The 230,686-nt window shown below is 72.3% G+C and carries 190 protein-coding genes (1 of these 190 cut by a window edge); 100 read left to right on the forward strand and 90 right to left on the reverse strand.

Annotated elements, in window-relative coordinates:
- The coding region (locus KF840_25220; protein MBX3028204.1) for a DEAD/DEAH box helicase at positions 1–1,205 on the reverse strand (1,205 nt) is incomplete at its 3' end.
- An 86-nt stretch (positions 1,206–1,291) separates the two neighbouring features.
- Positions 1,292–3,031 (reverse strand): thioredoxin family protein, encoded by a 1,740-nt coding sequence (locus tag KF840_25225; GenBank protein ID MBX3028205.1) that lies wholly within the window; start codon positions 3,029–3,031, stop codon positions 1,292–1,294.
- A gap of 74 nt (positions 3,032–3,105) precedes the next feature.
- Between KF840_25225 and KF840_25230 the strand changes: the two genes are divergently transcribed.
- Positions 3,106–3,969, forward strand: coding sequence for a hypothetical protein (locus KF840_25230; protein ID MBX3028206.1), 864 nt, complete (start codon positions 3,106–3,108; stop codon positions 3,967–3,969).
- Here KF840_25230 and ribB read toward each other — a convergent pair.
- The 3 genes from ribB to KF840_25245 all read right to left on the reverse strand — a co-directional run bounded on the left by ribB (position 3,927) and on the right by KF840_25245 (position 7,234).
- Positions 3,927–5,186, reverse strand: a complete 1,260-nt coding sequence (ribB, locus tag KF840_25235) for a 3,4-dihydroxy-2-butanone-4-phosphate synthase (GenBank protein ID MBX3028207.1) — start codon at positions 5,184–5,186, stop codon at positions 3,927–3,929. The genes KF840_25230 and ribB overlap by 43 nt on opposite strands.
- Positions 5,187–5,277: 91 nt before the next feature.
- Positions 5,278–6,732 carry a bifunctional UDP-N-acetylglucosamine diphosphorylase/glucosamine-1-phosphate N-acetyltransferase GlmU gene (gene glmU / locus KF840_25240; GenBank protein MBX3028208.1) on the reverse strand — a complete coding sequence of 485 codons (1,455 nt, stop codon included), beginning with the start codon at positions 6,730–6,732 and terminating at the stop codon, positions 5,278–5,280.
- A 22-nt stretch (positions 6,733–6,754) separates the two neighbouring features.
- Positions 6,755–7,234: a flavin reductase family protein gene (locus tag KF840_25245; GenBank protein MBX3028209.1), complete on the reverse strand. Its 480-nt coding sequence runs from the start codon at positions 7,232–7,234 to the stop codon at positions 6,755–6,757.
- 76 nt (positions 7,235–7,310) lie between these two features.
- On the opposite strand from KF840_25245, the gene KF840_25250 reads away from it, so the two are divergent.
- The 3 genes from KF840_25250 (at position 7,311) to KF840_25260 (ending at position 11,565) form a co-directional block, all read left to right on the forward strand.
- Positions 7,311–7,784, forward strand: a complete 474-nt coding sequence (locus tag KF840_25250) for a hypothetical protein (protein MBX3028210.1) — start codon at positions 7,311–7,313, stop codon at positions 7,782–7,784.
- 324 nt (positions 7,785–8,108) lie between these two features.
- Positions 8,109–10,445: a hypothetical protein gene (locus tag KF840_25255; protein ID MBX3028211.1), complete on the forward strand. Its 2,337-nt coding sequence runs from the start codon at positions 8,109–8,111 to the stop codon at positions 10,443–10,445.
- 421 nt (positions 10,446–10,866) lie between these two features.
- Positions 10,867–11,565, forward strand: a complete 699-nt coding sequence (locus tag KF840_25260; GenBank protein ID MBX3028212.1) for a MaoC family dehydratase — start codon at positions 10,867–10,869, stop codon at positions 11,563–11,565.
- 187 nt (positions 11,566–11,752) lie between these two features.
- Here KF840_25260 and KF840_25265 read toward each other — a convergent pair whose 3' ends face one another.
- Positions 11,753–13,210, reverse strand: coding sequence for a hypothetical protein (locus KF840_25265; protein MBX3028213.1), 1,458 nt, complete (start codon positions 13,208–13,210; stop codon positions 11,753–11,755).
- A 142-nt stretch (positions 13,211–13,352) separates the two neighbouring features.
- On the reverse strand, positions 13,353–14,498 hold the full coding sequence (locus tag KF840_25270; GenBank protein MBX3028214.1) for a hypothetical protein: 1,146 nt from the start codon (positions 14,496–14,498) through the stop codon (positions 13,353–13,355).
- A 608-nt stretch (positions 14,499–15,106) separates the two neighbouring features.
- Here KF840_25270 and KF840_25275 point away from each other — a divergent pair.
- From KF840_25275 to orn, 4 genes are all read left to right on the forward strand, one after another.
- A complete protein-coding gene (locus tag KF840_25275; GenBank protein MBX3028215.1) occupies positions 15,107–18,280 on the forward strand; it encodes a hypothetical protein in 3,174 nt (1,057 codons plus the stop codon).
- Positions 18,281–18,441: 161 nt separating this feature from the next.
- A complete protein-coding gene (locus KF840_25280; protein MBX3028216.1) occupies positions 18,442–19,329 on the forward strand; it encodes a hypothetical protein in 888 nt (295 codons plus the stop codon).
- Positions 19,330–19,424: 95 nt separating this feature from the next.
- Positions 19,425–21,980 carry an ERAP1-like C-terminal domain-containing protein gene (locus KF840_25285; GenBank protein MBX3028217.1) on the forward strand — a complete coding sequence of 852 codons (2,556 nt, stop codon included), beginning with the start codon at positions 19,425–19,427 and terminating at the stop codon, positions 21,978–21,980.
- Positions 21,981–21,987: 7 nt separating this feature from the next.
- Entirely contained in the window at positions 21,988–22,533 is a 546-nt protein-coding gene (gene orn, locus KF840_25290; GenBank protein MBX3028218.1) for an oligoribonuclease, read from the forward strand.
- 58 nt (positions 22,534–22,591) lie between these two features.
- Here the strand turns inward: orn and KF840_25295 are convergent, their stop codons facing one another.
- On the reverse strand, positions 22,592–24,298 hold the full coding sequence (locus KF840_25295; protein MBX3028219.1) for an aldehyde ferredoxin oxidoreductase: 1,707 nt from the start codon (positions 24,296–24,298) through the stop codon (positions 22,592–22,594).
- A gap of 181 nt (positions 24,299–24,479) precedes the next feature.
- Here KF840_25295 and KF840_25300 point away from each other — a divergent pair, with 181 nt between their 5' ends.
- Complete coding sequence (locus KF840_25300; protein MBX3028220.1) at positions 24,480–25,112, forward strand: phosphoribosylglycinamide formyltransferase; 633 nt, start codon at positions 24,480–24,482, stop codon at positions 25,110–25,112.
- Positions 25,113–25,146: 34 nt separating this feature from the next.
- On the opposite strand, the gene infC is transcribed toward KF840_25300, so the two are convergent.
- Both infC and KF840_25310 read right to left on the reverse strand, forming a co-directional pair.
- Positions 25,147–25,794: a translation initiation factor IF-3 gene (gene infC / locus KF840_25305; GenBank protein MBX3028221.1), complete on the reverse strand. Its 648-nt coding sequence runs from the start codon at positions 25,792–25,794 to the stop codon at positions 25,147–25,149.
- A 96-nt stretch (positions 25,795–25,890) separates the two neighbouring features.
- Positions 25,891–26,430, reverse strand: a complete 540-nt coding sequence (locus tag KF840_25310) for a hypothetical protein (GenBank protein MBX3028222.1) — start codon at positions 26,428–26,430, stop codon at positions 25,891–25,893.
- 160 nt (positions 26,431–26,590) lie between these two features.
- Between KF840_25310 and KF840_25315 the strand changes: the two genes are divergently transcribed.
- From KF840_25315 to KF840_25325, 3 genes are read left to right on the forward strand one after another with little or no spacing between them, the layout of a single operon-like run.
- Positions 26,591–26,782, forward strand: a complete 192-nt coding sequence (locus KF840_25315; GenBank protein MBX3028223.1) for a twin-arginine translocase TatA/TatE family subunit — start codon at positions 26,591–26,593, stop codon at positions 26,780–26,782.
- Positions 26,736–27,611: a DUF3108 domain-containing protein gene (locus tag KF840_25320; GenBank protein MBX3028224.1), complete on the forward strand. Its 876-nt coding sequence runs from the start codon at positions 26,736–26,738 to the stop codon at positions 27,609–27,611. Before KF840_25315 ends, KF840_25320 begins: the two co-directional genes overlap by 47 nt.
- The gene (locus tag KF840_25325; protein MBX3028225.1) at positions 27,608–28,612 is read left to right on the forward strand and encodes a glycosyltransferase; all 1,005 of its coding nucleotides are present in this window, start codon (positions 27,608–27,610) and stop codon (positions 28,610–28,612) included. Before KF840_25320 ends, KF840_25325 begins: the two co-directional genes overlap by 4 nt.
- Before the next feature lie 493 nt (positions 28,613–29,105).
- On the opposite strand, the gene KF840_25330 is transcribed toward KF840_25325, so the two are convergent.
- Positions 29,106–30,647: a transposase gene (locus KF840_25330; protein MBX3028226.1), complete on the reverse strand. Its 1,542-nt coding sequence runs from the start codon at positions 30,645–30,647 to the stop codon at positions 29,106–29,108.
- A 598-nt stretch (positions 30,648–31,245) separates the two neighbouring features.
- On the opposite strand from KF840_25330, the gene KF840_25335 reads away from it, so the two are divergent.
- Positions 31,246–32,160 (forward strand): SDR family NAD(P)-dependent oxidoreductase, encoded by a 915-nt coding sequence (locus KF840_25335; protein ID MBX3028227.1) that lies wholly within the window; start codon positions 31,246–31,248, stop codon positions 32,158–32,160.
- Positions 32,161–32,233: 73 nt separating this feature from the next.
- Here KF840_25335 and hemW read toward each other — a convergent pair whose 3' ends face one another.
- Positions 32,234–33,382 (reverse strand): radical SAM family heme chaperone HemW, encoded by a 1,149-nt coding sequence (hemW, locus tag KF840_25340; GenBank protein MBX3028228.1) that lies wholly within the window; start codon positions 33,380–33,382, stop codon positions 32,234–32,236.
- 9 nt (positions 33,383–33,391) lie between these two features.
- Between hemW and KF840_25345 the strand changes: the two genes are divergently transcribed.
- Together KF840_25345 and KF840_25350 are read left to right on the forward strand one after the other, a co-directional pair.
- Complete coding sequence (locus tag KF840_25345) at positions 33,392–34,387, forward strand: hypothetical protein (GenBank protein ID MBX3028229.1); 996 nt, start codon at positions 33,392–33,394, stop codon at positions 34,385–34,387.
- A gap of 135 nt (positions 34,388–34,522) precedes the next feature.
- On the forward strand, positions 34,523–35,380 hold the full coding sequence (locus tag KF840_25350) for an acyl-CoA desaturase (GenBank protein MBX3028230.1): 858 nt from the start codon (positions 34,523–34,525) through the stop codon (positions 35,378–35,380).
- A gap of 67 nt (positions 35,381–35,447) precedes the next feature.
- Here the strand turns inward: KF840_25350 and ilvD are convergent, their stop codons facing one another.
- The 7 genes from ilvD to KF840_25385 all read right to left on the reverse strand — a co-directional run bounded on the left by ilvD (position 35,448) and on the right by KF840_25385 (position 42,592).
- Positions 35,448–37,115, reverse strand: a complete 1,668-nt coding sequence (ilvD, locus tag KF840_25355; protein MBX3028231.1) for a dihydroxy-acid dehydratase — start codon at positions 37,113–37,115, stop codon at positions 35,448–35,450.
- Positions 37,116–37,303: 188 nt separating this feature from the next.
- Positions 37,304–37,504, reverse strand: coding sequence for a cold-shock protein (locus tag KF840_25360; GenBank protein ID MBX3028232.1), 201 nt, complete (start codon positions 37,502–37,504; stop codon positions 37,304–37,306).
- A 179-nt stretch (positions 37,505–37,683) separates the two neighbouring features.
- A complete protein-coding gene (locus KF840_25365; GenBank protein ID MBX3028233.1) occupies positions 37,684–39,357 on the reverse strand; it encodes an amidohydrolase family protein in 1,674 nt (557 codons plus the stop codon).
- Between the two features lie 91 nt (positions 39,358–39,448).
- Entirely contained in the window at positions 39,449–40,264 is an 816-nt protein-coding gene (locus tag KF840_25370) for an SDR family oxidoreductase (GenBank protein ID MBX3028234.1), read from the reverse strand.
- A gap of 15 nt (positions 40,265–40,279) precedes the next feature.
- Positions 40,280–40,705: a DUF420 domain-containing protein gene (locus KF840_25375; protein ID MBX3028235.1), complete on the reverse strand. Its 426-nt coding sequence runs from the start codon at positions 40,703–40,705 to the stop codon at positions 40,280–40,282.
- 37 nt (positions 40,706–40,742) lie between these two features.
- The gene (locus KF840_25380) at positions 40,743–41,273 is read right to left on the reverse strand and encodes a hypothetical protein (protein ID MBX3028236.1); all 531 of its coding nucleotides are present in this window, start codon (positions 41,271–41,273) and stop codon (positions 40,743–40,745) included.
- Between the two features lie 95 nt (positions 41,274–41,368).
- On the reverse strand, positions 41,369–42,592 hold the full coding sequence (locus tag KF840_25385) for an MFS transporter (protein ID MBX3028237.1): 1,224 nt from the start codon (positions 42,590–42,592) through the stop codon (positions 41,369–41,371).
- Positions 42,593–42,687: 95 nt separating this feature from the next.
- On the opposite strand from KF840_25385, the gene KF840_25390 reads away from it, so the two are divergent.
- Positions 42,688–44,442 carry a hypothetical protein gene (locus tag KF840_25390; protein ID MBX3028238.1) on the forward strand — a complete coding sequence of 585 codons (1,755 nt, stop codon included), beginning with the start codon at positions 42,688–42,690 and terminating at the stop codon, positions 44,440–44,442.
- A 61-nt stretch (positions 44,443–44,503) separates the two neighbouring features.
- Here KF840_25390 and KF840_25395 read toward each other — a convergent pair whose 3' ends face one another.
- On the reverse strand, positions 44,504–46,750 hold the full coding sequence (locus KF840_25395; GenBank protein MBX3028239.1) for a molybdopterin oxidoreductase family protein: 2,247 nt from the start codon (positions 46,748–46,750) through the stop codon (positions 44,504–44,506).
- Positions 46,751–46,928: 178 nt separating this feature from the next.
- The gene (locus KF840_25400) at positions 46,929–47,414 is read right to left on the reverse strand and encodes a hypothetical protein (GenBank protein ID MBX3028240.1); all 486 of its coding nucleotides are present in this window, start codon (positions 47,412–47,414) and stop codon (positions 46,929–46,931) included.
- Between the two features lie 161 nt (positions 47,415–47,575).
- Here KF840_25400 and KF840_25405 point away from each other — a divergent pair, with 161 nt between their 5' ends.
- The 3 genes from KF840_25405 to KF840_25415 all read left to right on the forward strand — a co-directional run bounded on the left by KF840_25405 (position 47,576) and on the right by KF840_25415 (position 54,199).
- Positions 47,576–50,854, forward strand: coding sequence for an AAA family ATPase (locus KF840_25405; protein MBX3028241.1), 3,279 nt, complete (start codon positions 47,576–47,578; stop codon positions 50,852–50,854).
- A 75-nt stretch (positions 50,855–50,929) separates the two neighbouring features.
- Positions 50,930–52,072, forward strand: coding sequence for a hypothetical protein (locus KF840_25410; GenBank protein ID MBX3028242.1), 1,143 nt, complete (start codon positions 50,930–50,932; stop codon positions 52,070–52,072).
- A gap of 207 nt (positions 52,073–52,279) precedes the next feature.
- Positions 52,280–54,199 carry a right-handed parallel beta-helix repeat-containing protein gene (locus KF840_25415; protein ID MBX3028243.1) on the forward strand — a complete coding sequence of 640 codons (1,920 nt, stop codon included), beginning with the start codon at positions 52,280–52,282 and terminating at the stop codon, positions 54,197–54,199.
- Between the two features lie 24 nt (positions 54,200–54,223).
- Here KF840_25415 and KF840_25420 read toward each other — a convergent pair whose 3' ends face one another.
- From KF840_25420 to KF840_25430, 3 genes are all read right to left on the reverse strand, one after another.
- Positions 54,224–54,385 carry a hypothetical protein gene (locus tag KF840_25420; GenBank protein ID MBX3028244.1) on the reverse strand — a complete coding sequence of 54 codons (162 nt, stop codon included), beginning with the start codon at positions 54,383–54,385 and terminating at the stop codon, positions 54,224–54,226.
- Between the two features lie 120 nt (positions 54,386–54,505).
- Positions 54,506–54,661, reverse strand: a complete 156-nt coding sequence (locus KF840_25425; GenBank protein MBX3028245.1) for an SEC-C domain-containing protein — start codon at positions 54,659–54,661, stop codon at positions 54,506–54,508.
- A gap of 42 nt (positions 54,662–54,703) precedes the next feature.
- Positions 54,704–54,922 (reverse strand): hypothetical protein, encoded by a 219-nt coding sequence (locus tag KF840_25430; protein MBX3028246.1) that lies wholly within the window; start codon positions 54,920–54,922, stop codon positions 54,704–54,706.
- 174 nt (positions 54,923–55,096) lie between these two features.
- On the opposite strand from KF840_25430, the gene htpX reads away from it, so the two are divergent.
- Positions 55,097–55,951 (forward strand): zinc metalloprotease HtpX, encoded by an 855-nt coding sequence (htpX, locus tag KF840_25435; protein ID MBX3028247.1) that lies wholly within the window; start codon positions 55,097–55,099, stop codon positions 55,949–55,951.
- A gap of 69 nt (positions 55,952–56,020) precedes the next feature.
- A complete protein-coding gene (locus tag KF840_25440) occupies positions 56,021–56,860 on the forward strand; it encodes an alpha/beta fold hydrolase (GenBank protein MBX3028248.1) in 840 nt (279 codons plus the stop codon).
- Here KF840_25440 and KF840_25445 read toward each other — a convergent pair.
- A complete protein-coding gene (locus tag KF840_25445) occupies positions 56,857–58,155 on the reverse strand; it encodes a spore maturation protein (GenBank protein MBX3028249.1) in 1,299 nt (432 codons plus the stop codon). The genes KF840_25440 and KF840_25445 overlap by 4 nt on opposite strands.
- 208 nt (positions 58,156–58,363) lie before the next feature.
- On the opposite strand from KF840_25445, the gene KF840_25450 reads away from it, so the two are divergent.
- Positions 58,364–58,867, forward strand: a complete 504-nt coding sequence (locus tag KF840_25450) for a hypothetical protein (protein MBX3028250.1) — start codon at positions 58,364–58,366, stop codon at positions 58,865–58,867.
- A 62-nt stretch (positions 58,868–58,929) separates the two neighbouring features.
- Here the strand turns inward: KF840_25450 and KF840_25455 are convergent, their stop codons facing one another.
- Both KF840_25455 and KF840_25460 read right to left on the reverse strand, forming a co-directional pair.
- Positions 58,930–60,126 (reverse strand): lipid-transfer protein, encoded by a 1,197-nt coding sequence (locus KF840_25455; protein ID MBX3028251.1) that lies wholly within the window; start codon positions 60,124–60,126, stop codon positions 58,930–58,932.
- Between the two features lie 197 nt (positions 60,127–60,323).
- Positions 60,324–61,547, reverse strand: coding sequence for a cytochrome P450 (locus tag KF840_25460; protein ID MBX3028252.1), 1,224 nt, complete (start codon positions 61,545–61,547; stop codon positions 60,324–60,326).
- Positions 61,548–61,667: 120 nt separating this feature from the next.
- On the opposite strand from KF840_25460, the gene KF840_25465 reads away from it, so the two are divergent.
- Both KF840_25465 and KF840_25470 read left to right on the forward strand, forming a co-directional pair.
- Positions 61,668–62,984 carry an AarF/ABC1/UbiB kinase family protein gene (locus KF840_25465; GenBank protein MBX3028253.1) on the forward strand — a complete coding sequence of 439 codons (1,317 nt, stop codon included), beginning with the start codon at positions 61,668–61,670 and terminating at the stop codon, positions 62,982–62,984.
- A 56-nt stretch (positions 62,985–63,040) separates the two neighbouring features.
- Entirely contained in the window at positions 63,041–67,078 is a 4,038-nt protein-coding gene (locus KF840_25470; protein MBX3028254.1) for a hypothetical protein, read from the forward strand.
- Positions 67,079–67,111: 33 nt separating this feature from the next.
- Here the strand turns inward: KF840_25470 and KF840_25475 are convergent, their stop codons facing one another.
- Positions 67,112–69,703 (reverse strand): ATP-dependent helicase HrpB, encoded by a 2,592-nt coding sequence (locus KF840_25475; GenBank protein MBX3028255.1) that lies wholly within the window; start codon positions 69,701–69,703, stop codon positions 67,112–67,114.
- Between the two features lie 178 nt (positions 69,704–69,881).
- On the opposite strand from KF840_25475, the gene KF840_25480 reads away from it, so the two are divergent.
- Positions 69,882–71,153 carry an MBL fold metallo-hydrolase gene (locus KF840_25480; GenBank protein ID MBX3028256.1) on the forward strand — a complete coding sequence of 424 codons (1,272 nt, stop codon included), beginning with the start codon at positions 69,882–69,884 and terminating at the stop codon, positions 71,151–71,153.
- Positions 71,154–71,224: 71 nt separating this feature from the next.
- Positions 71,225–72,331: an S-(hydroxymethyl)glutathione dehydrogenase/class III alcohol dehydrogenase gene (locus tag KF840_25485; protein MBX3028257.1), complete on the forward strand. Its 1,107-nt coding sequence runs from the start codon at positions 71,225–71,227 to the stop codon at positions 72,329–72,331.
- Positions 72,332–72,636: 305 nt separating this feature from the next.
- Here KF840_25485 and KF840_25490 read toward each other — a convergent pair whose 3' ends face one another.
- From KF840_25490 to KF840_25500, 3 genes are all read right to left on the reverse strand, one after another.
- Positions 72,637–73,335, reverse strand: a complete 699-nt coding sequence (locus KF840_25490) for a response regulator transcription factor (GenBank protein MBX3028258.1) — start codon at positions 73,333–73,335, stop codon at positions 72,637–72,639.
- Positions 73,336–73,339: 4 nt separating this feature from the next.
- Positions 73,340–74,230, reverse strand: a complete 891-nt coding sequence (locus KF840_25495; protein ID MBX3028259.1) for a sensor histidine kinase — start codon at positions 74,228–74,230, stop codon at positions 73,340–73,342.
- 63 nt (positions 74,231–74,293) lie between these two features.
- On the reverse strand, positions 74,294–74,956 hold the full coding sequence (locus KF840_25500; protein MBX3028260.1) for a hypothetical protein: 663 nt from the start codon (positions 74,954–74,956) through the stop codon (positions 74,294–74,296).
- Positions 74,957–75,047: 91 nt separating this feature from the next.
- On the opposite strand from KF840_25500, the gene KF840_25505 reads away from it, so the two are divergent.
- Positions 75,048–75,497: a hypothetical protein gene (locus KF840_25505; GenBank protein MBX3028261.1), complete on the forward strand. Its 450-nt coding sequence runs from the start codon at positions 75,048–75,050 to the stop codon at positions 75,495–75,497.
- Between the two features lie 102 nt (positions 75,498–75,599).
- Here the strand turns inward: KF840_25505 and KF840_25510 are convergent, their stop codons facing one another.
- Positions 75,600–76,679 (reverse strand): SMP-30/gluconolactonase/LRE family protein, encoded by a 1,080-nt coding sequence (locus KF840_25510; protein MBX3028262.1) that lies wholly within the window; start codon positions 76,677–76,679, stop codon positions 75,600–75,602.
- Positions 76,680–77,046: 367 nt separating this feature from the next.
- Here KF840_25510 and KF840_25515 point away from each other — a divergent pair, with 367 nt between their 5' ends.
- Both KF840_25515 and KF840_25520 read left to right on the forward strand, forming a co-directional pair.
- Positions 77,047–78,267: an acyl-CoA dehydrogenase family protein gene (locus KF840_25515; protein MBX3028263.1), complete on the forward strand. Its 1,221-nt coding sequence runs from the start codon at positions 77,047–77,049 to the stop codon at positions 78,265–78,267.
- Positions 78,268–78,378: 111 nt separating this feature from the next.
- Positions 78,379–79,467 (forward strand): acyl-CoA/acyl-ACP dehydrogenase, encoded by a 1,089-nt coding sequence (locus tag KF840_25520; GenBank protein ID MBX3028264.1) that lies wholly within the window; start codon positions 78,379–78,381, stop codon positions 79,465–79,467.
- Positions 79,468–79,572: 105 nt separating this feature from the next.
- Here KF840_25520 and KF840_25525 read toward each other — a convergent pair whose 3' ends face one another.
- The gene (locus KF840_25525) at positions 79,573–82,152 is read right to left on the reverse strand and encodes a putative Ig domain-containing protein (GenBank protein MBX3028265.1); all 2,580 of its coding nucleotides are present in this window, start codon (positions 82,150–82,152) and stop codon (positions 79,573–79,575) included.
- A gap of 113 nt (positions 82,153–82,265) precedes the next feature.
- On the reverse strand, positions 82,266–82,796 hold the full coding sequence (locus KF840_25530; protein ID MBX3028266.1) for a hypothetical protein: 531 nt from the start codon (positions 82,794–82,796) through the stop codon (positions 82,266–82,268).
- Between the two features lie 278 nt (positions 82,797–83,074).
- Here KF840_25530 and KF840_25535 point away from each other — a divergent pair, with 278 nt between their 5' ends.
- Positions 83,075–84,313: a sensor histidine kinase gene (locus KF840_25535; protein MBX3028267.1), complete on the forward strand. Its 1,239-nt coding sequence runs from the start codon at positions 83,075–83,077 to the stop codon at positions 84,311–84,313.
- Positions 84,310–84,699: a response regulator gene (locus tag KF840_25540; protein MBX3028268.1), complete on the forward strand. Its 390-nt coding sequence runs from the start codon at positions 84,310–84,312 to the stop codon at positions 84,697–84,699. The genes KF840_25535 and KF840_25540 overlap by 4 nt, the downstream gene beginning before the upstream one ends.
- Here the strand turns inward: KF840_25540 and KF840_25545 are convergent.
- On the reverse strand, positions 84,691–85,662 hold the full coding sequence (locus KF840_25545) for a nitronate monooxygenase (GenBank protein MBX3028269.1): 972 nt from the start codon (positions 85,660–85,662) through the stop codon (positions 84,691–84,693). The genes KF840_25540 and KF840_25545 overlap by 9 nt on opposite strands.
- 120 nt (positions 85,663–85,782) lie before the next feature.
- Here KF840_25545 and KF840_25550 point away from each other — a divergent pair, with 120 nt between their 5' ends.
- Positions 85,783–87,927, forward strand: coding sequence for a dockerin type I repeat-containing protein (locus KF840_25550; protein ID MBX3028270.1), 2,145 nt, complete (start codon positions 85,783–85,785; stop codon positions 87,925–87,927).
- Between the two features lie 49 nt (positions 87,928–87,976).
- Here the strand turns inward: KF840_25550 and KF840_25555 are convergent, their stop codons facing one another.
- The 3 genes from KF840_25555 to KF840_25565 are packed head-to-tail and all read right to left on the reverse strand — an operon-like array spanning position 87,977 to position 93,125.
- Positions 87,977–88,753: a two pore domain potassium channel family protein gene (locus KF840_25555; protein ID MBX3028271.1), complete on the reverse strand. Its 777-nt coding sequence runs from the start codon at positions 88,751–88,753 to the stop codon at positions 87,977–87,979.
- 34 nt (positions 88,754–88,787) lie between these two features.
- Entirely contained in the window at positions 88,788–91,940 is a 3,153-nt protein-coding gene (locus KF840_25560; GenBank protein MBX3028272.1) for a multidrug efflux RND transporter permease subunit, read from the reverse strand.
- A gap of 21 nt (positions 91,941–91,961) precedes the next feature.
- A complete protein-coding gene (locus KF840_25565; protein MBX3028273.1) occupies positions 91,962–93,125 on the reverse strand; it encodes an efflux RND transporter periplasmic adaptor subunit in 1,164 nt (387 codons plus the stop codon).
- Positions 93,126–93,275: 150 nt separating this feature from the next.
- Between KF840_25565 and KF840_25570 the strand changes: the two genes are divergently transcribed.
- From KF840_25570 to KF840_25580, 3 genes are all read left to right on the forward strand, one after another.
- On the forward strand, positions 93,276–94,949 hold the full coding sequence (locus KF840_25570; GenBank protein MBX3028274.1) for a SulP family inorganic anion transporter: 1,674 nt from the start codon (positions 93,276–93,278) through the stop codon (positions 94,947–94,949).
- A gap of 83 nt (positions 94,950–95,032) precedes the next feature.
- Positions 95,033–96,460: an aldehyde dehydrogenase family protein gene (locus KF840_25575; GenBank protein ID MBX3028275.1), complete on the forward strand. Its 1,428-nt coding sequence runs from the start codon at positions 95,033–95,035 to the stop codon at positions 96,458–96,460.
- Between the two features lie 132 nt (positions 96,461–96,592).
- Positions 96,593–99,178 (forward strand): PAS domain S-box protein, encoded by a 2,586-nt coding sequence (locus KF840_25580; protein ID MBX3028276.1) that lies wholly within the window; start codon positions 96,593–96,595, stop codon positions 99,176–99,178.
- On the opposite strand, the gene KF840_25585 is transcribed toward KF840_25580, so the two are convergent.
- Positions 99,156–100,520, reverse strand: coding sequence for a hypothetical protein (locus KF840_25585; GenBank protein ID MBX3028277.1), 1,365 nt, complete (start codon positions 100,518–100,520; stop codon positions 99,156–99,158). The genes KF840_25580 and KF840_25585 overlap by 23 nt on opposite strands.
- 412 nt (positions 100,521–100,932) lie before the next feature.
- Between KF840_25585 and KF840_25590 the strand changes: the two genes are divergently transcribed.
- On the forward strand, positions 100,933–101,400 hold the full coding sequence (locus tag KF840_25590; GenBank protein MBX3028278.1) for an Hsp20/alpha crystallin family protein: 468 nt from the start codon (positions 100,933–100,935) through the stop codon (positions 101,398–101,400).
- Between the two features lie 141 nt (positions 101,401–101,541).
- On the opposite strand, the gene KF840_25595 is transcribed toward KF840_25590, so the two are convergent.
- The 3 genes from KF840_25595 to KF840_25605 all read right to left on the reverse strand — a co-directional run bounded on the left by KF840_25595 (position 101,542) and on the right by KF840_25605 (position 104,140).
- Complete coding sequence (locus KF840_25595; GenBank protein MBX3028279.1) at positions 101,542–102,288, reverse strand: N-acyl homoserine lactonase family protein; 747 nt, start codon at positions 102,286–102,288, stop codon at positions 101,542–101,544.
- Between the two features lie 52 nt (positions 102,289–102,340).
- On the reverse strand, positions 102,341–103,288 hold the full coding sequence (locus tag KF840_25600; GenBank protein MBX3028280.1) for an alcohol dehydrogenase catalytic domain-containing protein: 948 nt from the start codon (positions 103,286–103,288) through the stop codon (positions 102,341–102,343).
- A gap of 441 nt (positions 103,289–103,729) precedes the next feature.
- Complete coding sequence (locus KF840_25605; GenBank protein ID MBX3028281.1) at positions 103,730–104,140, reverse strand: phosphoribosyl-AMP cyclohydrolase; 411 nt, start codon at positions 104,138–104,140, stop codon at positions 103,730–103,732.
- Positions 104,141–104,284: 144 nt separating this feature from the next.
- On the opposite strand from KF840_25605, the gene KF840_25610 reads away from it, so the two are divergent.
- Together KF840_25610 and KF840_25615 are read left to right on the forward strand one after the other, a co-directional pair.
- Entirely contained in the window at positions 104,285–106,018 is a 1,734-nt protein-coding gene (locus tag KF840_25610) for a 50S ribosome-binding GTPase (protein ID MBX3028282.1), read from the forward strand.
- Positions 106,019–106,049: 31 nt separating this feature from the next.
- Positions 106,050–107,756, forward strand: a complete 1,707-nt coding sequence (locus KF840_25615; protein ID MBX3028283.1) for a 50S ribosome-binding GTPase — start codon at positions 106,050–106,052, stop codon at positions 107,754–107,756.
- Positions 107,757–107,828: 72 nt separating this feature from the next.
- On the opposite strand, the gene KF840_25620 is transcribed toward KF840_25615, so the two are convergent.
- The gene (locus KF840_25620) at positions 107,829–108,332 is read right to left on the reverse strand and encodes a transposase (GenBank protein ID MBX3028284.1); all 504 of its coding nucleotides are present in this window, start codon (positions 108,330–108,332) and stop codon (positions 107,829–107,831) included.
- A 159-nt stretch (positions 108,333–108,491) separates the two neighbouring features.
- Here KF840_25620 and KF840_25625 point away from each other — a divergent pair, with 159 nt between their 5' ends.
- Both KF840_25625 and KF840_25630 read left to right on the forward strand, forming a co-directional pair.
- Positions 108,492–110,192 carry an amidohydrolase family protein gene (locus tag KF840_25625; GenBank protein MBX3028285.1) on the forward strand — a complete coding sequence of 567 codons (1,701 nt, stop codon included), beginning with the start codon at positions 108,492–108,494 and terminating at the stop codon, positions 110,190–110,192.
- 40 nt (positions 110,193–110,232) lie between these two features.
- On the forward strand, positions 110,233–110,625 hold the full coding sequence (locus tag KF840_25630; GenBank protein MBX3028286.1) for a YkgJ family cysteine cluster protein: 393 nt from the start codon (positions 110,233–110,235) through the stop codon (positions 110,623–110,625).
- 43 nt (positions 110,626–110,668) lie between these two features.
- Here KF840_25630 and KF840_25635 read toward each other — a convergent pair whose 3' ends face one another.
- The 3 genes from KF840_25635 to KF840_25645 form a co-directional block, all read right to left on the reverse strand.
- On the reverse strand, positions 110,669–111,850 hold the full coding sequence (locus KF840_25635; protein ID MBX3028287.1) for a lipid-transfer protein: 1,182 nt from the start codon (positions 111,848–111,850) through the stop codon (positions 110,669–110,671).
- A 165-nt stretch (positions 111,851–112,015) separates the two neighbouring features.
- Positions 112,016–113,524 carry a thymidine phosphorylase family protein gene (locus tag KF840_25640; protein ID MBX3028288.1) on the reverse strand — a complete coding sequence of 503 codons (1,509 nt, stop codon included), beginning with the start codon at positions 113,522–113,524 and terminating at the stop codon, positions 112,016–112,018.
- A 147-nt stretch (positions 113,525–113,671) separates the two neighbouring features.
- The gene (locus KF840_25645) at positions 113,672–114,568 is read right to left on the reverse strand and encodes a ribose-phosphate diphosphokinase (GenBank protein ID MBX3028289.1); all 897 of its coding nucleotides are present in this window, start codon (positions 114,566–114,568) and stop codon (positions 113,672–113,674) included.
- Positions 114,569–114,606: 38 nt separating this feature from the next.
- Here KF840_25645 and KF840_25650 point away from each other — a divergent pair, with 38 nt between their 5' ends.
- The gene (locus KF840_25650; GenBank protein MBX3028290.1) at positions 114,607–115,797 is read left to right on the forward strand and encodes a hypothetical protein; all 1,191 of its coding nucleotides are present in this window, start codon (positions 114,607–114,609) and stop codon (positions 115,795–115,797) included.
- Between the two features lie 19 nt (positions 115,798–115,816).
- On the opposite strand, the gene KF840_25655 is transcribed toward KF840_25650, so the two are convergent.
- The 3 genes from KF840_25655 to KF840_25665 form a co-directional block, all read right to left on the reverse strand.
- Complete coding sequence (locus KF840_25655) at positions 115,817–117,406, reverse strand: hypothetical protein (protein MBX3028291.1); 1,590 nt, start codon at positions 117,404–117,406, stop codon at positions 115,817–115,819.
- A 56-nt stretch (positions 117,407–117,462) separates the two neighbouring features.
- Positions 117,463–117,720: a hypothetical protein gene (locus KF840_25660; GenBank protein ID MBX3028292.1), complete on the reverse strand. Its 258-nt coding sequence runs from the start codon at positions 117,718–117,720 to the stop codon at positions 117,463–117,465.
- Positions 117,721–117,950: 230 nt separating this feature from the next.
- Complete coding sequence (locus tag KF840_25665; GenBank protein MBX3028293.1) at positions 117,951–118,136, reverse strand: hypothetical protein; 186 nt, start codon at positions 118,134–118,136, stop codon at positions 117,951–117,953.
- A 110-nt stretch (positions 118,137–118,246) separates the two neighbouring features.
- On the opposite strand from KF840_25665, the gene KF840_25670 reads away from it, so the two are divergent.
- From KF840_25670 to KF840_25680, 3 genes are all read left to right on the forward strand, one after another.
- Positions 118,247–121,912, forward strand: a complete 3,666-nt coding sequence (locus KF840_25670) for a beta-propeller fold lactonase family protein (protein MBX3028294.1) — start codon at positions 118,247–118,249, stop codon at positions 121,910–121,912.
- 363 nt (positions 121,913–122,275) lie between these two features.
- Positions 122,276–124,612, forward strand: a complete 2,337-nt coding sequence (locus tag KF840_25675; protein ID MBX3028295.1) for a hypothetical protein — start codon at positions 122,276–122,278, stop codon at positions 124,610–124,612.
- A 334-nt stretch (positions 124,613–124,946) separates the two neighbouring features.
- Entirely contained in the window at positions 124,947–125,702 is a 756-nt protein-coding gene (locus tag KF840_25680) for a hypothetical protein (protein MBX3028296.1), read from the forward strand.
- A 616-nt stretch (positions 125,703–126,318) separates the two neighbouring features.
- Here KF840_25680 and KF840_25685 read toward each other — a convergent pair.
- Together KF840_25685 and KF840_25690 are read right to left on the reverse strand one after the other, a co-directional pair.
- A complete protein-coding gene (locus KF840_25685) occupies positions 126,319–127,257 on the reverse strand; it encodes a nitronate monooxygenase (GenBank protein ID MBX3028297.1) in 939 nt (312 codons plus the stop codon).
- Positions 127,258–127,355: 98 nt separating this feature from the next.
- Positions 127,356–128,555: an acetyl-CoA C-acyltransferase gene (locus KF840_25690; GenBank protein ID MBX3028298.1), complete on the reverse strand. Its 1,200-nt coding sequence runs from the start codon at positions 128,553–128,555 to the stop codon at positions 127,356–127,358.
- 222 nt (positions 128,556–128,777) lie between these two features.
- Here KF840_25690 and KF840_25695 point away from each other — a divergent pair, with 222 nt between their 5' ends.
- Entirely contained in the window at positions 128,778–129,818 is a 1,041-nt protein-coding gene (locus KF840_25695) for a hypothetical protein (GenBank protein ID MBX3028299.1), read from the forward strand.
- A 13-nt stretch (positions 129,819–129,831) separates the two neighbouring features.
- On the opposite strand, the gene KF840_25700 is transcribed toward KF840_25695, so the two are convergent.
- From KF840_25700 to KF840_25745, 10 genes are all read right to left on the reverse strand, one after another.
- A complete protein-coding gene (locus KF840_25700) occupies positions 129,832–131,415 on the reverse strand; it encodes an FGGY-family carbohydrate kinase (protein ID MBX3028300.1) in 1,584 nt (527 codons plus the stop codon).
- Between the two features lie 36 nt (positions 131,416–131,451).
- Entirely contained in the window at positions 131,452–132,843 is a 1,392-nt protein-coding gene (locus KF840_25705) for an aspartate aminotransferase family protein (GenBank protein ID MBX3028301.1), read from the reverse strand.
- Between the two features lie 111 nt (positions 132,844–132,954).
- Entirely contained in the window at positions 132,955–133,752 is a 798-nt protein-coding gene (locus KF840_25710; GenBank protein MBX3028302.1) for a histidinol-phosphatase, read from the reverse strand.
- Positions 133,753–133,868: 116 nt separating this feature from the next.
- Positions 133,869–134,303: a nuclear transport factor 2 family protein gene (locus KF840_25715; GenBank protein MBX3028303.1), complete on the reverse strand. Its 435-nt coding sequence runs from the start codon at positions 134,301–134,303 to the stop codon at positions 133,869–133,871.
- 40 nt (positions 134,304–134,343) lie between these two features.
- A complete protein-coding gene (locus KF840_25720) occupies positions 134,344–136,674 on the reverse strand; it encodes a mechanosensitive ion channel (GenBank protein MBX3028304.1) in 2,331 nt (776 codons plus the stop codon).
- On the reverse strand, positions 136,671–137,396 hold the full coding sequence (locus KF840_25725) for a hypothetical protein (GenBank protein MBX3028305.1): 726 nt from the start codon (positions 137,394–137,396) through the stop codon (positions 136,671–136,673). Before KF840_25725 ends, KF840_25720 begins: the two co-directional genes overlap by 4 nt.
- A gap of 17 nt (positions 137,397–137,413) precedes the next feature.
- Positions 137,414–137,998 carry a membrane integrity-associated transporter subunit PqiC gene (locus KF840_25730; protein ID MBX3028306.1) on the reverse strand — a complete coding sequence of 195 codons (585 nt, stop codon included), beginning with the start codon at positions 137,996–137,998 and terminating at the stop codon, positions 137,414–137,416.
- Positions 137,995–139,599 carry an MCE family protein gene (locus tag KF840_25735; protein ID MBX3028307.1) on the reverse strand — a complete coding sequence of 535 codons (1,605 nt, stop codon included), beginning with the start codon at positions 139,597–139,599 and terminating at the stop codon, positions 137,995–137,997. The genes KF840_25730 and KF840_25735 overlap by 4 nt, the downstream gene beginning before the upstream one ends.
- Entirely contained in the window at positions 139,592–140,191 is a 600-nt protein-coding gene (locus KF840_25740; protein MBX3028308.1) for a paraquat-inducible protein A, read from the reverse strand. The genes KF840_25735 and KF840_25740 overlap by 8 nt, the downstream gene beginning before the upstream one ends.
- 29 nt (positions 140,192–140,220) lie before the next feature.
- The gene (locus KF840_25745) at positions 140,221–140,874 is read right to left on the reverse strand and encodes a paraquat-inducible protein A (protein MBX3028309.1); all 654 of its coding nucleotides are present in this window, start codon (positions 140,872–140,874) and stop codon (positions 140,221–140,223) included.
- A gap of 292 nt (positions 140,875–141,166) precedes the next feature.
- Between KF840_25745 and KF840_25750 the strand changes: the two genes are divergently transcribed.
- From KF840_25750 to KF840_25845, 20 genes are all read left to right on the forward strand, one after another.
- Positions 141,167–144,127: an AAA family ATPase gene (locus tag KF840_25750; GenBank protein ID MBX3028310.1), complete on the forward strand. Its 2,961-nt coding sequence runs from the start codon at positions 141,167–141,169 to the stop codon at positions 144,125–144,127.
- 123 nt (positions 144,128–144,250) lie between these two features.
- The gene (locus KF840_25755; GenBank protein ID MBX3028311.1) at positions 144,251–145,525 is read left to right on the forward strand and encodes an outer membrane protein transport protein; all 1,275 of its coding nucleotides are present in this window, start codon (positions 144,251–144,253) and stop codon (positions 145,523–145,525) included.
- 234 nt (positions 145,526–145,759) lie between these two features.
- The gene (locus KF840_25760; GenBank protein ID MBX3028312.1) at positions 145,760–145,990 is read left to right on the forward strand and encodes a hypothetical protein; all 231 of its coding nucleotides are present in this window, start codon (positions 145,760–145,762) and stop codon (positions 145,988–145,990) included.
- Positions 145,987–146,835 carry a neuromedin U gene (locus KF840_25765; GenBank protein ID MBX3028313.1) on the forward strand — a complete coding sequence of 283 codons (849 nt, stop codon included), beginning with the start codon at positions 145,987–145,989 and terminating at the stop codon, positions 146,833–146,835. Before KF840_25760 ends, KF840_25765 begins: the two co-directional genes overlap by 4 nt.
- Positions 146,836–147,100: 265 nt before the next feature.
- Entirely contained in the window at positions 147,101–148,639 is a 1,539-nt protein-coding gene (locus tag KF840_25770; protein ID MBX3028314.1) for a DUF1254 domain-containing protein, read from the forward strand.
- A gap of 88 nt (positions 148,640–148,727) precedes the next feature.
- Positions 148,728–149,612 (forward strand): DUF2092 domain-containing protein, encoded by an 885-nt coding sequence (locus KF840_25775; protein MBX3028315.1) that lies wholly within the window; start codon positions 148,728–148,730, stop codon positions 149,610–149,612.
- Between the two features lie 2 nt (positions 149,613–149,614).
- Positions 149,615–150,406 (forward strand): hypothetical protein, encoded by a 792-nt coding sequence (locus tag KF840_25780; GenBank protein MBX3028316.1) that lies wholly within the window; start codon positions 149,615–149,617, stop codon positions 150,404–150,406.
- 18 nt (positions 150,407–150,424) lie between these two features.
- Positions 150,425–150,670: a cysteine rich repeat-containing protein gene (locus KF840_25785; GenBank protein MBX3028317.1), complete on the forward strand. Its 246-nt coding sequence runs from the start codon at positions 150,425–150,427 to the stop codon at positions 150,668–150,670.
- An 11-nt stretch (positions 150,671–150,681) separates the two neighbouring features.
- Positions 150,682–151,260: a cysteine rich repeat-containing protein gene (locus tag KF840_25790; protein MBX3028318.1), complete on the forward strand. Its 579-nt coding sequence runs from the start codon at positions 150,682–150,684 to the stop codon at positions 151,258–151,260.
- An 83-nt stretch (positions 151,261–151,343) separates the two neighbouring features.
- A complete protein-coding gene (locus tag KF840_25795; protein MBX3028319.1) occupies positions 151,344–151,883 on the forward strand; it encodes a hypothetical protein in 540 nt (179 codons plus the stop codon).
- A gap of 42 nt (positions 151,884–151,925) precedes the next feature.
- The gene (locus tag KF840_25800) at positions 151,926–152,312 is read left to right on the forward strand and encodes a hypothetical protein (GenBank protein MBX3028320.1); all 387 of its coding nucleotides are present in this window, start codon (positions 151,926–151,928) and stop codon (positions 152,310–152,312) included.
- Between the two features lie 8 nt (positions 152,313–152,320).
- On the forward strand, positions 152,321–152,935 hold the full coding sequence (locus KF840_25805) for a CDP-alcohol phosphatidyltransferase family protein (GenBank protein MBX3028321.1): 615 nt from the start codon (positions 152,321–152,323) through the stop codon (positions 152,933–152,935).
- Entirely contained in the window at positions 152,932–153,954 is a 1,023-nt protein-coding gene (locus tag KF840_25810; protein ID MBX3028322.1) for a flippase-like domain-containing protein, read from the forward strand. The genes KF840_25805 and KF840_25810 overlap by 4 nt, the downstream gene beginning before the upstream one ends.
- A complete protein-coding gene (locus tag KF840_25815) occupies positions 153,951–155,183 on the forward strand; it encodes a sulfotransferase (protein ID MBX3028323.1) in 1,233 nt (410 codons plus the stop codon). The genes KF840_25810 and KF840_25815 overlap by 4 nt, the downstream gene beginning before the upstream one ends.
- Positions 155,183–156,598: a TolC family protein gene (locus tag KF840_25820; protein MBX3028324.1), complete on the forward strand. Its 1,416-nt coding sequence runs from the start codon at positions 155,183–155,185 to the stop codon at positions 156,596–156,598. The genes KF840_25815 and KF840_25820 overlap by 1 nt, the downstream gene beginning before the upstream one ends.
- A gap of 32 nt (positions 156,599–156,630) precedes the next feature.
- A complete protein-coding gene (locus KF840_25825; protein ID MBX3028325.1) occupies positions 156,631–157,554 on the forward strand; it encodes an ABC transporter ATP-binding protein in 924 nt (307 codons plus the stop codon).
- The gene (locus KF840_25830; GenBank protein ID MBX3028326.1) at positions 157,551–158,159 is read left to right on the forward strand and encodes an ABC transporter substrate-binding protein; all 609 of its coding nucleotides are present in this window, start codon (positions 157,551–157,553) and stop codon (positions 158,157–158,159) included. Before KF840_25825 ends, KF840_25830 begins: the two co-directional genes overlap by 4 nt.
- Complete coding sequence (locus KF840_25835) at positions 158,156–159,250, forward strand: ABC transporter permease (protein ID MBX3028327.1); 1,095 nt, start codon at positions 158,156–158,158, stop codon at positions 159,248–159,250. Before KF840_25830 ends, KF840_25835 begins: the two co-directional genes overlap by 4 nt.
- Before the next feature lie 84 nt (positions 159,251–159,334).
- Positions 159,335–160,186 (forward strand): hypothetical protein, encoded by an 852-nt coding sequence (locus tag KF840_25840; GenBank protein ID MBX3028328.1) that lies wholly within the window; start codon positions 159,335–159,337, stop codon positions 160,184–160,186.
- A 22-nt stretch (positions 160,187–160,208) separates the two neighbouring features.
- Complete coding sequence (locus tag KF840_25845) at positions 160,209–160,778, forward strand: BON domain-containing protein (GenBank protein ID MBX3028329.1); 570 nt, start codon at positions 160,209–160,211, stop codon at positions 160,776–160,778.
- Between the two features lie 255 nt (positions 160,779–161,033).
- On the opposite strand, the gene KF840_25850 is transcribed toward KF840_25845, so the two are convergent.
- The 6 genes from KF840_25850 to KF840_25875 form a co-directional block, all read right to left on the reverse strand.
- Positions 161,034–161,477 carry a hypothetical protein gene (locus KF840_25850; protein ID MBX3028330.1) on the reverse strand — a complete coding sequence of 148 codons (444 nt, stop codon included), beginning with the start codon at positions 161,475–161,477 and terminating at the stop codon, positions 161,034–161,036.
- Positions 161,478–161,880: 403 nt separating this feature from the next.
- Positions 161,881–163,029, reverse strand: coding sequence for an acyl-CoA dehydrogenase family protein (locus KF840_25855; protein MBX3028331.1), 1,149 nt, complete (start codon positions 163,027–163,029; stop codon positions 161,881–161,883).
- A gap of 239 nt (positions 163,030–163,268) precedes the next feature.
- Positions 163,269–163,601: a hypothetical protein gene (locus tag KF840_25860; protein MBX3028332.1), complete on the reverse strand. Its 333-nt coding sequence runs from the start codon at positions 163,599–163,601 to the stop codon at positions 163,269–163,271.
- Between the two features lie 203 nt (positions 163,602–163,804).
- Complete coding sequence (locus KF840_25865) at positions 163,805–166,147, reverse strand: Smr/MutS family protein (GenBank protein MBX3028333.1); 2,343 nt, start codon at positions 166,145–166,147, stop codon at positions 163,805–163,807.
- Positions 166,148–166,271: 124 nt separating this feature from the next.
- A complete protein-coding gene (locus KF840_25870; GenBank protein MBX3028334.1) occupies positions 166,272–166,676 on the reverse strand; it encodes a nitroreductase family deazaflavin-dependent oxidoreductase in 405 nt (134 codons plus the stop codon).
- A gap of 216 nt (positions 166,677–166,892) precedes the next feature.
- Positions 166,893–167,948 (reverse strand): fatty acid desaturase, encoded by a 1,056-nt coding sequence (locus tag KF840_25875; protein MBX3028335.1) that lies wholly within the window; start codon positions 167,946–167,948, stop codon positions 166,893–166,895.
- A gap of 174 nt (positions 167,949–168,122) precedes the next feature.
- On the opposite strand from KF840_25875, the gene KF840_25880 reads away from it, so the two are divergent.
- The 11 genes from KF840_25880 to KF840_25930 all read left to right on the forward strand — a co-directional run bounded on the left by KF840_25880 (position 168,123) and on the right by KF840_25930 (position 179,858).
- A complete protein-coding gene (locus tag KF840_25880; GenBank protein MBX3028336.1) occupies positions 168,123–168,479 on the forward strand; it encodes an antibiotic biosynthesis monooxygenase in 357 nt (118 codons plus the stop codon).
- A gap of 70 nt (positions 168,480–168,549) precedes the next feature.
- Positions 168,550–169,065: an archaeosortase/exosortase family protein gene (locus KF840_25885; GenBank protein MBX3028337.1), complete on the forward strand. Its 516-nt coding sequence runs from the start codon at positions 168,550–168,552 to the stop codon at positions 169,063–169,065.
- The gene (locus KF840_25890) at positions 169,049–169,705 is read left to right on the forward strand and encodes a hypothetical protein (protein MBX3028338.1); all 657 of its coding nucleotides are present in this window, start codon (positions 169,049–169,051) and stop codon (positions 169,703–169,705) included. The genes KF840_25885 and KF840_25890 overlap by 17 nt, the downstream gene beginning before the upstream one ends.
- Positions 169,702–170,508, forward strand: a complete 807-nt coding sequence (locus KF840_25895) for a cyclase family protein (protein MBX3028339.1) — start codon at positions 169,702–169,704, stop codon at positions 170,506–170,508. Before KF840_25890 ends, KF840_25895 begins: the two co-directional genes overlap by 4 nt.
- Positions 170,509–170,634: 126 nt before the next feature.
- Positions 170,635–171,360, forward strand: coding sequence for a DUF1573 domain-containing protein (locus KF840_25900; GenBank protein ID MBX3028340.1), 726 nt, complete (start codon positions 170,635–170,637; stop codon positions 171,358–171,360).
- Positions 171,357–172,271: a carbohydrate kinase family protein gene (locus tag KF840_25905; protein MBX3028341.1), complete on the forward strand. Its 915-nt coding sequence runs from the start codon at positions 171,357–171,359 to the stop codon at positions 172,269–172,271. Before KF840_25900 ends, KF840_25905 begins: the two co-directional genes overlap by 4 nt.
- A 104-nt stretch (positions 172,272–172,375) precedes the next feature.
- On the forward strand, positions 172,376–173,005 hold the full coding sequence (locus tag KF840_25910; protein MBX3028342.1) for a TetR/AcrR family transcriptional regulator: 630 nt from the start codon (positions 172,376–172,378) through the stop codon (positions 173,003–173,005).
- On the forward strand, positions 173,002–174,069 hold the full coding sequence (locus tag KF840_25915; protein MBX3028343.1) for an efflux RND transporter periplasmic adaptor subunit: 1,068 nt from the start codon (positions 173,002–173,004) through the stop codon (positions 174,067–174,069). The genes KF840_25910 and KF840_25915 overlap by 4 nt, the downstream gene beginning before the upstream one ends.
- Before the next feature lie 85 nt (positions 174,070–174,154).
- Positions 174,155–177,277: an efflux RND transporter permease subunit gene (locus KF840_25920; GenBank protein MBX3028344.1), complete on the forward strand. Its 3,123-nt coding sequence runs from the start codon at positions 174,155–174,157 to the stop codon at positions 177,275–177,277.
- Positions 177,278–177,329: 52 nt separating this feature from the next.
- Positions 177,330–179,147, forward strand: coding sequence for a TolC family protein (locus tag KF840_25925; protein MBX3028345.1), 1,818 nt, complete (start codon positions 177,330–177,332; stop codon positions 179,145–179,147).
- Positions 179,148–179,363: 216 nt separating this feature from the next.
- The gene (locus tag KF840_25930) at positions 179,364–179,858 is read left to right on the forward strand and encodes a hypothetical protein (protein ID MBX3028346.1); all 495 of its coding nucleotides are present in this window, start codon (positions 179,364–179,366) and stop codon (positions 179,856–179,858) included.
- 119 nt (positions 179,859–179,977) lie between these two features.
- On the opposite strand, the gene KF840_25935 is transcribed toward KF840_25930, so the two are convergent.
- Complete coding sequence (locus tag KF840_25935) at positions 179,978–180,241, reverse strand: hypothetical protein (GenBank protein ID MBX3028347.1); 264 nt, start codon at positions 180,239–180,241, stop codon at positions 179,978–179,980.
- Positions 180,242–180,315: 74 nt separating this feature from the next.
- On the opposite strand from KF840_25935, the gene KF840_25940 reads away from it, so the two are divergent.
- The 3 genes from KF840_25940 (at position 180,316) to KF840_25950 (ending at position 183,595) form a co-directional block, all read left to right on the forward strand.
- Positions 180,316–181,671: a sulfatase gene (locus KF840_25940; GenBank protein MBX3028348.1), complete on the forward strand. Its 1,356-nt coding sequence runs from the start codon at positions 180,316–180,318 to the stop codon at positions 181,669–181,671.
- Positions 181,668–182,276 carry a D-alanyl-D-alanine dipeptidase gene (gene ddpX / locus KF840_25945; GenBank protein ID MBX3028349.1) on the forward strand — a complete coding sequence of 203 codons (609 nt, stop codon included), beginning with the start codon at positions 181,668–181,670 and terminating at the stop codon, positions 182,274–182,276. Before KF840_25940 ends, ddpX begins: the two co-directional genes overlap by 4 nt.
- Before the next feature lie 89 nt (positions 182,277–182,365).
- Entirely contained in the window at positions 182,366–183,595 is a 1,230-nt protein-coding gene (locus KF840_25950; GenBank protein MBX3028350.1) for a dicarboxylate/amino acid:cation symporter, read from the forward strand.
- A gap of 21 nt (positions 183,596–183,616) precedes the next feature.
- Here KF840_25950 and KF840_25955 read toward each other — a convergent pair whose 3' ends face one another.
- Positions 183,617–185,053, reverse strand: a complete 1,437-nt coding sequence (locus KF840_25955; GenBank protein MBX3028351.1) for a dihydrolipoyl dehydrogenase — start codon at positions 185,051–185,053, stop codon at positions 183,617–183,619.
- Positions 185,054–185,162: 109 nt separating this feature from the next.
- Between KF840_25955 and KF840_25960 the strand changes: the two genes are divergently transcribed.
- Positions 185,163–186,791, forward strand: coding sequence for an acyl-CoA dehydrogenase family protein (locus KF840_25960; protein MBX3028352.1), 1,629 nt, complete (start codon positions 185,163–185,165; stop codon positions 186,789–186,791).
- Positions 186,792–186,833: 42 nt separating this feature from the next.
- Here KF840_25960 and KF840_25965 read toward each other — a convergent pair whose 3' ends face one another.
- From KF840_25965 to KF840_25975, 3 genes are all read right to left on the reverse strand, one after another.
- Positions 186,834–187,664, reverse strand: a complete 831-nt coding sequence (locus KF840_25965; protein MBX3028353.1) for an SDR family NAD(P)-dependent oxidoreductase — start codon at positions 187,662–187,664, stop codon at positions 186,834–186,836.
- A gap of 86 nt (positions 187,665–187,750) precedes the next feature.
- On the reverse strand, positions 187,751–188,374 hold the full coding sequence (locus KF840_25970) for a hypothetical protein (GenBank protein MBX3028354.1): 624 nt from the start codon (positions 188,372–188,374) through the stop codon (positions 187,751–187,753).
- Positions 188,375–188,509: 135 nt separating this feature from the next.
- Positions 188,510–189,409: a YcbK family protein gene (locus KF840_25975; protein ID MBX3028355.1), complete on the reverse strand. Its 900-nt coding sequence runs from the start codon at positions 189,407–189,409 to the stop codon at positions 188,510–188,512.
- An 85-nt stretch (positions 189,410–189,494) separates the two neighbouring features.
- Here KF840_25975 and KF840_25980 point away from each other — a divergent pair, with 85 nt between their 5' ends.
- Positions 189,495–191,198 carry an amidohydrolase family protein gene (locus KF840_25980; protein ID MBX3028356.1) on the forward strand — a complete coding sequence of 568 codons (1,704 nt, stop codon included), beginning with the start codon at positions 189,495–189,497 and terminating at the stop codon, positions 191,196–191,198.
- Between the two features lie 75 nt (positions 191,199–191,273).
- Positions 191,274–192,977 (forward strand): cation:proton antiporter, encoded by a 1,704-nt coding sequence (locus tag KF840_25985; protein ID MBX3028357.1) that lies wholly within the window; start codon positions 191,274–191,276, stop codon positions 192,975–192,977.
- Between the two features lie 220 nt (positions 192,978–193,197).
- Here the strand turns inward: KF840_25985 and KF840_25990 are convergent, their stop codons facing one another.
- Positions 193,198–193,992, reverse strand: coding sequence for a dienelactone hydrolase family protein (locus KF840_25990; GenBank protein ID MBX3028358.1), 795 nt, complete (start codon positions 193,990–193,992; stop codon positions 193,198–193,200).
- 87 nt (positions 193,993–194,079) lie between these two features.
- On the opposite strand from KF840_25990, the gene KF840_25995 reads away from it, so the two are divergent.
- A complete protein-coding gene (locus KF840_25995; protein ID MBX3028359.1) occupies positions 194,080–194,940 on the forward strand; it encodes a GNAT family N-acetyltransferase in 861 nt (286 codons plus the stop codon).
- Positions 194,941–194,998: 58 nt separating this feature from the next.
- Here the strand turns inward: KF840_25995 and KF840_26000 are convergent, their stop codons facing one another.
- Positions 194,999–195,490, reverse strand: coding sequence for a DoxX family protein (locus tag KF840_26000; GenBank protein MBX3028360.1), 492 nt, complete (start codon positions 195,488–195,490; stop codon positions 194,999–195,001).
- A gap of 86 nt (positions 195,491–195,576) precedes the next feature.
- A complete protein-coding gene (locus KF840_26005; protein MBX3028361.1) occupies positions 195,577–196,923 on the reverse strand; it encodes a cytochrome P450 in 1,347 nt (448 codons plus the stop codon).
- A gap of 18 nt (positions 196,924–196,941) precedes the next feature.
- Between KF840_26005 and KF840_26010 the strand changes: the two genes are divergently transcribed.
- Positions 196,942–197,685, forward strand: coding sequence for a VOC family protein (locus tag KF840_26010; GenBank protein ID MBX3028362.1), 744 nt, complete (start codon positions 196,942–196,944; stop codon positions 197,683–197,685).
- 102 nt (positions 197,686–197,787) lie between these two features.
- Here the strand turns inward: KF840_26010 and KF840_26015 are convergent, their stop codons facing one another.
- On the reverse strand, positions 197,788–198,270 hold the full coding sequence (locus KF840_26015) for a DUF4440 domain-containing protein (GenBank protein MBX3028363.1): 483 nt from the start codon (positions 198,268–198,270) through the stop codon (positions 197,788–197,790).
- 217 nt (positions 198,271–198,487) lie between these two features.
- On the reverse strand, positions 198,488–199,153 hold the full coding sequence (locus KF840_26020; GenBank protein ID MBX3028364.1) for an HAD family hydrolase: 666 nt from the start codon (positions 199,151–199,153) through the stop codon (positions 198,488–198,490).
- 187 nt (positions 199,154–199,340) lie between these two features.
- Between KF840_26020 and KF840_26025 the strand changes: the two genes are divergently transcribed.
- The 4 genes from KF840_26025 (at position 199,341) to pdxH (ending at position 202,554) form a co-directional block, all read left to right on the forward strand.
- Complete coding sequence (locus tag KF840_26025; GenBank protein MBX3028365.1) at positions 199,341–200,321, forward strand: hypothetical protein; 981 nt, start codon at positions 199,341–199,343, stop codon at positions 200,319–200,321.
- The gene (locus tag KF840_26030) at positions 200,321–201,340 is read left to right on the forward strand and encodes an ATP-grasp domain-containing protein (protein MBX3028366.1); all 1,020 of its coding nucleotides are present in this window, start codon (positions 200,321–200,323) and stop codon (positions 201,338–201,340) included. The genes KF840_26025 and KF840_26030 overlap by 1 nt, the downstream gene beginning before the upstream one ends.
- Before the next feature lie 37 nt (positions 201,341–201,377).
- Entirely contained in the window at positions 201,378–201,857 is a 480-nt protein-coding gene (locus KF840_26035; GenBank protein ID MBX3028367.1) for a nuclear transport factor 2 family protein, read from the forward strand.
- 67 nt (positions 201,858–201,924) lie between these two features.
- Complete coding sequence (gene pdxH / locus KF840_26040) at positions 201,925–202,554, forward strand: pyridoxamine 5'-phosphate oxidase (GenBank protein ID MBX3028368.1); 630 nt, start codon at positions 201,925–201,927, stop codon at positions 202,552–202,554.
- 3 nt (positions 202,555–202,557) lie between these two features.
- Here the strand turns inward: pdxH and KF840_26045 are convergent, their stop codons facing one another.
- From KF840_26045 to KF840_26065, 5 genes are all read right to left on the reverse strand, one after another.
- The gene (locus KF840_26045) at positions 202,558–203,664 is read right to left on the reverse strand and encodes a hybrid sensor histidine kinase/response regulator (GenBank protein MBX3028369.1); all 1,107 of its coding nucleotides are present in this window, start codon (positions 203,662–203,664) and stop codon (positions 202,558–202,560) included.
- Positions 203,665–203,856: 192 nt separating this feature from the next.
- Positions 203,857–204,324, reverse strand: a complete 468-nt coding sequence (locus tag KF840_26050) for a cytidine/deoxycytidylate deaminase family protein (GenBank protein ID MBX3028370.1) — start codon at positions 204,322–204,324, stop codon at positions 203,857–203,859.
- Positions 204,321–205,331, reverse strand: a complete 1,011-nt coding sequence (locus tag KF840_26055) for a site-2 protease family protein (GenBank protein MBX3028371.1) — start codon at positions 205,329–205,331, stop codon at positions 204,321–204,323. The genes KF840_26050 and KF840_26055 overlap by 4 nt, the downstream gene beginning before the upstream one ends.
- 6 nt (positions 205,332–205,337) lie before the next feature.
- Positions 205,338–206,126, reverse strand: coding sequence for an SAM-dependent chlorinase/fluorinase (locus KF840_26060; GenBank protein ID MBX3028372.1), 789 nt, complete (start codon positions 206,124–206,126; stop codon positions 205,338–205,340).
- 17 nt (positions 206,127–206,143) lie between these two features.
- Complete coding sequence (locus tag KF840_26065) at positions 206,144–207,334, reverse strand: ankyrin repeat domain-containing protein (GenBank protein MBX3028373.1); 1,191 nt, start codon at positions 207,332–207,334, stop codon at positions 206,144–206,146.
- Between the two features lie 271 nt (positions 207,335–207,605).
- Between KF840_26065 and KF840_26070 the strand changes: the two genes are divergently transcribed.
- Positions 207,606–207,971 carry a hypothetical protein gene (locus tag KF840_26070; protein ID MBX3028374.1) on the forward strand — a complete coding sequence of 122 codons (366 nt, stop codon included), beginning with the start codon at positions 207,606–207,608 and terminating at the stop codon, positions 207,969–207,971.
- Positions 207,972–208,029: 58 nt separating this feature from the next.
- Here KF840_26070 and KF840_26075 read toward each other — a convergent pair whose 3' ends face one another.
- Both KF840_26075 and KF840_26080 read right to left on the reverse strand, forming a co-directional pair.
- On the reverse strand, positions 208,030–209,601 hold the full coding sequence (locus KF840_26075; protein MBX3028375.1) for a hypothetical protein: 1,572 nt from the start codon (positions 209,599–209,601) through the stop codon (positions 208,030–208,032).
- Entirely contained in the window at positions 209,598–210,974 is a 1,377-nt protein-coding gene (locus KF840_26080) for a glutamate--cysteine ligase (GenBank protein MBX3028376.1), read from the reverse strand. The genes KF840_26075 and KF840_26080 overlap by 4 nt, the downstream gene beginning before the upstream one ends.
- 125 nt (positions 210,975–211,099) lie before the next feature.
- Between KF840_26080 and KF840_26085 the strand changes: the two genes are divergently transcribed.
- Positions 211,100–211,756, forward strand: a complete 657-nt coding sequence (locus KF840_26085; protein ID MBX3028377.1) for a TVP38/TMEM64 family protein — start codon at positions 211,100–211,102, stop codon at positions 211,754–211,756.
- Positions 211,757–211,769: 13 nt separating this feature from the next.
- On the opposite strand, the gene KF840_26090 is transcribed toward KF840_26085, so the two are convergent.
- The 4 genes from KF840_26090 to KF840_26105 form a co-directional block, all read right to left on the reverse strand.
- Positions 211,770–212,210 (reverse strand): nitroreductase family deazaflavin-dependent oxidoreductase, encoded by a 441-nt coding sequence (locus KF840_26090; protein ID MBX3028378.1) that lies wholly within the window; start codon positions 212,208–212,210, stop codon positions 211,770–211,772.
- Complete coding sequence (glpK, locus tag KF840_26095) at positions 212,207–213,676, reverse strand: glycerol kinase GlpK (protein ID MBX3028379.1); 1,470 nt, start codon at positions 213,674–213,676, stop codon at positions 212,207–212,209. Before glpK ends, KF840_26090 begins: the two co-directional genes overlap by 4 nt.
- 104 nt (positions 213,677–213,780) lie before the next feature.
- Positions 213,781–215,193 carry an FAD-binding oxidoreductase gene (locus KF840_26100; GenBank protein MBX3028380.1) on the reverse strand — a complete coding sequence of 471 codons (1,413 nt, stop codon included), beginning with the start codon at positions 215,191–215,193 and terminating at the stop codon, positions 213,781–213,783.
- On the reverse strand, positions 215,186–216,874 hold the full coding sequence (locus tag KF840_26105) for a glycerol-3-phosphate dehydrogenase/oxidase (GenBank protein MBX3028381.1): 1,689 nt from the start codon (positions 216,872–216,874) through the stop codon (positions 215,186–215,188). Before KF840_26105 ends, KF840_26100 begins: the two co-directional genes overlap by 8 nt.
- 195 nt (positions 216,875–217,069) lie before the next feature.
- Between KF840_26105 and KF840_26110 the strand changes: the two genes are divergently transcribed.
- On the forward strand, positions 217,070–217,411 hold the full coding sequence (locus KF840_26110; protein ID MBX3028382.1) for a hypothetical protein: 342 nt from the start codon (positions 217,070–217,072) through the stop codon (positions 217,409–217,411).
- Between the two features lie 30 nt (positions 217,412–217,441).
- Positions 217,442–219,127 carry an acyl--CoA ligase gene (locus KF840_26115; protein MBX3028383.1) on the forward strand — a complete coding sequence of 562 codons (1,686 nt, stop codon included), beginning with the start codon at positions 217,442–217,444 and terminating at the stop codon, positions 219,125–219,127.
- A 96-nt stretch (positions 219,128–219,223) separates the two neighbouring features.
- On the opposite strand, the gene ahcY is transcribed toward KF840_26115, so the two are convergent.
- The gene (gene ahcY / locus KF840_26120; protein ID MBX3028384.1) at positions 219,224–220,699 is read right to left on the reverse strand and encodes an adenosylhomocysteinase; all 1,476 of its coding nucleotides are present in this window, start codon (positions 220,697–220,699) and stop codon (positions 219,224–219,226) included.
- A gap of 61 nt (positions 220,700–220,760) precedes the next feature.
- Complete coding sequence (locus KF840_26125; protein MBX3028385.1) at positions 220,761–221,708, reverse strand: metalloregulator ArsR/SmtB family transcription factor; 948 nt, start codon at positions 221,706–221,708, stop codon at positions 220,761–220,763.
- 353 nt (positions 221,709–222,061) lie between these two features.
- Here KF840_26125 and KF840_26130 point away from each other — a divergent pair, with 353 nt between their 5' ends.
- The 8 genes from KF840_26130 to KF840_26165 all read left to right on the forward strand — a co-directional run.
- Positions 222,062–224,734, forward strand: a complete 2,673-nt coding sequence (locus tag KF840_26130) for a DUF1800 family protein (GenBank protein MBX3028386.1) — start codon at positions 222,062–222,064, stop codon at positions 224,732–224,734.
- Positions 224,735–224,757: 23 nt separating this feature from the next.
- Complete coding sequence (locus KF840_26135) at positions 224,758–226,131, forward strand: DUF1501 domain-containing protein (GenBank protein ID MBX3028387.1); 1,374 nt, start codon at positions 224,758–224,760, stop codon at positions 226,129–226,131.
- A 102-nt stretch (positions 226,132–226,233) separates the two neighbouring features.
- Positions 226,234–227,259: a zinc-binding dehydrogenase gene (locus KF840_26140; GenBank protein MBX3028388.1), complete on the forward strand. Its 1,026-nt coding sequence runs from the start codon at positions 226,234–226,236 to the stop codon at positions 227,257–227,259.
- A 61-nt stretch (positions 227,260–227,320) separates the two neighbouring features.
- The gene (gene tsaA / locus KF840_26145; GenBank protein ID MBX3028389.1) at positions 227,321–227,806 is read left to right on the forward strand and encodes a tRNA (N6-threonylcarbamoyladenosine(37)-N6)-methyltransferase TrmO; all 486 of its coding nucleotides are present in this window, start codon (positions 227,321–227,323) and stop codon (positions 227,804–227,806) included.
- A 31-nt stretch (positions 227,807–227,837) separates the two neighbouring features.
- Entirely contained in the window at positions 227,838–228,560 is a 723-nt protein-coding gene (locus tag KF840_26150; protein ID MBX3028390.1) for an HAD family hydrolase, read from the forward strand.
- Positions 228,561–228,591: 31 nt separating this feature from the next.
- Positions 228,592–229,305: an NTP transferase domain-containing protein gene (locus KF840_26155; GenBank protein ID MBX3028391.1), complete on the forward strand. Its 714-nt coding sequence runs from the start codon at positions 228,592–228,594 to the stop codon at positions 229,303–229,305.
- Positions 229,302–230,096, forward strand: coding sequence for a hypothetical protein (locus KF840_26160; protein ID MBX3028392.1), 795 nt, complete (start codon positions 229,302–229,304; stop codon positions 230,094–230,096). The genes KF840_26155 and KF840_26160 overlap by 4 nt, the downstream gene beginning before the upstream one ends.
- Positions 230,093–230,686 carry the start of an aspartate aminotransferase family protein gene (locus KF840_26165; GenBank protein MBX3028393.1) on the forward strand. 762 nt of this gene lie beyond the right edge of the window, so only the first 594 of its 1,356 coding nucleotides appear in the window; the start codon lies at positions 230,093–230,095; its stop codon lies beyond the right edge, outside the window. Before KF840_26160 ends, KF840_26165 begins: the two co-directional genes overlap by 4 nt.

The raw sequence follows: 230,686 nt of genomic DNA on the forward strand, positions 1-230,686 counted from the left end.
CGCTCCGGCGCCCGTTCCGGACGGGCGCGATGCTTCGCCGGCAGCGGCCTGACCAGCATCTCGTCCTCGACGTGCACCGACGGCAGCTTGAAGCCGATCATCGACTCGATCGCCTCCAGCGCCATGACGTAGCTCTCGCATGCCAGCGTGATCGCCTTCCCCGAGGCGCCGGCCCGCGCCGTGCGACCGATGCGGTGGACGTAGTCCTCGGGATCCTGCGGCACGTCGTAGTTGAAGACGTGGGTGACGTTCTCGATGTGCAGGCCGCGCGAGGCGACGTCGGTGGCGATCAGGAACGGCAGCTCGCCCGCCTTGAACTCGCGCAGCACGCGCAACCGCACCCGCTGGTGCAGATCGCCGGTGAGCGCCGCCGCGTGGTAGCCGTGATCCTCGAGACGGTGCGCCAGCCACTCGGCCTCGCGCTTGGTGTTGACGAAGAACAGGGCGCGCTCGGGTTGCTCGCGCTGCATCAGCCCGAGCAGCAGCGGCAGCTTCTCGTGGCGGCCGACGTGGTAGAGCACGTGCTCGACCTTCTCGGCGGTGACCTTCTCGGGCTCGACCGCGACCTTGATCGGCTCGTTCATGTGCTCGTAGGCGAGCTCCATGACGTCCCAGTTGAGGGTCGCCGAGAAGAGCATCGACTGCCGCTTGTCGTACGGCGGCAGGCGGCGGAGCAGGAACCGCAGGTCGGCGATGAAGCCCATGTCGAACATGCGGTCCGCCTCGTCGATGACCAGCACCTCGATGTGCTTCAGGGTGTAGACGCGCTGCTTGAAGTAGTCGATCAGCCGCCCCGGCGTGCCGATGAGCACGTCGACGCCGTCGCGCAGCAACTCGCGCTGCTTGGCGTAGTCGACGCCGCCGAACACGGCCTGGAAGGTCAGGCCGGTGAACTCGCCGATCCCCTGCGCATCGTGGAGGATCTGCACCACCAGCTCGCGGGTCGGAGCGATGATCAGGGCGCGCGGCCCTTCCGCACGCTCCGGGTGCTTGAGCAGGCGGGTGAAGACGGTGATGAGGAACGCCGCCGTCTTGCCGGTGCCGGTCTGCGCCTGGCCGGCGACATCCTTGCCGGCGAGCGACACCGGCAGCGAGCGCGCCTGGATCGGCGTACAGGCCTCGAAGCCGACCGACTCGATGCCGCGCATCACCGGCTCGGCGATGGGCAGAGAGGCAAACGTGACGGGATGGTCGGGAACGGACATGCGCCGCGAAGCTTAACCACAGAGGGGCCCGGAGGTACACAGCGGCGGGAAGCCGGGTGCCCTCGGAACGCCATCGAGCGCCGTTCTCAATGCACGTCGCGCATGGCGGCCAACATCTCGTCGGGACCGACGTAGCCGACCATCCGGTGGTGCTCGCCGCCGCGGGGGCTGAACAGGATCACCGTCGGCACCCCTTTCACGGCGTACGCCGAGGTGAGCGCCGTGGTGGTCGGCGTCTCCTCGGTGATGTCGGCCTTCACCATGCGGAAGCGGTCGGCCTCGCGCACGACGTCCGGGTGCGCGTAGGTGGTCGACTCCATCTCCCGGCAGGGGATGCACCACTCGGCAGCGAACTCCAGCAGCACCGGTCGCTCGCTGCCGCGACCCTGCGCCACCCACTGCTCCACCGGTTCCCAGGCGATCGCCTGGGCCGCGTCGGTGGGGCGGATGAGCCAGGTGGCGGTGGCGATCATCAGCACGCCGACCGCCGCCTTCAGGGCCGGGAAGCCGCGCAGGGCGCGTCCGGCACGGTCTACGAACCCGAGATAGATCCCGGACAGGGCGATCGCGGTGGGCAGCAACCAGTGCTTCCACGGCGCCGGGAGCAGCGGCGCCAGATAGTAGGCGGCGAGGCAGAGCAGGATGCAGCCGAACAGGTGCTCGGTCCACGCCAGCCACTCGCCGGAGCGCGGCAGGCTGGTCAGGGACCCGGCGGCGATCGCCAGCACCACGTACGGCAGCCCCATGCCGAGCGCGAGGAAGAAGAAGAGCAGGAAGCCGAGCCCGGCATCCTGGCGGCTGCCGACGAAGACCAGCAGGCCGACGACGATCGGACCGACGCACGGCGCCGCGACGACGCCCATCGTCAGCCCCATGAAGATCGCGCCGGCGGCGCCGCTGGCGCTGCCGCCGGCCCAGCGCATGAGCGCCGTCGGTGGCTGAAACTGGTAGACGCCGAAGCTGCTCAGGGACAGCGCGATCATCAGCCCGACGATGAACAGCACCACGACCGGCTGCTGCAGCGCGGCGCCGAAGATGCCGCCGGAGAGCGCCGCCGCCAGCCCGAGGGCCGAGAACGACGCGGCGATGCCGAGCACGTACAGGGTCGCCAGCCAGGCGGTCTGCCCTCGGCTGCGCGCCTGGCCGCCGAAGTAGGCGATGGTGACCGAGATGAGCGGGTACACACAGGGCGTCAGGTTCAGCCCCAGGCCGAGCAGCAGCACCGCGCCCAGGGTGAGCACGATCCCGTAGTCGGCGAGCAGGCTGGCGAACTGGGCGCCGCGCCCCCCACCCGCGCCGGCGAGCGGCCCGGTGGAGCCGACGTCGCGCGCCCCGGAAACGGCCGGCGTCACGCCCTGCAGCGGCAGGGAGAAGACGCGGGTGACGTTGGTCGGCGGCAGGCAGGTGGTGTCGTCGCAGGCCTGGAAGCGCAACACCGCCTCGATCGACACGGCATCGCCGCGGAAGTCGCCCGGCACCTGCACGGCGGCGCGCAGCGGCACCGTGCCCTCGTAGACCAGCAGCTCCATGTCGCCGGCGAAGGCGAACGTCTTCGACTTCGGCGCTGGGTAGTCGATGGCGCCGGCGGTCACGCCCTCGGGCAGGGTGAGGGTCAGCGTGGTCGGGACCAGGAACTTCTGATTCGGCTGGTGCGCATTGATGTGCCAGCCGGCGGCGATCGTGGCCTCGATCGCGAGGTCGACGCGCGCGCCGACGGCCGCCGCCGTCGGGCGGAGCGCCAGCGAGACCTTGGGCTCGGCGGCGCGCGATGGCGCGGCCAGGCACAGCGCGCCGAGCACCAGCAGCAGGCCGAGAGGTCGACGCATGAGGTGCGACGATGGTTCCACAGGGTCGGAGCGGTTGCAAATATGATACGGCGCGGATAACGCCGCCCCTCATGATGCCGCGCCGTCGTCTCGGGTGTCTGGTCGCTCTCGGGATCATCCTCGCCGGCAGCGCGCGCGCCGAATGGCTGGCGCCGCTGGCCACCGAGACCGCCGAGACGATCCCGGCCGCCACCGCCCAGATCGGCATCGGCTTCGCCTACGACAACGACGGCCGCTACCCCGGCTTCACGCCGCCGAGCGAGATCAAGTGGCAGAGCCTGACCACCGCGCCGGCGCTCGCCTTGCGCATCGCGCCGAGCGACTGGGTCGAGATCCAGCTCAGCTACGAGTTCCTCAACAACGACCAACGCACGGTGAGCCTCGGCAAGCAGAACAACTATGGCGGCGGCGACGCGCGCCTCTTCACCAAGGTGTGGGCCGTGCGCGAACGCACCTGGATCCCGGCGCTCGGCGTCCGCTTCGGCACCAAGCTACCGAACGCCGACGCCAAGGACCGGCTCGGCACCGACGAAACCGACTTCTTCATCCAACTGCTGGGCTCGAAGCGGTTCGGCGACTGGGCCGGCCACGTGAACCTCGGCATCGCCCTGCTGGGCAATCCGGGCTTCTACGGCGCCGACAGCTCGGGACAGGACGACCTCTTCACCTACGACCTCGCCCTGACCTCGCCCTACCTCGGCGCCCAGGCCGAGGATCGCTGGGGGCTGCGCGGCCTGCTCGAATTCGCCGGCTCCACCGGGTCGCGTTTCGACAACGACTACAACCTGGTGCGCGCCGGTCCGCAGGTGACGATCGGCGGCTGGACGATGTTTCTCGGGGCGACCGGCGGCATCGACGGCGCCGCCCCGACCTACGGCTTCAGCGGCGGCGTCTTCTACAGCTTCGAGCTGGAACGCCTGGCGGCGCTCTTCGACTGAACGCGACCGCCGCCTGCGGCGGCGACTGGCGGCTTCGCCGGCCGCTTCTTCGGCTTGCCCGCCGACAGCCGGATCGGCACGCATTCGACGATCTCCAGGCCGTAGCCCGGCAGGCTGACCATGCGGCGCGGGTAGTTGGTGATGAGACGGATCTTGCCCAGGCCGACGTCGCGCAGGATCTGGGCGCCGATGCCGTACTCGCGGAAATCCATGGCGCGGTTGGCGGCATCGGTGCTGGGGCGGCTGGCGGTCTCGCGCGGCCGGGTGCGGTCGACCAGCTCGACGCCCTGCGCCTCGCGCCGCAGGTAGAGGATGACGCCGCGCCCGGCTTTGTCGATCATCTGCATCGAGCGCTGCAGCAGCGCCGAGGTGTCGCGGTCGCTGGAGCCGAAGACGTCGCCGGCCAGGTACTCGGCGTGGGCGCGCACCAGGATCGGCTCCTCGGGCGTGATCTCGCCGCGCACCAGGACGAGGTGCTCGCCGTCGTCGACGTCGCTGCGATAGACATACGCCTTGAAGTTGCCGGCGCTGCGCGTCGGCAGCGTCGCCTCGGCGACCCGGTGCACCATCGAATCGTTCCGCAGCCGGTACTGGATCAGGTCGGCGATGGTGCAGATCTTCAGGTCGTGCCGGGCCGCGAAGCGCTCGAGGTCGGCGAGGCGCGCCATGCTGCCGTCCTCGTTCATGATCTCGCAGATCACCGACGCCGGCGGCAGGCCGGCGAGGCGCGACAGGTCGACGCCGCCCTCGGTCTGGCCGGTGCGCACCAGCACGCCGCCGCGGCGGGCGCGCAGCGGGAAGATGTGGCCCGGGGTGACGATGTCCTGCGGGCCGCAGGCCGGGTCCATCACCCGCTGGATGGTGACCGCGCGGTCGTGGGCCGAGACCCCGTGGGTGATGCCATGACGGGCGTCGATCGACACCGTGAAGGCGGTGCCGAGCGGGGCGCGGTTGTCGCTCACCATCATCGTCAGGCCGAGCTCCTGGATGCGTTCCTCGCCGAGCGCCAGACAGATCAGGCCGCGACCGTACTTGGCCATGAAGTTGATGGCAGCCGGCGTCACCTTGCTCGCCGCCATGCACAGATCGCCCTCGTTCTCGCGTTGCTCGTCGTCCATCAGGATCACCATCTTGCCGGCCTTGATGTCGGCGATGGCGTCCTCGATCGGGCTGATCTGCCGGGGCCGCTTGGGCGGCGACCGGAAGGTGGTGAACATGGTTGGCCAGCTATAGCGCGGCCGGTGGGGGCGCGGAAGGACCGTCGACGGCCGTGGCGATGCCGGAGCGACGCGGCGGCGGCGCCCCGGGTCAGGCTCTCGGCGTTCGCCCTCTGCCTCGTGCCTTCTGCCGGGTGGCCGTCTTCTTCTGCCGCTTCTGCTGCCGCGCCCGGAACGCCGCCACCCACCCCGACCGGTGCTGCTGCTGGCGGGTGTTGAACACCAGCGCCCCCGCGGGAACGTCTTCCCGCACGGTCGTGGCCGTGGCGACGTACGCGTCGTCGCCGAGGGTGACCGGGGCGACCAGGGTGCTGTCGCTGCCGACCTGAACGCGGTCGCCGATCACCGTCCGCTGCTTCGAGAAGCCGTCGTAGTTGCAGGTGATGGTGCCAGCGCCGATGTTGACGTCGCGGCCTATCTCGGCGTCGCCGAGATAGGCGAGGTGGTTGGCCTTGCTGCCCGGACCGAGGCGGGCGTTCTTGGTCTCCACGAAGTCGCCGATGTGTACCCCGGCGGCCAGGCGGGTACGCGGACGGAGGTGGGCGAAGGGCCCGATCTCGCAGCCGGCGCCGACCTCGGCCTCGCTGAGGACGACGCCGAAGCGCAGGTGGACGTCGTCGGCCAGCGTGGCGTCGGTGAGGAACGCCGAGCCGTCGATGCGGCAGCGCTCGCCGACGACGGTGCGGCCGCGCAGGTGGACGTTGGGCCCGACGGTGGTGTCGCGGCCGATGCGCACGTCCGGATCGATGTACGCGGTCGCCGGATCCTGCAGGGTGACGCCGGCGTCCATCCACGCCGCGGCGATGCGGGCGCGCACCTGCTGCTCGACGGCGGCGAGCTCGCGGCGCGAGTTGATCTGCGCCACCTCGGAGAGGTCGACCGCGACGTCGGCGATCGGCATGCCGGCGGCGGCCGCCAGCGCGACGATGTCGGTGAGGTAGATCTCTCGCTGGGCGTTGTTCGGCCGTACCCGGCCGAGCAGGTCGAAGAGCAGCGGCGCGCGCACGCAGTAGAGGCCGACATTGACCTCGCGGATGGCGCGCTCCTCCGCCGAGGCATCCTTCTGCTCGACGATGCGCCGCACCCGGCCGTCGGCGCCGCGCACGATCCGCCCCCAGCCGTGCGCATCGACGACGTGCCCGGTGGCGAGCGTCAACTGGCCGCCGCCCGCGCGGTGCGCCTCGACCAGGCGCCGCAGCGTCTCGGCTCGCAGCAACGGCAGGTCGCCGTAGAGAAGCAGCAGGTCGCCCCGGTAGCGGCGCAGGCTCGCCTGCGCCGCCAGCACGGCGTGGCCGGTGCCGCGGGGTGTCCGCTGGACGGCGAAGCGGACGTCCGTTCCGCAGATGGCGCGCACCTCGTCGGCATCGGGCGCCACCACGACGACCACGGGATCGATCGCGAGCTCGCGCAGCGTGCCCAGCAACCAGCCGATGATCGGCCGGCCGGCGAGCGGATGCACCAGCTTGGAGCGCGCGGAGCGGAAGCGGGTGCTGCGTCCGGCGGCGAGGATGATCGCTCCGGTGCGCGGCGTGGTGGCGCGGGTCATCGGTCGCCGGCGGGACGGGCGATCAGGCGGGTAGGACGCGGTGGTAGGCGTGTCGGAAGTGCAGCAGCGGCGCGCCGTCGTTGGCATCGGCGGCTTCGATCTCGCCGACGTAGATGGTGTGGTCGCCACCGTCGTAGCCGTGCGCGATGCGGCATTCGACGTGTCCGATGCTGCCCTCGAGGATCGGCGTCCCGAGCGCCCCGCGCCGCCAGGCCAGGCCCTTGAACTTGTCGCCGCCGTGCTTGGCGAAGTGCTGCGAGACCTCGCGTTGGTCGGCGGCGAGGAAGTTGACCGCGAACACGCCGGCCGGCGCGAAATGCGGATAGGTCTCGGCCGTCTTGTCGATGCACACCAGCACCAGCGGCGGCTCGAGCGACACCGAAGTGAACGCGGTGGCGGTCAGACCGTGCGGCTGGCGGTTGCTGTCGAGGGTGGTGACGACCGTCACACCCGCCGCGAAGTTGCTGAGCACGCGGCGGAAAGCGTCCTTGTCGATCGGCATGGGTGAGAACCTCGTCGAGCGGCGGGAAGTCGAGCGGCATCCATCCAGACATGATTCCGTGTGATAAGGCAACAAAATGGCCTCCGCGCGGCAGACAGCGACGGGCGCCGCCGTCGTCGCCGCAGCGCTGCTGCTCGTAAGCGCCTTCGCCCGGGGGCAGACGATGGAATACCGCGGCGCGCTCGAGCCGCCCGACGTGATGGAGCTCAACGGGCACGTCGGCCGGCCCGCGCCCGGTGAGCGTGGCGGCTGGAGCATCACCCTGGGCGTCGGCTTCTCATCAACCGTGTACGATTTCCACCTCACCGGCATGCGCATTCTCAACAGCGGGCGACTGCCATTGTCCGTGCTGGCCAGCCTCGAACCGTACAAGCCAACCCTCTTCGTCTTCGGCCATGCCGACCAGCGAGCCGCCCTGGCTGCCGCGACCCCATCCGACACCCTTGTCATCACCGGCTATCGCCGGGTCGGCTCACGCACCCTGATGCTGACCGGTCTGCGGGTGCAACCTCCGGTCGCGCAGGCCCCCACCCCACTCGCTATCGAGTAGCCCGCAAGGCGCGGCGCAAATTGCGGTCTGCCAGGCGATTTGCTGCCCGCCGCGGGCACCCATCCGTTTTCGCGCCGAAGTTGGCCGACATTACCACGGCGCGTTCTTTGGATTGACGCTCCGCGCCACATTCTATATCCAGGGCACGTCGCATTCTGGGAGTGACTGCCCACACTGCGCGGATGCCGCCGGCGAGTCCCTCGAGCGGGCGCAGCCGCCCGCCGTTCCCTCAAGACAATGGGTGACCCAATGACTCGCAACCGCATCCCTCGCAGTACGTGGCTCAACCTATTGGTCTTCGCGTTGGCCGTTGCCGGGCCAGCGATGGGGCAGGAGCGGGTCTTCGTCACGGACAGCGCCGGCTCGACCATCAAGGTGTTGAACACCTCGCCGACGCCGACGATGACGTCGGTCGCGGTCGGATCGCAGCCGTTCGCCGTAGCGGTGAAGCCCGGCGGGGCTTTCGCGTACGTCGTCAACCGCCTCGGCAACGACGTCTCCGTCGTCGACACGGCGCTCAACGCGGAAGTGGACACCATACCGGTCGGCATGCAGCCCGAGGACGTCGCCTTCTCGCCCGACGGCGCCACGGCCTGGGTCACCAACCCCAACGGCGGCACGGTTTCGGTGATCGACACCGCCAGTCGCCTGGTGATCGCCACGATCCCGGTCGCCAATCAGCCCACCGGCGTCGCGGTGCGGCCGGACGGGGCATTCGTCTACGTCACCCGCGCCAGCCTGTCGCGCGTGGCGGTGATCGACACCAGCCTCACTCCGCCGCAGGTGGTCACCAACGTGGTCGTGGGAAGCGGTCCCAGCGACGTCGCCTTCACCCCCGATGGAACCCGCGCCTACGTGACCAACAGCGTCGGCGGCACCGTGTCGGTGATCGATACCCAATCCGATCCGCCGAGCGTGATCACCACCATTCCGGCTGGAACGTCGCCGTTCGCCATCACGATCCTGCCCAACGGCACGCGCGCCTACGTGGTGAACCGCGTGCTGAACGGCGTCGTCACCGTGATCGACACCACCAACGACTCGGTGCTGACCACGGTCGGGGTCGGCTCGGTGCCCAGCGGCATCGCCAACACGCTGGACGGTAGTATCGTCTACGTCGCCAACACCCAGAGTCAGAGCCTGTCGCGCATCAACACGGCGACCAACACGATAGCGAACACGATCCAGATGCTGGGCATCAGCCCGCGCGGGATTGCCATAGCAGACATCAGCGCGCCAACGCCGACGCCGACCCTCACGCCCACCGCGACCCCGGTGCCGCCGACCGGCACGGCGACGTCGACCCGCACGGCGACCGCCACAGCCACGGTAACCCCAACCGCGTCGGTGACCGCGACGCCGACGGCGTCGGCAACCCCGACGAGCAGCGCGACGCCGATCCCCACCGCGACGACGACTGCGACCGCCACCGCCACCCCGAGCGCCACCAACACGCCGCCGGCAACGGCAACGAATACCCCGCTGCCGACTGCCACCGCGACCGCGACGGCGCCGTCGACCGCAACGGCGAGCGCGAGTCCATCGGCGACATCGACGGGCACCGCGCCGGCCACGGCCACGCACACCGCCGCGGTGACCGCAACGGCCACGCATACGGAGATCTCCAGCCCGACGGCGACCGACACTCCAGGCGAGCTCCCGACCGCGACCGGCACCCCGACCGAGGCCGTCACGGCGACGCCCACCGATACCCCGACGGGGATACCGACCGGTACCGCCACTGCGACCGTGACGGAGACGGCAACGTCCACTCCGACAGGCATCCCGACCGGCACGGCCACCGCCACCGCCACCGAAGCCCCCACCGCCACGTTCACCCCGACGGGGATTCCGACCGGCACCGCGACCGCCACGGCCACCTTCACGCTCACCCCGACCGGCGTCCCAACCGGTACGGCGACCGCGACGGCGACCTTCACGCTCACCCCGACCGGCATCCCGACCGGTACGGCGACCGCGACGGCGACCTTCACGCTCACCCCGACCGGCATCCCGACCGGTACGGCGACCGCCACCGCGACCGAGACTCCTACCTTCACCGCCACTCCGACTGGCATCCCGACCGGCACGGCGACCGCCACCGCGACCGAGACCGTCACCTTCACCGCCACTCCGACCGGCATCCCGACCGGCACCGCGACGGCGACGGCCACCGAGACACCGACCGAAGTTGCCACCTTCACCGCCACGCCGACCGGCGTGCCGACCGGCACCGCGACGGCGACGGCAACCGCCAGCAGCACGGAAACGGCGACCCCCACGTCGACGCTCGGCAGCACGGCGACGGCGACCAACACGCCGGCCTCGACCGCCACCGCCACCAACACCGCGCTGGAGACGGCAACGGCCACGGCGACGCTCACCAACACGCCGATCCCGACGCGCACCAACACCGCGACGCCGACGCCCACGTCGACACCGACGACGGCCGAGACGGCGACGGCCACGAGCACCGCAACGTGGACCGCGACGGCCCTCGCAACGCGCACCAACACGCCCGGGGCGACTCCGACGCGCACCAGGACGCCCCCGGTCGATGGCGGCTGCGCCGTCGATCCGAACGCGGTGCCGAGCGCCTCGACGCTCCTCTGGCTGCTACCGCCCGCGGCCCTGCTCTGGCGCCGCCGCCGTTCGCGGTGAGATCACGACGATGGGCGGCGGAAGCCCCCGCCGCCCATCGTCCCATCCGCGGCTGTTCACCCGCCGCCGATCGTTCCTACGAGGCGGGTGAGAGAGTGCCGCCGCTGCGGATGGTCCTCGCGGATCGGGAAACCGGCGGTCCGCCGCGGCGCACCGGCGCGCGTCCCCTCGCCGCGGCGGCGCCGGCCGCACGCATGCGCCGCCGGTCAGTCGGCCTCGCGGAGCTGTTCTGATCACGTCGCTCCAGGTCCCGGTTGGCGAAACGGTCGATCTCGGCTGGGTCGTCGCCGATCGTGCGGGCGCGGACGACTACTGGCGGAGCGCCGGGCTGGCGCCGCCAGGGTCCGCTCATCTGCCGCTCGGCTTCGCGTTCGCATTGCGTGGCGGGCCGTCGCCGGCAGTTGCGCTCGCCGCCGGCACCGTGAGCGTCCATGCCGGGCACACCATCAGGCGCGACGGCGCATTCGTTCCCGGTCGTTACCGTGTGCAAGCGCGCATTGCGGAGATTTTCGACAAGAGCGGTCGCAGTGGACCGCTGCGGGTCATCGTCCGCGCGGCCGACCTGTGCGCCCGATCGGGTCCCGTCGTGATCGCGATCCGCGAGCAGCAGATCGTCCGCTGGCATCGGCGGGGTGCGCCGCCGGCGCCGGACCGCGAGGCGCACGGGAGCGGTGAAGGTGGCGCGGGCGTCGCCGACACCAACCTGGACATCGGCGCCACCGTCGCCTCGGTTCGTCGCCATGCGCCCGGCGCCCCGCTGGTCCGGGCGTACGCCAGCTCGCTGGGAAGCCCTGAGCCGCTCTTCGTGGACAGCGCCGCCGCGCGCGAGATCGGCTTCGCCGACGTCATCGTTCCCGGCCCGCTCCAGTCGACGCTCTTCGAAGCTCTACTGGTCGAGCAGTTGCCGGGTTGGCACCTGGACTCCCTGAGTCTCAGCTTCCGCGTGTCGGTGATCGTCGACGAGCCCATCGCCCTGCGGGCCGTCGTGACCGAGCTCGCGCCGCGACAGGATCGCCTGGCGGTGGATCTGACGCTCGAGAACCGCCACGGCGAAGCCGCCGCGGTCGGGACCGCGACGTTGACGGCGCCGCCATCGCGCGGTGCCGCTGCATCGCGCTGACGGGGAGCAGACTCGCGGCCTCGGCCCGACGGGGCCGAGCCAGCATGTTCCCACGGCACGCCCGGGCCGAATCCTGCCGCGCATGTCCTCCGGCAGGAGGTCGCAACGCGCCGGAAGAAGGCGCGTTGAGCAAAAAAAAGAGGCTCCCCTGCGGGAGCCTCTCTGTTCAGCGAGTCGGGAGAGTTGCTCAGGCCCCGAGCCGGCCCAGGCGCCGCAGCGCCCAGAGCAGACCGATCCCCAGGCCGCCGATCAGGGCCAGGCCACCCGGACTGGCCGGCGACGGCACCACCGGAATCGGCGGCCGCGTGCGCGTGGCCGTCGGAGTGCGGGTCGGCGTGTTCGTCGGCGTCGCCGTCGGCGTCGCCGTCGGGGTGTTGGTCGGCGTGAACGTCGGCGTGTGCGTCGGGGTGTTGGTCGGCGTGTTGGTCGGCGTATTCGTCGGCGTGTTGGTCGGCGTATTCGTCGGCGTATTCGTCGGCGTGTTGGTCGGCGTATTCGTCGGCGTGTTGGTCGGGGTGAACGTTGGCGTCGCCGTCGGGGTGTTGGTCGGGGTGTTGGTCGGCGTGTTCGTCGGCGTGTTCGTGGGCGTATTGGTCGGCGTGTTCGTCGGCGTATTCGTCGGCGTGTTGGTCGGCGTGTTGGTCGGCGTGTTCGTCGGGGTGTTGGTCGGCGTATTCGTCGGCGTGTTGGTCGGGGTGAACGTCGGTGTGTTGGTCGGGGTGTTCGTCGGCGTGTTGGTCGGGGTGCTGGTCGGCGTATTGGTCGGCGTATTCGTCGGCGTGTTGGTCGGCGCCGGCGGAGCTGGCTGGCTGTCGTTGTCGCCGGTGGCGCTCACGACTTCGTTGGTGGACGAAGGGCATGCCGCGGTAGCGTCCGACGAGATGCCGAAGCCGCCGACCGCGACCGCAAATCCGTCGCTGAGGAGCGTGCTGTTGTAGACGAAGACGATCGCCTCGCCCTCGTTGAGGATGAACCCGTCCGTCGGCTCCGCGGCGCAGACCGCTGTGTTCACAGTCACCTGCGACGGCGTGGTGCAGACCGGGGGGTCGCTGCCGGTCGATGGAATGCCGAAGCCAAACACGCTGCGGTTCTGAAAATTGTCGCACTCCGCGGCGCGGTTGTTGGCCACGCAGGCGTCGGGTACGTTGCCGCTCGTTGAGCTGAGAGCCACGAGGCTCTGTACGTTCGGCGCGCCGATGCAATCCGATGCGCTATGGCACACACTGAGAGCGCCCATGCCGGTGCCCAGAGTGAGGCGGCCGCCGAAGGCGCTGTTGAAGCTGATCGAAGCGATCGCATTGGGCGTCATACGGCCCGTGCGGGTGATCTGAGAGTACGGGTGGAGCGTCATCTGCGGCTGAATGACACCGCCGATGGCAGAGGTCGGCTGCCCCGACATGCCTGCCGTCGCCGAGCATGAGCCGGCTCCCGCGATCGACCCGGCAATCGTCGTGACCCGGATGCGCTCGGCACCGCCACCGAGGTTGGTTGCAACCAGCACCTGGTAGGCAGTGCCATCGCCGGCGCGGAACAGCGACTCCTGTACCTGCGCGTCGGCGCGCCCGGTCCAGCCGAGCAAGATAACTGCCGCAAACGCGGCGAGTGCCGCGCCGTTACGATGCCAGCGCCGTTCCCGAGTCGCCATAATTCGCCTCACCTCTCGTCGTGCTGCTCCGCGGCCACGGGGCGTCTGGTACACCGCGCGCCCCCATCGGTCAAGCCAAAACACGAAGCCCCGGCGAGATCGCGATCCCGCCGGGGCTCCATTCAGTCAGGGTTGACGCGGACTAGTTTTTTCGCACCATCCGTCGCAGCGCCCAGAGCAGGCCACCACCCAGGCCGATGATCATCACCAAGCCGGCCGGGCTGGTCGGCGAGGGAACGACCGGAATGGGCGGCCGGGTGTTGGTTGGCGGCGGGGTATTTGTCGGAGTCGGGGTGTTGGTCCGCGTTGGAGTGAAGGTCGACGTGCTCGTCGGCGTGAAGGTGAACGTGGCAGTGAACGTCGCCGTCGGGGTGTTGGTCGCCGTCGCGGTGTTGGTCGCCGTGTTGGTCGGCGTGTTGGTCGGCGTGTTGGTCGGCGGCGGCGGAGCCGGCTGGCTGTCATTGTCGCCAGTGGCGCTGACGATCGAGTTCGGGTTCGGGCAACTGGGGTTGTTCAGCAGGTCGGTGGAAATACCGAAGCCGCCCGTCGCCACGGCGAAGCCGTCGTTCTGCAGGGTGCTGTTGTAGACGAACACGATCGCCTGACCGCTGTTGACGGTAAAGCCATCGGCCGGCTGGGCGCCGCACACCGTGCTGTTGACGGTAACCTCGCTCGGGTCGTCGCAGACAGGGGGATCACCCGACGCGTCGACGCCAAAGCCGAGGACCGTGCGCCCCTGGAAGTTGTCGCACTCCGCCGCGCGACCTGGCGCGATGCAGGCCGGCGGAACGTTGCCCAGGCTCGAGGTCAGCGGCACCAACGGCTGAACATTTACCTGTGCGTTGCAGTCGCTGGCGGTATGGCAGATGTTGAGCGCGCTGCCGCCAGTGCCGAGCGTCACGCGCCCTCCGAAGGCGCTGTTGAAGTTGATCACCGAAATGTCGTTCGGCGTCAGAATGTACGTGCGGGTGATCTGCCCGTACGGGTGCAGGCTCATCTGCGGCGCGATCACGCCGCCGATAGCGGAGGTGGACTGGTTCTGCATACCGGAGGTCGCGGCGCAGGAGCCGGCGCCGGAGATCGAACCCGCGATCGTGGTCACGCGAATGTTCTCGGCACCGCCCCCCAGATTGGAGGCGGTCAGCACTTGATACGCCGTGCCGTCACCAGCGCGAAACAGCGACTCCTGAATCTGCGCGCTCGCCGTACCGGCCAGCGCGAGACATGCGACGGCGACCAGAGCCGTGCGGCTGATCCGCGCGACACGCCACTCTCGACTAGTGCTCATAGGGTCTCCACCTCCCAGTCGCCGCGCCCGCATGGCGGACGGGGACAGTTCCCGAACGACGGCGAAGCGCTTACCACCGGCCCCACAACCTGTCAAGTACAAACGAGAGCGCCGGGGCGACGGCGGTAGGGAGGCAAACCCATTTTCGACTCGCCCAATTTGATAGCGCGGTGCAATAATCGAGATCGTCCCGTCATCGTCCTCCCTGACGATCCCGCCTGGGTCGTGCCAGGAGCGGAGACGCCGTTGGCGCCTCGAGCCTGAATGCCCCCGTTCCCCACGTACATTCCTGTCCAACAGCCTGTCCTACGGCAACAAAGTTGAGCGGCATTTTCTCGCCGATAGGCAGCGGGGAATTGGCAGTGACGTGCGACTGCATAATCGGGTCCTTGCGCTCCTCGAGGGCGTTCGTCTATGAAAACTCGCGGTTCGCCGGGGTGGCCCCGGTGAGGGTTCGTGGCACGGCACGTGCTCCAGCCGTTGGGTGAGTGGGGACACACACGGTGCTGTTGAAGAGCTGGACGGAATCCTCAGGTGAGGCGAGGCAGCGGGCGAGGAGATTTCTGGCCGTCGCCTGGTGTGCGTTGGCGTTTGCGAGCGCCGCGAGTGTGGCGAAGGCAGTGCCGTCCATCGATACCTATGTGGGCGGTGGCAATGGTGACGGCAACCTGGCGGTCAACGCCGCCCTCGACCCGCGGGGCTTCATCGCGGTCGGATCCGCGGCTTCCCCCGACTTCTACATCGCCGACGGGCGCAACAATCTGGTCCGCCGCGTCGATGGCTCGAGCGGGCTGATCGACACCGTCGCCGGCAACGGCGTGCAGGGCTTCAGCGGCGACGGCGGCAACGCGCGCAACGCCTCGCTGTCGCTGCCGCTCGACGTGGCGCGCGACAGCGCCGGCAACCTCTACATCGCGGATATGCAGAACAACCGCATCCGCAAGGTGACGCCCAGTGGCGTCATCTCGACCTTCGCCGGCGACGGCACCTACACCTACGGCGGCGACGGCGGACTGGCGACCCAGGCCGGGTTGAAGAACCCGTACGCAGTCGCGGTTGGTCCCGACGGCTACGTCTACATCGCCGATTTCGGCAACAATCGCATTCGGCGCGCCGGCCCTGCGGGCTGCTCGCCATCGACCTGCGTCATCAGCACCGTGGTCGGCACCGGCGACTGGGGCTTTTCCGGCGACGGCGGCGCACCGTCGAACGCCTCGTTGAAAAACCCCGCCGACGTGTCCTTCGACAACAACGGCAACATGTTGATCGTGGACTACGGCAACAAGCGCATCCGCAAAGTGAGCAACGGCATCATCACGACGGTTGCGGGCGGCGGCTTCTTCCCCGACGGCTCGGTCGGCGATGGCGGTCCGGCGACGGCGGCCGTGCTCCTGTTCCCGATGCAGGTCGCTACCGACACGGCGGGCAACATCTTCATCGCCGACTCATCGAACCGTCGGGTCCGCATGGTGCAGGCCGCGAGTCAGCTCATTTACACCATCGCCGGCGACGGCGGTCCGGTCGGGAGCACCGGCGACGGCGGGCCAGCCGCCAACGCGACGATCTACACGCCGTATGGCGTGGCCGCGATCGCGCCTGGCACCATGTGGTTCTCGCAGAACGATCTCCAAGCGAACAAGGAACGCTCCCGCGACAACCGGATCCGCCGTATCAGCAACGGCATCATCACCTCGGTCATCGGCGGCGGCCTCGGCGACGGCGGCCAGGCGTACGACGCCATCGTCGGTCCGAATGGCGGGCAGGCAAAGGTTGGCAACGGCCCGATCGCGAACCTCTACTTCGCGGACGCGGGCAACAACGTGGCTCGCTTCGTCGACGGCGCAACGGGCGAGATCATCACCCTCGCCGGCAGCGGCACCCCGGGCTACTCCGGCGACAACGGGCCCGCGCTCGAGGCGGCGCTCAATGCCCCCAACGACGTGGCGGTCGATTCGAACGGCGTCGTCTACATCGCCGACACCGGGAACAACGTGGTGCGGCGCGTGCGCAACGGCATCATTGATACGGTCGCCGGCACCGGTCGTCTCGGCTACAGCGGCGACGGCGGCGCGGCGACGGCGGCGCAACTGAGCTCACCGACGGGCGTCGCGGTCGATGCCAGCAACCTCTTGTACATCGCCGATCAGAGCAACAACCGCATACGCCGGGTCGGCAGCAATGGGGTCATCACCACCGTCGCCGGCAACGGCAGCTTTGGTTACGGTGGCGACGGTGGCGCGGCGACCAGCGCGATGCTGCGCAACCCCTGGGACCTGGTCGTGCGCAGCGACGGGGCGATGTTCATCGCCGACACCACCAACCATCGGATCCGCTACGTGGACCCGAATGGCACGATCAGCACCTACGCCGGGCTCGGCTATTCCGGTTTCGCCGGCGACGGCGGACTGGCGACGGCCGCCCTGTTCAATTTCCCGACGTCCCTCGACCTGGACAACAACGGCGTCCTGTACGTCAACGATTCCAAGAACCTCCGCATCCGGATGATCGACAACTCGTTGCTGCACCTGATCTCGACGGTCGCCGGCAACGGGCAGCGCACCGCCGCGGGCGACGGTGGTCCGGCCACCGCCGCCTCGTTCAGCACGGCGACCGGGCTCATGGTCGATCCCTCGGCACGCCAGCTCTTCATCAGCTCTCTCGACGATCGTCGCGTCCGGATGGTCACCTTCGACGGCGCCGCGCCGCCGACGCCGACCTTCACCGCGACGGCGATCCCGCCGACGCCGACCTGGACCTCGACGCCGCAGGGGACGTCGACGCGCACGCCCACCCCCCAGGGAACGTCGACGCGCACGGCTACCCCGACCAAGACCAACACGCAGAGCGCGCAGACGGGCACCATTGCCGGATCGATCACGTACTACTCCAATACGCAGAAGGTGCCGGGCGTCAGCGTCGGCCTCGTCGGCCCCGCGCCGGTCACCGTGTCGACGAACAGCAACGGTCAGTACTCGGCCACGCTCGCCCTCGGCACATGGAGCATCCAGCCCGCGAAATCGGGCGGATTCGGCAACGCCGTGAGCTCCCTCGACGCCGCCCGGGTGCTGCAGGCGCTGGCCGGAATCCAGCACTTCACCGACCAGCAGCGGCTTGCCTGCGACGCCAGCGGCGACGGCAGCCTGAGCACGCTGGACGCGGTCTACATCCTGCAGTTCAGCGCCGGCCTCATCGACCAGTTGCCCGCCGCCAGGACCTGCGGCTCCGACTGGATCTTCTATCCGTCCGCTTCAGCCGCACAGAACCAACTCGTGATCAACCCCTCGCTCGGCAGCGGCAACTGCCAGCAGGGCTCGATCGTCCTCAACCCGCTGGTCGGCTCGGCGAGCGGGCAGAGCTTCGATGGCATCCTGCTCGGCGATTGCACCGGCAACTGGACGTCGTCCATGGCCCTGCGCCAACGCGCCGCCGGCAGCGCCGTCGTCCACGCCGGCGCACCACGGCGGTCCCGCGGCGAAATCGTCGTCCCCATCTACGTGAAATCGGCCATCCCCTTCCAGGCGCTCGACCTGCGGCTCAGCTACGGTTCGACTGCGACCTTCGTCGGGGCCTCGGTGCGCGGGCAGGCCGCCGCCGCCATCACCAGCGCCCAGGGCGATGGCGCCCGTGTGTCGCTCAGCCTCGCGAGCGCCCAGCCGATCGCCGGCAACCGGGGCTCGATCCTCCTCCTGAGGTTCCGCGGCGCGTCCCCCGGGGTGACGCTGGACGGCGCGATGGTCGACGAGCAGCCTTCACGCGTCGTCACCCACGGCCGCACACGTTGAGCTGGAAGAGCCCGACCCGGCCACCTTCCGGACGTTTCCGCTGGGACGGCGCCGGCGTTATTCACTTGACTCCGCCGGCCCGGCCACCTAGAACGTGCGCGGGTTTTTGAGGCATGACGCTGCTCGCGGGCAGCGGTGTGGGTCAGTCGGAGGATTGGGGCATGGGTGTCAGATTGGCGAGCGCGAAGCGATTCCTGCAGTTGGTCGTTGCCCTCGCCGCGTTCACCAACGCCAACGCCGCCTCCGCCGTTCAGGTGACTCTGGGCACGGTCAGCCAGGACCCCGCGGCAGCGGTCGACGTCCCGATCACCGTCGCCGACACCGCCGGCATCCTCGGCATCGCCCTCAGCTTCTCGTACAACAACGCCGTCGCCACGGCGACGCAGGTCAACTCCGTACCCGGCGTCACCAACAACTGCACGATCGTTCCCAGCCTGACGAGCGGCATGGTGGTCATCACGGCTGCCTGCGCAGGCGGCCTGCCGTCCGGCGCGCAGACCCTGTTCACGGTGCACTTCACCCCCGTGGCCAACGGCTCGACGCCGTTGACGTTCACCCAGACCCAGGAGGTCCCGGGCGGCTGCTTCCTGAACGAAGGCGTGCCTTCGTGCGAGCCGGTGAACGGTCAGATCACCTTCGGACCAGCCGGGCCGACGTCGACCGTCACGGCGACCGCTACCGCCACGGCGACGCGTACGGCAACGGCGACCGCGAGCGCGACGGCGACGGTCACGTTCACCAACACCATCGGCCCATCGCCGACGGCGACCACGACGAGGACGTCGACCGCGACGGGGACGATCACCAACACGCCCGTCAACACCAACACGCCGACCCCGTCGTTCACTGCCTCGGAAACACCGACCCTCACGCCGACGCGCACCCTCACGCCGACCCGCACCACCACCAACACGCGCAACGCCACCCAGACGCGGCCGCCGATTCCGGTGGTGCCGTCGCCCGCCAGCCCGGCCGGCGCGCTGATGATCATCGCCCTTGGCGGCGCGCTGGTGTGGGCGCTCCACCGCCTCGCGAAGACGCCGCGCTGACCGCGCCCGGTCGGCGGTGAACGATTCGCCGGGGGGCCGCGCGCGGCCCCTCGCTGGCTGGTCGCTGCCGCGTCGATGCGATATCTGGCGAAGGCATGAGTGACCGCGACTTCCGCCTCTCGCCCCACGTGCGCCCGGTGCGCTACGACCTCGCCATCGAGGTCGACCTGGACCACTGGCGTTTCCACGGCGTCGAGGAGATCGAGCTGACCGTCGGCGAGCCAACCGCCAGCGTCACCCTGCACGCCAGCGAGTTGGCCATCACCAGCGCCCGCGCCGTGCTGCTCGATGGCACCCAGCTCGCCGCTCACCCGACGTACAACGCCACCGCCGAGACCGCGACCCTGACCTTCCCACGCGCCCTGCCCCGCGGCACCGTGCGCCTGAGTCTCGACTTCCGCGGCGAGATCCTCGCTCGCCTGCGCGGTTTCTACCGTTCGACCAAAGATGGCGCGCGCTACGCGGCGACGCAGTTCGAGGCCGCCGACGCGCGCCGCGCCTTCCCCTGCTTCGACGAACCCGCCTTCAAGGCGCGCTTCGCGTTGACGCTCGACATTCCGTCCAACCTGGTCGCGATCGCCAACGGCCCGGTCGTCCGCGAGACCGATCTCGGCGGCGGCCGCAAGGAAGTGGAGTTCGCCGAGACGCCACCCATTTCCTCGTATCTGGTCGCCTACACGGTCGGCCCCTACGAGGCGACCCCGGTCACCACCACCAGCACCGGCTGGCCGGTGCGCGTCTTCCTGCCGCGCGGCATGGCCGCCAAGGGTGTCTTCGCGCGTGACGCCCACGCGCGATCACTCGAGTACCTCGAGGACTACACCGCGATTCCGTATCCATACACCAAGGTCGACGCCATCGGCGTGCCCGATTTCGAAGCCGGCGCGATGGAGAACCCCGGCGCCATCACCTACCGCCTCACCGCGATCGCCGCCGACGCCGAGCGCGCCTCGACCCCGAGCCTCAAGGGCATCTACTACACTGCGGCGCACGAGCTCACCCACATGTGGTGGGGCGACCTGGTCACCATGGCGTGGTGGGACGATCTCTGGCTCAACGAGTCCTTCGCCACGTTCATCGGCTACAAGGTCGTCGCCGACCTGGTTCCCGAATGGGGCATGTGGCGCGACTTCGTCGCCACCCTGGTCCGCCCCTTCAACCTCGACGCTCTCGCCTCGACGCACCCGATTTCGTTCGAGGTCAAGAACGCCAAACAGGCCACCGAACGGTTCGATGTCATCACCTACTGGAAGGGCGCCGGCGTCGTCCGCATGATCGAGGGCTTCCTCGGCGCGGACGCCTTCCGCGCCGGCGTGCGCGCCTACCTGACCCGCTATCGCGAGGCGAACGCGACCGCCGACGACTTCTGGCGCGAGCTCGGCGCCGCCTCCGGCCGCGACGTCGCGACCATCGCCAACGCCTGGATCACCCAACCCGGCCACCCGCTGCTCCGCTTCAGCAGCGCCAACGGCCGCCTCGAGGCACGGCAGCAGCGCTTCTTCGCCGATCCCGACGCCCCCGCCGACCCGCGCGGCGCGACCTGGCCGACGCCGCTGGTGATCAAGCACGGACGCGGCGACCAGAGCGGCGAAACGCGCGTGCTGCTCGACGGCGCCACGCAGACGATCGAGCTGCCCGAACACGACTGGTTCTTCCCCAACGGCGACGGCGCCGGCTTCTTCCGCTTCGCCCTCGATGACGCCGCCCTGCACCGCCTGGTGCAGGTGGTACAGTCGGCGCTCAATCCGGCCGAACGCCTGACCCTGGTCGGCAACCAGTGGGCGCTGGTCCGCGCCTGCAAGGCCGATGTCGCCCAGTTCTTCTCCATGCTCGCCGGCTTCCGCGCCGAACCCGACCGCGCCGTGCTGTCGGCGATCGCCGAACGCCTCTACTGGCTGGCGACGCACGTGGTCGACGACGCGACGCGTCCGCTCTTCGAGCGCTTCGTCGGCGCCTTCGTGCGCCCGCACTTCGACGCCCTCGGCTGGAATCCGCGGCAGGGCGAGAGCGCCGACGACCGCTTGCGCCGTGCCACCGCCATCGCCGCCCTCGGCGAGCTCGCCGCCGATCCGGCGATCATCGACGCGGCCAGGGCCCGTCTGGAGCGCTACCTGGCCGAGCCCACCAGCCTCGACGCCAACCTCGCCTCCGCGGTGGTGACGATCGCCGCCCGCCGCGGCGACGCGGCGCTGTACCAACGCTACCTCGAGCGCAAACGCGCGGCCGGCGCCGACCCCGAGGAGGAGCAGCGCTTTCTGCTCGGGCTCGCCGCCTTCGAGGATCCGGAGCTCATCGGGCGCTCACTGGCGATGACCCTGACCGACGAGGTGCGGCCACAGGATCGCGCCCACCTGTACGCGCGTCTGCTCGGGATGCGCGCCGCGCGCCTGACCACCTGGACCTTCATCCGCGACCGCTGGCAAGCGCTCACGGCCAACCTCGACCCGATGCTGCAACAGAACATCGTCCGCGCCCTCGCCCAGTTGACCCCGGCCGACGTCGCCGACGAAGTGCTCGCCTTCCTCCCGCCGCGCGCCACCGAGGAGACGCGCGAGACCGTGGCGCAGACGATCGAGCAACTGCGCATCGACGCGGCCGTCGCCCATCGCCTCACCCCCGCGGTCTCCGCCGCGTTGCGCGACATCGCCTGAGGCGCGCATGCCGCCGCGCGACGACCTCCTGGTCTGGATGGACATGGAAATGTCCGGCCTCGACCCGGCGCGCAACGTCATCCTCGAGATCGCGACGTTGATCACCGACGCGTCGCTCACCGTCGTCGCCGAGGGCCCAGTGCTGGCCATCCACCAGCCGGACAGCGTGCTCGACGCGATGGACGACTGGAACCGCGAGCACCATGGCGCCAGCGGTCTCACGGCCCGCGTCCGCGCCTCGCACCTCTCCGCCGCCGACGCCGAGACGCGGTCGCTGGCCTTCGTCAGCGCCCACTGCGCGGCGCGCAGCTCGCCGCTCTGCGGCAACTCGATCTACCAGGATCGCCGCTTCCTGGCGCGCCACATGCCGCAGCTCGACCACTACCTGCACTACCGCAACGTCGACGTCAGCACGATCAAGGAGTTGGTTCGCCGCTGGTACCCCGCCGGACCGCCGCCGCCGGAGAAGAAGCACGCCCACTTGGCGCTCGACGACATCCGCGAGTCGATCGAGGAACTGCGCTTCTACCGCGCGCACTACTTCCGCAGCTAGCGCGACCACTCCCTGCCCCGCGAGGGCAAGGAGTGGTCGCTCGCTCGCCGCGCGCCGCTCAACCGCTGGCGCGCTGTGACATGATGTCCTCCTCGAATGGCATCAGGGTGAAGACGCGCTCGATCTCCTCCCGCGGGACGTCGAACACGGCGCCGTTGGTCGGAATCGCCTCGGTCGTCATCCACTCCGGCAGGGCGTCGTCAGCACGGCCCAGACCAGCCTTGCGGTTGAACGCCCATTCGTCCTGCAGGCACTGCCAGCCGTACTGCACGATGTCCTGCGGGCTGAGGGTCAGGCCGTACATGGCGTTGAAGTACTGCCGCATCTCTTCCATGCTCGGTTGCTGAAACTGGCAGAACCCGCTCGAGTCGCACACCGCGTTGACGATCTGCGCGTTCTGTGAGGCGCGCGCCGCGTCGGGCACCGGCATGACGATCAGACCGGCGGTGTGATCGGCGCCCATCGGACTGGTGCAGTACGTGATGCCCGTCGGCTTCAGGGTGCGCGGCTCCCAGGCCGGCACGCCCTGCCCCTTGACCGCGGGAATGCGCTGCACGCCGTGCTTCCTGCCGGTGTGGACGACCCCCTGCGCGACGTCGGCCGAGAGATCGCTGTCATGGTCGACCTTCTCCAGCAACGCGATCGCCGCCTCGTGATCGCCCCACGGCACCTTGCCGGCCTCCATCGCGACGGCGATGGCACCGCCGGTCTCGATCGTGTCGAGCCCCAGCTCGTCGCACAGGCGGTCCATCTTCGCGACCGCGTCGAGGTCGCCGATCTCGCAGTTGGACCCCATCAGCGCCAGCGTCTCGAACTCGAGCGCCGAGGTCACGTACTTGCCGTCGGGGCCGTGCACGACGTTCGAACACTGCACGATGCAGCCGGTCATGCAGTTGTGCATGCCGCCGCCGCGGGTCTCGAAGCTCTCGATGATGCGCGCCCCGTCCAGGTCCATCGCCTTGTCGAACTGCATGAAGCGCCGGTTCTTGGTCGGCAGCGTGTCCATCATGTTCGCCATGCCGACCACCGAGGACGTGCCGCGCGCGAAGAGCTGCGGGCCTTCCTTGTGGTGTTTCACCTGCGCCGCCACCAACTCCTTGAACGCCTTCGGATCCTTGGCCACGCGCGCCTGCGTGCCTTCGTCGTCGACCGCCACCGCCTTGAGCCCCTTGGCGCCCATGACCGCGCCGAGCCCGCCGCGCGCCGCGTGGCGCGTCGGATAGCGGTGATCCTCGTCGGTGAGCGCCACGCTGGCGCCCTTGTAGCGCGCCTCGCCAGCCGGGCCGCAGAGCACGAACGCGGCACGCTTGCCGTGCGTCTCGGCCAGCTTCGCGCAGGCGGCGTACGTGCGCAGCCCCTTCAGCTCCGGGCACTCGCGCAACGACGCGCCCTGCTTGTTGACGGTCAGCAGGTAGCGCTTCTCGGGATCCTTCGCCTGTCCCTCGACGATGACGGCTCGATAACCGAGGCGCATCAGCTTCTGCGCCGGTTGGCCACCGGCGTTCGCCTCCTTGATGCCGCCGGTGAGCGGACTCTTGCCGCCGACGCTCATGCGACCCGACGTCGGCGCCACGCCGCCGCTCAGACAGCCGGGCGCCAGGATCAGCTTGTTCCCCGGGCCCAGGGGATCACAGGTGGGATCGACTTCCTTGGTCAGGATGCGCGCCGACAGCGCGCGGCCACCGAGCGCCGTCCACTCGGCGGGGAACGGCTCTTCGGTCACGGTCAGCGTCGTCATGTCGACGCGCAACAAGCGGTCAGTCATGGGGAGCTCCTCCTCGATTGTCGTGCCTACCACACCGCCGCGCGGAGAGGGAATCGCGCCCGCCTGCGGCGTTCGCGGCCCCGCCATCGTCCGCCATCAGCGGCCCCCGGAGCGCCGGCGATGCGACGACGCGCCGCAGGCAGTTGATTCCTCCCCGCCCCCTCCGTACCGTGCGCGACGCATGGCCAACCGGCTCCGGCTCGCGGTGCTGCTCTCCGGCGGCGGCACGACGCTGCAGAACCTGCTCGATCACATCGCCGACGGCCGCCTGTCGGCGGAAGTGGCGGTCGTGGTCTCGTCGCGTGCCGACGCCTTCGGTCTCGAGCGGGCCCGCCGCGCCGGCCTGTCGGCGATCGCGGTGCCGAGGAAGGGGCAGCCGGACGTGCAGGCGTTCAACGACGCGCTCCACGCCGCGCTCGAACCCTACGCGCCGCAGCTCGTCGTGCTCGCGGGCTTCCTGTCGCTGTTCCAACCGCGCGCACGCTACGCGGGCCGGGTGATGAACATCCACCCGGCCCTGATCCCCGCCTTCTGCGGCGAGGGATTCTACGGGCATCGCGTCCACGAGGCGGTGCTCGAGGCCGGCGTCAAGGTCAGCGGCTGCACGGTGCATTTCGCGGACGATCACTACGACCGCGGCCCGATCATCCTGCAGGGCTGCGTGCCGGTGCTGGAGGACGACACCGCCGACACGTTGGCGGCGCGCGTCCTGGCACTCGAGCACGAGCTGTATCCGCGGGCCGTCCAGCTCTTCGCCGAGGGCCGGCTGCGAATCGAAGGGCGGCGCGTGCGCGTGTTGCCGGCGCGCGACTAGCCCGCGCTCGACTCCGCCCGAGGCGACCCGCGCGTCAGGCCTGGGGGCCGCTGCCCACCTGGGCCTTCGGCTGCTCCGGCGCGGGCGCGGCGGCGTCCTTGGCCGGCGCGGGCGCCGGCTTCGCGGCCGGCTTCTTGCGCGACGGGGCCAGCACGATGCCCATCATGCGGCCTTCCATCCGCGGCTCCCCCTCGGTGATGGCCACGTCCTTCAGCGCCTCGCAGACGCCCAGGAGTTTCTCGCGGCCGAGGTGCTGGTAGGCCATCTCGCGACCGCGGAAGCGGAGCAGGAACTTCACCCGATCGCCTTCCTCGAGGAACTCGCGCGCCTTGGCGATCTGGCGCTCGATGTCGCCGACGCCGGTGCGATAGCCGAGGCGCAGTTCCTTGACCTGGGTGACGGTGGCCTTCTTCTTGGCCTCCGATTCCTTCTTGTGCTGCTGGTACTTGAACTTGCCGTAGTCGAGGATGCGGCAGACCGGCGGCTGCGCGGTCGGGGCGATCTCGACCAGGTCGAGGGAAGCCTGCTCGGCGAGCCGCAACGCTTCGTCGATCGGGACGACGCCGACCTGCTCTCCGTCGGCACCGATCAGGCGCACCTGCGGGGTGCGAATCCTGCGATTGATGCGGTGGGTTTCCTCGGGCGGGGGAACGAAACGTGGGCCGCGGCCGCGATACGCCAAATGACCTCCAGATGGTTGACGTGGGGAACCTACACCGCTGCCAACGGCTGGGTCAATTCAGGAGCAGCGCAAAGCCCCCGGCGCATCCCAGCGCGGTCAGACGGGCTCCATGACCAGGTCGATGCAGAGCTCGCGGGCGACGACGTCCAGGCGCTCCCGCAATGCCGAGGCGTCGATCTCCCCGGGCACGTCCAGGACCATGCGAACGGTATAGATCGGCGTTCCCGATTCCGGCTCCGGGCGGGACTGCGTCTGCATCTCGGCGATGTTCACGCGGTGATCGGCCAGGCAGCGCGCCAACCTGGCGACGATGCCCGCCTTGTCGACGCCGGACGCCTGCAGTCCATAGCGGGTGGCCCGATGACTGGCGCGGTAGGGAATCGGCTCGGCGTCGAGGGGACGGAAGAACACGGTGAGCCGCCGTTCCCACTCGAGCCGCTTGCAGGCCGAGGACAGGCGGTCCGCGATCCCTTCGCCCTCTCCGGTGAGCAACAGCAACACCGCGAACTCGCTGCCCAGAATGGTCATGCTCGAGTCCTCGAGGTTGCAGTCGCACTCGTAGATCAGCTCGGAGAGATCGGCGACGATTCCCGGCCGATCGCGACCGATGGCGGAGAGCGCGAACCACTGCTTCATGGCGCGGATACTAGTCCGGCCGGCTGGCGGGCGGCAATGCAGCATCCGCCGGTCCGCGGGGCCAGGCCCATGGAGATGAGAGCCGCTCTGGACCGCGCGCGCTTTGTCTTCGAGAAACCGATCTTCCCGTGCTACGGTTCCGGGCTGGAGGAACCCCCCAATGTTCGGACTCGGTGCTCCCGAGCTCATCGTCATCCTCGTCGTCGCGCTGCTCGTTTTCGGCCCCGGCAAGCTGCCGGAGATCGGCGGCGCGCTCGGCAAGGGCATCAAGGACTTCAAGAAGGCGATCGAGAACAAGAGCGATGATGCCGAGGCGCCCGCGGCGCAGCCCGGCGACAAACCCGACGCCTGAGCGACCTCCACGAGGGCGGCGGGTCGCACGGACCACCGCCCTGCTCCTCGCGGTCATCGCGGTCGCGCGCGCCTCAGGCACGGCGGCGCACGCCGTCGATCCGGCGCACGCCGCGTCCGGAGCCGAGCCACCGACGCTCGCCGCGCCGCTGCCGGTCCATCCCGACCGGCTCCAGTATCGCGTCGCCTGGAATGGCATACCGGCCGCCGAGGCGATCGTCGCCATCACTCCGGGCCTGCACGCCGGGCAGCCCAGCCTGGACGTCGAGACCCGGGCCCGCACCAACACCTTCGTCGACCTGTTCTGGAGCTTTCGCGGCACCGCGAGGACGACGATGCTCGCCGACGGCCTCAGGCCGGTGCAGTTCACCTACCAGCGGACGATGGCGGGCACCCCGTACCTCACCTGGGTCGACTTCGACCGCGCCGACGACCGCGCCCACAGCGTCTACATGCGCGGCAGTAAGCAGAAGCAGTTCGACGTCGACGCGCGCGACGTCGTCGATCCGATCACCGCCGTCTTCCGCGCCCGCCTGAGCGGCGCCGGGCCGGGCGATACGCGCACGTACGAGGTCTTCACCGGCGAGGCGTCCTATCGGATACGGCTCACCATCGTCGCCCCGGACGACATCGACGTGCCCGCCGGCCACTTCCACGCCCTGCGGGTCGTGCCCGAAGTGTGGAAGCTGACCACCAGCGCAGAACCCGACGAGCGCCTGCGCGGCGCCACCATCTGGGTCGCCGACGATCCGTTGCGCACCCTGCTGCGCATCCGCAGCGAGGTCTTCGTCGGCGCCGTCACCCTCGACCTGGTCAAGGTCGACGCGTGAGCGGCCGCCCGCGGGTCAGCGTCGTCCTGCCGTTCCGCGACGCCGCCGCGACGCTGCCGGCGGCGCTCGACAGCATCACCGCCCAGACGCTCGACGACTGGGAAGGTCTGCTGATCGACGATGGCTCCAGTGACGGCTCTGCCGCGCTGGCCGACGCCCGCGCCGCCGCCGACCCGCGCTGGCGCCTGCTGCGCGCTGGCGGCGGCATCGTCGACGCCCTCAACCGCGGCATCGCCGCCGCGCGCGCGCCGTTGATCGCGCGCATGGACGCCGACGACGTTGCCCTGCCGCAACGGCTGGCGCGACAGGTCGCGGCGTTCGACGCCGATCCGGCGCTGACCGTCGTCGCCTGCCTGGTCGAGGCCTTTCCCGCCGCCGAGCTGACCGACGGCATGCGTCGCTACATCGACTGGCTGAATGGCGTCGTCAGCCCGGCGGCGATCCGCGACGCGCTGTTCGTCGAATCGCCGATCGCCCACCCCAGCGCCGTGATTCGCACCGACGCCCTGCGCGCCGTCGGCGGCTACCGCGCCTTCGACGGCCCCGAGGACTACGACCTCTGGCTGCGCCTGCTGCTCGACGGCGGACGCGCGGTGAAGGTCCCCGAAGTCCTGCTGCGCTGGCGCGAATCGCCGCGCCGTCTGAGCCGCGTCGATCCCCGCTGCCATCGCCGCCGATTCCTCGCCACCAAGCTCGCCCACCTGCCGCGCGTGCTGCCGCCGGAAACGCCGGTCCAGATCTGGGGCGCCGGTCCCACCGGACGTCTGTGGGCGCGCGCGCTCGCCGCACACGACTATCCCGTCCACCGCTTCTACGACGTCGTCCCCAAACGCTGGGGCCGCCGCATCGACGGCATCCCCGTGCAGCGCCCCGCCGCGCCCGACCCCGCGCACGGCTTCCTCCTCGCCGCCGCGGGCACCCCGGGCGCGCGCGAACAGATCCAGGCGTGGTTCGTCCAACACGGCCTGCGCCCGTGGGAGCACTTCCTGGCGGTGGCGTGAACGTCCCAGCACGCGAGCGGACGGAGGTCGCTGCCTGCCCGAGGCCGCGCCGCCCCCATCAGCTCGCCGGCGGCCGTTGCGGCCGGTACGCACAGCTACCGGGACGGCACGGGAACGGTCGTTCTTTGCGACCGGTTGACCTGTCTCAGGCGGCGCGTCTGTTCTCGAGAGGAACGAAGCGCATTTCCACCTGCTTGGTCAGCACAGAGGCGATGCGGCGCAGCATGTTCGGAGACGGGTTGCGCGAGTGCGAGCGCGTAGTCCGTATGAGCTGGCGATTTCACATAACCGGGGAGTATCGGACGTGCCGCCGTCTCCCCCCGAACTACCGATGCGGGTGTCTCCCACGCGGCGCGAGGCGCGACCGAGGGCGAATCCGGGCGAATCGGGCTGGGCGCGCGGCCCGGGCGGTGACCGGTGAACGGCGGCGGCCGGCCGCGGGCGCACGCGGGCGGCGGCGCGACGATCCGGGTCGCGCGGGGGGAGGGCGGTGTCAGAGTGGTTGGCTCGCGTCCCCGGGCAGCCCGCTCGGCTGGCGCGGCGGGGCGGGGCGCGGCGGCTCCCGCGGCAGCCCGAGGTGGCCGAGGATGCGGGCGATCACGCGCGGATCGGCGATGGTCGCCAGCAGCCGCAGCCGGCCGCCGCAGTCCGGGCACGCCAGCACGTCGAGGGCAAAGGTGCGCCGCAGCAACTCGGCCCAGGCGACGTGGCGCGGGCGGACATAGCCGCCCGGCGGCGGGGCGCGCGGGCCGGTGGGCGCGACGGGCGCAGGGGATGCGACGGCGGATCGGGCCGGGGACGGTGGCACTGGCGCGCCGGCGGTGGGCGCCGCCGCGGGCGCGGCCTCGCCCTCGGCGCGCGGGGCGCTCGCCCGGGCGACGCGCCAACAGCCACGGGCGGCAAACGCCCCGTGGTAAAGGAGCAGGTTGGCCCGTGGCCGTGGCACCAGCGCCGCCAGCTTCTCCAACAACTCGCTCGGCTCGAAACCGATCGCCCGCGTGCCGTCGCGCCACGGCCGGCGCAGCCGCAGCAGCACCCGCCCCTCCGCCGTCAGCTCCAGCGCGTCCTGCGCCACCGGCGGCCGCAGCACGTAGCGGCAGAGCCGCTCGAGCCGGCGCCGGTCGCCGGCGCGCACGGCCGCGTCGGCATGCAGGTCGAACCCCTCGCGGTGGGCGTGGCGCGGTCCGGCCGTGCTCACCACCGGCGCGGTGGCGTCGGCGCCGAGCCGCAGCACCAGCTGAGCCGCCCGCGGGCCGGTCGCCACCCGCCCGACCACCGACGCGCCGGCGATCGCCGCCAGCGCGGGCTCCGCCAGCGCCAGGCCATCGGCGGTGCCGCCGTCACCCGCGCTCCCATCGACCACCAGGCCATCGCGGCGCACCAGACGCGCGATCCGGTGCTGGACCGCCGCCAGCAGGCGGGCCACCTCGACATCGGTCGGCGGCCGCGCCGCCGGCACGAAGCCCACCGCGCCGTCAGGCGCCGTCGCGAACACGCCCTCGGCCACCAGGGTGTGGAAGTGGACGTTGGTGTTGAGCGCCGAGCCGCAGCGCTGGATCGCCGTGACCGCCCCGCCGCGCCCGACCACCCCGGGCGCCCGCGCCCGGCGGCGCTCGAACGAGAGCAGCGCGCGCACGAACACCGCGAGCACGGCGCGGCACAACGGCGGGTCGTAGGCGAGCGCGTAGCGCAACCGATGCGGCAGCGTCAGCACCCACTGGCGCACCGGCAGGTCGCCGAAGACACCGTCGACCAGGTGCGCGGCCAGCACCGCCATGCGCCGCCCGCAGCAAGAGGGGCAGAACCCTCGGCCCTTGCACGAGAAGGCGACCAGGATCTCGCGCGCGCAGCCGCCGCAGCGGAAACGGGCAAAGCCGCTGGCCATGACGCCGCAGCTGAGAAAGGCGCGCAGCTCCTTCTCGATGAAGCGCGGCAGCCCCGCGCCGCCGCCGCGCGCGCGGGCCTCGGCGAGAAAGGTCTCGAGGTGCTCGAGGACCACACGCTGCAGGACGCCGCGCTCGGGGTGGCGGCGCACGCAGGTGTGCCGGCCGCGGCCGGCAGCCGCGCCGCCGGACGAACACGGATGCCCTCCAGAGTCGCTCGCCATCGGCTGTCGGGCCGGAGCGATCTCCGACCCCACACCCCCGCTGCGTTACCCGACGGCCAACGCCGGGCGTCGAGGTGGCAACGGCGGCGTTCAGGCTGGCGAGCGAGCGCGGATCCTCGTCCATCGCCGCCATGTGCAGCAACAGCTCAGCGCCGTTCGAGACGCCGGCAGCGGTGGACCAGCTCGCCGAATGCTTCCGGACCGCGATCGTCAGGGCCAGAAGCGTTGGCGACTGACGTGGCTCACCACGGCGGTCACAGAGTGGGGGCACTACATCGCGGCGGCGTGAGCCGGTGCGCCAGTGCGCCGGTGCCAGAAGGACTCATCCGCACCGGCTCACTCGTTCAATCAACTGATGTCGTTCAATCAACTGATGTCAATCAACTGATTGACGCCCCGGCGAACGATCTGGTAGCGCCAGCGAATCCACGTTTCGCAGGCGGAGGCACCGCGGGCGATCGGCGTTCGGCGGGCACCTGCGCGCTGCGCTCCAGGATGCGGGCGCAGTGAAGCGAGAGAGGACGGGATGAACATGCTGTTGAAGGACAAGGTCGCGGTGGTCACGGGTTCGGGGCGCGGCATCGGGCGCGGCATCGCCATCGCGCTGGCGCGCGAGGGGGCCAAGGTCATCATCAACGACGTCGGCTGCGAGGTCGACGGGCGCGGCACGGCCGACGACCCGGCCATGCAGGTGGTCAACGAGATCAAGAAGATCGGCAGCGACGCGGCGCCGAACTACGACTCGGTGTCCGACTTCGGCGGCGCCGAGCGGATCATCAAGAGCGCGGTCGACACCTTCGGCCGCATCGACATCCTGGTCAACAACGCCGGCATCGTGCGCGATCGCTCGCTCGGCAAGATGAGCGAGGAGGACTTCGACGCCGTCCTCGCGGTGCACCTGAAGGGCACCTTCAACTGCGGCCGCCACGCGCTGCCGATCATGCGCGAGCAGGGCTTCGGCCGGGTGATCAACATCACCTCCAGCGCCGGCCTGCGCGGCAACTTCGGCCAGTCGAACTACGGCGCCGCCAAGGCCGGGATCATGGGCCTGACCCTGGTGTGGGCGATCGAGCACGAGAAGTACGGCATCACGATCAACGCCATGGCGCCGTCGGGCATGACCCGCATGACCGGCACCATCCCGGGCGTCGACAAGGACAATCCGCCGCCCGAGATGAACCCCGAGCTCAACGGCCCGCTCATCGCCTTCCTCGGCTCCGACAAGGCGGCGCACGTGAACGGACAGATCTTCGGTCGCCGTGGATTCGGCTACACGATCTTCCAGCAACCGCGCCCGGTGGCGATGATGTACAAACCGGGCGGCCTGACCGCGAGCGAGATCGCCGCCAACTTCAACGGCGTCTTCCTCGAGCACCTGCAGCCGATCGGCATCCCCGAAATGCGGATGCGCGCCCAGGCGCGCGAACAGAAGAAGGAGTAGTAGCCAGGCGGCACGGATGGAGCGCGCCGGCGGCATCGCCGCGGGCGCGCTCCACTCCCTGCTGGCGCGCGCGTCACAGGAAGGTCGCGAACACCGAGTCGGCGACCAGCAGGCCGCGCGCCGTCAGGCGGCAGCGGTCGCCGGCGATCTCCACCAGGCCGTCGCGCACCAGGCGATCGAGGTGCGGGAACGCGGAGGCGGCGTCGCAGCCGAAGCGCGCCGCGAATTCGTCGAGGGCGAAGCCATCCGTGCAGCGCAGGCCGAGGAAGGCGATCTCGCCGCGCGCCTGCGCCTCGCTGAGCTGTTCCTCGCTCGCACGCGCCGTGCCGCTGGCGGTGGCGCGCTCCGTGTAGCGCACCGGCGACTTCTCGTTGCCCCAGCGGCGCCCCGGCGCCGGGTGCGGGGCGAACGAATGCGCACCGGCGCCGAGGCCGAGATAGGCGCCGGCGCGCCAGTAGTTGAGGTTGTGGGCGCAGGCGCGTCCGGGGCGGGCGAAGTTGGAGATCTCGTAGGCGTCGTACCCGCTCGCCGCGAGGACGCGCCGCGTCTGGGTGAACATCGCCACCTCGGCCTCCTCCGGCAGCGGCGTCAGCGCGCCGCTGCGCCGCTGGGCGTGAAAGGCCGTGCCCTCTTCATAGGTGAGCCCGTAAGCCGAGATGTGCTCGGGCGCCAGCTCGACCGCGGTCTGCAGGTCGGCGTTCCACTGCTCGGCGGTCTGCCCCGGCACGGCGAAGATCAGATCCAGATTCAGGTTCGCGAAGCCGGCGGCGCGCGCCGCCGCGATCGCCGCTCTCGCCTCGGCGGCGCTGTGGATGCGGCCCAGCGTCCTCAGGTGCTGGTCGTGGAACGACTGGACGCCGAAACTGATGCGATTCACCCCCGCCTGGCGAAAGCCGCGCAGTTTCGCCTCGTCGACGGTGCCCGGATTGGCTTCGAGCGTGATCTCGGCATCGGCGGCCACCGGCCAGGCCGCGCGCGCCGCGGCGAGCAGCTCCGCGATGGTCGCGGGCGCGAAGAGCGAGGGCGTGCCGCCGCCGAAGAAGATGGTCTGCACGCGGCCAGCGGCCCACGCCGGCTGGGCGGCCGCGGCGCGCATCTCGGCGATCAGCGCCGCCGCGTAGGCGCGCTCGGGCCACTGCTTCGCGGCGTAGGAATTGAAGTCGCAGTACGGGCACTTCGAGTCGCAGTAGGGAATGTGCAGGTAGAGCCCGAACGCCGTCACGGCGCGATCATGCGCGCCGTCGCCGCCGCGGGCAATGCCATCAATTCGTCGTTGACGACGCCCCGCGACTCGTGCGAGCGTCCGCTGGCTCCGGACGTCAAGACGATGCGCAACCGGCGACGATGGCTGGCCCTGGCGGGGGCGTTGACGCTGTGCGCGGCGTGGCGCGCGCAGGCGTTCGAGCACCAGGAATACCGCGCCGCGGACGGCACCACGTACCAGGTGCTGCGCTCCGTCGGCCCGCTCGGCGGCGGCGCCGAACGCGAGCGCATCACCACCCTCGCCGGCTCGCAGTCCGGTAGCGGCGGCTGCAATCTGTCGACGACGATGGCGTCGGCGGTCGTCGGCGTCATCCCGCCGGGGCAGAGCCTGCACCCCTTCGGCTCGATCCGGCGGACGGCGATCCTGCTCCCCAACGACATCACCGCCCTCGCCTTCGACCCCACGCACTCGGGCAGGGTGACGATCGGCACTGGGGGCTCCGCCCTCAAGGTGTGCCAGTCCGCTGCCGACTGCGGCGGCGGCGCAACCAACCTGGTCGGGTTGGCAACGGCCGACATGGACGTGCCGGCAGCCTGCATCGCCAACGGCCTGCAGGCGGACTGCGAGTCCAACACCCGTCAGGCCTTCGCCTTCGGCCTCGCCGCGACCGGCAATCCGCCGGTCTGCCAGGTCGGCCCGACGGTGAACACCTCGATCTGCGCCGCCGAGCCCAGTGACGGGTTCGCCCTGTCACCAGGGCAGGCCATCGTCTTCGTCTTCTCCGGCTCGCTCGGCAGCGTCGGCTTCGGGGTCGGCGCCGCCGGCTTCGGGATCGACGCCAACGCCAGCGGCTCCGTGTGCATGAGCGGCGGCGTGGTCAGCGCCACCTCCCCGTCGCAGAGCCTGCCAGCGCCCGGCCAGCCGCGGACCCGCGAGCGGGCGCCGGCGGCCTCCGCGCTCGGCCTGGCCATGCTCGCCGCCGCGCTCGCGCTGCTCGGCCATCGCCTCCTGCTTCATTCCTGAGCGCGCCACCTCGCCCGACGCGTCGGGCTGATTTCATCGTAAGGTGATCCGGTCGTGACCGATCGGTGACAGGCGCCCGTCTACAATCCTGACTGTTCGGTGGTGCGGTCGACCACCGACGGGACTGGAGGACAGATGGGTTCGACGAATCGGTCACTCAACAGCATGCGCGACGCGGGGGCCGCCTTCTGGGGCGTGCACCTGGCCTGCCTGCTGGCGTTCTACACCGGCGTCACCTGGTCGGCGGTCGCGGTCTGCATGGCGCTGTTCTGGCTGCGCATGTTCGGCGTCACCGCCGGCTACCACCGCTACTTCTCGCACCGCAGCTACAAGACGAGCCGCGCCTTCCAGTTCGTGCTGGCGCTCTTCGGCACCCTGGCGGTGCAGAAGGGCGTGCTCTGGTGGTCCGCCAACCACCGGGTCCACCACAAGTACTCCGACCAGGAGGGCGACCTGCACTCGCCGCTGCGCGACGGTTTCTGGTGGTCGCACGTCGGCTGGATCCTCGCCTCCGACTGGGAGGAGACGCTGTACGACCGCATCCCCGACATGGCGAAGTACCCGGAGCTGCGCTGGCTGAACGAGCACTACCTGGTGCCGCCGGTGGCGCTGGCGGTGCTGCTGTACCTGGTCGGTGGCCTGACCTGGCTGGTGTGGGGCTTCTTCATCAGCACCACCCTGCTCTGGCACGCGACGTTCACGATCAATTCGCTGTCGCACGTCTACGGCAGCCGCCGCTACGAGACCACCGACACCAGCCGCAACAACGTCTGGCTGGCGCTGCTGACCATGGGCGAGGGCTGGCACAACAACCACCACCGCTACATGAACTCCGTGCGCCAGGGCTTCTTCTGGTGGGAGGTGGACGTCAGCTTCTACATCCTGACGGCGCTCTCCTGGATCGGTGTGGTGTGGGACCTGCACCAGCCGCCGAAGAGGCTGCTGCTGCCGGAATCCCACGACGCGGGCCGCGTCCGCGCCGAAGCCGCGTGACCGCGGCCGGCGCGCGACGCCCTGCAGGCGGCGCGCTCCACGCCGTCTGCGCCCACGCGGGGCGCGGTTACGACGTCACCGCGCCCACCGAGGCCGACGATACGGACCTCGCGTACTTGGCGAACACGCCGCGCGCGTAGCGGGGCGTCGGCGGCTTCCAGTCCCTGAGCCGGGCGCGCAGCTCGGCCTCGTCCACCAGGAGGTCGAGGCGGCGCGCCGCGACGTCGAAGACGATGGTGTCGCCGTCGCGCACCGCGGCGATCGGGCCGCCACGCGCCGCCTCGGGCGCGACGTGGCCCGCCATCAGCCCGTGCGTGGCGCCGGAGAAGCGGCCGTCGGTGAGCAATGCGACCGACTCGCCGAGGCCCTCGCCCACCAGCGCCGCGGTGACGCCGAGCATCTCGCGCATGCCGGGACCGCCCATCGGGCCCTCGTTGCGGATCACCACCACATCGCCGGCCCTGATGCCACGCTGCTTCACCGCCGCGAAGGCATCCTCCTCGCGCTCGAACACCCGCGCCGGGCCCTCGTGGCGCATGCGCTCGTGGCCCGCGACCTTCACCACGCAGCCCTCGGGGGCCAGGTTGCCCTTGAGGATGACCAGGCCACCGGTCGGCTTGAGGGGATCGGAGAGCGGCCGCACCACCACCTGCCCCGGCGTCTCGACGGCTCGCGAGGCCTCGTCGCCGATGCTGCGCCCGGTCACGGTCAGCGCCGCGGCGTGCAACCGGCCGGCCTCGAGCAGACGCTTGGCGACCAGCCCCACGCCACCCGCCTTGTAGAGATCGACGGCGACGAAACGGCCGCCTGGCCTGAGATCGCAGAGCAGCGGCGTCGCCGCGCTGATGCGATCGAAGTCGTCGATCGCCAGTGGCACCTCCGCCGCGTGCGCGATGGCGAGCAGGTGCAGCACCGCGTTGGTCGAGCCGCCGGAGGCGGCGACGCCGGCGATGGCGTTCTCGAGCGCCTCCCGGGTGAGGACGCCGCGCGCCGTCTGGCCGCGCTGCAGCATGTCCATCACCAGCTTGCCGCATTCGTAGGCGACCACGTCCTTGTGGTTGTCCATCGCCGGCACGCTGGCGCTGCCGATCGGCGAGATGCCCAGCATCTCGCCCGCCATCGCCATGGTGTTGGCGGTGAACTGGCCGCCGCAGGCGCCGGGTCCGGGACAGGCGGCGTTCTCGACCGCCAGCAGGCCGGCGTCATCGAGCGTCCCCGCCGAATGAGCGCCCACCGCCTCGAAGACGTCCTGGATCGTGAGGTCCTTGTCACGCAGGTGGCCAGGCGCGATCGAGCCGCCATAGAGCATCAGCGACGGCAGATCGAGCCGCGCCAGCGCCATGATGGTGCCCGGGATCGTCTTGTCGCAGCCCGACAGCGCCACCACGGCGTCGAAGAGATGGCCGCAGGTCACCAGCTCGATCGAGTCGGCGATCACCTCGCGGCTGATCAACGACGCCTTCATGCCCTCGGTGCCCATCGAGATGCCGTCCGAGATCGCGATGGTGTTGAACTCGATCGGCGTGCCGCCGGCGGCGCGGATGCCCTCCTTCACCTTCTCCGACAGGCGGCGGAGGTGGAAGTTGCAGGGCATCACCTCGATCCAGGTATTGGCGACCCCGACCAGCGGCTTGGCGAGATCCTCGTCGGTCAGCCCGATTGCCTTGAACATGGCGCGCGCCGGGGCGCGATCCGGCCCATCGGTGATGGCGCGACTGCGATGCTTGGGATCCATGACGGAGCTCCTCGTTGGCGGCGAGCCCCCTCCTTAGCAGCGTGGCTGGGCCAAGGCGACCGGGCATCCTCCTCGCCGTACGTCCCGCCGAGGGCAAGGAGGCGGGAGGGCCGCGACCCTGGGTCCACGAACGCGAACGCCCCCGCCGGCACTGCCGGCGGGGGCGTCGATGGCGCCGAACGGACCGCTCACGCCTTGGTGACGTTGGCGGCCTGCGGTCCCTTCTTGCCGTCGGTGACGTCGAATTCGACGCGCTGCCCCTGCTCCAGGGTCTTGAAGCCATCACCGGTGATGGCGCTGTAGTGGACGAAGACATCCTCGCCGTCGTCGCGGCTGATGAATCCGTACCCCTTCTCGGCGCTGAACCACTTCACGGTTCCCTGAGCCACTGCTGCTTCCCTCCTTTCACATCTCTGACGCGGGAAGGTGCAATGTCCTGGATCGCGGAGCGGTTGTTCCTGAGAGGGCGCAAGCCGCGTGCCTGCTCCCAGAACGTACTTCCCTGCTGCGGGGGCGCTCTAGCTCATCCGCAGCGACCTCGCAAGCTGTTCGCTAGCGCCGGCGGCGACTATACGATCGCGCCGGCGCGGGCGTCGGTATAGGCCCCGCCCTCCCAGGTCACGGCGCCGTTCACCACCACCAGCGCGATGCCGGCGGCGTGCCGCACGTAGCGATTGCCGCCGCCGGGGACGTCGGACACGAAGTCCTCGCTGCCGCGATCGATGCGATCGGGGTCGAACAGCACCAGGTCGGCCGCCTGCCCGATCGCCAGCCGACCGCGGTTGCGGATGCCGAAGGCGTCGGCGAGCTCGCCGGTGAGCCGGTGCACCGCCTGCTCGAGCGAGAACGCCTTCAGGTCCCGCACCCAGCGCGCCAGCAGATAGCTGGTGTCTCCGGCGCCGCAGAACTGGGCGATGTGGGCGCCGGCGTCGCTGGCGCCGATGTGGATGCGCGGGTGGCTGAGGATGGCCGTGACGCCGTCGGGATCCACGTGCATGAAGTCGCGCATCGCGAACTCGGTCTTGAGGTCCTCGGCGACGGCGAGGTCGAGCATGACGTCGGCGGGGGTGACGCCGCGCTCGCTGGCGAGATCGTTGAGGAACCGCCCCTCGAGCGACTTGTTCTCCGGGCGGGCGGTCTGGCCGACGCGCAGGACGTAGAGCAGCGGGCCGAGCAGGATCGACTGGTTGCGCAACTCCTCGCGCCGCGCCGGGTCGGCGAAGGCCGCCTTCCGCTCCGGCAGCGGCAGGCGCATGATCTCCGCCCAGGCCGGCAGCGCGTAGAGCACGAACGAGGTCTCGGAGAGGCGGATGTTGATGTCGAAGGTGCGCGGCATGCTCTGGCCGAAGACCCGCGCCCCTTTCGCCGTTTCCTCGTCGAGGGCGGCGAGCGAGTCCTGCCACAGCGTGCTCATGGCGCTGTGGACGATCGGCGCGACGCTGCACATGACGCCGGCGGCGCGCGAGATCTCACCCATGTCGTGGATGTTCTGCAACTGCTCCGGCGGGCTGTAGAAGACCGGCACGGTCTGGATGAAGCCGCGCCCCACCTCGCGCATGGCGCGGCCGAGGGCGACGACCTCGTCGCGGCTGGCGAAGCGGCTCGGCACCGGCCGCATGCTCTCGTCGATGTCGACGTAGGAGGTCGACAGGCCCGCGGCGCCGCCGCGGATCGCGTCCTGGAGGATGGCGCACATCGCCTCCACTTCCGCCGTCGTCGCGGCCCGCTCCTGCGCCGCCGCGCCCATGACGTAGGTGCGCAGCGGCGAGTGGCCGACCAGGCCGGCGACGTTGATGCCGAGCCCGGGGCGGATCGCGTCGAGGTACTCGGGATAGCTCTCCCAGTTCCACGGCACGCCGGCGTCGAAGGTGGCGAGCGCGATGTCCTCGATCTGCTTGAACATGCCCGCCAATGCGCGGCGGTCCTGCGCCTTCACCGGCGCCAGCGACAGCGAGCAATTGCCCATCAGCACCGTCGTGACCCCGTGCTCGAGCGAGGGCGTCGCCAGCCGATCCCAGCAGATCTGCGGATCGTAATGGGTGTGCACGTCGATGAACCCCGGCGCCAGCACCTGGCCGCGGGCATCGAGCTCGCGCGCCCCCGCCGGCAGGCCGGAGGTCGAGACGTCGCGGCCGACGGCCGCGATCAGACCGTCGACCACCGCGAGGTCGCCGTCCTGCGACGGCCCGCCGCTGCCGTCGACGATGCGCGCGTTGCGGATCAGGAGCGAATGCGTCGCCATGGATTCCTCCCCAGGGTTGCCGATCAAAGCCCGTCGGGCGGCGGAGCACAAGCGGACCATCCCCGGCGGCAGGCGTGCGCCCGATGGGCTGCTAGATCACGTAGCCGCCGTTCGGACTCAGCACCTGGCCGGTGATCCAGTCGCCGGCCGGCGAGGCCAGGTAGAGCGCGGCGGCGGCGATGTCGTCCACGGTGCCGAGCCGACCGAGCGGCGTCTGCATCAGGGCGCTCGTCCGCATCGTCGGCGACAGCCCTTCGAGCAGCGGCGTGTCGACGAAGCCGGGCGCGATGGCGTTCACCTGGATGCCGAGATGCGCCACCTCGCGCGCCACCGACTTGGTGAAGCCGATGATCCCCGCCTTGGCGGCGCTGTAGTCGGGCGAGCCGGCGAGGCCGGCGGTGCCGGCGATCGACGCCATGTTGATGATCTTGCCCTGGCGCCGCGCCTCCATGACCTTCAGCGCCTCGCGGGTGCAGTGGAACGTGCCGTCGAGATGCACGGCGAGGGTGCGGCGCCAGCTCGCGTCCTCCATCGTCGAGGTCGCGGCGATCGGCGTCGTCGGCCGCCCGCCGGCGCGCGCTTCGCCCGCCACCGCCTCGAAATTGGCGACGACGTGCGGCGCCATGATCACCAGGCCGGCGTTGTTCACCACCAGGTCGATGGTGTTCCACACCGACAGGAAGCGGGTGAACATCTTGAGCGTGGCGCGCCCGTCGGCGACGTCGGCCGGCACCGCCATCGCCCGGCCGCCGGCCGCTTCGACCGCCGCCACGGTCTCCCGCGCCGCCTCCTCGCGGATGTCGTTGACGGCGACCAGCGCCCCCTGGCGCGCGAAGGCGACGGCGATGGCGCGACCGAGGCCGGACCCGGCGCCGGTCACCAAGGCGACCTTGTGTTCGAGCTGCATCGCTCTCGCCCCCCTTCAGTAGGTCTTCACGTACAGGAGGTAGTAGATCGCCCAGCCGCTGGCGGCGACGAACAGCCAGATCGGCAGCGTCACCCGCGCCAGGCGGCGATGGGCGGCGAAGTCCTGGCGCCACATCGCCAACTGGATCAGGCGGATCGCCAGCGGCCCGACGGCGATCGCCAACAGCACGTGCGGCACGAGAATCGACAGGTAGAGCACGCGCCAGCCGCCGCTGCCGGCGAAGAGCTTGCTGCCGAAGACCGCCCAGCGGCTGACGTAGAGAACCAGGAACAGCGCCGCGAACCCGGTCGCGGTGAGCATCGCGGCGCGGTGCGCGGCGCGATCGCGGCGCCAGCGGATGAGGTACCAGCCGACCAGCAGGCTGACCCCGCTGGCGACGATGCAGGCGGTCGAGATCACGGTGAGCGTCTGCAGCGACATGGCGCCCGCCTCGTCCTCGTCCGACCGCGGGTCGCCGTCAACAGCCCGGCGGCGACGCGACGGCGGCGCCATGCGCCCGCTGCGCCTCGGCGAGATAGCAGCGCGCCGCGGTGTTGTCCGGCTCGGCGACCAACGCCTGGCGCAGCAGCGTCTCGGCCGCCTCGCGGTCGCCGCCGAGCAGGCGCGGCAACTTGAGCAGCAGCGCGCCCTTGGCCAGCAACGCGTCGGCATCGCCGGGCGCCAGCTCCAGCGTCCGGTCGAGCTCGCGGCGCAGCCGGCGCAGGTCGCTGATCTGCCGCAGGCTGATGCCCGCCCGCTCCATGCGCTTGCCGAGGTAGCAGACGAGGGCGAAATGGCCGCGCGCGTCGCGCCCGTCCGCGGCGACCGTCGCCTCCGCCATCGCCAGACCGCGGGCGATGGCGGCGTCGCGATCGGCCTCCGCCATCTCGTCCACCGCGTCGCACAGCTTCAGCGCCGCGATCGACTCCGGCGACCCCGCCGGCACCGCCCACGCCCCCGCCGGAACCAGCAGCGCCAGGAGCGCCGCCGCGCGGCCCATCCACCACATGACCGGACCGCATAGCACTTCGGACCCGCCGCCGGGAGGGGCCTCCGATCCGCGGCGCCGCGACCCGGGCGCCGCGGCCGGCCCCGTCCCCGGCGTCAGATCCGGTACCGTCGCAGCTTCGGCATGCGCGCCGCGACGATGGCGACGACGATCAGCGTGCCGATGCCGCCGCTGACCACGGCGAACACCGGATCGGTGAGCGCCGCCACGAAACCCGACTCGGCCGCGCCGAGCTGGTTCGAGGCGCCGATGAAGATGAAGTTCACGGCGCTCACCCGGCCGCGCAGCGCGTCCGGGGTGGAGAGCTGGATGGCGGTGCTGCGCATCACCACGCTCACCTGGTCGGCGACGCCGCACAGGACGTAGAAGGCGATCGACAGCGGGAACCAACGCGACAGGCCGAACCCGATGGTCGCCAGGCCGAACCCCGCCACCGCGATCAGCAGCAGCCGGCCGGCGCGCTGGACGGCCGGCAGCAACACCAGCGCCAGCGAGGTCGCCAGCGCCCCCGCCTCGAGCGAGGCGCTGAGGACGCCGTAGCCGCTGGCTCCGACGCCCAGGATGTCGTTGGCGTACACCGGCAGCAGCGCCGTGGCGCCGCCGAAGATCACCGCGAACATGTCGAGCGTCATGCAGCCGAGCACGACCTCGTTGCGGCGCACGAACCCCAGCCCCTCGCGCACCGCCCGCCAGCTCATCGCCCGCTGCTCGACCACCTGCCGCTCCGGCCGCAACAGCGCCAGGCAGACCAGCGACACCACCAGCAGTCCCGCCACCGCGCCGTAGGCCGCGCCGATGCCGGCCCAGGCGATGACGAACCCGCCGCTCGCCGGCCCGCTCATGAAGGCCAGCGCCTGGCCGGTCGAGGCCAGCGTGACGGCGCGCGCGAAGACGGCGCGCGTCACCAGCATCGGCAGCAGCGCCGCCCGCGCCGGATTCTCGAAGGCGCCGGCGGACGCGGCGATGAAGACCGCCACGTAGAGCACCGGCAGCGTGGTCCACGACTCCGCCGTGCTGGCCAGCAGCGCCAGCGCGCAGCCCATCGGCACGAGCTGCGCCAACATGATGATGCGGCGGCGTTCATAGCTGTCCGCCACCGCGCCACCGACCAGGGTCAGCGCCAGCACCGGCACGAACTGGACGACGCCGATCAGGCCGAGATGGAAGGGCGAGCCGGTGATCGAATAGACGTGCCAGGCGATCGCCGCGCGCAGCATGGTCATCGCCGTGCCGCCCGCGAAACGACTGGCGAGGTAGAAGACCACGTTGCGGTTGAGCAGTTGATCGGGGATCTCGACCATCGCGGGGCCGCGTCTCATAGGCCGATTTCCCAATCAAAGGAAATTGACGTGCCTGCCTTTTTGTGACTGTTTGGCCTGCGACGTCCCCGGGGGGCGGACGAGAGGGAGGGTTCATGATGGGTATGCGGTTCTGGCAGCTCCTCTGTGCGACGGTCACCGCGGCGGTTCTCGCCGCCGGCCAGGTCTCGGCACAGCCATGCAGCGACAACGACGATTGCACGCCTCCGGACACGTGCATTGACGGCACCTGTCAGGTCGAGGCGCCGACCGGGGTTCCGACCGGCACCGCGACCGCCACGCTGACGCCGACGGCGACCGGGGTTCCGACCGGCACCGCCACGGCGACGGAGACGCCGACCGGCATCCCCACCGGCACCGCCACGGCGACGGTCACGCCGACGGGCATCCCCACCGGCACCGCGACCGCCACGATCACGCTGACGCCAACCGCGACCGGCATCCCCACCGGCACCGCGACGGCAACGCCAACCGGCATCCCGACCGGTACCGCGACCGCCACGGTGACGCCGACCGGCATCCCCACCGGCACCGCCACGGCGACGGTCACGCCCACCGGTATCCCGACCGGTACCGCCACCGCCACGGCGACCCCGACCAGCGGGTCGCCGACCGCGACCCGCACCAACACGCCGACCGTGGTCATTCCGGCCACCAGCACCGCCACGGCGACCCAGACGCCGCTGCCGGTGGTGGCGTCGATCATCGTCGGCAACGCGACCGGCGAGCCGGGCGCCAGCACATCCTTTGACGTGTCGCTCGAGACCGCGGCCGACATCGCCGGCGTCCAGGTCGACATCGCCTTCGACGCCGCGGCGGCGATCGCCGCCAAGGGCGACGGAAAGCCCGACTGCGCGGTGAACCCCGAGATCGAGAAGAACGCGACGTCGTTCGCCTTCCTCCCCAGCGGCTGCACGCCGGGCGAGGACTGCACCGCGGTGCGCGCCATCGTGCTGGCGCTCGAGAACCTGGACCCGATCCCGAACGGCTCGCGACTGTTCACCTGCACCGTCGCCATCGCGGCCGACGCCATCGGCACCTACCCCCTCGCCTGCTCGAACGCCGGCGCCGGCGACACCAACGGCGACAAGGTCGGCGCCGACTGCAGCGACGGCATGATCACGGTGGCGATCCCCACCGACGCCACGATCGTCGTCGGCGACGTCATCGGCGCCGCCGGCCAGAACGCGCCGATGGCCGTCAGCCTGGTCACCGAGGTCAGCGTCGCCGGAACACAGAACGACACGCTCTTCCCCAGCGGCGTCGGCGTCGTCGCCGACAATCGCGGCCGCCCGACCTGCGCCGTCAACCCCGAGATCGACAAGGGCGGCACCTCGTTCGCCTTCCTGCCCAACGGCTGCACGCCGGGCACTTCCTGCCAGGGCGTCCGCGCCCTGGTGCTGGCGCTCGACAACGTCAACCCGATCCCCAGCGGCTCGGTGCTCTTCACCTGTGAGGTGAACATCGCCCCGACGGTCGAGGACGGCACCTACCCGCTGACCTGCGAGAACGCCGGCGCCAGCGATCCGGACGGCAATGCGATCGCCACCGGCTGCGACGCCGGCGACGTCATCGTCGGCGTGCAGCCGACGCCGACCGAGACGCCGAGCGCCAGCCCGAGCGTGACCCCGACGAGCACCCCGACGGCGACGCCGGAGGGCATGCCGACCTTCACCAGCACCGCCACGCCGCCGCCGACCTCGACGTCCACGGCCTCGCCGACCCGCACCCGCAAGCCGAGCAGCGGCAACGACGACGACTCCTGTCAGGTGGTGGCGCCGCGCGAGGGCGGCGCAGCCTGGATCCTGCTGCTGCCGATCGCCGCGCTGCTCTGGAGGCGGCGCCGGTAGGATCGACCACGGCGGAGGGCACGGAGGGACCAATCCCTCCGGTGCCCTCCGTCGTGCGCGTCTACGCCGGTTCGACCGTCACCGGCACGCCGTTCAGCACGGCGTTGCCGGACAACGGATCGAGGTCCTGCTCGTCGACCAGCCGGTTGCAGTTCACCCCGGCGTGGGCGCTGGCCACCCCGAGTTGGATCCCCGGCAGGTCGTGTCCCCAGCCGTGGGGAATGCTCACCACGCCGGGGCGGATCGCGCCGTCGACCTCGACCGGCACGTCGATGCTGCCGGCCCGCGAGCGCACCCGCGCCAACCCGCCGTCGCGCAGGCCGAGGCGCGCCGCGTCGCTCGGATGCACCTGCATCGTGCAGCGCGCCCTGCCCTTCACCAGCACCGGCGCGTTGTGCATCCACGAGTTGTTGGAGCGCAGATCGCGGCGGCCGATCAGCACCATGCCGTCGCCCGCCTCGCCGAGCCGGGCGCGCAGGCGGGCGACGTCGGCGACCAGCGGCTCCGGCGCCAGCTCGATCTTCCCGGAGGGCGTCCGCAGCACCTCGGGGATGCGCGGCTCGAGCGGACCGAAGTCGATGCCGTGCGGCGCCGCCTCCAGCCGCGCCAGGGTCAGGCCGTCCGGGGTGTCGCCGAAGCGATCGCCGTAGGGGCCGCTGCGCAGCAGGAAGTCGAGCATCCGCTCCGGACCGCGGCGCGGCGCCAGCGCGGCGAGGATGTCGGCGGCGTCGCGGCCCGCGAGCGGCGAGCCCGCGCCGCCCACCGCCTGCTCCACGAGCTGCGCGGCGACGAAGTCGTCGAGCGCCTCGACGTCGGCGTCCGCGCCCTGCCCCATGACGATCGCCAGCAGCCGCAGAATCGTGCGCCACTCCGGCTGCTGCCCTTCCGGCACCGGAAAGATCGGCGGCGCGTAGGTGGCGACGTTGCGCACCGCGAGCTGGCGCAGGGCGAGGTCGTAGTGCGGCTGCTCGAGCGGCGAGAGCCCGGGCAGGATGACGTCGGCATGGCGCGTCGTCTCGTTGAGATAGATGTCGAGGCTGACCATGAGCTCGAGGCGCGACAGCGCGGCGTCGAGCCGGCCGCCGTTCGGATTGCTCAGCACCGGATTGCCGGCGACGGTGATCAGCGCCCGCACCTGGCCGTCGCCCGGCGTCTCGATCTCCTCCGCCAGGCAGGCGCACGGCAGCTCGCCGTAGATCTCCGGCAGCCCGCGCACCCGGCTCTGGCGGCGCCCGAAGCGCACGCCCTTGCCGCGCCCGGGCGTGCCGCGGGTGTGCGCCGCGCCGCTCGCCGGGCGCGTGAACATCGCGCCGCCGGGCCGGTCCAGGTGCCCGGTGAGGACGTTGATCACATCGACCAGCCAGCTCACCTGGCTGCCGAACGCCTGCGTGCAGGTGCCGATGCGGCCGTACACCGCGGCGGCGCGCGCCGCCGCCAGCTCGCGCGCCAGCCGGCGGATGACGTCGGCGGCGATGTCGCAGCGCGGTGCCACCCGCTCCGGCGCCAGCTCGCGCGCCAGCTCGCGCACCGTCTCGACGCCGGCGACGTGCTCGGCCAGCCGGCCGAGGCGCACCAGGTTCTCGGCGAACAGCACGTGCACGATGCCCCAGAGGAAGAAGGCGTCGCCGCCGGGGCGGATGGCGTGGTGCTCGTCGGCCTCGCTGGCGGTGCGGGTGCGGCGCGGATCGATCACCACCACCCGACCGCCGCGGGCGCGGATGGCGCGCAGGCGACCGGGCACGTCGGGCGCGGTCATCAGGCTGCCGTTCGAGGTGAACGGATCGGCGCCGAGCACCAGCAGGTAGTCGGTGCGGTCGAGGTCCGGCACCGGCACGCTCAGCACGGTGCCGAACATCAGCCCCGCCGATACCTGCTTCGGCATCTGGTCGACCGTGCTGGCGGAGTAGACGTTGCGCGTCCCGAGGGCTCGCAGCAGCACCGGGTTGTAGAGCATGAGCGCCAGGTTGTGGGCGCCGGGATTGCCGAGATAGGCGGCGACCGCGTCGCGGCCGTGCGCGGCGATGATCGGCGGCAGCCGGCGCGCGATCTCGGCGAAGGCCTCGTCCCAGCTCACCGGGACGTGGCGGCCGTCGCGCTTGAGCAGCGGCGCGCGCAGGCGGTCGGGGTCGGCGTCCAGCTCTTTGACCGCGTACCCCTTGGGACAGATGAAGCCGCGACTGAAGACGTCCGCCGCGTCGCCGCGGATGCCCGTCACCTGCCGCCCGCGGGTGCGGATCTCGAGCCCGCACGTCGCCTCGCAGAGCGGACAGGTGTGGAAGTGGATCTGCTCCTCGGTCTCGGCGCCCATGACGTCCTCCCTGGCTGCGCCCGAGCCGGCAGCCCGTTGAAAAACAGGTCGGCTACTGCGGGCGGGTCTCGTGCGCCAGCTCTTCGTTGATCTGGCGCACAATCCCTCGCCCTCGCTACGCCGCCTGTTGTTCAACGGACTAGCACAGAGACGATGGCGGCGGCACCAGTGGCGGCGGTCATTCCTCCGGCTCCCGCAGTTCGATCGCGGGTTCGCTGGTCAGCGTCTCCTCCGGCACGAAGGCGATGCGCATGCCCCAGCCGGCATACGTGGCCAGCAGGCGGCCGAAGGCCGCCAGGCTGAGCGGCTGGTCGTCGACGTAGATGACCGCCTCGCCGCCCGGGCCGCCGTCGTCGATGACACAGCGCAGGACGCCACCGCGCGGCACCCACTGCTCGCCGGCTGGGAAGTAGCGGATCTGCGGCCGGCCGGCCGGGATCTCGACCGCGACGTGTTCGTAGCTCGCGAACATCTCCGCGTCGGCGCGCAGCACGGCGTTGAGCTCGTCGAGGATCTGCTGATCGCTCATGCCGCCCAGCGACGGCCCGACATGGAAGTACGTCGTCGCGATCTCGGGATCCTTGTACTCGATGATGGCGTCGCCGCCCTCGCGCCTGATCTCCACCTCGTCCAGCGACGCGATCGCCGGCTTTCTCTTTCGCATACCGGGCCTGGGCTCTTTCTGACGCGGGCACCCCCGACCGCGGCTCGCGTCGGCCCCCCTCACCGCGAGATGGCGGCGCCCCCGTTTTTCTTGCACACCTCGCACGTCAGGTGGGCGGCTTGACGACCCAGCATCGGCGACGGCAGGAGTGACGGCGCACCGTGCCGTCACCGCGCCACGCACCATCGGATCCGCCGCCCGCATCACTGCCGCCGCCGCTGGTCGGCCGGCGACGCGAGCAGGACGAGCTGGCGGCGCTGGCCCGCGACCTCGCCGCCGGACGCGGCGGCCTGGCGCTGATCACCGGCGAGGCCGGCATCGGCAAGACCCGACTGGCGGACGCGGCGGCACGGGCGGCGACGCAGCAGGGCGCGCGGGTGATCTGGAGTCGTTGCTGGGAAGCCGGTGGCGCACCCGCCTTCGGACCCTGGCACGAGGTGTTCCGCCAGCTCGCGGCGGCAGCGGGCGCGGCGGCGTGGCGCGGGTGGACGGCCGGGCTCGGCGACGCGCTCGCCCCGCTGAACGCCGACCCCGGCACGCCCACCGCTCCCCCCGCCGACGCGGAGGCGGCGCGCTTCGCCGTCTTCGATGCCACCAGCCGCCTCCTGCGCCGCGCCACCGAGCGACCGCTTCTGCTGATCTTCGAGGACCTGCACGCCGCCGACCTGCCCTCGCTGCGCCTGCTCGAGCTCATCGCCCGCGAGCTCGACGACCTGCCGCTGGCGATCATCGGCACCTATCGGCCGCAGGAGGCCGAGCAACGGCCCGCCGCCGGCCTGACGCTCGCGCGCCTGGCGCGGGCGGCGCTCCGCCTGCCGTTGGCCGGGCTGGCGATCGATGACGTCGCCGCCCTGCTGGCCCGCGGCGGCGCCCCCGCGCCGCTGGCGCTCGCCGCCGTGATCCACGACGCCACGGCCGGCAACCCGCTGTTCGTGGTCGAGACGACGCACGCCCTCCGCCGCGATCATCCCAACGGCCTGGCCGGCGTCACCGCGCAGGATCTGCAGCTCGCCCCCGGCATCCGCGACGCGGTGCGCGCCCGCCTCGCGGGGCTCTCCCCCACCTGCCGGGCGCTGCTCGAGCTGGCGGCCGTGTTCGGCGATCGCGTCGCCCTCGGCGACCTGCAGCGCGCCGCCGGCGTGCCACTGGCGGCGGCGCTCGATGCGGCGCGCGAGGGAACGGCCGCAGGCGTGCTCAACGACCCCGCGCTGGACCACCGCCTCGCCTTCCGCCACGCCCTGCTGCGCGCCGTCCTGTACCAGGACCTGCCGCCGGATCGCCGCGGCGCGCTGCACCGCGCCGCCGGCCGCGCCCTGCTGGAGCGCCACGCCCTCGATCCCGATCCCCACCTCGCCGCCCTCTCCCACCATTTCCGCGCCGGCGCCGACGACCCGTCCACGACCGCCGCCGCGCTCGACCTCACGCTGCGCGCGGCACGCCGCGCCGCGGCGCAGTTCGCCGACGACGAAGCCATCGCCGCCTATCGCGCGGCACTGGCGCTGCTCGACCGCGACCCAGCCGGCACGCCGCCGCCCCGCGCGCTGCTCCTGGTCGAGCTCGCCGAGGCGCTGACCCGCCTCGGCGAGGACGCCGAGGCGCGGCCGGCGCTGCGTGCCGCCGCGGCGCTGGCGCGCGACGCCGGCGACGCCGAGCTGCTGGCGCGCGCCGCGCTGTGCACCGGCGAGCGCGGGATCGGCGTCCCCTACCGCGTCGGCGACGCGGAGGCGCTGGCGCTGTGCGAGGAGGCCCTCGCCCTGCTGCCCGTCGCCGACGGCGCCCGGCGCGTGCGCGTCCTGTCGCGGGCGGCGGTCGAATACTCCGCCAGCGACGATGCCGCCCGCGCCGTCGCCGCCAGCGCCCGGGCCGTCGCCGGCGCACGCCGCCTCGGCGAGCCGATCGCCCTGGCGCACGCCCTGAGCGCGCAGCACGCGGTGTTCTGGCGCTATGGCGCGCCGGTGGAGAGCCTCGCCGTGGCGTCCGAGATCGCCGCCATCGGCAGCGCCGTCGGCGACCCCGACCTCGTCGCCCAGGGGCGCGCCTGGCGGCTCTACGATCTGGCGCTGGCCGGCGACGCGGTCGCCTACGACGAGGACCTCGCCGCCTACGGCCCGCTGGCGGAATCGCTGCGGCGGCCGCGCTATCTCTGGCTGGCCGCCAACGCCCGCGTCCTGCGCGCCCTGTGGGCGGGCCGCTTCGCCGCGGCAGAGGCCGCGATCGAAACCGCGCAGGCGCTGGCGGCGCGTCTCGGCGATGCCACCGCGATGCTGGCGCCGGGCGCGCAGCTCTTCGCGCTGCGTCGCGAGCAGGGCCGGCTAGCCGAACAGGAGATGGCGGCGCGCCTGGTGGCGGCGCGCTTCCCCTCGTCCCCGGTGCCGCAGACCTTTCTCGCCCTCATCCTGACCGAGCTCGGTCGCCTGGACGAGGCGCGCGCCGCGTTCGAATCCGTCGCCGCCGCCGACTTCGCGGACCTGCGGCGCGAGCACCGCCTCGGCGTGCTGCCCTACCTGAGCGAGGTCTGCGCCGCGCTCGGCGATGCCCGCCGTGCCGCCGGCTTGCGCGAGCTGCTGCTGCCGCTCGCCGATCGCGTCGTCCCCTACGGCAGCAGCGTCGCCATCGGCGTCGGCGCCCACTGGCTGGCGTTGCTGGCGGAGGCGATGCGCCGCCCGGACGACGCGCGCGACTACGCCGAGCAGGCGGTGGCGCGGCACGCGACGATGGACGCGCCCCCCTGGCTGGCGCGCAGCCGCGTCCTGCTGGCGCGCCTGCTGCACCAGGCCGGTCGCGAGCCCGAGCGGGCGCGCGATCTCTGCCAATTGGCGGCCGACGTCGCTCGCGCGCTGGGCATGCGCCGACTCGCCGCCGATGCCGATGCCCTGCTGGCCACGCTGGCTCCGCCGGCCGCGCCGTCGCCGCGACGCCGCCGCGGCGTCTTCCGCCGCGACGGCGCCCTGTGGACGATCGGCGACGGCGAGGGCGCGCCGCTGCGACTGCGCCGGTGCAAGGGGTTCGCCCACATCGCCGCCCTGCTGCGCCAGCCGGGCCGCTCCCTGACCGCCATCGACCTGGCGGCGCTCGGCGCCGGAGCCGAAACGCCCGCCGCTGGCCGCAGCGCGCCGCGCGCCGCCGAGTACGCCCACCTGGCGTCGCTGCGCGACCAACTCGAGGAGGCCGAGCGCTTCCACGATACCGAGCGCGCCGCGCGTTTGCGCGCCGCGCTCGACGAACGGGTCGCGGGCCTGGTGCCGCGCGGCAGACGCCGCCCGGGGAGCACGCCAGCCGAACGCGCCCGGCTCAACGTGACCCGCACCATCGCCGACGCCATCCGCCGCATCGCCGCCGCCGACCCCGCGCTCGGCCGCCACTTCTCGGCGGCGATCCGCACCGGCACGTTCTGCTCGTACGTGCCGGACCCGCGGCTGCCGATCGACTGGGAGCTGTAGCGCTCGATCGAGCAATCGAACGACGTTCAGCGCCCGTGCACGCCGAGGATGCGGGGACCCCCGTGGAGGCGATGCATGGCGCGTGCGACGATTCTCATTTTCCTGCTCCTGACCTGGGCGGCACCGCGCGCCGAGGCGCGCTGCGCCGGCGACTGCGGCGGCGACGGGGTGGTGGCGGTGAACGAGCTCATCACCGGCGTGAACCTGGCGCTCGGCGGCGGCGACCCGAGGCAGTGCCCCAGCATCGACGCCAACGGCGATGGGTCGGTGGTCGTGAGCGAGCTGGTCGCCGCGGTGGCGAACGCGCTCAACGGCTGCCCGTTCACCGGCCAGTACACGGCCCGCCTGGACGTCGGCGACCAGGAGACGGCCGTCATTCACATGCAGGTGGCGCCGGACGGCTCGGCCACGGCCGCGCTCATGGTCGTGCCGACCAGCGGCGCGGCGCTGCGGCTGGAGATCCCGCTGCTGAATCTCACCGGCACCGTCGACCTCGACACCGGCGCCTTCCACTTCGCCGGCACCGCGCAGGGGCAGGAGGGCGGCGTCCCGGTCGATATCGCCGGTGCCATGCCCGAACGGCCGGGTCTGAGCGGCACGCTCGACCTGACGATCGGCTCCGAATCGTTCCGCGGCCCGGTGGTCGCCGGCAACGGCCAACCGACCCCCACCCGCACCCCTACCCAGACGGCCGTCACTCCCACCCCGACCCCAACCGCCATGCCCGCCAACTACCCGACCCCGCCGGGCGGCGGCTGCGCGACCGGCACCTGGAGCCTCACGTTCCGCAACGCCAGCGGCACCAACAGTTACGTCGATCTCGGCCCCGGCCTCGGCCTCGGCAAGGGCAGCTTCACGCTCCTCCCCGGCGCCGTCTTCGGCGGTAACGCGGTTCCGTGCTCGCTCAACGTCGGCGACGTCGTCCGCCGCGTCCAGCTCACCTACCTCGGCGCCGCGACCCAGGGCGCGTCGATTCCCCTCGGTCGGGAACGCGGTCAGGCGACCTTCGACTACATCGAAACGCCGACCAGCAACCCGCTCGGCACCCGCGGCTGGCGGGCCGACAGCGGCGCCCTGGTGATCGACCAGCTCGACGGCGGCAACGTGCGCCTGCACATCGCCAACGCCGTGATGTCGCCCGAGCCCAGCTTCTCGTTCCAGACCCCGGCCACCGGCACCCTCACCATCGACGCCGGCGCCGCGGGCACCCTGCAGTGATCGTACGTCTGGACCGATTCGCAACGAGCGCAGCCGGGGAGCTCGGCGCCGCGGCACCTGGAGGCCATGCGCCGCATGGAGTCCGGCACGTCACGTCGCCGCGCCCCGGCGACGACCGGCGCGTGGACTGCCACACGGCGACGAATTGCGTCACCTCTCAGCGACATGGGAGGCGGCGGCGCGGCCGACTGGACGCGGGTACGATCCGTGCTGCGTCGGATCGGCGTGCCGCTCCGCGCGCTCAGCGTGTTCCTCTGCCTCCTCACCGCCGGCGCGGCGCGCGCGGCGACGTACTACGTCGCCACCACCGGCAACGATGCCAACCCCGGGTCGCAGGCCGCACCATGGCGCACCCTGCAGAAGGCGGGCAACGTCGCCGCCGCCGGCGACACGGTGCACGTGCTACCGGGCACCTACGCCGGCTTCCGGCCGCTGCGCTCCGGCAGCGCGCAGGCGCCCATCCGCTTCCTGGCCCAGGCCGGCGTGGTGGTGAACACCCCCGGCAGCGGCAACAGCAACGGTGACGACATCTGGATCCGCAACGTCGACCACATCGTCATCGACGGCTTCGAATGCACCGCGGCGCCCCGCGCCGGCATCGCCGTCCAGGGCGAGCCCGACGCCAACGCCACCGGCGTCGTCATCCGCAACTGCCACTGCCACCACAACGGCCGCTGGGGCATCTTCACCGGCTTCGCTCGCGACCTGCTGCTCGAGGACAACGAGACCTCGTACTCGGCGATCGAGCACGGCATCTACGTCTCGAACAGCGGCGACCGCCCGACCGTGCGCCGCAACCACGCCCACCACAACAACGCCTCCGGCATCCAGCTCAACGCCGATCCGGCGCAGATGGGAAGCAACCCGGCCGACCCGCAGGGCGACGGCATCATCGAGAACGCGCTCATCGAGGCCAACCTGATCCACGACAACGGCGCCGCCGGCGGCGCCGCCATCAACCTCGCCTCTGTACGCGGCGCGCTGATCCGCAACAACCTGCTGTACGGCAACCGGGCCACCGGCATCGCCGGCTGGGACGACGGCGAGGGCAGCAACCGCTACGGCTGCCGCGACAACGTCATCGTCGGCAACACCATCGTCCAGCCGAGCGGCAGCCGCTTCGCCATCGGCCTGCTCAACGGCAGCACCGGCAACAGCATCCGCGACAACATCCTGCTCCACCTGGGAACCCGTGGCAGCGTCTCGGCGGACCCGTCGAGCCAGGTCGGCCTGGTCTCCGATTACAACGTCGTCGTCGACCGCTTCTCCAACGACGACGTCTTCTACACCCTCGCCCAGTGGCGCGGCTTCGGCTTCGACGCCCATTCCTTCATCGCCAGCGCGGCGGCGCTGTTCGTCGACGCCGCGAACGACGACTACCACCTCTCGGCGACCAGCCCGGCGCGCGACGCCGGCATCGCGCATCCCGATCTGCCGCTCGATCGCGACGGCGTCGCCCGCCCGCAGGGCGCCGCGGTCGACATCGGCGCTTACGAGCGCGTCGTCGCCGGCTCGCCGTCTCCCTCGCCGACCGCCACGGGCACGCCGGCGCCGCCGCCGACCACCACCCCGACCGGAGGCCTGCAGCTCGCGGGAACGCTCCTGGCCCGCGGCGGTGTCCCCGTGCCGTCGGCGACGCTCACCCTCGCCGGCGCCGGCGCGCACGGCGCCGGCAGCGCCGCCAACGGCAGTTACGGCTTCGCCGGCGTCGCGCCCGGCGTGTGGACCCTGACGCCGCGCAAGAGCGGCGACCTGCGCGGCGCCGTGAGCGCCCTCGACGCCGCCTGGGCGCTGCAGTCGGTGGCCCAGCTCCGCACCCTGACCGCGAGCGAACGGCTCGCCGCCGACGTCACCGGCGACGGCACGGTCAGCGCCCTCGACGCCACCCTGATACTGCAACGCGCCGTGGGCCTGATCGCCGCATTCCCCGCCGCCGCTGCCTGCGGTTCCGACTGGCTCTTCGTTCCCTACGCCGCGGCGGTGCCCAACCAGTCCGTGGTGCCGCCCCTGGTGACCGGCGGCGGCTGCACCATGGGCTCCCTGACCTACGGGCCGCTGACCGCCGACGCCTCCGGCCAGAGCTTCACCGCCATCCCGCTCGGCGACGTCACCGGCAACTGGCAGTGAACAGGCTCTGCCCCGGGCGCGATCCTACGGCCGCACCACGCCAGCGACCTGCTCGAGCACCCACCGCGCATCCGCGAACGCGCGGTGGGCATCGGCGGCGCCGTAGAATTCCGACGGGATGAGGTCCTCGCTGCCGTAGAACGCGATCTCGCGGTCTTTGCGCAGCGCCTTCGAGATCTCGGCCATGCGCACTGCCGCGCCGCGAACCGACTGCGGCAATCGCTCCATCTCGGCGACCAGGGATGCACCGGGCCGCGGCGGCAACGAGGCGAACGGCGCAGTCCGGCAACCCCGCTCAGGCCGCGTTCAACCGCAGCACTTCTTGCGCTTCTTGCCGCTGCCGCACGGGCAGGGGTCGTTGCGGCCGACCTTGGGTTCGGCGCGGCGCACCGGTTCGGGACGCGGGCCGTGATCGTGCTCGTGGTCGTGGTCGCAGCCGGGGCCGTGCTCGTGCTTCGCCATCGCGGCACTCGACACCACGGGGGCGGCGGCGTCAATCAGGGGTCAGTCGGACTCGATGCGGCTGCCGACCACCATGCCGACCAGCAGGGCGATGCCGACGCCGACCAGCGCCAGCGTGCCGCGGACGAAGTACGGATAGGCCATCAGCGCCAGGCCGATCACCGTATGCGTCGCGGTGCGCTGCCGCCGGCCGTAGGTGAACACCGCCAGACCGATGATCGAAAAGAGCGCCGAGAGGAAGAGCCAGGTCGGGTCGTCCATGGCGGCAGGATGCGCCCGGCCCGCGACCGCGTCCACGCCGAAATGCCGCGACGGCGCCCTGGGCAGGGCGCCGCGGGGCGTTTCGATTTTCTCGAAGCGAGCGCGTCCGATTACCTCATTGCCGAGGTGACCCGGGCGCCTTACTCTCGCCCCGTACCCTTGAAGGAGGTTGTGATGAACCAGATGAAAACGCTCGTGCTGCTCGCCACCCTGACCGCGCTGCTGGTCTGGATCGGCCAGGCGCTGGGCGGTCACCAGGGCATGGTGATCGGCCTCGGCATGGCGATCGTCATGAACGTCGGCAGCTACTGGTACTCGGACAAGATCGTCCTGCGCATGTACGGCGCGCAGCCGATCGACGAGACGCAGGCGCCGGAGCTGTACTCGATCGTCCGCACCCTCGCCCAGGCGGCGCAGATCCCGATGCCGAAGGTCTACGTCATCCCCGAACAGGCGCCCAATGCGTTCGCCACCGGCCGCAATCCCGAGCATGCCGCCGTCGCGTGCACCGAGGGCCTGCTGCGCCTGCTGAACCGCGACGAGATCACCGCCGTGCTCGCCCACGAGCTCGGCCACGTGCGCAACCGCGACACCCTGATCATGGTCGTCGCCGCGACCCTCGGCGGCGCGATCAGCATGATCGCCAACATCGCCCAGTGGGGCCTGATCTTCGGCGGCGGCCGCTCGAACAACGACGAGGGCGGACACCCGGCGGCGGCGCTCATCGGCATCATCGTCGCGCCGCTGGCGGCGATGCTGATCCAGATGGCGATCTCGCGCTCGCGCGAGTTCCTGGCCGACGAGCAGGGCGCCCGCCTCTCCGGCCAGCCGCTCGCCCTGTGCTCGGCGCTGCGCAAGATCGAGGGCTACGCCAAGCAGGCGCCGATGCAGCACGGCAGCCCGGCCACGGCGCACCTCTTCATCATCAACCCGTTCACCGCCGGCGCCTTCGCCAAGCTGTTCTCGACCCATCCGTCGACCGACGAGCGCATCGCCCGCCTGGAGCAGATGGCGCGGAGCGGGATGTAAGCCCCCTCCAGGCGGGCACCGAGCGCGCCGTCGCTACCCACGACGACGAAAACCTGCCACTGTTCGTCGATGCCGATCGCAGCCAGCAACGGAATCGAGGTCTACTACGAGGAGCAGGGCGGCGGTGAGCCGCTGCTGTTGATCATGGGACTCGCCGGCGACTCGATCGCCTGGATGTTCCAGCGCGAGGCGTTCGCGGCGCGCTACCGCACCGTCGTCTTCGACAACCGCGGCGTCGGCCGCAGCAGCAAGCCGGCCGGCCCGTACACCATCGCCACGATGGCCGATGACGCCATCGGCGTGCTCGACGCCCTGGCTATCGACCGCGCCCACGTCGTCGGCGTCTCGATGGGCGGCATGATCGCCCAGGAGCTGGCGCTGCGGCACCCGGGCCGCGTCCGCAGCCTGGTACTCGGCTGCACCTACGCCAGACCGGACGCCGACGTGACGGCGACGTTCGAGGAGTCGCTCGCCTTCTTCGGCGGCAGTCGGGGGCCGAACGGCGAGATCCAGGTTGACCTTTCCAATCTCGACCCGATGGCCTTCATCGGCCGGCTGCTGCCGCTGACCTTCAGCCCGCAGTTCATCATGAGCGAGCTGCCGAAGCTGATGCAGGTCTTCTCCGGCGTCATGACTCACGGCTTCGACCTCGCCGCGATCATGGCCCAGGTGGCGGCGACGCAGGCGCACGACACGGTCGACCGCCTGCACCAGATCGCCGCGCCCACCCTGGTGCTGACCGGCGACAGCGACCGCCTGATCCCGCCCGCGAGCTCCGATCTGCTCGCCGAGCGCATCCCCGGCGCCCAGCTCCGGAAGCTGCCCGGCGGCAGCCACGGCTTCAACTTCGAAACCCCGGACGCCTTCAACCAGGCGGTGCTGGAGTTCCTCGCCTCCCACCGCAACTAGCCGAGGAACCACCGCACGGCGGCCACCGCAGCGACGCACCCGCCGAGATCGGCGAGCAGTCCGGTCGCCACCGCGTGGCGGACGCGGCTGACGCCGACGGCGCCGAAGTAGACGGCGAGCACGTAGAAGGTGGTCTCGGTGCTGCCCTGCAGCGTCGACACCAGATAGCCGACGTACGAATCGGGCCCGTTCGCCTGCAGGATCTCCGCCATCACCGCGTAGGCGCCCGATCCCGAGAGCGGCCGCAGGATGGCCATCGGCAACGCCTCCGCCGGAAAGCCGAGCGGCGCGGTGACCGGGCCGACGAGGCGGGTCAGGATCTCCAACAGACCCGAGGCGCGGAACATCGCGGCGGCGACGACGATGGCGACCAGGAACGGAATGATCCGCACCGCCACCTGGAAGCCTTCCTTGGCGCCGGCGATCATCGCGTCATAGACCGCGACGCGCTTGGCGATGCCGTAGCCGACCATCGCCGTGATCAGCACCGGCAGCAGCCAGGTCGAGGCGACCACCCGCAGTTGCTCGCCGACCGCCTGCCCGGCGGCGACGCCGGCGCGGAGCTGCAGCCCGAGGCCGACGGCGACCAGCGCCAGCGACAGCAGCGCCGCCGCGCAGCCGAGCGGCGCCGTCGCCCGCTCGCCGCCCAGCGCCGCGGCATCGGGCAGATCGACCTGGCGCGCCGCGGCCGCCGTCTCGCCGGCGGCGTAGGCGCTCGCCGGGCGCACGACGCGTTGCAGCGCCTTGGCGGCGAGGATCGCCAGCACGGTCGAGCAGCCGGTGGCGAACAGCGTCGGCAGCCAGATGCCGGCCGCGTCGTGCGATCCCAACGAGGCGCGCAGCGCGATCACGCCCAGGGGCGCCAGGGCGACGTTGGAGGTGTTGATGGCGAGGAACAACACCATGGCGTTGCTGGCGACGCCGGGAACGGGGTTCAACCGCTCGAGCTCGACCATCGCCTTGATGCCGAACGGCGTCGCCGCGTTGCCGAGCCCGAGCATGTTGGTGGCGATGTTCATGATCATCGCGCTCATCGCCGGATGATCCGCCGGGACGTCGGGGAACAGGCGCGCCATCAGCGGCCGCAGCGCCCGCGCCAGGGTGTGCAGCAGGCCGCCCTCCTGGACGATGCGCATCATCCCCAGCCAGAACGCCATGACGCCGATCAGCCCGAGCGCCAGCGTCACCGCCGCCTTCGCCGACTCCACCGACGCCGTCGACACCGCCTCCATGGTGCCGGTGAACGCCGCGGTCACCACCGACGCCACCACCAGCAGCACCCACACCGCGTTCATCATGCGCGCCGCATACATGAGCGATCGGTGAGGAGCGAGGGCCGCGACGACACGCGAACGCGAGCCGCCCCCGCCGTGCCCCCAGCCCTCCGAGCGCTCGGTGGCGTTCATCGGCGGGAGGCCGGTTCGGTTTCATCCGCCGGGTTCCGCATTGACGCGGCCCCGTGCTCGGCTACTAATCGAATCCCAACCCCAGCGAGGAGGTTCGATGACGATCCGTAAGGGCTACGCGTGGACGATGGGCGTGCTGCTCGGCGCCGGCGTCGCGACGATGGTCTCGGCGCAGGGCTACGGCGACATGCTCAAGGGCGCCGCCAAGGACGCGGCCAAGCAACAGGCGGCCGACACCGTGCAGCAGGCCGTCGGCGGCACCCCGCCGGCCGACGCCGGCGGCGCCGGCGGCGCCGCGGCGGCACCGATGGATACGATGGGCCGCGTCAACAGCGCCGCCGAGGCGGGCGCCGGCGCGGCGGCCCAGGGCGCTCTGGGCGGCAACATGAAGGGGGCCGCGATGCAGGGCGGCCAGGCGGCGATGGGCGACTGGCAGAAGACCGGCGCGGCGGCGAATGCGCCCGCCAACGCGCCGGCGGCCGGCAACGCCCCGGCGGCCGCCAACGCCCCGGCGGCGGGTGGCGCCGCCGCCACGGACGACGCCGCGGCGGCCGGCGGCAATGTCGACGCGGGCGCCGACGAAGGGGCCGGCGAGCAGTAGCACGCGGGCGGCCGGACGACGACGGCGTCGTCCGGCCGCGATCAAGCGCGCGGCGCGACGGATCAGCCGAGCTGCGCCTTGCGGTACATGGTCACGACGGCGGCGCCGCCGAGACCGAGGTTGTGCTGCAGAGCGATCTTCGCGTCCTTCACCTGGCGCTTGTCGGCCTCGCCGCGCAACTGCCAGTTGAGCTCGGCGCACTGCGCCAGCCCGGTGGCGCCCAGCGGATGGCCTTTGGAGATCAGGCCGCCGGAGGGGTTCACCACCACCTTGCCGCCGTAGGTGTTGGCGCCGGAATCGACGAACTCCCCGCCCTTGCCTTCCGGGCAGAGACCGAGCGCCTCGTAGGTGATCATCTCGTTGCACGAGAAGCAGTCGTGCAGCTCGACGACGTCGACGTTCTCCGGCCCGAAGCCGCTCTGCGCGTAGACCTTCTGCGCCGCCTTGCGGGTCATGTCCGAGCCGACCAGCTTGATGCAGCTCTTCTCCTCGAAGGTGCTGGGGAAGTCGGTGGTCATCGCCATGCCGAGGATCTCGACCGCCTTCGCCTGCAGATTGTGCCTGCGGACGAAGTCCTCGCTGACCAGGATCGCCGCCCCGGCGCCGTCCGAGGTCGGACAGCACTGCAGCTTGGTCAGCGGCTCGTAGACCATCGGCGCATTCATGATCTGCTCGAGCGTGTACTCGTCCTGGAACTGCGAGTACGGGTTGTTCACCGAGTGCTTGTGGTTCTTCCAGCCGATCTTGGCGAACTGCTCGGCGGTGGTGCCGTAGCGGTCCATGTGCTCGCGGCCGGCGTTGCCGAAGAACTGCGGCGCGGCCGGCGCCTGGGCGAAGCCGCGCACGTCCACCATGGTCTGGAAGTGCTTGTCCATGGGGTTGGTGCGGTCCTGGAACTTCACCCCCAGTGACCCCTTCTCCATCTTCTCGAAGCCGAGGGCGAGGGCGCAGTCGGCGATGCCGGCCTCGACGAACTGCTTGGCCATGAACAGCGCCGTCGAGCCGGTCGCGCAGTTGTTGTTCACGTTGTAGATCGGGATGCCGGTCATGCCCAGGCTGTAGACGGCGCGCTGGCCGCAGGTGGAGTCGCCATAGCAGTAGCCGACCGCCGCCTGCTCGACCTTGTCGAAGCCGATGCCGGCATCCTCCAGCGCCTTGGTGCCGGCCTCCCGGGCCATGTCGGGATAGTCCCAGCCTTTCGATCCGGGCTTCTCGAACTTGGTCATGCCGACGCCGATGACGAAGACCTTCCTACCCATTCGATCCTCCTTGCGAGCTGCGCGCCGCCGGTCGGCGGTCGCGCGGGATGGAATCTCTTATCAGGAATTCCATCCGTGATTGAAGGCGGGGCTCCCGCGGCGGCGGGCCGCCGGCGGACGCCGCGCGGTCGGTGGCCGTTGCGCCCGAACCGGACCTCATCCTCGACCGGCGCCGAGCGCGCCGCGCCCTCCAGGCGTCAGCACGCCACCGGCAGCGACACCAGCCCGCGCAATACCGGGTTGGGCCGGTACGCCGGCGCCTCGGTCGCCAGCGCCAGGCGCGGGAAGCGCTCGAGCAGGGCGCGGAAGGCGATCTCGCCCTCGAGCCGCGCCAGCGGCGCGCCGAGGCAGAAGTGGGCGCCGAAGCCGAACGCGAGGTGCGGGTTGGGATCGCGGCCGATGTCGAGGCGCTCCGGCTCGGCGAAGACGTCCGGATCGTGATTGGCGGCGCCGATGCCGACCAGCAGCAGCGAGCCGGCCTCGATCGCCTGGCCGCCGATCTCCACGTCCTCGCGCGCCACCCGCAGGGTCGCCTGCACCGGCCCGTCGTAGCGCAGCAGCTCCTCGATCGCCGTCGGCAGGAGCCCGGGATCGCGGCGCAGCCGCTCGAGCTGGTCGGGCTCGCGCAGCAGCGCCAGCAGGCCGTTGCCGATCAGGTTGGTGGTCGTCTCGTGGCCGGCGATGAGCAGCAGGTTGCTGGTGGCCAGCAACTCGGCGTCACTGAGCGCGTCGTCCTCCTCCTGCGCCAGCACCATGGCGCTGATCAGGTCGTCGCGCGGCGCCGCGCGGCGCGCCGCGATGATCTCCCCCAGATAGGCGAAGAGCTGCTGCATCGCCGGCGCCGCCGCCTGGCGGCCGGCCAGCGGCTGGCCGAGGCCGGCGACGATCTCCGCCGCCCACGCCTTGAAGCGCCGGTGATCCTCGGCCGGCACGCCGAGCAGCTCGGCGATGACGATCGCCGGCAGCGGCGCGGCGAGGACGTCGATGACGTCCATGCGGTCGCGCACCGGCGCCAGCAGCTCGTCGACGATCGCCGCGATGCGGGGGCGCAGCGCCGCGATGCGGCGCGGCGTGAACGCCTTGTTCACCAGCTTGCGCACCCGCGTGTGGTCGGGCGGGTCCATCACCAGCATCGAGCGCATCGTCTGCGCCCCCTGCTGGATGAACGCCGGCAGGCGTTCGAGGTTCTGGCGGATGAACGGCGCCCGCAGCCGGTCGACCGAAAAGCGCGGATCGCGCAGCACCCCCTCGACGTCGGCGTGCCGGGTGAGAAACCACACCCCCGGGCCGTCCCAGCCGCCGACCGGCATGCGCATCACCGGCCGCACGGTGCGCAGCAGGGCATAGATCGCGAACGGGTTCTCCAGGCCGCCGCGGCTGCGCAACGGCAGGAAGAGATCGAAATCGCCGGCCGGGGTCATCGCCTCCGCCTCGCCAATCGCCATGCGGCGACCTTCGCTCCGCCGCGCGCGCGGGGCAAGCCGCCCGCCGCCGCGGCCCCCACTGTCCGCCCGCTGGCCCGCCGTGGTTAGGTGCCCACCATGACCGCCGCCCCCGGCGCCGCCCGCCGCGCCCTCCACCACGTCCGCGCCTACCGTCTGCTGCGCATCGGCCTCGCCATCGCCTGGGTGCTGCCGCGCTACTGGCTGCTGCTGGCGCGCGAGCGCCTCGGCGCGCCGGCGACTGCCGCGGCCTGGACCCGCGCTCACCAAACCGCGGCGCGCCAGATCCGCCGTCTGGCGCTGGTCCTCGAGGGCGGGCTGATCAAAGCGGCGCAGGTCGGCGGAGCGCGCGCCGACGTGCTGCCGCGGCCGTTCATCGACGAGCTGAGCCAGTTCCACGACGACGTGCCGCCGCGCCCGCTCGGCGCGCTGCTGCCGATGGTCGAGGCCGAGCTCGGCGCGCCGATCGACACGATCGTCGCCGCCATCGACCCCGAGCCGCTCGGCGCCGCGTCGCTGGCGCAGGTCCACCGCGCCCGGCTGCGCGACGGCAGCGAGGTGGTGGTCAAGATCCAGTATCCGGAAGCCCGCCGCATCATTCCCCTCGACCTCGCCGCGCTGCGCGCCGTCGCCGCGCTCGTGCACCGCATGCAGCGCAGCGTCGATCTGCGCAGCCTGGTGAACGAGGTCACCCGCTTCGTCGAGCTCGAGCTCGACTTCCGCCGCGAGGCGGCGTCGACGCAGCGTCTCGCCGCGCTGCTCGCCGGCCGCGACGACGTGCGCGTGCCGCGCATCGTCGCGCCGCACGTCCGCGACCGCGTGCTGGTGATGGAGTACCTCGACGGCATCCAGGTGACGCGGACGGCGGCGCTGCGCGCCGCCGGACATCGCCCGAGCGACGTCGCCCGCCGCATCGGCGGGCTCTACGGCGCCATGCTGTTCGAATACGGCTTCTTCCACGGCGACCCGCATCCCGGGAACCTGCTGGTGCTGGCCGACGGGCGCATCGGCCTGCTCGACTTCGGCCTCTGCAAGGAGCTGCCGCCGCGCTTCGCCGCCCTGGTGGCGGAGATGATGGTCGCCGCCCTGATCGGCGATGCCGACGCCGCGCTGCGCGCCGCGGCGGCGCTCGGCTTCGACATCGAGGCGATCCGTCCCGCGCACCTGCGGGCGCTGGTGCTGAGCATCGTCGGCGACGCCGATGCCGACGACGACTTCGCCTCGGTGCTGCGCGCGACGCGCATCCGCCGCATCCCCGACGACTTCGCCCTGGTGCTGCGCACCATGCTGCTGCTCAACGGCCTGTCGCACCGCCTCGCCCCCGGCCGCCGCCTGATCCAGGGCGAGCTGCTCAAGCACCTGGCGGCCGGCGCGCGGGCGGCGCGCACGACGGCACCGGACGCCGCTACCCAGTGAAGCGCCCGGGGCCGAGGTTTGCCCGGCTGCGCGGCAGCGCGTAAACGGAGCGCACGATGCCCGGCCGCGCCCTCGCCCTGGCGCTGGCGCTCGTCGGCCTGGTGGCCGGCGCGGCGGCGGCGCAACCGCTCGGGCGCGCGCAGGTGCCCGAGGAGCTGCAACAGTGGATCGACTGGGCGCTCCACGGGCACGAGGACGCCGTCTGTGCGCCGCTGCTCGGCGACGCCGCGCGCCGCGAGTGCGCCTGGCCGTCGCGCCTCGCGCTGGACCTCGATGACGACGGTGGAACCTTCATCCAGGAGTGGGACGCGCAGCGCGGCCTGTGGCTGCCGCTGCCCGGCGCCGCGAAACCGTGGCCGCAGGACGTGACGGTCGATGGCGGCGACGTCGTGGTGATCGACCGCGACGGCACCCCACAGGTGTGGCTCGAGGCCGGTCGCCACGCCGTCGCCGGTCGCTTCACCTGGGATCGCCTGCCCGAGATGCTGCCGGTCCCGGCGAGCACCGGCGTGATCGCCCTCACCCTGCGTGGCGAGGCAGTGCCCTTCCCCAACCGCGATGCCGACGGCAGCCTGTGGCTGCAGCGCGCCGAGGCGACGAGCGACGAGGCGGACCGCATCGGCGTCATCGTGCATCGCCTGGTCGACGACGACGTGCCGCTGCTGCTCGACACGCGGATCGAGCTCGAGGTGTCCGGCCGCGGCCGCGAGGCGTCGCTCGGTCCCGCCCTGCCCGCCGGCTTCGCCCCGATGCTGCTCGACAGCCCGCTGCCGGCCCGCCTCGAAGCCGACGGCCGCCTGCGCCTGCAGGTGCGCGCGGGGAGCTGGTCGCTGCGCCTGCTCGCCCGCCACGACGGACCGGCGGCGACGCTCAGCGCGCCGTCGCCCGACGGGCCGTGGGCGAGCACCGAGATCTGGGTCTTCCTGGCCCACCCCGACCTGCGCCTGGTGACCATCGAGGGCGCCGCCGCGGTCGACCCGCAGCAGACCAACCTGCCCGACGAATGGCGCCAGCTTCCCGCCTACGTGATGCGGCCCGGCGCGACGATGACGCTGGTGGAGCGGCGGCGCGGCGACACCGACGCCGGCGCCGATCAGCTCGCGCTGGAGCGGACGCTGTGGCTCGACTTCGACGGCGGCGGCTACACCGTGCGCGACCGCATCACCGGCACGCTCAGCCGCGCCTGGCGGCTCGACATGGCGCCGCCGACGACGCTCGGCCGCGTCGCCGTCGACGGCGCCGACCAGTTCATCACCCGCCTCGCCGCCGACGCGCCGTCCGGGGTGGAGATCCGCGCCGGCACGCTGACGCTCGACGCCGACAGCCGGCTCGACGGTGCCACCCGCACCCTGCCCGCGGTCGGCTGGCTGCAGGATTTCCAGTCCCTGTCGGCGCAACTGCAACTGCCGCCGGGATGGCGCCTGCTGCACGCCAGCGGCGTCGACCAGGCGCGACCGACCTGGATCGCCACCTGGACGCTGCTCGATCTCTTCATCGTCCTCATCACCGCCCTCGCCACCGCCCGCCTCTACGGCTGGGGCTGGGGCGCGCTGGCGCTGCTCGCGGTCGGCCTCACCTACACCGAGCCGGAGTCGCCGGCCGGCATCTGGCTCACCGTGCTGGTGGTCGAGGCGCTGGTGCGCGTCGTCCCCGACGGCACGGCGCGGCGCGCCCTGCGACTGCTCCGCGTCCTCGCGCTCACCGTCCTGGTGATCGCCACCGTGCCCTTCGTCATCGGCCAGATGCGGCAGGCGCTCTACCCGACGCTCGAGCACCCGTGGCTCGGCACGGACCAGATGACGAGCCAGGCGGCGGCGCCGGAGAGCCCGGAACGGGTGCGCGCCCTCGGCTACGGCGGGGCGAGGGATGCCGCCACCTCTGGCGCCGAGGAGCTCGCGGTCGCCAAGCGCGGCGCGGTCAGCCGCAGCTACGAATACGCCGCCGTCGACCCGAAGAGCGTCGTGCAGACCGGCCCCGGTCTGCCCGCCTGGAGCTGGAACAGCGTGAGCCTCGCCTGGAGCGGACCGGTGAGCCAGGAGCAGCAGCTCCACCTCGTGCTGCTCTCGCCGGCGGCGAACCTGCTGCTCGCCATCCTCCGCACCCTGCTCCTGGCGGCGCTGGTGGCGCGGCTGATCGGCTACCAGCCGCGGCGCAACGCGGCGGCCGCGGCGCTGCTGATCCTCTGTTGCGGCGCCGTCCCGCCGGCGCGCGCCGACTTCCCGTCGGACGCCATGCTCGACACGCTGCGCGCGCGCCTGCTCGAGCCGCCGTCGTGTCATCCGTGGTGCGCGTCGATGCCGCGCCTGCAGCTCGAGGCCGACCCGCGGACGCTGCGAGCGCGGCTGCGGATCGACGTCGCCGCGCCGGTCGCCGTGCCGCTGCCGGGGCAGGCGACGCACTGGCTGCCGACCGCGGTCAGCGTCGACGGCGAGGCGGCGACGGGACTGCTGCAGGGCAGCGACGGCGCCCTGTGGCTGCGACTCGAGCCCGGCAGGCACGAGGTGCTGATCGAGGGCCCGCTGCCGGCGCGCGACACCGTGCAGGTCCCGTTCGCCCTGGTGCCGCGGCTGGTCGAGGCGCGGATCGACGGCTGGACGCTCGAGGGGGTGCACGGCGACGGCAGCGCCGACGCCAACCTGCAGCTCTCCCGCGTCGCGCCCGCCGACGGCGCGGCGGCGGCGCCGCTGCAGGCGAATCAACTGCCGCCGTTCGCGCGCGTCGAACGCACGCTGCGCCTCGGACTCACCTGGCAGGTCGAGACGCGCGTCGTCCGCCTCACCCCGGCCGACGCGGCGCTGGTGCTGGCGGTGCCGCTGCTCGCCGGCGAGGCGGTGACCACCGCCGACGTCCGCGTCGCCGACGGCCGGGCGCAGATCAACCTGGCGCCGCAGGTCGACGAGGCGACCTGGCAGTCGACGCTCGACGAGCGCTCGCCGATCGAGCTGCGGGCGCCCGAGGACGTGCCGTGGGTCGAGCTGTGGCGCCTCGACGCCAGCCCGATCTGGCACGTCGAGGCCACCGGCGTCGCCTCGGTGCTGCGCACCAACCCGAGCGCGCCGCCGCTGCGCGAGTGGCGCCCGTGGCCCGGCGAGGCGGTGACGCTGGCGGTGCTCCGCCCCGAGGGCGTGCCCGGGCAGACGCTGACGATCGACGAGAGCGCGCTGGCGCTCAGCCCCGGACTGCGGGCCACCGACGCGACGCTCGAGCTGACCGTGCGCAGCAGCCGCGGCGCGCAGCACCGCATCGCGCTGCCGCCGGGCGCCGAGCTGCTGTCGGTGGTGATCGGCGGCGTCGCCCAGCCGCTGCGCCTGGAGAACGGCGGCGTCGTGCTGCCCATCAACCCGGGCGCCCAGCCGGTCGCCCTGCGCTGGCGGCAGCCCGACGGCATGGTCGCGCGCTTCCGCTCGCCGGCGGTCGATCTCGGCGCGCCGAGCGTCAACGCCCGCCTCGACCTCACCGTGCCGCCGAGCCGCTGGGTGCTCTTCGCCGGCGGCCCGCGGCTCGGCCCGGCGGTGCTGTTCTGGAGCCTGCTGCCGGTGCTGACGCTGGTGGCGTTCGGCCTCGGCCGGGTGCGCAGCACGCCGCTGCGCTTCCACCACTGGCTGCTGCTCGGCATCGGCCTGACCCAGGTGCCGATCGCCGCCGCGGTGGTGGTCGCCGGCTGGCTGCTCGCCATCGGCTGGCGCCGCGAACGCGGCGGCACGCTCGGCGCCCACGCCTTCGACCTCGTGCAACTGCTGCTCGTCGCCTGGACCTGGGCGGCGATCGCCATCCTCTTCTACGCCATCCAGCAGGGCCTGCTCGGCCAGCCCGAGATGCAGATCGCCGGCAACGCCTCGAGCGCCGAGCTGCTGCGCTGGTACCAGGACCGCAGCGGCCCGACCCTGCCGCAGGCGTGGATCGTGTCGACGCCGCTGCTCGTCTACCGCCTGCTGATGCTCGCCTGGGCGCTGTGGATCGCCGCCGCCCTGCTGCGCTGGCTGCGCTGGGGCTGGGAGAGCTTCGGCACCGGCGGCTATTGGCGGCGCCCGCCGCGCCCCACGCCGCCGGCCCCGCCGACACCACCGCGCCGCGACCCGACCCCGGCCGCGTGAACCGCGGCCATGGCCGTCGCGGCGAAGTTGCGTTCACTGCCGCCGGCGGCGTGAGGTCGGCGCGGCGGTGGTCGGGTCCTCCGGCCAGGCGTGCTTCGGGTAGCGGCCGCGGAGCTGCTTGCGCACCTCGGGGTAGCCGCGGCGCCAGAAGCTGGCGAGATCGTCGGTGATCTGCACCGGCCGCTGGCTGGGCGCCAGCAGCTCGAACACCAGCGGGACGCGGCCGCCGCCCAGGCGCGGCGTCGCAGCGAGACCGAAGACCTCCTGGATGCGCGCCGCCGCCGCCGGCGGCTTGTCGGCGCCGTAGGCGATGCGCACGCTGCGGCCGCTGGGCAGCGTCAGGCGCCCCGGCGCGTCGCGTTGCAGCGCCTGCCGCTGCGAGCCGCCGAGCAGGCCGACGACGACCTCGCCGACGTCGGCGGCGCGCAGCTCGGCGAAGCTGCGCTTGCCGTCGCACAGCGCGGCGACGGCCTCGGCCAGCAGCTCGTCGGCGTCGGGCAGCGCCAGCTCCGGCATGGCGCGGGCGAGGAAGCGCAGGCGGTCCAGGAGATGGCGCGCCTCGTCGTCGAGCGCCACCGCCGCCGCGGGGTCGCGGCGCGCCGCGGCGGCGAGCACCGCGCCGGCGGCGGCGCGGTCGACGTCCGGGCTCACCCATTCGCGCAGGACGAGGTCGTGGAAGCGCTCGCGCTCGCGGCGCACGACGCGTCCCTGCGCCGGATCGAGCTCGACCACCGCGTCGCGCCGCAGCGCCGCGGGGAACAGCTCCGCCAACCAGGCGGGATCGACGGCGCTGGCGATGCGCACCCGCGCGTCGGCGCCGGCGCCGGCATCGAGATCGACGGCGACGAACAGCTCGGCGCCGCGCACGACGCTGCGCGGGTCGAGCGCCACGCCGGTGCCGCCGACCATGACGGCGCGATGCGACCGGGGCGCGCGGCGCCGGCAGAGGCGATCGGCGAACGCGGCGAGGACTGCCTTCCCGGCGGCGTCGTCCACGCCGCCGTGGGACGGGGCTGCCGCGGCGACCTCCCCGTCCCCGGCGGCACGGGAACGCGACCCGGCAGGCGAACCGCGCCCGCCGGCGAAGTGCCGCCGGGCGCGGTCGACGGCGCGCAGCGCGTTCGCCTCCAGGCCCAGCCGCCGGCACGCCGCTATCGAGAACCCCTGCCGCTCGGCCTGCGCGAAGAGCGCGGCGCGCAGCAGCAGGTCGGACGGCCCGTCCGGCCACGGCGCCTCGTCGCCGCCGCCGCCGAAGGCGCGCGCCTCGAGCAGGATGTCGCGCTCGGCGGCCAGTGCCGCCAGCAGGGCGCCGGTCCCGCCAATGCCGCGCCGCCGCGCCTCGACCAGCAAACGGGCGATGCGCGGCGGCGCCGCGATCGCCAGCAGCGCCCGCCCGGTCTCGGTGATCCCGCCCGCGGCGTCGACCGCGCCGAGCGCGGCGAGCAGGCGCTCCGCCTGCTGCACGGCGCCGGCGCGCGGCGGATCGAGCCAGCCGACGGCCTGGATGTCGCGCGCCCCCCAGGCGCGCAGCTCCAGCACCGTGGCGCTGAGCTCGAGGCGGCGGATCTCCGGCGTCTCGCGCGGCAGCCGCGCCGCGTGCTCGACCGCCGGCCACAGGCGCAGACAGCGACCGGACGCGGTGCGGCCGGCGCGCCCGGCGCGCTGCTCGGCGGCGGCGCGGCTGATCGGCGCCAGGCGGATGACGTTGACGCCGCGGCGGGCGTCGTGCTCGGCGCGCAGGGCCTGGCCGCTGTCGATGACGGTGGTGACGCCCTCGACGGTGAGCGAGGTCTCGGCGACGTTGGTCGCGAGCACGACGCGCCGGCGGGGACCGCGCTGCAGCGCCCGCCGCTGCGCGTCGAGCGGCAGGTCGCCGTGCAGCGGCAGGACGTCGAGCCCGCGCGCCGCGGCGAGCGGCGCGATCGCCTCGCCGACGCGGCGGATGGCGGCCGCGCCGGGCAGGAAGACGAGCACGTCCCCGTCGTCGTCGCCGGCGGCGAGCAGGCGCGACAGCGCCGCGGCGACGCGCGCCGCCAGCGGCCGCGGATCGGGGGCGGCATGCTCGAGGCGCACCGGGAAGGCGCGGCCCTCGCAGGTCAACGCCGGCGCGTCGCCGAGATAGGTCGCCAGGGCGGCGGTATCGAGCGTCGCCGACATCACCACCAGGCGCAGATCCGGGCGCACCGTCTCCTGCAGCTCACGCGCCAGGGCGAGCGCGACGTCGCCGGGCAGGTGGCGCTCGTGGAACTCGTCGAGCACCAGGACGCCGACCTCCTCGAGGTAGGGATCGCGCGTCAACTGCCGCCCGAGCACGCCCTCGGTGACGAACCACAGCCGGGTGCGGGCGTCGCCGCGCGTCTCGAAGCGCACCCGGTAGCCGGTCTCGCCGCCGACCCGCCCGCCGCGCTGCGCCGCGACGTACTCGGCGGCGGCGCGGGCCGCGATGCGCCGCGGCTCGAGCACCACCACCTGCCTGGCGCCGGCGAGGCCGGCATCGAGCAGCGCCGCCGGCACGCGCGTCGTCTTGCCGGCCCCCGGCGCGGCGCGCAGCACGAGGCGGTTCGCGTCGCGCAGCGCCGCCACGATGGCGGGCAGCAGCGAATCGATGGGAAGCGGCGCGGGCACGGACGAGGCGATGCGGTTCACGCGGTCGGGCTGTTGGACGGTGGAGGGGATTGACGGGCCGTCCACGACTCCACCCTCCGGCCCCTGACAGCGTCATAGCCTAACAGCGTAACCGCCTCAGACCCAACCGGCGATGCCAGCTTGCTCCACCCCGCATCGCGGTGGCAGGGTCGCCGGCATGAGCGAGCACAGCATGCTGACCAGCGATCCGCTGCACACCCCGGCGCGGGTGTGGGGCGAGCCCGGCGAGGTGGCGCCGGACGTGTTCATGTACCCGGCGTTCGTCAACACCTACGCCGTCCGCCGGCGCGACGGCCTGCTGATCGTGGATCCGGGATTCACCCATGCCAGCGGCGCGCTGCGCGAGGCCGTGCGCGCCTGGAGCGACGCGCCGCTGCGCGCCGCGGTCTACACGCACGGCCACGTCGATCACGCCTTCGGGTTGCGCGCCTTCCTCGACGCCGGCGAGACGCCGCAGATCATCGCCCAGGAGAACTGCCTCGGCCGCTTCCGCCGCTACGCCATGACCCACGGCTGGAACGCGCGCATCAACCAGCGCCAGTTCAGCCTGCCGAAGCCGATGTTCCCGAACCAGTTCGACTGGCCGACGCACGTCTTCCGCGACGCGCTGACGGTGCGGCTGGGCGACGGCGAGGTGCACGTCCGCGCCGCCAAGGGCGAGACCGACGACGCGTGCTGGGTGTGGATCCCGGAGCAACGCTACCTGTTCACCGGCGACCTGATCATCTGGCAGGCGCCGAACTGCGGCAATCCGCAGAAGGTGCAGCGCTATCCGGCGGAGTGGGCCGAGGCGCTGGAAGCGATGGCCGGGCTCGACGCCGAGTACCTCTTCCCCGGCCACGGCCTGGCGATCCGCGGCCGCGCCGCGGTGCGCACCGTGCTGACCGAGACGGCGCGCTACCTGCGGGCGATCATCGACCAGGTGCTGGAACTGATGAACGCCGGCCGCACGCCGGAGCAGATCTTCCATGCCGTCGAGCCGGACGCCGAGCTGGCCGGGCGCCCGTATCTGCAGGCCAACTACGACCATCCCAAGTTCATCGTCCGCAACCTGCTGCGGTTGTGGGGCGGCTGGTGGAACGGCAACGCCGCCGATCTGCTGCCGGCGACGCACGAGGCGCAGGCGGCGGAGATCGCGGCGCTCGCCGGCGGCGTGGAGAGGCTGATCGCCCGCGGCCGCGCCCTGCTCGACGCCGGCGACAGCGTGATGGCCGCCCACCTCGCCGAGTGGGCGACGCGCACGGCGCCGACCAACCGCGAGGCGCAGACCCTGAAACGCGACGTCTACGCGCGGCGCTTGGCCGACGAGTCGGCGCTGATGGCGCAGGGCATCTATCGCGCCGCGATGAACGACGCGCGCGCCGCGCTGGACGAGGAAAAGGACCAGCCGCTGCGCGCGACCCGGCTGGTGATGGGGCACGAGGAATAGCCGCCGGCGACCGGCCGGCCGCGTCGCGCTGAGCGCCGACGGCCGACCGCGCGCGAGCGAAAGGGAGCACCATGAAAATCCGCGCCGCGATCTGTTTCGAGCCACGGCAGCCGCTGGTGGTGGACGAGGTCGAGCTCGACGGACCGAAGGCGGGCGAGTGCCTGGTACGGCTCGCCGCCACCGGGGTCTGCCACACCGACGCCTACACGATGAGCGGGCGGGACCCGTCGGGGCTGTTCCCGTGCGTGCTCGGCCACGAGGGCGCCGGCACCGTCGAAGCGGTCGGGCCGGGCGTGACCTCGCTGCGGCCCGGCGATCGGGTCATCCCGCTGTACATCCCCGAGTGCCGCAACTGTAAGTTCTGCCTCAGCGGCAAGACCAACCTGTGCAGCGCCATCCTGGCGACGCAGGGCAAGGGCCTGATGCCGGACGGCACCAGCCGCCTGTCCCACAAGGGCACGCCGCTCCTGCACTACATGGGCACCTCGACCTTCGCCGAGTGCACGGTGGTGCCGGAGATCGCGCTCGCCAAGATCCGGCCCGACGCGCCGCTGGAGAAGGTGTGCCTGCTCGGCTGCGGCATCACCACCGGCATCGGCGCGGTGCTGAACACCGCCAAGGTGCACCCCGGCGCCACCGTGGCCGTCTTCGGCCTCGGCGGCATCGGCATCTCGGTCGTGCAAGGGGCGGCCATGGCGGGCGCGGCGCGGATCATCGGCATCGACCTCAACCCGTCGAAGCACGAGTTGGCGCGCCAGCTCGGCGCCACCGACTGTCTCGACCCCGGAGCGGTGCCGAACGTCGCCGAGGCGCTGGTCGAGATGACCGACGGCGGCGTCGACTTCGCCTTCGAGTGCATCGGCAACGTCGAGGTGATGAACCAGGCGCTGATGAGCTGCCACAAGGGCTGGGGCCAGTGCATCATCATCGGCGTCGCCGGCGCCGGCGAGGAGATCCACGCGCGGCCCTTCCTGCTCGTCACCGGCCGCGTCTGGCGCGGCACCGCCTTCGGCGGCACCCGCGGCCGCACCCAGCTTCCGACCTACGTCGACTGGGCGATGAGCGGCCGCGTCAAGATCGACGAGTACATCACCCACACCATGCCGCTGGAGCGCATCAACGACGCCTTCGACCTCATGCACCGAGGCGAGAGCATCCGCAGCGTGGTGCGGTTCTAGCCTCGATACGACAAGACACCTTCACCACGGAGGCACGGAGACACGGAGGGTGCAGCGTCGGAATGGCGGGTGGGTGCGATCCCCATGGCCATCGCTGATGGCGTTGGGGATCTCGCCCCGAACCCCCTCTTGTCCAGCTTACTCCGTGTCTCCGTGCCTCCGTGGTGAAATGTTTTCGTCACATCAGGGCCAGGACAAGTCGTGGTGGTGGCGTCGTCAGGCGTTCGGCGGCGGCGCGACATCGCCCGACGGACGGACGCGATCCGCGCGCGCTGACGCGCAACGCACCGACCTGACCAACCTTCTCACTCGCCGTTCCCCGTCGGCTCGAACCGATACCCGACGCCGCGCACGGTCAGGAAGTAACGCGGCCGATCCGGATCGGGTTCGAACTTGGCGCGCAGGCGGCCGACGAAGTTGTCGATCGTGCGATGCGTCAGGTAGTCGGTGCGCCACACCTCGCTGAGCAGCGTCTCGCGGGTGAGAACGCGCTCGGGGTTGCGCAGGAAGTAGGCGAGGAGGGCGAACTCGCGCGCGGTCATCGACACCGGCTGGCCGGCGCGCTGGGCGCGGTGGCGGTCGAGGTCGACCTGGACGTCGTTGAACTCGCGCACCGACTGCCCGGCGGCGCGCAGGCGCTGGCGGCGCAGGGCGGCGTTGAGGCGGGCGCGCAGCTCGGGGAGGTTGAAGGGCTTGGCGATGTAATCGTCGGCGCCGAGCTGCAGACCGAGCACCTTGTCGGCGTCCTCGCCGCGCGCGGTGAGGACGATCACCGGCATCTCGGCGTCGACCTCGCGCAGCCGGCGCAGCACCTCGAGGCCGTTCACGCCCGGCAGCATGACGTCGAGCAGCACCAGGTCGGGCTGCCGCTCGAGCGCCAACTGCAGGCCGGTCTCGCCGTCGGCGGCGGTGAGCACCTCGTACCCCTCGAGCGAGAGATTGAGCTGCAGGCCGGCGACGATCGCGGGATCGTCCTCGATGAGCAGCACGAGCTCCGACGCCATCATGTCAGCCGACCGCCGGGACGCGGATCGAGAACTCGGCGCCGCCGTCGGGGCGGTTGCGCACCCGCACCTCGCCGCCGTGCGCCTGGACGACGTGGCGGACGATCGCCAGGCCGAGGCCGCTGCCCTCCTGCTTGCGGCTCAGGCGGTCGTCGATGCGATAGAAGCGCTCGAAGATGCGCCGGTGCTCGCGGCGCGGGATGCCGGGGCCGCGGTCGGCGACCGCGAGCTCGACGTGGCCGTCGTCGGCGCGGCAGCGCAGCTCGACCTGGCGCGACTCGCCGCCGTACTTGGCGGCGTTCTGCAACAGGTTGAGCAGCGCCTGGCTGAGCATGGTGCGGTCGGCGAGGATCGTCGGCAGGCCGCGCGGCACGTCGGTGGCGAGCGCGACGTGCTCCTGCAGCCGGATCGGCTCGAAGGCGCGCAGGGCGGTGTCCACCACGGCGTCCACCGTCTCCGGCCGGCGATGGTAGGCCATCGAGCCGGCCTCCATCCGCCCCAGGTCGAGCAGCCGCCCGATCATCATGTTCAGGCGTTCGGATTCGTGGTCGAGCATCTGCAGGCACTGGCGGCGTTGTTCGTCGGTGAGCGGCCGCGGCTCGAGCAGGGTCTGGGCGAACAGACGGATGCTGGTGAGCGGGGTCTTGAACTCGTGCGACACCTTGGAGAGGAAGTCGAGCTGGAGCTGCGACAGATCGGCGGCGCGCTTGAGCGAGAAGACGAGCCAGATGGCGCTGGCCAGGACCGCGACGCAGAAGGCGAGGATGAGGATGCCGAAGGTGATGTCGACGGTGGCGCGCTGGAACACCAGCACCAGGATGCCGACCACCACCAGCGCCACGACCGACAGCAGCACGAAGGTCGAGGCCAGCCACATGTGTCGGCGGAACCGCATGGCCGGATGCTCGCGCCCGGCGGCCGGGGAATCAAGCCGTCGGGCGGGCCGGGCGCCCGCCGCTCAGCGCAGCGACGGGAACAGACGCCTGGCGATGGGCTGCGCCAGCAGGGCGACGGCGATGACGACGACGCCGACGACGCGATCGTCGTCGATCAGCCCCGCCGCGACGATGCTCGAGGCGAGGAGGACCGCGAACCACAGCAGATCGCCGGCCAGCGCCGCCAGCCATCCCGGCAGGGACGGGATCGGCAGCCCGCTCGCCAGCGCGCCGGCGGTGTAGATGTCGACGCCGAAGCCGACGGTGGCGATGCGGAACAGGGCCGGCGCCAGGCGCCCGGCGCGGATCTCCTCTGGCGTCGGGCGGCGCGTGCCCATCATGGCGAAGGCGAGGACCCGCTGGCCGATCGCGCGGATGGCGGGATGGCGGCGGCCGCGGGTGCGCAGCCAGCGGTACAGCGGGTGCAGGAGCAGCGCCGCCAGGGTGTCGGAGAGCGCGTAGAGCCCGAAGGTGACCGGCGGCGGCACGCGCAGGTGATGCGCCAGCAGCACGCCGGCGGGGATCCCCGGTCCGACCGGCGCCCAGAAGAGCAGGAACACCAGCGCCAACGGCCCGCCCGGCATCTGCGCCGCGGCGGCCATCAGGCGGCTCGCCCCGGCCTCGCCCGTGAAGGCGCTGGGATCGAAGGCGTTTGCGGGATCGAAGACGTCGAACGGAGAGAGCACGCTTCGCTCAGCTTTCCCGTTCCGGCGGCGATGAACAAGCCGTGGCCGCGGCGCGCTTGCGCCCCGGCCGGCGGCGTGGCGGAATCGACGCGTGCGCGCGGCGACGACGCCCTTCCTGGGCCTGTCGGTGCTGATCATCGCGGCCTGGTGGTTGTCGAGGTTCTCGCAAGCGCTCGCCCCGCCGCGCGAGGAGCACCTGGCGATCCGCCTGATCCTGCTGTGGTCGTTCTATCCCGGGGCGCTGCTCTGGGCGGCGCTGTATCACTGGTGCGCGCGCCGCGCCGCGCTCTGGGGCGGCGGGCGGGCGGTGCGGGTATTCTGGCTCGCCGCCCTGGCGCCGGCGCCCATCCCGCTCGTCATTCACTGGGCGCTCATCGCCCACGACCAGGCGGCGGGACGTGGCCTGTATTCGCACGTCGGCGGCGGCGCGATGCTCATCTACCTGCTGCCGGTCCTGTCGGTCGTGTTGTCGACGGTGGTGAGCGTCGGCCTGGCGCGAGCGATCGGCGCCACCCGACCGGGGGCCAGCGAGGGGACGTAGGAGTCCCTCCGCGTCGCGGCAGAGAACGTATCGCGACACGCAGGGCTGCACGCGTTCACGCAGTCGGGCTCGACGCCAAGCGCGCGCGACCCCGCGCTCGCATCAGCGCAGGGCGCCGCCGACGTGGCCGTGGGTGCTGGTGCGCACGCGCAGAATGCGCTGGCCGGCGGCGATGTAGAGCGAGCGGCCGTCGTCGCCCCAGGCGAGGTTGCCGGTGGCCGTGCCGGTGAGGATGCGGCCGAGGCGGGTGCCGTCCGGCGCGAAGACGTGCACGCCGCCCGGGCCGGTGGCGAAGACCGTCCCGGCGTCGTCCACCGTCAGGCCGTCGGGAACGCCCTCGCCGTCGATGCCGCGGGCGTCGGCGAACACCCGGCCCGCGCCGAGGCTGCCGTCGGCCAGCACCGGGTAGGCCATCCACAGCGGATTCTCGCGCTCGGCGTTGCTGACGTAGAGGGTCGCGCCGTCGGGCGAGAAGGCGAGGCCGTTGGGCGCCCGCAGGTCGGTGACCACCGCGCTGAGCGTGCCGTCCGGCGCCAGCCGGTAGACGCCCTGGAAGTCGAGCTCGCGCCCCGGATCGTCGTATCCGCGCGGCAGGCCGAACGGCGGATCGGTGAAGTAGAGCGCGCCGTCGGCGGCGTAGACGAGATCGTTGGGGCTGTTGAGGCGCTTGCCCTGATAGCGGTCGACGACCGTCGTCAGTTGGCCGTCGGCGGCGCGGCGGGCGATGCGGCGATCGCCGTGCTGGCAGAGGACCAGGCGGCCGTCGCGATCGAAGGTGAGGCCGTTCGCCCCCGGCTCGTCGCCGTTGAACCGCTCGACGCCGGTGTAGCCGCTCGGGCGCAGCACCACGACCGTGCCGCCGCCCGGGGTCCACTGGAAGACGGTGTTGCGCGATACGTCGGAGAACAGCAGCACGCCGGTGCGCGGGTCCCACAGCGGTCCCTCGGCCCAGCGCAGCCCGCCGGTGACCACCTCGAGCCGCGCGTCCGCCGGCAGCAGGGCGTCGAGCCGCGGGTCGAGCCGCTCGATCGTGCCCGCCGGGGCGGCGCCCGCGGCCGGCGCGCCGGCGGCGAAGGCGGCGACCACGAACAGCAGCACGGCGGCTCTCGGCGGCGGCGGTCGCCGCCCATCCCGGGCCGCGCCGCCGCCGGAACCGCGAGGCGCGCGCCATTCGTGCCCCATGTCGTCGCCGCGATCGGCGCGGCGGCGGTCCTCGCGTCCGGCGGCGCCGCCGCAGCTCGTCGTCACGTCGCAACGACTACCACATCAGCGCGGCGCGCGCCCAACCGCGGCGCCCCCGCCGGCGGCCGTCGGGACGTCCGCGACGCGGCGACTCGAGATGAGGAGCGGACGGGCTTTGCCCAAGAAAGGTTGCTAGGTTGTCAGTCTCAGAGGCCGTTCAGGCCTAACAACTAACAACCCAGCAACCTCACAACCTGGGGCTGCCTCGCGGGAGCAGCGAATTCTTGGGCAAGGCCGAGCGGACGGGCACCCAGCGGATCGCCGCCCCTGTGGACCTGTGTGCGCGGCTGTGGTGAAAGTCGCGGCTATGGATCTGAGCTACAGCGAAGAGTACGAGCGCTTCCGCACCGAGGTCCGGCAGTTCCTCGACGACAACTGGTCGGAGGAGGACCGCAACTCCAGCCCGCCGCCGGAGGGCCAGGCCGCGCTCATGGGCGCCGTCGTGCGCACCGACGAGCGCGCCACCGCGTTCCGCCTCAAGGCGATCGAGCGCGGCTATCTCTACCGCGGCCTGCCGCGCGCCTACGGCGGCAGCGAGCAGGCGTTCGACCCGCTGAAGAGCGCCATCATCGCCGAGGAGTTCCGCGTCGCCAAGGCGCCCGGCGAGGTGGTCGGCCAGGGTCCGAGCATGCTGGCGCCGACCCTGGTCGAGCACGGCACCGAGGCGCAGAAGCAGAAGTTCGTGCGCGACACGCTGCTCGGCAAGATCATCTGGTGCCAGGGGTACAGCGAGCCCGGCTCCGGCTCCGACCTCGCCTCTCTGCGCACCCGCGCCGAGCTGGACGGCGACTTCTGGGTGGTCAACGGCCAGAAGATCTGGACCTCGAACGCCAAGGAGTCGCACTGGATGTTCGCGCTGGTGCGCACCGAGCCGGACGCGCCCAAGCACGACGGCATCAGCTACCTGCTGATCGACATGAAGACCCCCGGCCTCGACGTCCGGCCGCTGCGCCAGATGACCGGCGACGCCGACTTCAACGAGGTGTTCTTCGACAACGTCCGCGTGCCGAAGGAGAACCTGGTCGGCCCGCGCGGCAAGGGTTGGGTGGTCAGCCGCTCGACGCTCAAGCACGAGCGCGCCCTGATCGGCGGCTCGTTCATCACCCGCCGCACGTTCGACGGCCTGGTGATGGTGGCGCAGAACGCGCAACTGCGCGGCCGCGCGGCGCTCAAGGATCCGGTGCTGCGCGACCGCCTCGTCCAGCTCGAGACCCGCCTGCTGGCCAGCGAGTACAACGGCTACCGCCTGCTCACCCAGCAGTCGCGCGGCGAGGACCAGGGCCTCGCCGGCATGGTGATGAAGCTGTTCACCACCCAGCTCAGCTACGACATCAGCCGCACCGCCATGGACGTTCTCGGCGACCGCGGCGCCCTCGCCCGCGGCGACTACAACACTCCCGACATGGGCATGTTCTCGTACTCGTACATGTGGGCGCTCGGCATCCTCATCGCCGGCGGCACCGCCAACATCCAGCGCAACATCATCGCCGAGCGCGGCCTCGGCATGCCGCGCGACGGGAGAAGATAGGGTGTTACGCTGTTAGGCTGTTAGGGGCCGGAGGTCCGTGGACAACCCGCCCCTCCGGCCCCTAACAGCCTAACAGCGAACAGCCTAACAGCCTGACCCGACGGAGCTCGAATGGATTTCGGACTGTCTGAAGATCAACTGCTGCTGAAGGATACGATCAAGCGCTTCCTCGCCGAGCAGTGCCCGACGACGCGGGTGCGGCAGATCATGGAAGGCGAGGCGGGCGAGGCGCGACGGCTGTGGACGCAGTTGGCGGAGCTCGGCGTCGCCGGGGTGATCGCGCCGGCGTCGCACGGCGGGCTCGAACGCGAGCTGCTCGACCTGGCGCTCGTCGCCGAGGAGCTCGGCTACGCCGCGGCGCCGGGGCCGTTCCTCGGGTGCGCCATGGCGACGGTGGCGCTCAACGAAGGCGGCGACCAGGCGCTGCAGGACGCGTGGCTGCCCAAGCTCGCCGCCGGCGAGGCGGTGGCGACCATCGCCTGGGGCGAAGAGCACGGCGAGTGGACGCCGTCGGCGCTGCAGGCGCACGCCGCCGGCGGCCGGCTGACCGGCCGCAAGCTGCTGGTGCCGAGCGCGCAGATCGCCGACCTGTTCGTGGTCGCGGCGCGCGACGAGCACGGCGGCCCGCACCTGTTCGCCGTCGAGCGCGACGATCCCGGCGTCGACGTGCAGCCGATGACGGTCAACGATCTCACCCGACCGCTCGACGTCGTCGCCTTCACCGATGCCCACGCCGCCCGGCTGCCCAACGCCGCCGCCGTGCAGCGGACGCTCGACGCCGGCCTGATCCTCCTCGGCGCCGATGCCTACGGCGGCTCGCGGCGCTGCCTCGAGATGGCCTGCTCGTACGCCCTCACCCGCGAGCAGTTCGGCCAGCCGATCGGCGCCTTCCAGGCGGTCAAGCACCAGCTCGCCAACATGGCCGCCGACCTCGAGCCGTCGCTGTCGCTGGTCTGGTACGCGGCGCACGCCTTCGACCGCATTCAGGACCAGTCCACGCGTCACGCGGCGCTGGTCAAGGCGCACATGAGCGATCTCTACGACCGCGTCACCCGCGACAGCACCGAGCTGCACGGCGGCATCGGCTTCACCTGGGAGTTCGACCTCCACCTCTGGTTCCGCCGCGCCCTGTTCGACCGCAGCGTGCTCGGCGAAGCCATCTACCATCGGGCCCGGGCGGCCGAGCTCGCCGGCTGGTGAGGCCGGCGCCATCGCGGCGACGCCACGGCGTCGCCGCGATGGCCTGGCGCACGCGACCGCGGGGCAGACGCCGGCGCGCCTGCCCCGCGGTCATCGCGGCGGCGGTCAGCGGACCTGGACGTCCGCGGCCGCCGTGTCGTTGGCCGGGTTGGGATCGCGCACCGCGCTCGACACCGTCGCGACGCAGCGCAGCACGCCGGTCGCTTCGGGCACGATCACCAGGCGCTCCTTGGCGGCCTTGCGGGCGCGCACGGTGCCGGACGGACAGATCAGCGCCCCGCCATCCACCGCGCAGTCGCTGGCCTGGGCCTCCAGGTGGAAGGGCAGGCCCGCGCACCGCACGCTGGTCACCACCGCGGTGGCGGTGTCCGGCCCGTCGTTCCGCACCGCGATCTCGTAGGCCAGACGCCGTCCGACCTTGCCCGGCTTGCCCTTCGCCTCGAAGCTGAGCCGCAGATCGGCGCGGCCGGTTTCGAGGCAATCGGCGATGCCGTTGCCGTTGGCGTCGGTGTCCGCCACGCCGCAGCCGCAGGCGCCCGGCGCGACCTTCGCCGGATCGCTGGCGCACTGGTCGTGGCAGTCGGGCGTGCCGTCGCCGTCGCTGTCGGTATCCGCCACGCCGCAGCCGCAGGCGCCCGGCGCGACCTTCGCCGGATCGCTGGCGCACTGATCGTGGCAGTCGGGCGTGCCGTCGCCGTCGCTGTCGGTGTCCGCCACGCCGCAGCCGCAGACGCCCGGCGCGACCTTCGCCGGATCGCTGGCGCACTGGTCGTGGCAGTCGGGCGTGCCGTCGCCGTCGCTGTCGGTATCCGCGACGCCGCAGCCGCAGGCGCCCGGCGCGACCTTGGCCGGATCGTTGGCGCACTGATCGTGGCAGTCGGGCGTGCCGTCGCCGTCGCTGTCCGTGTCCGCCACGCCGCAGCCGCAGGCGCCCGGCGCGACCTTCGCCGGATCGTTGGCGCACTGGTCGTGGCAGTCGGGCGTGCCGTCGCCGTCGCTGTCGGTGTCCGCGACGCCGCAGCCGCAGGTGCCCGGCGCGACCTTCGCCGGATCGTTGGCGCACTGATCGTGGCAGTCGGGCGTGCCGTCGCCGTCGCTGTCGGTGTCCGCGACGCCGCAGCCGCAGGTGCCCGGCGCGACCTTCGCCGGATCGCTGGCGCACTGGTCGTGGCAGTCGGGCGTGCCGTCGCCGTCGCTGTCGGTGTCCGCGACGCCGCAGCCGCAGACGCCGGCATCGGTCTTTGCCGGGTCGTTGGCGCACTGGTCGACGCAGTCGGGCGTGCCGTCGCCGTCGCTGTCGGTGTCGGCGACGCCGCAGCCACAGATGCCGGGATCGGTCTTCGCCGGGTCGTCGGGGCAGGCGTCGGCCGGCGGCGCGCCGTTGATGCGCAGCGTGTACGCCCGGCTCACCTGCGCCGCGTCGGCATCCGTCGCGGACACGGTGAACGCGAAGTCGCCGGCGGCGGTCGGCGTGCCGGAGAGCACGCCGGTGGCGGAGTCGAGGCTCAGCCCGGCGGGCAGCGCGCCGCCGGAGACGGTGGTCGTGTACGGGGTGTTGCCGCCGACCACGACGGTGCGGTCGGTATACGGCTCGTCGAGGTCGCCGTCCTGCAGGTGGTCGATCAGGCCGAGCACGGCGGCGACGTTGAAGCCGGCCATCTGGGCGCCGATGTAGTCCCCCAGGATGGTCACCGAGCTCGGATCGCACTCCGCCTTGTACCCGCCGGCGTTGGGATCGGCGACCGGCGGGTACTTCTCGCACAGCGCCTCGTTGGTTTCCGGATCCAGGGGCCCGGCGTACTTGTAGAACTCGTAGCGACGGGTGACCACCTCGTCGCCGTGCGGCAGCGCCTCGTTGCCGCCGACGAGCTCGTTGTTGGCGCCGTTGGCGTTCTTGAACTCGGTCTGCAGGATCTGCCACTCGATCTCGACCTCGTCCGGCTCGCCGTTCGCCCAGTTCTTGTCGTTGGGATCGCTCGGGTCGTCCGACACCAGGTCGCGCAGCTCGACCGGGTGATTGTTGTGCGAGGTGGTGACGATCGACTTCACCCACACGGCGTCGCCGAACTCGTAGACCGGCGCCTCGGGGGCCGGCGGCGCCAGGATCACCGCCTGCACCTGCGCCACCGGCTGGGCCGGCGCCGGCGGGTAGTAGGTCCAGGTCGGCGTCGACACGTTGACCGCCGGACCATGGACGAGGGTGCCCGGCGCCGACGGGTTCTCGATCAGCCAGTTGTAGCGCACCGCCGTCGGCGCGCCGTAGTAGCCGACGCCGAAGTGCTCGCAGCCGATGTTGACGGCGGGATTCGTGCACTGGTGTCCGTCGGTCGGAGCCGGCGGCGCCGCCGGCACGGCCGTGTACGCCGAGAAGCCATTCAGCGTCGCATCGTAGGCGGCGGCGTAGCGCACGAAGACCTTCGGGTGCGCCGGATCGGACGCATCCTCGGTGATCGTCGGCACGCCGTAGTGATTGTAGTCGTAGGTGTACGTGATGTCGGTGCTGCGCACGTCGTCGAGCTCGATCTCGAAGCCATGGCAGTCGCTGCCGGTGTCGTTGAAGACGTCGAAGTTGTTGAGATCACCATAGGCGGTGCTGGCGCCGGCGGGGGTCGACGCGACGGCGGCCAGGGCGGCGCCGACGATGGCGACACCCAGGGCACGGGGTAGAAAACGGCATGGGCTCATCGAACGGATTCTCCTTCTCGTGGTGGTGGGAGGAACGCGCCGGAGGGTAACCCTGCTGTCCGGCGTTGGCCTGACGAATGTCATGCAGCGCGATGATGGCGCGCGCCCGGAGGTCAGCGCGCCGTCAGGTTCAGCATGCCGATGCGGAAGGCGGTGGCGCCGTTGATGCCCGACAACCGGATCGCCCGTACGCCGCGGATCAATGGCGCGTTGGCGGCGCGGCCGTTGAACAGCACGTAGATGCCCTTGGACGACGCGACCCAGGTCGACCACTGGGTGACGTATGACCACGCGCCGCTGGTGGCGTCCTGCACCTCCAGTTGGATGGCGCCGAGGAAGTTCACGCCGTTGTAGAAGTCGGACCCGGTCAGATTGATCTGCAGGCCGTTGAGGTCGAGCAGGCCGCCGCTGGCGCTGGCGACCTCGATCGCCTGCTCGTTGACGTTGAAGCCGCTCGGCGACGGCGCCGAAGTCGGGTACGTGGGGATGAAGCTCAGGGTGAACAGGTTGTCGGCGGTGTTCTGCACGCAGACGCTGACGGCGCTGCAGTTCAGCGGGCCGGCGGTGGTGAAGGTCTCCTGGATCGCCTGCGCGCTGCTGGCGGCGACCAGCAGGGCCAGGGCGCCGGTGATGGCGGTCTTCATTTCCTCTCCTCGTGGGCGGCGGCGGCGATACCGCCGGCTGGTGGTGGTGATGCCCCGGGGCGCGCGCGGCGCACCGAATGCGGATGATGACGGGTCCCCTCCTCTCTCCGACCGGGATGCATCGCGCGCGGTTTCTAGCGATGCAGCGGTGAGAGGAGCGTGAGGAGGATGAGACCGCTCACATCGCCGTGCCATGACGCGACGCATCCCGCGGACGCTACCGGACAGGTGAACCGCGGCGCTGTGTCGGATGGGCGCGGGTGTGCTAGCAGGAACGCGTGGCGCACACGGGGTCCTGGGCGACGGTCGGGCGCGGCGAAGGAGCGCACGACCTCGCGGCGGATACCGATCGACTGTTCGTCGACCGGGTGCGGCTCGGGCTGTGGCTGGTCAACGCCGGCATCGCCGCCGTCTTCGTCGGCTGGCTGCTGGTCAACGGCACCTCGCGGCCGCTGCTGAGCGGCATCCAGGCGCTCAATTTCCTGGTCGTCGCTGCCGCCCTGCGGCTGCTGCGCGATCCCGAGCGGCGCACCCTCAACCACGTCGTCGCGTTCGTCGCCTATGCGGTGACCATCGTCTCGACCGCCGGCGTCGGCATCGTCGCCGGCGACGGCACCACGCCGCTGCTCATCCTGGTCGGCATGTCGGTGATCGCCGCGGTGCTCGTGCCCTGGCGCCCGGCCTGGCACCTCGCCGGGATGGCCCTCACCGTCGCCGCCGCCGTCTGGACGGTGGCGACGGTGGCGACGCAGCCGCTGCTCTGGCTGCGCAACGCCGGGGCGATCGCGCCGACGTTGATCGCCGCCGTCTACCTCTCGCGCACGCTCAGCCGGCAGCGCGCCGAGGCGGTGCGGGCAGCGCGCGAGCTGCGCGACGCGAACCGCCGTCTCGAGCGCGAGATCGAGGAGCGGCGCAAGACGGAGACCGCCCTGCGCTTCGCCATGCGCGAGCTCGATCACCGGGTGAACAACACCCTCGCCACGGTGCAGTCGGTGGCCGAGCAGACCCTGCGCTCCTCGCCCTCGATGTCCGCCTTCGCTCCGGCGTTCGCCGGCCGCATCCAGGCGCTGGCGCGGATCCACGGCGCGCTCGCGGCGCGGCGCTGGGACGGCCTGACGGTGGGCGAGCTGGTCGAGCTGCTGGTCGAACCCCATCGTCGCCCCGGCGCCAGCGTGCGGGTCGACTCGCCCGACGGCTTCGTGCCCGGGGAGCTGGTGCGCGCGCTCGGCATGGCGCTGCACGAGCTCGCCACCAACGCGGCGCGCTACGGCGCCCTCTCCGCCGCCGGCGGCGAGGTGGTGGTGGCGGCGCGGGTACGCGCCGACGGCGACGCCCGGCTGCGCATCCACTGGCGCGAACGCGGCGGCCCGCCGGTCGGCGAGCCGGCGCGGCGCGGCTTCGGCACGCGGCTGATCGAGGAGGCGCTGGCCTACGACACGCAGGGCCGCGCCAGCCTCGGCTTCGCCGCCGAGGGCGTGCGCTGCGACATCGAGCTGCCGATCCCGCCGCCGTCATGACGTCGCTCTCGCTGCGGGGTCTGCGCATCCTGGTCGTCGAGGACAATTTCGTCCTCGCCGACGCGCTGCGCTATCTGCTCGCCGGGTACGACGGCATCGTCACCGCGATCGCGCCGACGGTGGAGCGGGCGCGCGCCGCGCTGGCGGCGGAGCCGGTCGACGTCGCGGTGCTCGACATCAATCTCAACGGCGCCAGCGTCGTGCCCTTCGCGGAGGAGCTGCGCGCCGCGGGCGTCCCGTTCGTCTTCGTCACCGGCTACGGCGACGATCCCGAGCTGCTGCCCGCCCACCTGCGGACGCTGCCGAGACTGGAGAAGCCGGTCGAGGCCGAGCGGCTGGTCGGCCTGCTGCTCGACCTGACGGCGCGCCCGCGCCCGTCATCCTGACCCGGGTTGGTGCCGCGCCAGCGCCCGCAGCACGCGCTCGGCGTCACCGGCGATGGCGGCGACGATGGCGGCGGCGGGCGGCACGTCGCGCACCAGGTCGACGCCCTCTCCGGCCCACACCAGCGCGGTGTCGAGATCGCCGGCCTGCGCCGCCTCGGCATAGCGGCGCTGCTCGGCATCGCGCGCCGCCTGCAGCGCCTCCTCGCGCCCGTGCCAGCGCTCCGTGAAGGCGTTGCGGATGGCGCGTCCGTTCCAACCGCTCGGCCACGGCAGGCCGCGCACGATGTCGAAGACGCGCGTCCGCAGCGTCGCGTCGCCGCCGCTCTCCACCAGCCGCGCCTTGGCGGCCGCGAGCCCGAGCGCCTCCGCGCTGGCGGCGAAGCGGGTGCCGACCAGGATGCCCTGCGCCCCCAGCGCCAGCGCCGCCACCAGGCCGCGGCCGTCGGCGATGCCGCCGGCGCCGAGCACCGGGATCGGCGCCACGGCGTCGACCACCGCCGGCAGCAGCGGCAGCAGCGCCCGCTGCGCGCCGTGGCCGCCGGCCTCGGTACCCTGGGCGACGATGAGGTCGGCGCCGAGCGCGGCGGCCTGCCGGGCCGCCGCCAGCGTCTGCACCTGCAGCATCACCGGTACGCCGGCGCGGCGGATCGCGGGCAGGAACGGTTCGGGATCGCCGAACGAGAGCATCACCGCCGCCGGATGGTGAGCGAGCGCGACGTCGAGCCGCTGCGGCGCGCGCGCCAGATCCCAGGTGATGAACCCGATCCCCACCCGCTCGCCGCCGGCCGCGGCGAGCTCCGCCTCGATCCAGTCCGCCCCGAGATACCCCGGACCGATCAGTCCCAGGCCACCGGCGCGCGACACCGCCGCCGCCAACCGCCCGCCGGCCACGGCGCCCATCGGCGCCGACACGATGGGATGCCGGAGGCCGAAGCGCCGCGTCAGCTCCGTCTCGATCGCCATGGAAGGAGAGGAGCACGGATGGGCCGCGGTGAACAGGCGCGCGCGACCGGCGAGCCCACGTGGCGGCCGGGCGAGCAACGGGCTTCCGTCAGGGGGCGCCGCGGGGGTACTCTTCCGGTCGTGCGCACCCTCCTCGCCGGGCTCGGCGCCCTCGCGATCATCGGCACGGGCGCGGCGCGCGCCGACTGGCCGACCTTCGCCGCCAACCCGCAGCACACCAGCCTCTCGAACGCGGCGGCGCAGCCGCTGCAGACGATCCGCTGGTCGACCCCCGTCGACCTGGCGCCGCCCACCGGCTCCATCCTCATCCACTACGGCTCGCCGCTGGTGACGCCGGGGAACACGGTGGTGGTGCCGGTGAAGACCGGCAGCAGCGGCGGCTATCGCGTCGAAGCGCGCCGGGCCGGGGACGGGGTGGTGCGCTGGTCGGCGGACACCGACTACATCCTGCCGCCGCACACCTGGACGCCCAGCTACTCGCCGACGCTGACGGCGGACCAGCGCGTCTACTTCGCCGGCGCCGGCGGCACGGTGTACTTCCGCGATGCCGCCGACAGCGATGGATCGCTGCCGATCAGCCAGCGCGCGTTCTACGGCCTGGCGAGCTACCAGGCGGCGCGCGCCAGCTTCGACGCGACGGTGTTCATCGACACGCCGATCACCGCCGACAGCGCCGGCACCATCTACTTCGGATTCCGCGCCAGCGCCGGCGCGCCGCTCGGCCTGCAGAGCGGCATCGCCCGCATCGACGCCAACGGCAACGGCAGTTGGGTCTCGGCGGTCGCGGCCTCGGGCGGCGACGCCAGCATCACGCGCGTGCCGCACCAGGCGGCGCCGGCGCTGAGCGCCGACGAGCAGACCCTGTACGTCGTCGTCGCCAGCGCCAACAACGCCACCAACCACTACCTGGTGGGCCTGAACCCGGCGACGCTCGCCCTCAGGGAGTCCTCGCCCGGGGTACCGATGCGGGTCGCGCTCAAGGATCCGCGCAACGGCGGCGCCAACAACGCCAGCGTCCTCGACGAGAGTTCCGCGTCGCCGATGGTCGGGCCGGACGGCGACGTCTACTACGGCGTCATGGGCAACCCCTTCAACGTCCGCGGCTGGCTGCTGCACTTCTCCGCCAACCTGGCGCAGACGAAGACGCCGGGCGGATTCGGCTGGGACACCACCCCCTCGGTCGTCCCGGCGGCGGCGGTGCCGTCGTACGCCGGCGGCTCCGCCTATCTGCTCTTCACCAAGTACAACAACTACGCCGGCCTCGACGGCGGCGACGGCGTCAACCGCATGGTGGTGCTCGATCCCAACGCCACCATGGTGGAGCCGCACGCCTCCTCCGGCGGTCTGCTGGTGATGAAGGAAATCCTCGCCATCGCCGGCCCGACGCCGGACCCGGAGCACCTCGCGCAGTACCCGAACGCGGTGCGCGAATGGTGCATCAACAGCGCCGCCGTGGATCCGGCGACCCGGTCGGTGATGGCCAACAGCGAGGACGGGAAGCTGTACCGCTGGGACCTGGCGACCAACACGCTGTCGCCCGGCATCGCGCTGTCACCGGGCATCGGCGAAGCCTACACGCCGACGGTGATCGGACCGGACGGCACGGTCTACGCGATCAACTGGGCGATCCTCAACGCCGTCGGCCTGGCGCCCACGCCGTCGCCGACGCCGCTGGCGACGCCGACGTGCATCCCTGGCGGCGACAACGGCATCAGCGGCCAGGTGCGCGCCTACCACAGCGGCCGGCCGGTGGGCGGCGCCACCGTGCGGCTGAGCGGCGGGACGACGGCGACGACACAGACCGATGCCACCGGCCACTTCGCCTTCACCGGCCTCGACGGCTGCCACGTCCACCTCGAGGTGGACAAGCTCGGCGACGTCGACAGCGGCATCAGCACGCTCGACGCCGCCTACACGCTGCAGGCCGTCGCCGGCCTGCGGACGCTCGACGCCGAGCAGCGGTTGGCCTGCGACGTCTCGGGCAACGGCGCCCTCAGCACCCTCGATGCGACGTTCATCCTGCAGCAGCGCGTCGGCCTGCTCGCCACCTTCCCCGCCGTCCAGGCCTGCGCCTCCGACTGGCACTTCGTGCCCTCGCCCGCGGCGGCGGCGAACCAGACCGTCCTCCCGCCGGAGAACATCGGCGTCAACGCCTGCCGGCGCGGCGCCATCGACTACGCACCGCTGAGCGGCCAGGCGACGGGCCAGGACTTCGCCGCCGTGCTGATCGGCGACTGCACCGCCAACTGGCAGCCGGCGCCGTGACGGCGGCGGCGATCACCGCCGCCCCTGCCGCTGCGTCGGCGCGCGCCGCTCATCGCCGCTCCTCTCGCAGCGCCTCGAGCTCGCGCGCGATCTCGCGGGTCAGGGCGCGGCGGTCGAGGGTGGCCTGCTGCTGCTCGAAGTGGCGCTGGCGGTAGTAGAGCTCGAGCGACACCAGGCGAGCGATGAGGATCACCGGGAAGAGTTGGCCGATCGTCGACTCGAGGATCACCAGCAGGCGCGCCAGGGGCGACATCGGCAGGATATCGCCCAGGCCGAGCGTCGTCAGGGTGACGAAGCTGAAGTACAGGTACCGGTGGGTGTCGATCTCGTTGGCCGGCACCGTCGTCGTCTCCTGGAAGGCGCTCGGGTCGAGCGTCGCCACCAACGCGTACGCGAACGCCCAGGTCATCGCCAGCAGCAGGTAGATCGCCACCGCGCCCTGCACCCGGGCGCTCGTCACCTCGCCCTCGCGGAACACCTGGACGAGCAGAATGCCCGACAGCATCGCGGAGGACACCAGCGAGGCGGCGAGGTCGGCGAGCTGCAGCGCTGGCGTCGGATCGACGTAGCGCACCCAGTGGATCGCCACGCCGATGATGGCGATGACGGTGAAGACCACCAGCACGGCGGTATTGCGCGCCGTGGCCGCGATGCCCGAGACGAGCAGGAGTCCGAAGATGATGCCGAAGACCACGTGCCCGGCGATGCCGGCGGCGCTCAGCGGGTAGACGACGACGACGTTGATCACCAGGAAGATCAACATCGCCGTGAGACTGCGCTCGTGCGCCCAGGGCTGGGCGAGCCGGGAACGCAGCGAGGTGCTCATCGGACAGCCGGTGCGGTGCGGCCGCCGCCGGTCGTCAGGCCGGCGGCGGCGCGGCGGGCGCGTTCTCGGATCCGGCGTCCTCGCTGCGCCGCGACAGGCGTTCGACCACGTAGAAGCTCACCGGGATGATGAAGATGGCGATCAGCGACGCGGCGGTCATGCCGCCGATGACCGCGGTGCCGAGCATGCGCCGCGACATGGCGCCGGCGCCGCTGGCGATCGCCAGCGGCACGACGCCGAGGATGAACGCGAAGGCGGTCATCAGGATCGGCCGCAGGCGCAGCCGGGCGCCGGCCAGCGCGGCGTCGATCAGCGGCGTCCCCTTCTCGTACTCGTCCTTGCAGAACTCGACGATGAGGATGGCGTTCTTGGCCGCCAGGCCGATCAGCATGACCAGACCGATCTGCACGTAGACGTTGTTCTCGTAGGCGCGCAGCCAGACCGCGAAGAAGGCGCCGAACACGGCGATCGGCACGCCGAGCAGGACGCTGAACGGCAGCGACCAGCTCTCGTACTGCGCCGCCAGGATGAGGAACACCATGAGCAGCGAGAAGCCGAAGATCAGCATCGGCGACACGCCCTGCGCCGCCACCTGCTCCTGGAACGACATGCCCATGTAGTCGAAGCCCATCTCGTTCGGCTGGGTCTCGCGGAAGACCGCCTCCAGCGCCGCCATCGCCTGCCCGGAGCTGAACCCCGGCTTGGTGATGGCGTTGATCTGGGCGGCGCGGTAGGCGTTGTAGCGCAGCGTGAATTCCGGGCCGTTGATGCTCTGCATGTCGACCAGGGTCGACAGCGGCACCTGCTGGCGTTCCTTGTTCAGCACGTAGAAGAGCCCGACGTTCTCGGCGTTCGTGCGCGCCTTGCCCTCGGCCTGCACGTACACCTGCCAGACGCGGCCGAAGCGATTGAAATAGTTCACGAACGAGCCGCCCATGAAGGCCTGCAGGGTCTTGTAGACCGCGCTCAGGTCGACGCCCTGCTTGAGCACCTTGTCGCGGTCGACCGCGGCGAAGACCTGCGGCACGCTGGGGATGAAGGTCGTCGTCACCGAGGCGAACTCCGGCCGTTGCCGCGCCGCCTCGAGGAAGCGGTTGGTGTTCGCCGCCAGGAAGTCGATGGTGCTGCCGGAGCGGTCCTCGAGCATGAACGTCGCGCCGCCGGAGGTGCCGACGCCGGGGATCGCCGGCGGCGGGAACGCGAAGGCCTGCGCCTCGGGCAGCATGTACAGCTTGGCGTTGATCTCGCGCATGATCACGTCGGCGGTGCGCCCCTTCGGATCGCGCTCCGCCCACGGCGCCAGGGTGACGAAGTAGAAGCCGTTGTACGTCGTGTTGACGCCGCTCAGCAGGCTGAAGCCGACGACGGTGTTGTAGCTCTGCACGCCGTCGGTCGCGGCCAAGATCTGCTCGATCTGGCGGCAGGTGGCGTCGGTGCGCTGCAGCGATGCCGCGTTCGGCAACTGCACGTTCATGTAGAAATAGCCCTGGTCCTCATCCGGCAGGAAGCTGGCCGGGAGCCGGCTGCCGAAGAAGCCGGCGAGCACGGCGAGGCCGGCCAGCAGCAGCATGGCCATGCCGGCGTGACGGATGAGGTGATGCGACCAGTTGACGTACCCGTCGGTGGCCCGCCCGAAGACGCGGTTGAACCAGCGGAAGAAGACGCCGAGCGGACCGCGCGCCTCCTTCCGCGGGCGCAGCAGCAGCGCCGCCAGCGCCGGGCTGAGCGACAGGGCGTTGAAGGCCGAGATCACCACCGACACCGCGATGGTGACGGCGAACTGCTGGTAGAGACTGCCGGTGATGCCGGGAATGAACGCCGTCGGCACGAACACGGCCGTCAGAATGAGGGCGATCGCCACCACCGGTCCCGACACCTGGTCCATCGCCTTGAAGGCGGCGTCGCGCGGCGAGAGCCCGTTCTCGATGTGGTGCTCGACCGCCTCGACGACGACGATCGCGTCGTCGACGACGATGCCGATCGCCAGCACCAGGCCGAACAGCGACAGCGTGTTGATGGAGAACCCGAGCAGCGGGAAGATCGCGAAGGTGCCGACCAGCGAGACCGGGACCGCGAGCAGCGGAATCAACGTGGCGCGAAAGCCCTGGAGAAACACGAAGACGACGATGATCACCAGGACCAACGCCTCGAACAGCGTCTTGACGATCTCGTCGATGCCCTCGCTCACCGCCAGCGTGGTGTCGAGCGAGACGACGTAGTCGAGGTCGGCGGGGAACCGCGTCTTCGCCTCCTCCATCAGCGCCTTGGCGCGGTGCATGGCATCGAGCGCATTGCTGCCGGGGAGCTGGTAGATGGCGATGATCGCCGCCGGCTTGCCGTTGAGGCGGCCGATGACCGTGTAGCTCTGGGCGCCGAGCTCGATGCGCGCCACGTCGCGCATGCGCACGAGCGAGCCGTCGACGTTGGCGCGGACGACGATGTTGCCGAACTCCTCCTCGTCCACCAGGCGGCCCTGGGCGCGCACCGTGTAGGTGAACTGCTGCCCCGGCGGCACCGGCTCGCCGCCGATCTGGCCGGCGGGATTGACGGTGTTCTGCTTGTTCAGCGCGTCGAGGATCTCGGTGACGGTGATGCCGAGCTTCGACAGGGTGTCCGGATCGAGCCAGAAGCGCATCGCGTACTGGCCGGCGCCGAAGATCTGCACCTGGCCGATGCCGGGCAGGCGCGACATCGGATCGTTGATGTTGATGGTGGCGTAGTTCGAGAGGAACAGCGCGTCGTAGGTGTCGTTCGGCGAATAGAGCGAGAACAGCGCCAGCGGGCTGGTGGTCGAGGTCTTGATGGTGACGCCGTAGTTGCGGACGTCGACCGGCAGTTGCGACTCCGCCTGCAGGTAGCGCATCTGCGTCAGGATCTGGTCGGTATTGACGTTGGTGCCGACGTCGAAGTCCACCTTCAGCGTCATCGCCCCGGTGCTGGCGTTGGTCGAGTACATGTAGATCATGCCGTCGACGCCCTGCATCTGCTGTTCGATGGGGGTCGCGACCGACTGCTCGACCGTCAGCGCGTCGGCGCCGACGTAGGTCGCCGAGAGCTGGATCTCCGGCGGGGCGATGTTGGGGAACTGCGCGATCGGCAGTTGCACCATCGAGATCACCCCGATGATCACCATGACGATCGAGATGACCATCGCCACGATGGGGCGATTGATGAAGAAGTGCGACATGCGGCGGCGCCCGCTCGCGTCTCAGCCGGCGGGCTTCGGCGACGGGGTCGGCGGCGGCGTCCAGGGGCGGGGGTTGACCTTCGCCCCGGCGCGGATCTTCTGCAGCCCCTCCGCGACCACCCGCTCGCCGGCGGCGAGCCCGGACTGCACCACCTGGTCGATGCCGATCAGCGGCCCGAGCGTCACCGGCCGCATCTCGACCACGTCGTCGGCGCCGACCACCGCCACCAGCGCCGTGCCCTGCATGTCCTGCACGGCGCGCTGCGGGATGACCAGCGCCTTGGGCAGCGTGTCGATGTTCGCCCGCACCTTGGCGTACCCGCCGGGGCGGAGGACGTTGTTCGGGTTCGGGAACAGGGCCTCGAGCGTGATCGTGCCGGTGCGCGGGTCGACCTCGCGGCCGACGACGCTCACCGTCCCGCGGTATGGATAGAGGCCGCCGTCGGCGGTGTAGAGCTCGAGCTTGTCCTTGCGTGCCGGATCGGTGTCGGTGCCCGGATCGGTTTCGCGCGGGTGGGCGCGCCGGTAGCGCAGGTAGTCCTGCTCGCTCACCGGGAACACGGCCTTGATCGGATCGAGCTGCGAGACCGTCGTCAGCTTCGTCGTCGGCTCGACCAGGTCGCCGACCTGGGCAATGGCAATGCCCGAGACGCCGGTGATCGGCGACATCACCTTGGTCCAGCCGAGGTTGAGCTTCGCCTGCTCGACCTGCGCCTTGGCCGACTCGACCGCCGCCAGGTTGGCCTGGTTGGCCTGCACGGCGTTGTCGAGCTCCTGCTGGCTCACCGCGCCTTCCTTGGCCAGCGGCGTGTAACGGGCGACGTCGAGCTGGGTCTTCACCAGCGCCGCCTGCGCCTGCGCCAGCGCGCCGCGCCACTGGTCGAGCTGGGCCTGGAATTCCCGCGGATCGATCTGGAACAGGAGCTGCCCGGTCTGCACCACCGAGCCCTCCTCGTAGGCCTTGGCCAGCAGATAGCCCTTCACCTGCGGGCGGATCTCGGCGTTGATGTAGCCGGTCAGGGTGCCGATCCATTCCTGCCAGACCGGCACGTCCTTCTCCGCCACCGCCACCACCTGCACGTCCATGGCGGGCGGCGCCGCGGCCTCCTGGCTCTTGCCACAGGCCGCCAACCCGGCGACGGCGACCACCGCCAGGCCGTAGCAGGTCTGACGAAGTCGTCGCATCGATCTCCCCCACGGCACACGGACCGGGCCACGTCGTCGCACGGCTGGTCAAGTAGTCGATGGGGTGGCGTTGTCAACCCGAAGAGCCGGCGCGCACACTGCCTCGCGCCTGTCCCGCCGTCCGGCGAACGGCTAAGACGGCTGCCAGACATGTCCGTCCTGGCCCTCCGCCTGCTGCCGATCCTCGCCTGGGCGCGCACCTACCGGCGGCAGTGGCTGCGGGCCGATCTGGTCGCCGGCCTGACCACCGCCGCGGTGGTGGTCCCGAAGGCCATGGCCTACGCCACCGTCGCCGGGCTGCCGGTCGAGGTCGGGCTCTACACGGCGCTGGCCCCGATGGTCATCTACGCCCTCCTCGGCACCTCGCGCGCGCTCAGCGTCAGCACGACCACCACGCTGGCGATCCTCGCCGGCACCGACCTGGCGAGCGCCGTCCCGGACGGCGACGCGGCGGCGCTGCTGGCCGCCACCGCGACTCTGGCGGTGCTGGTGGGCGCCATCCTCGCCCTGGCGGCGGTGCTCCGCCTGGGCTTCGTCGCCAGCTTCATCTCCGAGCCGGTGCTGATCGGCTTCAAGGCCGGCATCGGGGTGGTGATCGTCGTCGACCAGGTGCCAAAGCTGCTCGGCCTGCACATCGCGGGCGCGCCGTTCCTGCAGAAGCTGGCGGCGGTGGTCGCCCACCTGCCGCAGACCTCGCTCCCGACGCTGGCCCTCGGCGCGGCGATGATCGCCGTCCTGGTGGTGCTCGAGCACCGCTGGCCACGCCTGCCGGCGCCGCTGATCGCCGTCGCCCTCGGCATCGCCGCGGCGGCGCTGCTGGCGGCGCGCTTCGGCATCGAGCTGGTCGGGCACATCCCGCAGGGTCTGCCGGCCTTCACGCCGCCGCGCCTCGACCTGGTCGAGGTGCTCTGGCCGGGCGCCCTCGGCATCGCGCTCATGAGCTTCACCGAGACGATCGCCGCCGGCCGCGCTTTCGCCGGCCGCGACGAGCCGCGGCCCGACGCCAACCAGGAGCTGCTCGCGAGCGGTCTCGCGAACGCCGTCGGCGGCCTGCTGGGCGCCATGCCGGCCGGCGGCGGAACCTCGCAGACGGCGGTGAACCGCCTCGCCGGCGCGCGCACCCAGCTCGCGGCGCTGGTCACCGCCGCGGCCACCGTCGCCACCCTGCTGTTGCTGGCGCCGCTGATCGGCCGCATGCCGCAGGCGACGCTCGCCGCCGTCGTCATCGTCTACTCGCTCGGCCTCGTCCAGCTCGCCGACTTCCGCGCCATCCTCGCCACCCGGCGGATGGAGTTCACCTGGGCGGTGGTGGCGTTCGCCGGCGTCGTCCTCCTCGGCACCCTGAAGGGCATCCTGGTCGCCATCATCCTCTCGATGGTGGCGCTGTCGTACCAGGCGGCGCGGCCGCGCGTGTACATGCTCGGCCGCAAGCGCGGAACGGACGTGTTCCGGCCGCTCTCGCCGGAGCACCCCGACGACGAGATCGTGCCCGGCCTGCTGGTGGTCCAGCCGCAGGGCCGCATCTTCTTCGCCAACGCGCAGCACATCGGCGAGCAGATCATGACCCTGATCGACGCCGCCTCGCCACGCGTCGTGGCGCTCGAGATGAGCGCCGTGCCCGACATCGAGTACTCGGCGCTGAAGATGCTCAGCGACGGCGAGGAGCGCCTGCGCGAACGCGGCATCGCCCTGTGGCTGGTGGCGCTGACGCCGGAGGCGCTCGGCATGGTGCAGCGCTCGCCACTCGGCCGCGCCCTGGGTCGCGAGCGGCTGCTGTTCACGCTCGCCCAGACGGTCGAGCAGTTTCGCGCCCTGGTCCGCTGAACGGCGCGGAGGCGGGGTCCCAGGCCGTGTTCGTGGTGCGGCGACGCGGCACCTGGTAGCGTTCGCCGCTCAGGGAGGACCTCATGTCGCACGCGCTCCAGTTCTACATCGACGGTCGCTGGGTGGATCCGATCACGCCGCGCACGTTGGCGGTGATCGACCCGGCGACCGAGGAAGCGATCGCGCAGATCAGCCTCGGCAGCGCCGCCGACGTCGATCGCGCCGTGGCCGCGGCGCGCGCCGCCTTCGAGAGCTTCTCGCGCGCGACCCGGGAGGAACGCGTCGCGCTGCTGGAACGCATCGTGGCGGCCTACCAGGCGCGGCTCGGCGATCTCGCGCAGACGATCTCGCGCGAGATGGGCGCGCCGCTCTGGCTGGCGAAGGGCGCCCAGGCGCCGGCCGGCCTCGCCCACTTTCAGCAGACGCTGGCGGTGCTGAAGGACTACCCGTTCAGCGAGCAGCGCGGCACGACCCGCCTGGTGCGCGAGCCGGTGGGCGTCTGCGGCCTGATCACGCCGTGGAACTGGCCGGTGAACCAGATCGCCTGCAAGGTCGCGCCGGCCCTCGCCGCCGGCTGCACGATGGTGCTGAAGCCGAGCGAGATCGCGCCGCTGAGCGCGGTGATCGTCGCCGAGATCCTCGACGCCGCCGGCGTCCCGCCCGGCGTCTTCAACCTGGTGCAGGGCGACGGGCCGTCGGTGGGCGCGGCGATCGCCGGCCATCCGGACATCGACATGGTGTCGTTCACCGGCTCCACCCGCGCCGGCGTGCAGGTGGCCAAGGCGGCCGCCGACACCGTCAAGCGCGTCGCCCAGGAGCTCGGCGGCAAGTCGGCGAACATCATCCTCGACGACGCCGACCTGCCGCGCGCCGTGCAGGCGGGCGTCAAGGCCTGCTTCACCAACAGCGGCCAGTCCTGCAACGCGCCGACCCGCATGCTGGTGCCGCGCGCCCAGCTCGCCGAGGCGGTGGCGGCGGCGCGCGCCGCCGCCGAGGCGGTGGTGGTCGGCGATCCGGCGGCGGCCGACACCACCATCGGACCGGTGGTGAGCGCGGCGCAGTTCGACAAGATCCAGCGCCTGATCGAGGCCGGCATCCGCGAGGGCGCCGAGCTGGTCGCCGGCGGGCCGGGCCGGCCGCCGGGACTGGCGCGCGGCTACTACGTGCGGCCGACGGTCTTCGCCAACGTCCGCAACGACATGACCATCGCCCGCGAGGAGATCTTCGGCCCGGTGCTGTCGATCCTCCCCTACGACGACGAGGAGCAGGCGATCCGCATCGCCAACGACACCCCCTACGGCCTCTCCGGCTACGTCCAGTCCGGCGACCCGGCGCACGCCCTGCGCGTCGCCGCCCGACTGCGCACCGGCAACGTGCACCTCAACGGCGCCCGCGCCGATTTCGCCGCCCCCTTCGGCGGCTACAAGCAGTCCGGCAACGGTCGCGAGTGGGGCGAATACGGCTTCGAGGAGTTCCTCGAGGTCAAGGCGATCATGGGCGCCGCCGCCTGATCCGGCCGCGCCGCCCGGGCGCGCGCGGCCGCCGCCGCGCCGGGACCTCATGGCCCATGCGCGCACGGACTCCATGGCGAGAACGCCGCTGTCTCCGGCGGCCGCGGCGGCTATAATCGCTCCGGCCTCGTCATGACCTCCGCCGCGCCGTGGCCCCAGCCGCCACCTGCCGACCCAGCCAGCGGCGCCGCGGCGTCGCTGCGCGTCCTGTTCGTCGAGGACGACCCGGACGACGTCGAGCTCGAGGTGCGGGCGCTGCGCGGCGCCGGGATCGAGTGCGCCTGGGATCGCGTCGACACCGCCGAGGACTTCGTGGCGCGTCTGAGCGATGGCCACGACTACGATGTCGTCGTCTCCGACTACCGGCTGCCGATCTTCGACGGCCTCAGCGCCCTGCGCCTGCTGCGCGAGCGCCGTCCCGATCTGCCGTTCATCCTCGTCTCGGGAGCGCTCGGCGAGGAAGCGGCCATCGAGACGCTGAAGCTCGGCGCCACCGATTACGTGCTCAAGGACCACCTCGAGCGGCTGGCGCCGGTGGTGCGGCGCGCCCTGCACGATGCCGAGGAACGCCGCCAGCGCGAACGCGCGGAGGCCGCCCTGCGCGATTCGGAGGCGCGCTACCGCTCGCTGGTGGACGGCGCGCCCGACGTCATCCTGACCCTCGGCGCCGACGACACCTTCACGTCGCTCAACCCGGCCTTCGAACACGTGCTCGGCCATCGCTGCGCCGACTGGATCGACCGCTCGTACGCCGAGCTGCTGCGGGCCGAGGATCTCCCCGCCGCGGCCGCGGCCCTGGCGCGGGTGCGGCGCGGCGAGGCGGTGCGCGGCGCCGCCGTCCGCCTGCGCCACGCCAGCGGCGGCGAGCGCATCGTCGAGCTGACCCTGTCGCCGGACGGCCGCCCGGAAAACGAGGGCCGCATCCTCGGCGTCGCCCGCGACATCACCACCCGCGCCCGCGCCGAGGCCCGCACCCGGGCGCTGATCGAAATCGGCAAGGAGCTGAGCGGCGCGCGCGACCTGCAGCAGACCCTCGGCGCCGTCTGTCCGCGCATCGCCGAGGTCACCCCCTGCGACATCGTGCTGATCGTCGGCGACGCCGCCGGCGGGCGGGTCGGGCACGTGATCGCGCAGTGCGGGCTGGCCGCGGACGTCCTCGCGATGGCCCGCGATCGCCGCTTCGACCAGCGCGGCCCCTACAGCACGGCGCTGCGCCAGGGCACGTTGATCCTCCACCGCGCCGCCGGCGTCGGACCGTCGCCGGCTCTCGAGCTCGCCGGCATCGAACGCGCCGTGGTCGCCGCGGTCCACTGGCAGGGACGCTACTTCGGCGGCCTGGTGCTGGCGCAGCGCGCCGACGTGGCCTTCGACGCCGATCAGGTCGCCTTCGCCGAAGCGCTGGCGCACCAGATCGGCGCCGCGCTCGACGCCGCCGACCTGCGCAACGCCGAGCGCGAGGAAGGCGAGGTCGCCGGCGCCCTGGCCCGCATCGGCCAGGATCTGATCTCGTCGATCGATCTGCCGGTGCTGCTCGATCTCCTGTGCCGCATCACCACCGACGTGCTGCAGTGCGAGGTCGCCTACACCCTGCTCTACCGCGAGGAGGAGGAGGTCTTCGTGCCGGTCGCCAACTTCGGCTACTCGCCCGAGCGCTGGGAGGTGGTGCGGGCGCTGCGCGTGCCGCGCCGCCTCGTCGCGGGGTTGGCGGAGCCGATCGAGCGCGACAACATCCTGCACGCCACCGCCGACGACGCGGCACGCGCCAACCCGGAGCTGGTGACCCTCTACGACGTGCGCGAGATCCTCGCCATCGGCCTGCGCCGCGGCGGCCAACTGGTCGGCGTGCACGTCGCCGCCCAGCGCACGCCCGGCCGGACGTTCGGGCCGCGGCAGTACCGCATCGCCACCGGCCTGGCGCAACTGGCGTCGCTGGCGCTCGAGAACGCGCGCCTGTTCGAGAAGCTCGAGGGCGCGAACCAGCTCAAGGCCGTGTTCCTCGCCACCATGTCGCACGAGCTGCGCACGCCGCTCAACGTCATCATCGGCTACACGGAGCTGCTGCTCGACGAGGTCTTCGGTCGCCTCACCCCCGAGCAGACGGCGAGCCTCGACCGCGTCGGCACCAGCGCCCGCGAGCTGCTCGAGCTGATCAGCGCCACGCTCGACATCAGCCGCCTGGAAACCGGCCGCGCGGCGCTGACGCTGCAGGAGATCCGGCCGGCGGCACTGCTGCGGGAGATCGAAGACGAGACCGCGGCGGTGCGCGACAAGCCCGGCGTCGCCTCGGTGTGGGAGGTGCCCGACGATCTGCCCACCGTGTACAGCGACGCCGTCAAGCTGAAGGTGCTGCTGAAGAACCTGATCAACAACGCCTACAAGTTCACCGACGCCGGCAGCGTCACGGTGCGCGCGGCGGCGCGCCAGAACGGGCTCGAGCTGCGGGTCACCGACACCGGGATCGGCATGACGCCGGCCGTTCAGGCGATCATCTTCGAGCCGTTCCGCCAGGGGGACGGCTCCTCCACCCGGCGCCACGGCGGCGTGGGTCTCGGTCTCTACATCGTCTCGCGCCTGCTCGACATGCTCGGCGGCCACATCGAGGTCGAGAGCGCCCCCGGCGCCGGCTCGACCTTCCGCGTCTGGGTCCCCCGCGACGCCCTGCGGCCGGCGCAGTTGGCGCCGCCGGCGAACCCGCTCACCCCGCCAGCGGCAGGGTGAACCAGAAGGTCGAGCCGCGGCCGAGCGTGCTGTCGACGCCGATCGCGCCGCCCATCTGTTCCACCAGCCGCCGGCAGATGGCCAGGCCGAGGCCGCTGCCGCCATGCGATCGGGTCGCCGCCGCGGCCTGCGAGAAGGGCTGGAACAGGCGCGGGATCTCGTCGCGCGCGATGCCGCAGCCGCTGTCGGCCACCGTCCAGCGCAGGCGCGCGCCGGCGGCATCCCGCTCGACCGCGATCGCCACCTGCACGGCGCCGCGCTCGGTGAACTTGATCGCGTTGCCGACGAGGTTGCCGACCACCTGCGCCAGGCGGTCCGGGTCGGCGACGACGATCGCCGGCACGCCGTCGCCGATCGCCGGCGCCAGGGTGACCGGCTTGGCCGCCGCGGCGGAGGCGTGCGGCGCCAGCGTCTGCTCGAGCCACGGCCGCAGCGCGAACGGGCGCGGCCGCAGATCGACGACGCCGGCGTCCATCTTCGAGAAGTCGAGCAGGTCGTTGATCAGGGCGTGCAACTGCCCCGCGGCGCGCTTGATGGTGGCGACGAAATCGCGCTGCTCGTCGCTCACCGCGACGTCGAGCGCCATGTCGGCCATGCCGAAGATGATGTTCACCGGCGTCCGCAGATCGTGGCTGACGCTGGCGACGAAGTCGCGGCGGGCGTGGCTCGCCGCCTCCGCCGCTTCCTTCGCCGCCTTCAGCTCCTCGCGCGCCTCGAACAGGCCGCGCCGCTGGCGATCGCCGAAGACCGCCCCGGCCACCGAGAGCCCGCACAGGGACAGCATGCCGGTGATCAGGATGCCGGCATCGACGGAGGCGGACACGGTGGTCGTCAGGCCGACCAGCAGGCCGGCGCTGCCGACGGCGGCGACCGCGAGCTGCGGACCGCCGCCGAGCGGGAAGGCGGTGAGGAAGCCGATGACGATGTACAGGTTGCCGAGCGCCAGCACCTCGGCCTCGCCGCCACCGAGGATGTGGTAGGTGCTGGTGTTGACGACCAGGAGGACCCCGACCAGCGTCGTCAGCGTCACCACCAGCGCCGGCGGCGCGTCGGGTCGCCGCCGCGTCAGCCACACCGCCAGGGCGCAGTACAGCGCCCCCAGCGTGTAGATGATGCCGTAGAGCCACAACCGCTGCGGCGCGTGCCAGAGCTCGAACATCGCCACCCCGGCATAGGTGACGAGGAACGCCGCGACGGCGAATGGCAGATGCCGGCACACCATGCGGGCACGGTCGCTCGCGTAGCGCGCGCCGATGTCGGCGGCGGCGAGCACCGCCGCGGTCGGACGGCCCGCGGCGGTCGCCGGCGCGCGCTCCACCGCGCGCGCGTGGCTCAACGGCATCGATACCCCGGCCAAGCAGGAACCCCCGTGACGCGCGCGCCCCGATGATGACGAAGGGCGCGAACGAGGCCGACGCTACCACGCACGTCACCGAGCAGGAACCGCGAATGGCTCCACAGCGAAACGCACGTCGCCCGGCATGCGGCGCCGCCGTCGCGTCCGCCGCGCCGTGCGGCTCGCTCGCGCCGCCGTCGCGGGCGCCTTGCACGGCACGGGAAAATTCCGCGCCGGGCTGTTCGCACCCGTGCAACGCGCGCCGGGACTCCGGGGCCGCACGGCGCGTCACCGTGGTCCCGGCATGCCTGGCATGCGCCTTGGATTTCCGTTGTGTCACGACACCAACGCAGTTGGTGCGGCCCCGGCCGCGCCACCGGACGCGTGCCGCGGCCCGCCGACGAGAAAGGAGGGCGAGATGGACCCCAAGAGCACGGTTCCGGTACCGAGGAGCGCCGCCCTGCGAGCGCGCGATCCCTTCGCGGCGTTGCGGCGCGAGATGAACGAGCTGTTCGAGGGCTTCTTCCCGAGCAGCGGCGACAACGGCGGGGTCGGCGAGTTCATGCCGCGCATCGACGTCAAGGAGACGGACGGCGAGGTGCGGGTGAGCGCCGAGCTGCCGGGAATCGACGAGAAGGAGGTCGAGATCTCGGTCGACGGCGACCTGCTGACCATCAAGGGCGAGAAAAAGGAGGAGAAGGAGGAGAAGGGCGAGGAGTACTATCGCCTGGAGCGCTCCTACGGCAGCTTCCGCCGCAGCGTGACGTTGCCCTGCCCGGTCGACGTCGACAAGGCGACGGCGAGCGCCGCCAAGGGCGTCTTCACGGTCGTGCTGCCGAAGTCGGCGGCGGCGAAGAAGAAGACGATCGCGGTGAAGGCGGCGTAGCCCGCCGCGTCAGCTCGGCCACGCGAGTGGGGAGGCGCTGCGCGCGACGACGCGCCGCGCACCTGGCCCGTGATCCGGCCGGGGCCGCTGCCGCGGCCCCCGGCCGGGCGAGTCGACAGCCTGCGGGCGCCGCTCGACCGGTCACGTCATCAGCGCCGGCACCGTCGCCCAGTCCTCCGCATCGTGGCCGAAGATCAGGCGCGCCCCGGCGGCGCGCAACGCCCGCAGGCGCAGCAGCGCGGCGCGCATCGCCTCGGGGTCGTCGGCGATCGACGGCAGGTGCAACGTTTCCAGCGTGCGGCGGAGGTAGCAGGCGTCGGCGGTGAGGATCACGTCGCCGGAATCGAGGCGCAGCCGCAGCGACTGGTGCCCCGGCGTGTGCCCGTGGGTCGGCAGGCAGACGATGCGGCCGTCGCCGAAGACGTCGTGCTCGCCGTCCACCAGCAGCACGTCATGCCCGTGGTCGTAGTCGTGCGGGAAGTAGTGCTGGCGCGCGATCTGATCCGGATCGTGCCCGGCCGCCCATTCGCGCCGCTGCACGAGCAGGCGCGCGTTCGGGATCTGCGCGTTGCCGCCGCTGTGATCGAAGTGGAGGTGCGAATTGATCAGCAGGCGCACCCGCGTGGCCTCGATGCCGATGGCCGCGAGTCGCGCCGCCACCTCTTCGCCGGGCGCGAACTGCACGTCGAAGACGTTCGACACCACCCCCAGCCGCCCCGCCGGATCACGCTGCGTCTGCGGATGCAGTCCGCTGTCGAACAGCACCACGCCCCGCGGATGCTCGATCACGAAGCAGGGAACGGGAACCCGCAGGCGCCCCGGCTCGCCAGCGAGAAACCCGCCCATCGGCCCGTCCAGCCATCCGCAGGTCAGCGCATGCAAACGCATCGGCGTCCTCCCATGCCGCTCGCCGCGCCGCCGTGGGGGATCACGGGACGGATCACGGCTCGAGCAGGACCTTGAGCGCGCCGCGCGCCGCGGCGAGGCGCAATGCCTCGGCGCCGTCGCGCAACGGCCGCCGGGCGGTGATCAGCGGGCGCACGTCCACCGTCCCGCGCGCCAGCGCATCGAGCGCCGGCGCGAACGGACCGCAGCGCGAGCCGACGACGGTGATCTCGTCGACCACCACCGGCGCCAGGTCGAGCGGGGCCGCGTGCGCGACCGTGCTCTTCAGCACCAGCGTGCCGCGCGGCCGGGTCGCGGCGATGGCCTGGGCCATCCCCTCGGCTCGGCCGGTCGCCTCGACGACGACCTCGACCTGCGCGCGGTTCCACTCTTCGGCGGTCGCGGTCGCGATGCCGCGCCGGCGCAGGATCGCCAGCTTGTCGGGATGGCGGCCAACCGCCAGAACCTGCGCGCCCGCCGCGGCCAGCACCTGCGCCACGAGCAGCCCGAGCTTGCCGTCGCCCAGGACGACGCAGCGCGCCCGCGCCGCCGCCGGCACCTGCTCGAGGATCTCGCAGGCCGCGGCGAGCGGTTCGCAGAACACCGCCGCGTCGTCCGGCACGCCGTCCGGCACCGCGTGCAGGTTGGCGACCGGCACCGCGACGTATTCGGCGAAGGCGCCGTCGGCGCCGAGGATCCCCATCACCGTCCGGCTCGGACAGTGGCGCCGGAGTCCCGCGACGCAGGTCTCGCACCGCCCGCACGCGAAGTTGATCTCGCCCACCACGCGGCGGCCGCGCCAGGCGTCGGGGCCGTCGACGACGACGCCGACGAGCTCGTGGCCGAGCACGCCGCGGAAACCCATGTAGCCGCGCGTCAGCTCGAGATCCGTGTTGCAGATGCCGGCCAGGGTCACGCGCACCACGGCCGTGTCGGCGCCCGGCACGGGCTCCGGGTGCTGCACGACGGCGGCCGTGGCGCCGTCCCACCGCAGGGCGCGCATGGAGCCGTCAGTCTCAGCTTTGCCGTCGCGCCGCAACCCGCGCCAGCTCGGCGCCGCCCCGCGCGAGCGGGCGGCGGGGATCCGCGTGTATCGGCGCTGCCCGTCCTCGGAACACCGATGGACACCGACCCCTCCCCGCCGCCTCCCGATGCACACCGATCCGCCCCGCCACCGCCGCCGAAGCGAGGGCATCCGCGTTCATTGGCGGGGGGGAGCGGCGGGGATCCGTGTTCATCTGTGTTCCCCGGCTGTGTTCCCCGGCTCGAGGAACACCGATGGACACCGACCCCACGCCGCCGCCTCCCGATGAACACCGATCCGCCCCGCCACCGCCGCCGAAGCAAGGGATCCGTGTTCATTGGCGGGGGGAGCGGCGGGGATCCGCGTTCATCTGTGTTCCTCGAGCCGAGGAACACCGATGGACACCGACCCCCGCCGCGGTCACGGATCGAGGTTCACCAGCTCGCCGGTCGCGAGGTCGAGGCGGCGGTAGTAGCAGTTGCGGGGCTGACCCTGGGCGTTCTTGGTGTGGCAGATGCCGCCGCGGCGTGGGCGGACGAGGTAGAGGAGGGAATTCTGCTCGCAGTTCACCCGCACCTCGAGCAGGTCGAAGGTCTCGCCCGACGTCTTGCCCTTCTCCCACAGCTCGTTGCGCGAGGTGCTCCAGAACACCGCCGTGCGCTGGGCGATGCTGGCGCGCAGCGCCTGCTCGTTGGCGTAGGCGACGAGGATGACCTCGCCGGTGTCGGCGTTCTGCACGGCCACCGGCAGGATGTCCGGGCAGGCCGTGGTGGCCTTGAGCAGCTTGCGGAAATCCAGCGTCAGGGCGCGGCCTTCTTCGAGCTCGTTCATCCGGGGAGGTAAACCACAGCGCCCGGCGGAGCACCACAGCGGACCGGACGGATTGAATCGTCGAAGGAGGAAACGGCATCGCCGAGACGGCGGAGAACCCCGGCGCGGTGGTCCTCGGCCGGCGGCTGTGGTTTGTTCCGCCGAATGGACCGCTCCGCCACCCTGCGCCGGGCGCGCGACCTGCTGGCGCCGCGGCGCGAACGGTTGCCGGCGGCGGCGCGGGCGGTCGACCTGCTGGAGCGCGACCTGCTGCCGCGCTCGGCGGGGGGCGATGCCTATCTGGTGGTCGGCATCGTCGGCCCCAACAACGCCGGCAAATCGGCGCTGTTCAACGCCCTCGTCGGCCGCTCGCTGAGCCCGTCGCTGCCCACCGGCGGCGCCACCAGGCGGCTGGTCGGCGCCGCCCACCCGGCGCTGCTGGCGCGGCTGCGCGACGAGCCCACCCTGGCCCGTTTTCGCCTGCAACCGTTCCCGAACGACGTCGCCGACGCGCCGCTGCAGCCCACCGCGGATCCCGCCGCGCTGCTCCTCGCCACGGAGGCGGCGCTGCCCCAGGGCCTGCTGCTGATCGACACGCCGGACTTCGACAGCGTGCTCGAGGACAACCGCATCGCCAGCGAATCGCTGCTGGCCGTCGCCGATCTCGTGGTCGCGGTGGTCACCCGGCACTCCTACCAGAACCTCGCCGTCGTCCGCTTCCTCGAACGCTGGCTGCGGCACGGCCGGCCGTGGATGCTGGTGTACAACGAAGCCGGCGACGCCGCGGTCGCGGCCGCCCACGCCGCCAAGCTCGCCGCCGACGTCGGCACGCCGCCGCTCGCCGCCTTTTGGGCGCCGCACAGCCTGGCGGTGCAACGCGGCGAGGCGCCCCTGGATCCGGCGCCGCTCGCCGGACCGGAGCCGGGGCGGCCGTTGCAGGCGCTGCTGTTCGACGTCGCCGCCATCGCCGAGGTGAAGACGCGCGCCCTCGACGCCGCCCTCGCCCGCCTGCGCGACGCGGTCGGCGAGACCGCGGCCGCGCTGGACGACGACGCGCGACGCGCCGGCGCCGTGCTGCAGGCGGCCGAGGCGCGCGCCATCGAGGCGGGGATGCGGGTCGCCGCCGCCGCCATGCCGGCGCGCCCCTTCGTCGACGCCTTCCGCACCGTGCTCGACCGCCGCAGCAACCCGCTCAGCCGCAGTTGGCGCACCACCCTGCGCCACATCCGCCTCGGCCTCGAGAGCCTGCCGCGCCGCCTGCGCGGCGATCGCCCGCACCCGGAGCAGGCGGCCGGCACGCTGGTCGCGATCGAACGCGACGAGCTCGCCGCCGCCTGGCCGCTCTACTGGGAGGAGCTGGTGCGCGACCTCGGCGCCGAGGCGCGCCACCCGGCGCGGCAGACGGCGACGCCGGCGGTGCGGGCGCGCCTCGACGCCGACCTCGCGGAGGGGCGCCGTTCCGCCGCCTTCGACGAAGGCGTCGGCGCGCTGGCGATGCGCGACGCCGAGGTCGCCGAGTTCCAGCGCGCCTGCGAGCACCTGGTCGAGCGCGCCATCGAGGACCGCGGCTTCGAGCTCGACATCCAGGCCGCCGCCGACCTCGCCACCCTGGTGCCGATCGCGCTCGCCGCGGCGGTGATCGTCAACACCGGCGGTCTCGGCTCCGACCTCGCCGCCGTGGGCGGCGGCGCCGTCGGCACCTTCCTGTTCGAGAAGTACGCGCACGTGCTCGGCCGCGGCATCATGGCCGACGCGCGGCGGCGCTGGACGGAGGTGCGCGGCCGCCAACTGGCGCACAGCCTGGTGGATGCCGCGCTGACCACCACCGCGCCGTACGTCCGCGCCGGCATCGCCGACGACACGGCCCTGGCGGCGCGGCTGCGGGAGCTGGCGATTTGAACCGCGGCGCGCCGCGGAGCAGACAGAGACGATGACCGACCTGGGCGTGAAGCTCGAATCCCTGCGCCGCCACCTCCACGCGCAGGTGGAGGTCGTGGCAGGGCTGCGCGCGGTGCGCGATCGGCGGCCCGAGCTGGACGCTCTGCTCGCCGATCTCGATCGCCAGATCGCGCGCGTCCAGCGCGCCGCCGTGATCACGCTGGTGGGCGCCACCGGCGCCGGCAAGTCGACGCTGCTCAACGCGCTGGCGGGACGACCCATCGCGCTCGAAGGCGTCGACCGGCCGACGACCCGCCAGCCGGTGATCTACGCGCCGCTCGACGCCGACGTCGACGAGCTCGCCGCCGACGCCACGGTGGTGCGCTACGACGCCGCCGGTGGACCGTGGACGGCGCAGGTGCTGGTCGACGCGCCGGACCTGAACAGCATCGACGCCGCGCATCGCGCCACCGTCACCGCGCTCGCCGAACGCAGCGACGTCCTGGTGGTCGTCCTGCACCGCCAGTCGGTGCTCGAAGCCGCGTCGGTGTCGTTCGTCGACGCCTTCGCCGGCCGCCGCCACCTGTTGTTCGCCCTCAACCGCGCCGACGAGCTGACGCCCGAGGCGCGCGACGCCCTGCTCGCCCAGGTGCGGCGGCTCGCCGCCGACCGCTGGCACGCCGCCGCCGCGCCGGTGCTGGCGCTCAGCGCCCGCGCGGCGCAGACGCAGCCGCGCGCCGAGGGCTGGGCCGCGTTCTGCGACGCGCTGCGGGAGCTGGCGCGCGACCATGCCATCGGCGGCGTGCGCCGGCTCAACGCCCTCGGCACGGCGGCGCGGCTCGGCGGCCTGTTCGCCGCCGCCGCCGCCGACGCCGCCGCGGATCTGGCCGCGCTGCCGGTCGACGCCGCCGCCGGGCTCGACGCCCTCGGCGAGCGCTGCGCCGCCGACGTCGCCGAGCGCCTGGCGCTGCGCCGCGCCGATCTCCGCCTGCTGCTGTGGGGCGAAGCGGCGCGGCGCTGGGACGGACCCGGCGGCTGGGCCCTGCGCAGCGGCGGCCTCAGCGGGTTGGGACTGGGCGCCGGCGCGGCGATCGCGGCGCGCCATCCGCTGCTCGCCGCCGGCACCGCCGCCGGCGCGCTGGCCGCGGATCAGGTGCAGCGCGTGCTGCGCGAGCAACGCGTCGGCGACGCGGCGGCGCTGCTGCCGAGCGAGGGCGAATTCACGGCCTGGTTCACCGCGGCGTTGTCGCCGGCGCGGGTGCGGGTCGCCCGCCTCGCCGGCGCGCCCGACGCGCTCGGCCTGCCCAGCCCCGACGCCGCGCGCGCCGTCGCCGGCAGCGCCGTCGAAGACGCCTGGGCGCGCCTCGTCCAGCGCGAGCTGCCCGCCGCCGCGGAGCGCAGCGCGCTGCGCTACCTGCGTTGGCTGCTCGACCTGCCGGTGTACGCGCTCGGCGTCTGGGTGCTCTTCCAGGTGGCGCGGGGATTCATCGACGGCGCCTATGTCGGCTTCGATTTTCTCGTCAACGCGGCGCTGCTCCTCGCCGCGTACCTGTTCGCCGTCCGCTTCGCCGTCCGGCGCGGCCTCGCCTGGCGCGCCCGCCGCCTGCTCGACGACGTCATCCTCCGCACCCGCCGCGCCCTCGGCACCCAGGCCGATGCCACCCGCACCGCCGTGCAGGCGGCCGTCGCGCTGCAACAGGCGACGTTGCAGGAGCTGAGCGCCCTCGATGCCAACTGGCGCGCCGCCCTGAGCGCCTGAACACCGCCCGGCCGCGCGGGAGCGCGGCCCTCCAGGTCACACGCCCGCGCTCCCGCGCGACCCTCGCAGCGCCTACCACCACTCCAGCGACGTCATCTCGCCCTGGAAGGGCCAGCGCGCTGGATGTTCGACCAACCCGTGCCGGACGGGGTTCCAGCGCACGTACCGCCATTTCTCGTCGTAGCCGGCATCCGAACGGAGCTGGGTGTCCCAGCAGTCGCGCTGCCAGAGCGGGCGGGCGACGTCAGCCCGCCATCGGCGCGTCGCCATCGCCTTCCAGAACCGCACCCAGGCCACGACCGCGACATCGTCGCGCGGCGCGCAGAACAGGTGCACGTGATCGGGCATCAGGACGTAGCGTCCGACCGCCCAGCTCGCGGCGCGACGCCACGCGTCGCACAGGATCGCCGCGGCTTCGTGATTCGCCAGGAGCGGCCGGCGACGATCCGTGCAGACCGTCACGAGCAGGATGACCGGCCTGCCAATCCGTTCAATCGGCGACGGATGCGCCGGCGTTCGCCGCGACCTCATGGTCGCCTCTGCCGCCATCCGGCCCCCGGGCGCAATCGCCGCCATGCACCGATTCACCGCCTGGAGGGCCGCGCTCCCGCGCGGCCGTGCGACGCCGGGGGATCACCACCCGCTCCCATGCCCGGCGAACAGTGACATGGCCGCGCGGGAGCGCGGCCCTCCAGGCGGTGCCTTCCCGGGGCCGGGCTGTGGTAGGAGGAGCGCATGGCTGATCTCGTCATTCGCGGCGGTACGGTCGTGGACGGCACCGGCGCGCCGCCGCGCGAAGCGGACGTCGTGATCGACGGCGACCGCATCACCGCCATCGGCCGGCACGACGGCAGCGCCGGCGAGGTGATCGACGCCAAGGGCCTGCTGGTGACCCCCGGCTTCGTCGACATCCACACCCACCTCGACGCCCAGATCACCTGGGACCCGCTCGGCGTCCCCTCGTGCCTGCACGGCGTCACGTCGGTGGTGGTCGGGAACTGCGGCGTCGGCTTCGCGCCCTGCAAGCCGAGCGACCGCGAATACCTGATGTACCTCATGGAGGGCGTCGAGGACGTGCCCGCCGCCGCGCTGCGGGCCGGCCTGCGCTGGACCTGGGAGACCTTCCCCGAGTACCTCGACGCCCTGGCGCGGCAGCCGCTCGGGCTGAACGTCGGCGCCCACATCAGCCACGCGCCGCTGCGCGTCTGGGCGATGGGCGAGCGCGGCGCCACCGACGCCGAGCCGAACGAGGCCGAGCTGGCGGCGATGCGCGAGGCGGTCGCCGAGGCGCTGCGCGCCGGCGCCCTCGGCTTCGCCACCGGGCGCACGACGATGCACCGCACCCCGTCGTGGGACCCGGTGCCCGGCACCTTCGCCAGCCGGCGCGAGCTGGCGGCCCTCGGCGGCGCCCTCGCCGAGGAGGGCCGTGGCGTCTTCGAGCTCGTGCCCTACGGCGGCGCCGGCGAGGACGCGCGCGGCGTGGCGAGCGAGTTCGAGTGGATGACGCCGCTGGGGCGCGACATCCACCGGCCGATCAGCCTGGCGCTGATCCAGAACCTCGCCTATCCCGACGGCTGGCGCGAAGCCCTCGCGCTCGCCGAGCAGGCGACGCGGCAGGGCGCCCGCATCGTGCCGCAGACGGCGGTGCGCGCGGTCGGCGTGCTGATGGGCTTCGGCATCGCCATCAATCCGCTGGCGCTCTACCCGGCGGCCGCCGAGCTGATCGGGCTCGACCGCGCGGCGGCGGTGGCGCGCCTGCGCGACCCCGCGGTGCGCGGCCAGCTCCTCGACAGCGTCCGCGAGCACAGCGGCGACATCCTCGGCGGCATGGCGCGCCTCGAGCACGTCTTCCCGCTCACCGGCGACGGCGTCCGCGGCTACGAGACGACACCCGAACGCAGCCTGGTCGCCCTGGCGCGGGCGCAGGGCGTCGCGCCGCTGGCGCTGCTGCTCGATCTCATCGTCGCCCACGAGGGCCGCAACTTCTTCCTCGTGCCGCTCTTCAATCCCGACCTCGAGGCCGCCGGCGCGATGCTGGCGCACCCGCTCACCACCATCGGCCTCGGCGACGCCGGCGCCCACACGACGCAGACCTCCGACGCCAGCTACGCGACGTTCGCCCTCGCCTACTGGGTGCGCGAGCGCCGGCTGATGCCGCTCGAGCGCATGGTGCACAAGCTGACCGCGCAGCTCGCGACGCTGTGGGGCATCGCCGACCGCGGCGTGCTGCGCCCGGGCGCCCACGCCGACCTCAACGTGATCGACTTCGACCGCCTCGACCTCCGCCTGCCCGAGGTCCGCCACGACCTCCCGGCCGGCGCCGCCGCCCTCGTCCAGGACGCCACCGGCTACGTCGCCACCATCGTCAACGGCACCGTGCTGATGCGCGACGGCCAGCACACGGGGGCGTACCCGGGGGTGGTGCTGAGAGGATGACCGGCGTTCCCGGTCACGTCGGCGCCGTCGCCCCTTCGCGATGAACCTCTGCAACCAGTGCGGCGCCTGCTGCCGCACCATCGCGCTCGATCAGTCGCCGGAGGAGGTGCGGGCGCTGGGGACGCTGACGGCGGTGCTGGGCATCCCCTCCGACCACACCTTCGCGGCCGCCCACTGGCGGCCGCTGACGCGCCGGGAGGCGCTGGCGGCGAACCCGTTCTACGTCGCGCGCCTGCCGGAGACGAAGCACTTCTACGCCTGCGACCAGCTCGCCGCCGACGGCCGCTGCCTGGCGCACGCGACGCGCCCGCTGGTCTGCCGCGGCTACCCCTGGTACGACCAGCCGGTGCGCGACATGCCGCTCCCCGATCCGCTGTGCGGCTACGTCTACGAGCAGGTCCGCGACTTCGTCATCCGGCGCGACGATCTGTGACCGCGGCGGGACACGGCGGCTCATCACCGCCGGCGCCGCGTGGTCAGTCCCGTCTGTAGATGGTGACGACGGCGGCGCCGCCCAGACCGAGGTTGTGCTGCAGGCCGACCCTGGCGCCCGGCACCTGGCGGGCCTCGGCTTCGCCGCGCAACTGCCACACCAGCTCGGCGCACTGGCCGAGGCCGGTGGCGCCGATCGGGTGTCCCTTCGAGATCAGGCCGCCGCTCGGATTGACCACCCAACGGCCGCCGTACGTGGTGGCGCCGGAGTCGATGAGCTCGGCGCCCTCGCCGGGGGCGCAGAGACCGAGCCCCTCGTAGGTGATGAGCTCGTTGGTCGAGAAGCAGTCGTGCAGCTCGATCACGTCCACGTTCTCGGGCCCGAGGCCGGACTGTTCGTAGGCGCGGCGGGCGACGGCGCGCGTCAGGTCGGCGCCGACCATCGCGATGTCGCCGTCGGAGAACGTGCTGCCGAAGTCCGTCGCCATGGCCTGGGCGGCGATCTCGACGGCGCGGCCGGCGAGCCCGTGCTCGCGCACGAAGCGCTCGCTCGCCACCACCGCGGCGGCGGCGCCGCTCGACGTCGGGCAGCTCTGCAGCAGGGTGAGCGGCGGGTACAGGGCGGGCGACGCCATCACCTCCTCGAGGCTGAACGCCTTGCGAAACTGGGCGCGCGGATTGTTCACCGAGTGCCTGTGGTTCTTCACCGCGACGCGGGCGAACGACTCGGCGCGGGTGCCGTAGCGCTGCATGTGCTCGCGGCCGGCGTTGCCGAACATCTGCGCCGTGATCAGGGCGTCGTGGCTGCCGTGGCGCGCGGTCATCGCCGCCATGTGGCGATCGAGCGGGTAGGCGCGGTCGGTGTACGGCACGTACTTGCCGCCCACCTTCTCGAAGCCGACCGCGAGCGCGCAGTCCGCCATGCCGGCGGCGACGGCGTTGCGCGCCACCAGCAGCGCCGTCGAGCCGGTGGCGCAGGCGTTGTTGACGTTCACCACCGGCACGCCGGTGTGGCCCAGCTCGTAGACGGCGCGCTGTCCGGCGGTGGTGTCGCCGAAGCAGTATCCCGCCGCGACGTGCTGGATGCGGTCATAGGTCACGCCGGCGTCGCGCAGCGCCTGCGTCCCCGCCTCGCGCACCATGTCCGGATAATCCCAGTCGGGCCGCGTCGACGGCTTCACGAAGTCGGTCATGCCGACGCCGATGACGAATACGCGCTCTGCCATGATCTGCTCTCCGCTTCAGCAGGAGTGAAGCGGAACGCGTAGCGTCGGCACGGCGGCACGGTCAAGCAGACGCGGATCAACGCCGATCCGCGCCGACGGACGCCGACGCTGCATCGCGATCAGCCGCCATCGGTGTCTTCCGTGGCCATCGGTGTCGCCGGTGTCTCAGAACCCGAACTCCACCAGGCTGGGCTGCGCCGCGGCGTAGCGCACCGCGAACTCGAGCTGGGCCGCGCTCTGGGCATGGATCTCGAACAGCGGCTCACCGCGGCTGACGATGTCGCCGACGGCGCGCAGGAGGCGGACGCCGGCGGCCGGATTGGCCGGGGCGCCGGCGCACTTGGCGACGCGGGCGATCTGCCAGCAGTCGATGTGGCGCACCCGCCCGTCGGCGGGCGCCGGCACCACCTGCTGGAAGAGCGCCGGCGGCAGCGGCGGACGCGCCCCCTGGGTGGCGACGATGCGCTCGAAGGCCTGCAGCGCGGCGCCGCCGTCGAGCGCCTGCTGGGCGGCGCGGTAGCCGGCCGTGGCCGCAACGGTGCCGGTCATCTCGAGCAGGCGGGCCGCCAGGTAGAGCGACTTCTCGCGCAGGTCGGCGGGCGCCTCTGGCTCGCGCCGCAGCACCGCCAAAACGTCGAGCGCCTCCAGGCGCGGGCCGATGCCGCGGCCGATCGGGCCGCGCGTCTCGGTGATGACCACCTCGAGGCGCAGCCCGATCGCCTCGGCGACGACGCCGAACAGCTCGCGCAGGCGCGCCGCCTCGTGCCAGCTCCGCACCTTGGCGGTCGGACCGACGGGGATGTCGATCAGCACGTGCGTCGCGCCGACCGTCTTCTTCTTCGCCAGGATGGAGGCGACCATCTGCGCCTCGGTGTCGAGCTCCATCGGCCGCTCGACGGTGATGAGGATGTCGTCGGCCGGCGCCAGCCCGAGGGCGCCGCCCCAGGCGATGCAGGCGCCGGCGCCGCGCACCACGTCGTACAGGCGCTGCGGCTCCAGCGACACCTCGGCCAGCGTCGCCATGGTGTCGGCCGTGCCGGCCGGGCTGGTGATCGCCCGCGACGAGGTCTTCGGCACCAGCAGGCCGAGCGCGGCGAGGATCGGCACCACCACCATGGTGGTGCGGTTGCCGGGCACGCCGCCGATGCAGTGCTTGTCGGCGATCGGCCCGGGCCCGAAATCGAGCGCCGTGCCGCTGCCGATCATGGCGCGCGTGTAGGCGACGATCTCCTCGCCATCGAGCTCGCGCAGGGCGCAGGCGAGAACGAACATCGACAGCTCGACCTTCGAATAGCGGCGCTCGGTGACGTCGGCGAGGATGGCGCGGAACGCCGCTTCGTCGAGACGGCGTCCCTGCAGCTTGCCGCGCACCAGGTCGACGCTGGCCGGCGCCGGCGACTGCGTCGCGTGGACGGCGGCGCCGGCCGGCAGGCCGAGGTCGCGCGCCGCGTCCTCGGAGAGGCCGATCTCGTCGGCGGCGATCATCGCGTCGCGGCAGAAGTTGAGCACGCCGACCACCTGCCGGGGCGCGACGCCCGGCGCCGGCATGGCCTCGACGACGCGGACGCGATCGAGCGGCCGGAAGCCGAGGTGCCCGGTCAGCACCGCCTGCTCGTGAATGAAGATCACGTGCTCGCTGAGCGTGTCGATGGCAAGCGGCCGGATTCGGAACATGGGGAATCGCCGTCGGCGGCGGACCACGGATTACATGGATTTCACCCGCGGGAGAAACCCGCCGCCGCGGGGAGTCGTGTTCCGCGCCCCTGCCCTCGTCCGCGCCGGCCGCCGGCCGGACGGGGCTCGGGCAGCGCGTCGCGCGCCTCAGCGCAGCGCGGCGGCGAGCAGCGGCGCGGTCGGGATGGCGTTGGTCGGATGCGGGATGGTGTCGCAGGAGACGATCCGCCGCACCCCGGCGGCGCGGATGCGGCGCAGGGCGCCGGCGGCGAAGATGGCGTGGACGACGGCGACGTCGATGCGCGCCACGCCGGCGCGGCGCAGGGCGCGGGCGGCGGCGGCGAGGGTGGCGCCGCTGCTGGCGATGTCGTCGATCACCACCGCGCGGCGGCAGGCCGGCAGCGGCGGCAGGGTGAGGCGGACGCGGCGGGCGCCGAGCCGCTCCTTCTCGCCGACCACCCAGGCGACGCCGGCGCGGCGGGCGACGGCGCGCACCCACGGCGCCGATTCGGCGTCCGGCCCGACGAGCAGCGCCCCGGGCGCCGCGGCGGCCACCCACGCGGCGAGGGCGGGCGCCGCCGGCAGCGAGCGCGCGGCGCCGGGGATCACCTCCGACAGGCGGCGGACGCGGTGCAGGTGCGCCTCGACGGTCAGCACGCGCTCGAAGAGGCCGCCGAGCAGGGCGCCGACGATGCGCTGCGACACCGGCTCGCCGGCGGCGAACACGCGATCCTGCCGCATGTACGGCAGGTAGGGCGCGACCAGCGTGAGGCGGCGGGCGCCGGCGTGGCGCAGCGCATCGGCGGCGAGGATGACCTCGACCAGCTTGGCGTTCGGGTCGTGCAGCGAGCGCACGAGCACCGCATCGGCGCCGCGGCGATGGGCGACGCGCACCAGGCTCTCGCCGTCCGGGAAGTGGCTGAGCGCCACCGGCCGCAGCGGCCGGCGCAGCCGCGCCGCCAGGTGGCGCGCCAGGGCGAGCGAATCGGCGAACGCGTGGATCATCCCTCGCCCCTCCTGCGCACGCGGCAATCTCTGGCGCATTTCTTGACGCGGCGAAAGCCACACGCAATGGAGTCGCGATGCGCCGTGCCCTCGCTGCCGTCATGTTGCTCGCGCTGCACGCGCCCACCGCGTCGGCGCAACAGGACGTCGGCGGCCAGATCCAGCACGCGCTCCAGCTCGTGGAATCGGCGGTCGAGCAGTCGCTCGCCCGGGCGCTGCCGTTGCCGGCGCCGTCGGCCGGCGTGTCGTACTCGTTCGATGCCGCGACCGGCAATTTCCAGCGCGATCCCTCGACCTTCGGGCAGGTCTATCTCGAGCGCGCCGACCCACTCGGCCGCGGGCGGGTCAACGTCTCGCTCATGTACCAGTACGTGAACCTCGCCAAGATCGACGGCTACGACAGCGGCGACCTGCGCACCGCCGATCCGATCCCGATTCCGGACGCGCTGGCGGCGGTCGCGCTGCCGAGCCTCAGCTTCTCGGCCAACGTGCAGCAGGTGCTCCTCGCGGCGTCGTACGGCATCACCGACGCGCTCGAGGCGAGCCTGGCGGTGCCGATCGTGTACAGCCACATCGCCATCGACGCGCCGGTGAGCGGCGCCGCGGTGACGCCGGGTGGCGAGCTGGTGCTGATCGACGAGCGCGTCAGCATGGCCAGCAACGACGTCGGCGTCGGCGACGTCTTCCTGCGCGGCAAGTACCGCCTGGCGGATCTGTCCGACGTCCATCTCGCCGCCGGTCTGCTGCTGCGCCTGCCCGCGGGCGACGTCGACCAGTTGCAGGGCATCGGCTTCGTCGAGCTGACGCCCGCCTTCATCGCCTCCACCCGCGTCTTCCAGCCCGCGCCCTGGGCGCGTCTGCAGGGGCACTTCAACGGCGCCATCGCGATCGACACCGAGGACGTCGGCAACAGCGAGGCGCGTTGGGGGTTCGGCTTCGACTGGGGCGTCACCGAGTCGCTCACCGCCGGCATCGCCCTGCTGGCGCAGAACCAGTTCGCGGGCGTCGCCCCGGCGGGCACGTTCACCATCCCGCGCTGCCAGTCCGACCTCGTCACCTGCGCCACCAACCCGGCGGTGCGGATGGGCACGCAACAGCTCTACGGCCTGTCCACCACCCGGCCCGACTACTACGACTTCGCGATCGGCGGCCGCGGCGCGCTGTGGCGGGATACCATCTTCGCCTTCGCGAACGTGGCCATCCCGCTCAACGACGGCTTCGTGCGCACCGACCCGATCCCGCTGGTGGGCCTGGAAGCGACGTTCTGATCGCGGCGGCGCGCGGCCGCTACGAACGGCGGACGCCGCGCATCAGCCAGCGGCCGTCCTGGCGGACGACGATGGTGCTGAGGCGCACCTCGAGCTCGACGTCCTTGTCGCTGTTGCGGTCGCGGAAGACGTCGCGACGGGTGAAGGTGACCACGCCCTCGTCGCCGTCGAGCAGCACGTCGACGTCGCCGATCGTCACCCGCAGATCGTCGGCGGAGGCGAAGTAGCGGTCGAAGCCGGCGCGCTGCTCGTCGGTGAGGCTGACGTGCACCGCCGCCACGGCCTCGATGTCCTTCTTCTCGAGCGCCGCGCGGTAGGCCTCGAGCAGCGCCGTCACCTCCGCGCTGGCGTCGTCCGCCCACGCCACGCCGCCGCCCGGCCAGCGCCGCCACGAGGTGCGCTCGCGGCCCGGCGGCGCCTGGCTCTCCGGCGCCTCGCCGAAGGTGTCGGCGAGACGGCGGTAGCCGTCGAGCGTCTCGCGCGTGCGCTGCGCGAACAGCGTCGCCTCCTGCTCGGGCGAGAGGTGGACGCCGAGGGCGGCGATCACCGACGAGGCGAGTTGGTTCTGCAGCTCGATCAGCTCGTCGGGCGAGCCGCGGACGCTGTCGGAGGCATCGAGCAGGCCGGTCGAGATGTCGACGACGCGCACGTCGAGCAGCACCTCGCCGTTCTGCATCGCCAGCGAGCCCGAGATCATCTTCTGGATGCCGAGCGTCTCCGCCACCTCGATCTCGGTGAGGCCGCGCCGCTGGCGCAGGAAGTCGATCTTCTCGCGCGAGAAGACGCGCAGGTGGCCGACCTTGCTGAGCAGCGTGTTGAGGCCGTCGCGGGTGGTGTCCTGCATCCACGGCGGCACCTCGCCCAGCGCGCTCACGCCGGTGACGCCGACGGTGACCGTTTCGCCCTCGGCCGCCGCCGGCGCGGCCTGCGAGCGGACCGCGCTCGAGACCGCCGGCGGCGCGGCCCACCAGCCGGCGCGCTGGCCGACCACCGCGCCGGCGAGGATCAGCGCCACGGCCACCCCCGCCAGCGCCAGCGCGCGCGGCCGGCGCGCCGCCGCGGCCGGCGCCGGCCCGTCGGTCGCGGCGCCGGCGACGTCGAACGCGTACACCCGCATCTTGCCGCGGATGTTCTTCAGCGACTTGGCGCCGAGGTCGCGCACGGGCACCTTCACGCGGTTGCGGACGGCGCGGTAGACATCCTCGGAGACCGTGATGCCGCCCGGCGGCGCGATCGCCTGGATGCGGGCGGCGACGTTGACACTGTCGCCGAGGATCTCCATCCCGGAGCGGACGACGTCGCCGAGATGGATGCCGATACGGATGCGGACGCGCTCGCCGTCGGCTCCGCCGGCGGCGAGGTCGCGCTGGATCTCGATCGCCGCCTGCACGGCGTCGACGGCGCTGTCGAACAGGGCGACGAAGCAGTCGCCGACGAAGACGTCGAGCGTCCCGCCATGGCGCGGCACGACCACCGCGAAGACGTCGCGAATGCGCATCAGCGCGTCGACCGCCCGCGACTCGTCCTCGCCCATCAGCCGGCTGAAGCCGGTCATGTCGGCGAGCAGCACGCCGTGCAGTCGCCGCGAGCCGCCGGTCGGGTCCGCCATCGGCGGATGGTAGCGGGATCGCGCGCGGATTCAACGTCCGTAGCGCCGGTCGGTGGTCACGCGCGCAGCGGGTTGTGCACCTCGATGCCGGCGAACTGCAGAAAGTCGACGTCGGTGGTGTAGATGCGCCGGACGCCGTGCTCGCGCATCAGGACGACGGTGCGGACGTCGAAGAAGAGCTTGCCGCTCGGATGGACCAGGTCGTCGAGAACGGCGTCCGGGGTCGTCCAGTGGTCCGGCCCGGCCTGCAGCCGGTGCAGATGCGCCACCGCCAGCAGCGGGCGCACGAAGGCCAGCGCCTCGCGCCACGTCAACGGGGTCGGGAAACCTCGGGATGGGTGCTGACGCGCAGGAGCTCGTAGACGATGCCGTCGGTGAGGTGCCAGGAATCGCCCGTCCGGCCGACCTGAGCGAGAAAGGCCCGCGCCGCCGCGTGCTCGGCGCTGTCCCGATTGGCGGCGTAGAGCAGCAGGTCGGTGTCGATGCCCCCCGCCCGACGATCAGGAATCGATCAACGCCTCGAGCGCATTGCGGTCGCCGAGATTCACCCCGGACGACCGATCGCGCAGCTCGGCAGGACCAACTCCGGACCGCGGCGCTGCCGGCGCCGCTGCAGGCCCTCGGCCAGCAGCTCGTTCACCACCTCGGACAATTGGCGCCCCTCGCGCCGCGCCGGTTCGCGCACCCCCGCCATGCAGCCGTCCTCGAGCACCAGCGTCGTCCGCTTCATGCACCTGGGCGTACCGAGGCAGCGGACCTACGTCCAGACGCCGCGCGGCACGGAACCGTTGTTTTCCTCCTGCCTTCCGTACTAGGCGTCGCCGCAGGGGGAGACGGCGCATGGTGTTTCGGGGTGACTTCCGTGTGCTCGGACTGGCGTTGATGGCCGGGCTGCTGTGCGCGGGCCGGGCGCGGGCCGGTTTCACGACGTTCGAGACCGGCGAAGTGCGGCCGCTGGCGATGTCGCCGGACGGCACTACGCTGTTCGCGGTGAACACGCCGGACAACCGGCTCGAGGTGTTCGCCATCGGCGCCGGCGGCGCCCTCACCCACACCGCGTCCGTGCCGGTCGGCCTCGAGCCGTGCGCCGTGGCGGCGCGCAGCAACGGCGAGGTGTGGGTGGTCAACCACCTCTCCGATTCGATCAGCATCGTCGACGTCACCAGCAGCCCGCCGCACGTCGCGCGCACGCTGCTGGTCGGCGACGAGCCGCGCGACATCGTCTTCGCCGGCACTGGCCACGACCGCGCCTTCATCACCACCGCCCATCGCGGCCAGAACAGCCCGGTCAACCCGCAGCTCACCATCTCCGGCGCCGGCCGCGCCGACGTCTGGGTGTTCGACGCCAACAATCTCGGCGCCGCGCTCGGCGGCACGCCGCTGACCATCCTCACCCTGTTCGGCGACACGCCGCGCGCCCTGGCGGCGAGCCCGGACGGCGGCGTCGTCTACGCGGCCGTGTTCCAATCCGGCAATCGCACCACGACGGTCTCCGAGGGCGCCGTCTGCGACACCGATTCGGCGCACCTGAACAGCAACACCGTGCAGGGGCCGTGCACGATCGGCGGCGTCGGCATGCCCGGCGGCATGCCGCTGCCGCATCGCAACGTCGCCGGCGACGTGCGGCCGGAGGTCGGCCTGATCGTCAAGTTCGACGGCAGCCACTGGGTCGACGAGCTGGGCCGCAACTGGGACCCGGCGGTGAAGTTCTCGCTGCCCGACAAGGACGTCTTCGCGATCAGCGCCAACGCCAACCCGCCCAGCCAGACCGCCTTCTACACCGGCGTCGGCACGACGCTGTTCAACATGGCGGTGAACCCGGTGAACGGAAAGGTCTACGTCAGCAACGGCGAGGCGCGGAACGAGACCCGCTTCGAGGGCCCGGGCGTCTTCGGCGGCAGCACGGTGCAGGGGCGCCTGTCGGAGTACCGGATCACCGTGCTCGACGGCAGCAGCGTGCTGCCCCGCCATCTCAACAAGCACATCGATTACAACGTCCGCCCGGCGCCGCCGGCGGTGAAGGCCGACAGCCTGGCGACGCCGCTGGAGATGGCGGTCACCAGCGACGGCCAGACGCTGTTCGTGGTCGCCTTCGGCTCCGGCAAGATCGGCGTCTTCGACACCGGCCAGCTCGAGAACGACACCTTCGTTCCCAGCGCCGCCAACCACATCGCGGTCAGCGGCGGCGGCCCCGCCGGCCTGGTGCTCGACGAGGCACGGGGCCGACTCTACGTCCTCACCCGCTTCGACAACGGCATCTCGGTGGTCGACACCGCGAGCCGCAGCGAGCTGTCGCACCAGCGCTTCTTCAACCCGGAGCCGGCCAGCGTGGTCGACGGCCGGCCGTTCCTCTACGACGCCGTCTTCACCTCGAGCAACGGCGAGGCCTCGTGCTCGAGCTGCCACATCTTCGGCGACTTCGACAGCCTGGCCTGGGATCTCGGCAACCCCGACGACGTGAAGATCCCCAACCCGCTGCCGAAGAAGCTGCAGCAGGTCGCGCAGCTCAACGGCACCAACGTCGACTTCGACTTCTTCCACCCCATGAAGGGGCCGATGACGACGCAGACCCTGCGCGGCATGGCGCACCACGGCGCCATGCACTGGCGCGGCGACCGCGCCGATCAGAACGGCGACATCTTCAACGAGGACATCGCCTTCCGGAACTTCCGCGTCGCCTTCCCCGGCCTCATCGGCCGCGACGGCCAGATCCCGGAGAGCGACATGCAGAAGTTCTCCGACTTCACGCTGCAGATCCAGATGCCGCCGAACCCGATCCGCAACCTCGACAACTCGCTGACCAGCGACCAGCAGGCGGGGCGCAACTTCATGACCGGCAGCCGGCGCGCCGACGGCATCTTCGTCGGCGGCGGCACCGGCTTCAACTGCGTCGGCTGCCACACCCTGGACGCCTCACAGGGCTTCTTCGGCGCCGACGGCCAGGCGAGCTTCGAGAACGAAACGCAGATCGTGAAGATCGCCCACCTGCGCAACATGTACCAGAAGGTCGGCATGTTCGGCATGCCGGCGGTGAGCTTCTTCAACAGCGGCGACAACGGCTTCAAGGGCGACCAGATCCGCGGCTTCGGCTTCATCCACGACGGCAGCGTCGACACCCTCTTCCGCTTCCTCCAGGCCACGGTCTTCAACAACGGCGGCACCTTCAACCCGGTCGGCTTCCAGAGCGACACCCAGCGCCGGCAGGTGGAGCAGTTCCTGTTCGCCTTCGACAGCGACCTGGCGCCGATCGTCGGCCAGCAGGTCACCCTCACCTCGACCAACGGCGCCGCCGTCAGTCCGCGCATCAACCTGCTGATCGCCCGCGCCGCCGCCGGCGAGTGCGATCTGGTGGTCAAGGGCGTCGCCTACGGCGAGCCGCGCGGCTGGGTTCGGCTGGCGAACGGCTCGTTCCAGAGCGACCGGCTGAACGAGACCCTGAGCGACGGCGCCCTCCGGGCGGTCACCATCATCGACGGCCAGGAGCTCACCTACACCGCGGTGCCGAAGGGCGACGGCCCGCGCATCGGCGTCGATCGCGACGGCGACGGCTACTACGACCACGACGAGCTCGACGCCGGCTCGGATCCGGACAATGCCGCGAGCACGCCCGCCAACATCACGCCGACCGTGACGGTCACCCGCACCGCGACCCGGACGGGCACCGCCACCGCGACCGCCACCCGCACCGCGACGGCGACGTCCACCGCCACCTCCACCGCCACCGTGCCGCCGCCCACCGCCAGCTTCACCGCCACTCCCTCGCCGGTGCCGACGGCGACCAGCACGGCGTCGGCGACGAACACCGCGACGGCGACCATGACGGCGACGTCGACCCAGACGCCGACCAACGTCGCCACCCCGACCAGCAGCGCGACGCCGACCAACAGCGCCGTCCCCTCGGCGACGCCGGTCCCCAGCGACACGCCGACCGAGACCCCGACCGCGACGCCGACGCCGCTCTGCGCCGCGGCGCCGCGCGGCGGCTGCCGGGCCGCCGGCGGCGCCTCGCTGCTCGTCAAGTCGTCCGCCGGACGCGCCAAGCTCCTCTGGCGCTGGCTGAGCGGCGACGCGCCGGTGGCCGAGATGGGCGATCCCACCGCCACCACCCGCTACGCCCTGTGCGCCTACGACGCCGCCGGACTGGTGCCGTCGCTCGCCCTGCACATCGCGCTGGCACCCGCCGGCACCTGCGGCAGCGCGCCGTGCTGGCAGGCGCTCGGCGGCAGCACGCCGACCGGCTTCGCCTTCACCGATGCCACCGGCGGCCAGCAGGGCATGCAGAAGCTGCGTCTCAAGGGCGGCAAACCCGGCCGCGACAAGCTGCTCGCCAAGGCCGGCGGCACCGCCCTCGTCGTCGCCCCGCCGGCGAGCCCGTCGCAGCTCTTCGCCCAGAACGACGACGTCGTCGTCCAGCTCGTCACCGACGCCGGCGGTTGCTTCGAGTCGGTATTCCCGCCGAACGCAGTGGTCACCAACCGCTCGGATCTCTACAAAGCGAAGCGCTGAGAGGCCGCGGATCCGCCGCCGCGGGAGCGCCGCCCATCGCCAGGGCGGCGCTGCCGCGGCGAAGTGCGTGGACGTGATCCGGAACCTGGCGAAGCTCCGGGGCATCCGCACGCGGCCAGTTTCGCGGCACGGCGGCGCGCGCGAACGCACGCGGCGGTGAGCGGGCGCGCGCCGGCGCGGCGATCATGAGCGGCCGATGAAAGGTGGGCTTGCTCCAATCGCTCGGCCGCTCGTAGATGTCGGACACCGCCTCGCGGCCGGGGTCCGGCGCTCGCCACGCGTTCACCGGCGGGCGGAGGTTCCTCGCGGGCGGTGCCAGCCAGGGGGGATCCGATCGGCATGCATCCGCTTCGTCTCGTCGTCATGGGTGCGCTCGCTGTCGCGCTCGGCGCGCGTCCGGCCGACGCCGGTCCCTTCACCGCCAAGGGCACCCAGCCGGGGCTCGCGCACCCGATCCTGGCGAGCAGCGCGTGCACGACCTGTCACGGCAACTACGACTCGGTGCACGACATCGAGCCCGGACCGACCTGGCAGGGATCGCTGATGGCGCAATCGGCGCGCGATCCGCTCTTCTGGGCATCGCTCGACGTCGCCAACCACGACGTGCCCGGCATCGGCGACTTCTGCCTGCGCTGCCACGCGCCCGCCGCCTGGCTCGCCGGCCGCTCCGAGCCGCCCGGCGGCTCGACCGACGGCTGCGGGCTCCTCGGCCCCATCGACCAGCCGGGCGGCGACTTCGACGGCGTCTCCTGCCACACCTGCCACCGCCTGCAGCCCAACCCGGCGCCGCCCCCCGGACAGGATCCGATCTACCTCGAGAACGGACAGCTCTGGCTGGACGACGGCACCTGCGACGGCCAGGGCGAGCCGTGTCGCTACGGGCCCTACGACTATGCGGCCGGCGGCCTCGCCGCGGCGCCGCACGTGTGGGAATACTCGCCCTACCTCCAGTCGGCGGACCTGTGCGGCGCCTGTCACAACGTCACCAATCCGGCGCTCGACCTGGTGGTCGACGGCGCTGACACCGGCATCCGCTTCCCCATCGAGCGCACGCACCGCGAGTGGGAGCAGTCCGCCTACGGGTTCCCGGGCGGCGTGCCGACCGCCGAGTTCCGGAGCTGCCAGGGGTGCCACATGCCGGACGCGTTGGTCGACCCGGCGTACGCGTCGATCTTCCAGCTCAACAACCACACCGGCGACATGGGTATCCACGCCTTCGCCGGCGGCAACGCCTGGGTGCCGCGGGTGCTGCGCGACGAATATCCGGGCCTCGGCATCGGCGTCAGCCTCGACAACGGCGCCGCGGCGGCGCGCGCCATGCTCGCCAGCGCCGCGACGGTGGCGGTGCGGGCGGGCGACGCGCTGCGCCCGGGACACGACCTGGCGGTCCAGGTCACGGTCACCAACCGCAGCGGGCACAAGCTGCCGACCGGCTATCCCGAGGGTCGCCGCATGTGGCTGCACGTCGAGGCGCGCGACGGCAACGGCGCGCGCCTCTTCGAGAGCGGCGCCTACGATGCCGCGACCGGGGTGCTGACCCGCGACGCCCAGATCAAGGCGTACGAAGCGAAGCAGGGGATCTGGAACGCCGGCACGCAGACCTGCGACACCGACGACGGCGGGCGCGATCTCTTCCACTTCGCGCGCAACGACTGCGTCGCGCTCGACAACCGCATCCCGCCCAAGGGGTTCACCGGCGGCAGCAACCTCGAGACGCGGCCGGTCGGCTATGCCTACGACGAGGTGGCGCCGGGCGTCCTCGCCAACGTCGACCTCACCGACTACGCGATTCCGATCCCGCCCGACGTCGTCGCCCCGGTCACGGTCACGGCGACGCTGCGATACCAGACGACCAGCAAGGAGTACGTCGACTTCCTGCTCGACGAGGCGACCGCGTACGCCTTCCCCGACGACTGCATCGCGCGCAGCGGCGGCCTGCCCGGCAGGTCGCGCGCCGCCGTGCTGCACGACATGTGGCAGACGCACGGCCGCGCCGCGCCGGAGACCATCGCCAGCGCCAGCGCCGTCGTCGCCGCCAGCGACGCCTTCCTGTGCGCCAGGAGCGCGGTGACCGCGAAGAGCCCGCGCTTCACGCCGATCAGCGCGCTGACGCTCACCGATGCCTTCGGCGGCGGGACGGCGGACGCGAAGAAACTCGCCAACCTCTGCGCACCGGCCGACGTCGGGGCCGGCATCCTCGATCCGTCCACCTACCTGACCGCCTTCAAGCTGAAGGGCGCCATCGGCGCGCCGCAGGTCGGGCTGCACGTGCGCGACCGTCTCGGCACGTTGACGGTCGATACCCGGCAGCCATCCCTGCTGCTGACGCCCACCGCGCTCGGCGCCGTGCCGCCGCCGTCGGGCACCACCGCGATCGACGACTTCGCCTGCTACAGGACACGACCGGCGAAGCACGCACCGAAGCTCCCGGCAGGGCTGCGGGTGGCGGTGTCGTCGCCGTTCGCTCCCGACCGGGCGTTGGCGCTGAAGGCGCTGCGCCTGCTGTGCGTCGCCGTCGATCGCGGCAGCGGTCGCCAGAACCCGGCCGCCGCCCTCACCTGTTATGCCGCCCGCCCGGCCGCCGGCGCGCCGGCGATGACGCCCGTGGCGGCGCAAGCGATCGCCAGCGCGCTCGCCGCGCTGACCGTCGACGCGACGGCGGACGCGCTGCTCTGCCTGCCGGCGACCATCGCGCCGTGAGTGCCCCTGGCGTCACGGGCGGCAGCCCTGCAGGGCGTCGCCGAGAGCGCGCCGTCCGGGCCGGTGATGTCGACCGGCGCGGCGCGATCGACCGCGATCCGCGCCCCAACGCGCGCGGCGCCGGCTCCGCCATCGACCGGGCCGCCGCCGGTTTCGCCGACCCTTCGACCGATCGCACGGCGCCTCGATTTCCGATCGGTGGGATTGACGCGCCACTCGCCCCCGCTTCGTTCGCATACGCCCCCGCGGCACGCCTCCTGCTCCACCGCGATGTGACGCAGGCGCGTTCGCCGCGCCCTCGGCGAGCGCCAGCCGCCCTGGATCGGAGGATGAGATGGTGTTCACGCGAAGCGCGTGCCTGGCAGCGGTCGCCCTGCTGCTCGTCGCAACGACCGGCGGGCGGACGGCGGCGGTGGTGTGCGTCGCCGACTGCAACGACGACGGCGCGGTGCTGATCAACGAGCTGGTCGCCGCCGTCAACGTCGCCCTCGGCGGTGCCCTGAGCGCCTGCCCGGGAGCCGACGCCAACGGCGATGGGCAGGTGACGATCAACGAGCTGGTCAACGCGGTCAGTGACGCGCTCTACGGCTGCGGAGTGACGCCGCCGACGCCAGCCGCGACGCCCACGCCGACCGCCACCGTCAGCCCGACCGCGTCGCCCAGCCCGTCGCCGACGCCGACCATCGGCGTCGACGTCTCCGGTCACTGGCGCTCCGACCAGGCGCAGTTGCAGTCGTCGACCTGCGTCAAGGCCGTCACCGACGCCGTGCGCGCCGCGATCCGCAACGGCAATTTCAATTGCGACTACGCGGTCGTGCAGCGCGGGGCGAGCGCCGACGTCACCGAGACCTGCAAGGGCGAGACGATGGCCTTCACCGTCGCCGTCGCGCCCGACGGCACGATCGCGTACGTCTTCCAGGAATCGGACAGTGCCAACGGCTGCGACGTCACCGTCAGCACGATGGTGGTCGCGCCCCTGGCGCAGAGCCCGACCACGATCACCGGCACCTACGACTTCGCCTTCGAGCCGTCCTGCGGCCTCGCCGCCTGCCGCCTGGTCGTCAGCGGCCGACTGCGCCGCATCCCGTAGCGGCGCCGCGGCGTCGGCCATCCGGACGGCCGGCTCCGCGTGGACCGGGGGATCTTTGACCATCGCGAAGCGCTCGCCTACCATCCGCGGCGTGCTCACCGTTGCGCAGGCCTGCGATGCGGCGCGGAAGGCCGTGGCCGCGGCGGATACCGACCGATTCCGCGCCATGACGCCGGAGGCTCGCCTGCAGCTCTTCGTCGAGCTCTGCGACCTGACCGACTCGATCGTCGACGGGCGTCCGAACAGCGCCCTGCTGCGCGCCCCGACTGGCAGAACGCCGGAATCCGAGGCCCTCTGGCGCCGGCTCATGCAGGCGCGACATGGCCGACAGCGTCTCGACGGTCATCGAGCGTCTGATCGGCGTGCTCGAACCGAGCGGCGAGACGTACGCGTTCGGCGGCGCGATCGCGTTGGCCGCGTGGTCCGCTCCGCGCGCCACCGCGGACGTGGACATCGTGCTCTGGATCGACCTGGAGAATGTCGATCGGGCCGTATCGCTCATCGAGCGCGCCGGCATTTCCGTCGTCCGCGAGGTGGCGAGAACGGAGGCGCGGACGCAGGGGATGTTCATCGGCCGCGCCGGGCCCATCCGCGTCGCGCGCGGGGTTCGCGGACCTCAGGCGAAGCGCTGCAGCGCCGCCGCCGCGGCGCGGAAGCCGGCGACGGTGTCGGCGATGATCTCGGCCACCGGTCGCACGGCGTCGATGCGGCCGACGACCTGGCCGCCGAGGGCGATCGCCGCCTCCATGTCGCCGCCGAAGTAGAGGTCCATGGCGCGGGCGAAGACGTCCATGCCGACGTGCTCCTCGCGCTCGAGCCGCTCGCTGGTCCGGGTGCGCAGGGCGCGCAGACCGGGACGGCTGAAACGGTTGAGGAAGACGGTGTCGGTCTCCTTGGCGGCCAGGATGGCCTGCTTCCAGTTCTCGTGCACCGGCGACTCCGCCGCCGACACCATGCGCGAGCCCATCTGCACGCCCTCGGCGCCGAGCGCGAACGCCGCCGCCATGCCGGGGCCGTCGCAGATGCCGCCGGCGGCGATGAGCGGCACGTCGACCCGCGAGCGTACCAGCGGCAGCAGCACCATGGTGGCGACGTCGCGCGGGTTCTTGAAGCCGCCGCCCTCGCCGCCCTCGACCACCAGGCCGTCGACGCCGGCGTCCACCGCCTTCAGCGCCGCGTCGAGCGACGGCACGACGTGAAACACGGTCAGGCCCGCCGCCTTGAGCTGCGCCGTGTAGCGGCGCGGATCGCCGGCCGAGGTGGTGACGAATTTCACCCCCTGCGCGACGACGAAGTCGACGATGCCGGGATCGCGCACGAAGAGCTGCGCGATGTTGACCCCGAACGGCTGCGCGGTGAGATCGCGCATCCTGCGGATCTCGTCCTTGACCACGTCGAGCTCGCCCGACGAGGTCTCGATGATGCCCAGCCCGCCGGCGTTCGACACCGCGGAGGCGAGCTGACTCCTCGCGATCCATCCCATCGGCGCCTGCACGATGGGATAGCGGACGCCGAGCAGATCGCTGACGCGGGTCTGGATTCGATCCATGGGCACCGTGCGGGACGCCGCTGGAGGGTGCCGATCCGTCGGCGCCTGTCGGATGGGGCGCGGCGGCCCGATCCGCCAGGCGCCGACGGAGCGGCGCCTCCAGGTCAGTTGATCGCTTCGAAGAGGCCGGCGGCGCCCATGCCGCCGCCGATGCACATGGTGACGATGCCCCAGCGCTTCTTCTGCCGGCGCAGCTCGAGCAGCAGGGTGCCGGTCATGCGCGAGCCGGTCATGCCGTACGGGTGGCCGATCGAGATCGCGCCGCCGTTCGGGTTCAGCTTGGCCGGATCGATGCCGAGGCGGTCGCGGCAGTAGACCGCCTGCGAGGCGAACGCCTCGTTGAGCTCGACGATGTCGATGTCGTCGATGGTGAGGCCGTTGCGCTGCAGCAGCTTCGGCACGGCGAACACCGGGCCGATGCCCATCTCGTCCGGCTCGCAGCCGGCGACCACGAAACCGCGGAAGTACCCCAGCGGCTGGATGCCGAGCGCCGTGGCGCGGTCGGCCGACATGATCAGGCAGGCGGAGGCGCCGTCGGAGAACTGCGACGAGTTGCCGGCGGTGACGCTGCCGCCGTCCGGCTTGAAGGCGCCGGGCAGCTTGGCCAGGCCCTCGGCGGTGGTGTCGGGGCGGTTGCACTCGTCCTTGTCGACGGTGACGGTCTTGCGCGACTTCTCGCCGGTCGCCTTGTCGGTGACCTCCATCTCGACCGTCATCGGCACGATCTCGTCCTTGAACTTGCCCGCCTGCTGCGCCGCGGCGGTGCGCTGCTGCGACGCCAGCGCCAGCTCGTCCTGCGACGCGCGGCTGACCTTGTAGCGCTCGGCGACGATCTCGGCGGTCAGCCCCATCGGCATGTAGATCGCCTTCTTGTGATCCATCAGCCAGGGATTGAAGAGGTTATGCTTGTTGAAGTCGTTCTGCATCATGGTGATCGACTCGAGGCCGCCGCCGATCACCGCCTCGGCGCCCTCGTTCTCGACCATGTGCGCCGCCGTCGCCACCGCCTGCAGCCCCGACGAGCAGAAGCGGCTCACCGTCTGCCCGGCCACCGTCAGCGGCAGGCCGGCCATCACCGCCACGTTGCGGCCGACGTTGAAGCCCTGCGGCCCCTCGGGGAAGCCGGTGCCCATCACCACGTCGTCGATCTCCTTCGGATCGAGCTGAGGGGTCTTCGCCATCACTGCCTTGATGCAGTGCGCGGCCATGTCGTCCGGCCGCGTCAGGTTGAAGGATCCCCGGAACGACTTCGCGAGCCCCGTGCGGGCGGTCGCGACGATCACCGCTTCCCGTCTCGTTGCCATGCTGCCTCCTGCTGTGGGGTGAATGACCGATCAGACATCGCAAATCGGGTTGGCGCCGGCAATCCGGGCACCTGGCCGCGCCGCGCGTCGCGGAGGCAAGCCGGCGCCGGCATCAGACGGCCGCCGCGGGAGGGCGACCGTCTGACGACCCGCGTCCGCCAGCACGGACGGCGTCTTCGAATGGCGGTTATACGCACGATCGGATAGGGCTGCGTATAACCCATGGAACGCCTGTCCGTGCAGGTGCAGACCGCGTATGCGGAGTTGCTGGAGCAGTTGGTCGCCGCCGAGGCGCAGCGCGCCATCGGCCACAGTCAGGGCGCGTTCGTCCTCAAGACCGTGAAGGGACAAGCGTACTACTACTACCAGCACGCCCTCCCAGGACGAATCGTGCAGACCTACGTCGGCCGGCGCACGCCGGCGCTGGACCGCGTCGTGAAGCGGTTCAAGGCCGGCCGCGAGATCGCTGCGAGCGAGCGACAGCGGACGGCGCGCCTGGTCGCCCTGCTGCGATCCGGCGGCGCGATCGGCATCGACGGACCAGCCGGGCGGGTGCTCGACGCGCTCGCCGATGCCGCGGTCTTCCGCCTCGGGGGCGTGCTGGTCGGCACCCAGGCATTCATCGCGCTCGGCACGCTGCTCGGCGTCCGCTGGAGCGGCGCCGGCGTGCGCACCGAGGACATCGACATCGCCGGCGAGCCGGCGCTGGCCGTCGCGATGCCGGCGCTGACGGCCGACGTTCCCCGGGTGCTCGAGAGCCTGGAGATGGGATTCTTCCCGGTACCAGGTCTGTCGCCGCGTCAGCCGTCGACGTCGTTCAAGGTGCGCGGTCGCGCCCTGCGGGTCGACGTGCTGACGCCACAGCGCGGCGGGCGCACCGCGCCCATCCCTCTGCCGCGCTTCCACGCCGCAGCGCAGCCGCTACCGCATCTCGATTTCCTCATCGAGCAGCCACAGCAGGCGGCGCTCGTGGCCGGCAGCGGCATCCTGGTCAACGTCCCGACGCCGGCGCGATTCGCGCTGCACAAGCTCGCCGTGGCGTGCTCGCGCTCCGCCGCGTGGCAGACCAAGCGCGGCAAGGATCTCGACCAGGCGGCACGACTCATCGGCGTCCTCGCCGAGGACCGACCGGGAGACCTCGCCGTCGCCTGGGAGGCGCTGGCCCAGCGCACGGCGTTGGCGCGAGCGGTGCGGGCCGGCATGGCGGCGCTGAAGACGCGCCATGCCGCAAGTCATGCCGTCCTGCGCGACGAGCTGCGGTGAGGCAGGCCGACCGTCAACTGGGACCGTTCAGGCGCCGGAACATCGCGCGCTGTCGCCGGTACAGGCGGGGGAACTCGCCGTACAGGCGGTCGTAGACGGCCCGGTTCGCCGGATCCGGCGCGAAGGTGCGCTCGGCCGGCACCAGGGTTCGCACCTCGTCCTCGCGCACGGCGCCGATCGCCAGCGCCGCGATCAGCGCCGCGCCGCGCAGGTTGGTGTGCAGGGGCTCGGCGGGACGTTCGATGGTGCGGTTCATGGCGTCGGCGTGGATCTGGCACCACAGGTCGGAGAGCGCGCCGCCGCCGATCATGCGGACGGGATCGAGGCGGCGGCCGGCGAAGCGCTCGACGGCCTCGTGCAGCCAGCGGTTGTTGTAGGCGACGCCCTCCATCACCGCCCGCACCACGTCCGCGCGGGTGGTCGCCAGCGAGAGATTGTGGAAGCCGGCGCGCGCCCGGCGGTCGGTCACCGGCGAGCGCTCGCCGGCGAGCCAGGGCGTGAACAGGACGCCGCCGCTGCCCGGCGCGCTGCCGGCGGCCAGCGCCGTCAGCTCGTCGTAACCGACGCCGTCGCCGAGGATGTTCTCGCGCAACCAGCGCAGGCACATGCCGCCGGTGTCGTGGTTGTTCGCCACCAGGTAGCGATCGGCGCGCAGCCCCGGAACGCTCACGATGGCGCGGAAGAGATCGCTCTTCTTGAACGGCACCGGCAGGCCGATCCACGCCGTCGTGCTCACCGCCATGTGGGTCTCGAAATCGCGCACCGCGCCGGAGCCGACGGCGGCGGAGTGCAGGTCGGGCGTGCCGGCGACGACTGGCACGCCGCGCGGCAGGCCGAGCGCGGCGGCGACGTCGTCGCGCACGACGCCGACCACCGATACCGTCGGCCGCAGCGGCGGCAGCTTGTTCGCGTCGACGCCGGCGATGCGCACCAGCGTCGGATCGTAGGCGAGCACGTCCTGGCGGCGATTGTCGGTCAGCCAGGAGGCGATCATGGTCGCGTGCGAGGCGCTCGCCGCGCCGGTGAAGCGCATCGTCAGATAGTCGGCGGGCTCGAGATACCAGCGCGCGGCGCGCGCCACCTCGGGCTGGTCGTGGGCGAGGTGCAGCATGTGGCTGATCGGATCGTTGCCGCTCGGCGACGGCGCGCCGCCGGTGCGCCGCACCCACTGCCACAATCGCAGCGGCGCGTAGCCGGCGAGCGGACCGCCGACCACCCGGCGCGCGTGGCGCGCGCCGCGCGTGTCCTGCCACATGATGCAGTCGCCGACCGGCCGCCCCTCGGCGTCGACCGGCACGATGCTCGCCCACTGCGCCGTGCAGCTCACCGCCGCCACCGCCCCTGGCGCCACCGCGCCGCTGGCGAGCCCGCGCCGCGCCGCGTCGGCGATCAGCCGCCACCACGCCTCGGCATCCTGCACCGCGCCGCCGCCGGGCAGCCGCCGCGTCGTCACCAGCAGATGCTCCTGCCAGGCGATCCGCCCGGCGAGCGAAACGAATCCGACCTTGGGGCCGCCGGTGCCGAGGTCGACGGCGAGGACGAATCGCTCACCGCGGAGACGCAGAGACGCGGAGGTCGCGGAACTGGGATCGGACATCGCTGCGACGCCGCGTCTCTGCGGTGAAATTCTTCTTCAGTCGGTCGGAGGGAGGCTCTGATAGGTGTCGAGGATCTGCGCCATCATCATCTTGATGAAGGCGTCGGCCTCGTCGGTCATGCCGCCGGCGATGCCGCCGTAGACGGCGCCCGAGCGGGGCGCCTCGTCCTTGTGCGCCCGCGCGTAGGCGATGGCGTCGGCGAGATCCGCGGCGAAGGCATCGGCGACGCCGGGCTGGGTCTGCGGGCGGGTCACCGCCATGTGGATCGCGTTCGGGTACTGCTGGCCGTTGAAGCGCCAGCCGCGCGTCCGCATGAAATCGTTGACGTGGTAGATGTCGAAGGCGTCCGACGTGAAGCTGAAGAGGAAGGTCGGATCGCCGAGCAGGCGCAGCTCCGGGTGCGAGCGCACCGCGCGCAGCATCGCGGCGGCGGTCGAGAAGATCCGTTCGGCGTAGCGGCGGTAGCCGTCGCGGCCGAGTTGCACCATGGTGGCCCACGTCGCGGCGAGCAGGCCGCCGGAGCGCGAGCCCTCGATGCCCGGCGAGCAGTATTTCCCGCCGCTCCAGTCGGTCAGGTAGAAGTACTGGGCGTTGCGCAGCGCCTTGTCGCGGAAGAGGACGGTGGAGGTGCCCTTGAAGGCGTAGCCGTACTTGTGGGTGTCGGCGGAGATGCTGGTGACGCCGGGGATGCGGAAGTCGAACGCCGGCACCGGGTACCCCAGCGCCTCGCCGAAGGGCAGGATGAAGCCGCCGAGGCAGGCATCGACGTGCAGGCCGATGCCGCGGCGGCGCGCCAGCGCGCCCAGCTCGTCGATCGGGTCGACCGTGCCGTAGCCGTAGTTGCAGGCCGAGCCGATGAGCGCGATGGTCTGGTCGTCGACGTGGTCGGCCATCCATCCGACGTCGGCGCGCGTCGTCACCGGATCAATGGGCGCCCGCCGCAGCTCGATGCCGAACAGGTGGCACGCCTTGTCGAAGGCCGGGTGCGCGGTCTCCGGCTTGATCACGTTCGGGCGGGTGACGCCGCGCGTCGCCCGGGCGTGCTCGCGATAGGCGAGCATGGCGTGGGCGATGCTGCCGGTGCCGCCGGTGGTGACCAGACCGGCCGGCTCGCCGTCGGTCACGGCGCCGGCGTGCATCAGGTCGAGCGCCATGGCGAGGATCTCGCCCTCGAACTTGGTGGCGCTCGGGCACATGTCGCGCTGCAGCGCGTTGACGTGGGCGAACAGGCCGAAGGCCTCGTTCATGAACGCGTAGTGGTCGTGATCGCCGCAGTACATGGTGCCCGAGCAGCGGCCGGTCTCCCAGAAGGCGTCCTCCTCCCGCGCCATGGCGCGCAGCTCGCCGAGCACCTCGGCGCGTGGCCGGCCGTGCTCGGGCAGCGCGCGGTGGACGGGAAAGCGATCGCGATACGGGAAATCATCCATGGGAGCTCCTGAGCAAGGGACGTCAAGGCGAGGTCGCGAAGGCGCGCGGGCCAGCGTCGGACCGCCGCGTTCCCCCGCGCCTGCGCGTCGTCACGTGGCACACGGCGCGTCTCACTCCCGGAGAATCGCCAGCGCGCGAGCATGCAGCTCGGCATTCGCGGCGGCCACGACCATGCCGCCGGACAGCGGCGCCGCGCCGGCGAGATCGGTGACCACGCCGCCGGCGGCTTCGATGATGGGGATCAGCGGCACGATGTCGTAGGGCTGCAGGCTCGACTCGACGACGAGATCGACGAGACCCAGCGCCAGGAGGCAGTACGAGTAGCAATCGCCGCCCCAGCGCTGCAGGCGCACCCGCGCTGCCAGGCGCTTGAACGCCGCGTACTCCGCCGGAGCGAAGACCGCCGGGTGGGTGCAGCGCAGGATGGCATCCGCCAGCGTCGCGTCCGAGCGGGCGCGCAACCGGCGCCGCTCGCCGCCGCGGCTGAACCATCCCTCGCCGCCGACGCCGGCGAAGCGCTCGCCGAGGTAGGGAATCTCCGCCCAGCCGGCCGCCGGCCGGCCGTCGATGCGCAGGCCCACCAGCGTGCCCCACTCCGGCGAGCCGCTGATGAAGGCGCGGGTGCCGTCGATCGGGTCGATGATCCACGAGGCGCGCGCATCGGCCGGACCGCTGCGGCCGTGCTCCTCGCCGACGATGGCGTGCTCGGGGAACCGCGCCTGCAGCGCCTCGCGCAGCAGCGTCTCGATGCCGCGATCGACCTCGGTCACCGGATCGTAGCCCCTGGCGCCCCCCTTGTCGTCGACGCCGAGATCGCGGCGGAACCACTGCAGCGCCAGCGCTGCGGCGCGATCGAGCAGCGGCTCGATGACTGCGGTCACCTCGGCGACATCGATCGGCGCGGTCATGCCCCGGCTGTGTAGCAGATCCGGCGCGCGTCAGGTGAAGCCCCGGTGAACCGCCGGGGAGGAGGCCGGCGCGACGCCGTGGCGTCCCCGCGCCGACCGGCGCTCCCCGGGCGGCGTCAGCCGACGTCCAGTCCCGGCGCCGGGGCGCCGAGGGCGGCGGCCTGGGCGAGGGTCATATCGGGCAGCAGGCAGGCGAGGAGCGGGATGCGGTCGCCATAGGCGCAGCCGCGCAGGACGCGGTCGCCGCGCAGGGTGACGCAGTACACGCTGCCCCATTCGAGCGGCGTGCCGCCGGGCGAGCCGGCGTTGCGCGCCTCGACGAAGACGGTGCCGTCGCGCTCCGCCCACTGGGCGATGACGAAGCGGAAGTCCGGCACCGCCGCCAGGTAGGTCGTCATGTAGGCGCGCACCTGGTCGCGGCGCAGCGGTGCCACCATGCCCGGGTGCTGGACGGTTCCCTCGGCCGGATCGAACAGGTCCTCGTACTTCGCCGGATCCGGGGCGCGGCCGAAGTCGGCGAAGCGGGCGAGAAAGCGGTCGGTATCGGTCATGGCGGTCCCGGCCAGGAGATGCCGCGGAGCGGCGGAGGTTTCACGCCGGTCCGGCCGCGCCGCCGGACGCCGCGGCGCGGAGCGCGCGCTGCACGGCGACGGCGATGTCGCTGCGCACCCGTACCCAGTCGCGCGATTCGGTCCAGAAGCGCATCTGGTAGTCGGCCATGGGCTCGCCGAGCTTGACCAGCAGCGTCTCGGGCGGCGGCGCGGCGGCGACCCGCCGGTCGGCGCGCGCCACGTCGGTGAGCAGCGCGATCACCCGTTCGGCGTCGGCGGCGGCGCTGACCGAGACCTCGAGGTCGATGCGCCGGTGGTGATCGCTGAGGGTCCAGTTGGTGACCCGTTCGGCGATGATCTTGGCGTTCGGCACGATGACCTCGGCGCCCTGCGCGGTGCGCACGGTGCTCGAGCGGATGCCGATGCGGCGGATCTCGCCGGCGACGTCGCCGATCTCGATCGCGTCGCCGACCTGCACCGGCCGCTCGAACAGCACGATCAGGCCGGAGACGAAGTTGTTCATCACGTCCTGCATGCCGAAGCCGAGCCCGAGGCCGAGGGCGCTGACCAGCACGGTGATGCGCGTCAGGTCCAGCCCGAGCGTCGCCAGCGCCAGCAGCAGGCCCACCAGCAGCAGGCCGTAGCGCGTCAGGGTGGACAGGGCGTAGGGCACGCCGCGGGGCAGGGTCATGCGCGCGTACACGTCCTGCTCCAGCACGGCGCCGATCAGGCGGGTGGCGATGACGGCGACCAGCCCGACGACCAGGAAGGCGAAGACGCGCGACAGCGGCAGGTCGAGCTCGCCGATCTGCAGGCGCGCTTCCAGCAGCGCTGCCGCCCCGTCGCTCACCGGCCGCAGGGCGTCGAAGTGGAGGAGCAGGATCCACACCCAGAGCGCGACGGCGCCGACGTCCAGGGCGCGGGCGACGAAGCGGACGAGCCCCGCGCGGTGGCGGGCGACGGTGTGCAGGGCGGCCAGCGGCCGGCGCGCGACGGCGATGTCGATCAGATCCTCGAGCGTCAGCCGCACCGCCAGCAGGCCGACGCCGGCGAACAGCACCTGCAGCAGCCCGATGCCGACGAACGCCGCGAGATCGAGATAGCCGAGCGCCGCCGCCACCGCCGAGCCGGCGAGCACCCAGCCGAACGCCGAGGCGAGGGCGCGGGCCGCGGCCCACAGGCGGGGGACGCGGGTCGGCGTCGCGAACGGCGGGCGGAGCGTCGCCGCGCCGCGCACGACGAGCGCCGCCGTCGCCGCCAGGATGGCGCAGAGCGCCACCTGTTCGAGGCGCGGCGTGAGGTCCACGAGGCTGATCCCCAGGCTGAGGAGGACCAGCGCCCCCAGCCCGTAGAGCAGCGGCACCTGCCGCCGATCGAGGAGCGGCCGCAGGACGACGACCGCGGCGAGGTCGACCACGCCGAGGATGAGTTGCTGCAGCGCGAACGGCGGGTTGGGCCGCCACGGACGGGAGAGCAGGATGCCGAGCAGGATCGCCGACGCGGCCGGCGTGCGCAGGGGCGCCGCGGCGGAACCGCGGCCCGGCACGCCGCGCGCGACGCGCGACAGGGCGAGCAGCATGGCGATGATCACCAGGCCCGAGAACGCGAGCCCGCCGCGGTAGACCGCGGCGTAGGCGACGACGTCCGCCCACATGAAGCCGAGGCCGCCGCGGGACGCGGCGGCCTCGCCCCAAGCCGTCGCGCCCGCCTGCCAGAGCGGCGGTTGCTGGCGCTCGAGGGCGCGCTGCAGGACCGAAGCGCGCAGCTCGTCGATGCGCGCCTGCGCGTCGTCGCAGGTCTGGAAGGCGCGCCCCATCGCGTCCTGGAACAACAGCAGCCCGGCGCGCCGCTGCGCCACGGCGGTGCGCGTCGCCTCGATGCTGGCGAGCGCGTGCTCCACCCGGTCGACCACCTCGGCGGGGGCGCCGGCGGCGCGCGTCACCTCCAGCGTCCGGCTCCACGACGCCTGCAGCGCCGTCAGCGACGCGAGATCCGCGTCGCGCTCGGCGGCCCGGCGATCGATCTCGGCCGCCGTTCCGTCCAGGTCGCTGCGCACCGCCCGCCAGGAGCTCTCGAGCGAATCCAGGGCCGACGGCCGGAGCTGCCGTTGCAGGAGCTCCTCGGTCTCGGCCCAGCGCTCGGCGGTGCGCCGCGCGGCCGCCGCGCTGTCTCGCTCCAGGTGGGCGACCAGCGACGGGTCGGCGAGCGAGCGATCGATCTGGCGCAGGCGGGCGCCCAGCTCCTCGACGCTGTGGCTCAGGTCCGGCACCGGCAACGGCGGCGACGGCGTCGCATCGGGCGGCGCCGCCATCGCCGCGGCGGCCAGCAGCAGGATCGCCGCCAGGCAGGCGAGCCGACGCCGCGCCGTCACCGCCGCTCCGCGACGGCGCGACCGACGAGCGCCGCGACGACCACCGCGAGGTAGAGCTGTCCGGTGATGGCCTGCAGACCGGTGAGCAACCGCGCCGCGGGACTGACCGGCACGATGTCGCCGAAGCCGACGGTGGTGGTGGTCACCGTGCTGAAGTACTGGAACGCGGCGACCAGCGCGGTGTTGGCTCGCAGGCTCGGTTCGACGCCCTGGAAGGCGTAGGAGCCGGGCGCCCAGGCCTCGATCAGGCCGTGCAGACGCGCGAAGGCGAAAATCATGAGGAGGAACCCGCCCAGGGCGCCGATGATCGCGTCGCGCTCGACGTTGCTGCGCCGGAAGACCTCGCGCAGCACGAAGGCGAGGAGCCAGAAGATGAAGGCGGCGCTGGTCGAGTCCTGCAACAGGTGGCGGACGCGAATGTCCAGCAGGTACCAGTCGACGTTCAGGACGACGGTGGCCGAGATTGCCACCGCCCCGATCAGCAGCGAGAGGCGGGACACGCTGAGAAAGTACAGGCCGGCGCAGAGCACGGCCGCGTAGCCGAGCTGCGCGAGGATCTCGCCGAGGCGGGATGCGATCGCCAGCCCGTTGAGCCCGTACAGCAGCACGGTGGTCGCGAGCAGCAGCGGGAACGAACCCGGCCGCAGGTGGGAGCGGACGACCCCCAGCACCTCGCCGCGCGCGGGGCGCGGCGCCAGCGGTGGGGGGGCGGCGTTCGACATGACCCGATCGGCGACGGTCAGCCGGCGCTGGCGGCGCGGATCGCCGCCGCGATGTCGGCGCTGAGGCGCGCCAGGGCGGCGCCGTGGGCGGCGGCGATGGCGTCGTAGCCGTCGCCGCGCACCGGCTCGTCGGCCACCGTGCGGCCGCTGCGCGCGGCGCCGCCGGCGCTGGCGTGCACCACCCACACGGCGTCGAGCACGACGTGCTGGCGCGGCACGGAGTCGAAGCGCTGGACGTCGATGCTCACCCGGTAGTCGGCGCGGAAGTTGGCGAGCGGCGCCACGGCGACCTCCGGCGCGCCGAGCAGCGCGCTGAGATCGCCGGCGACGACGCGCGCGATGGCGTCGGGCAGCGGACCGGCCCAGCGGTTGAACTCCTCCGCCTCGACGCGATTCGGTCCGACGGTGACGACGATCTCCGGCCGATCCACGGCCCCCGGCACGGTGACCGGGCCGACGAGCACGGCGCGCGCCAGCGGCGGCGCGTCGCTCGCCGCGGCGCTGCCGCGCAGGGTGTAGAGGCGGGCCGGCGCGCTGGCGCAGCCGGCGGCCAGCGCCGCCGCGAGCGCCGCGGCGGCGGGCGTCACAATCCCTCGGCTCATTTCGCCTCCCCGGGTTTGCCGCGCAGCAGCGACTCCGGATGCTGCTCGAGATAGTCGGTCAGCACGCGCAGCGAGCGGGCGGCGCGCGACAATTCCTGCAGCGTGGTCGCCAACTCGGCGCCGAGGACCGAGCTCGGCTCGACCAGGCGGTCGGCGTTGCCGACCAGGCGGTCGGCGTTGCCGACCAGGCGATCGGCGTTGTCGAGCGTGGCGCGGGCGCTGGCCAGCGTGCGGTCGAGCTCGGCCAGCGTCTTGCGCAGGTCGTCGCCGATGGCCTGGTAGGGCACCTGGTCGAGCTTCTTGACGATGCTGGCGACGCTGTTCTCCAGCGCCTGCAGCTCGCCGGGGATGGTCGGCAGGCGCGGCGGGTCGTGCGCCCAGTCGATGCGCGCCGGCGGCGCGTTCGGGTAGACGTCGAAGCTGACCAGCAGGGCGCCGGTGAGCAGGTTGCCGGCCTGGAGCTGGGCGCGGACGCCGCCCGCCACCAGGCGGTCGAGGAACTCGCGCCGCAGGGCGTCGAGGTCGGCATCGGGCGGCAGGTCCTTCACCTGGATGCCGAGCCGCTGCGCGTCGAGGGTGATGGTGACCGGCGCGGAGAAGCGCAGCGTCTGGGCGTCGATCTGCGCGTCGATCTTCGCCACCTCGCCGACCTCGATGCCGCGGAAGTAGACGGGCGCGCCGACGCTCAGGCCGCGCAGCGAGTCGGTGAACAGGAGCTGGTAGGTCTGCGGCGAGCGCGGCGGCGCCCTGAAGGCGTCCTCGCGGCTGTCGAACAGAGTGAAGGTCGCGTTCTCGTCGGCCGGCGGCAGCAGCGGCGCGTCGGCAGCGGTCTCGAAGGCGACGCCGCCGACGAGGATCGAGAGCAGCGACTGGGTCTGCACCTTGAGCCCGGCGGCGGTGAGGGAAACGTCCACGCCGCTGGCGTTCCAGAATCGCGTGTTCGGATTCACGTACTGGTCGTAGGGCGTGTCGACGAAGACCTTCACGCTCAGCGAGGCGCCGTCGGGATCGAGCGCGTACGAGGCGACCTGGCCGACCTGCAGGCGGCGGAAGTAGATCGGCGTGCCGGCGTCGAGCGAGCCGAGGCTGCTGGTCTTCAGCACGAAGAAGCGCCCCGGCTGGTTGCCGGCGATCACCGGTGGGGTGTCGAGGGCGACGAAGGTGCGCTGCGCCGTCTTCGACGCGCCGATCGCCATGCCGAGATAAGCGCCGGAGATCAGGGTGCCGAGGCCGCTCACGTTGGCGCCGGAGATGCGCGGGCTGACCACCCAGAACGTGGTGTCGGCGACCAGGAACGGCTCGGTCTCGGGCGCCATCTGCACCGTGGCCAGGACGCTCAGGTGATCGGGCGAGAGGCGGATGGTCTCGACCGAGCCGACGTCGACGCCGTTGTAGTGCACCTTCGTCTTGCCCGCCTCGAGGCCCTCGGCGGTCGCGAGCTGGATGGTGATCACCGGGCCGGCGCCGAGGATGCGGGTCGCCGCCACCCAGACGCCGACGGCGGCGGCGACGAGCGGCACGATCCACACCGGCGCCAGGCGGGTGCGGCGGCGGGTGACGACGCGGGCCTCGGGCAGCGTCGGACGGGCGGTGTCAGGCATGGCGCTCCTCGGCCGGGATCGCATCCCAGATCAGCCGCGGGTCGAAGGCCTCCACGGCGAGCATGGTCAGCACCACCACGGCGGCGAAGAACGCCAGCCCGGGCGCCGGCTCGACCGCCATGAGGGGTTTCAACTGCACCAGCGCGGCGGTGAAGGTGTCGACGAACACGTCGACCATCGACCAGCGGCCGATCAGCTCGACGATGCGGTAGGCGCGGGTACGCGACCCCGGGTTGGCGACCCAACCGCGCTGCACGCTGAGCAGCAGATAGGCGAGCGCCAGGATCTTGGCGCTCGGGATCATGATGCTGGCGACCAATACGATCAGCGACAGCGGCCAGCCGGTCGGCGACCACAGCAGCACGACGCCCTGCAGGATGGTGTCCGACTCGCTGCCCTGCGGCGTCGTCGTGGTGAGCACCGGCAGCAGGTTCGCCGGCACGTAGCAGATGGCGGCGGCGATCAGGAATGCCCAGGTGCGTTGGATGCTGTTGGCGGCGCGGAAGGCGAGGGGCTCGTCGCAGCGCGGGCAGCGCCCGGCGTCGGCGCCGCGCGGCGGACGCGACACCAGGGCGCAGGCCGGGCAGCTCATCAGCCCGCGCTGCAGGGCGCTGACGGCGGTCACGACGCCAGCTCCGGGCCGAGATCGGCCGCCGGCTCGGCCGCGGCATCCGCCCAGACGACGCGCGCCCAGACGTCGCGCGCGTCGAAGCTCGCCTGCATCGCCGCCAGCACGAACACCAGCCCGGCCAGAACGAAGAGCGCCGTGCCGGGGATGACGTTGGCGTAGTCGGCGATCTTGATGAGCGCCACCAGGACGCCGAGCAGCATCACCTCGATCATGCTCCAGGTGCGCGCCGCCGGCTGGTGGCGCAGGAGCGCCCCGACCCACGCCGCCGGCCGCGCCGCGCGGGCCCCCAGCGCCACCGCCAGCATCAGGGCGATCTGCGCCCCGGGGGCGAGCACCGCGGTGCACAGCACCAGCGCCGCGACCATGCGCTCGTCGTGCGTCCACAGGTGGATCGCGCCGCCGATCACGGTGGTCGAGGCGTCGCGCCCGGCGGCCCGCAGCCCGAGCATCGGCACCGCGTTGGCGACCACGAACAGGCAGGCGGCGGCGAGGCTGAGCGCCAGGCTGCGCGTCGCCGCATCCGGCCGGGCGCGCGCCAGCTCGCGATCGCAGCGCGGACAGCGCGCCGACCCGCCCGCCGGCAGCGCCGGCAGGCGCTGCAACAGGTCGCAGTGCGGGCAGGCGATCAGGGACGGATCGGCGATCGGAACGTTGAACGCGGAGTCGGGGTCCACGCGCACTCCTCAGGCAGCCCTCATCGCACCCGGCCCGGGCCGGGTCCGGAAGATGGGCGGAAATTCTCCCGACGCCCCGGGGCCGCGTTCGCAGGCGATGAGAGCGCTCGGCACGGCGCCCCTCTACGATCATGGCGGCGGCCGACACAATGGCACGGCAGGCGCTGCCGTCTTCCCCGGGGCCGGGCCCCGACCCCTTCTCTCATGATGGAACGCCTGTTATCAGCCCGCTGGCCGCATACGCCATGGAGTCGAGAAGCTGATGCCGACGCAGGTCGCGCCGCGGGCGGGGGAGCCGCCGCCCGAAGTGCGCTTCGGCGCCTTTCGGCTCGACCTGCGGGCCGGCCTCCTGTACCGCGGCGCGCAGCCGCTGCCGCTGCGGCCGAAGACCTGGGCGGTGCTGCTCCACCTGGCGCGGCGGCCGGGCGCGCTGGTGACGCGCGACGAGCTGCTCGACGCGGTGTGGCCCGACGTGGCGGTAACGCCGGACACGCTGACCAAGTCGATCGGCGAGCTCCGCCAGGTCCTCGGCGACGACCCGAGCGCGCCGCGCTTCATCGCCACCGTGCACCGCCGCGGCTTCCGCTTCCTCGCCGCCGGCGATCCGGCGCCGACGCCGTGGCAGCCGGCGGAGCCGCGCCGGCTGCCGTTCGTCGGCCGTGCCGTCGAGTTGCAGCGCCTGCAGCGGGCCTACCAGACGGCAGTCGGGGGCACGCGGCAGATCGTCTTCGTCACGGGGGCGGCGGGCGTCGGCAAGACGCGGTTGTGCCAGGAGCTCCTCGCCGCCCTGCCCCCCGGGGCCGATCCGTGGATCGGCCGCGCCGGCTGCATCGAGCAGCACGGGCTGCGCGAGCCCTACATGCCGGTGCTGAGCGCGCTCGAGCGACTGGCGCGGCGCGCCGACGGCGAACGTCTGGTCGCGCTCCTGCGCCACACCGCCCCGACCTGGCTGGCGCAGATGCCCTGGCTGCTCGGCGACGAGGAGACGGCGCTGCGCCAGGCGCTGCAGGCGGCGCGCCCCGAGCGCATGCTGCGCGAGCTCGCGGTGCTCACCGAGGCGCTCACCCGCGACGTGACGCTGGTGCTGCTGCTCGAGGATCTGCACTGGAGCGACCCGGCGACGGTCGATCTGCTGCTCGAGCTGGCGGCGCGCGATGAGCCCGCCCGCCTGCTGGTGATCGGCACCTTCCGGCCGGCCGACCTGGTGGTCACCGATCACGTCCTGGCCCACGCCGCGCGCCACATGCGGTCGCGCCGGCAGTGCGTGGAGATCCCGCTGCACGACCTCGCAGGGAGCGACGTCGACGACTACCTCGCCGCCCGCTTCCCCGGCGCCGACGCGCCAGCGGGGCTGAGCGATCGGTTGCACCGCTACACCGACGGCAACCCGTTGTTCGTCGGCGCCGTGGTCGAACACCTGGTCGCCCGCGGGCTGGTGCTCGACACCGCCCCCGGCTGGGCGTTCTCGCCCGGGCTCGAGCAGGCCGAGCTCGGCGTCCCCGACGACGCGCGGCGCATGATCGAGGTCCAGTACCACGATCTGAGCCCCGGCGACCGCGAGCTCCTGGCGGCCGCCAGCGTGGTCGGACAGTCGTTCCTGCCCGACCTCGTCGCCGCCGCCCTCGGCTTGCCGGCGGAGCAGGTCGAGGCGCGGTGCGAAGCGCTGGCGCGGACGCAGCGCCTCCTGTGCTTCGAGACCGCCGCCAGCGAGCCGGAACGGCGGGGCGGCCTGCGCGTCGCCTTCGCCCACGAGCTGCATCGCCGCGCGGTGTACGACGGCATCCCCGACGCGGCGCGGCAGCGCCTGCACCGCCGCGTCGGCGAGGCGCTCGAGGCCCTGTACGCCGAGAACGCGGCCACCCCACCGGCGGCCATGCTGGCGGCCCATTTCGAGCACGGCGGCGACCCGACGCGCGCCGTCGGCTACCTGATCGCGGCCGCCGAGCAGGCGCAGCGACGCTTCGCCGCGCGCGAGGCGATCAGCTCCCTCGACGCGGCGCTGACGATCGTGGCGCGCTGTCCCGATCCGACCCGGCGGGATCGCGAGGAGCTGGCGCTGCGGCTGCGGCTGTGGCCGTTGCTCTGCGACCGGCACGGAATGGCCTCGGAGACGCTGCGCGGCGATTGCGAGCGCGCCCTCGTGCTGTGCGACCGCGCCGGCACCGACGCGCAGCGCTTCGAGATCGTCTATGCGCTCTGCCACGTCTACGGCATGCGGGCCGACCGCGAGCTGGCGCCGCGCTTCACCGCCGAGCTGATGCGCCTCGCCGAGCGCCTCGCCGACGATACCACCCGCACCCTCGCCGAGAGCGTCGCCCTGCGGCTGGGCATGATGCAGGGCCGCTACGCGGAGACCGTGGAGCACGGGGCGCGCCTGTTCGCGCGCGGCGACTTCCGCCGCCGGCAACCGACGACGCAGCTCAGCGACGCGCTGATCGACAGCGTCATGCACTACGCCCAGGCGCTGTGGTTCCGCGGCCAGACGAGCGCCGCCCTCGCCGTCAGCGACGCCGGCATCGAGGCCGCGCTGGCCCACTGCTCGATCGGCTGGCAGGCAATCTGCCACGGCCATCGCGGGCTCACCGCCCTGTTCTGCCGCGACGGCGCGATGGCCGCCGACGCCGCCAGGCGTACCCTGGTGGTCGCCAACCGGGAGGGTTTCGAGTTCGGCCAGGCGTTCGCCAGCGTCCTGGACTGCGGGGCTCGGATGCTGGCCGGAGACAGCGCCGGCGCCCTGGTCGCCGGCGGGACGGCGCGGGACCAACTCGCGGCGTCGGGGTCACGGGTCCTGGTGACCGTTCTCTGCGCGTTGCTGGCGGAGGCCCATCTGCAGGCCGGCGACTGCGCCGCCGGCCTGCGGGTCGTGGCGGACGGCCTGCGCGTCGGCGACGAGACGCTGGAGCGCCTGTACGTGCCCGAGCTGTGGCGCGTGCAGGGTCTGCTGCTGCGGGCGGCGGCGCCGCGACGCCGCGGCCGCGCCGGGCGCGAAGCCGAAGCGGCGCTGCGGCGAGCCGTCGAGATGGCGCGCGCCGCGGGGGCGCTCAGCCTCGAGCTGCGGGCGACGACGTCCCTGGCCGCCCACCTCGCCGACCAGGGACAGGGCGACGAAGCGATCACGCTGCTCGCCGCGGCGATCCGCCCGCTGCCGCTCGATCCGGCGAACCGGGACGCCGACGAGGCGGCGCGCCTGCTCGCCGCGCTGGGCGGCGCCGCGCCCGCCTGACGGCGGCTTGCGGGCGGAGTTTCCGCGAAGTTTCGCGACGGTTTCCGGACCGTCGGTGCGGCGGTCTGAGAGATGTTGAACGGAGTGCGACCTGCGAGGTCGCCGAGACGAAGGGGGAACACGATGCTGTCCGTAGAATCACGCCGTCTGGCGCCGCTGCTCGCCGGGCTCGCGCTCGCCTTCGGCGCCTCCCGCGCCTGGGCGGGTGGGTTGTGGGTGTACGAAACCGCCGTGCCCGACGTCGGCACCGCCAGCGCCGGGCGTGCCGCCCTCGCCAACGACGCCGCGACGACCTTCGGCAATCCCGCCGGCATGACGCGGCTGCCCTCGCAACTCCTGTTCGGCCTGCAGCCGCTGGTGGTCACCGCCGAGTTCGACAGGGGCGCCGGCACCACCATCAGCGGCACCAACGGCGGCAACGCCGGCGGCCTGATCCCGGCCGGCGGCATCTACGGCGTCTACAGCCTGCGCGACGACCTCAAGCTCGGCATCGCCTTCAACTCGTACGTCGGCGGTGCGGTCAACTACGAGTCCAACTGGGCCGGCCGCTACATCACCACCGAGGCCGAGCTGCTGACGTTCAACCTCAACCCGGTCATCGCCTACCGCGTCCTGCCCTGGCTGTCGCTCGGCGTCGGCTTCTCGGCGCAGTGGGCCAAGCTCAAGGACGAGCTGGCGATCAACAACGTCGCCGAATCGCTGCCGGACGGTTTCATGAAATACCAGGACACCAACTTCGGCTTCGGCGGCAACGTCGGCGCGCTGTTCGAGATCGACGACAGGACGCGACTCGGCATCACCTACCGTTCGCAGGTGGACCAGCGCTTCAGCGACGTGCCGTCCTTCGGCCAGCTCGGCCCGGTCCTCGAAGCCGCGCTGCGCCGCGCCGGGGTGCTCGATTCGTCGCTCGACCTCGGCGTCTCGATCCCCCAGGAGGTGATGGTCAGCGTCTACCGCGACGTCACCGACGACCTCGCCCTGATGGCCAACTTCAACTGGCAGGACTGGAGCCAGTTCGGCGAGGTCAACGTGGCGCTGTCGACCACCCCGCCGCGCGCCAAGGCGGTGAACACCAACTACGACGGCAGCTTCCAGGGGGCCATCGGCGCCCACTACCGGCTCGGCGAGCCGACGATGCTGCTGCTCGGCTTCGCCTACGACAGCTCGCCGGCGACCGAGCACAACCGCAGCCCGGCGCTGCCGGTCGACCAGCAGCTCCGCTTCGCCGCCGGCATCCAGTACGACGTCAACGCCGACTACACGATCGGCGCCGCCTACGAGTACGCCGATCTGGGCAAGGCGAACATCAACGTCGCGCGCCCCAGCGGCACCCTCCAGGGCGACTACCAGGCCTACTCGCTCAACGTCTTCAACTTCACGGTGATCCGCCGCTTCTGATCTCGGCCAGGGGTGCCCGCGCCGATCGGCCGGCCCGCGCCGCCGACGAGGAATGCCGCCGCGGATCAGCGACCGGCGACGCTGGCATCCCGCCCTGCCGCGCCAGGGCGCGGAATCGCATCGCGGCGGCGCCGGCCCTCGGCCGCGGCGCCTGGCATGCGTCGCGGTGTCGTTTCCGCGAACTTTCCGCCGAGCTTCCGTACCCGGCGGCCGACCTCTGCGATTGTTCGCACCGTGATCCTCAAGCGCGCATCGGAGTCGGCGGAACCGGCGCTGCCGGCGTGGAAGGCGTTCGTGGTGCAGTTCAGCCGCGAGGCGGACGGGACGGCGCAGTTCTGTGGCCGCGTCGAGCATCTGCAATCGGGGCGGCGCGCCCGATTCACCTCTGCCGAGGAGCTCACCGCAGCGATCCGGCGGCTGCTGCAGGAGCAGGGCGGGCCGTCGGGGGAGGGATCGAGATCATGAGCGCGAGGCCCCTCCGTGGGGCGACGCGCCTGCTCGGCGCCGCCGTGATTGCGATGGCGTTGGCCCATGGCGCGCCGCTGCGCGCGGCGGCAGCCGACGCGCCGGCGCACGAGCAGGATGCGACGGCGCTCGCCAAGGAGACGCAGAACCCGGTCGCCAACCTGATCAGCGTGCCGTTCCAGAACAACTTCAACTTCAACGCCGGCAGCAAGAACCGGATGGTCTGGTTCATGAACGTGGAGCCGGTGATCCCGATTCCGCTCAACGAGGACTGGAATCTGATCACCCGCACCATCGTGCCGATCATCAATGAGCCGTCGCTGTTTCCCGGCATGGACGGCGCCTTCGGCATGGGCGACATCAACCCCTCGGTGTTCCTGTCGCCGGCGAGTGACGAGCACCTGGTCTGGGGCGTCGGCGTCACCACCACGCTGCCGACCGCGACGGTCAACCAGCTCAGCAGCGGCCAGTGGAGCATGGGGCCGACCGCGGTCGGAGTGTGGAAGGACGGCCCCTGGGTGGTCGGCGCGCTCGCCAACCAGCAGTGGTCGATGGTCGGCTGGAAGGGCGACTACAACCACCTCCTGGTGCAGCCCTTCGTGAACTACAACCTGTCGGACGGCTGGTATCTGGTCAGCGCGCCGATCATCACCGGCGATTTCGCCACCGGCGGCGGCAACCACTGGACCGTTCCGGTCGGCGGCGGGGTCGGCAAGGTGTGGCGGATCGGCAAGGTCGGCCTGCCGCTGAACACACAGATCGTCCCTTTCTACAACGCCGTCACGCCTGATTTCGGCCCCGACTGGCAACTGCGCTTCCAGTTTGCCTTCCTCTTCCCGCGCTGAACGACGGCGGAGTCGCGAAGGAGACGCATCATGGCGACCTGCCCCCGCCGCGCACACCGCCGCGACCTGGTGGCACTCGCGACCGCTTCGACATCGGCTCGGACACCCTGAGCCGCGTCAACGACGAGGACTACACGGTGCCGCTCGGCTTCACCGGCAGACTCGATACGGTGACGCTGTCGATCACTCGGTCGCAGCGCGCACCCGAGGACATCGAACAACTCGACACTGCCGCGCGGAACGCCGCGGCGCCGAAGGAGCGACCATGAAGGCAATCTCGAGCAGCGTGCAACTGGCGATCGCGGCCGTTCTCGCTGCGCTCGTGGCGGCCGTCGCGGCCGACGCGCAATTCCTCAACGGCCCGCCGGCGAATCCGAAGGCGAAGTTCTCGACGGCGCTGCCGTCCGGCGTCGCGATTCCCGATCGCGTCGAGACGCGATTCGGAACATTGAAATTCTCCGGCGGCTTCCCCGACCCGGCGAGCACCGAGAAGCTCTTCGACAACCTCGACTTCCAGCGCGCCGTGCAGGCCTATCTGCTCGCCCTGCCGGTGGTCAGCCAGGCCGCCAACCGCGACGCCACCCTGCAGATCGGTCCGGCCAACGTCACCGTGCCCATCTGGGAGAACATGGTGGACTCGCGCGCCGTCGAGCTCACCGCCAACGACAACACGCCGTACACCTGGTTGTGGCTCGACCTGCGCGCGGGTCCGCTGGTGGTCGAAGTGCCGCCGAAGGTCCTCGGGCTCGTCGACGACCTCTGGTACCGCTGGAACGGCGACGTCGGCATCACCGGCCCGGATCGCGGCCAGGGCGGCAGGTACGTGCTCGTGCCGCCGGGCTACAAGGGCGAGCTGCCGCCGGATCACTTCGTGATTCGCGCCGGCTCGTTCAGCGTCTGGGTGCCGTGGCGGACCTTCCTGGTCGACGGCGACCCGCGGCCGGGCGTCGAGGCGGTGAAGAAGACGCTGAAGATCTATCCCGTCGGCCAGGCGGCCACGGCGCCGCCGCTCAACTTCGTGGACATGTCCGGCAAGCCGTTCAACCTCCTCGCCCCCACCGACTTCCGCTTCTGGGAAATGCTGAACCGGGTGGTGCAGGAGGAACCGACAGACGCCGTGAACGCCACGACGCTCGGCTTCTGGGCCGCCATCGGCATCGCCAAGGGCAAGCCGTTCGCGCCCGACGCGCGCATGAAGAAGATCCTCGCCGAGGCCGCGACGGTCGGCGACGCCACCGCGCGCGCCATCATGTACCAATGGCGCACGCCCGAGGGCTACTACTATCCCGGCAGCCACTGGCGCCTCGGGTTCGTCGGCGGCTACCAGTTCAAGGAGAACGGCGCCCGCAATCTCGACGCCTATTCCGGATTCTTCTTCTACGCCACCGGCATCACCCCGGCGATGGACTCGAAGATCGTCGGCGAGGGATCGCAGTACATGGCCGCCTTCGTCGACGCCAAGAACCGTCCGCTCGACGGCGGCAAGGCGTACACGCTGCACCTGCCGCCCAACATCCCGGTGAAGGACTTCTGGTCCGTCATCCTCTACGACAACCAGACGCGGTCGATGCTGCAGACCGACGCGCAGTACCCGAGCGTCAGCAGCCAGACCAAGGGACTGAAGGTCAACGCCGATGGTTCGGTGGACATCCATTTCGGCCCGAAGCCGCCCGCGGGCGACGCGCACAACTGGGTGCAGACCATGCCGGGCACGACCTGGAACATGCTGCTGCGCCTCTACGGTCCGCTGCAGCCGTGGTTCGACAAGACCTGGCGCCCGGGCGAGATCGAACCCGCCGCCTGACGCACCCGGCGCAGCACGCGAGGACGCCATGGGCAACACGCTCGTCGAGATGCCGCACGATGTCGGGACACGTTCAGCCACCCGACGCATGACCGGAACGCGTCTGATCCTGCGTGGCGCGGCGTTGGGCATCGCCGGCCTCGTCGCCGTGGCGGGCGGCCGCGCCGGCGCCCAGACGCGCCGCGCGAAGCCGGCCGCGAAACCGACGCCGGCCGCTGCCGCCGCCACCGTGCCGGTCACGCTCGAGCTCGAACCACGCGCGATCGACATCCTCAAGGCGGCGAGCGCCACGTTGGCGGCGGCGCGCACGATGCGCTTCACCGCCGTCGTCAGCTACGAGAACCCGAGCCTGCTCGGCCCGCCGCTCGTCTACACCACGCGCTCGGAGGTCACCCTCCAGCGCCCCGACAAGCTGCGCGTCATCACCACCGGCGATGGACCGCCCGCGGAATTCTACGACACCGGCACGCAGCTCATCGCCTTCGCGCCGGCGGAGAACCTGGTGGCAGTGGCGGACGCGCCGCCGACCGTCGACGCCGCGCTCGCCAAGGCCTATGAGATGGCGGCGATGTACTTCCCCTTCTCCGACGTGATCGTCGCCGACCCATACGGCGATCTCGCCGGCAGCCTGAAGCTGGCGTTCTACATCGGCCAGTCGAAGATCGTCGGCGGCACCACCACCGACATGATCGCCTACGCCACGGACGCCGTCTTCGTGCAGGCCTGGATCGGCGCCGACGACAAGCTGCCGCGCCGGCTGCGCGCCATCTACGCCGCCGATCCCGCCCAGCTCCGCCACGACCTGGAGCTGTCGGACTGGCAGCTCGACGTCGCGATCGCTCCCGATGCGTTCGCCAGCGCGCGCGCCGCGAGCACCACCCGCATCGACTTCGCGCGTCCCGATCCGATGCTGCCGCCGGGCCTGACGCCGCCAACCGCAGGTAAGCCGACCACGCCGGCGAGGAAGAAATGACCATGACGACACGCCTCGCACTCGGTCTCGTCGGCCTCCTCGCCGGGGCTCTGGCCGCCGCTCCCGCCTTTGCCTGGGCGCACGCCAATCGCTTCGGCGGCAGCACCTCCGGCTCCTACAGCTCCTGGACCCACTCCGGCCGCTGGGGCGGCTCGGCCGCGGGCGGCAATGGGTCCTGGAGCGGCCACAGCGCCTGGGGCGGCACCGCCTCCGGCGGCGGCGGCTCGTGGACGGCGCACGGCGCCGAGGGCGGAACGGCCTCGGGCGGCGACGGCTCCTGGACCGCCCACGGGGCCTACGGCGGCTCCGCCTCGGGTGGCGAGGGGACCTGGACGGCGCACAACGCCTATGGCACGACCGCGTATCACACCGCCGGCTCGGGCACGACGACGGTGTACGGCACCGACAACGCCTATCATCCGACGTACTACGGCGGCACCTACTACGGCTATCACCCACCGACGACGGTGAACTACTACGGTTCGGGCTGTTACGACTGCGGCGGCTGGTCGAGCGCCGGCGCCGCGGCGGCCGGCGCGACGCTCGGACTGGCGACCGGCGCGGCCATCGGCGAAGCGGCGGAAGCGAACACGGCGGCCAACGCGTACACCGCCGGGTACGCCGCCGGCAGCACCAGCGCCGCCTACACCACCGGCGCGATCTACGCGACGTTGCCCGCCGGTTGCTCGCCCACCACGCTCGCCGCCACGACCTACTACCTGTGCGGCAACACGTGGTTCAAACCGTCATACGGCGCCAACGGCGTCTATTACCGCGTCGTGCCGACGCCCTGACAACGAAGGAGACGGAGCATGGTGACCCGATTCGCGTTCGTGACGACACTGCTGATCCTGTCCGCCGGCGGCGCGATGGCGCAGATGCCGGGCGGCAACTCCGGCGAGCATCCGGTGCTCACGGCCTGCAAAGGCGACATCAAGCGGTTCTGCAGCAATGTTCCGGTTGGTGATGGGCGCGTGAAGGCGTGCATGAAGCAGCACCTCCCCGAGCTGTCGGAGCAGTGCAAGGAAGCGCTGTTCCAGGCGTGGCTGAAGGACTAGTGAGGCGACCGATGCGTCCGATGGTGCGCGCCCCTCGATTCGTCGCCTGTCTCGCCCTGCTCCTCGCCGGCTGCGCGACGCAGCAGCAGATGTTGCAACAGCGTCAGTTCCAGGCGGAGCAGGTGGCGTTGCAGCGGGCACGGTTCGACATGAACTGTCCGACCGCGACGGCGACCGTGCTGTCGTCCGATTTCATCCAACCGGCCATCCAGGGCCCCTGGGTGCAGGGGCTGCAGCGGCTCGAATACACCGTCGGCGTCGAGGGCTGCGGCGAACGCACCACGGTGGTGGTGATGTGTCAGGAGGGCACGGAGACCTGCTTCGCCACCAATCCGGGCCGCGAGATGGCGGCGCCAGCCCCGATGGCGGCGCCCGCGTATGGCGGCGCGTACAACGGCGCGGCGCCGGCGCCCGCGGCGGCCGGAACGAGCCAGAGCGCGGTGCTCACCGCCTGCAAGGCGGACATCGACCAATTCTGCAGCAACGTCCCGGTCGGCGGCGGCCGCGTCAAACAGTGCATGAAGTCGCACCTCTCGCAGCTCTCGGAGCAGTGCAAGGAAGCGCTGTTCCAGGCCTGGCTGAAGGACTGAGGCCCCGCGCCGAACCCCGATGCCCCACTCCGGCGCCGGCGGCGACCAGCGTTCGCCGACGGCGCCGGAACCGGAGACATACGATGCGCCCGTACCATATGCTGATCGCACTCACCGCGCTGGCGCTCGGCTGCGCCGCGAAGCAGCCGGCGACGTCCGCCGCGCCGCGATTCACCCTCGATCCGAAGAAGACCACCTGCGCCGAGTTCCTCGCCCTCGGCCGCGACGTGCAGCCGCGGCTGATCGCGTGGGCCGACGGCTACTCGCGCGCCGGCACGCTGCGGCAGCAGGACATCGGCGTCGTCGACGTCGACCGCCAGACCCAGGCGCTGGTCGTTGCCTGCGAGCAGGCACCGACCGAGAGCTTCTGGGACAAGGTGCGGGCGCACATGCCGGGCGGCAGCAAGCACGTCCAGCCGACCAGGATGACCTGCGAGGAGTTCGCCGACCTGAGCGAGAGCGAGCGCCCCGAAGTGGCCTACTGGATCGACGGCTACAACCACGGAGTGAAGCAGGATGACGTCGGCGCGATCGATCTCAGGCGCGATACCGCCACCATTCTCGTCGCCTGCAAGCCGACGCCGCAGGAATCCGTCTGGAAGAAGATCGCGCAGGCCTTCTGACCGGATGACGGTGCGCGGGCGGCCGGAACGACCTCTTCGATCATGCCAGCGTCGCGACCGCACGGCCGCGCCCCGCTCGTGTCCTCGCGCCGGCGCCGGACCGGCAACGCGGCGCGCCCGTCCTCTCGCGCCGCGCTGCAATTGCTGGCGCTCTCGCTCGGCGTCACCCTCGCCGCCGCGCTCGATGAGGACCGGCTCGCCGCCCGCATGACCTGCGCGGACTTCCTCGACCTCGCCCCGTCGCGACAGGCGGGCATCGTCGCCCGGATCGAGGGCGACCCCTCGACGCCGGACGGCGCCCACGGGTTGGCGCGCCGCGCCGCGGCGCTGGCCGCCGCCTGCCGCGGCGCCCGCGGCCGCCGGGTCGGCGATCTGCAACCGAGGCCGAGCGCGCGTTTCGCCACCGGAGCGCCGCTCGCCGCCAACTGAGTCGCCCGATGCCGCATCCGCTCCTCGCCGAGATCAAGCCGTGGGACAGCCGCCTGGCGCGCTGGGCGATCCAGCCGCTGCGCGACACCGCCGTCACGCCGAACCACCTCACCACCGCGTCGCTGCTCACCGGGCTCATGGCGGCGGCGCTCTACGCCGTCGGCACGGCGCCCGCCGCGCTCTGGGCGGGCGTCTGCTACATCCTCTCGGCCCTGCTCGATCACGCCGACGGCGAGCTGGCGCGCGCGGCCGGCAAGGCCTCGGCGCTCGGCCATCTCTACGATCGGCAGTGCGATCTGGTGGCGCGGACGGCGCTGTTCCTCGGCCTGGCGTTGCACACGCGCCCGGTGCTCGGCGGGCTCGCCGTCGCCTGCGGCGTGGCCGGCGCCGCGGCGCTGGTCATCATCTTCACCCTGCGCAGCGACCTGGCGGAGCGCGGCGTCGCCGGCGCTCTCGATCAGCCGAGCGCCGCCGGCTTCGACCTCGGCGACGTGCTGTACCTGATCGCACCGCTCGGCTGGCTCGGCTGGCTGCCGCCCTTCGTGCTCGCCGCCGGCATCGGCGCGCCGCTGTTCGCCCTGTGGACGGCGCGCGCCTGGCGCGGCGCGCGAGGCGCCCGGTGAGCGAACCGCCGGCGCGCCGCGCGCCGCTGATCGGCCCCGGCGTGTTCGCCGCCGCCGGCGGCGCGGCGCTGTTCGTCGCCGTGCTGCGCTCGCAGGGCGTCGGCGCGGTGGTCGCCGCCCTCGCCGTCGCCGGCCCGGCGCTGCTGCCGATCGCCGCCTTCCACGCCGTGCCGCTGCTCGCCAACGCGCTCGGCTGGCGGCGGCTGCTGCCGCCGGCGGCGCCCGTGGGTCTGGGCGCGCTGGTGCACGCGCGCTGGATCAGCGAGTCGGTCAACGGCCTGCTGCCGGTGGCGCAGATCGGCGGCAACGTCGTGCGCGCGACGCTGCTGGCGCGCCGTGGCGTCGCCGGTGGCGCCGCCGGCGCCAGCGTGGTGCTCGACGTGACCCTGAACGTCGTCGCCCAGATCGTCTTCACCCTGCTCGGCCTGGGGCTGCTGCTGAGCACCGCCGGCGCCCGCCTCGCCGGCCCGGTGCTGCTCGGCACGGCGATCATGGCGGCGGCGCTGCTCGGCTTCGTGCTCGCCCAGCGACGCGACGTGTTCGCCGGCGGCGCCCGCCTGTTGCGCGCCGTCACCGGCCGCCTCGGCCAGCGCGATCTCGGACGCGATGCCGCGGCGATCGACGCCGCGGTGCGCGCCCTCTACGGGCGTCGCGCGGCGCTGGTCGGCGCCACCACCTGGCATCTCGCGAGCTGGATCGCCGGCGCCGGCGAGGTATGGCTCGGGCTCTACTGCCTGGGCCATGGCGTGGACGTGGTCACCGCGCTGCTGATCGAGAGCCTGGGCCAGGCGCTGCGCAGCGCCGCGTTCTTCGTCCCCGGCGCGCTCGGCGTCCAGGAGGGCGGCTACCTGCTGCTGGGCGGCGCCTTCGGCATCGCGCCGGAGACGGCGCTGGCGCTGTCGTTGGTGAAGCGCAGCCGCGAGCTGCTACTCGGTCTGCCGGGGTTGGCGGTCTGGCTCTTCGAGGAGGCCGCGGTCCGCAACGCGGCCGTGGGTTCCGTCGGGGTGGGGGAACGATGAACGAGACGAGCCTGAAGGCGCGCGCCTTCAGCGAGATCATCCGCCGCGGCAGCCGGGCGCTGCGCGGCACCGGCAGGCGCTACGTCCAGCTCGATCCGGCGCTGCTGCTGCGCGACGCCAGCGCGCGCACCGGCCTGCGCGACTTCGGCGAGCCCGGCTTCCGCCCGCCGCTCGAGCGGCTGTTGCGCTCGTACGACCGCGAGGCCGGCCTGACGCTGCTCGGCCGCATCGCCGCCCGCCAGGACACCGTCCGCCTGCTCGCCAACCGGCTGCAACTCGTCGCCGAACGCCAGCGCCATCCCGAGCTCGCCGCCGAGCCGATCCGCCAGCCGTGGTTCGTGACCGGCCTGCCGCGCACCGGCACGACGCTCCTGCACGGTCTGCTGGCGCAGGATCCCGGCCATCGCGCCCCGCTGCACTGGGAGATGATGTACCCGGTGCCGCCGCGCGGCCGCGCCCGCGGCCGCAACGACCGGCGGCGCGAGCTGGCCGAGCGGCAGATCCGGTGGTTCCACCGCTTGGCGCCCGACTTCCGCCGCATCCACCCGATCGGCGCCAGTCTGCCCGAGGAATGCCTGATCATCACCAGCCACTCGTTCCTCAGCTTCCAGTTCCAGACCAGCCATCGCGTGCCCAGCTACCAGGCCTGGCTGGAGGCGCAGGACCTGCGCCCCGCCTACGCGCAGCACCGCCAGATCCTGCAACAGCTCCAGTGGCGGACACCGCCGCGGCACTGGGTGCTGAAGGCGCCGGCGCACCTCTACGGCATCGAGGCGATCGCCGACGTCTATCCGGACGCGGCGGTGATCATGACCCATCGCGACCCGCTGCAGGTCGCCGCCTCGGTGGCCAGCCTCCACTTCACCCTGCGCAGCACCTTCAGCGACGTCGCCGATCCGCACGAGATCGGGGCCGAGGTCTGCGCCCGCTGGGCGGAGGGCATGACCCGCGCCCTGGCCGCGCGTGACCGCGGCGTCCTCCCGGCGGCGCGCGTCGTCGACGTGAGCTACGACGCGCTGGTCCGCGATCCGCTGGCGGCGGTGCGGCAGGTGTACGCGCGGCTCGATCGCGCGCTCACGCCCAGCGCCGAGGAGCGGATGCGCCGCTTCCTCGCCGCCCACCCGAAGGACCGCTTCGGACGGCATCGGTACACGCTGGCGCAGTTCGGGCTCGAGCCGGCGCGGGTGCGGAGCGCCTTCGCCGCCTACTGCGCGCGCTTCGGGCTGTGATGGCGGGCGCGCGGCGCGCCCGGCGGGGCGGGCGATGGCGCGCGGCATTCGGTGCCGCGTGGCTCGGCCTCGCCAGCCTGGCCAGCGCGGCGCCGCTCACCTACGACCTCGCCGACTGCATCGAGACCGCCCTGCACAACAACCCCGACCTCTCCGCCGCCGCCGCCAGGATCGCCCTGGCGCGCGCCGCGCTCGGCGAAGCCGAGGCGCGCCGCTATGGCCAGGTGCGCTTCGAGCAGCAGTTCGGCGCCGTCAACGGCGCGACGGGCGACATCCTCGGGCCGCCGAAGCAGAACCGCAACTCGCTGCTCGAGGATCTCGGCCCCTACGTCCGCGGCGAGATCGGCCTCAGCGTGCCGATCTTCACCTTCGGCAAGCTCTCGTCGGCGCTCGACGCCGCCGAGCTCGGCCTGCGCAGCGAGACCGCCGGCGGCGAGGCGACGCGCGCCGACGTCGTGCTGCGGGTCAAGCAACTCTACTACGGCGTGCTGCTGTCGCGCATGCTCGGGCTGGTGCTGCACGACATGCTGGCGGACATGGACAAGGCGGTGGCGAAGACCCAGCAGCGCCTGGACGCCGGATCGACCAGCGTCACGGAGATCGACCTGCTCAAGCTGCAGGCCGGTCGGGCCCGGATCGCCAGCGGCGTGGTCGACATCGACGCTAGCTCCACCCTGAGCCTCGCCGCGCTGCGCCAGGCGATGGGCCTCGGCGACGACACCGAGATCGCGATCGGCGACACGCGCCTCGAGCCGGTGGCGGCGGAGATCGCGCCCCTCGCCCACTATCTCGAGACCGGCCCGCCGCGCCGCCCCGACGTGCGCCAGTTGCGCGACGGGCTCGACGCGCAGCAGGCGAAGGTCGACCGCGCCCGCGCCGGCTACTACCCCGATCTCTTCTTCGCCGGCGGCTTCCGCTACGCCGACGCGCCCAACCGCACCGAGCAGTCCAACCCCTTCGCCTACGACAACTTCAACTACACCTTCCCGTACGTCTTCCTCGGCGTGCAGTGGAACCTGAGCCTCTGGCAGACCAACGCCCGCGTCGACCACGCGCAGGCCGAGCTCGACGTGCTGCGGGCCCAGGCGCGCCGCGCCCGGTCGGGCATCGACCTGGAGATCCGCACGGCGTACAGCGACGTCGAGCGCGCCCGCGAGACCATGCGCACCACCGCGGCGGGGCGCAAGGCCGGCCGCGCCCTGCTGGTCCTGACGGTCGCCAACTTCGACCTCGGCATCGGCGAGGCGGAAGAGCTGTTCAAGGGCGTCGGCACCTACACCGAGGCATCCACCGACCACTTCCGCGCCGTCTACGACTACAACGTCGCGATCGCGACCCTCGGTCGCAGCGTCGGCGCGGAGCTCACCGCGCTCCAGTACGACGCCGCCCCGACGCGCGGCCCGGAGACGCCGTGAGCGCGGCGCAGCCGGCGGCGTCGGGCGCCGCCCTGCAGGTCGACCGCCTGGCGAAGCGTTACGGCGCGCTCGAGGCGGTGCGCGAGGTGAGCTTCCGCATCGACCCCGGCGAGGTCTTCGGGCTGCTCGGGCCGAACGGGGCGGGCAAGACGTCGACCATCGCCATGATCGCCACCCAGCGCCGCCCGAGCAGCGGCGACGCCCTGGTGTTCGGCCACCGCATCAGTCGCGACGTCGCGGCGGTGCGCCGCCTGGTCGGCGTCGTGCCGCAGGAGGTCGCGCTCTACCCGGAGCTGAGCGGACGCGAGAACCTGTGCTTCTTCGGGCGCATGTACGGCGTCGCCGCCGCCGCCCGCGCCAGGCGCGTCGCCGACCTGCTCGAGCTGGCGGGGCTGACGGCGCGCGCCGACGACCGCGTCGGCACGTACTCGGGTGGCATGAAACGCCGGCTCAATCTCGTCGCCGGCCTGGTCCACGAACCGCGCCTGATCCTGCTCGACGAACCGACCGTCGGCGTCGACCCGCAATCGCGCGACCGCCTGTTCGCGCTCGTCGCGCATCTGCGCGAGACCGGCAGCGCCGTGCTCTACACCACCCACCACCTCGAGGAGGCGGAGCGGCTCTGCGACCGCCTCGCGATCATGGACGGCGGTCGCATCGTCGCCACCGGCCGGCTCGACGAGCTGCTCGCCGGCGCCGGCTGCTCCGAGGTCATCGAGCTGCGCGGCCTGCCGGCCACCACCACCCTCGACGGCCTGCGCGCCGCCCCCGGGGTGCTGCGCCTCGAAGCCATCGACCGCGGCGTCCGCCTCTACGTGCACGGCGCCGCCCGCCTGCTCGCGCCGCTGCAGCAGGCGCTCGGCGCGGCCGCCGACGACGCCACCATCACCATCACCCCCGCCAGCCTGGAGACGCTCTTCCTGCAACTGACCGGACGGGCGCTGCGCGATCCATGACGATCCGCCGCCTCCTCCTCGTCGCCGGCCTCGCCGCCGGCCTCGCCGCGCCGATGCCGGGGAACGCCGCCGACGGCCCCCTGGCCCAGACCCGCGCCACGCTCGAGCAGACGCGGGTGATCATCGATCGCGACACCACGCACGATCGGAAGCTGGCCGAGCTGGCCGCGCTGCTGGCGGGGTTTCTCGACACCGATACGATGGGCAAGACGGCGCTCGACAAACACTGGGGCGCCTTCACCGCCGCGCAACAGCGCGAGTTCCTGGTCCTGTTCCGCGAGCTCTTCCAGCGCACCTACGTGCAGAAGCTGCTGCTCTTCGAGCGGCCCGACTTCGGCTTCGTCGGCGAGGACCTCCAGGGCCAGGACCAGGCGCGGGTGGACACCACGATCATCACGCCGCGCGACGACTTCGCCGTCACCTACCGCATGCGGCGCCAGGGTACGCGCTGGCTCGCCACCGACATCCAGATCGAGGACCTCAGCCTGACCACCAACTTCCGGCGCCAGATGGACCGCCTGCTGACCAGCGGCTCGCCGGCGGACCTGCTCGACCGCATGCGGCGCAAGTACGGTCCCAACGGCCAGGGCGGGGACGAACCGTGAAGCTCTGGGCGGTGATGGTGAAAGACGTGCGCCTGATCGCCCGCGATCGCTCGGCGCTGGTCTCGCTGCTGCTGGTGCCGATCGTCGTCATCGCCGTCATCGCCGAGATCCAGAGCGGCAAGGGCACGCAGGGCATCCCCTTCCCGATCGTCAACGAGGACGAGGGGCCGGTCGCCAACGCCCTCATCAAGGTGTTCCGCGAGCACCTCGACGTGCGGCTGGTGGACCGCGCCGAGGGCGAGCGCATGGTCGCCGTCGACAACCGCGCCGCGGCGTTGCTGGTGCTGCCGGCGGGTCTGAGCAAGCGCTACCTCACCAACAAGCCGAGCACCCTCGAGCTGCTCACCGATCCGGCGGAATGGGAGGAGCTGCAGGCCATCCGGGTCGTCTTCCTGCTCGCCGACCGCGACGCCGCCTCGCTCGGCGATCCGTTCGGCGAGGAGCTGCTGCACCTCGACGAGAAGAGCCTCACCAGCCGGCACCTGCGCTTCTCCTCGCTCGAACAGCACGTCCCCGGCTTCAGCCTCATGTTCGTGCTGATGAGCCTCATCTTCTCGGTCTCGTTCGGGCTGCGCGACGAGGAGGTGTGGGGCACCAGCCACCGCCTGGCCATGGCGCCGGTGTCGCGCGCCGCGGTGCTCGGCGGCAAGCTGGGCGCCCGCATGCTGGTCGGCATCGCCCAGCTCCTGATCCTGCTCGGCTTCGGACGCCTCGCCTACGGCATGACGCTGGGCGACTCGCCGGCGGCCCTGCTCGCCGCGGTCGTCTGCATCGTCTTCGCCATGGCGTGCTTCAGCGTCCTGGTCGCCGCCGCCGCCGGCAGCCGCGAGCGCATCATCCCGATCGGCCTCTCCGCGGTCTTCGTCCTGGCGGCGCTGGGCGGCTGCTGGTGGCCGTTCTTCAACCAGCCGGCGTGGATGCAGACGGCGGGACGCGCCGTGGTCACCACCTGGTCGATGTTCGCCATCCACGACGTGATGCTGCGCGGCCGGACCCTGCTCGACGTGCTGCCGACGCTCGGCGTGCTGATCGCCTACGGCGTCGTCTCCTTCGCCATCGGCCTGCGCTGCTTCCGTTACGCGGACACCTGAGTGATGAACCCCTCACCGCCGAGGCGCAGAGACGCGGAGACCATGTCGTTGCACTCGCAGTCTCGGCGCCTCCGCGTCTCTGCGGTGAAGCATTCTTTCCGCTTGCTGTGTCTCGTCAGCATCGCTGCCGTTGCGCGGCAGGCATCGGCACGGGTCGAGATCGGCGACCTCGACACCCCGCAGGCGGCACGCGAGATCAACCAGCGGGTCACCGATCCGGTCAGCCTGACGTGGTCGTTGAAGACCAAGAACACCCTCAACTTCCTGCTGCTCAGCGGGCACGGCAACCACCTGCAGAACCAGTTCCAGTTCCAGCCCACGCTGCCCTGGGCGCTCGGCGACCGGTTCAAGCTGATCGCGCGGCCGGAATTCACGCTGGTCGACGACACCGCGTTCGTGAACGCCAGCGACCAGGTGCGGCGCACCACCGGCGTCGGCGACACCATCCTCGATCTGGCGATCGGTCCGCGCTCGGATCCGTGGCTGGTGGCGGTCGGGCCGACGTTCGTGTTCCCGACCGCCAACCTGAAGCACACCGGCCAGGGCATGTGGCAGGTCGGGCCCGGTGGCGTGCTCGGCTACCGCGTCGAGCGCTGGCTGGCTGGCGTCATCCTGCAGCAGTGGTACTCCTACGCCGGGAACCGATCGACGGTGAGCGAGATGCACCTGCAGTACATCGGCAACTACGTGTTCGGCGACGGCTGGAACGTCGGCACGTCGCCGACCATGACCGTGAACTGGAAGAACGCCCCCGGCGAGCAGGTGACGTTCCCGATCGGCGTCACCGTCGGCAAAGTGGTGCGCCCCTGGACGCTGCCGGTGAAGCTGTCGATCGAAGCCGACTACTGCCCGGTGCGCTCCCCCGACGCGCCGCAGGCCATCATCCAGCTCACCGTCGCGCCGGTGATCCGCTCGCCGCAGACCGGCGACTGGTGATCGCGTCGGAAAGGACGACCCCATGCGCGCACTGGCGATCCGCCTCACCGCCGCCGCCGGCCTGCTGGCGGCGGGCTGCAACCCGTACATGGCCGCGGTGGGCGTGGTGACGCAGACCTACGGCGTCGCCACCGACGTGCGGCCCGTGTCGGTGCAGCTCTCGGACGACGAGATCGAAGCCAAGCTCAAGGCCGCCCTGCTGGAATCGCCGGTGCCGGGGACCGGCAGCCTCTCGGCCTACTGCCGCCAGGGCGTCGTCGTCCTCGCCGGCGTGGTGCCGCCGGGCTCGGACGCCGGCCGCGCCGCGGTGCGCATCGCCCGCGCCACCCCCGGAGTCGCGCGCGTCGAGACCTTCTTCGTCGATTCCGAGCCCGACGAGGCCGCTGACCTCGAGCTCGAGGGCAAGGTGAAGGCGGCGCTGATCGCCGATCCCAACCTGGTCGCCGGCCAGGTCGACATCAACGTCTACTCCGGCCACGTCATCCTGGTCGGCGTCGCCAGCAGCGTCGAGCAGATCGACGAGTTCGTCGCCGACGCCCGCGCCGTCCCCGGCGTGCTGTCGGTGCGCTCGTACATCCAGTTGCCGGACTGACGCGCCACCACGGATCGTACGGATGCCGTCGGCGTGGCGTTGCCGCCCCAGGCGGGGAAGCCGTTCGGGGCGTCGCGTCCCCGGTCGAGGACGTCGGCGTCAGGCGGCGCGACTCCGCCGGATCGACCGCTGACCGACGCCATCTCCCTTCGGCGGCTCCCAGCGGCAGCCCGAGGTGATGCCGGCGGCGTCACGCGCCGCGGCGCGACTCGCGGCGCGACCGTCCGCCGCTGCTGCGGCCAGAAGGCCGCCCGACTACTTCGTGTATTTGATCAACTGGCCGGTGACCACCTTGACGTTGATGTCGCTGGTGGCGCCGGTGGTGGTGACACCGCCGGCGGTGACCGTCGTTCCACGCAGGTTGCCGCTGTCGTCGACACCGAGCTGCGAGGTTTCCGTCGTGCGGACCTGCGTATCCGTCTTCGTCGAGGTGCCGATCCGCTCCCGACCGGTGCCCAGGATGATCACCCCGTCGGCTCCCTCCGCCTGAGCCTTCTCGACGAGCTCCTTCTGGATCCGGTCGAAGGAGAAGATCTCGTCCCCCTGACTGCGCACCTCGCCCATCACGGTGTACGGACGCGACACGTCCTTGGCGTCGAAGTACACGTCGACGTGCGACGTCGGCGCATACGACCGGCCGACGTACTCACTGGAGAGGCACCCGGCCAGTGTGGCCGAGAGCAGCGCGGTCGCGCACACGCGAGGCAGCCGGAGCGCGAGGCGTGCCGCGTCGACGGACTGGCGAAGAGGACTTGGCCACATGGAGACCTCCGGTCGAGCTGTTCTGCCGGCCACGAGACGGACCCGTTACACGGACCGTTCCGGGGATTCAAACCTGGGGCTCGGCAGGCGTCGCTGCGGGGTTTGACGGGCGTGTCGCTGCCGCCTGGGTCGGTCATGGTTCTGGCCCGTTCCACGCGTTGACCCGCGATCGGCCGACCGTGAACCGGCGCCGCGGCGCGCGGTCCGCCGGCCGGCCGTGCCACGGCCCCTGGGGGCGAAGAGGCTCCCGGAGAAGCGGGAGTGGACCCACAGCAGCCCAGGCGTTCAGCGCCGGCGACGGCTGAGCAGCGTCGCCACGGCCTCGTAACGAGTCCGCCGCTCACCCCAGTCCCAGCCGGCGGGCGATGATCACCTTCATGATCTCGTTCGTACCGGCGTAGATCGACTGCACGGCGGCGTCGGCGTAGTCCATGGCCAGCGGGTATTCGAGCATGAACCCGTAGCCGCCGAAGAGCTGCAGGCACTCGCTGGTCAGGCGCTTCTGCAGGTCGGTGGTCCACCACTTCGCCATGCTGACCTCGGTGACGATGTCGTCGCCGCGCACGTGCGCCGCCAGCAGCTTGTCGATGAACGCCTGCCCGACCTCGACCTCGGTGGCCAGCTCGGCGAGGCGGAACTGGGTGTTCTGGAAGCCCGCGATCGGCTGCCCGAACGCCGTCCGCTCCTTGGTATAGGCGATGGTGTCGAGCAGGGCGCGCCGGCACGAGGCGATGGAGGCGACGGCGATGCTCAGCCGCTCCTGCTGCAACTGCTCCATCAACTGGACGAAGCCGCGGCCCTCGACGCCGAGCAGGTTCGATACCGGCACGCGGCAGTCCTCGAAGGCGAGCTCGCTGGTGTCCTGGCCGCGCAGACCGAGCTTGTCGAGCTTGCGGCCGCGCACGAAGCCGGGCGTGTCGGCCTCGACCAGGATCAGGCTGATGCCCCTGTGCGCCGGCTGCGCGTCCGGGTCGGTCTTGCAGACGACGACGAAGAGGTCGCCGATCTGGCCGTTGGAGATGAACGTCTTGCTGCCGTTGATGACGTAGTGGTCGCCGTCGCGGCGGGCGCGGGTCTGCACGTTGGCGAGGTCCGACCCGGTGCCCGGCTCGGTCATGGCGATGCCGAGCAGGATCTCGCCGGCGATCGCGCCCGGCACCCAGCGCCGCTTCTGTTCCTCGCTGCCGTAGTGCAGCAGGTAGGGCATGACGATGTCCGAGTGCAGCGAGATCATCATCGCGTGCGCCCGGATGTCGGCCATCTCCTCGATGATGATGGCGTCGTAGAGGAAATCGCCGCCCGACCCGCCGTACGCCACCGGCTGGTTGGCGCCGAGGAAGCCCGCCGCGCCGGTCTTGCGCCAGGTCTCGCGGTCGCTCATGCCGCGCTCGTTCCACTGCGCGACGCGCGGCGCGATCTCCTTCTCGGCGAACTTGCGGAACTGCTCGCGGAAGAGGTCGTGCTCGGGAGAGAAGAGGTCTCGCTTCATGGCTCACCACGGAGGAACACGGAGGGAAAACCAGACGGACACAGAGGACCCTGCGTCCCTCCGTGGTGAAAAGCAACCTAGTGTCCCGAGTCGGAAGTTCGTCACCTATTTCGCCGGCCCTCGACGCCCCTGGCTGCGTTGCCCCTCCTTGGAATATTCCCGATATTCCTGCGTCGGGACGCCTTGGCAGGGGCGCCGATTGCTTGCCGAAATAGGCAACGAACTTCCAACTCGGGACACTAGGCGGTGCGCTTGCGGCGGCGCGGCGCCGCCTTCTTGCGCGTCGTCGTGGCGCGGCGGCGCGGCGCCGCCTTCTTCGCGGCGCCCGCCGGCTTGGCCGCGGCGCCCTCGAGGCTGCGGCGCAGCTCGTGCACGTACTTCTCGACCTGCGTCGCGATGTCGACGCCGTTCTTGCGCAGCATGTCGGCCAGCTTGCGCAGGCGATCAGCGACCTGCTGCAGGTTCTTCGGCGCCGCCTTGGCGCGCTTCTCGAAGTCGCGCCGCAACTGCCGCGCCGCCTTCTCGACGTCCCTGATCAGCTTGTTGATCCGCTCCCTGGGTCCTGCCGCCATGTCGGTCCTCCCTCGGTAGACGTGGGCGCTGTAAAGCACAGAAGTCATCGGCTGTCAGCTCTCGGCTTCTCGGCCGCCATCTGTCAGCTCGCGGCCTTCGGCGATCGATCCGCAGTGCATGTAGCGTTCCGTCCCCGCCACCGGCACCCCTCGATCCGAGAGCCGACATCCGAGCGCTGACCGCCGACGGCGGCCGTTCCGCCTCAGCGCAGCGTCGCCACCGTCACCCCGGCACCCCCTTCGTTGGCTTCGCCGCCGCGGAAGCCGGCGCAGTAGGGCGAGGTCGCGAGGTGGTCCTGGATGGCGCGGCGCAGGGCGCCGCTGCCAATGCCGTGGACGATGCGCACGGTGTCCTGGCCGGCGCGGACGGCGCGATCGAGGAAGCCCTCGAGTCGCTCCAGCGCGTCGCGGGCGCGCAGGCCGATGACGTTCAGCTCGCCGAGGCCGCGCTCCTCGCTCGCCGACGCGATGGCGACGCTGGCACGCGGCGCGGCGGCGGCGGCAATGCGGCGCAACTGGCCCGCCGGCACCTCGAAGCGCATGGTGCCGCGTTGGATCCAGGCGCGGGCGCCATCGACCGCGAGCAGCTCGCCCTCGATGCCGCGGTCGCCGACCGCGACGGTGTCGCCCACCGCCACCTCCCCGCTCGCCGCCGGCGCCGCGCGCGGCGGCGGCGCGGCGTCCGCGAGCTGCTCGCGCGCCGCGATGGCCGCCTCCTGCTCGCGGGTGAAACGGTCCAGCGCGGCACGCGCTTCGACCACGCCGCGCACCCCCTCGAGCTGGGCGCGGCCCTCGGCCTTGAGCTGGCGCAGGAAGGCGCGCGCTTCGCGCACCTCGGCCTGCCAGGCGCCGCGGCGGCGTTCGCGGAGCTCGCCGAGCAGGCGCGCCGATTCGGCCGCGTTCTCCTCCTGGATGCGCGCCTGCTCGGCGGCGGCGCCGAGGCGCGCCGCGAGCGCGGCGCGGGTGCGCTCGAGGCGCTCGAGGGCGGCGTTCAGGAGGCGCGCCTGTGCCGGCTGGACGCTCGCCGCGGTGTCGAGGATCGCCTCCGGCAGGCCGAGGCGGCGCGCGATCGGCAGCGCCAGGCTGCGGCCGATCGAATCGTAGACCAGGCGATAGCGCGGCGTCAGCGACTCGACGTCGACGTCCACCGCCGCCACGGCGCAGCGCGGGTCCTCGAGCGCCAGCAGCTTGACCGGCGTGTAGTGGGTGGTCAGCGCGAGATGCGCGCCCTGGTCGTCGAACCAGCGCAGCAGGCCGACGGCGAGCGCCGCGCCCTCCTCGGGATCGGTGCCGACGCCGGGCTCGTCGAGCAGCACCAGCGCGCCGCGCGCGCCGGCGGCGGCGATCTCGCGCAGGTTCGCCACGTGCGCCGAGAAGGTCGAGAGGTTGCGTTCGATGTTCTGCTCGTCGCCGACGTCGGCGTAGATCGCCGCGAAGCACGGCAGGCGCGCGCCCTCGGCGGCGGGGATCAACACGCCGCTCTGCGCCATCAACGCGCACAGTCCGAGCGTCTTCAGCGCCACCGTCTTGCCGCCGGTGTTCGGGCCGGTGACCACCAGCACGCGCCGGTCGGCGGGGAGCAGGACGTCGATCGGCGTCACCGGCCGGCCGGTGAAGAGCAGCCCGGGGTGGCGGGCCTCGCGCAGCTCGACCGCGTAGTCGCTGAAGCGCGGGCGCGTGCAGCGGTAGGCGCGGGCGAAGCGGGCGGCGGCCACCAGGCAGTCGACCTCGACCAGGGCGTCGATGCTGTCGCTGATCGCCGCGTGCCCGGCGCCGGCCAGCCCGGTGAGATCGGCGAGGATGCGCTGCACGATCAGCTCCTCCTCGCGCGTCGCCAGCAGCAGCTCGTTGTTCATCTCGACCGCGAACAGCGGCTCGACGAAGAGCGTCTCGCCAGAGACGGAGCGATCCTGCACCACGCCCGGCATCTGGCTCACCGCCGCCGCGCGCACCGGGACGACGAAGCGGTTGTTGCGCAGGGTGACGTACTGGTCGCCGATGACGTCGGCGAGACCGCGCCGCGCCACCAGCTCTTCCAGCTTGCGCTGCAGGCCGTCGCGCAGCCGGCGGATCGTGGCGCGCACGCGCGCCAGCGCCGGGCTGGCGGCGTCGAGCACGTTGCCGTCGTCATCCAGCGCCCGCCCGAGCTCGGCTTCCAGGGCGGGAAAGGCGACCAGGCGCTCGGCGAGGCCGGCGAGCGTCGGCGCCGCCTCGCCGTGGCGGCGGAAGAAGGCGCCGGCGGCGCGGATCGCCGCCAGGGTGTCGCGCACGGCGACCAGCGCCCTGCCGTCGAGCACGAAGCCCTCGTGCGCCGCGCTGCGGAGCTGCGGCCGCACGTCGGCGAATGCCGGCAGCGGCGGATCGCCGTGCCGCTCGAGCAGCCGGTGCAGCTCCCAGGCGCGGTCGAGCGCGCGGTCGGCGGCGGCGCGATCCGCGATCGGCGCCAGCGTCCGGCACCGCTCCCGCCCGGCCGGCGAGGCGGCGAGCTCCGCCAGCCGCGCCGTGACGCGCGGAAAGTCGAGAGCGACGAGATCGCGCGGCCGCATGCCGCCGACGCTTACCTGCCGTCCCTGCCCTTCGCCACCCTGACGACGCGGCACGACGGCGCCGCCCGGCGCCTCGCGCGCCGCCGCGGGCGGCCGGCGTTGACACCGCCTTCGGCTGGCGGCCCTACCGCGGCACCAGCCGCACGGCGACGGAATGCGAGGTGTCCTGCAGACAGCCGACCCACCAGTCGCGCCAGCCGTACTTCGCGCGCAGGAGGGCGCGGATCGCTTCGTGTCCGCCGCCGGCGACGGGCACGGCGTCGTAGACCGCCGACCCGCCGGCGCGCTCCAGACTGACGCGGGGCGCGGCCCGCACATCCACCAGCCACTCCCGGTCGGGCACCGGCGCCTCCAACCAGAGCGCCCCGTCGTGCTCGGCGAACCAGACGCGCGTGCGCCGCGTGCCGCCGTCGGCCCGACGCGTCTCCAGCACCGCGACCCCGCTCGCCTCGAGCGCCGTCCAGGTGAGGAACGCGAACGCGAGCAGGAGCGTGACGACGATCACCACCGCACACGGCACCGGGCGCATTCAACGGGCACTGTCTCAGAGCCGCGGCGAAACACCAAGCGCCCGGGCGCTTCGGCGCAGCAGGCGTTGTCGCATCCGCCGCGCCCGTTCGCGCAACGTCCGAACACGTGGCACCGCCTGGATCACCAGGCATCGCTCCGCACCCGCCATCTCGGGCCCCAGCCGCCGCTGCCGGCGGCTCCTCTCCGCCACGTACGCGACCGTCCACGCGGCCGCTCAGCGCGAGACGGCGGCGGGCGGCGGGTCCGGCAGGCGCGGCAGGTCGAGGTGGCCCGGGGCGAGGGTGCGATAGGTCGCGCCGCTGCGCGGGTCGACCAGGGTGTCGGCGTCGCCGTGCAGCTTCGGCCGGGCGTAGACCAGGCGTAGCGCCTCGCGGTGCGGCAGCGACAGGTAGCGCTCGCCGTAGCGACGGAGGATCGCCGCGCGCACCCGCGGCGCGTGGCGGGCGCTCATGGTGGGAAAGATGTGGTGCTCGACGTGATAGCCGAACTGCAGGTGCAGCGTCTCGATCCAGCGCGGGTTGCGCACCGAGAGCGAGTTGGCCAGCGGATCGTTGGTCGCGGTGAGCGGGTTCAGATAGTGGTTGGTGGCGATGTACGCCATCAGCAGCGCGTTGGCGGTCATCGCCGGGACCACGGCGAGGAAGACGAACCGCCACGGACCGATCAGCGCCAGCCAGAGGACCCAGAGCGCCAGCATGCTGCCGGTCTCGAGCCACACCGTGCGGCGCGCGATGCGGCGGTAGAAGCCCTTGCGCTCGCTCTGCAGCAGCAGCACCACCCAGGTCTGGAGCGTGAAGCCGGTGGGCAGGAAGAGCCAGCTCGCCCATGCCCCCGATCCCGGCGCGATCGCCTCCAGGCGCTGCAGGTAGGGATTGCGCCGCCACACCGCCAGCGTGCCGTACTGGTCGGTGTCGGCGAGCAGATGGCCGGTGTGGGCGTGGTGCGTCTGGTTGTGCCAGGCGCTCCACAGCGTCGGCGAGGTGGCGTAGGGCAGGAAGGCGACGTAACCGATGGCGCGCTCGAGCCCGCGGTGGCCGGTGACGGCGTGGTGCAGGGTTTCGTGGGCGAGGAACCCGAGGCAGCCCCAACTGTGGCCGATCGCGACGCCGCACAAGAGCGCCGCCCACCACGGCAGGGCGCCGCCGAGCCCGAGCGCGATCAGGCCGACGATCACGGCGCCGTGCACCGCCAACCACCCCAGGCGCGCCGGCCGGCGGCGGAAGATCTCCGGCGGCAGATCCGCTCGCAGCTCGCGCGCGTAGTCGTGCATGTCGCGCAGTTGGCGCGCGGCACGCTGGTGGTCGGTGGAGGAAGAGGACATGGGTATCGACCGGTCTGGGCCCGCAGCGTCCCACCTTGGAGCCGGAGGCGCCCGCCGATCAAGCCCCATCCCCGCCGCGCGGTCCGGGTGCCTCGCCGGCCGGGGTGGTGTAAGCCTGGCGGCATGATCGTCGTCACGAACCGCATCCCGGTGGCCAAGGGGCACGAAATCGACTTCGAGGACCGCTTCCGGCGGCGGGCGCACCTGGTGGATCGGGCGCCTGGCTTCGTGCGCAACGAGGTGCACCGGCCGAAGCCGATGACCTTCGACCACCAGAGCGGCGGCTGGAAGGACGACCCGGACGGCCAGGGCTACTACGAGATCAAGACCTGGTGGCGGACCTTCGAGGACTTCGTCGCCTGGACGAAGAGCCCGGCCTTCGCCGAGGCGCACAACAGCCGCCCGCCGAAGGAGATGTTCGCGGGGCCGAACGTGCTCGAGGTGCACGAGGTCCTGACGAGCACCGATGCCCCGGCCTGAACGGCGGCGGCGCGGCGCGCCGCGGGCGCGCCTTGACTCCCCCCGGACCCCCCGTTAGCGACGAAGCCGCATGTCGACGTGGCTGGCGGCGCGGGTGATCGGCACCTTTCTCCTGCTCATCACCGTCTTCTTCTTCATCCTCACCTACGATCCGATCCTCAAAGTCGTCGACCTCGGCGCCGCCCTGGCGCAGGTGTCGGCGATCCTCAGCTACGGCGTGCTGAAGGTGATCGGCGCCCTCGGCGGCTTCCCGGTGCACCGCATGCACACCATCATGGGATCGGGGAGCTTCGAGGTCGACGTCGCGCCGGCGTGCTCGGGGGCGGTGCCGACCAGCATCTACATGGCCGCCGTGTTCGCGTACCCCTCGAGCTGGCGATCGCGCGCCATCGGCGCGGCGCTCGGCATCGTCACCATCCAGATCGTCAACATCGTCCGCGTCAGCGCGCTGTTTCTCATCGGCCTCTTCTTCCACGAGATCTTCCACGACACGCACGTCTACGTCGCCCAGGCGCTGGTGGTGTGCGTGGCGGTGGCGTTGTGGCTCTTCTGGGCGACGCGGTACGCCGATGCGCCTGCGCATTGACCCGTGGCTGTTCCTCGGCAAGCTGGTCGTCCTGCTCTTCGTCGCCTACTGGGCGTGGATGCCGCTGGCGCCCGCCTACACGCGGGTGCTGCTGCGCGCGTCGCAGGTCGGGGTGTGGTTGTCGGAGCTCTCCACTGACCCCGCCTGGAGCCACCAGACCGAGCTGCTGATCCGGCCGGACATCAGCCCGACGGCGATCTTCTTCTACCAGCGGGCGATGTTCCCGCCGTACGGCCTCGACCCGCAGGGCATCCCGGCGGAGTGGATCATGGCCAACCTGGTGCTGCTGGTGCCGCTGATGCTGGCGACGCCCGCGCCGACCTGGCGGACGCGCATCGTCCGCCTGGCGCTCGCCCTCGCCATCGCCCTGCTGCTGCAGGTGTTCGACGTCGTCGTCGGCATCAAGTCGTACTACGCGGCGACCTTCCCCAACGCCTTCAGCGCCTTCTCGGCGCGCCTGTACCAGTTCCTCGATGCGTTCGTGCAGAGCTGGGACACCCAGCTCTTCCCGTTCCTGATCTGGGCCGGTATCCACCTGCGCCAGCTCCTGCCGGCGGCACTGGTGCCCGAGGCCGCGCCGGCGGCCGCGGCGAGCGCCAGTCGCGCGGAACGGCGGCGGCACCAGGCCAGAGACCGATGAACCCCCCTCGCCAGCGTTGGACCCGGAGGTGGAGCATGCTGCGGACGCTGATCGCCTGCCTCGTCGCGACCGCCGCCGTCGCGGTCGAGATCGATCCCGCGAAGGTGGTGGACCTCACCTATCCGTTCGACGCGCGGACGATCTACTGGCCGACGGCGGAGCATTTCGCGCTCGACACCGTGGCCAAGGGCGACACGCCCGGCGGCTACTGGTACGAGGCGAACAACTACCGCGGCGCCGAGCACGGCGGCACGCACATGGACGCGCCGGCGCACTTCGCGCGCGGCGGCGCCAGCGCCGAGCAGGTGCCGGCGACGGCGGGAATCGGGCCGCTAGTCAAGGTCGACGTCAGCGCCGCGGCGGCGGGCAACGCCGACTATCGCCTGTCGCGCGCCGACCTCGAGGCCTGGGAACGCGCCCACGGCCGCATACCGAAGGGCGCGATCGTGGTGATGTACAGCGGCTGGGGCGCCCGCTGGCCGGATGCGAAGCGCTATCTCGGCACCGACGCGCCGGGGGACGTCGCCAACCTGCACTTCCCCGGCTTCTCGCAGGACGCGGCCGAATTCCTCGTGCGCGAGCGCGAGATCAACGCCATCGGCGTCGACACGCCGAGCATCGACTACGGCCCGTCGACCGACTTCATCGTCCACCGCATCATCAACGGCGCCGGCAAGCCCGGCTTCGAGAACCTGGCGCGCCTCGACCAGGTGCCGGCCACGGGCGCGACGCTGATCGCGCTGCCGATGCCGATCGGCGGCGGCTCGGGCGCCCCGCTGCGGGCGATCGCCGTGCTGCCCTGAGGTCGCGCGCCGGCGGACGGATCGACACACGGATGAAGCAGAACCCGCGCCTCGCCCGGCTCCGATCGAACGCCAACGCCCGCCGTGCCCACGTCTGCTGACGCAGTCGCCCGCAGTGGAGCATCGGTGTCGTCGGTCGATCGTTGGTGGGGTGGCGGGATCGTCCTAGTCTCCCTCCTGGTTGCCTGCGGGCGGGCGCCGGAGCCGGTGACGCCGCCGCGGCTGACCGTGGCGGAGACGGCGTACGACTTCGGCCAGGTGCAGCAGGGCACGCCCGTCGAGCATACATTCGATCTCGGCAACGGCGGTGGCGCGCCGCTGACCCTGATCGACCTGCGCACGGCCTGCGACTGCACGGCGGCGATCGACGGCCCGCGCGATCTGGCCCCCGGCGCGCACGCGGCGGTGCGATTGCGCTGCGACACCAGCGCGGCGCCGGGACCGCAGCGGCGGACGGTCACCGTGTACAGCAACGATCCCGAGCGGCGGGCGCTGCTGCTGGCGCTCACCGGCACCGTGGCGCTGGTCGCCGCCGCCGACCCGCCGCGCGTCTACCTCGGGCCGGTCGCCGCCGGCAGCGGCGCGGTACGGGTGGTGGCGCTGCGCGCCGGCAACGACGGGGTGCGCTTCCTCGCCGTCGAGGGCGGCGGGCCGCAGTTGCGGCCGCATCTCGAGAACGGCGACGGCGGGCGGACGCTGGTCCTCGACACCGCCCCCACCGCCCCTCCCGGGCCGTTCCAGACCGCGGTCCGGGTGCTGACCAGCAGCCCGGCGCGGCCGGTGATCGAGATCCCGATCGCCGGCACCATCGACGCCGCGACGCCGACCGCGGCGAACGGCGCCGCGCCATGACGCGCGCGCCGCGGCTCGACGTCATCGGCTTCGGCTTCAACACCATCGACCACGTCTGCGTCGTCGACCGGCCGCCGCTCACCGACGGCAAGGCGCGCGCCCGCGCGTATCAACAGCTCCCCGGCGGCCAGGTGCCGACCGCGCTGGTGGCGCTGCAGCGCTGGCGGCTGCGCACCGCCTACATCGGCCCCTTCGGCGACGACGCCGGCGGCGCGCTGCAACGCCGCTCGCTGGCAGCGGCGCGCGTCGACCTCAGCGGGGCGGTGCAGCGGCGCGGCGTCGCCAGCCAGACGTCGGTGATCCTCGTCGACGCGGTCACCGGCGAGCGCAGCATCCTCTGGCACCGCCCCCCGGAGCTGGCGCTGCGCGCCGGCGAGCTGGATCTGTCGCTCATCGGCTCCGGACGGGCGCTGCTGCTCGACGCCGCCGACGCCGACACGGCGCTGCTCGCCGCCGAGCGAGCACAGGCGTCCGGCATGCTGGTGATGCTCGACGTCGACGAACCCGGACCGCGCACCGGCGAGCTGCTGGCGCGCAGCACCGTCGTCATCGTCGGCGACGGATTCCCGCCGCGCCACACCGGCATCGCCGACCTCGCCGCCGCACTGCGCCACATGGCTGCCGCCGGCCCCCGGCTGGTCGTCGCGACCCTCGGGGCCGGCGGCGCCCTCGCCTGGGCCGACGGTCGCTCGCACTACGTGCCAGCCGTTCCCGTCCCGGTGGTCGACACCACCAGCGCCGGCGACTGCTACCACGCCGCGGCGCTGTTCGGACTGCTGCACGGGTGGACGACCCCGCGCACCCTGCGCTTCGCCGCCGCCGCCGCCGCGCTCGCCTGCACGCGCCTCGGCGGCCGCTCGAGCATCCCCGAGCTGGGCGACGTCGAGCGCCTCGCCGACCGCCTCGCATAAGCGGCCGCCCGCCCCGCGGGCGCGGCCGCCGCCACCAGACCTGGATTGACTCACCGCCGACCGCTGGTAGAACTGACCGGTCAGTATCGGAATTGCCGGGGGTCATGCGAGGGCGAAAGAAGAGCGCGGACACGCGCGCGGCGATCCTGCGCTGCGCGGCGGAGGTCTTCTCGCAGCGGCCCTACCACGAGGTGCTGACCGACGAGATCAGCTCGCGGCTCCACATGGGCAAGGGCACCCTGTACCGGTACTTCCCCTCCAAGGAAGAGCTGTACTTCGCCACCCTGGTCGACGGCCTGCAGGGCATGCAGGACGCGATCGAGGCGGTGCTCAGCGAGCCGGGACCGCTGGAGCGGACGATCGAGGCGCTGACCAGCACGATCATCGGCTACTTCTGGCAGCGGCGGGATTTCTTCGTGCTGCTGCACCGGCACGAGACGAAGATCGACCCGAACGAGCGGGTCGAATGGCAGCAGCGGCGCGAGGCGGTGGTCGAGAAGGTCGGGGCGCGCATCGCCGCCGAGCTCGGGCGCAACCGCATGGAGCCGCGCCTGGCGGTGGAGATGTTGTTCGGCATGATCCGCTCCGCGTGTCTGTATCGCGACGACCGCGCCAAGCCCGATCAGTTGGCGCGCCTGGTGACGCGCACCTTCCTCGGCGGCGTGCGCGGGCAGAGCGAGCACGCCCCCGCGCCCGCGCTGGCGCGCCGGCGCGCCGCTGGAGGAAAGCGATGACGGGGGCGACCCGCGTCCTCGGCGTCGTCACCCTGCTGGCGCTGCTCGGCGCCTGCGGCAGGTCCGCGAGCTCCGAGCAGCCGCTGGCGATGGCGGCAACGCCCACCGTGCCCGAGCCGCTGCAGATCACCGTGGCGCCGGTGTCGCTGCGCCCGACCAAGCGACTGCTCAAGTTCGTCGGCACGCTGTTCGGCAACCAGGAAGTGAAGCTGTCCAGCCAGGTCGAGGGGCAGATCGAGAAGATCAGCGTCGACCTCGGCGACCGCGTCACGGCCGGCCAGGTGCTGGTCGAGATCGACGACACCAGCGCCCGCGCCCAGTTGCGCGAGGTCGAGGCGCGGCTCGCCAAGGCGCGCGCCGACGAGCAGCGCGGCCGCGAGCTGTTGAAGAGCAACGTCATCTCGCCGCAGGAGCACGAGGCGATGCAGACCGCGGTGACCGTCGCCGAGGCGCAGCGCGACGCGATGCACGTGGCCCTGGCGCACAAGCAGGTGCGCTCGCCGCTCACCGGCTCGGTGGTGCGGCGGCTGGTGTCGGCGGGCGAGTACGTGCGTCCGGGCACGCCGCTCCTCGACCTGGTGGACGACGACCCGCTGAAGCTGCGCGGCGACGTGCCGGAGCGCTTCGCCGACGAGATCGCCGACGGCCAACCGGTGCAGATCAAGGTCGACGCCTACCCCGACGAGCTCTTCGACGGCACCCTCGTCCGCATCAGCCCGGCGGCGAACCCGGAGAACCGCTCGATCACCGTCGAGGCCGAGGTGCCGAACGGGGAGCGCCGCCTGAAGGCGGGGTTCTTCGCCTCCGCCAACATCGTCACCCGCGCCGACGCCGAGGCGCTGGTCGTCCCGGAGACGGCCGTCATCACCTTCGCCGGCGTCACCAAGCTGTTCGTGGTGCGCGACGACATCGCCTACGAGCGCCAGGTGCGCGTCGGCACCCGCGACGACATGGGTCTGGTCGAGGTCCTCGAGGGCCTGCACCCGGACGAGGTCGTCGCCACCTCGGGCCTGGCCAAGCTCGAGAACGGCCGCGCGGTGACCATACGCAAGGGCGAGGGATGACGTCTGTTGCAACGCGAAGGCGCGGAGGCGCCGAGAGCGACGGCGCGATCGCCGCCCCTCGGCGTCTGCGCGGTGAAGCATCCACATGACGCTCGTCGACGTCTGCATCCGGCGGCCGGTGGCCACCACCATGTTCATCGCCTTCCTGGTGGTGCTCGGGTGGTTCTCGTACCGGCAGCTCTCGGTCGACCTCTACCCCAACGTCGACTTCCCGATCACCGCCGTCACCACGACGCTCTCCGGGGCCAGCGTCGAGGAGATGGAGAGCAGCGTCACCAAGCCGCTCGAAGAGGCGATCAACACCATCGAGGGCATCGACGAGCTGACCTCGACGACCAGCGAGGGGCTGTCGACCATCATCGTCTTCTTCAACCTGTCGCGCGACGGCGACGCCGGCGCCCAGGACGTGCGCGACAAGGTCTCCACCGTGCTGTCGCAACTCCCCGCCGGCACCGACGCGCCGGTGGTGGCGAAGTTCGACATCGAGAGCACGCCGATCCTCAGCATCGTCGTCTCCGGCAACCGCGACCTGCGCGAGGTGACCGAGATCGCCAAGCGGCAGATCAAGGAAGACATCGAGACGCAGCGCGGCGTCGGCTCGGTGTCGCTGATCGGCGGCCTCGAGCGCGCCATCAACATCGTCCTCGACACCGACCGGCTGGCCGCCTACGGGCTGTCGATCGACCAGGTGCGCAACGCCATCCGGGCGCAGAACATCGAGATCCCCGGCGGCCGCGTCGACCAGGGGCAGAAGGAGCTGATCCTCCGCACCATGGGGCGCATCCAGCGCGCCGAGGACTTCGGCGAGCTGATCGTCGGCAGCGCCCAGGGCCGGCCGCTGCGCATCGCCGACATCGGCCGGGTCGAGGACGCCGCCGTCGAGCCGCGCGCCCTCGCCCGCCTCGACGGCCGCCCGGCGGTGACCCTGCTGATCCGCAAGCAGACCGGCACCAACACCGTCGCCGTCATCGAGACGGTGAAGAAGCGGCTCGAGCGCATCCGCTCCACCCTGCCCGTCGACATCGACATCCAGATGGTCCGCGACCAGTCGCGCTTCATCGGCCGGTCGATCGACGAGGTGAAGCTGCACCTGGTGCTGGCCGGCATTCTGGTCAGCCTGACGGTGATGCTCTTCATCGCCAACCTGCGCGCGACCCTGATCGCCGCGGTGGCGATCCCGACCTCGATCATCGCCACCTTCACGGTGATGCGCTACCTCGACTTCACGCTGAACAATGTCACCATGCTGGCGCTGGTGCTGGCGACCGGCATCGTCATCGACGACGCCGTCGTCGTGCTCGAGAACATCTTCCGCTACATGGAGGAGAAGGGCGTCAGCGCCCGCCAGGCGGCGAGCGCCGCCACCGGCGAGATCAGCCTGGCGGTCATGGCGACGACCCTGTCGCTGGTGGTCATCTTTCTGCCCGTCGCCTTCATGGAGGGCCAGGTCGGACGCTTCTTCAACAGCTACGGCGTCACCGTCGCGGTCTCGATCATCGTCTCGCTGATCGTCTCCTTCACCTTGACGCCGATGCTGTGCGCCCATTTCCTCACCGTCAGCCCCGGCCGTCACCAGACGCAGCGCGGCTTCTACGGCGCCATCGAGCGGGCCTACGGCGGGGTGCTCGGCTGGTCGCTGCGCCACCGCTGGGTGCTGGTGCTCCTGTCGGCGGCGGTGCTGGCGAGCACGGTGCCGCTGTTCGCCATGGTCGGCAAGGACTTCATGCCGCACGACGACCAGAGCGAGTTCGAGGTCATCGTGCAGACGCCGGAGGGCTTCAGCCTGCAGCGCACCGACGAGACGCTGCGCGCCATCGAGGCGCGCCTCGGCGAGCTGCCGCACGTGCGCCACCTGCTGACCACCATCGGCGACACCTCCGGCCGCCTGCGCGCCGGCGAGGGGCCGGTGACCACCGGCTCGATCTACGTCCGCCTCAGCGAGCTCGACGAACGCGACCTCTCGCAGAACGACGTCATGAAGCAGGCGCGCGAGGTCGTCGCCGACTACCCCGACCTGCGCACCAGCGTGCAGGCGGTGAACCTCCTGGTCAGCGGCGGCCACCGCTTCAGCGATCTCGAGTTCGACCTCACCGGCCCCAGCCTGGCGAAGCTCGAGACCTACTCGAAGCAGCTCATGGAGGGCATGCGGGCCACCCCCGGGCTGGTCGACGTCGACACCACGCTGTCGGTGCGCCAGCCCGAGCTGCAGGTGCAGATCCAGCGCGAGAAGGCGTCGTCGTTCGGCATCAACGTGCGCGACATCGCCAGCGCGCTGCGCACCCTGATCGGCGGCGAGCCGATCAGCACCTACCGTGAGGAGCAGGAGCAGATCGACGTCTGGCTGCGCGCCCAGCTCCAGAACCGCAGCGACCCGCGCGCCATCGGCGACGTCACCATCGCCACCCCCGGCGGCGAGCTGGTGCGCCTCGCCAATCTCGCCATGCTCAGCGAGGAACGCGGCCCGGCGCAGATCGACCACCACAACCGGCAGCGCAAAGTGACGCTGGTCGCCAACCTCGACGGCCTGCCCCTCGGCACCGCCGTCGAGCGGGTGAAGAAGCTGGTCGCCGACCTCGACATGCCGCCCACCTACGGCATCATCTTCACCGGCCGCGCCAAGTCGCTGGGGGAGAGCAACGCGAACTTCCTGCTCGCCTTCCTGCTCAGCTTCATCTTCATGTACATGATCCTGGCGGCGCAGTTCGAGAGCTTCCTGCACCCGGTCACCATCATGCTGGCGCTGCCGCTGACCCTGCCGTTCGCGCTGCTGTCGCTGTGGCTGCTCGGCGAGACGCTCAACATCTACAGCATCCTCGGCCTGTTCATGCTCTTCGGCATCGTGAAGAAGAACGGCATCCTGCAGATCGACTACACCAACACGTTGCGCGCCCAGGGCCTGGCGCGCGACGCCGCCATCCTGCAGGCCAACCACGTCCGCCTGCGGCCGATCCTGATGACCACGGTGATGCTGGTCGCCGGCATGATCCCGATCGCCCTCGGCCGCGGTCCGGGATCGGCGAGCCGCGCCTCGATGGCCAAGGTGATCATCGGCGGCCAGACGCTCTGCCTGCTGCTGACGCTGCTGATGACGCCGGTGGCCTATTCGCTCTTCGACGATCTGGCGCACGTGCACCCCCTGCGCCGCCTGCGCCAGTGGCTGCCGGCGCGCTGGCGCCGCGTGTCGAGCAACGGGCGCAGCCCGGCGTGACCCCCATGGGGACGCGTGCTACATGCGGCGGCTGACGATGAGGGTGCGCAGGGTGCAAGGGCTGCTCCTCGCGTCGGCGATCTGCCTCGCCGCCGCGTGGGCGGGGGCGGAGGAGCCACTCACCGGTGACGCGCCGGCGCCGCGCGGCGCCGGCGCGACGCGCGAGTACCTGCTCGAGGACGTGCCCAACTTCCCCACCATCCTGAAGGACCAGTGGAGCAGCCGGGTGCCGACGACGCCGTTCGACGGCGGCCGCAGCAACTACGGTCTGCTGTCGGAGAACGAGGCCGAGCGCCAGATCACCCTCGCCGAGAGCATCGCCCTGGCGCTCGAGCACAACACCGGCCTGAAGCTCTCCGCCCTCAGCCCGGTGAGCGCCACCAACCAGGTGCGCCGCGCCTACGCGCAGTTCGACCCCGAATTCTTCGGCGACACCTCCAAGCAGCGCAGCAACACCCCGGTGCAGACCATCAGCCCGTTCACCAACGAGGACCCGTTCAACAACGGGTCCGATCTCAGCCTGTTCAGCGACCAGGTCGAGTGGAACGCCGGCCTGCGCAAGCGCCTGCTGAGCGGCGGCCTGCTGAGCGCGCAGTGGCAGAACACCCGCCTCTCGAGCAATCCGACGGTGGTCAACCTGGTCAACCCCGATTACATCTCCACCCTCGGCGTCGGCCTCACCCAGCCGCTGCTGCGCGACTTCGGCTGGCGCTTCGCGCTGCTGGTCGTCGACGTGGCGCAGATCGGCGAGGAGCAGGCCTACCAGGTCTACAAGGCGCAGGTGGCGGGACTGGTCGAGAACGTCGAGCGCGCCTACTGGACCTATGCGCTGGCGATCGAGAACGTGAAGGTCGAGGTGAAGGGGCTCGATCTCGCCAAGGAACTGCTGCGCCAGAACCAGAGCCGCTTCAACGTCGGCTCGCTGCCGCGCACCGCGGTGCTCGAGTCCGAGGCCGAGGTGGCGCGCCGCGAGGCCGACCTGGTCACGGCGACGGCGTTGCGGCGGGTGGCGCGCGACAACCTGCGCGCCCTGGTCAACGCCCGCCAGAACGACGGCGACGCGCTGATCATGATCGAGCCGGCGGACAAGCCGACGGTGTCGAAGACCGACTTCAATCTCGACGACAGCCTGCACGTCGGGTACGGCAAGCGGCCGGAGCTGCTGGCGGCGCGCGCCAACGTCGACGGGCGGCAGGTGGAGCGCAAGATCGCCGAGAACCGCCTGCTGCCGCGCCTCGACCTCGTCGCCTCGATCGGCCTCAACGGCCTCGGCGGCACCGACGCCGGCCTGCTGCAGCCGACCCCGACGGTCGCCCCGGGCCAGCCGACGCCGACCCCGGGCAGCTTCCAGTTCCTGCCCAACCCGCAGGTGCTCGGCGGCTACAGCCGCTCGCTCGAGCTGCTCACCGACGGCCGCTACTACCAGTACCTGGTGGGAGCGCAGCTCGTGATCCCGCTCTCCAACGCCAGCGCCAAGGCCGACTACACCCAGGCCAAGGTCAACGCCGAGGCGGCGCGCCTCGACCTGCGGCAGACCGAGGAGAACGTCACCCTCGAGATCACCCAGACGGTCAACAACCTGAAGGCCTCGTTGCGCCGCATCGAGGCGACCCGGGTGGCGCGCGAGCTGGCCGAGGAGAACGTGCGCAACCAGCAGGCGCGCTACGACGTCGGCCTCGCCACCACCAAGGATCTGATCGACTTCCAGGACCGACTGACCCAGGCGCAGCGCGAGGAGATCACCGCCCTCACCACGTACAACATCCTGCTGGCGCAGTTGTACTTCTCCGAGGGCACGCTGCTCGAACGGCGCAACGTCATGCTCGCCCGCGACACCCAGGAGTCGGCGCCCTGGTGGGCACGGTTCTGACACCCCGACGCGGGCGGCGCGCGCGCCGGCCGCAGCTCGTCGCTCCGCATCAGCACCGGAACTGACGCCGGCGCCGGTGGCGACCTCCGTCCGCGACGTCGGCGTCGAGCAGTCGGAGGCGCACCCCCACCCTTCGGCGGCCGGCTTCAGCGCCGGTGCCGTGGCGGCGGATCATCTCGTTGCCAGGCGCGCGGATTTTCAATATGAGACCGTCTCATGATTCGACGAGCCCTGCCCCTGGCCGTGATCCTCCTCCTGACCCTGATTCCCGCACGCGGGATCGCCTCGGCCTATTCGTGCTGTTGCACGTGCGAGGACGACAGTGAATGCAACCCGTCTTGCTTCGAGCCCACGGACTTCGCGTCCTGCGAGAGCGCGTGCATGCAGGCGCAATGCGGCCATGCCGTCGCCTGCGCCAACCCAAGCCAGGGGCAGGGATGCGGCATCGGAGTGGTATCCTGCGTCGATGTGAATGGACCGACGCCGGGCGCGACCGCGACCGCCACTCCCGTGCCGACCGCGACGCCGGTCCCGAACGGCGGTGCGTGCACCAGCAACGCGCAGTGCCTCAGCCGCGTCTGCGTCGACAACCGATGCGCGCCGCCGCCCATTGCGCCCCTGCTGTCGACGCGGAGCATCGGACTGCTCATGGCGGTGCTGCTCGCGGTCGGCCTGTGGTCGGTGCGCGGATTGGCGCGTATGCGGCAATAGGCCTTCCCGGCCACCGCCGCAGCTTCCATCGGCCCTGCCGCGCGTGATCGGCAGGGCGGGTCGGGGCGCCTGACATCCGGACCGCGCCACCGCATGGCCGCGGCCGGCGTCGGCCGACCTCAGCGATCGCCGCGGTCGCGCTCCATCCGCTCGCGGACCTTGCGCACGCGCTCGCGCAGGCGCTCGATCCACGGCGAGGGTCGGCCGGCCGTCGCCGTCATCTGCAACTCGGCCTCCAGCACTTCCAGGTCACGGCACAACACGCGCCGATACGCGGGGGATGCGTATGCCATGTCGTCCTCCAAGAGTTTGCGTGGGCGGGGTTCACTCGGCGGGATGAGCGGAAGCGGGCGATTGCTGCCCACCGGCGAGAATTCGCTCATCGCGCCATTCCCCATTCGCACATCGATCCGCTAGGGTCCGGGCCTTGGACGCCGCGCGTCCCGGCCTATTCGCCTTGAACACTCCGCCACCCGAAAAAATCTCCCGCCTGCGCCGCTTCCTGCCGCCGCTGATCGTGGTCATCGCCGCCGCGCTCAGCGTGCGCTCCTTGTTGGCGCGGCCCGACGCCGAGACCTGGCGGGCGCGTCAGGTGGTGCTGATCAGCATCGACACGCTGCGCGCCGACCGGTTGGGCGCCTACGGCTTCACGACCATGCCGACGTCGCCGAACATCGACGCGCTCGCCCAGCAATCGGTGGTGTTCGACCGCGCCTACGCGGCGGCGCCGTGGACGATCCCGTCGCTGGCGGCCGTGCAGACCGGACGCTATCCGGTCGAGGTCGGCGCCTACACCAACAGCGACGCGCTGACCGACGATGCCGTCACCCTCGCCGAGCTGTTCCGCGCCCGCGGCTTCGCGACCGCGATGTTCAACACCCATGCCGCCCTGGGGAGCGAGCGCGGCGGCTTCCGCCAGGGGTTCGAGACCGTCGTGCCGCAGCAGGTGGTGCCGCTGGTGGCGGGCGAGCACAAGGCGTCGTTCGCCGCCGACGAGCCGGCGCTGATGCAGTGGCTCGACGCCCACGCGCGCGACCCGTTCTTCGTCTGGATCCACGACATGAGCCCGCACCTGCCGCCGACCGCCGGCAACCCGTGGCTGACCACCCCCGGCTGGGACCGCTACGACGCCGAGGTGCGCCACAGCGACGACCTCGTCGGCCGCGTGCTGCGCAAGCTCGCCGAGCTGCGCCTCGGCGACGAGCTGCTGGTGGTCGTCACCGCCGACCACGGCGAGGCGTTCGGCGACGAGCACGGGCTCATCGGCCACCAGGACGTGATGTACGACGAGGTGCTGCGGGTGCCGCTGATCATCGGCGCCCCGGTGTTCGAGCCGCGGCGCGTCAGCGCGCTGGTGGAACTGGTCGATCTCTACCCCACCATCGCCGCCTTCGCCGACCTGCCCGTGCCCCCCGAGGTGCGCGGCGAGAGCCTGCGGCCGCTGCTCCTCGGCCACGCCGCCGCGCGCGCCGATCCGTACGCCTTCCACATGCGCTTCTTCTTCGAGAACGACGACTCGACGCACTGGCTGGCGGTGCGCGACGCCGAGTGGAAACTGCTCTTCAAGACGCCGGACCACGGCCGCGACGGCCCGCCGGGCTGGCATCTCGACGACCCGAAGACCTATTTCGAGCTCTACCGCACGACCGACGATCCGGGCGAGCAGCACGATCTCTACGAGTCGCACCCCGAGGAGGTGGCGCGCCTGCGCCGCGTTTTCGAGGACTGGACGGCCGCGCTCTCCGCCAGGCCGGCGCGGGTCGAGCCCGATGAGGCGACGCGCGAGCACCTGCGCGCCCTGGGCTACGAGTGAACGCCCTCGCGGCCCTGCGCCTGGCGCTGCTCCTGCTGGCAGCGCCGCCGACGCCCGCCGCCACGCCGGCGGCGCTGGTCGACGCCGCGGCGCTGATCCCGGGCCTGCGCCTCGACCTTCGCTACGCCACGCCCCGCAACTTCACCGGGCGCGCGCTCTATGCCACGCCCCGCTGCCTCCTGCGCCCCGCCGTCGTCGAGCGCCTGGCGCGCGCCCAGCAGGCGGCCACCGCCCAGGGGCTCGGGCTGAAGGTGTACGACTGCTACCGGCCGCTGTCGGTGCAGCGGGCGATGTGGACGCTGGTGCCCGACGAGCGCTACGTCGCCGATCCCGCCAAGGGCTCGCGCCACAACCGCGGCGCCGCCGTCGACCTGACGCTGGTCGACGCCAGCGGCAGGGAGCTGGCGATGCCGACGGGGTTCGACGACTTCTCGGCGCGCGCGCATCGCGACTACCAGGACCTGCCGCCGGCGGCGCTCGCCAACCGCGCGCGGCTCGAGCGCCTGATGACCGAGGCCGGCTTCACCGGCCTGCCGACCGAGTGGTGGCACTTCGACGCCGACGGCTGGGAGCGGTTCGAGGTGCTCGACCTGCCGCTGAACTGACCTGACGCGCGCGCGGGCCGCCCGGCGATTGCGCCCGCCTCCCCCGCCACCCATACTGCCACGCCATGCAGCCGGGCCTGTCGACGCGGATGCTGATCGGCCTGGTCGCCGGCGCGCTCCTGGGCGTCGCCGCCCACCTGCTGCTCGGCGACAGCCCCGTCCTCGACGCGATCCTCACCTACGGCACCGAGCCGATCGGCCGCATCTTCCTGCGCCTGCTGTTCATGCTCGTCCTGCCGCTGATCGTCTCGGCCCTGGCGCTCGGCGTCGCCGAGCTGCGCGACCTGCACGAGCTCGGGCGCATCGGGCTCAAGACCCTCGCCTACACGGTCGCGGTCTCCAGCGTCGCGGTGCTGATCGGCATCGTGCTGGTGAACCTCATCCGCCCGGGCGATGGCCTGTCGCCGCACCTGCGCGACCAGCTCACCGCCCGCGCCGTGCCGCCGGCGGCGGGCGCGCTGGCCGGCGGCGCGAGCGGCGTCGACTTCCTCGTCCAACTCGTGCCGAGCAACCTCATCAAAGCGATGACCGATGGCGACATGCTGGCGGTCATGGTGTTCGCCCTCTTCCTCGGCGTCGGCCTGGTGATGACGCGCACCGACGCGGCGCGCGCCTTCACGCGCGGCCTGCAGGGCCTCTACGACGTCACCATGCACATGCTGGGGCTGGTGATCCGCGTCGCGCCGTACGGCGTCGCCTGCCTGCTCTTCAGCCTCACCGCCCGGCTCGGCTACGACATCCTGCGCCAGCTCGGTTGGTTCGTGCTCACCGTCGTCCTCGGCCTGGCGCTGCAACAATTCGGCGTCTACGCCGCCAGCGTCCGCTTCCTCGGCGGCATGAGCCCGCGCACCTTCTACCGCGGCGTGCGGCCGGCGATGATCACCGCCTTCTCCACCGCCTCGAGCAACGCCACCCTGCCGACGGCGCTCGAGGTGGCGGAGGAGAACCTGCGCCTGCCGCCGCAGGTGAGCCGCTTCGTCCTCACCCTCGGCTCCACCGCCAACCAGAACGGGACGGCGCTGTTCGAGGGCGTCACCGTGCTCTTCCTGGCGCAGTTCTACGGCGTGCAGCTCGGCCTGCCGCAGCAGATCCTGGTGGTGTTCATCTGCATCCTCGGCGGCATCGGCACCGCCGGCGTGCCCGCCGGCTCGATCCCGGTGATCGCGATGATCCTCGGCATGATCGGCGTGCCGCCGGACGGCATCGGCATCATCCTCGGCGTCGACCGCCTGCTCGACATGTGCCGCACGACGGTGAACGTCACCGGCGATCTCGCCGCCGCGGTGGTCGTCGCGCGCGGCGAGGGCGACCCGACCTGACCGCCGGCGCCGCCGGGCGGCTCACGTGCCGGGCCCGCATTCGAGATCGTGCGGCGCCGGCGGCGGCGGCGGACGGCGTTCGACGCGCGCCCACAGGTCGCGCAGCGCGCTGCGGATCCCCTCCTCGATGACCGGGTGGTAGAAAGGCATGGCCAGCGCCTGCTCGACGGTCAGGCCCGACTGCACCGCCCAGGCGAGCAGGTGCGCGGTGTGCTCGACGCGCGGTCCCAGCATCTCGGCGCCGAGCAGCGTGCCGCAGGCGCGGCGGGCATAGATGCGCACCAGCCCGGCGTTGCGGCCCATGACCCGCGCCCGCCCCTGGTCGGCGTAGTCGATGGCGCCGACCTCGACCTGCGCGGCGTCGAGCGCCGCCCACGGCGTGCCGACCAGCGCCATGGTGGGGTCGGTGAAGGCGATCATCAGCGGCGCCCGCCGCGGCCGCGGGCGGACGTTCGGCCAGGCGGCGGCGTTGGCGCCGGCGATGTGGCCCGCGTCCGCGGCCTCGTGCAGCACCGGCCGATCGTCGCTGACGTCCCCGGCGAGGAACACCGGCGCCGTCCCGCACTGCATGGTGTGGGGATCGAACAGCGGCCGTCCGAACGAATCGAACGGCACGCCGGCCCGCGCCAACTGCAGATCGGCGACGTCGGGATGACGGCCGGCCGCCGCCAGCACGGCGTCGACCCGAACCTCGTGGTCGCCGGCCTGGTCGCGCCAGGCGATGGCGAACTGCTCGCCATCGCGCCCGACGGCGATCTCCACCGGCTGGTGCAGGGTCAGCTCGCGCCCGAGCAGCGCCGCGGCCCGGCGCTGCAATTCCGGGTCGGTGAACGGCCCGAGACGATCGCTGTGGGAGAAGCACACGGTCCGCACGCCGAGCCGATGCAGGGCCTGCCCGAGCTCGAGGCCGACGACACCGCTGCCGACGACCGCGAGCGAGCGCGGCAGGTCGGGCAGCTCGAAGATCGACTCGTTGGTCAGCACCGGCGCGCCCGCCGCGAGCAGCGGCGGCGGCAGCGTCGGCTTCGAGCCGGTGGCGACGACCACCGCGCGCGCCTCGATGCGGGTGTGCTCGTCGACCGCCAGCACCCCGGGCGCGACGAAGCGGGCGCGGCCGCGGATCCGCTCGGCGGCGGGAATCGCCGCCACGCCCTCGGCGACCAGGCCGACGAAGCGGTCGCGTTCGCGCCGCACCCGCGCCAGCACCGCGGCGCCGTCGATCCGCACGCCGTCCGGCACGCGGACGCCGAACCGCCCGGCATGCGCCACCTCGTGCGCCGCGTCGGCGGCCGCGATCAGCAGCTTCGACGGCATGCAGCCGACGCGCGCGCAGGTGGTGCCGTAGGCGCCGGATTCGATGATCGCGACGCTCGCCCCCGCCGCGACCGCGGCACGGCGCGCCGCCAGCCCCGCCGTCCCGGCGCCGATGACGGCGACGTCGACCCGCTTCACCTCCATCGCCCGCGCACCTCCTCGCCGCCGCTTACCACGCCCTCTCCGGAGCGCGCGAGATCGCCGGCGCACCCGCCCCGGTTGACCAAACCGCACGGCCGTTCCAAGAACACGCATGCCCACCCACGAGGTCCTCAACCAACCGCCGCCGCTGCGCGACTACAATCTCTTCACCAGCGATCGGGCGCTGGGCGAGGCGATGCGTCGGGAGGGCGCGGGCTGGGCCGTCGCGCGGGCCAGCGCGCTCGGCGCCACCTGCGGCCGCGCCGAGGTGATCGAGTGGGGCGTGCAGGCCAACGCCTCTCCGCCGGTCCTCCGCACCCACGATCGCTTCGGGCATCGCATCGACGTGGTCGAGTACCATCCCGCCTACCACGAGCTGATGCGCCTGTCGGTCGGCCACGGTATGCACGCGCTGCCTTGGCGCGAGCCGCGGCCGGGCGCGCACGTGGCACGGGCGGCGATGTTCTACCTCACCTCGCAGGTCGAGGCGGCGCACGGCTGCCCGATCTCGATGACCTATTCGGCAGTGCCGGCGCTGCGGGTGGAGCCGAAGGTGGCGGCGGAATGGGAGCCGCGTCTCACCTCGACCCACTACGACCCGCGCTTCCAGCCCGCCGACGGCAAACAGGGCGCGCTCTGCGGCATGGCGATGACCGAGAAGCAGGGCGGCTCGGACGTGCGCGCCAACACCACCCGCGCCGAGAAGGGCGACGGCGGCTGGCTGATCACCGGCCACAAGTGGTTCTGCTCGGCGCCGATGTGCGACGCCTTCCTGGTGCTGGCGCAGACGGCGAAGGGCCTGACCTGCTTCCTGCTGCCGCGCTGGCTGCCCGACGGAACCCTCAACCGCTTCCACGTCCAGCGACTCAAGGACAAGATCGGCAACCGCGCCAACGCCTCGAGCGAGGTCGAATTCGATCGCGCCTGGGCGCGCCGGGTCGGCCCCGAGGGCCGCGGCGTGCCGACCATCATCGAGATGGTCAACCACACCCGGCTCGACTGCACCATCGGCGCCGCCTCCGGCATGCGCCAGGCGGTGGCGCAGGCGACGCACCACGCGCAGCACCGCAGCGCCTTCGGCAAGCGCCTGATCGAGCAGCCGCTGATGCAGAACGTGCTCGCCGACCTCTGCGTCGAGTCCGAGGCCGCCACCGCGGCGATGATGCGCCTGGCGCGCGCCTACGACGCGCGCGCCAGCGCCGACGACGGCGAGGGCCTGTTCGCCCGCCTGGCGACCGCGGTGGTGAAGTACTGGGTGTGCAAGCGCTGGCCGGCGCACGCCGCCGAGGCGCTCGAGTGCCTTGGCGGCGGCGGCTACGTCGAGGAGGGACCGCTGGCGCGCGTCTTCCGCGAGTCGCCGCTCAACGGCATCTGGGAGGGCAGCGGCAACGTCATCTGCCTCGACGTGCTGCGCGCCATGACCGCCGGGCCGGAGGTGGTCGAGGCGTTCTTCACCGAGCTCGATCGCGCCCACGGCGCCGACCCGCGCCTCGACCAGTTCGTCCTCGCGCTGCGCGACGATCTGCGCGACCCGGAGGCGCTGGAGGCGCGGGCCCGCGACCTGGTCGAGCGCATGGCGCTGGCGCTGCAGGGCTCGCTGCTGGTGCGCGACGGCGATCCCGCCGTCGCCGAGGCGTTCTGCGCCTCGCGCCTCGGCCACCAGCACCGCCTCGCCTTCGGCACCCTGCCGCCGGGATTCCACTTCACCCGCATCATCGAGCGCGCCCGTCCGACGGCGTGACGGCATCGGGCGGCGGCGCGGAAGCGCGGCCCAGCCAGCGTCTCACGATGGCGTGGACTTCGCGGGCTGGTCGTTGCGCAGCAGGCCGGCGGTGAACTGGCTCATGAATTCGATCGCCTGTCGGCGCGAGAGCTGGACGATGCCGGCCGCGCCCTGGCGGTTCATCTCGCCGGGGATGATCAGCGGCTCGACCCCCAGGGTCGCCAACGCCTCGCGGACGACGTCGGCCGGTTCCATCACCGGCAGGGTGGTGCCCTCGGCGGGTTGCGACGATTCCCAACCGGGCGTGCGGGTCGACCCCGGCTGCACGACCAGCACGTCGACGCCGTGCGGCCGCAGCTCGATCCACAGGGCGTCGCCGAACACCAGGGCGAACGCCTTCGAGGCGGCGTACATCGCGAGCTGCGCCGAGCCGACGTTGCCCGACATCGACGACATGAGCACGACGCCGCCGCGGCCGCGGCCGACCATCGCCGGCGCCAGCGCGTGGACGAGCTGCGCCGGGGCGCGGCAGTTCACGGCGAGCATCGCGTCGATGTGCGCCGGCGTGATGGCGAGGAAGGGCGCGACGGTGCCGAGCGCCGCGTTGTAGACGAGGAGCCCGATCTCGCGCCCGGCGATGCCGGCGCGCACGCGCTCCACGACGTCGTCCCGTCCGAGGTCGACGACCAGCTCGTGCACCGCGACGCCGTGCGCCGCCCGCACCGCCGCCGCGGTGGCGGCGAGCGGCACCGGGTCGCGATCCAGCAGCACGAGATCGAGCCCGTGCGCCGCGAGCTGCCGGGCGTAGGCGGCGCCCAGCCCGACGGCAGCGCCGGCGATCAGCGCGCAGGGTCCGTAGCGAGTGCGGAACTCTTCCGGCGACAGCGACATGGGCGCGGTCTTCGCACGCCGACCGGCGCCGATTCAATCCGCGGCCGGGTCGATGCGCGGATGGGTCGACCGCCGCCCGGCGCGACTCACTGACAGGCCGTGCCCAGGCTCACCCATGCGCCGTCGTCGCAGCGCTGCGTGACGCCGGCGCGGCAGATCGACGAGCCGCTCGCCACCGTCGCGTCGCCGACGGCGCAGGTGGCGCGGCCGGGCATGGCGGCGCTGTCGACCGCCGGCGGAACCGGGGCCGGCGGCGGACGATCGGCGAGCAGCGTCACCCGGGTGGCGCGGCCGTCGCCGTCGATCGTCGCCTCCACCCACTTGCCCGCGTACGGGTGCAGGTCGAGACCGGCGGGCGCGGCGTAGCTGCCGGCGTCGCCGGCGACGCCGAAGCGCTGGCCGGTGGCGTCGCGCAGCACGAGCTGGCCGCGGACGGTCTCGAAGCCGTTGGTGATCGGCGTGATCGCCACCGCCTGTTCGCTGATCTGGATCACGCGGCCGTCCGACAGCGCGACGTTCACCGCCTTGCCATCCAGCGCCTGCAACGGCGTTCCCGGCGGCGCCGTGAAGCTGCCATCGGTGCCGACGATGCGGAACTGCCCCGTGCCGGCGTTCAACACCACCAGCTCGCCGTGGACCACGCGCTCGGCGGCGCCCGCCGTGGCGGCCCACAGCACGAGCAGCAGCAGAATCCGGATGGCTCTGGTCATGGCTCAATCTCCCTGGCTGTGGCGCGAGGCGAATCACCTGCGTGCGGGGCAAACGCGGTGCCAGACGCGGCACCGCGCCATGTCGCCGCCGGACGCGGGCCGCGCCGGCGAAAACTACCACGCGACCGGTACAATCTACCGGGCCGCATCGCGCAGGCGGGTGAGCGGATTGGTCACCACCTGCGCCGGGGTGGCGCCGATGCGCGGCGGGCAGGTGTCGAGGGTGATCGGGCGCCGGTCCGCCGGCGCCGGCAGCGGCGTCCGCACCACCAGCTCGTAGCGCTCGGCGGGATCGGCGAAGAGCCAGCAGTCGCCGTCGGCGCGCACCGTGTCGTCGCGCGGCGCCACGGCGACGACCGCGTCGCCGAGGCGGGCCTGCCGGCGGATGGCGATCGGCAGCGCCGTCACCGAATGCAGACTGATCACCGCGCCGTCGAGCGTGTCGTAGCGGTCGAAATCGGTACGGGCGAACAGGCGCGCGTTCTCTCGCGCGAGATTCTGGTCGACCTTCGAGGTCGCCGCCTCCCAGAACCGCGCCCGGCCGGTGTCGAGGTGCAGGAATCCCTCCCGCTGGTAGAGCCCGACGCCGCCGATCTCCTGGCGGCGCAGCGCGTTCCACAATCGGCGCAGATCGAGGCCGACCGGCTGCACGTCGGCGGCCAGGCCCTCGGTGTGCATCGACGTCTGGGCGACGCGCCGGCCGGCGGCGCGCAGCGACTGGTTGAGCTCGGGGCTGCGGTAGCCGGAGACCAGGACCAGTCGCCGGGGCCGGTAGTGATCCTCGAACCAGTCGAGAAGCTCGATCAGGCGCAGCGCCATCGGCCCGCTGCGGCCGTCGCTGCGGGAGCGGAAGAAGCGCGTGATCCGCGCCAGCGCCTCGGGGTCGTAGCGCCCGTCCGCGTCGCGGTAGCGCACGTCGAGCGTCTCGGCGAAGTGCGCGTTGGCCAACCGCAGCGTCCCGTCGCCGCTGAAGTAGAAGCGCTCTTCGGCCAACGCCGGCAACGCCAGCAACAGCGCGATCGCCACCAGCCGCATGGTCGCCAGTTCAGCACAGCGGCCGGCGACGGGCCACCGCGGTCCGCGGTGGCCCTGCGTGGCGCTCTGTGGTTGAGTGGGCCGCATGCACGATCTGGTCATTCGCGGGGGCACCATCGTCGACGGCAGCGGGCGGGAGCGCTTCACCGGCGACGTGGCGATCGATGACGGCGTGATCGCGGCGGTCGGCCGGGTCGGGGGGCGCGGCCGGCGCGAGATCGACGCCGGCGAGCTGCTGGTGACCCCCGGCTGGGTCGACGTGCACACGCACTACGACGGCCAGGTCACCTGGGACCCGATCCTGGCGCCGTCGAGCTGGCACGGGGTGACGACGCTGGTGATGGGCAACTGCGGCGTCGGTTTCGCGCCGCGCCGCCCCGGCGAAGAGCAATTCCTCATCGAGCTGATGGAAGGGGTCGAGGACATCCCCGGCACCGCCCTGCACGAGGGCATCGAATGGCGCTGGGAGTCGTTCCCCGAGTACCTGGACGCGCTGGCGGCGATGCCGCGCGTGCTCGACGTCGCCGCCCAGGTGCCGCACTGCGCGCTGCGCGCCTACGTGCTCGGCGAGCGGGCGCACGAGGACGAGCTGACGCCGGACGCCATCGCCGCCATGGCGCGCCTGACCGAGGACGCGCTGCGCGCCGGCGCCGTCGGCTTCAGCACCTCGCGGACCATCCTGCACCGCTCGCGCCACGGCCTGGTCCCCGGCACGCACTCGACGCCCGAGGAGCTGCTGGCGCTCGGCGGCGCGCTCGGCGCCGCCGGCCACGGCGTCTTCGAGATGGTCGCCGACCTGCAGGGCCAGGAACCCGATCTCTCCTGGATGATCGACTTCTGCCGCCGCACCGGCCGCACCATCACCTTCGCCCTGGCGCAGACGCCGATGCAGCCGACCGCCTGGCGCGACACGCTGGCGCGCGTCGAGGAACTGGCGGCGAGCGGGCTGCGGATCGTCCCGCAGGTCCCCTGCCGGCCGACCGGCATGCTGTACGGGCTGCAGAGCTCGCTGCATCCGTTCATCTCGCATCCCACCTACGTCGGCGAGCTGGCGGCGCTGCCGCTGGCCGAACGGGTGGCGCGCCTGCGCACGCCCGAGGTCCGCGCCCGCCTGCTCGCCGAGGAACCGGGCATCGAGCACCCGATCGCGCGCCTGCTCATCACCAACTGGCCGCAGATGTTCCCGCTCGGCGATCCGCCCGACTACGAGCCGGCGCCGGAAACCAGCGTCTTCGCCGTCGCCGGCCGCGAGGGGCGGCGCCCGGAGGAGGTCGTCTACGACTGGATGCTCGAGCGCGACGGCCGCCAGTTTCTCTTCGCGCCGCTCGCCAACTACGTCGATGCCAACTTCGACGCGCTGCGCGAGATGATGCTGCACCCGCGCAGCGTCCTCGGCCTCTCCGACGGCGGCGCCCACTGCGGCCTGATCTGCGACGCCAGCATGCCGACCTACCTCCTCACCCACTGGGCGCGCGACCGGCGGCGCGGCGAGCGCATCCCGCTCGAGCAGGTGGTGCGGCTGCAGACCGGCAACACCGCCGCGGTCTACGGCTTCGCGGACCGCGGCACCCTCGAGGTCGGCAAGAAGGCGGACGTCAACGTCATCGACCACGACGCGCTGCGCCTGCACGCGCCGGAGATGGTCTTCGATCTGCCCGGCGGCGGCCGCCGGCTGGTGCAGCGGGTGGACGGCTATCGCTACACCGTCGTCTCCGGCGCGGTGACCTTCGAGAACGGCGAAGCGACCGGCGCGCGGCCCGGCGCCCTGGTCCGCGGCCACGCCGCGTAGCCACCCGCGGCGCGACGTCTGGACAACCGGCGGCGCGGGGGCACCGCGCCGCCATCGGTCCCACCAGCGACTCCCATGCACGGCGAGAGCATCCTGACCGACATCGGCGCGGCCATCCTGGCGGCGACCGTGTTGGCCTACGTCGCGCGCGCGCTGCGCCAGCCGCTGCTCCTCGCCTACATCGGCGCCGGGCTGCTGATCGGGCCGCCGGGGCTCGGCATCGTGCGCAGCGAGAGAACGATCGCCGACCTCTCGGAGCTCGGCCTCGCCTTCCTCATGTTCATCGTCGGGCTGGAGATCGACCTGAAGAAACTGGTCCGCTCCGGCCGCATCGGCGTGCCGGTGGCGCTCGGGCAGGTGTTCCTCTGCGCGCTGTTCGCCTACGTCGCCGTCGTCGGTCTCGGCTTCGCCGGCCTGCCGGCGCTCTACCTCGGCGTCGCCTCCGCCTTCTCGAGCACGATGATCGTCGTCAAGCTGCTCTCCGACAAGAGCGAGCTCGACACGGTGGACGGCCGCCTCACGCTCGGCATCCTGCTCGCCCAGGACGTGCTGGCGATCGTCGTGCTGGCGCTGCAACCCAACCTCGACGACCCGTCGCTGGCGCCGATCACGCTGTCGCTGCTCGCCGGCCTCGGGCTGGTCGCCGGCGCGTTCACCGTCGCCCGCTACCTGCTGCCGCCGCTGCTCCGCTGGGCCGCGAAGAGCCCGGAGATCGTCCTCATCTCCGCCGTCTCGTGGTGCCTGCTGATCGGCTACTTCGCCGTCCTCGCCGACTTCTCGATCGCCATGGGGGCTTTGATCGCCGGCGTCACCCTGTCGGCGCTGCCCTATACGCTCGACGTCGTGGCCAAGATCCGCGGCCTGCGCGACTTCTTCGTCACCCTGTTCTTCGTCGCCCTCGGCATGCAGCTCGACCTCGGCTCGCCACGCGTGCTGGCGGCGTCGCTGGGACTCTCGGCGGTGGTCATCGCCAGCCGCTTCCTCACCGTGACGCCGATGCTCAGCCTGGCCGGCTTCGGCCCGCGCGTCGGCATCCTCAGCGCCATCGCGCTCGCCCAGGCCGGCGAGTTCGCGCTGGTCATCGTCAGCATCGGCCTCGCCCTCGGACACATCGACCGCGAGGTGACCTCGGTCATGGCGCTCACCCTGGTGATCACCTCGACGGTGTCGACGTACATGGTGATGTCCAACCACCGCCTGGCGCGCGGGGGCGTCCGGCTCCTGCGACACCTCGGGCTGCGCGAGCACGCCGAGGACGCGGCCGCGGCGGCGAGCGCCGAGTCGCGCCCCAGCATCGTCCTGCTCGGCTTCCACCGCGTCGCCAGCTCGCTCCTGCACGCCGCCGGCGCCCGCGAGGCGGGCGCCGGCATGCACATCGTCGACTTCAGCCCCGAGGTCTACCAGCGCCTGCGCGCCATGCAGGTGTCGATCACCTACGGCGACATCAGCCACCTCGACACCCTGGAGCACGTTGGCGTCGAGCACGCGCAGCTCGTGCTCTCGACGGTGTCGGACGACTTCCTGCGCAGCACCAGCAACATGGCCCTGCTACGCGCCGTGCGCCGCATCAACCCCGCGGCGCGAGTGGTGGTCTGCGCCGAGACCATCGCCCAGGCGCGCGAGATGTACGCCGCCGGCGCGGACTACGTCGTCATGCCGCGCCTGGAGACGGCCCGCGCCTTCCTCGAGGTGCTGGACGCGGTCGCCGCGGGCACCCTCGACCAACTGCGCGCCGCCGCGGTGCGGGACCTCGGCGAGCGACAGGAAGTACTGGCCTAGCTGGCCTCGATAAGACCAAGCACCTTCACCACGGAGGCACGGAGGCACGGAGGGTGCAGCGTCGCAATGGCGGGTGGGTGCAATCCCTATGGCCATTGCTGATGGCGTTGGGGATCTCGCCCCCGAACCCCCTCCTGTCCAGGTTACTCCGTGTCTCCGTGCCTCCGTGGTGAAATGCTTTCGTCACGTCACGGCTCGCTGGACTAGCCGCGGCGCCGGGTCAGCGCAGGCGCAGGCGGAAGAAGTCGAGGATCTCGTCGCGCGCCGCGATGGTCGGCTCGCCGGCGCGGTCGATGAGGTGGATGGTGACGACGCTGTGCGGCATCTTCATCGGCGCGTCCGGGTTGGCGGCGGAGTCCGGCAGGACGCGGCCGACGAAGCGGTCGCCGAGCGCCCGTTCGTAGGCGGCGAAGCGTTCGGCGCGGCAGAAGGCATCGCCGGCGAAGCGGTAGGCGAGCACGGTCAGATCCTCGCGCTGCAGACGCTCGCGCACCTGCGCCAGCTCGTCGGGGGCGATGTGCATGCCGCCGCGCTGGAAGAGCGGCAGCGACGGCTGCGACAGGACCGGCGCGCGCACCGCCGGTTCGAGCATCATCGAGAGCGCGAAGTTGCCGGTGAAGCACATGCCGATCGCGCCGACGCCGCGGCCGCCGCAGAGCGGGTGGGCGTGCGCCGCCAGGGCGCGCAGCCAGTCGACGATCGGGCTCGACTGGTCGGCGGCGAAGGCGCGGAACTCGCGGCTGATGCAGGCGCGCGCCATCGTCCGCAGGCCGTAGAGCGTGGTCGGCGGACGGCCGTCGTCGCCGAACAGGTGCGGCATCCAGACCGTGAACCCGGCGTCGCGCACCCAGCGCGCGAAGCGCGCGACGTGCGGGTGGATGCCCGGCATCTCGCTCATGACGATCACCGCCGGGCCGCTGCCGGCGACGTAGACGCGACGGGTCTGGTCGAGGAACGTCAGCTCGCGGCGTTCGAAGTCGGCGAGCGCATCCGGCCGGAACAGGTCGTCCTGCATGCGCGCGCTCGTAGCACAGGCGGCGGGCGCATGGGCAACGGACGGCACCTCGACAGAACGCGGACGGGTCTGCATAGTCGGCGCGCCATGCCACGCGTCGTCCTCCGTCCCGCCACCGCGGCCGACACCGCGGTCTGCGGCCGCATCTGTTACGACGCGTTCGCGGCGATCGCGGCGCAGCACAATTTCCCGCCCGACTTCCCGTCGGCGGAATTCGCCGAGTCGGTGCTCGCCGGCATGCTGCGACACGAGGAGGTCACGGCGACCGCCGCGGTCGTCGACGGCACCGTGGTCGGGAGCTGCTTCGTCACCGACACCGGGCCGATCGCGGCGATCGGGCCCATCACCGTCTCACCGGCAGCGCAGGACGCCGCCATCGGCCGGCACCTGATGGAGCACGCGCTCGACGACGCCACCCGGCGCGGCTTCGTCGGCGTGCGCCTGGTGCAGGCGGCGTACCACGGCCGCTCGATGGCGCTCTACGCCAAGCTCGGCTTCGAGGTGCGCGAGCCGCTGGCCTGCATGCAGGGCGCGCCGCTCGCGCTGACCGTGCCCGGACACGCCGTGCGGCCGGCCGGGCCGGACGACGCCGAGCGCTGCAACGTGCTGCACTTCCGCGTCCACGGCCACACCCGCCAGCCGGAGGTCGCCGACGCCATCCGCCAGGGCCTGGCGACGGTCGTCGAACGCGACGGCCGCCTCACCGGCTACGCGACGCTGCTCGGCTTCCCGGGCCACGCGGTGGGCGAGACCAACGCCGACCTGCAGGCGCTGATCGGCGCCGCCCCGATGTTCTTCGGCCCCGGCTTCCTGGTGCCGACGCGCAATGGCGACCTCTTCCGCTGGTGCCTCTCCCAGGGCCTGCGGGTGACGCAGCCGCTCACCCTGATGAGCCTCGGACTGTACAACGAACCGCGCGGGGCGTTCCTGCCGTCCGTGCTGTTCTGAACCCCCGTGGCCCGGCCGCGAACGGGCGGCCCGCCGCGTCCCGGGGCGTCGCCGGCGGTCAGGCCGCGAGGCGGCCGAACGCGGACGCCGGCGCCGGCGCGGCGACGCGGCCGAGCAGCGCGTCGACCGAGAGCGGACCGGCGCCGTTCACCCCGAGCCAGACGAAGAGCACGATGTAGAGGAACTCGATCATCGTGAAGAGGCTGGCGACGCCGTCGACCTGGTCCCACAGCGCGGTGCGGATGGCGACGACCATGGTGACGATCAGGGGCACGACCGCGAAGCGGGTGGCGAAGCCGACCAGCAGCAGGGCGCCGCACACGAGCTCGGTGGTGCTCGCCAGGTAGGCCTGGAACGCCGGCATCGGCAGGCCGAGGCTGGTGAAGAACTCGATGACCCTGCCGATGTCGCTCAGCTTGCCCCAGCCGGATTGCACGAAGACGACGCCGACGACGACCCGGGCGAGGGTCGGCGGCAGCCAGGCGAGGGCGCCGGCGATGCGGCCGGCGAGCCCGTTCACGGCGCCGGCGAGGCGGATGATGGCGTGCATTGGTGGACCTCCTTCGCCGCCTTGGATGGCAGCCGCCGCGTTGGCGTTTCACGCCGGCGGGCCCGGCCGCCGGGCGGCCGCCGAGGTCAATCGCGCCGCTGGAAGGCCACCGGCATGTGGCGCAGCCCGGTGTGCTTGTTGCTGCGTGTCCACTCCACCGGACCGGCGAGGTCGATGCGCGCGCAGCGCGCCAGCAGCGCCTCGAGCACGACGCGGATCTCCAGGCGCGCCAGGGCGGCGCCGAGGCAGAAGTGGGCGCCGTGGCCGAAGGCCAGGTGCGGATTGGGGGAACGGGCGACGTCGAGCTCGAAGGGCGCCGCGAACACCGCCTCGTCGCGGTTGGCCGACGCCCACCACAGCGTCACCTTGTCCCCGGCGCCGATGCGCTCGCCGCCCACCGTCACGTCGCGCGTCGCGGTGCGGCGGTTGTACGGCGTCGAGGACGCCCAGCGCAGCATCTCCTCGACCGCCGACGGCACCAGCGACGGATCGCGCTGCAGCCGCTGCCAGGCCGCCGGCCGCTCGCTCAGCGCCAGCACCCCGAGCGCCAGCGAGTTGCGGGTCGTCTCGCTGCCGGCGTGCACCAGCAGGTTGAAGAACATCTGCAACTCGAGATCGGTCATCGGCTCGCCGGCGCCGTCGGACGTGGCGAGCGCGCCGTGGACCACCGCCGACAGCAGGTCGTCGCCGGGCGCGCGCCGCTTCTCCTCGATCAGTTGGCTGCCATAGGCGAACATCGCGGCGCCGGCGGCGGCGGATTTCTCGCTCGGCGCGCCGAGATCGCGGTCGTCGTAGTCGAGCGTCGCGTTGGCCCAGCCGAACAGCGCGTGGCGATCGGCCTGGGGCACGCCGAGCAGCTTGGCGATCGCCTGCAGCGGCAGCTCGGCGGCGACCTCGACCAGGAAGTCGCAGCGCGGCTGGGTCAGCGCCCGGTCGAGGATGGCGCCCGTGCGCTGGCGCAGCTCGTCCTCGAGCTCGCGCAGCATGCGCGGCGACAGCGCCGGCGCGACGACGCGGCGGATCAGGCGATGGCGGGGATCGTCCATCATGTTGAGCAGGACGCCGGCGGCGAAGCCGCTCGGGAGATCCTCGATCAGCGTCCCGCCGCCGTCCCGGCCGCCACCGGTGTGCGAGGAGAACGTCGCCGCGTCGCTCGCCGCCGCGACGATGTCGGCATACCGGGTCAGGACCCAGAACCCCTCCCCGCCCGGCGTGTGCGCCGTCGGCGGATGGAACCAGACCGGCCGCTCGCGCCGCAGCACGGTGAAGGTCTCGTGCGGGAAGCCGTTCGCGAAGCGGTCGAGATCGGTGAGATCGACGTCCACGGCGCGAGCAGAAGCACAGCGCGTCGTCAGCGGCAATCGGCGGTCGGCCGCCGGCGGTCCCCCCGCGCGCGCTGGCGCGGCGCCGCGCGATATGGCCTCTTGCGGCATTCCAGCGTGGAGTGTGTCATGCGCCTGCGACAGATCGCCTTCGCCGCCCACGACCGCGACCGGGTGGTCGCCGATCTCGCCGCCGTGCTCGCCATCGAGGTGTCCTTCAACGATCCGGGCGTCGCGGTCTTCGGCCTCTGCAACGCCGTGCTGCCGGTCGGCGACACGTTCCTCGAGGTCGTGGCGCCGACCGCGCCCGACAGCGCCGCCGGGCGCTATCTGGCGCGGCGGGGCGGCGACTGCGGCTACATGGTCATGGTGCAGGTCGAGGACACCGACGCCGCCCGCCGGCGCGCCGCGGCGCAGGGAGCGCGCATCGTCTGGTCGATCGATCTCGACGACATCAGCGGCACGCACTTCCATCCCCGTGATCTCGGTGGCGCGCTGCTCTCCGTCGACACGCCGCGCCCGCCAGCCGCGTGGCGCTGGGCGGGCGCGGACTGGGCCCGCCATCGCCGCACCGCCGTCGTCGACCGACTCGCCGCCGTCGACATGGCGTGCGCCGACCCGGCGGCGACCGCGGCGCGCTGGGCGTCGCTGCTGGACCGCCGCCCCGAACGGCGCGGCGGCGCGCACGAGATCGCCCTCGACGCCGGCCGCCTGCGCTTCCTGCCCGGCGCGGCCGCGGGCGAGGACGGCGTCGTCGCCATCGACCTGCACGCGACCGACGCGGCCGCCGCGGTGGCCGCCGCCGCCGCGCGCGGGCTCGCGCACGGGGACGACTGGGTCCGCATCTGCGGCACGACGCTGCGCCTGGCGTGATCGCGCCGCGGCGGCGGCGGTCCATGCGCGATTCCCGCGCCCCGCCGCGCCAGCGCCGCCGTCGTCTTCCTCGGCGGCGCCGGTTGCCGCAGGGCGACGCGATCACCTCGCGGCGGGAAGGTTGTTCCAGATGTCCCGGTGCAGCTTCCAGGACCCACCGGCCTGCCGCTTCCAGACCACGAGATACTGGGCCACCGCCGTGGTCGGCGCCTTTCCCGCCGCCTCGATCGCCAGCGAGACCGTCCCCACTTCGTACGCGAGGTCTCCACTGCCCTCCACATCGGCGGTCGTCAGCGTCGCGCTCCGCACCCCGCCATCGCGGGTCGCCTTCCAGAATTCGCCGATGGCCTCGTTGCCACGGATCGGCTCGCTGTCCGGCGGAAAGATGATGGCGTCGGACGTGTACATCGCCGCCAGGGCCTTGGCGTCGCCGCGCGCGAAGGCCGCGCTGAACGCGGCATTCGCCGCTTCGATGGCCGCTCGCGTTTCGCGCCCGGCGTCCTTCTTCCCGTGCGATCCCGCATCTGCGTTCGACGCGATCACCGCGATCAGCGCGAACGGCGCAATGAGGCGTATCCACACCATGCGTACCCCCTTTTGAACGGACATCGATCGTGAGACTGCACCGATATGTCGCGCATCGCGGCACTGGAAGAGGCGGCCCGCGGCACCCAGGGGTTGCCGCAGGATCGCGATCGCACGCGGAAGGCTCGTGCCGCCGATCCGCCGGAAGCGGCGTCGACGCCGGGATGACGACCGCCGTCTCCGCTGCTCCGCTGCTCCGCGTGGGTCATGTCCGAGCTCACGCGCCCCAGTCGAGGACCGGCCAGCCGCGCTGGCGCGCCAGGCGGCGCAGCTTCGGGTCGGGATGCACGGCGGCCGGCTCGCCGACCGCTTCGAGCATCGGCAGGTCGGCGATCGAGTCGGTGTAGAAGGCGCACGCCTCGAGGCCGACGCCGTGCGCGGCGGCGCAGCGGCGGGCGAGCTCGAGCTTGCCGCGGCCGTAGCACAGGGGCTCGATGAGGCGGCCGGTGTAGCAGCCGTCGGCGTCGACCTCGAAGCGGCTGCACAGGTAGTCGTCGAGCGCCAGGTCGCGCGTCACCTGCTCGGCGACGTAGCTCGACGACGAGGTGAGGAGCACCAGCCGGTCGCCGGCGGCGCGGTGGGCATCGAGCACGGCGCGCCCCCCGGGGCGGAAGATCGGCCGCACGCGGGCGCGGTAGAAGTCGACGGCTCGCCGCGCCATCTCCGCCTCGCGCTGCCCGGCGATGGTCGTCACGCTGCGGCGGATGGTGTCCTCGATCTCGACCAGGCCGAGGCTGTAGCGCACGACGTAGGTGAACGCGTGCAGGGCGCGCAGGCGCGACAAGCGCCCGTCGGCCATCTCGGCGCGGATCCAGAGGGTCGCCGAATTGCGGCTGATGAGGGTCTTGTCGAGGTCGAAGAAGGCGATCCGCGGCGCGGCCATCCCGACCCTCTTGTGGCACAGAATCGGGCCGCTGGGGATGGCGATCGCTTGACGGCCCGCGGCGGGCGCGGCAACGGTGCCCGCGGACATGGCGGAACCGGAGCGGAGCCAGCACCCGCCGGCCCCGGCGCGCGCGCCGCGCGCGCCCGCGGCGCCGCCGGCATGGGAGACGTGGTCCGACGAGCACCTGCTGGACGTGCGGCTGTGCGATCTCGGTCTGCGCATTCGCGGCAGCGAGCTGGAGCCGCGCATCAGGGAGCTCTACCGCGAGCTGCGTGCCGCCGGCTTCGCGCACTTCCGGCCGCACTTCTGGCTGTCCGACGACTGGTACACGCCCGACGGCGTGCCCGGCGTCGCGATCCCGTTCTACATGGCGCATCCGCGGCTGGCGAAGCTCGAGTTCGCGCAGATGCTCGAGGTCGAGGGCGGCACCCCGGAATGGTGCATGCGGATCCTCCGCCACGAGGCCGGGCACGCGCTCGACAACGCCTACCGCCTGCGCCGGCGGCATCGCCGCCAGCAGCTCTTCGGCCTCTCGTCGAAGCCGTACCCCGAGTACTACACGCCGCGGCCCTACAGCCGCAGCTTCGTCCTCCACCTCGAGCCCTGGTACGCGCAGAGCCATCCCGACGAGGACTTCGCCGAGACGTTCGCCGTCTGGCTGACGCCGGACGCGCCGTGGCGGGCGCGCTACCACGACTGGCCGGCGCTCAAGAAGCTCGAGTACGTCGACGGCCTGATGCGCGAGATCGCCGCCCAGGCGCCGCAGGTGGCGAACCGGCGCACGGTCGACGCGCTGCCGCGGCTGCGCAAGACGCTGCGCGAGCACTACCGCGAGAAGCGCCAGCGCTACGGCGTCGACTACTCCAACGTCTTCGACCGCGACCTGCGTCGCCTGTTCTCCGACGCGCCGGAGGCGCGCGGCCATCCCACCGCCGCGGCGTTCATCCGCCGCACGCGCCGCGAGGTGCGGGTGCTGGTCGCGCGCTGGACCGGCGAGTACCAGTACGTCATCAACCAGGTCATCGACGAGATCGACAAGCGCTGCCGCGAGCTCAACCTGCGGCTCGCCGGCGACCAGGAACGCGCCAAGCTCGACTTCACCATCTTCGTCGCCGTGCAGACGATGCACTTCCTGCACAGCGGCCGGCACCGGGTGTGGCTCTGATGAAGACGCTGCGCATTCTCGCCCTGGTCCACGCCGACCTGGTGCCGCCCGACGACGTCACCGGCATCGACACCACCGAAGTGGACTGGAAGATGGAGTTCGACGTCACCGTCACGCTGCGCAACGCCGGCCACGAGGTGCGCACGCTCGGCGTCGGCGACGACCTCGGCACCATCCGCCGCGCCATCGACGAGCAGCGGCCGCACATCGTCCTCAACCTCCTCGAGCACTTCCACGGCGTGCCGCTCTTCGATTCCAACGTCGTCAGCTACCTCGAGCTGCTGCGCACGCCGTACAGCGGCTGCAATCCGCGCGGCCTGATGCTGGCGCGCGACAAGGGCCTGTCGAAGAAGCTGCTCGCCTACCACCGCATCCCGGTGCCCGAGTTCACCGTCATCCCGATCGGCCGCCGGGCGCGGCGGCCGAAGCGCATGCCGTTCCCGGTGATCGTGAAGTCGCTCACCCGCGAGGCGTCGGCGGGCATCTCGCAGGCGAGCGTGGTCGAGGACGACGCCCACCTCGCCGAGCGGGTGCGCTTCATCCACGAGACCCTCGGCACCGACGCCATCGTCGAACGCTACATCAGCGGCCGCGAGCTGTACGTCGGCATCATCGGCAACCAACGGCTCGACGTCTTTCCGGTGTGGGAGCTGCTGTTCACCAAGATGCCGGACGAGCTCTGGCACATCGCCACCGACCGCGTGAAGTGGAGCCGCGTCTACCAGCAGAAGCGCGGCATCAAGACGGCGCAGGCGAAGCTGCCCGACGGCGTCGCCGAACAGGTCCAGCATCTCTGCAAACGCGTCTACCGGACGCTCGATCTGAGCGGCTACGCCCGCATCGACCTGCGTCTCGACGACGCCGGCAAGGTGCACGTGCTGGAGGCCAACCCCAACCCGCAGCTCGCCTACGGCGAGGACTTCGCCGAATCCGCCGAGCGCGCCGGCATCGACTATCCCGAGCTCCTGCAGCGCATCGTCAACCTCGGCCTGCGCTGGCGCCCGGACCGCTCGGCGTAACCCGCGCGCCGCGCCGGTCCGCGGCGAGGAGACCGCCATGGATGACACCGCGCACCGCCTCGCCGCGCTCGAGCGCCGCCTCCGCGCGGTCGAGGACGAGCTGGCGATCCATCGCCTGATCGCGCGCTACGGGCTGGCGGTCGACACCGGCGACGGCGAACGGACGGCGGCGGTGTTCGCCGCCGACGGCGTGTACGACGCCGACGTGCGACTGATGCGCGGCCGCGACGAGATCGCGGCGATGGTGCGGTCGGAGCGCCATCAGGGCATGGTCGGCCGCTGCGCGCACCAGATCGGCCCGGCGCTGGTGCGCGTCGAGGGCGACCGCGCCGTCGCCCTCGGCTACTCGCGCGTCTATCTGCGGGGCGACGAGGCGATCGCGATCTACCGGGTCAGCATGAACCGCTGGGAGCTGGAGCGGCGCGACGGCGCCTGGACGATCGCCCGCCGCGTGACGCGGGTGCTGGGACACGAGGAGGCGGTGTCGCTCTTCGCCGACGGTCTCGCCGACGTGTAGCGGGTCCCGGCGCCGCCGCCGCCGCAACGGGCCCGGCGGGATCGTGACAAGCGCCCGCGAACTTGCCATGAGGGTGTCTGGTCCGGCGCCGCCCGGGCGGCGCCCGCCCACGACCGCGATGTCCGCCGATCCCATTGCCCGCTTCCGCCGCTGGTTCGCGGCCGCGCGGCGCGCCGCGTTGCCGCAGCCGGAAGCCATGGCGCTGGCCACCGCGGATCGCCGCGGTCGGCCGTCGGTGCGGGTGGTGCTGCTCAAGCACGCCGACGCGGACGGTTTCGTCTTCTACACCAACGCGCGCAGCCGCAAGGGGCGGGAGCTGGCGGAGAACCCGTGGGCGGCGCTGGTCTTCCACTGGCAGCCGCTGGGGCGGCAGGTGCGGGTCGAGGGCCGGGTCGAGCTGGTGACGGCCGCGGAGGCGGACGCGTACTGGGCGACGCGGCCGCGGGAGAGCCAGCTCGGCGGCGCCGCCTCCGACCAGAGCGCGCCGATCGCGAACCGCGCCGCGCTGCTGCGCCGCTGGCGGGAGCTGGCGCGCCGCTACCGCGACGCCCCGGTGCCCCGGCCGCCCCACTGGACGGGATTCCGCGTCGTGCCGAGCTGCATCGAGTTCTGGACCCTGCGACCGTTCCGCATGCACGACCGCGAGCTGTTCACGCGGACGCGCGGCGGCTGGCGCCTCCGCCGCCTGCAGCCGTAGCCGTCAGGAGGCGGCGCGCAGCGGGCTCGTCGCCGGCGCCGGGGCGGCGAGCGGCAGGCGGAGAATGAACGTGGCGCCGTGCCCGGGTTCGCTGCGCACCTCGATGCTGCCGCCGTGCGCGTCGACGACCGACTTGACGATGAACAGGCCGAGCCCGCTGCCCTCGACGGCGGCGGTGGCGCGGCCGCGGCGGTACTTGTCGAAGATGGTGCCGAGCTCGTCGGGGGCGATGCCCGGACCATCGTCCGACACCGACACGGCCACGCACCCATTCTCCTGGGTCAGGCCGACGGTCACCGTGGCGCCGTCCGGCGAGAACTTGAGGGCGTTGCCGATCAGGTTGGTGAGCACGCGCTCCATGTAGGCGCCGTCGGCCGGCACGTGCGCCAGCTCGTCGTCGTTCGCCAGGGTGAGGGTGACGCCGCGGGCGGCGCCGAGCGCCTCCTGGCGGGCGATCGCCTCGCGCACCAGCGCGGTCAGGCACAGCGGCCGGCGGTCCAACGTCAGGGTGCCGCCCTCGATGCGGCCGAGCTCGACGAAGTTGCAGACCAGGTTGAGCGTGCTGGCGGCGTTGTCCTTGATCCGTTGCAGGAGCTGACGCGCCCCGGCGCTGAGGCCGGGCTCGTCGCCGATCATGTCGGCGTAGTTGAAGATCACGTTGAGCGGGTTGCGGATGTCGTGGCTGAGCATCGAGCGGAACAGGTTGCGCTCGCGCACCAGCCGCTGGCGATCCTGGTTGCGGCGGATGACGTGCGGCAGCTCGTTCAGGTGGTTGAGGTCGACGCGCTTGACGACGTAGTCCCACCCCCCGCGGCGGATGGCGTCGACGGCGACGGTCAGGTCGTCGATGCCGGTGACGACGATCACCGGGGTCTCCTCGCTGCGGGCGACGATCTGCTCGAGCACCTCGATGCCGGGCATGTCGGGCAGACCGAGGTCGAGCAGCACCACCGCGTCGAGGCCGCGCTGCAGCACCGCCAGCGCCTCGAACCCGGTGGCCACCCGCTGGCTGCGGAAGCCGTGTCGGCGCAGCACGCGCTCGGTCAACCGCGCCTGGGTGTCGTCGTCCTCGACGACGAGGATCAGCGGTCCATCGGCGACGGCGGACATCTCGTGGGTGGAGCGGCGACGAGGGGGGGCATGGCGCGAACCCTCAGCGGGTTGCACGCGCCATGCCATGCGAACCGGAGGCGGCGGGGGGACGCGGCGCGCGCCGCCCGGACCGCGGGCAGCGTCACCGAATCGGCAGACTGATGGCGCATGGACGGGTCGCCGCGACGCGGCGCCGCCGGAGCGCGATCGCTACGTTGCCGACGGCGCGACGGCGGCGAGCTCGACCTGTGGCGCGTAGCGGCGCAGCTCCTCGAGGGTGGCCAGCTTGTACGGCTTCTCGTAGCAGATGCGCGTGATGCCGGTGTTGATGAGCACCTTGAAGCAATGGATGCAGGGGGTGTGGGTGATGTAGATCGCGGCGTCGCGGATGGCGACGCCGTGGCGCGCCGCCTGGGCGATGGCGTTGATCTCGGCGTGGATGGTGCGGAAGCAGTTCTCTTCCCAGTCGCCGTTCGGATTCTGCGACTTGTAGACCAGGCAGCCGACGTCGAGGCAGTGCGGCAGTCCCGCCGGCGCGCCGTTGTAGCCGGTGGCCAGGATGCTGCGGTCGCGCACGATCACGGCGCCCACCTTGGCGCGGGTGCAGGTCGAGCGCTCGGCGACCTGGCGCGTGATGGTGATGAAGTACTGGTCCCAGCTCGGTCGGGGGTCGCTCATAGCGGCAGGCTCCGCGGTGGCGGCGCCGGCGCCGACACCGGGATGGCGTCGGGCGAGCGCGGGATCGGCGGCGGCACGAAACGCAGCGGCTCCGGCATGAAGGTGAGCACGAAGAGCACCATCGACGCGGCGGCGCCCCAGCGCCGCGCGGGGTCGAGCGGCATCTGGTCGTCGGCGATGCGCGGATGGCGGAGGCCGAGGACCAGGAGCAGCAGGGCCCAGACGAGCCAGCTCGTGGCGCCGCCGGCGACCAGCACGATCAGCGTGGTCATCGTCCCGAGCGCGATCCAGCGATGCCAGCGCGGTCCGAGCGCGGCATAGATGACGTGGCCGCCGTCCAACTGGCCGACCGGCATCAGGTTGAGCGCCGTGACCAGCAGGCCGACCCATCCCGCCATGGCGATCGGGTGCAGCATCACCGTCACGTCGTTGCTGGAGACGCCGAGCACCAGCCACATCAGGGCCCGCAGCAGCAGGGGCTCGCCGAGATAGAATCCCCCTTCGGGGCTCGGCGCGGCCGGCTTCACGTCCGACAGCGCCAGTCCGATGGCGAGCAGCGGCACGGTGACCGCGATGCCCGCCCACGGCCCGGCGGCGCCGACGTCGAACAGCGCCCGGCGATCACGGGGCATGCTGCGCATGCGGATGAACGCGCCGAGGGTGCCGATCATGAACAGCGGCGGCGCCGGAATGAAGAACGGCAGCGTCACATCGACGCCGTGCACGCGCGCCAGGACGTAGTGGCCGAGCTCGTGCGCCAGCAGGATGCTGAGCAGCGCGAACGCGTACGGCACGCCGACGGCGACACCCGCCGGATTGGCGAAGGGATCGACGCCGCCGAACGAGATGGCGTAGGCGAGCGTGGCGCTGACGAAGGTGGCGGCGAAGAGCAGGACGTGCAGCGCGGGCCGCGGCCGGCGGCGCAACGCCGGCTCGGCGACGCGATAGCCCGGGGAGAGCTCGTGGTCGGCGTAGGGGCGACTGCGCAGGCTGATCGGATCGGACACCGCCGCTCACCCGCTGGTCAGGACCACGCGGGCGCCGCGACCGACGCCGAGGTGGGCGGCGGCGCTGCCGTCGCGCCGCGCGATCTCGATGGTGTCCCAGCTCGACCAGAGCGCCACCAGCTCCCCCGTGGCGACGTCGCCATAGGTGGCGCGGAGCGGGACCGTGACCATTTCGGCCAACGTAACCGAAAGGGGGTGTTCGCGGAAGGCGTCCAGGGCGGCGCGCTCGATGTTGGTCAGCAGGTTGCCGAAGCGGTCGACGTGGACCACGACGCCGCGCACGGCCGATGCCGTGACGGTCGGCGTCGGCAGCGCCGCCGGCAGGAGGCGATCGCGGGGCGAGCCGAGCTCCGACAGGGGCCGGCCACCCGCCAGGTGCGCGGCGGCGGGGGCGAAGATGTCGCGGCCGTGGAAGGTGCGGCTCACCGGCTGGCGCCACAGCGCCGGATCGTCGAGGGCGTGCACGGCCAACGCCCCCCCCAAAGCCGCGGCCGCCGGGGCGAGGAGTCCGTTGTCGGGGCCGACCAACGTGGCGCGCTCGGTGCGCACCGCGATCGGCGCGCGGGCCGTGCCGACGCCGGGATCGACGACGGCCAGGTGCACGGTAGCGGCGGGGAAGTACGGCACGGCGCTGCGCAGGACCAGGGCGCCGACGTCGACCGCCTGGGGCGGAATCTCGTGCGTCAGGTCGACGAGCCGCAGCGACGGGTCGATGGACAGGATCACGCCCTTCACGATGCCGACGAAGGCATCGTGGGTGCCGAAGTCGGTGAGCAGCGTGATCAGGCCGGCCATCGCCCCCGGTAGCGCGCTCAGGGCGCCTTCTTCTCCTCCGCGGGCTGGGCCGACGCCGGCGTGGTCGGCGCCGGCGTGGTCGGCGCGGTCTTCAGCGTCACCTCCGACCCGTCCGCCGGCTGGTCGGGTTCCGGCGTGATGCCGAGCGCCTGGCGCAACACCTCGGCGGTGTCGTCGTTGTCCCACGACTCGGCGATGTCGAGCGCGGTTTCGTCGTCCTCGTTCTTCAGGGTGGCATTGGCATTGTTCGCCAGCAGGATGGCGGCGACGTCGGCGTGGTCGTCGTCGGCCGCCAGCATCAGCGCCGTCCAGCCGTCCTTGCGAACGGCGTTGATGTCGGCGCCGTGCGCGATGAGCTTGCTGACGGTCATCGCCTGACCGTCGCTGGCGGCCGCCATCAACGGCGTCCACCCGTCGCTGGTCCGATCGTTGACGTTCGCCCCGGCGGCGAGCAGGGCCTCCACCACCGCGATGTTCCCCTTCAGCGCCGCCAGGGTGATCGCCGAGACACCCTGTTGATCGCGCTTGTTGACGTCGGCCCCCTTGGCGAGCAGCAGCTTGACGGTCTCGAGATGGCCGTTGCCAGCGGCGCGGATCAGCGCCGTCGGACCGAGCTCGTCGGCCGCGTCGATCTCCGCCCCGTGCGCCAACAGCTCCTCGGCGACGCCGGTGTGTCCCGCCCACGCCGCCGCCATCAGCGCCGTCCAGCCCTTCGCGCTCTTGAAGTTCACGTCGGCGCCGTGCGCGATCAAGGACGCCGCGACGTCGCGCGAGCCGCCCTCGGCGGCGCGCAGCAGCGGCGTCGCGCCCTCCGGATCGCGCGCGTTGACGTTCGCTCCGAGGGCGATCAGCGCATCGACGGTCTCGCGATAGCCGCCCTGCGCCGCGACCATCAATGCCGTCGCCCCCGCGGCGTTGGCAGTGTCGACGGCCGTTCCGTCCTTGACCAGTCGCTCGACCGTCGCCGTGTCACCGGCCCGCGCCGCCTCGATCAGGGGCGGGTCGGCGACCGCCGGCGTCTGCGCCTTCGCGCCGGCTGCACCCGCCGGCGCGCCCGCCTCCGGCGAGACGGCCGCCGCCGGAACCGGACTGGCCGGCGCCTGGGTGGCGGCGGGCGCCGCCGGCGCCCCCGCCTCGTTCTCCGATCGACAACCGGCCAACGCCAACCCGACCGCGACCAGTACCGCTGCCCCGAGTACTCGCTGCATTCGTCCTCTCCGCAAAGCGGCGCCAACCCTGCCCTCCCGGCTCGCCGATGGCAAGCGCGCAAGGACCGCTCCGGACGCTCGCTCAGTCCCCGACATCCGATTCACTCCTTTTTCTCGAATGCAGCAAAGTTCAATAGTTATGTGGATACGCGGCGAAATGGACCTGCGGAAACTACTTAGTTGACCTAGGGAAAACCCTATGCCAGAACGCCGGTGAGACCAACCATATCTCGAGAAAGGGGGAAAGCGGATGAAGCGTACAGTGGCTCTCATGGTTGCGGGTTTGGGCCTGGCGTTGACCGCTGGCTCGGCCTCGGCGGCACTGGACAACTACCAGTGCTACAAGTCGAAGGACCTGAAGAACCCGAAGTTCGTGGGGACGACGCGGTCGGTGAGCGATCAGTTCCTGAGCGGGTCGGTCGACGTGAAGAAGCCGGGCATGGTGTGCGCGCCGGCGAGCGTCGACGGCTCCGCGCTGGTCGATCCTGCCGCCCACCTGAACTGCTACAAGGTGAAGGGCCCGAGCGGCAGCGGCGCCAACGCGCAGCTCGTCGATCAGTTCGGCACCCTGCAGGTGGCGGTGAAGGGCAAGGCAGCCTTCCTCTGCGTGCCCGCCACGAAGACGATCATTCCGTGATCGGCTGATCCGCTCCGGCGGAGCAAAGGGGGAGAGGCGAGATGCCTCTCCCCCTTTTTCATTGCTCAGCCGCCAACAGCTCGGGGCAGAATCGGCCCGGAATGTCGACCTCGACGAACACGCCGGGCGAATCGGGGTTGAGGGACAGCCCCTGGTATCCGGCGGCCACGTTGTCCAGCTTGCCCTGCTGGGCGAGGGCGAGCTCGAGATTCTCTCCCGCCAGCGTCAGGCCGGGATCGAGCGCCATGGCACGGCAGTACTGACGCGCCGCCGCCATGAGCTGTCCGGCGCCGTGCAGCGAGACGCCGTAGTTCACCAGCACCCGCCCCTTGCGCGGCGACTTCTCCGCCGCGTCGAGCCACAGCGACAGCGGCGATTGCCAGACCAGATTGCGGGCAAACGTCAGGCTGACGAGCGCGATCGCGATCCCGCCGACCGCGGCGCGCGTGACGCGCGGCCAGCGGACGGACCACCCAGCGAACGCGGCACCGGCGATCAGCCCGACGCCCGGCATCGCCAGGTACATGCGATGCTCCATCATCACGTCGATGATCGGCAGCACGCTCGACTCGACGCTGAGGGCGATGAAGATCCACAGGATGCCAAAGCCGATCAGCGGCGCGCGACGCGCGGCGAGGAGGCCGATGGCGAACAGGGCGGCGAGCAGCGCCAGGCCCGCCATGGCGCTGGACGTCCACCCGGTCGCCAGGGGCACGTCGTGGTCGAGGTTCAGCCCCCACGGCAGCACGACCAGCCGCAGGTAGCCGGGGATCACCGTCAACTGGGTGAGGAGGTAGGCGGACGGCGGGGCCGTGCCGGTGTCCGACCCCTGGTCGAGAATGGCGGCCAGCGCCTCACCGAGCCAGGTGGCGGGCACCGGCTGGCCGGCCAGCGGCTGCCAGGTGGCGATCTTCCAGGCCAGCGGGATGAGCAGCAACAGCACCGCGACGGCGCCGCCGAGGGCCAGCGAGCGCAGGCTCGGTCGCCCGCCGATCACCACCAGCTCGGCGAGCAGGAGCGCCAGCGGCAGGCTGGCGGCGTTCTCCTTGGACAACAGGGCGCAGCCCCAGAGAACCGCGGTGGCGATGAACCAGGGCAGCGATCGACCACCCGTCGCCCCGATCTGGACCAGCCGGCCGCGCACGTAGCAGGCGACGGCCCAGACGTAGAAGAGCGCCGACATCACCGCGGCGCGCTGGATGATGTAGGTGACCGCCTGCGTCTGCAGCGGATGGCAGGCCATGATCAGCGCCGCGACGCCGGCGACCACGAGCGGCCGGCGCGCCGCCGCCGAGTCGCGCAGCCGCGGGCCGCGACACAACTGGCGGGCGAGCACGAAGACGCCCAGCGTCGCCAGCAGGTGCAGGGCGAAGTTGACGAGGTGGTAGCCGAGGACGCGCTCGCCGCCGCCGACGTAGTTGGCGACGATGGTCAGCGACGGCAGGACGCGCGCGGCGCCGAGCCAGTCGAGCGCCGCGCGCCACTGTCCCGACCGCAGCGGCTCGTTGTCGATGATCCGCGCGTAGTCGTCGAACTGGAACGGGACGCTGAACGACGGGGCGTAGGCGAGCGCCGCCGCGGCGGCGATGAGGCCGAGGCACGCCCACGGGCGGACGCTGCGCGCGCTCACGCGGCGATCCGGTACGAGCTCCCCTCGATGAGCCGCTGCACGTCGCCGTTCCAGGCGCCGATCCACTGCTCCACGATCGCGTCGGCCGGGCAGCGCCCGCGCGCCACCATGCGCGCCAGGCGTTCGAGGTAGATCGATTCGTCGCGGCCCGCGGCGTCGAGCTGGCGCTGCCGGCGCAGCCCCTCGACGGCGATCGCCACCAGCTCGCGCGCGATCTCCGCCAACCCGATGCGGCGGATGCGCGCCTGCAGCGCCTGCGCGTGCACCGCGTGCCACAGCTCCAGACGCTCGTCCCAGCTCCACGACTTCACCAGATCCCAGGCCGCCTGCAGGCAGTCGGGCTCGTAGAGGATCCCCTTGGCGAGCGCCGGCAGAGCGAGCATCAGCTCCGGCGCCTGGCTGTCGGCGGCGCGCAGCTCGATGTACCCCTTCATGCGCGCTTCCGGGAACAGCGTCGTCAGGTGCACCGACCAGTCCGCCATCGTCGCCCGATGGCCCGCGACGCCGTGGGCGAGGAAGTCGCGGAAGGTGTGCGCGGTCATGTCGATCCACGCGCCGTCGCGGACGATGAAGTACATCGGCACGTCGAGCGCCCACTCGACGTAGTGCTCGAAGCCGGCGGCGGCATCGAAGACGAACCGCAGCAGGCCGCTGCGCGCCTTGTCGGTGTCGGTCCAGATGTGGCCGCGGAACGATCTGTAGCCGTTGAGATCGCCGTCACTGAGCGGCGAGTTGGCGAACATCGCGGTCAGCAGCGAGCCGATGCCCATGCCGACGCGCAGCTTCTGCATCGCGTCGGCCTCGCTGCCGTAGTCGACGTTGACCTGCACGGTCGCGGTCTGGCTCATCATCCGCTGCCCGAGGCTGCCGACCCGCGCCATGTACGGCCACATGATGCGGTATCGCTTCTTCGGCACCAGATCGAACTCGTCGGTGCGCGTCACCGGTTGCATGCCGAGGCCGAGGAAGGCGATGTCGAGCTGGTCGCCGACGGTGACGATCTGGTCGATGTGCTCGGCGAGCTCGGCGGCGGCGCAGTGGACGCTCTCGCACACCTCGCCGCTGAGCTCGACCTGCCCGCCGGGCTCGAGCGTGATCGCCGCCTTGCCGCCCCGCAGCGCGACGATGCGGCCGTCCTCCTCGAGCGGCTCCCAGTCGTAGCGGTCGGCCAGCCGCTTCAGCAGCGTCTCGATGCCGCGCGGTCCCGAGAACGGCACCGCCCGTCCGTCGCTGCGCCGCACCGCCACCTTCTCGTACTCGGTGCCGATGCGCCATTGCTCGCGCGGCTTCACCGAGTGGGCGAAGTATTCGATGAGCTGGTCGCGCCGCTCGATCTCCGGCGAGATGCCCGATTCTGGGACGTACTGCGACATCGGAGGGCCTGGAACGCGCTGGGGACTGTACTGTGGGCCGTCCGGAGCGGCAAGGGCCCGGGCTCGCCGCGAGGCCCGCGAGGGCGACGGTTGCCCCAGCGCCCGCCGCCGCCTACTGACAGAGCGTGGACGCCGCTACCGCCGCCCGGGCTCGTCGCCGCTTCGCGTACCTCCTCGGCTTCCTCGCCGTGAGCGGCGCCATCGCCGCCTTCAACCTGCGCGGCGTGGCGCTCACGCCGGACAGCTTGCGCGGCACCGTGCTGAGCTGGGGCGCGTTCGCGCCGCTCGCCTACATCACCATCGTGTCGATGCGGCCGTTCATCTTCTTCCCCTCCGGGCTGCTGTTCATCGTCGCCGGCCTCGCCTTCGGCCCCTGGTTGGGCACGCTCTACGCGGTGGTCGGCGGCGTCATCGCCGCCATCGTCACCTTCGTCCTCGCCCGTTCGCTCGGGCGCGATTTCGTCCAGGCCCGCCTGCCGGCGCGCCTGCGACGCCTGCAGGACACCGAGCTCGGCGCCGGACTGATCTTCCTCCTGATGCTGGTGCCGATCGTCCCGATGAGCGCCGTCAACTACGGCGCCGGCCTGTCGCGCGTGTCGCTCGCCCACTACACGCTGGCGGTGGTCGGCGGCCTCACCCCGCGCGCCTTCGCCTACTGCTACTTCGGCGACTCGCTGTTCGCCGTCGGCTCGCCGCAGTTCATCGCCGCCCTCGCCATCCTGGCGGTGATGGTGATCGTCCCCGCCCTGCTCCGCCGCCGCTGGATGGCGCGCTGGCGGTAGCCGCGCCACCGCGTCACGGGAGCTGGTTCAGGTCCCCGAGCTGGACGACCCGGCCGCGGCCGACGTCGCTGCCGATCCACGCCGACAGGCGGGCGCGCAGGTATTTCTGGCGGAAGAGCTCGTGCACGCGCGCGACCTCGGCCACATCCGCCACCGGCACCGCCACCCCGCTCATGGCCAGCTCGCCGATGCGCATGGTCACCGCCGGCGTCTGCCGCAGGTTCAGGTACCAGTCGGTCCTCCCGTCCCGACCCGACTGCACGTAGAGCCGCCCCTCATCGTCGGCCACGAACCAGATGATCACGGTGCGCGGCTGGCCCGACCTGCGCCCGATGGTGGTGAGCTCGATCGTCGACGCATCCCGGTAGGAGGCGAGTTGCCCCGGCAGGACGGCGGCGGTGGCCGGCGCGACGGCGAGCAGGAAGGCCACCGCCGCGAGGGGGCGCGCGATCATGCCGGACGCGGGCCGGCGCCGAGCTGCGCCGCCTGCACCGCGCGCTGCCAGGTCGCCAGCCGCTCGCCGCGCTCGCTGGCGCCGAGGCGCGGCTCGAAGACGCCGCCCGAGCGCCAGGCGTGGCGCACGTCGTCGAGGCCGCGCCACACGCCGGCGCCCATGCCGGCGAGATAGGCGGCGCCGAGCGCCGTCGCCTGCACCGTCTCCGGCCGCTCCACCGGGTGCCCGAGGCTGTCGGCGAGGCACTGCAGGAAGACGTCGTTCGCCGCCACGCCGCCGTCGATCCGCAATCGCGCCGGCGGCGTCGCGCCGGCGTCGGCGAGCAGCGCCTCGAGCACCTCGGCGGTGCGCCAGGCGATGCCCTCGAGCACCGCGCGCACGATGTGCGCCCGCGTCGTCGAGCGCGACAGGCCGCCGAGCACGGCGCGCGCCCCGGAATCCATGTACGGCGTGCCGAGGCCGTGGAAGGCCGGCACCGCCCAGACGCCGCCGCTGTCCGGCACCGACGCCGCCAGCGGACCGCACTCCGCGGCGTTGGCGATGATCCCGAGCCCGTCGCGCAGCCACTGCACCGCGCCGCCGGCCGTGACCACCGTCCCCTCGAGACAGCAGCGCCGTTCGCCGCCGATGCCCCACAGGATCAGCGGATAGGCGCCGCGCTGCGACAGCACCGGGTACTCGCCGGTGTTGATGTCGACCATCGCCGAGGTGCCGAAGGTGATCTTCGCCGCGCCGACGTCGGTGCAGAGCTCGCCGAACATCGCCGCCTGCTGGTCGCCGGCGATGCCGGCGAGCGGAACGCGGGCGCCGAACACCGCCGGATCGGTCTCGGCACCGAGGCCGCTCGACTCGACGATGCGCGGCAGCACCGCGGTCGGCAGCCCCAGCGGCGCGATGACCGTGTCGTCCCACCCGCCGCCGAGGAAGTCGTAGAGGCCGGTGCACGAGGCGTTGGAGTGGTCGGTGATATGCGCCTGGCCGCCGCTCAACTGCCACAGCAGCCAGCTATCCACCGTGCCGAAGCAGAGCTCGCCCGCCGCGGCGCGCGCCATCGCGCCGCGCTCGCGCAGGATCCACTCCAGCTTGGTGGCCGAGGCCAGCGTGTTGGTGAAGATGCCCTGCGCCAGCAACTCGGCGACGCGCTCGCCGGTGCGCGCGTCCTGCCAACCGATCGCCGGGTACAGGGGGAGCCCGGTGGCGCGCTCCCAGACGATGGTGGTGGCGCGCTGCACGGCGACGCCGACCGCGGCGATGTCGCCCGGCTTTGCCTGCGCCGCCGCCAGCGCGTCGGCGATCACCCGCTGCGTCGCCGCCCAGATGTGCAGCGGATCCTGCTCCATCCAGCCCGGCCGCGGATAGGCGGCGGTGATCTCCTCGTAGGCGGCGCCGCGCCGCGCGCTGTGCTCGTCGAACACCATGGCGCGAACGCCGGTGGTGCCTTCATCGATGGCGAGGACGAGGGACATGGGACGAACGAGTCAGCGCGGAGGGCGCCGGGCGGAGGCGGAGAGGAATCCGTCCCCGCCGCCTCGGCCCGCCGTCCTCCGCGCTCTCTGCGTTGGCGATCGTCTCACGGCAACAGCACGCCGGGGTTGAGGATGCCGTTGGGGTCGAGGGCGCGCTTCACGGCGCGCAGCAGCTCGAGCGCGCTGCCGTGCTCGGCCGCCATCCAGGGAGCGCGCAGGCGGCCGATGCCGTGGTGGTGGCAGATGGTGCCGCCGCAGCGCAGCGTCGCCTCCATCGCCTGCTTCCAGCACTCGAGATAGGTCGGCTCGGCGGCGGTCGGATCGCCGGGCTTGGCGACGAAGGTGAAGTAGATGTTCGTCCCCTGCGCATAGCTGTGGGAGCTGTGGCCGGAGATGACGATCAGGTTCTTCACGGTGCGCAGCGCCGTCACGACCTCGGCGTAGAGGGCATGGATGCGGTCCCACTCGACCGCCACCTCGATCGTGTCGAGCACGAAGCCACGCTCGATGAACGACATCAGCGACGGCACGTTGTTGCGCTCGGCGAGCCAGTGCTGCACCGGCGCATCGCCCAGCGCCTCGCCACCGTGCCCGGTGCAGGCGGCGTGGCACGCTTCGGCCTCGGCGGCGGTGAGGCTCGCCGGCCCCTCGGAGACCAGCAACAGGAAGCAGCGGTCCTCCTGCTGCCACTGCCCGAAGTGGCGACCGGTCTCCATCGCGTCGTAGAGGCGCATCACCGGCGGCCGCCAGCCGGCGCGGACGATCTGGCGGATGGCTTCGAGGCCGGAGTCGAAGTCGGGGAAGGCGAAGGACAGCAGGCGGCGCGATTCGGGCAGCGGGAACACCTTCAAGGTCGCCTCGGTGACGATGCCGGCGGTGCCCTCGGCGCCGAGGAAGAGATGGCGCGGATCGGGGCCGGCGGAGCGGCGCGGCGTCGATTTCACGCGCACGACGCGGCCGTCGGCCATCACGGCCTCGAGCCCGAGCAGCATGTCCTCGATCGATCCATAGCGGGTCGAGTACTGGCCGGCGGCGCGGGTGGCGATCCAGCCGCCGATGGTCGACAGCTCCACCGATTGCGGCCAGTGGCCCATCGAGTAGCCGCGCGCCTGCAGCGCCGCCTCGAAATGGTGGCCGTACATGCCGGCCTGCACGCGCACCTGCAGCGCCGTCTCGTTCAGCTCCAGCACCTGGTCGAGGCGCCGCAGGTCGACGACGATGCTGGCCGCGTCGGGCAGCACGCCGCCGCCGACGCCGGACCCGCCGCCGTAGGGCACCACGGGCACGCGCGCGTCGTTGGCGTAGCGGAGCACCGCCGCCACGTCCTCCGTCGAGCGCGGCCGCACGACGCAGGCCGGCCGCGCGGTGAGCCGTCCCTGATGGAGCCGCAGCAGCGACAGCGGCCAGGTATCGTGCGCGTGCTCGGCGAGGCTCTCGTCGCCCCACTCGATCTGCGCGCCGCCGATCGCCGCCGCCAGGTCGTCGCGGAGCCGGCGGACGTCCACCGCCTCAGCCATGCGCCACCTGCGCCGCCGGACCGCTCGACTCGAACGTGCGCAGGTGCTCGGCGAGCTCGCGGTAGCGCTGCGCCTCCTCGTGCACCCGCGAGGCGTCCCAGCCGAGCTGCTCGCCCATCGCCCGGGCGACCCCGTCGACGATGCTGCGCCCCATGTCGGGGTCCCACAGCAGCAGCCGGCTGCGCCGCTCCATGAAGTCGGTGACCGTCATCGCCATCTCTTCGCGGATCCCATACGCGAGCTCGGCGCGCGTCACCGGCAGCGCCGCATCGTAGCGTTCGCCAAGCACCGGATCGGCGGCGATCGCGTCCACGAGGCGTTCCGCGTGGCTGCCGTACAGCGGCACCAGGCGATCGACCAGCGCCGGATCGAGCCGCGGCCAGCGCGCGCGCAGCCCGGCGGCGAAGGCGTCGACGTCGGGGCCGGTCTCGCCGCTGCCGAGAATCGCGGTCTCGCTCTGGCCGCGCCGCGGCGGCGCCGCCACGCCGCGCGCCTGGAGCTGCTCGACGACCAGGTCGACCACCCGCTCCGCCATGCGCCGGAAGGTGGTCAGCTTGCCGCCGGCGACCGAGACGAGGCCGTTGCCGGCGACCATCAGCTCGTCCTTGCGCGACAGCTCCGACGGCGCCTTGCCCTCCTGGAAGAGCAGCGGCCGCAGGCCGGCCCAGCCGTTGACGACGTCGTCGGGCGTCAGCGGCGGATCGACGGCGAAGGTGCGGTTCGCCGATTCGAGCAGATAGAGCACGTCCTCCATCGTCACCCCGGGATAGTCCTCGGGGTTGTCGTAGAAGGTGTCGGTGGTGCCGAGATAGGTGACGCCGCCGCGCGGAATGGCGAAGACGCCGCGCTTGTCGGGCGCGTTCATCACCACGATCCGCGACAGGCCGATGCGCTCGCTGCGGATGCCGAGGTGCACGCCCTTCGTCAGCCGCAGCCGCGGCTGATCGTGCGGCTCGCTGAGCAGGCGCACGGCGTCGACCCACGGCCCGGCCGCGTTGACGATCGTCCGCCCGCGCACCTCGAGCGCGTCGCCGCTCATCTGATCGCGCGCCACCACGCCCTCGAGGCGTTCGCCAGCGAACAGGAAGTCCTCGACGGCGCAGTAGTTCGCGACCACGGCGCCGAGGGCCGCCGCGGCCTTGATGACCTCGATGACCAGGCGCGCGTCGTCGGTCAGGTACTCGTAGTAGAGACCGGCGGCGTAGAGCTTCTCGGCGCGCAGCCGCGGCTCGAGCGCCAGCGCTTCGTCGCGGCCGAGCATGCGATGGCGCTCGGCGTCGGAGATGCTGGCCAGGCGGTCGTAGGTCCACAGGCCGGCGCTCATCTTGGCGTACGAGGCGCGACTGTAGATCGGAAACAGCATCTGCACCGGCCGCGCCAGGTGCGGGGCGAGGCGGCGGACGACGTAGCGCTCGGTGGCCGCCTCGCGCACCAGCCCGACGTCGCCCTGCTGCAGGTAGCGCAGGCCGCCGTGCACGAGCTTGGAGGAGCGCGAGCTGGTGCCGGAGGCGAAGTCGCGCCGCTCGAGGAGCGCCACCGACAGGCCGCGCAGCGCGGCGTCGCGGGCCACGCCGGCGCCGGTGATGCCGCCGCCGATGATCACCAGGTCGAAGCAGCCGTCGCCGAGCGCCGCGAGGTTGTGGGCGCGGGTACGGAACGAGAATTCGACCGGACGCGACATGGCGATTCCGGGCACTGTCTCACCGGCCGATCGGCGAAGTCAATCGCGCCAACCGGGGCCCCGATCGAGCGGCGTTCCAGCGCACGGCGGCGCGGCCCGAGCGCTCATCTCGCGGGGACGCCGGGTGGGGGCGGCGTCGATTTGTGTTTCGCCCGGGTGGAGTGCGAGTACACTCCCCAGGCGAAGGAGGCGGTCATGCGACGGCGAGCGATGACGATGCGAGTGGCGATGGCGATGGCCGTGGGGGCCCTGCTGGTCGCGGCAGGCGCGCGGGCCGACTGCCCGAACGGCATGGTCGAGCTCAACTGCGGCGGGCTGCCGGTGTGCCGGCCGGCGGGGTCGTCGTGCTGCGGCGCGGTGGCGTGCGCCGCCGATCTGATGTGCCTGACGTGCGAGGACGCGCAGATCTGCGCCGCGCCGGGATCGACCTGTTGCGGCGCCACGGCGTGCCCGCCGGACCAGGAGTGCACGACCTGCGGCACCGCGACCAAGTGCCGGCGGCGCGGCGAAGGCTGCCCGATCGGCGATCTGGACTGACGCGCCCGCCCGCCGTTTCGCGCGCCGACCATGGCGAGCCCGACTTACGAGCAGGCCCTCGCCGCCCTGACCGCCGCCGATGGGCCGTTCGCGCTGGTCGGCGGCGAGGTCCGCGGCGTCGGCGTGCGGCTCTTTCGCGATGCGCCGCCGACGCTGCGCGCCTTCGTCGACGCCGCGCGCGCCAAGGGCGACGCCGAGTACCTGGTCTACGAGAACGAGCGCTACACCTTCGCCGAGGTGCTGGCGCGCGTCGACGCGCTGGCCGCCGCGCTGGCGCGCCGGTACGGGATCGGCCCCGGCGACCGCGTCGCCATCGCGATGCGCAATTACCCGGAGTGGATCATCGGCTACTTCGCCGCGACGGCGATCGGCGCGGTGGCGGTCGGCATCAACGCCTGGTGGACGACCGCCGAGTTGGACTACGGCCTGCGCGACTGCGGCGCGCGCGTCCTGCTCGCCGACGCCGAGCGCCTGGAGCGGGCGCAGCCGCTGCTCGCCGGGCTGTCCGACCTGCGGGTCGTCGCGGCGCGGGTCGAGGGGGCGCTACCGTCCGGCGTCGATCGGTGGGACGACGTGCTCGCCGCGCACGCCGGCGGCGGACTGCCCGCGGTCGTGGTCGATCCCGACGCCGACGCGATGATCCTCTACACCTCCGGCACCACCGCCCATCCCAAGGGCGTGGTGTCGACGCACCGCGCGATCATGCAGTCCCTCTTCGCCTTCGCGTGCCGCGCCACGGCGACCTCGATCGCCCGGCCGCCGCAGGCGCCGCATCCGTATCCGACCTGCTACATCCTCATCGTCCCGCTGTTCCACGTCACCGGCCTGGTGCCGGTGATGCTCGGGGCTACGCTCGGCGGCAGCAAGCTGGTGATGATGCACAAGTGGTCGCCCGAGCGGGCGCTCGAGCTGATCGAGCGCGAGCGGGTCACCACCTTCGTCGGCGTGCCGACCCAGGCGCACGACCTGCTCGAGTCGCCGACCTTCGCCGCCACCGACACCTCGAGCCTGCAGTCGGTCGGCGGCGGCGGCGCCGCGGCGCCCCCCGAGCTGGTGCAGCGGATCGAGCGCAGTTTCAGCCGCGGCCGCCCGAACATCGGCTACGGCATGACCGAGACCAACGCCTTCGGCCCGGGCAACACCGGCGACGACTACGTCCGCAAGCCCGCCAGCACCGGTCGCGTCGTGCCGATCTGCGAGATCCGGGTCACCGACCCGGCGAGCGGCGAGCCGCTCCCCGCCGGCACGGTGGGCGAGGTGCGCTTCCGCGGTCCGCACCTCTTCCGCGGCTACTGGAACAAGCCGCGGGAGACGGCCGAGGTGCTCGGCGCGGATGGCTGGCTGCGCACCGGCGATCTCGGCTACCTCGACGACGAGGGCTTCCTCTTCCTCGTCGACCGCGCCAAGGACATCGTCATCCGCGCCGGCGAGAACATCTCGTGCACCGAGGTCGAGAACGTCGTCTACGCCCACCCCGACGTCTACGAGTGCGCCTGCTTCGGCCTGCCGCACGCGCGCCTGGGCGAGGAGCTCGCCGTCGCGGTGTACGCCAAGCCGGGCCACGCGGTGGACGCCGAGGACCTGCGCCGCCACGTCGCCGCGCGCCTGGCCGCGTTCAAGGTGCCGTCGCGGGTGATCGTCTGCCCCGAGCCCCTGCCGCGCAACGCCAGCGGCAAGCTGCTGCGTCGCGCCCTCCGCGATCGGGTGCTCGCGTGATGGAGGGCCGCGCTCCCGCGCGGCCGGCGCGCATCCGCGGCTCCGCGCGCCCGCCGGCGCGGTCCGCATAGCGGCCGCGCCGGCGGATCGACCGGATCAGTAGCGGTAGTGCTCGGGCTTGTACGGGCCCTCGACCGCGACGCCGATGTAGGCGGCCTGCTCGGGGGTGAGGGTGGTGAGCTTCACGCCCAGCTTCTCGAGGTGGAGGCGGGCGACCTCCTCATCGAGCTGCTTGGGCAGCATGTAGACCTGCTTCTGGTACTTGTCGGCGCCCTGCCACAGCTCGAGCTGCGCCAGCACCTGGTTGGTGAAGGAGGCGCTCATCACGAACGAGGGGTGGCCGGTGGCGCAGCCGAGGTTGAGCAGTCGGCCCTCGGCGAGGATCAGCACCGAGTGGCCGTCGGGGAACACCCACTCGTCGTACTGCGGCTTGATGTTGATGCGCCGCACGCCCGGACGCTTGGCGAGCCCGGCCATGTCGATCTCGTTGTCGAAGTGGCCGATGTTGCCGACGATCGCCTTGTCCTTCATGCGCGCCATGTGCTCGGCGGTGATGATGCCGTAGTTGCCGGTGGCGGTGACGAAGACGTCGGCGGTCTCGACGACGTCCTCCAGCGTCTTCACCTCGTAGCCCTGCATGGCGGCCTGCAGGGCGCAGATGGGATCGATCTCGGTGACGATCACCCGACAGCCCTGCCCGCGCAGCGACTCGGCGCAGCCCTTGCCGACCTCGCCGAAGCCGCACACCACGGCGACCTTGCCGCCGAGCATGACGTCGGTGGCGCGGTTGATGCCGTCGATCAGGGAATGGCGGCAGCCGTAGATGTTGTCGAACTTGCTCTTGGTGACCGAGTCGTTGACGTTAATCGCCGGGAACAGCAGCGTGCCGGCCTTCGCCATCTGGTAGAGCCGGTGCACGCCGGTGGTGGTCTCCTCGCTGACGCCGCGGATCGACTTCGCGACCCGCGCCCAGCGCCCCGGCTCCTCCTGCTGCAGGCGGCGGATCAGCGACAGGATCTCGCCCCACTCCTCGGAGTCCGTCTTGGGATCGAACGCCGGCACCGCGCCGGCGCGCTCGAGCTCGAGCCCCTTGTGCACCAGCAGCGTCGCGTCGCCGCCGTCGTCGACGATGAGATCCGGCCCCCCACCGTCCGGCCACGAGAGGATCTCGTTGGTGCACCACCAGTACTCCTCGAGCGTCTCGCCCTTCCAGGCGAACACGGCGGTGCCCTTCGGGTCGGCGACCGTGCCCTCGCGTCCGACCGCCACCGCCGCGGCGGCGCTGTCCTGGGTGCTGAAGATGTTGCACGACGCCCACCGCACGTCGGCGCCGAGATCGACCAGGGTCTCGATCAGCACCGCGGTCTGCACCGTCATGTGCAGCGAGCCGGCGATGCGCGCCCCGCGCAGCGGCTTGCTGGCGCCGTGGCGCGCCCGCAGCGCCATCAGGCCCGGCATCTCCTGCTCGGCGAGGCGGATCTCCTTGCGCCCCAGCTCGGCGAGCGCCAGGTCCTTCACCTTGAACGGCGGCCGCGCCGCCTCCGTCTGCTTCACTTTCGCTGCTGTGCTCATGCGTGTGTCCTCCGTTGTATGGTGTCGCGCGGTCTGGCGCCGCGGGCGCGGCGCCTTCCAGTCAGGATCGTATCGCCGCGGCGGTGAACAGGGCGGGACCCTTCGCCGCCGGCGCGACCGGCAGCGGGTGGGTGCGCGCCGCCGCGAACCCCGCCCGCGCCAGCCACTCCGCGAGCTGCCCCGGCGCGAAGCCGAGCCAGACGTGCCCCATCTGCTGCCGGTACTCGACGCGGTCGTGCTGCAACATGTCGATGACCAGCAGCCGGCCCCCCGGACGCAGCGCCCGCGCCGCCTCGGCCAGCACCGCCGCCGGCTCGGCCACGTGATGCAGCACCAGGCAGATCACCGCCGCATCGAGCGCGGCGTCGTCGATGGGCAGCGCCTCGAGCTCGCCGCGCCGCAGCTCCACGTTCGCCAGCCCGTCGAGCCGGCGACGCGCCGCGGCCAGCATCGGGCGCGAGGTCTCGACCGCGATCACCCGGCGGATGAACGGCGCCAGGGTCTCGGCGATCTGGCCGGTGCCGCAGCCGAGATCGCCGACGGTCCACGCCGCGTCCAGCAACCCGGCGAGCGCGGCGAGGTCGAAGCGTTCGCCGTAGAGCTCGCGCCGCAGGCGATCCCACTGCCCGGCGGCGCTGCCGAAGAATGCCTGCGAGCGGGTGCGCCGCCCGGCCAGCACGGTGGCCAGGCGCCGCTCGTCCTGGTCGCCGATGCCGCCCTGCGCCGTCTGCTCGCGCAGCAGCGCCCACAGCCGGCGCGCCGCCGGATCGAGCTCGGCCACGGCGAGGCGATAGAAGCGGCTCGTCCCCTCCGAGCGCACCGCCAGCCAATCGTCGTCGACCAGCACCTTGAGGTGGCGGCTCACCGTCGACTGCGGGAGCTGCAACACCGCGCACAGCTCGGCCACCGCCAGCTCGTGCCGCTCGACCAGCCGCAGCATGCGGACTCGCGTGGCGTCGGCGAGCGACGTCATCCAGCCGAACATCGGCGCGGCAGCGGCGGTATTCATCCGTAGATCCGGATGAAGTGGTAGACCGTCGGCGGGGACAAAGGCAAGAGGAATTTCTCCTCCGGCGTCGCCGCGCGGCTGGGCGGTGACCACGCGCGCATGCCTCGCGTGGGAACGCGCATGGCGGACGCGGCAACACACGGCGCATCGACGGCGCGCGCACGACCGACATTTCACGGCACCAGCGGCGGCGCGGCGGCGCCGCGGTCCGTGACGCGCGCCGGCGCGGCGGGCACGCGTCTGCACGCATCGCGCGGTGTGGCGCGGAACGCTTCGTGCATCGGCGGCGCCCGCGCACGATGCAGACGCCAGTTGCCACGGACCGCGGGACATCGAACAGGGGGAGAGGGATCATGCGAGGACATGGGTTGGGATCGCTGCCGCTCGCCGTCGTCGCATCGGTCGTGCTCGCCGGACCCGCGGCGGCGGCAACGCTGCGCATCGTGCCGAGCGCGGGGAGCCTCGTCGCCGGCACCTCGCGGCGCTTCACCGCGTCGCTGAACAACGTCCCGACCGCGCGCGTGACGTGGGCCGTGAACGGCATCGCCGGCGGCAGTCCGACCGTCGGCACCATCGATCGCAACGGACTCTACACCGCGCCGGCGCCGCCGCCCGACGGGTTCGTCGTGACGATCGGCGCGACCACGTCGAGCGACCCGGTCGTCACGGCGAGCATTGCCCTCACCGTGCGCCATCCGACGCCGCTGCTCTCCGGCATCACCCCGAGCGCGCCGCCGCTCGGCCCGTTCGCGCTCGAGGTCCGGGGCAGCGGCTTCGCTCCCGGGGCGACCGTGCTGTGGAATGGCACCGCGCTGGCGACCAGCTTCGCCTCCTCGACGCTCCTGCGCGCCACCGGCAGCGCCGACACCGCGGGGTCGGCGCGCATCGCCGTCGCCAATCCGGGACCCGGCGCCCTCTCCGCGACGCGCTATGTCAGCGTCAGACCCGCACCGACCCGCACCGCGACGCTCCGCCCCACCGCGACCGCGCCGCCGGCGACGTCGACCCGCACCCCCACCCAGCGGCCCACCGAGACTCGCACCCCGACCCCGCTGCCGAGCCCGCCCGCCACCGCCACCCGGCCGCCGACCGCCGTGCCGACCGCGACGGCGACGGCGATGCCGTCGTCGACCACGACCGCGCCGCCGAGCTCGACGATGCGGCCGACCGAGACCCGCACCATGGCGCCGACGATGACGGCGACCATGCTGGTCGCGACGGCAACGGCGACGCCGACGCCGCGCGGCAGCGAGACGCGCACGCCGACCGGCACCGGCCAGCCGACCCGCACCGCCACCGCGGCGCGCACGCCGACCGGCGGCACCGCGGCGCCCAGTCTGTCGGTGAGCGTCGCGCCGGCCAGCGTGACGGTGCTCGCCGGCGCGACGCAGCAGTTCCAGGCAACGGTCAGCGGCAGCGCCAATCAGGCGGTGACCTGGTCGGTGAGCGCCATCGGCGGCGGCGAGGCGGCGGTCGGCACGATCGACGCCAGCGGCCTCTACACCGCCCCCACGACGGTTCCCGCCGGCGGCTCGGTCACCGTGCGCGCCGCCAGCGCCGCCAACCCGGCCGCCGTCGGCAGCGCGACGGTGCTGGTGCGGGATCCGCTCGCCATCACCTACGGGCGTCTGCTCGATCAGACGAGCTTCGGACCCACCCAGGCGTCGATGGCGCGCCTGGCGCAGATCGGCATTCCCGCCTACCTGAGCGAACAGTTCGCCATGGCGGAGTCGCCGTGGCCGTCGGTCAGCACCACCGACCGCAGCCTGGTCGTCGACGCCTTCTTCAACAACGCGCTGAAAGGCCAGGACCAGCTCCGCCAGCGCGTCATCTTCGCCCTCAGCGAGATCATCGTCGAGGCGAGCAACAAGAACACCAACAACGAGGACATCATCCCCTGGCTGCAGCTCCTCAGCCGCAACGCCTTCGGCAACTACCGCACGCTGCTGCGCGAAATCACCCTCGACGCCTCGATGGGCAAGTTCCTCGACCTCGCCAACAGCGGCTTCTTCGGCGGCGCGCCGAACGAGAACTTCCCGCGCGAGGTCATGCAACTGTTCTCGATCGGTCTCTACCGGCTGAACCAGGACGGCTCGCTGCAGCGCGACGGCCAGGGTCTGCCGCTGGCGACCTATACCCAGGCCGATGTGCAGCAACTGGCCAAGGCGCTCACCGGCTGGACCTACGGCAACGCCAGCGGCACGCCGCCGGCCTACGCCAACTCCAACTACTACCCGGGGCCGATGCTGCCGGTGGAGAAGTACCACGACAAGTCGGCCAAGACGCTCCTCGGCCAGGCGCTGCCGGCCAACCAGACGGCGACCCAGGATCTCGATGCCGCGATCGACGTCATCGTCCAGCATCCGAACGTCGGCCCGTTCGTCGCCACCCGCCTGATCCGCGCCCTGGTGACCAGCAACCCGAGCCCGGCATACATCAGCCGCGTCGCCGCCGCGTTCAACGGGCCGCCGCGCGGCGACATGCAGGCGACCCTGCGCGCCGTGCTCCTCGATGCGGAGGCGCGCGACGACACCCCGCCGGCGACCTTCGGCCGCCTGCGCACGCCGATGCAGCACACCATCGCGCTGGCCCGGGCCCTGAACCTCGACCTCGGGCAGCCGTCGCAGTTCGCCTACCTGTTCTACGACATGAACGAGGGCCTGCTCGATGCGCCGTCGGTGTTCGGCCACTACTCGCCGACGTACCGGCTGCCGGTCAGCGGCCTGTTCGGCCCCGAATTCCAGATCTACTCGGCGAGCGGCGCGGTGAACCGCGGCAACCTCTTCTACCTGTTCCTCTACAGCCCGTGGCCGATCAATCCGGCGCTCCAGCCCCTGGTCGCCGTCGCCGGCAATACGACCGCGTTGGTCGATGCCGTCGACCAGACCCTGCTCTACGGTCGCATGCTGCCGGCGACGCGGGCCGCGCTGCTCACCGCCCTGCCGCAGATGCCCGACAACAACGCCCGCGTGCTCACCGCGGTCTACCTGACCGCCATGGCCGGCGAATCCCTGGTGCAGCGATGAGCCGGCACCAGGCGGGAGACGACATGACGACCACCGGCACGATCTCGCGCCGCCGCTTCCTCCACCTCGGCGCCAGCCTCGGCGTACTGCTCGGGCTCGGCCGCTTCGACTGGGCGCAGGCGGCCGCCGCCGGCGACTACAAAGCATTGGTCTGCCTCTTCCTCTTCGGCGGCAACGACGGCCACAACCTGGTGGTGCCGCTGCAGTCGCAGCAATACGCCGCCTACGTCGCGGCGCGCGGCGCGTTGGCGTTGCCGCAGAGCCAGCTCCTGCCGATCGCCGACCCCACCCAGGGCCCGTTCGCCCTCCACTACGCGATGCCGGAGCTGCAGGCCCTGTACACGCAGGGACGAGCGGCGATCCTCGCCAACGTCGGCATGCTCGTCCAGCCGACAACCTACACCCAGGCCAACGGCGCCAACGCCCCGCTGCCCCTCAACCTGCGTTCGCACTCCGACCAGGTGGTGCAGATGCAGACCGGGGTGCCGAACGCGAGCGGCAGCAGCGGCTGGGGCGGCCGCACGCTCGACGCGCTGACCTACAACCACGGCTACAACGCCACCACCTCGTTCCCGGTCGCCATCTCGATGCAGCGACCGGCGCTGTTCTGCGACGGCGCCATCGTCCAGGACGTCAGCCTGTGGCCCGGCAACGCGCTCGATCAGAACGGCCTCAACCTCTACCCGCCATCGGCGGCGGCGGCGCGCGCCGCCGCGCAGATGCAGATCGTGTCGACGAGCAGCGGCAACGACCTGATCGATGCCGCGAACAAGGTGATGGCCGATGCCCGGGCGCTCAACCCACTGCTCAGGGCGGCGCAGGCCGGCGTCACCTTCCAGCAGCCGTTCCCCTCCACCGACCTCGGCGAGCAACTGCAGGAGATCGCGCGCATCATCAGCCTCAACGCCCAGCTCGCCGTCGGTCGCCAGGTCTTCTTCTGCAGCCTCGGCGGCTTCGACACCCACAGCGGCCAGGGCTACCAGCAGTGGGATCTGCTGCGGCAGGTGAGCCAGGCGCTGGATGCATTCCACGCCGCCACCGTGCAGCTCGGCGTCGCCGACCGGGTGACGGCCTTCACCCTCTCCGACTTCGGCCGCACCCTGCAGCCGAGCGGCTCGGGAACCGATCACGGCTGGGGCAACCATCACCTGATCGTCGGCGGCGCCGTCCGCGGCGGCCGCCTCTACGGCCGCTATCCGTTGATGACCAACTACGCGTCGTTCAACGCCTCCGCCGACGACTATGCCGACGGGCGCGGCGCCATGCTGCCGGGGGTGTCGCTGTCGCAGTACGGCGCCACCCTGGCGCGCTGGTTCGGCGCCAGCGACGCCGACCTGGATGCGATCTTCCCGACGCTGGCGAATTTCTCCAACCGCGATCTGGGATTCATGTCCTGAGCTCGCAGCGCCGCGCCACGGCGGCAGGCCCGCAGGGCCTCCGGCGCCCCGGGGCTCGGCCGCGAGTTGTTCTCGAACCCCCCGCCCGACTATGGGGGCGGCATGAGAGCCATCGTACTGGCGCGCTACGGACGACCGCACGAGGCGTTCGAGATCCAGGAGCGGCCGACGCCGGAGCCGGCGCCCGGGCAGGTGCGGATCGCGGTCGAGGCGTTCGGCCTCAACTACGCCGACGTCTCGGCGCGCCAGGGCACCTACATGGACGCGCCGCCGATCCCCTGCGTCATCGGCTACGAGGTCGTCGGCCGCGTCGACGCGCTCGGCGCCGGCGTCACCGCGCCCGCCATCGGCCAGCGGGTCGCCGCGCTGACCCGCTTCGGCGGCTACGCCACCGCCGCGGTGACCGACGCGCGCGCCGCGGTGCCGATCCCCGACGATCTCGACGCCGGGCTCGCGGTCGCGCTGCCGACCCAGGGCGGCACCGCCTACTACTGCGCCGAGGAGATGGTCCGCCTCCACCCCGGCGAGCACGTGCTCGTCCAGGCCGCCGCCGGCGGCGTCGGCACGCTGCTCGTCCAGTTGTGCAAGCGCCGCGGCTGCATCGTCCATGGCACCGCCGGCTCGGACGAGAAGCTCGACTACCTGCGCCGGCTCGGCGTCGACCACCCGATCAACTACCGGCGCGACGACTTCGCCGCCGCGGTGCGGCGGGTGCGCGGCGACGCCGGACTCGACGTGATCTTCGATTCGCTCGGCGGCTCGGCGGTGCGCAAGGGGCTGCAGCTCCTCGCCCCCGGCGGCCGCATCGTCTGCCTCGGCGCCGCCGAACGCGACGCCGGCGCGCTGCAGTGGCTGCGCGACGCCCGCTTCGCCCTCTCCTTCGGCTTCATCCATCCGATTCCGCTGCTCATGCACAGCAAGTCGCTGATCGGCGTCAACATGCTGCGCATCTCCGACCACCGGCCGGAGACGCTGCGCCGCGTGCTCGAGGCGGTGATCGACCTGGCGTTGAAGGACGAGATCCGGCCCACCGTCGGCGGTCGCTTCCACGCCGAGCAGATCGCCGACGCGCACGAGCTGCTCGGCAGCCGCGGCTCGACCGGCAAGATCGTCGTCGACTGGCGGTGAGCGCCCCTCGGCACGGCACGCCCGCCGATGACGCGGCCGCGCCGCGGGCGAGACGGTCACGCTGACCGTCATCGGGCGCGCGCGCACGCCGTGGCGGCGGCGCGAGGACGCGCCGCACCAGCCGAGCGCGGCGCCGAACGCGATCGGCGCGATCGAGATCGCGGCCCCCTACCGCGCCGCGCTGGCCGATCTCGACTCCTTCGCCCGCGTCTGGCTCCTGTTCGTCTTCGACCGCAGCACGGGCTGGGCGGCCACCGTCAGGCCGCCGCGCGGCGGACCCCGACGCGGCGTGTTCGCCACCCGGGCACCGAACCGCCCGTCGCCGATCGGGCTCACCTGCGTCGCCCTCGGCGGCGTCGACGTCGCCGCCGGCGTGGTCCACGTGCGCGGCATCGACCTCCTCGACGGCACGCCGATCGTCGACATCAAGCCGTACCTCCCGCAGGTCGACGCCTGGCCCGACGCCGGTCACGGCTGGCTCGAGCCCTACCTGCGGGCCGGCGTCGAACCGCGCCTGAAGAAGCCCCACCGCCCGCCCCGGCCTTGACCCGCCCGGCAGCGGCGGCTTTCATTCGCCGGTGGAGCTGGACGGCATTCTCTTCGACTACGGCGGCACGCTCGACGGCCCCGCCAGCCACTGGCTCGATCGTTTCGTGGGCCTGTACGAGGAGGCGGGAACGCCGCAACCACTCGAACGGCTGAAGCCGGCGTTCTACGCCGCCGACGAGGCCGCCTACGCCGATCCGGCGGTGGCGGCGATGTCGCTGGCGGAGCTGATGGACTTCCACATCGGCGTCCAGCACGCGCGCCTGGGGCTCGACGACCCGGGGCTGCGGCGCCGGCTCGCGGCGGCCTTCCTCGCCCGCTCCCAGGCGGCGCTGGCCGACAGCCGGGCCGTCCTCGAACGGCTGGCGCGCCGCTATCGGCTCGGCGTCGTCTCCAACTTCTACGGCAACGTCGAACGCATCCTCGCCGACGCCGGCTTCGCGCCGCTGCTCACCGTCGTCGCCGATTCCAATCGCGTCGGCGCGATGAAACCCGAGCGCCGCATCTTCGACCACGCCCTCGCCGCCCTCGCCAGCGATCCCGCCCGCACCCTGCACGTCGGCGACTCGCACGAACGCGACGTCCGCGCCGCGAAGGCCCTCGGGCTGCGCACCGCTTGGCTGGTGCCCGCCTCCCGACCGCTCGCCGCCGACCCGCACGCCGACCTCGTCATTCACTCTCTCGCCAGCCTCGAAGCGCTCTTGAAGACGGACGATCCCCCACGGCGGCACGGCGCCGCGGAGCGCGTCGGTTGACGCCGTGCCTCCGCGCTGACGATTGCGTCCCATGAAAGCCGGACTCATCGCCGCCGGGCTCGGCGAGCGCCTCGCCGCCGCCGGCATCGACACGCCGAAGCCGCTGGTCCAAGTCGCCGGTAGGGCGCTGGTCGACCGCGTGCTGGACGCCATCGCCGCCGCCGGCATCGCCGAGGCGGCGTGCATCTTCAACGCCGAGCCGGCGAGCGACGCGGTCGAGGCGCACTGCCGGGCGCGCGCCGACGGGCCGCGGCTGACCATCGTGCGGCGGACGACCCCGAGCTCGATGGAGAGCCTGTTCACCCTGGCGCCCCTGCTCGCGGACGAGCGGTTCCTCCTCCTCACCGTCGACGCCGTGTTCGCGCCGGCGGTGCTGCGCGCCTTTCTCGACGCCGCCGCGGCGCACGCCGACGCCGACGCGGTGCTCGCCGTCACCGATTTCGTCGACGACGAGAAGCCCCTGCATGCGGCGCTGGCGCCCGACGGCCGCCTCACCGCGCTCGGCGCCGCGGCGCGCGACAGCCGCTGGATCACCGCCGGCTTCTACGTCTTCCACCCGCGCATCTTCGCCGAGATCGCGGCGGCGCGCGGCGCCGGCTTCACCGCGCTGCGCCAGTTCCTCGGCCACCTTCTGGCGCGCGGCTATCGCCTCCGCGGGGCGCCGATGGGCAAGACGCTCGACGTCGATCGACCGCAGGACATCGCCGCCGCCGCCGCCTTCGTGCGCAACGGGTTCGCCTCGTGATCGACTTCCTCGGCATCGCCCGCGAGCGCGTCTACTCGCCGGGCAAGGTGGCGGACGACCGCGCCATTCTCGACGCGGTCGCCGAACGCCTGCGCGGCCGCGTCGCCGTGGTCAGCGCCGACGATCCCCTGCCGACGGCCACGCCGCCGACGGTCGTGTTCGCCATGTGCCAGGGACCCGCGGCGCTGGCGACGCTGCGCGCCTGGGAAGCCGCGGGCGTGCGCGTCATCAACTCCGTCGCCGGCATCGAGAACGCCCACCGCCGGCGCATGCTCGCCGCCTTCGCGCGTCATCGCGTGCCGCATCCGGAGAGCCGGATGCTCGACACCGGCGACGCCGCCGCGCTGCCGGCCTGGATCGACGCGGGCGCCTGGCTGAAACGCGGCGACGTGCACGCCACCGATCCGGACGACGTCGTCCACGTCGCCGATCGCGCCGCCGCCGCCGCCGCGTTGGCGGCGTTCGCGCGCCGCGGCATCGCCACCGCCTGCGTGCAGCGCCACGTCGCCGGCGCGGTGATCAAGTTCTACGCCGTGGCGGGCGGCCGCTTCTTCGCCTGGTACGGCCCCGAGGGGCTGCGCCTCGATCGCGGCACCGTCGCGCGCCTGCGCGCCCTCGCCGACGCCGGCGCCGCGAGCCTCGCGCTAGAAGTATTCGGCGGCGACTGCGTCTTCGACGGCGATGGCAACTTATGGTTGATTGACTTGAATGACTGGCCTAGCTACGGTCGCTGCCGCTTCGGGGCCGCCGAGGCGATAGCCGCCCACGTTCAACAAGCGAGGATGCCGTGAAGACCGCACATCGTGCGGAGGAGCGTGCCGCCGCGGTCCCCGGACCGTCGTCGCGCGCCGCCTACGCCGCTGAACAAGCCTACATCGCCCCGGGTCTGCAGCGCATCGCGCAGCTCTCCGAGCTGACCATCGAACGCGGCCACGGCTCGACGCTGGTGGACGCCGACGGCAACGAATTCCTCGATTTCTTCGCCGGCGTCGCCGTGGCCAGCCTCGGCCACTCGCATCCGCGCTTCGTGCGCGCCATGCAGGCGCAGCTCGAGAAGAGCGTCGTCGGCAGTTTCACCACCGCCCCGCGCCTCGCGCTGCTGCAGCGCCTCGCCGAGCTCGCGCCGGGCGCGCTGTCGCGCACGCAGCTCTACAGCGGCGGCGCCGAAGCGGTGGAGGCGGCGATCCGCCTCGCCAAGTCGTACACCAAGAAGTTCGAGGTGGTGGGCTTCTGGGGCGGCTTCCACGGCAAGACCGGCGGCGTCATGGGCCTGATCGGCGACAGTTGGAAGCAGCACTGGGGCCCGCTGATGGGCGGCACCCATCTGGTGCCGTACGCCGACTGCTACCGCTGTCCGCTGAAGACCAGCTATCCCGGCTGC

It is taken from the genome of bacterium, assembly GCA_019637795.1.
Taxonomy (GTDB): domain Bacteria; phylum Desulfobacterota; class Binatia; order HRBIN30; family CADEER01; genus JAHBUY01.

What these genes read in the sequence shown, in the direction of transcription:
- KF840_26090 (MBX3028378.1), bottom strand. Translation starts at nt 212,210, where the DNA reads ATGATCGCGCGCCCCCTCGCGGCGGTGGCCTTCCTGCTCGCCGTCGCG.
- KF840_25595 (MBX3028279.1), bottom strand. Translation starts at nt 102,288, where the DNA reads ATGCGTTTGCATGCGCTGACCTGCGGATGGCTGGACGGGCCGATGGGC.
- KF840_25735 (MBX3028307.1), bottom strand. Translation starts at nt 139,599, where the DNA reads ATGCCTGACACCGCCCGTCCGACGCTGCCCGAGGCCCGCGTCGTCACC.
- KF840_25390 (MBX3028238.1), top strand. Translation starts at nt 42,688, where the DNA reads ATGATGGGTATGCGGTTCTGGCAGCTCCTCTGTGCGACGGTCACCGCG.
- KF840_25245 (MBX3028209.1), bottom strand. Translation starts at nt 7,234, where the DNA reads ATGCCGATCGACAAGGACGCTTTCCGCCGCGTGCTCAGCAACTTCGCG.
- KF840_25680 (MBX3028296.1), top strand. Translation starts at nt 124,947, where the DNA reads ATGGTGTTCACGCGAAGCGCGTGCCTGGCAGCGGTCGCCCTGCTGCTC.
- KF840_25775 (MBX3028315.1), top strand. Translation starts at nt 148,728, where the DNA reads ATGACCGGAACGCGTCTGATCCTGCGTGGCGCGGCGTTGGGCATCGCC.
- KF840_25770 (MBX3028314.1), top strand. Translation starts at nt 147,101, where the DNA reads ATGAAGGCAATCTCGAGCAGCGTGCAACTGGCGATCGCGGCCGTTCTC.
- KF840_25280 (MBX3028216.1), top strand. Translation starts at nt 18,442, where the DNA reads ATGGGTGTCAGATTGGCGAGCGCGAAGCGATTCCTGCAGTTGGTCGTT.
- KF840_25930 (MBX3028346.1), top strand. Translation starts at nt 179,364, where the DNA reads ATGATTCGACGAGCCCTGCCCCTGGCCGTGATCCTCCTCCTGACCCTG.
- KF840_25890 (MBX3028338.1), top strand. Translation starts at nt 169,049, where the DNA reads ATGCGCCTGCGCATTGACCCGTGGCTGTTCCTCGGCAAGCTGGTCGTC.
- KF840_25870 (MBX3028334.1), bottom strand. Translation starts at nt 166,676, where the DNA reads ATGCGCCCGGTGCCGTGTGCGGTGGTGATCGTCGTCACGCTCCTGCTC.
- KF840_25610 (MBX3028282.1), top strand. Translation starts at nt 104,285, where the DNA reads ATGGACCGCTCCGCCACCCTGCGCCGGGCGCGCGACCTGCTGGCGCCG.
- KF840_25430 (MBX3028246.1), bottom strand. Translation starts at nt 54,922, where the DNA reads ATGGACGACCCGACCTGGCTCTTCCTCTCGGCGCTCTTTTCGATCATC.
- KF840_25345 (MBX3028229.1), top strand. Translation starts at nt 33,392, where the DNA reads ATGCGCGCCGTCGCCGCCGCGGGCAATGCCATCAATTCGTCGTTGACG.
- KF840_25410 (MBX3028242.1), top strand. Translation starts at nt 50,930, where the DNA reads ATGGCGCGTGCGACGATTCTCATTTTCCTGCTCCTGACCTGGGCGGCA.
- KF840_25920 (MBX3028344.1), top strand. Translation starts at nt 174,155, where the DNA reads ATGACGCTCGTCGACGTCTGCATCCGGCGGCCGGTGGCCACCACCATG.
- htpX (MBX3028247.1), top strand. Translation starts at nt 55,097, where the DNA reads ATGAACCAGATGAAAACGCTCGTGCTGCTCGCCACCCTGACCGCGCTG.
- KF840_25440 (MBX3028248.1), top strand. Translation starts at nt 56,021, where the DNA reads ATGCCGATCGCAGCCAGCAACGGAATCGAGGTCTACTACGAGGAGCAG.
- KF840_25380 (MBX3028236.1), bottom strand. Translation starts at nt 41,273, where the DNA reads ATGTGGTGGATGGGCCGCGCGGCGGCGCTCCTGGCGCTGCTGGTTCCG.
- KF840_25455 (MBX3028251.1), bottom strand. Translation starts at nt 60,126, where the DNA reads ATGGGTAGGAAGGTCTTCGTCATCGGCGTCGGCATGACCAAGTTCGAG.
- KF840_25950 (MBX3028350.1), top strand. Translation starts at nt 182,366, where the DNA reads ATGCTGATCGGCCTGGTCGCCGGCGCGCTCCTGGGCGTCGCCGCCCAC.
- glpK (MBX3028379.1), bottom strand. Translation starts at nt 213,676, where the DNA reads ATGTCCCTCGTCCTCGCCATCGATGAAGGCACCACCGGCGTTCGCGCC.
- KF840_25725 (MBX3028305.1), bottom strand. Translation starts at nt 137,396, where the DNA reads ATGTCGAACGCCGCCCCCCCACCGCTGGCGCCGCGCCCCGCGCGCGGC.
- KF840_25845 (MBX3028329.1), top strand. Translation starts at nt 160,209, where the DNA reads ATGCGCGCACTGGCGATCCGCCTCACCGCCGCCGCCGGCCTGCTGGCG.
- KF840_26070 (MBX3028374.1), top strand. Translation starts at nt 207,606, where the DNA reads ATGGTTGCGGGTTTGGGCCTGGCGTTGACCGCTGGCTCGGCCTCGGCG.
- KF840_25780 (MBX3028316.1), top strand. Translation starts at nt 149,615, where the DNA reads ATGACGACACGCCTCGCACTCGGTCTCGTCGGCCTCCTCGCCGGGGCT.
- KF840_25255 (MBX3028211.1), top strand. Translation starts at nt 8,109, where the DNA reads ATGGGGCAGGAGCGGGTCTTCGTCACGGACAGCGCCGGCTCGACCATC.
- KF840_25865 (MBX3028333.1), bottom strand. Translation starts at nt 166,147, where the DNA reads ATGCGGCCGCGCGATCTCGTCGCTCTCGACTTTCCGCGCGTCACGGCG.
- KF840_25545 (MBX3028269.1), bottom strand. Translation starts at nt 85,662, where the DNA reads ATGGCGATCGAGACGGAGCTGACGCGGCGCTTCGGCCTCCGGCATCCC.
- KF840_25510 (MBX3028262.1), bottom strand. Translation starts at nt 76,679, where the DNA reads ATGGGGCACGAATGGCGCGCGCCTCGCGGTTCCGGCGGCGGCGCGGCC.
- KF840_25350 (MBX3028230.1), top strand. Translation starts at nt 34,523, where the DNA reads ATGGGTTCGACGAATCGGTCACTCAACAGCATGCGCGACGCGGGGGCC.
- KF840_25785 (MBX3028317.1), top strand. Translation starts at nt 150,425, where the DNA reads ATGGTGACCCGATTCGCGTTCGTGACGACACTGCTGATCCTGTCCGCC.
- KF840_25465 (MBX3028253.1), top strand. Translation starts at nt 61,668, where the DNA reads ATGACCGCCGCCCCCGGCGCCGCCCGCCGCGCCCTCCACCACGTCCGC.
- KF840_25400 (MBX3028240.1), bottom strand. Translation starts at nt 47,414, where the DNA reads ATGCGAAAGAGAAAGCCGGCGATCGCGTCGCTGGACGAGGTGGAGATC.
- KF840_26135 (MBX3028387.1), top strand. Translation starts at nt 224,758, where the DNA reads ATGACGACCACCGGCACGATCTCGCGCCGCCGCTTCCTCCACCTCGGC.
- KF840_25820 (MBX3028324.1), top strand. Translation starts at nt 155,183, where the DNA reads ATGGCGGGCGCGCGGCGCGCCCGGCGGGGCGGGCGATGGCGCGCGGCA.
- KF840_25985 (MBX3028357.1), top strand. Translation starts at nt 191,274, where the DNA reads ATGCACGGCGAGAGCATCCTGACCGACATCGGCGCGGCCATCCTGGCG.
- KF840_25765 (MBX3028313.1), top strand. Translation starts at nt 145,987, where the DNA reads ATGAGCGCGAGGCCCCTCCGTGGGGCGACGCGCCTGCTCGGCGCCGCC.
- pdxH (MBX3028368.1), top strand. Translation starts at nt 201,925, where the DNA reads ATGAGGGTGTCTGGTCCGGCGCCGCCCGGGCGGCGCCCGCCCACGACC.
- KF840_25855 (MBX3028331.1), bottom strand. Translation starts at nt 163,029, where the DNA reads ATGAAGCGAGACCTCTTCTCTCCCGAGCACGACCTCTTCCGCGAGCAG.
- KF840_26105 (MBX3028381.1), bottom strand. Translation starts at nt 216,874, where the DNA reads ATGTCGCGTCCGGTCGAATTCTCGTTCCGTACCCGCGCCCACAACCTC.
- KF840_26015 (MBX3028363.1), bottom strand. Translation starts at nt 198,270, where the DNA reads ATGGTGTGGATACGCCTCATTGCGCCGTTCGCGCTGATCGCGGTGATC.
- KF840_26005 (MBX3028361.1), bottom strand. Translation starts at nt 196,923, where the DNA reads ATGCCGCAAGAGGCCATATCGCGCGGCGCCGCGCCAGCGCGCGCGGGG.
- KF840_25910 (MBX3028342.1), top strand. Translation starts at nt 172,376, where the DNA reads ATGCGAGGGCGAAAGAAGAGCGCGGACACGCGCGCGGCGATCCTGCGC.
- KF840_25270 (MBX3028214.1), bottom strand. Translation starts at nt 14,498, where the DNA reads ATGAGCACTAGTCGAGAGTGGCGTGTCGCGCGGATCAGCCGCACGGCT.
- KF840_25320 (MBX3028224.1), top strand. Translation starts at nt 26,736, where the DNA reads ATGCCGAGGCGCCCGCGGCGCAGCCCGGCGACAAACCCGACGCCTGAG.
- KF840_25965 (MBX3028353.1), bottom strand. Translation starts at nt 187,664, where the DNA reads ATGTCGCTGTCGCCGGAAGAGTTCCGCACTCGCTACGGACCCTGCGCG.
- KF840_25730 (MBX3028306.1), bottom strand. Translation starts at nt 137,998, where the DNA reads ATGAGCCGAGGGATTGTGACGCCCGCCGCCGCGGCGCTCGCGGCGGCG.
- KF840_26065 (MBX3028373.1), bottom strand. Translation starts at nt 207,334, where the DNA reads ATGCAGCGAGTACTCGGGGCAGCGGTACTGGTCGCGGTCGGGTTGGCG.
- KF840_25975 (MBX3028355.1), bottom strand. Translation starts at nt 189,409, where the DNA reads ATGCGGCTGGTGGCGATCGCGCTGTTGCTGGCGTTGCCGGCGTTGGCC.
- KF840_25625 (MBX3028285.1), top strand. Translation starts at nt 108,492, where the DNA reads ATGGCTGATCTCGTCATTCGCGGCGGTACGGTCGTGGACGGCACCGGC.
- KF840_25370 (MBX3028234.1), bottom strand. Translation starts at nt 40,264, where the DNA reads ATGCAGCTCGAACACAAGGTCGCCTTGGTGACCGGCGCCGGGTCCGGC.
- KF840_25600 (MBX3028280.1), bottom strand. Translation starts at nt 103,288, where the DNA reads ATGCGCGCCCTGCGGTGGGACGGCGCCACGGCCGCCGTCGTGCAGCAC.
- KF840_25495 (MBX3028259.1), bottom strand. Translation starts at nt 74,230, where the DNA reads ATGCGGTTCCGCCGACACATGTGGCTGGCCTCGACCTTCGTGCTGCTG.
- KF840_25470 (MBX3028254.1), top strand. Translation starts at nt 63,041, where the DNA reads ATGCCCGGCCGCGCCCTCGCCCTGGCGCTGGCGCTCGTCGGCCTGGTG.
- KF840_25935 (MBX3028347.1), bottom strand. Translation starts at nt 180,241, where the DNA reads ATGAGCGAATTCTCGCCGGTGGGCAGCAATCGCCCGCTTCCGCTCATC.
- KF840_25750 (MBX3028310.1), top strand. Translation starts at nt 141,167, where the DNA reads ATGCCGACGCAGGTCGCGCCGCGGGCGGGGGAGCCGCCGCCCGAAGTG.
- KF840_25420 (MBX3028244.1), bottom strand. Translation starts at nt 54,385, where the DNA reads ATGGCCGAGATCTCGAAGGCGCTGCGCAAAGACCGCGAGATCGCGTTC.
- KF840_25970 (MBX3028354.1), bottom strand. Translation starts at nt 188,374, where the DNA reads ATGACCAGAGCCATCCGGATTCTGCTGCTGCTCGTGCTGTGGGCCGCC.
- KF840_25395 (MBX3028239.1), bottom strand. Translation starts at nt 46,750, where the DNA reads ATGGGCGCCGAGACCGAGGAGCAGATCCACTTCCACACCTGTCCGCTC.
- KF840_26100 (MBX3028380.1), bottom strand. Translation starts at nt 215,193, where the DNA reads ATGGCTGAGGCGGTGGACGTCCGCCGGCTCCGCGACGACCTGGCGGCG.
- KF840_25980 (MBX3028356.1), top strand. Translation starts at nt 189,495, where the DNA reads ATGCACGATCTGGTCATTCGCGGGGGCACCATCGTCGACGGCAGCGGG.
- KF840_26050 (MBX3028370.1), bottom strand. Translation starts at nt 204,324, where the DNA reads ATGAGCGACCCCCGACCGAGCTGGGACCAGTACTTCATCACCATCACG.
- KF840_25715 (MBX3028303.1), bottom strand. Translation starts at nt 134,303, where the DNA reads ATGACCGATACCGACCGCTTTCTCGCCCGCTTCGCCGACTTCGGCCGC.
- KF840_25695 (MBX3028299.1), top strand. Translation starts at nt 128,778, where the DNA reads ATGGAACGCCTGTCCGTGCAGGTGCAGACCGCGTATGCGGAGTTGCTG.
- KF840_25960 (MBX3028352.1), top strand. Translation starts at nt 185,163, where the DNA reads ATGCCCACCCACGAGGTCCTCAACCAACCGCCGCCGCTGCGCGACTAC.
- KF840_26060 (MBX3028372.1), bottom strand. Translation starts at nt 206,126, where the DNA reads ATGGCCGGCCTGATCACGCTGCTCACCGACTTCGGCACCCACGATGCC.
- KF840_25740 (MBX3028308.1), bottom strand. Translation starts at nt 140,191, where the DNA reads ATGAGCTGCCCGGCCTGCGCCCTGGTGTCGCGTCCGCCGCGCGGCGCC.
- KF840_26020 (MBX3028364.1), bottom strand. Translation starts at nt 199,153, where the DNA reads ATGGCCGCGCCGCGGATCGCCTTCTTCGACCTCGACAAGACCCTCATC.
- KF840_25295 (MBX3028219.1), bottom strand. Translation starts at nt 24,298, where the DNA reads ATGACTGACCGCTTGTTGCGCGTCGACATGACGACGCTGACCGTGACC.
- KF840_25620 (MBX3028284.1), bottom strand. Translation starts at nt 108,332, where the DNA reads ATGGCGGCGATTGCGCCCGGGGGCCGGATGGCGGCAGAGGCGACCATG.
- KF840_25540 (MBX3028268.1), top strand. Translation starts at nt 84,310, where the DNA reads ATGACGTCGCTCTCGCTGCGGGGTCTGCGCATCCTGGTCGTCGAGGAC.
- KF840_25560 (MBX3028272.1), bottom strand. Translation starts at nt 91,940, where the DNA reads ATGTCGCACTTCTTCATCAATCGCCCCATCGTGGCGATGGTCATCTCG.
- KF840_25650 (MBX3028290.1), top strand. Translation starts at nt 114,607, where the DNA reads ATGCGCCGTGCCCTCGCTGCCGTCATGTTGCTCGCGCTGCACGCGCCC.
- KF840_26140 (MBX3028388.1), top strand. Translation starts at nt 226,234, where the DNA reads ATGAGAGCCATCGTACTGGCGCGCTACGGACGACCGCACGAGGCGTTC.
- KF840_25905 (MBX3028341.1), top strand. Translation starts at nt 171,357, where the DNA reads ATGACGCGCGCGCCGCGGCTCGACGTCATCGGCTTCGGCTTCAACACC.
- KF840_25555 (MBX3028271.1), bottom strand. Translation starts at nt 88,753, where the DNA reads ATGAGCACCTCGCTGCGTTCCCGGCTCGCCCAGCCCTGGGCGCACGAG.
- KF840_25710 (MBX3028302.1), bottom strand. Translation starts at nt 133,752, where the DNA reads ATGACCGCGCCGATCGATGTCGCCGAGGTGACCGCAGTCATCGAGCCG.
- KF840_25630 (MBX3028286.1), top strand. Translation starts at nt 110,233, where the DNA reads ATGAACCTCTGCAACCAGTGCGGCGCCTGCTGCCGCACCATCGCGCTC.
- KF840_25450 (MBX3028250.1), top strand. Translation starts at nt 58,364, where the DNA reads ATGACGATCCGTAAGGGCTACGCGTGGACGATGGGCGTGCTGCTCGGC.
- KF840_25265 (MBX3028213.1), bottom strand. Translation starts at nt 13,210, where the DNA reads ATGGCGACTCGGGAACGGCGCTGGCATCGTAACGGCGCGGCACTCGCC.
- KF840_25790 (MBX3028318.1), top strand. Translation starts at nt 150,682, where the DNA reads ATGCGTCCGATGGTGCGCGCCCCTCGATTCGTCGCCTGTCTCGCCCTG.
- KF840_25755 (MBX3028311.1), top strand. Translation starts at nt 144,251, where the DNA reads ATGCTGTCCGTAGAATCACGCCGTCTGGCGCCGCTGCTCGCCGGGCTC.
- KF840_25875 (MBX3028335.1), bottom strand. Translation starts at nt 167,948, where the DNA reads ATGCACGACTACGCGCGCGAGCTGCGAGCGGATCTGCCGCCGGAGATC.
- KF840_25230 (MBX3028206.1), top strand. Translation starts at nt 3,106, where the DNA reads ATGCCGCGCCGTCGTCTCGGGTGTCTGGTCGCTCTCGGGATCATCCTC.
- KF840_25690 (MBX3028298.1), bottom strand. Translation starts at nt 128,555, where the DNA reads ATGGCAACGAGACGGGAAGCGGTGATCGTCGCGACCGCCCGCACGGGG.
- glmU (MBX3028208.1), bottom strand. Translation starts at nt 6,732, where the DNA reads ATGACCCGCGCCACCACGCCGCGCACCGGAGCGATCATCCTCGCCGCC.
- KF840_25460 (MBX3028252.1), bottom strand. Translation starts at nt 61,547, where the DNA reads ATGACCCCGGCCGGCGATTTCGATCTCTTCCTGCCGTTGCGCAGCCGC.
- KF840_25565 (MBX3028273.1), bottom strand. Translation starts at nt 93,125, where the DNA reads ATGCGACGACTTCGTCAGACCTGCTACGGCCTGGCGGTGGTCGCCGTC.
- KF840_25585 (MBX3028277.1), bottom strand. Translation starts at nt 100,520, where the DNA reads ATGCCGTTGAGCCACGCGCGCGCGGTGGAGCGCGCGCCGGCGACCGCC.
- KF840_26155 (MBX3028391.1), top strand. Translation starts at nt 228,592, where the DNA reads ATGAAAGCCGGACTCATCGCCGCCGGGCTCGGCGAGCGCCTCGCCGCC.
- KF840_25640 (MBX3028288.1), bottom strand. Translation starts at nt 113,524, where the DNA reads ATGTTCCGAATCCGGCCGCTTGCCATCGACACGCTCAGCGAGCACGTG.
- KF840_25955 (MBX3028351.1), bottom strand. Translation starts at nt 185,053, where the DNA reads ATGGAGGTGAAGCGGGTCGACGTCGCCGTCATCGGCGCCGGGACGGCG.
- KF840_25385 (MBX3028237.1), bottom strand. Translation starts at nt 42,592, where the DNA reads ATGAGACGCGGCCCCGCGATGGTCGAGATCCCCGATCAACTGCTCAAC.
- KF840_25815 (MBX3028323.1), top strand. Translation starts at nt 153,951, where the DNA reads ATGAACGAGACGAGCCTGAAGGCGCGCGCCTTCAGCGAGATCATCCGC.
- KF840_25445 (MBX3028249.1), bottom strand. Translation starts at nt 58,155, where the DNA reads ATGAACGCGGTGTGGGTGCTGCTGGTGGTGGCGTCGGTGGTGACCGCG.
- KF840_25895 (MBX3028339.1), top strand. Translation starts at nt 169,702, where the DNA reads ATGAACCCCCCTCGCCAGCGTTGGACCCGGAGGTGGAGCATGCTGCGG.
- KF840_25705 (MBX3028301.1), bottom strand. Translation starts at nt 132,843, where the DNA reads ATGGATGATTTCCCGTATCGCGATCGCTTTCCCGTCCACCGCGCGCTG.
- KF840_25365 (MBX3028233.1), bottom strand. Translation starts at nt 39,357, where the DNA reads ATGGCGACGCATTCGCTCCTGATCCGCAACGCGCGCATCGTCGACGGC.
- KF840_25575 (MBX3028275.1), top strand. Translation starts at nt 95,033, where the DNA reads ATGTCGCACGCGCTCCAGTTCTACATCGACGGTCGCTGGGTGGATCCG.
- KF840_26115 (MBX3028383.1), top strand. Translation starts at nt 217,442, where the DNA reads ATGGCGAGCCCGACTTACGAGCAGGCCCTCGCCGCCCTGACCGCCGCC.
- KF840_25425 (MBX3028245.1), bottom strand. Translation starts at nt 54,661, where the DNA reads ATGGCGAAGCACGAGCACGGCCCCGGCTGCGACCACGACCACGAGCAC.
- KF840_25515 (MBX3028263.1), top strand. Translation starts at nt 77,047, where the DNA reads ATGGATCTGAGCTACAGCGAAGAGTACGAGCGCTTCCGCACCGAGGTC.
- KF840_26125 (MBX3028385.1), bottom strand. Translation starts at nt 221,708, where the DNA reads ATGAATACCGCCGCTGCCGCGCCGATGTTCGGCTGGATGACGTCGCTC.
- KF840_26080 (MBX3028376.1), bottom strand. Translation starts at nt 210,974, where the DNA reads ATGTCGCAGTACGTCCCAGAATCGGGCATCTCGCCGGAGATCGAGCGG.
- KF840_25310 (MBX3028222.1), bottom strand. Translation starts at nt 26,430, where the DNA reads ATGAAGCAGTGGTTCGCGCTCTCCGCCATCGGTCGCGATCGGCCGGGA.
- KF840_25225 (MBX3028205.1), bottom strand. Translation starts at nt 3,031, where the DNA reads ATGCGTCGACCTCTCGGCCTGCTGCTGGTGCTCGGCGCGCTGTGCCTG.
- ilvD (MBX3028231.1), bottom strand. Translation starts at nt 37,115, where the DNA reads ATGGATCCCAAGCATCGCAGTCGCGCCATCACCGATGGGCCGGATCGC.
- ribB (MBX3028207.1), bottom strand. Translation starts at nt 5,186, where the DNA reads ATGTTCACCACCTTCCGGTCGCCGCCCAAGCGGCCCCGGCAGATCAGC.
- KF840_25580 (MBX3028276.1), top strand. Translation starts at nt 96,593, where the DNA reads ATGACCTCCGCCGCGCCGTGGCCCCAGCCGCCACCTGCCGACCCAGCC.
- KF840_25525 (MBX3028265.1), bottom strand. Translation starts at nt 82,152, where the DNA reads ATGAGCCCATGCCGTTTTCTACCCCGTGCCCTGGGTGTCGCCATCGTC.
- KF840_25655 (MBX3028291.1), bottom strand. Translation starts at nt 117,406, where the DNA reads ATGGCGGACCCGACCGGCGGCTCGCGGCGACTGCACGGCGTGCTGCTC.
- KF840_26010 (MBX3028362.1), top strand. Translation starts at nt 196,942, where the DNA reads ATGCGCCTGCGACAGATCGCCTTCGCCGCCCACGACCGCGACCGGGTG.
- KF840_25375 (MBX3028235.1), bottom strand. Translation starts at nt 40,705, where the DNA reads ATGTCGCTGCAGACGCTCACCGTGATCTCGACCGCCTGCATCGTCGCC.
- orn (MBX3028218.1), top strand. Translation starts at nt 21,988, where the DNA reads ATGCCGCCGCGCGACGACCTCCTGGTCTGGATGGACATGGAAATGTCC.
- KF840_26130 (MBX3028386.1), top strand. Translation starts at nt 222,062, where the DNA reads ATGCGAGGACATGGGTTGGGATCGCTGCCGCTCGCCGTCGTCGCATCG.
- KF840_25830 (MBX3028326.1), top strand. Translation starts at nt 157,551, where the DNA reads ATGACGATCCGCCGCCTCCTCCTCGTCGCCGGCCTCGCCGCCGGCCTC.
- KF840_26000 (MBX3028360.1), bottom strand. Translation starts at nt 195,490, where the DNA reads ATGCACGCCATCATCCGCCTCGCCGGCGCCGTGAACGGGCTCGCCGGC.
- KF840_25795 (MBX3028319.1), top strand. Translation starts at nt 151,344, where the DNA reads ATGCGCCCGTACCATATGCTGATCGCACTCACCGCGCTGGCGCTCGGC.
- KF840_25605 (MBX3028281.1), bottom strand. Translation starts at nt 104,140, where the DNA reads ATGAACGAGCTCGAAGAAGGCCGCGCCCTGACGCTGGATTTCCGCAAG.
- KF840_25885 (MBX3028337.1), top strand. Translation starts at nt 168,550, where the DNA reads ATGTCGACGTGGCTGGCGGCGCGGGTGATCGGCACCTTTCTCCTGCTC.
- KF840_25615 (MBX3028283.1), top strand. Translation starts at nt 106,050, where the DNA reads ATGACCGACCTGGGCGTGAAGCTCGAATCCCTGCGCCGCCACCTCCAC.
- KF840_25670 (MBX3028294.1), top strand. Translation starts at nt 118,247, where the DNA reads ATGGTGTTTCGGGGTGACTTCCGTGTGCTCGGACTGGCGTTGATGGCC.
- KF840_25335 (MBX3028227.1), top strand. Translation starts at nt 31,246, where the DNA reads ATGAACATGCTGTTGAAGGACAAGGTCGCGGTGGTCACGGGTTCGGGG.
- KF840_25480 (MBX3028256.1), top strand. Translation starts at nt 69,882, where the DNA reads ATGAGCGAGCACAGCATGCTGACCAGCGATCCGCTGCACACCCCGGCG.
- KF840_25285 (MBX3028217.1), top strand. Translation starts at nt 19,425, where the DNA reads ATGAGTGACCGCGACTTCCGCCTCTCGCCCCACGTGCGCCCGGTGCGC.
- KF840_25700 (MBX3028300.1), bottom strand. Translation starts at nt 131,415, where the DNA reads ATGTCCGATCCCAGTTCCGCGACCTCCGCGTCTCTGCGTCTCCGCGGT.
- KF840_25530 (MBX3028266.1), bottom strand. Translation starts at nt 82,796, where the DNA reads ATGAAGACCGCCATCACCGGCGCCCTGGCCCTGCTGGTCGCCGCCAGC.
- KF840_26030 (MBX3028366.1), top strand. Translation starts at nt 200,321, where the DNA reads ATGAAGACGCTGCGCATTCTCGCCCTGGTCCACGCCGACCTGGTGCCG.
- KF840_25805 (MBX3028321.1), top strand. Translation starts at nt 152,321, where the DNA reads ATGCCGCATCCGCTCCTCGCCGAGATCAAGCCGTGGGACAGCCGCCTG.
- KF840_25665 (MBX3028293.1), bottom strand. Translation starts at nt 118,136, where the DNA reads ATGAAGCGGACGACGCTGGTGCTCGAGGACGGCTGCATGGCGGGGGTG.
- KF840_26110 (MBX3028382.1), top strand. Translation starts at nt 217,070, where the DNA reads ATGCGACGGCGAGCGATGACGATGCGAGTGGCGATGGCGATGGCCGTG.
- KF840_25315 (MBX3028223.1), top strand. Translation starts at nt 26,591, where the DNA reads ATGTTCGGACTCGGTGCTCCCGAGCTCATCGTCATCCTCGTCGTCGCG.
- KF840_25570 (MBX3028274.1), top strand. Translation starts at nt 93,276, where the DNA reads ATGTCCGTCCTGGCCCTCCGCCTGCTGCCGATCCTCGCCTGGGCGCGC.
- KF840_25995 (MBX3028359.1), top strand. Translation starts at nt 194,080, where the DNA reads ATGCCACGCGTCGTCCTCCGTCCCGCCACCGCGGCCGACACCGCGGTC.
- KF840_25880 (MBX3028336.1), top strand. Translation starts at nt 168,123, where the DNA reads ATGATCGTCGTCACGAACCGCATCCCGGTGGCCAAGGGGCACGAAATC.
- KF840_25675 (MBX3028295.1), top strand. Translation starts at nt 122,276, where the DNA reads ATGGGTGCGCTCGCTGTCGCGCTCGGCGCGCGTCCGGCCGACGCCGGT.
- KF840_25800 (MBX3028320.1), top strand. Translation starts at nt 151,926, where the DNA reads ATGCCAGCGTCGCGACCGCACGGCCGCGCCCCGCTCGTGTCCTCGCGC.
- KF840_25860 (MBX3028332.1), bottom strand. Translation starts at nt 163,601, where the DNA reads ATGGCGGCAGGACCCAGGGAGCGGATCAACAAGCTGATCAGGGACGTC.
- KF840_25300 (MBX3028220.1), top strand. Translation starts at nt 24,480, where the DNA reads ATGGCCAACCGGCTCCGGCTCGCGGTGCTGCTCTCCGGCGGCGGCACG.
- ahcY (MBX3028384.1), bottom strand. Translation starts at nt 220,699, where the DNA reads ATGAGCACAGCAGCGAAAGTGAAGCAGACGGAGGCGGCGCGGCCGCCG.
- KF840_25590 (MBX3028278.1), top strand. Translation starts at nt 100,933, where the DNA reads ATGGACCCCAAGAGCACGGTTCCGGTACCGAGGAGCGCCGCCCTGCGA.
- KF840_25990 (MBX3028358.1), bottom strand. Translation starts at nt 193,992, where the DNA reads ATGCAGGACGACCTGTTCCGGCCGGATGCGCTCGCCGACTTCGAACGC.
- KF840_25635 (MBX3028287.1), bottom strand. Translation starts at nt 111,850, where the DNA reads ATGGCAGAGCGCGTATTCGTCATCGGCGTCGGCATGACCGACTTCGTG.
- KF840_26035 (MBX3028367.1), top strand. Translation starts at nt 201,378, where the DNA reads ATGGATGACACCGCGCACCGCCTCGCCGCGCTCGAGCGCCGCCTCCGC.
- KF840_25490 (MBX3028258.1), bottom strand. Translation starts at nt 73,335, where the DNA reads ATGGCGTCGGAGCTCGTGCTGCTCATCGAGGACGATCCCGCGATCGTC.
- KF840_25520 (MBX3028264.1), top strand. Translation starts at nt 78,379, where the DNA reads ATGGATTTCGGACTGTCTGAAGATCAACTGCTGCTGAAGGATACGATC.
- KF840_25250 (MBX3028210.1), top strand. Translation starts at nt 7,311, where the DNA reads ATGGCCTCCGCGCGGCAGACAGCGACGGGCGCCGCCGTCGTCGCCGCA.
- KF840_25645 (MBX3028289.1), bottom strand. Translation starts at nt 114,568, where the DNA reads ATGCGCCAGAGATTGCCGCGTGCGCAGGAGGGGCGAGGGATGATCCAC.
- KF840_25915 (MBX3028343.1), top strand. Translation starts at nt 173,002, where the DNA reads ATGACGGGGGCGACCCGCGTCCTCGGCGTCGTCACCCTGCTGGCGCTG.
- KF840_25485 (MBX3028257.1), top strand. Translation starts at nt 71,225, where the DNA reads ATGAAAATCCGCGCCGCGATCTGTTTCGAGCCACGGCAGCCGCTGGTG.
- KF840_26045 (MBX3028369.1), bottom strand. Translation starts at nt 203,664, where the DNA reads ATGTCCGCCGTCGCCGATGGACCGCTGATCCTCGTCGTCGAGGACGAC.